At 68.9% G+C, this 230686-nt stretch carries 192 protein-coding genes, 6 tRNA genes and 3 pseudogenes (1 of these 201 only partly in view); 108 read left to right on the top strand and 93 right to left on the bottom strand.

Annotated features, from left to right (window positions below; translation table 11 throughout):
* Positions 1-374: 374 nt before the first annotated feature.
* Positions 375-752 carry a hypothetical protein gene (locus CRP45_RS14755; RefSeq protein WP_097245569.1) on the bottom strand — a complete coding sequence of 126 codons (378 nt, stop codon included), beginning with the start codon at positions 750-752 and terminating at the stop codon, positions 375-377.
* 1351 nt (positions 753-2103) lie between these two features.
* Between CRP45_RS14755 and CRP45_RS14760 the strand changes: the two genes are divergently transcribed.
* Positions 2104-2601: an AAA family ATPase gene (locus tag CRP45_RS14760; RefSeq protein WP_067792940.1), complete on the top strand. Its 498-nt coding sequence runs from the start codon at positions 2104-2106 to the stop codon at positions 2599-2601.
* Positions 2602-2649: 48 nt separating this feature from the next.
* Complete coding sequence (locus CRP45_RS14765) at positions 2650-3366, top strand: DUF5642 family protein (protein WP_143861437.1); 717 nt, start codon at positions 2650-2652, stop codon at positions 3364-3366.
* On the opposite strand, the gene CRP45_RS14770 is transcribed toward CRP45_RS14765, so the two are convergent.
* A complete protein-coding gene (locus CRP45_RS14770; RefSeq protein WP_097246078.1) occupies positions 3367-4368 on the bottom strand; it encodes an AraC family transcriptional regulator in 1002 nt (333 codons plus the stop codon).
* Between the two features lie 70 nt (positions 4369-4438).
* On the opposite strand from CRP45_RS14770, the gene CRP45_RS14775 reads away from it, so the two are divergent.
* The 5 genes from CRP45_RS14775 (at position 4439) to CRP45_RS14795 (ending at position 10340) form a co-directional block, all read left to right on the top strand.
* A complete protein-coding gene (locus CRP45_RS14775) occupies positions 4439-5938 on the top strand; it encodes a flavin-containing monooxygenase (RefSeq protein ID WP_097245571.1) in 1500 nt (499 codons plus the stop codon).
* Between the two features lie 86 nt (positions 5939-6024).
* Positions 6025-6438 carry a DUF7144 family membrane protein gene (locus tag CRP45_RS14780; RefSeq protein ID WP_097245572.1) on the top strand — a complete coding sequence of 138 codons (414 nt, stop codon included), beginning with the start codon at positions 6025-6027 and terminating at the stop codon, positions 6436-6438.
* 24 nt (positions 6439-6462) lie between these two features.
* A complete protein-coding gene (locus CRP45_RS14785) occupies positions 6463-7536 on the top strand; it encodes a DNA glycosylase AlkZ-like family protein (protein WP_097245573.1) in 1074 nt (357 codons plus the stop codon).
* 1062 nt (positions 7537-8598) lie between these two features.
* Positions 8599-9852 (top strand): DNA polymerase III subunit beta family protein, encoded by a 1254-nt coding sequence (locus CRP45_RS14790; protein WP_179830882.1) that lies wholly within the window; start codon positions 8599-8601, stop codon positions 9850-9852.
* Positions 9849-10340 (top strand): hypothetical protein, encoded by a 492-nt coding sequence (locus CRP45_RS14795; protein ID WP_097245575.1) that lies wholly within the window; start codon positions 9849-9851, stop codon positions 10338-10340. Before CRP45_RS14790 ends, CRP45_RS14795 begins: the two co-directional genes overlap by 4 nt.
* Before the next feature lie 29 nt (positions 10341-10369).
* Here the strand turns inward: CRP45_RS14795 and CRP45_RS14800 are convergent, their stop codons facing one another.
* Positions 10370-10744 (bottom strand): MerR family transcriptional regulator, encoded by a 375-nt coding sequence (locus CRP45_RS14800; protein ID WP_067792872.1) that lies wholly within the window; start codon positions 10742-10744, stop codon positions 10370-10372.
* Positions 10745-10818: 74 nt separating this feature from the next.
* Between CRP45_RS14800 and CRP45_RS14805 the strand changes: the two genes are divergently transcribed.
* A complete protein-coding gene (locus tag CRP45_RS14805) occupies positions 10819-11274 on the top strand; it encodes an SRPBCC family protein (RefSeq protein WP_097245576.1) in 456 nt (151 codons plus the stop codon).
* A 170-nt stretch (positions 11275-11444) separates the two neighbouring features.
* Complete coding sequence (locus CRP45_RS14810; protein WP_097245577.1) at positions 11445-12788, top strand: carotenoid oxygenase family protein; 1344 nt, start codon at positions 11445-11447, stop codon at positions 12786-12788.
* Here CRP45_RS14810 and CRP45_RS14815 read toward each other — a convergent pair.
* Complete coding sequence (locus CRP45_RS14815) at positions 12761-13708, bottom strand: cation diffusion facilitator family transporter (protein ID WP_245910151.1); 948 nt, start codon at positions 13706-13708, stop codon at positions 12761-12763. The genes CRP45_RS14810 and CRP45_RS14815 overlap by 28 nt on opposite strands.
* Before the next feature lie 404 nt (positions 13709-14112).
* On the opposite strand from CRP45_RS14815, the gene CRP45_RS14820 reads away from it, so the two are divergent.
* A complete protein-coding gene (locus CRP45_RS14820) occupies positions 14113-14922 on the top strand; it encodes an SAM-dependent methyltransferase (protein ID WP_097246079.1) in 810 nt (269 codons plus the stop codon).
* A gap of 13 nt (positions 14923-14935) precedes the next feature.
* The gene (locus CRP45_RS14825) at positions 14936-16216 is read left to right on the top strand and encodes a sensor domain-containing diguanylate cyclase (RefSeq protein WP_097245579.1); all 1281 of its coding nucleotides are present in this window, start codon (positions 14936-14938) and stop codon (positions 16214-16216) included.
* 555 nt (positions 16217-16771) lie between these two features.
* Here CRP45_RS14825 and CRP45_RS33840 read toward each other — a convergent pair.
* Complete coding sequence (locus CRP45_RS33840; RefSeq protein ID WP_169810889.1) at positions 16772-16936, bottom strand: hypothetical protein; 165 nt, start codon at positions 16934-16936, stop codon at positions 16772-16774.
* A 25-nt stretch (positions 16937-16961) separates the two neighbouring features.
* Here CRP45_RS33840 and CRP45_RS14830 point away from each other — a divergent pair, with 25 nt between their 5' ends.
* A complete protein-coding gene (locus tag CRP45_RS14830; RefSeq protein ID WP_097245580.1) occupies positions 16962-17462 on the top strand; it encodes a CGNR zinc finger domain-containing protein in 501 nt (166 codons plus the stop codon).
* 10 nt (positions 17463-17472) lie between these two features.
* Here the strand turns inward: CRP45_RS14830 and CRP45_RS14835 are convergent, their stop codons facing one another.
* A complete protein-coding gene (locus CRP45_RS14835) occupies positions 17473-17901 on the bottom strand; it encodes a hypothetical protein (protein WP_097245581.1) in 429 nt (142 codons plus the stop codon).
* 353 nt (positions 17902-18254) lie between these two features.
* Entirely contained in the window at positions 18255-18911 is a 657-nt protein-coding gene (locus CRP45_RS14840) for a TetR family transcriptional regulator (protein WP_067788849.1), read from the bottom strand.
* A 99-nt stretch (positions 18912-19010) separates the two neighbouring features.
* On the opposite strand from CRP45_RS14840, the gene CRP45_RS14845 reads away from it, so the two are divergent.
* From CRP45_RS14845 to CRP45_RS14860, 4 genes are all read left to right on the top strand, one after another.
* Positions 19011-20480, top strand: coding sequence for a cytochrome P450 (locus CRP45_RS14845; protein ID WP_097245582.1), 1470 nt, complete (start codon positions 19011-19013; stop codon positions 20478-20480).
* Positions 20477-20671 (top strand): ferredoxin, encoded by a 195-nt coding sequence (locus CRP45_RS14850; protein ID WP_067788846.1) that lies wholly within the window; start codon positions 20477-20479, stop codon positions 20669-20671. Before CRP45_RS14845 ends, CRP45_RS14850 begins: the two co-directional genes overlap by 4 nt.
* Before the next feature lie 66 nt (positions 20672-20737).
* Complete coding sequence (locus CRP45_RS14855; protein WP_097245583.1) at positions 20738-22165, top strand: DUF1254 domain-containing protein; 1428 nt, start codon at positions 20738-20740, stop codon at positions 22163-22165.
* 73 nt (positions 22166-22238) lie between these two features.
* Complete coding sequence (locus tag CRP45_RS14860; protein WP_097245584.1) at positions 22239-23363, top strand: acyl-CoA dehydrogenase family protein; 1125 nt, start codon at positions 22239-22241, stop codon at positions 23361-23363.
* Positions 23364-23375: 12 nt separating this feature from the next.
* Here the strand turns inward: CRP45_RS14860 and CRP45_RS14865 are convergent, their stop codons facing one another.
* Positions 23376-25421: an alkyl/aryl-sulfatase gene (locus CRP45_RS14865; protein WP_097245585.1), complete on the bottom strand. Its 2046-nt coding sequence runs from the start codon at positions 25419-25421 to the stop codon at positions 23376-23378.
* A 161-nt stretch (positions 25422-25582) separates the two neighbouring features.
* Here CRP45_RS14865 and CRP45_RS14870 point away from each other — a divergent pair, with 161 nt between their 5' ends.
* Entirely contained in the window at positions 25583-26200 is a 618-nt protein-coding gene (locus tag CRP45_RS14870; protein WP_097245586.1) for a TetR/AcrR family transcriptional regulator, read from the top strand.
* Between the two features lie 75 nt (positions 26201-26275).
* Positions 26276-26779 (top strand): Rv3235 family protein, encoded by a 504-nt coding sequence (locus CRP45_RS14875; protein WP_097245587.1) that lies wholly within the window; start codon positions 26276-26278, stop codon positions 26777-26779.
* A 213-nt stretch (positions 26780-26992) separates the two neighbouring features.
* On the opposite strand, the gene CRP45_RS14880 is transcribed toward CRP45_RS14875, so the two are convergent.
* Positions 26993-28012 carry a 1-aminocyclopropane-1-carboxylate deaminase/D-cysteine desulfhydrase gene (locus CRP45_RS14880; protein ID WP_097246080.1) on the bottom strand — a complete coding sequence of 340 codons (1020 nt, stop codon included), beginning with the start codon at positions 28010-28012 and terminating at the stop codon, positions 26993-26995.
* A 120-nt stretch (positions 28013-28132) separates the two neighbouring features.
* Here CRP45_RS14880 and CRP45_RS14885 point away from each other — a divergent pair, with 120 nt between their 5' ends.
* Positions 28133-29446, top strand: coding sequence for a hypothetical protein (locus tag CRP45_RS14885; protein WP_097245588.1), 1314 nt, complete (start codon positions 28133-28135; stop codon positions 29444-29446).
* 10 nt (positions 29447-29456) lie between these two features.
* Positions 29457-30296, top strand: a complete 840-nt coding sequence (locus CRP45_RS14890; protein WP_097245589.1) for a DUF72 domain-containing protein — start codon at positions 29457-29459, stop codon at positions 30294-30296.
* Position 30297: 1 nt separating this feature from the next.
* On the opposite strand, the gene CRP45_RS14895 is transcribed toward CRP45_RS14890, so the two are convergent.
* Positions 30298-30846 carry a TetR/AcrR family transcriptional regulator gene (locus CRP45_RS14895; protein ID WP_245910153.1) on the bottom strand — a complete coding sequence of 183 codons (549 nt, stop codon included), beginning with the start codon at positions 30844-30846 and terminating at the stop codon, positions 30298-30300.
* A gap of 309 nt (positions 30847-31155) precedes the next feature.
* On the opposite strand from CRP45_RS14895, the gene CRP45_RS14900 reads away from it, so the two are divergent.
* The 3 genes from CRP45_RS14900 (at position 31156) to CRP45_RS14910 (ending at position 34270) form a co-directional block, all read left to right on the top strand.
* Positions 31156-31851 carry a DUF8176 domain-containing protein gene (locus CRP45_RS14900; protein WP_097245591.1) on the top strand — a complete coding sequence of 232 codons (696 nt, stop codon included), beginning with the start codon at positions 31156-31158 and terminating at the stop codon, positions 31849-31851.
* 98 nt (positions 31852-31949) lie between these two features.
* Positions 31950-32582 (top strand): TetR/AcrR family transcriptional regulator, encoded by a 633-nt coding sequence (locus tag CRP45_RS14905; RefSeq protein ID WP_097245592.1) that lies wholly within the window; start codon positions 31950-31952, stop codon positions 32580-32582.
* A 2-nt stretch (positions 32583-32584) separates the two neighbouring features.
* A complete protein-coding gene (locus tag CRP45_RS14910) occupies positions 32585-34270 on the top strand; it encodes an FAD-binding dehydrogenase (protein WP_097246081.1) in 1686 nt (561 codons plus the stop codon).
* 31 nt (positions 34271-34301) lie between these two features.
* On the opposite strand, the gene CRP45_RS14915 is transcribed toward CRP45_RS14910, so the two are convergent.
* Together CRP45_RS14915 and CRP45_RS14920 are read right to left on the bottom strand one after the other, a co-directional pair.
* Positions 34302-36080, bottom strand: coding sequence for a GMC family oxidoreductase (locus CRP45_RS14915; RefSeq protein WP_097245593.1), 1779 nt, complete (start codon positions 36078-36080; stop codon positions 34302-34304).
* Positions 36081-36302: 222 nt separating this feature from the next.
* Positions 36303-36911, bottom strand: coding sequence for a TetR/AcrR family transcriptional regulator (locus CRP45_RS14920; protein ID WP_067788814.1), 609 nt, complete (start codon positions 36909-36911; stop codon positions 36303-36305).
* A 103-nt stretch (positions 36912-37014) separates the two neighbouring features.
* Here CRP45_RS14920 and CRP45_RS14925 point away from each other — a divergent pair, with 103 nt between their 5' ends.
* A complete protein-coding gene (locus CRP45_RS14925; protein WP_097245594.1) occupies positions 37015-38157 on the top strand; it encodes an acyl-CoA dehydrogenase family protein in 1143 nt (380 codons plus the stop codon).
* A gap of 43 nt (positions 38158-38200) precedes the next feature.
* On the opposite strand, the gene CRP45_RS14930 is transcribed toward CRP45_RS14925, so the two are convergent.
* Entirely contained in the window at positions 38201-39367 is a 1167-nt protein-coding gene (locus CRP45_RS14930; protein ID WP_097246082.1) for an esterase/lipase family protein, read from the bottom strand.
* A gap of 244 nt (positions 39368-39611) precedes the next feature.
* Between CRP45_RS14930 and CRP45_RS14935 the strand changes: the two genes are divergently transcribed.
* A complete protein-coding gene (locus CRP45_RS14935; protein ID WP_097245595.1) occupies positions 39612-40850 on the top strand; it encodes a PucR family transcriptional regulator in 1239 nt (412 codons plus the stop codon).
* A gap of 292 nt (positions 40851-41142) precedes the next feature.
* Here CRP45_RS14935 and CRP45_RS14940 read toward each other — a convergent pair whose 3' ends face one another.
* Positions 41143-42441 (bottom strand): diguanylate cyclase domain-containing protein, encoded by a 1299-nt coding sequence (locus CRP45_RS14940; protein WP_097245596.1) that lies wholly within the window; start codon positions 42439-42441, stop codon positions 41143-41145.
* A gap of 400 nt (positions 42442-42841) precedes the next feature.
* Between CRP45_RS14940 and CRP45_RS14945 the strand changes: the two genes are divergently transcribed.
* On the top strand, positions 42842-45304 hold the full coding sequence (locus CRP45_RS14945) for an MFS transporter (protein ID WP_097246083.1): 2463 nt from the start codon (positions 42842-42844) through the stop codon (positions 45302-45304).
* 10 nt (positions 45305-45314) lie between these two features.
* On the opposite strand, the gene CRP45_RS14950 is transcribed toward CRP45_RS14945, so the two are convergent.
* From CRP45_RS14950 to CRP45_RS14970, 6 genes are all read right to left on the bottom strand, one after another.
* Positions 45315-46226, bottom strand: a complete 912-nt coding sequence (locus tag CRP45_RS14950) for an STAS domain-containing protein (RefSeq protein ID WP_372508145.1) — start codon at positions 46224-46226, stop codon at positions 45315-45317.
* Positions 46227-46431: 205 nt separating this feature from the next.
* Positions 46432-46776 carry an MFS transporter gene (locus tag CRP45_RS34250; protein WP_218841149.1) on the bottom strand — a complete coding sequence of 115 codons (345 nt, stop codon included), beginning with the start codon at positions 46774-46776 and terminating at the stop codon, positions 46432-46434.
* Entirely contained in the window at positions 46773-47582 is an 810-nt protein-coding gene (locus CRP45_RS14955) for an MFS transporter (protein WP_218841150.1), read from the bottom strand. Before CRP45_RS14955 ends, CRP45_RS34250 begins: the two co-directional genes overlap by 4 nt.
* Positions 47583-48137 carry a cytochrome b gene (locus CRP45_RS14960; protein WP_097245597.1) on the bottom strand — a complete coding sequence of 185 codons (555 nt, stop codon included), beginning with the start codon at positions 48135-48137 and terminating at the stop codon, positions 47583-47585.
* A gap of 5 nt (positions 48138-48142) precedes the next feature.
* Entirely contained in the window at positions 48143-49216 is a 1074-nt protein-coding gene (locus CRP45_RS14965; RefSeq protein WP_097245598.1) for a catalase family peroxidase, read from the bottom strand.
* A gap of 84 nt (positions 49217-49300) precedes the next feature.
* Positions 49301-49741: a beta-ketoacyl-[acyl-carrier-protein] synthase family protein gene (locus CRP45_RS14970; RefSeq protein ID WP_245910154.1), complete on the bottom strand. Its 441-nt coding sequence runs from the start codon at positions 49739-49741 to the stop codon at positions 49301-49303.
* A gap of 512 nt (positions 49742-50253) precedes the next feature.
* Between CRP45_RS14970 and CRP45_RS14975 the strand changes: the two genes are divergently transcribed.
* Positions 50254-50724, top strand: coding sequence for a MarR family winged helix-turn-helix transcriptional regulator (locus CRP45_RS14975; protein WP_097245599.1), 471 nt, complete (start codon positions 50254-50256; stop codon positions 50722-50724).
* Between the two features lie 11 nt (positions 50725-50735).
* Here CRP45_RS14975 and CRP45_RS14980 read toward each other — a convergent pair whose 3' ends face one another.
* Entirely contained in the window at positions 50736-52163 is a 1428-nt protein-coding gene (locus tag CRP45_RS14980; RefSeq protein WP_097245600.1) for a metallophosphoesterase, read from the bottom strand.
* A 161-nt stretch (positions 52164-52324) separates the two neighbouring features.
* Here CRP45_RS14980 and CRP45_RS14985 point away from each other — a divergent pair, with 161 nt between their 5' ends.
* Positions 52325-52594, top strand: coding sequence for a DUF2277 domain-containing protein (locus tag CRP45_RS14985; RefSeq protein ID WP_067788783.1), 270 nt, complete (start codon positions 52325-52327; stop codon positions 52592-52594).
* A gap of 116 nt (positions 52595-52710) precedes the next feature.
* Positions 52711-53331, top strand: a complete 621-nt coding sequence (locus tag CRP45_RS14990) for a methyltransferase domain-containing protein (protein WP_425436943.1) — start codon at positions 52711-52713, stop codon at positions 53329-53331.
* On the opposite strand, the gene CRP45_RS14995 is transcribed toward CRP45_RS14990, so the two are convergent.
* On the bottom strand, positions 53312-54457 hold the full coding sequence (locus CRP45_RS14995; protein WP_097245602.1) for an acyl-CoA dehydrogenase family protein: 1146 nt from the start codon (positions 54455-54457) through the stop codon (positions 53312-53314). The genes CRP45_RS14990 and CRP45_RS14995 overlap by 20 nt on opposite strands.
* 164 nt (positions 54458-54621) lie before the next feature.
* On the opposite strand from CRP45_RS14995, the gene CRP45_RS15000 reads away from it, so the two are divergent.
* On the top strand, positions 54622-55329 hold the full coding sequence (locus CRP45_RS15000; RefSeq protein WP_097245603.1) for a TetR/AcrR family transcriptional regulator: 708 nt from the start codon (positions 54622-54624) through the stop codon (positions 55327-55329).
* An 11-nt stretch (positions 55330-55340) separates the two neighbouring features.
* On the opposite strand, the gene CRP45_RS15005 is transcribed toward CRP45_RS15000, so the two are convergent.
* Entirely contained in the window at positions 55341-56093 is a 753-nt protein-coding gene (locus CRP45_RS15005; protein ID WP_097245604.1) for a PaaX family transcriptional regulator C-terminal domain-containing protein, read from the bottom strand.
* A gap of 111 nt (positions 56094-56204) precedes the next feature.
* On the opposite strand from CRP45_RS15005, the gene CRP45_RS15010 reads away from it, so the two are divergent.
* Positions 56205-57833, top strand: a complete 1629-nt coding sequence (locus tag CRP45_RS15010; protein WP_097245605.1) for an acyl-CoA dehydrogenase family protein — start codon at positions 56205-56207, stop codon at positions 57831-57833.
* 28 nt (positions 57834-57861) lie between these two features.
* The gene (locus tag CRP45_RS15015) at positions 57862-58893 is read left to right on the top strand and encodes a crotonase/enoyl-CoA hydratase family protein (RefSeq protein WP_097245606.1); all 1032 of its coding nucleotides are present in this window, start codon (positions 57862-57864) and stop codon (positions 58891-58893) included.
* Positions 58894-58897: 4 nt separating this feature from the next.
* Here CRP45_RS15015 and CRP45_RS15020 read toward each other — a convergent pair whose 3' ends face one another.
* The 3 genes from CRP45_RS15020 to CRP45_RS15030 form a co-directional block, all read right to left on the bottom strand.
* Complete coding sequence (locus tag CRP45_RS15020) at positions 58898-59110, bottom strand: hypothetical protein (protein ID WP_067788771.1); 213 nt, start codon at positions 59108-59110, stop codon at positions 58898-58900.
* 101 nt (positions 59111-59211) lie between these two features.
* Entirely contained in the window at positions 59212-61854 is a 2643-nt protein-coding gene (locus tag CRP45_RS15025; protein ID WP_179830884.1) for a helix-turn-helix transcriptional regulator, read from the bottom strand.
* 369 nt (positions 61855-62223) lie between these two features.
* A complete protein-coding gene (locus tag CRP45_RS15030; protein ID WP_097245608.1) occupies positions 62224-62655 on the bottom strand; it encodes a GAF domain-containing protein in 432 nt (143 codons plus the stop codon).
* 614 nt (positions 62656-63269) lie between these two features.
* Here CRP45_RS15030 and CRP45_RS15035 point away from each other — a divergent pair.
* Positions 63270-63476, top strand: coding sequence for a hypothetical protein (locus CRP45_RS15035; protein ID WP_143861438.1), 207 nt, complete (start codon positions 63270-63272; stop codon positions 63474-63476).
* A 6-nt stretch (positions 63477-63482) separates the two neighbouring features.
* Here CRP45_RS15035 and CRP45_RS15040 read toward each other — a convergent pair whose 3' ends face one another.
* Entirely contained in the window at positions 63483-64328 is an 846-nt protein-coding gene (locus tag CRP45_RS15040) for a GNAT family N-acetyltransferase (RefSeq protein WP_097245609.1), read from the bottom strand.
* A 29-nt stretch (positions 64329-64357) separates the two neighbouring features.
* Positions 64358-66403, bottom strand: coding sequence for a M3 family metallopeptidase (locus CRP45_RS15045; RefSeq protein WP_097245610.1), 2046 nt, complete (start codon positions 66401-66403; stop codon positions 64358-64360).
* Between the two features lie 87 nt (positions 66404-66490).
* Between CRP45_RS15045 and CRP45_RS33845 the strand changes: the two genes are divergently transcribed.
* Positions 66491-66664 carry a hypothetical protein gene (locus CRP45_RS33845; protein ID WP_179830885.1) on the top strand — a complete coding sequence of 58 codons (174 nt, stop codon included), beginning with the start codon at positions 66491-66493 and terminating at the stop codon, positions 66662-66664.
* Positions 66665-66774: 110 nt separating this feature from the next.
* Here the strand turns inward: CRP45_RS33845 and CRP45_RS15050 are convergent, their stop codons facing one another.
* Positions 66775-67659: a bile acid:sodium symporter family protein gene (locus tag CRP45_RS15050; protein ID WP_097245611.1), complete on the bottom strand. Its 885-nt coding sequence runs from the start codon at positions 67657-67659 to the stop codon at positions 66775-66777.
* 213 nt (positions 67660-67872) lie between these two features.
* Here CRP45_RS15050 and CRP45_RS15055 point away from each other — a divergent pair, with 213 nt between their 5' ends.
* Complete coding sequence (locus tag CRP45_RS15055; protein ID WP_097245612.1) at positions 67873-68613, top strand: glutamine amidotransferase; 741 nt, start codon at positions 67873-67875, stop codon at positions 68611-68613.
* A gap of 438 nt (positions 68614-69051) precedes the next feature.
* Positions 69052-85410, top strand: coding sequence for a non-ribosomal peptide synthetase (locus CRP45_RS15060; protein WP_097245613.1), 16359 nt, complete (start codon positions 69052-69054; stop codon positions 85408-85410).
* A 49-nt stretch (positions 85411-85459) separates the two neighbouring features.
* Here the strand turns inward: CRP45_RS15060 and CRP45_RS15065 are convergent, their stop codons facing one another.
* Positions 85460-85708: a hypothetical protein gene (locus CRP45_RS15065; protein ID WP_097245614.1), complete on the bottom strand. Its 249-nt coding sequence runs from the start codon at positions 85706-85708 to the stop codon at positions 85460-85462.
* A gap of 225 nt (positions 85709-85933) precedes the next feature.
* On the opposite strand from CRP45_RS15065, the gene CRP45_RS15070 reads away from it, so the two are divergent.
* Positions 85934-86749, top strand: coding sequence for a class II glutamine amidotransferase (locus CRP45_RS15070; RefSeq protein WP_097245615.1), 816 nt, complete (start codon positions 85934-85936; stop codon positions 86747-86749).
* A gap of 30 nt (positions 86750-86779) precedes the next feature.
* On the opposite strand, the gene CRP45_RS15075 is transcribed toward CRP45_RS15070, so the two are convergent.
* The gene (locus CRP45_RS15075) at positions 86780-87112 is read right to left on the bottom strand and encodes an ArsR/SmtB family transcription factor (RefSeq protein WP_301316260.1); all 333 of its coding nucleotides are present in this window, start codon (positions 87110-87112) and stop codon (positions 86780-86782) included.
* Positions 87113-87187: 75 nt separating this feature from the next.
* Here CRP45_RS15075 and CRP45_RS34255 point away from each other — a divergent pair.
* The 4 genes and pseudogenes from CRP45_RS34255 to CRP45_RS15090 form a co-directional block, all read left to right on the top strand.
* Positions 87188-87898, top strand: a pseudogene (locus CRP45_RS34255) (energy-coupling factor ABC transporter permease); the annotation flags it as partial.
* Complete coding sequence (locus CRP45_RS34260; RefSeq protein WP_218841161.1) at positions 87887-88330, top strand: PDGLE domain-containing protein; 444 nt, start codon at positions 87887-87889, stop codon at positions 88328-88330. The pseudogene CRP45_RS34255 and the gene CRP45_RS34260, both read left to right, overlap by 12 nt.
* Positions 88323-89078 carry a cobalt ECF transporter T component CbiQ gene (gene cbiQ / locus CRP45_RS15085; RefSeq protein WP_097245616.1) on the top strand — a complete coding sequence of 252 codons (756 nt, stop codon included), beginning with the start codon at positions 88323-88325 and terminating at the stop codon, positions 89076-89078. The genes CRP45_RS34260 and cbiQ overlap by 8 nt, the downstream gene beginning before the upstream one ends.
* Positions 89075-89794, top strand: coding sequence for an energy-coupling factor ABC transporter ATP-binding protein (locus CRP45_RS15090; RefSeq protein WP_097246084.1), 720 nt, complete (start codon positions 89075-89077; stop codon positions 89792-89794). The genes cbiQ and CRP45_RS15090 overlap by 4 nt, the downstream gene beginning before the upstream one ends.
* A 37-nt stretch (positions 89795-89831) precedes the next feature.
* On the opposite strand, the gene CRP45_RS15095 is transcribed toward CRP45_RS15090, so the two are convergent.
* Positions 89832-90833, bottom strand: coding sequence for an NADP-dependent oxidoreductase (locus tag CRP45_RS15095; RefSeq protein ID WP_097245617.1), 1002 nt, complete (start codon positions 90831-90833; stop codon positions 89832-89834).
* Between the two features lie 229 nt (positions 90834-91062).
* Between CRP45_RS15095 and CRP45_RS15100 the strand changes: the two genes are divergently transcribed.
* From CRP45_RS15100 to CRP45_RS15155, 12 genes are all read left to right on the top strand, one after another.
* Positions 91063-91749: a TetR/AcrR family transcriptional regulator gene (locus tag CRP45_RS15100; protein ID WP_245910155.1), complete on the top strand. Its 687-nt coding sequence runs from the start codon at positions 91063-91065 to the stop codon at positions 91747-91749.
* Positions 91750-91972: 223 nt separating this feature from the next.
* Positions 91973-93214, top strand: a complete 1242-nt coding sequence (locus tag CRP45_RS15105; protein ID WP_097245618.1) for an acyl-CoA dehydrogenase family protein — start codon at positions 91973-91975, stop codon at positions 93212-93214.
* A complete protein-coding gene (locus CRP45_RS15110; protein WP_067788718.1) occupies positions 93214-93993 on the top strand; it encodes an SDR family oxidoreductase in 780 nt (259 codons plus the stop codon). The genes CRP45_RS15105 and CRP45_RS15110 overlap by 1 nt, the downstream gene beginning before the upstream one ends.
* Positions 93986-95023: a phosphotransferase family protein gene (locus CRP45_RS15115; RefSeq protein ID WP_097245619.1), complete on the top strand. Its 1038-nt coding sequence runs from the start codon at positions 93986-93988 to the stop codon at positions 95021-95023. The genes CRP45_RS15110 and CRP45_RS15115 overlap by 8 nt, the downstream gene beginning before the upstream one ends.
* Before the next feature lie 92 nt (positions 95024-95115).
* Complete coding sequence (locus CRP45_RS15120) at positions 95116-96099, top strand: NADPH:quinone oxidoreductase family protein (RefSeq protein ID WP_097246086.1); 984 nt, start codon at positions 95116-95118, stop codon at positions 96097-96099.
* Complete coding sequence (locus tag CRP45_RS15125) at positions 96096-96728, top strand: HAD family hydrolase (protein ID WP_097245620.1); 633 nt, start codon at positions 96096-96098, stop codon at positions 96726-96728. Before CRP45_RS15120 ends, CRP45_RS15125 begins: the two co-directional genes overlap by 4 nt.
* 214 nt (positions 96729-96942) lie before the next feature.
* Entirely contained in the window at positions 96943-97206 is a 264-nt protein-coding gene (locus CRP45_RS15130; protein ID WP_097245621.1) for a DUF3263 domain-containing protein, read from the top strand.
* Between the two features lie 98 nt (positions 97207-97304).
* Entirely contained in the window at positions 97305-99533 is a 2229-nt protein-coding gene (locus CRP45_RS15135) for an ATP-binding protein (RefSeq protein ID WP_143861439.1), read from the top strand.
* A 111-nt stretch (positions 99534-99644) separates the two neighbouring features.
* Positions 99645-100034: a peptidase inhibitor family I36 protein gene (locus CRP45_RS15140; protein WP_097245623.1), complete on the top strand. Its 390-nt coding sequence runs from the start codon at positions 99645-99647 to the stop codon at positions 100032-100034.
* Positions 100035-100203: 169 nt separating this feature from the next.
* Positions 100204-101172, top strand: a complete 969-nt coding sequence (locus CRP45_RS15145; protein ID WP_097245624.1) for an NADPH:quinone reductase — start codon at positions 100204-100206, stop codon at positions 101170-101172.
* A gap of 73 nt (positions 101173-101245) precedes the next feature.
* Complete coding sequence (gene fdxA / locus CRP45_RS15150) at positions 101246-101629, top strand: ferredoxin (RefSeq protein ID WP_425436944.1); 384 nt, start codon at positions 101246-101248, stop codon at positions 101627-101629.
* Positions 101630-101714: 85 nt separating this feature from the next.
* Positions 101715-102563 (top strand): 3-hydroxybutyryl-CoA dehydrogenase, encoded by an 849-nt coding sequence (locus CRP45_RS15155; protein ID WP_097246088.1) that lies wholly within the window; start codon positions 101715-101717, stop codon positions 102561-102563.
* Positions 102564-102769: 206 nt separating this feature from the next.
* On the opposite strand, the gene CRP45_RS15160 is transcribed toward CRP45_RS15155, so the two are convergent.
* Both CRP45_RS15160 and CRP45_RS15170 read right to left on the bottom strand, forming a co-directional pair.
* Positions 102770-104023: an FAD-dependent monooxygenase gene (locus CRP45_RS15160; protein WP_097245625.1), complete on the bottom strand. Its 1254-nt coding sequence runs from the start codon at positions 104021-104023 to the stop codon at positions 102770-102772.
* A 1005-nt stretch (positions 104024-105028) separates the two neighbouring features.
* Positions 105029-106000 (bottom strand): hypothetical protein, encoded by a 972-nt coding sequence (locus CRP45_RS15170; RefSeq protein WP_097245626.1) that lies wholly within the window; start codon positions 105998-106000, stop codon positions 105029-105031.
* Between the two features lie 1033 nt (positions 106001-107033).
* Between CRP45_RS15170 and CRP45_RS15175 the strand changes: the two genes are divergently transcribed.
* Positions 107034-108020: an IPT/TIG domain-containing protein gene (locus tag CRP45_RS15175; RefSeq protein ID WP_097245627.1), complete on the top strand. Its 987-nt coding sequence runs from the start codon at positions 107034-107036 to the stop codon at positions 108018-108020.
* Positions 108021-108923: 903 nt separating this feature from the next.
* On the opposite strand, the gene CRP45_RS15180 is transcribed toward CRP45_RS15175, so the two are convergent.
* Positions 108924-109005: transfer RNA gene (locus CRP45_RS15180), tRNA-Leu, on the bottom strand.
* A 437-nt stretch (positions 109006-109442) separates the two neighbouring features.
* Here CRP45_RS15180 and CRP45_RS15185 point away from each other — a divergent pair.
* Both CRP45_RS15185 and acpS read left to right on the top strand, forming a co-directional pair.
* On the top strand, positions 109443-118751 hold the full coding sequence (locus CRP45_RS15185) for a fatty acid synthase subunit beta domain-containing protein (RefSeq protein WP_425436945.1): 9309 nt from the start codon (positions 109443-109445) through the stop codon (positions 118749-118751).
* 133 nt (positions 118752-118884) lie between these two features.
* A complete protein-coding gene (acpS, locus tag CRP45_RS15190) occupies positions 118885-119322 on the top strand; it encodes a holo-ACP synthase AcpS (protein ID WP_067788698.1) in 438 nt (145 codons plus the stop codon).
* Positions 119323-119328: 6 nt separating this feature from the next.
* Here acpS and CRP45_RS15195 read toward each other — a convergent pair whose 3' ends face one another.
* On the bottom strand, positions 119329-120009 hold the full coding sequence (locus CRP45_RS15195) for a TetR/AcrR family transcriptional regulator (protein ID WP_084483232.1): 681 nt from the start codon (positions 120007-120009) through the stop codon (positions 119329-119331).
* Between the two features lie 345 nt (positions 120010-120354).
* On the opposite strand from CRP45_RS15195, the gene CRP45_RS15200 reads away from it, so the two are divergent.
* Positions 120355-121572 carry a hypothetical protein gene (locus tag CRP45_RS15200; protein ID WP_097245629.1) on the top strand — a complete coding sequence of 406 codons (1218 nt, stop codon included), beginning with the start codon at positions 120355-120357 and terminating at the stop codon, positions 121570-121572.
* A 94-nt stretch (positions 121573-121666) separates the two neighbouring features.
* Here CRP45_RS15200 and CRP45_RS15205 read toward each other — a convergent pair whose 3' ends face one another.
* Complete coding sequence (locus tag CRP45_RS15205; protein WP_097245630.1) at positions 121667-122455, bottom strand: ABC transporter permease; 789 nt, start codon at positions 122453-122455, stop codon at positions 121667-121669.
* Between the two features lie 17 nt (positions 122456-122472).
* Positions 122473-123432 carry an ATP-binding cassette domain-containing protein gene (locus tag CRP45_RS15210; protein ID WP_097245631.1) on the bottom strand — a complete coding sequence of 320 codons (960 nt, stop codon included), beginning with the start codon at positions 123430-123432 and terminating at the stop codon, positions 122473-122475.
* Positions 123433-123559: 127 nt separating this feature from the next.
* Here CRP45_RS15210 and CRP45_RS15215 point away from each other — a divergent pair, with 127 nt between their 5' ends.
* Positions 123560-124291: a TetR/AcrR family transcriptional regulator gene (locus CRP45_RS15215; protein ID WP_097245632.1), complete on the top strand. Its 732-nt coding sequence runs from the start codon at positions 123560-123562 to the stop codon at positions 124289-124291.
* Positions 124292-124294: 3 nt separating this feature from the next.
* Here the strand turns inward: CRP45_RS15215 and bcp are convergent, their stop codons facing one another.
* Complete coding sequence (gene bcp, locus CRP45_RS15220) at positions 124295-124765, bottom strand: thioredoxin-dependent thiol peroxidase (RefSeq protein WP_097246089.1); 471 nt, start codon at positions 124763-124765, stop codon at positions 124295-124297.
* A 140-nt stretch (positions 124766-124905) separates the two neighbouring features.
* Here bcp and CRP45_RS15225 point away from each other — a divergent pair, with 140 nt between their 5' ends.
* Positions 124906-125127 (top strand): DUF3618 domain-containing protein, encoded by a 222-nt coding sequence (locus CRP45_RS15225; protein ID WP_097246090.1) that lies wholly within the window; start codon positions 124906-124908, stop codon positions 125125-125127.
* A gap of 68 nt (positions 125128-125195) precedes the next feature.
* On the opposite strand, the gene CRP45_RS15230 is transcribed toward CRP45_RS15225, so the two are convergent.
* Entirely contained in the window at positions 125196-125492 is a 297-nt protein-coding gene (locus CRP45_RS15230) for an excalibur calcium-binding domain-containing protein (RefSeq protein ID WP_067788688.1), read from the bottom strand.
* Positions 125493-125626: 134 nt separating this feature from the next.
* Positions 125627-126604 (bottom strand): pirin family protein, encoded by a 978-nt coding sequence (locus tag CRP45_RS15235; RefSeq protein WP_097245633.1) that lies wholly within the window; start codon positions 126602-126604, stop codon positions 125627-125629.
* Positions 126605-126683: 79 nt separating this feature from the next.
* Here CRP45_RS15235 and CRP45_RS15240 point away from each other — a divergent pair, with 79 nt between their 5' ends.
* Complete coding sequence (locus CRP45_RS15240) at positions 126684-127148, top strand: MarR family winged helix-turn-helix transcriptional regulator (RefSeq protein ID WP_067788685.1); 465 nt, start codon at positions 126684-126686, stop codon at positions 127146-127148.
* Positions 127149-127151: 3 nt separating this feature from the next.
* On the opposite strand, the gene CRP45_RS15245 is transcribed toward CRP45_RS15240, so the two are convergent.
* From CRP45_RS15245 to CRP45_RS15255, 3 genes are all read right to left on the bottom strand, one after another.
* On the bottom strand, positions 127152-127466 hold the full coding sequence (locus tag CRP45_RS15245) for a hypothetical protein (protein ID WP_097245634.1): 315 nt from the start codon (positions 127464-127466) through the stop codon (positions 127152-127154).
* Positions 127467-127542: 76 nt separating this feature from the next.
* The gene (locus tag CRP45_RS15250; RefSeq protein WP_097245635.1) at positions 127543-128193 is read right to left on the bottom strand and encodes a transglycosylase SLT domain-containing protein; all 651 of its coding nucleotides are present in this window, start codon (positions 128191-128193) and stop codon (positions 127543-127545) included.
* A 694-nt stretch (positions 128194-128887) separates the two neighbouring features.
* Positions 128888-128960 (bottom strand) — tRNA-Lys (locus CRP45_RS15255).
* Positions 128961-129271: 311 nt separating this feature from the next.
* Between CRP45_RS15255 and CRP45_RS15260 the strand changes: the two genes are divergently transcribed.
* The gene (locus CRP45_RS15260) at positions 129272-130486 is read left to right on the top strand and encodes a L,D-transpeptidase (protein WP_097245636.1); all 1215 of its coding nucleotides are present in this window, start codon (positions 129272-129274) and stop codon (positions 130484-130486) included.
* Positions 130487-130556: 70 nt separating this feature from the next.
* On the opposite strand, the gene CRP45_RS15265 is transcribed toward CRP45_RS15260, so the two are convergent.
* From CRP45_RS15265 to orn, 3 genes are all read right to left on the bottom strand, one after another.
* Positions 130557-130871, bottom strand: coding sequence for a hypothetical protein (locus tag CRP45_RS15265; protein ID WP_067788679.1), 315 nt, complete (start codon positions 130869-130871; stop codon positions 130557-130559).
* Between the two features lie 180 nt (positions 130872-131051).
* Positions 131052-131127, bottom strand: a tRNA-His gene (locus CRP45_RS15270).
* Between the two features lie 54 nt (positions 131128-131181).
* Complete coding sequence (gene orn, locus CRP45_RS15275) at positions 131182-131832, bottom strand: oligoribonuclease (RefSeq protein ID WP_097246091.1); 651 nt, start codon at positions 131830-131832, stop codon at positions 131182-131184.
* Positions 131833-132200: 368 nt separating this feature from the next.
* Between orn and CRP45_RS15280 the strand changes: the two genes are divergently transcribed.
* Positions 132201-133865 (top strand): helicase HerA-like domain-containing protein, encoded by a 1665-nt coding sequence (locus CRP45_RS15280; RefSeq protein ID WP_097245637.1) that lies wholly within the window; start codon positions 132201-132203, stop codon positions 133863-133865.
* A 108-nt stretch (positions 133866-133973) separates the two neighbouring features.
* Here the strand turns inward: CRP45_RS15280 and CRP45_RS15285 are convergent, their stop codons facing one another.
* Both CRP45_RS15285 and lysA read right to left on the bottom strand, forming a co-directional pair.
* Positions 133974-134606 carry an antibiotic biosynthesis monooxygenase family protein gene (locus CRP45_RS15285; RefSeq protein WP_097245638.1) on the bottom strand — a complete coding sequence of 211 codons (633 nt, stop codon included), beginning with the start codon at positions 134604-134606 and terminating at the stop codon, positions 133974-133976.
* Positions 134607-134821: 215 nt separating this feature from the next.
* A complete protein-coding gene (gene lysA / locus CRP45_RS15290) occupies positions 134822-136165 on the bottom strand; it encodes a diaminopimelate decarboxylase (protein WP_097245639.1) in 1344 nt (447 codons plus the stop codon).
* A gap of 265 nt (positions 136166-136430) precedes the next feature.
* Between lysA and CRP45_RS15295 the strand changes: the two genes are divergently transcribed.
* Positions 136431-136661, top strand: a complete 231-nt coding sequence (locus tag CRP45_RS15295; protein WP_143861440.1) for an acyl carrier protein — start codon at positions 136431-136433, stop codon at positions 136659-136661.
* Here CRP45_RS15295 and cmrA read toward each other — a convergent pair whose 3' ends face one another.
* The 3 genes from cmrA to CRP45_RS15310 are packed head-to-tail and all read right to left on the bottom strand — an operon-like array spanning position 136662 to position 140093.
* Entirely contained in the window at positions 136662-137465 is an 804-nt protein-coding gene (gene cmrA / locus CRP45_RS15300; RefSeq protein WP_067788668.1) for a mycolate reductase, read from the bottom strand.
* A 22-nt stretch (positions 137466-137487) separates the two neighbouring features.
* Entirely contained in the window at positions 137488-139518 is a 2031-nt protein-coding gene (locus CRP45_RS15305; RefSeq protein ID WP_097245640.1) for an NADPH-dependent 2,4-dienoyl-CoA reductase, read from the bottom strand.
* Positions 139515-140093: a PadR family transcriptional regulator gene (locus tag CRP45_RS15310; protein ID WP_097245641.1), complete on the bottom strand. Its 579-nt coding sequence runs from the start codon at positions 140091-140093 to the stop codon at positions 139515-139517. The genes CRP45_RS15305 and CRP45_RS15310 overlap by 4 nt, the downstream gene beginning before the upstream one ends.
* 113 nt (positions 140094-140206) lie before the next feature.
* On the opposite strand from CRP45_RS15310, the gene CRP45_RS15315 reads away from it, so the two are divergent.
* Complete coding sequence (locus CRP45_RS15315) at positions 140207-141538, top strand: MFS transporter (RefSeq protein WP_097245642.1); 1332 nt, start codon at positions 140207-140209, stop codon at positions 141536-141538.
* A 16-nt stretch (positions 141539-141554) separates the two neighbouring features.
* On the opposite strand, the gene CRP45_RS15320 is transcribed toward CRP45_RS15315, so the two are convergent.
* Positions 141555-142493 carry a hypothetical protein gene (locus CRP45_RS15320; protein WP_097245643.1) on the bottom strand — a complete coding sequence of 313 codons (939 nt, stop codon included), beginning with the start codon at positions 142491-142493 and terminating at the stop codon, positions 141555-141557.
* Positions 142494-142559: 66 nt separating this feature from the next.
* Positions 142560-143180 carry a TetR family transcriptional regulator gene (locus CRP45_RS15325; protein WP_245910156.1) on the bottom strand — a complete coding sequence of 207 codons (621 nt, stop codon included), beginning with the start codon at positions 143178-143180 and terminating at the stop codon, positions 142560-142562.
* Positions 143181-143376: 196 nt separating this feature from the next.
* Here CRP45_RS15325 and CRP45_RS15330 point away from each other — a divergent pair, with 196 nt between their 5' ends.
* From CRP45_RS15330 to CRP45_RS15340, 3 genes are read left to right on the top strand one after another with little or no spacing between them, the layout of a single operon-like run.
* A complete protein-coding gene (locus CRP45_RS15330) occupies positions 143377-144435 on the top strand; it encodes a ferredoxin reductase (protein ID WP_097245645.1) in 1059 nt (352 codons plus the stop codon).
* Between the two features lie 21 nt (positions 144436-144456).
* Complete coding sequence (locus tag CRP45_RS15335; protein WP_097245646.1) at positions 144457-145605, top strand: fatty acid desaturase family protein; 1149 nt, start codon at positions 144457-144459, stop codon at positions 145603-145605.
* Positions 145606-145647: 42 nt separating this feature from the next.
* Positions 145648-145911: a hypothetical protein gene (locus CRP45_RS15340; RefSeq protein WP_245910157.1), complete on the top strand. Its 264-nt coding sequence runs from the start codon at positions 145648-145650 to the stop codon at positions 145909-145911.
* On the opposite strand, the gene CRP45_RS15345 is transcribed toward CRP45_RS15340, so the two are convergent.
* Positions 145912-146442, bottom strand: a complete 531-nt coding sequence (locus CRP45_RS15345; protein ID WP_097245648.1) for a DUF4254 domain-containing protein — start codon at positions 146440-146442, stop codon at positions 145912-145914. It abuts the gene before it with no gap.
* Between the two features lie 387 nt (positions 146443-146829).
* On the opposite strand from CRP45_RS15345, the gene CRP45_RS15350 reads away from it, so the two are divergent.
* The gene (locus CRP45_RS15350) at positions 146830-147156 is read left to right on the top strand and encodes a hypothetical protein (protein ID WP_084483219.1); all 327 of its coding nucleotides are present in this window, start codon (positions 146830-146832) and stop codon (positions 147154-147156) included.
* 291 nt (positions 147157-147447) lie between these two features.
* Here the strand turns inward: CRP45_RS15350 and CRP45_RS15355 are convergent, their stop codons facing one another.
* The 4 genes and pseudogenes from CRP45_RS15355 to CRP45_RS15370 form a co-directional block, all read right to left on the bottom strand.
* Positions 147448-148701 (bottom strand): MFS transporter, encoded by a 1254-nt coding sequence (locus tag CRP45_RS15355; RefSeq protein ID WP_097245649.1) that lies wholly within the window; start codon positions 148699-148701, stop codon positions 147448-147450.
* Positions 148702-148964: 263 nt separating this feature from the next.
* Positions 148965-150056, bottom strand: a pseudogene (locus CRP45_RS15360) (PLP-dependent cysteine synthase family protein); the annotation flags it as partial.
* Between the two features lie 106 nt (positions 150057-150162).
* Entirely contained in the window at positions 150163-150582 is a 420-nt protein-coding gene (gene lpqS, locus CRP45_RS15365; RefSeq protein ID WP_143861441.1) for a putative copper homeostasis (lipo)protein LpqS, read from the bottom strand.
* A 618-nt stretch (positions 150583-151200) separates the two neighbouring features.
* Entirely contained in the window at positions 151201-151491 is a 291-nt protein-coding gene (locus CRP45_RS15370) for an excalibur calcium-binding domain-containing protein (RefSeq protein ID WP_097245651.1), read from the bottom strand.
* Between the two features lie 233 nt (positions 151492-151724).
* On the opposite strand from CRP45_RS15370, the gene CRP45_RS15375 reads away from it, so the two are divergent.
* Positions 151725-152414 (top strand): DUF4389 domain-containing protein, encoded by a 690-nt coding sequence (locus CRP45_RS15375; protein ID WP_372508083.1) that lies wholly within the window; start codon positions 151725-151727, stop codon positions 152412-152414.
* A gap of 41 nt (positions 152415-152455) precedes the next feature.
* Here the strand turns inward: CRP45_RS15375 and CRP45_RS15380 are convergent, their stop codons facing one another.
* The 3 genes from CRP45_RS15380 to CRP45_RS15390 all read right to left on the bottom strand — a co-directional run bounded on the left by CRP45_RS15380 (position 152456) and on the right by CRP45_RS15390 (position 155005).
* Positions 152456-153322, bottom strand: a complete 867-nt coding sequence (locus CRP45_RS15380; RefSeq protein WP_425436946.1) for an ABC transporter ATP-binding protein — start codon at positions 153320-153322, stop codon at positions 152456-152458.
* 128 nt (positions 153323-153450) lie between these two features.
* The gene (locus CRP45_RS15385) at positions 153451-154281 is read right to left on the bottom strand and encodes an ABC transporter permease (protein WP_097245653.1); all 831 of its coding nucleotides are present in this window, start codon (positions 154279-154281) and stop codon (positions 153451-153453) included.
* On the bottom strand, positions 154274-155005 hold the full coding sequence (locus CRP45_RS15390; protein ID WP_097245654.1) for an ABC transporter permease: 732 nt from the start codon (positions 155003-155005) through the stop codon (positions 154274-154276). The genes CRP45_RS15385 and CRP45_RS15390 overlap by 8 nt, the downstream gene beginning before the upstream one ends.
* Positions 155006-155275: 270 nt before the next feature.
* Between CRP45_RS15390 and ectB the strand changes: the two genes are divergently transcribed.
* Positions 155276-156532: a diaminobutyrate--2-oxoglutarate transaminase gene (gene ectB / locus CRP45_RS15395; RefSeq protein WP_097245655.1), complete on the top strand. Its 1257-nt coding sequence runs from the start codon at positions 155276-155278 to the stop codon at positions 156530-156532.
* A gap of 956 nt (positions 156533-157488) precedes the next feature.
* Here the strand turns inward: ectB and hutG are convergent.
* A complete protein-coding gene (gene hutG, locus CRP45_RS15400; protein ID WP_097245656.1) occupies positions 157489-158442 on the bottom strand; it encodes a formimidoylglutamase in 954 nt (317 codons plus the stop codon).
* Positions 158439-159635 (bottom strand): imidazolonepropionase, encoded by a 1197-nt coding sequence (gene hutI, locus CRP45_RS15405; RefSeq protein WP_097246092.1) that lies wholly within the window; start codon positions 159633-159635, stop codon positions 158439-158441. Before hutI ends, hutG begins: the two co-directional genes overlap by 4 nt.
* Before the next feature lie 788 nt (positions 159636-160423).
* On the opposite strand from hutI, the gene CRP45_RS15410 reads away from it, so the two are divergent.
* From CRP45_RS15410 to CRP45_RS15430, 5 genes are all read left to right on the top strand, one after another.
* Positions 160424-160822 carry an NUDIX hydrolase gene (locus CRP45_RS15410; protein ID WP_097245657.1) on the top strand — a complete coding sequence of 133 codons (399 nt, stop codon included), beginning with the start codon at positions 160424-160426 and terminating at the stop codon, positions 160820-160822.
* A gap of 261 nt (positions 160823-161083) precedes the next feature.
* Positions 161084-162523, top strand: coding sequence for a lytic transglycosylase domain-containing protein (locus CRP45_RS15415; RefSeq protein ID WP_097245658.1), 1440 nt, complete (start codon positions 161084-161086; stop codon positions 162521-162523).
* 24 nt (positions 162524-162547) lie between these two features.
* Positions 162548-162817 (top strand): hypothetical protein, encoded by a 270-nt coding sequence (locus tag CRP45_RS15420; protein ID WP_097245659.1) that lies wholly within the window; start codon positions 162548-162550, stop codon positions 162815-162817.
* Positions 162818-162885: 68 nt separating this feature from the next.
* A complete protein-coding gene (locus tag CRP45_RS15425; protein WP_097245660.1) occupies positions 162886-163764 on the top strand; it encodes an ABC transporter ATP-binding protein in 879 nt (292 codons plus the stop codon).
* 73 nt (positions 163765-163837) lie between these two features.
* Entirely contained in the window at positions 163838-165025 is a 1188-nt protein-coding gene (locus CRP45_RS15430; RefSeq protein WP_097245661.1) for an ABC transporter permease, read from the top strand.
* Between the two features lie 9 nt (positions 165026-165034).
* Here CRP45_RS15430 and CRP45_RS15435 read toward each other — a convergent pair whose 3' ends face one another.
* Entirely contained in the window at positions 165035-165490 is a 456-nt protein-coding gene (locus CRP45_RS15435) for an aggregation-promoting factor C-terminal-like domain-containing protein (RefSeq protein ID WP_067787555.1), read from the bottom strand.
* Positions 165491-165676: 186 nt separating this feature from the next.
* Between CRP45_RS15435 and CRP45_RS15440 the strand changes: the two genes are divergently transcribed.
* On the top strand, positions 165677-166246 hold the full coding sequence (locus CRP45_RS15440; protein WP_067787553.1) for a TetR family transcriptional regulator: 570 nt from the start codon (positions 165677-165679) through the stop codon (positions 166244-166246).
* A complete protein-coding gene (locus CRP45_RS15445; RefSeq protein WP_097245662.1) occupies positions 166243-167463 on the top strand; it encodes an NADH:flavin oxidoreductase in 1221 nt (406 codons plus the stop codon). The genes CRP45_RS15440 and CRP45_RS15445 overlap by 4 nt, the downstream gene beginning before the upstream one ends.
* A 176-nt stretch (positions 167464-167639) precedes the next feature.
* On the opposite strand, the gene CRP45_RS15450 is transcribed toward CRP45_RS15445, so the two are convergent.
* From CRP45_RS15450 to CRP45_RS15465, 4 genes are all read right to left on the bottom strand, one after another.
* On the bottom strand, positions 167640-168026 hold the full coding sequence (locus CRP45_RS15450; protein ID WP_067787571.1) for a VOC family protein: 387 nt from the start codon (positions 168024-168026) through the stop codon (positions 167640-167642).
* Complete coding sequence (locus CRP45_RS15455) at positions 168023-168310, bottom strand: ArsR/SmtB family transcription factor (RefSeq protein ID WP_097245663.1); 288 nt, start codon at positions 168308-168310, stop codon at positions 168023-168025. The genes CRP45_RS15450 and CRP45_RS15455 overlap by 4 nt, the downstream gene beginning before the upstream one ends.
* A 340-nt stretch (positions 168311-168650) precedes the next feature.
* A tRNA-Arg gene (locus CRP45_RS15460) sits at positions 168651-168724 on the bottom strand.
* Between the two features lie 103 nt (positions 168725-168827).
* Positions 168828-169202, bottom strand: a complete 375-nt coding sequence (locus CRP45_RS15465; RefSeq protein ID WP_067787549.1) for a DUF4345 family protein — start codon at positions 169200-169202, stop codon at positions 168828-168830.
* A 283-nt stretch (positions 169203-169485) separates the two neighbouring features.
* Between CRP45_RS15465 and CRP45_RS15470 the strand changes: the two genes are divergently transcribed.
* From CRP45_RS15470 to CRP45_RS15505, 8 genes are all read left to right on the top strand, one after another.
* Positions 169486-171528 carry a bifunctional copper resistance protein CopD/cytochrome c oxidase assembly protein gene (locus tag CRP45_RS15470; RefSeq protein WP_097245664.1) on the top strand — a complete coding sequence of 681 codons (2043 nt, stop codon included), beginning with the start codon at positions 169486-169488 and terminating at the stop codon, positions 171526-171528.
* Positions 171529-171580: 52 nt separating this feature from the next.
* On the top strand, positions 171581-172552 hold the full coding sequence (locus CRP45_RS15475) for a serine/threonine dehydratase (RefSeq protein WP_245910159.1): 972 nt from the start codon (positions 171581-171583) through the stop codon (positions 172550-172552).
* Between the two features lie 162 nt (positions 172553-172714).
* A complete protein-coding gene (locus CRP45_RS15480; RefSeq protein ID WP_097245666.1) occupies positions 172715-175261 on the top strand; it encodes a beta-glucosidase family protein in 2547 nt (848 codons plus the stop codon).
* A gap of 191 nt (positions 175262-175452) precedes the next feature.
* Positions 175453-175968, top strand: a complete 516-nt coding sequence (locus CRP45_RS15485) for a single-stranded DNA-binding protein (protein WP_097245667.1) — start codon at positions 175453-175455, stop codon at positions 175966-175968.
* A gap of 113 nt (positions 175969-176081) precedes the next feature.
* Complete coding sequence (gene ettA, locus CRP45_RS15490; RefSeq protein ID WP_067787538.1) at positions 176082-177758, top strand: energy-dependent translational throttle protein EttA; 1677 nt, start codon at positions 176082-176084, stop codon at positions 177756-177758.
* A gap of 397 nt (positions 177759-178155) precedes the next feature.
* Positions 178156-183105, top strand: a complete 4950-nt coding sequence (locus CRP45_RS15495) for an NAD-glutamate dehydrogenase (protein ID WP_097245668.1) — start codon at positions 178156-178158, stop codon at positions 183103-183105.
* Between the two features lie 218 nt (positions 183106-183323).
* The gene (locus tag CRP45_RS15500; RefSeq protein ID WP_342747026.1) at positions 183324-183782 is read left to right on the top strand and encodes an acyl-CoA thioesterase; all 459 of its coding nucleotides are present in this window, start codon (positions 183324-183326) and stop codon (positions 183780-183782) included.
* 42 nt (positions 183783-183824) lie between these two features.
* Complete coding sequence (locus CRP45_RS15505) at positions 183825-184490, top strand: DUF8185 domain-containing protein (protein WP_067787534.1); 666 nt, start codon at positions 183825-183827, stop codon at positions 184488-184490.
* 21 nt (positions 184491-184511) lie between these two features.
* On the opposite strand, the gene CRP45_RS15510 is transcribed toward CRP45_RS15505, so the two are convergent.
* Positions 184512-184823 carry an AzlD domain-containing protein gene (locus CRP45_RS15510; protein WP_067787533.1) on the bottom strand — a complete coding sequence of 104 codons (312 nt, stop codon included), beginning with the start codon at positions 184821-184823 and terminating at the stop codon, positions 184512-184514.
* A gap of 257 nt (positions 184824-185080) precedes the next feature.
* Positions 185081-185725: pseudogene (locus tag CRP45_RS15515) on the bottom strand (AzlC family ABC transporter permease); the annotation flags it as partial.
* A gap of 80 nt (positions 185726-185805) precedes the next feature.
* On the opposite strand from CRP45_RS15515, the gene CRP45_RS15520 reads away from it, so the two are divergent.
* A complete protein-coding gene (locus tag CRP45_RS15520; RefSeq protein WP_097245669.1) occupies positions 185806-186375 on the top strand; it encodes a helix-turn-helix domain-containing protein in 570 nt (189 codons plus the stop codon).
* A 72-nt stretch (positions 186376-186447) separates the two neighbouring features.
* On the opposite strand, the gene CRP45_RS15525 is transcribed toward CRP45_RS15520, so the two are convergent.
* Positions 186448-187164 carry an HNH endonuclease gene (locus CRP45_RS15525; protein WP_245910160.1) on the bottom strand — a complete coding sequence of 239 codons (717 nt, stop codon included), beginning with the start codon at positions 187162-187164 and terminating at the stop codon, positions 186448-186450.
* A 240-nt stretch (positions 187165-187404) separates the two neighbouring features.
* Here CRP45_RS15525 and CRP45_RS15530 point away from each other — a divergent pair, with 240 nt between their 5' ends.
* The 7 genes from CRP45_RS15530 (at position 187405) to CRP45_RS15560 (ending at position 192174) form a co-directional block, all read left to right on the top strand.
* A complete protein-coding gene (locus CRP45_RS15530; RefSeq protein ID WP_067787527.1) occupies positions 187405-187809 on the top strand; it encodes a globin in 405 nt (134 codons plus the stop codon).
* Positions 187810-187870: 61 nt separating this feature from the next.
* The gene (locus tag CRP45_RS15535) at positions 187871-189526 is read left to right on the top strand and encodes a glycoside hydrolase family 13 protein (RefSeq protein WP_097245670.1); all 1656 of its coding nucleotides are present in this window, start codon (positions 187871-187873) and stop codon (positions 189524-189526) included.
* 291 nt (positions 189527-189817) lie between these two features.
* Positions 189818-190096 (top strand): aa3-type cytochrome oxidase subunit CtaJ, encoded by a 279-nt coding sequence (gene ctaJ, locus CRP45_RS15540; RefSeq protein WP_067787523.1) that lies wholly within the window; start codon positions 189818-189820, stop codon positions 190094-190096.
* Positions 190083-190547 (top strand): DUF5130 domain-containing protein, encoded by a 465-nt coding sequence (locus tag CRP45_RS15545; RefSeq protein WP_067787521.1) that lies wholly within the window; start codon positions 190083-190085, stop codon positions 190545-190547. The genes ctaJ and CRP45_RS15545 overlap by 14 nt, the downstream gene beginning before the upstream one ends.
* A gap of 128 nt (positions 190548-190675) precedes the next feature.
* Positions 190676-191479 carry an NAD(P)H-binding protein gene (locus CRP45_RS15550; RefSeq protein WP_097245671.1) on the top strand — a complete coding sequence of 268 codons (804 nt, stop codon included), beginning with the start codon at positions 190676-190678 and terminating at the stop codon, positions 191477-191479.
* A gap of 81 nt (positions 191480-191560) precedes the next feature.
* Positions 191561-191977 carry a hypothetical protein gene (locus CRP45_RS15555; protein WP_143861442.1) on the top strand — a complete coding sequence of 139 codons (417 nt, stop codon included), beginning with the start codon at positions 191561-191563 and terminating at the stop codon, positions 191975-191977.
* Entirely contained in the window at positions 191974-192174 is a 201-nt protein-coding gene (locus CRP45_RS15560) for a DUF6186 family protein (protein WP_097245673.1), read from the top strand. Before CRP45_RS15555 ends, CRP45_RS15560 begins: the two co-directional genes overlap by 4 nt.
* A 91-nt stretch (positions 192175-192265) precedes the next feature.
* Here the strand turns inward: CRP45_RS15560 and pepN are convergent, their stop codons facing one another.
* Positions 192266-194854 (bottom strand): aminopeptidase N, encoded by a 2589-nt coding sequence (pepN, locus tag CRP45_RS15565; RefSeq protein WP_097245674.1) that lies wholly within the window; start codon positions 194852-194854, stop codon positions 192266-192268.
* A gap of 467 nt (positions 194855-195321) precedes the next feature.
* Here pepN and CRP45_RS15570 point away from each other — a divergent pair, with 467 nt between their 5' ends.
* On the top strand, positions 195322-196152 hold the full coding sequence (locus tag CRP45_RS15570) for a phosphoribosylaminoimidazolesuccinocarboxamide synthase (protein ID WP_097245675.1): 831 nt from the start codon (positions 195322-195324) through the stop codon (positions 196150-196152).
* Positions 196153-196173: 21 nt separating this feature from the next.
* Here the strand turns inward: CRP45_RS15570 and CRP45_RS15575 are convergent, their stop codons facing one another.
* From CRP45_RS15575 to CRP45_RS15590, 4 genes are all read right to left on the bottom strand, one after another.
* Positions 196174-196677: an NUDIX hydrolase gene (locus CRP45_RS15575; protein WP_097245676.1), complete on the bottom strand. Its 504-nt coding sequence runs from the start codon at positions 196675-196677 to the stop codon at positions 196174-196176.
* A 99-nt stretch (positions 196678-196776) separates the two neighbouring features.
* Positions 196777-198009 (bottom strand): RNA polymerase sigma factor, encoded by a 1233-nt coding sequence (locus CRP45_RS15580; protein ID WP_097245677.1) that lies wholly within the window; start codon positions 198007-198009, stop codon positions 196777-196779.
* Positions 198006-198407, bottom strand: coding sequence for a YciI family protein (locus CRP45_RS15585; RefSeq protein WP_179830888.1), 402 nt, complete (start codon positions 198405-198407; stop codon positions 198006-198008). The genes CRP45_RS15580 and CRP45_RS15585 overlap by 4 nt, the downstream gene beginning before the upstream one ends.
* 106 nt (positions 198408-198513) lie before the next feature.
* Positions 198514-199746 (bottom strand): NAD(P)/FAD-dependent oxidoreductase, encoded by a 1233-nt coding sequence (locus tag CRP45_RS15590; protein WP_097245678.1) that lies wholly within the window; start codon positions 199744-199746, stop codon positions 198514-198516.
* 179 nt (positions 199747-199925) lie between these two features.
* Here CRP45_RS15590 and CRP45_RS15595 point away from each other — a divergent pair, with 179 nt between their 5' ends.
* A complete protein-coding gene (locus CRP45_RS15595; RefSeq protein ID WP_084483110.1) occupies positions 199926-200567 on the top strand; it encodes a mycothiol-dependent nitroreductase Rv2466c family protein in 642 nt (213 codons plus the stop codon).
* Between the two features lie 45 nt (positions 200568-200612).
* Here CRP45_RS15595 and CRP45_RS15600 read toward each other — a convergent pair whose 3' ends face one another.
* Positions 200613-201524 carry a M48 family metallopeptidase gene (locus tag CRP45_RS15600; protein ID WP_372509841.1) on the bottom strand — a complete coding sequence of 304 codons (912 nt, stop codon included), beginning with the start codon at positions 201522-201524 and terminating at the stop codon, positions 200613-200615.
* 542 nt (positions 201525-202066) lie between these two features.
* Here CRP45_RS15600 and CRP45_RS15605 point away from each other — a divergent pair.
* Together CRP45_RS15605 and CRP45_RS15610 are read left to right on the top strand one after the other, a co-directional pair.
* The gene (locus CRP45_RS15605) at positions 202067-202540 is read left to right on the top strand and encodes a ribose-5-phosphate isomerase (protein ID WP_097245679.1); all 474 of its coding nucleotides are present in this window, start codon (positions 202067-202069) and stop codon (positions 202538-202540) included.
* A gap of 14 nt (positions 202541-202554) precedes the next feature.
* Positions 202555-203352 carry an Fpg/Nei family DNA glycosylase gene (locus CRP45_RS15610; RefSeq protein WP_097245680.1) on the top strand — a complete coding sequence of 266 codons (798 nt, stop codon included), beginning with the start codon at positions 202555-202557 and terminating at the stop codon, positions 203350-203352.
* Positions 203353-203398: 46 nt separating this feature from the next.
* Here the strand turns inward: CRP45_RS15610 and CRP45_RS15615 are convergent, their stop codons facing one another.
* Positions 203399-204355, bottom strand: a complete 957-nt coding sequence (locus CRP45_RS15615) for a GGDEF domain-containing protein (RefSeq protein ID WP_067787473.1) — start codon at positions 204353-204355, stop codon at positions 203399-203401.
* Between the two features lie 648 nt (positions 204356-205003).
* Between CRP45_RS15615 and CRP45_RS15625 the strand changes: the two genes are divergently transcribed.
* Together CRP45_RS15625 and CRP45_RS15630 are read left to right on the top strand one after the other, a co-directional pair.
* Positions 205004-205074: transfer RNA gene (locus CRP45_RS15625), tRNA-Gly, on the top strand.
* A gap of 47 nt (positions 205075-205121) precedes the next feature.
* A tRNA-Pro gene (locus CRP45_RS15630) sits at positions 205122-205198 on the top strand.
* Positions 205199-205663: 465 nt separating this feature from the next.
* Here CRP45_RS15630 and CRP45_RS15635 read toward each other — a convergent pair.
* On the bottom strand, positions 205664-206152 hold the full coding sequence (locus tag CRP45_RS15635) for an FBP domain-containing protein (protein ID WP_067787469.1): 489 nt from the start codon (positions 206150-206152) through the stop codon (positions 205664-205666).
* A gap of 183 nt (positions 206153-206335) precedes the next feature.
* Between CRP45_RS15635 and CRP45_RS15640 the strand changes: the two genes are divergently transcribed.
* Complete coding sequence (locus tag CRP45_RS15640) at positions 206336-206791, top strand: DUF5946 family protein (protein ID WP_097245682.1); 456 nt, start codon at positions 206336-206338, stop codon at positions 206789-206791.
* A gap of 27 nt (positions 206792-206818) precedes the next feature.
* Here CRP45_RS15640 and CRP45_RS15645 read toward each other — a convergent pair whose 3' ends face one another.
* The 3 genes from CRP45_RS15645 to CRP45_RS15655 are packed head-to-tail and all read right to left on the bottom strand — an operon-like array spanning position 206819 to position 208421.
* Positions 206819-207538: an ESX secretion-associated protein EspG gene (locus CRP45_RS15645; RefSeq protein ID WP_097245683.1), complete on the bottom strand. Its 720-nt coding sequence runs from the start codon at positions 207536-207538 to the stop codon at positions 206819-206821.
* On the bottom strand, positions 207535-208119 hold the full coding sequence (locus tag CRP45_RS15650) for a WXG100 family type VII secretion target (protein WP_097245684.1): 585 nt from the start codon (positions 208117-208119) through the stop codon (positions 207535-207537). The genes CRP45_RS15645 and CRP45_RS15650 overlap by 4 nt, the downstream gene beginning before the upstream one ends.
* Positions 208116-208421, bottom strand: coding sequence for a hypothetical protein (locus CRP45_RS15655; RefSeq protein WP_245910162.1), 306 nt, complete (start codon positions 208419-208421; stop codon positions 208116-208118). Before CRP45_RS15655 ends, CRP45_RS15650 begins: the two co-directional genes overlap by 4 nt.
* Positions 208422-208699: 278 nt before the next feature.
* Here CRP45_RS15655 and CRP45_RS15660 point away from each other — a divergent pair, with 278 nt between their 5' ends.
* Positions 208700-209092 (top strand): DUF1801 domain-containing protein, encoded by a 393-nt coding sequence (locus CRP45_RS15660; RefSeq protein WP_097245686.1) that lies wholly within the window; start codon positions 208700-208702, stop codon positions 209090-209092.
* A gap of 4 nt (positions 209093-209096) precedes the next feature.
* Here the strand turns inward: CRP45_RS15660 and CRP45_RS15665 are convergent, their stop codons facing one another.
* The 4 genes from CRP45_RS15665 to CRP45_RS15680 all read right to left on the bottom strand — a co-directional run bounded on the left by CRP45_RS15665 (position 209097) and on the right by CRP45_RS15680 (position 217786).
* The gene (locus tag CRP45_RS15665; RefSeq protein ID WP_097245687.1) at positions 209097-210341 is read right to left on the bottom strand and encodes a serine hydrolase domain-containing protein; all 1245 of its coding nucleotides are present in this window, start codon (positions 210339-210341) and stop codon (positions 209097-209099) included.
* A 536-nt stretch (positions 210342-210877) separates the two neighbouring features.
* On the bottom strand, positions 210878-213556 hold the full coding sequence (locus tag CRP45_RS15670) for a polynucleotide kinase-phosphatase (protein WP_097245688.1): 2679 nt from the start codon (positions 213554-213556) through the stop codon (positions 210878-210880).
* Positions 213556-215193: a 3' terminal RNA ribose 2'-O-methyltransferase Hen1 gene (locus CRP45_RS15675; RefSeq protein WP_097245689.1), complete on the bottom strand. Its 1638-nt coding sequence runs from the start codon at positions 215191-215193 to the stop codon at positions 213556-213558. Before CRP45_RS15675 ends, CRP45_RS15670 begins: the two co-directional genes overlap by 1 nt.
* 133 nt (positions 215194-215326) lie before the next feature.
* Positions 215327-217786, bottom strand: coding sequence for a phosphoketolase family protein (locus CRP45_RS15680; RefSeq protein ID WP_425436947.1), 2460 nt, complete (start codon positions 217784-217786; stop codon positions 215327-215329).
* A 142-nt stretch (positions 217787-217928) separates the two neighbouring features.
* On the opposite strand from CRP45_RS15680, the gene CRP45_RS15685 reads away from it, so the two are divergent.
* The 6 genes from CRP45_RS15685 to CRP45_RS15710 all read left to right on the top strand — a co-directional run bounded on the left by CRP45_RS15685 (position 217929) and on the right by CRP45_RS15710 (position 223901).
* Positions 217929-218489 carry an FKBP-type peptidyl-prolyl cis-trans isomerase gene (locus CRP45_RS15685; RefSeq protein ID WP_097245691.1) on the top strand — a complete coding sequence of 187 codons (561 nt, stop codon included), beginning with the start codon at positions 217929-217931 and terminating at the stop codon, positions 218487-218489.
* A 149-nt stretch (positions 218490-218638) separates the two neighbouring features.
* A complete protein-coding gene (gene tig / locus CRP45_RS15690; RefSeq protein WP_067787502.1) occupies positions 218639-220000 on the top strand; it encodes a trigger factor in 1362 nt (453 codons plus the stop codon).
* Between the two features lie 219 nt (positions 220001-220219).
* Positions 220220-220807, top strand: coding sequence for an ATP-dependent Clp protease proteolytic subunit (locus tag CRP45_RS15695; RefSeq protein ID WP_097245692.1), 588 nt, complete (start codon positions 220220-220222; stop codon positions 220805-220807).
* A gap of 72 nt (positions 220808-220879) precedes the next feature.
* Positions 220880-221545, top strand: a complete 666-nt coding sequence (locus CRP45_RS15700; protein WP_067787453.1) for an ATP-dependent Clp protease proteolytic subunit — start codon at positions 220880-220882, stop codon at positions 221543-221545.
* A gap of 440 nt (positions 221546-221985) precedes the next feature.
* Positions 221986-223266 carry an ATP-dependent Clp protease ATP-binding subunit ClpX gene (gene clpX, locus CRP45_RS15705; RefSeq protein WP_067787500.1) on the top strand — a complete coding sequence of 427 codons (1281 nt, stop codon included), beginning with the start codon at positions 221986-221988 and terminating at the stop codon, positions 223264-223266.
* A gap of 230 nt (positions 223267-223496) precedes the next feature.
* Positions 223497-223901: an STAS domain-containing protein gene (locus tag CRP45_RS15710; protein ID WP_097245693.1), complete on the top strand. Its 405-nt coding sequence runs from the start codon at positions 223497-223499 to the stop codon at positions 223899-223901.
* A gap of 61 nt (positions 223902-223962) precedes the next feature.
* Here the strand turns inward: CRP45_RS15710 and CRP45_RS15715 are convergent, their stop codons facing one another.
* Both CRP45_RS15715 and CRP45_RS15720 read right to left on the bottom strand, forming a co-directional pair.
* Entirely contained in the window at positions 223963-224340 is a 378-nt protein-coding gene (locus CRP45_RS15715; RefSeq protein ID WP_097245694.1) for a nuclear transport factor 2 family protein, read from the bottom strand.
* A 295-nt stretch (positions 224341-224635) separates the two neighbouring features.
* On the bottom strand, positions 224636-225247 hold the full coding sequence (locus CRP45_RS15720) for a dihydrofolate reductase family protein (protein WP_097245695.1): 612 nt from the start codon (positions 225245-225247) through the stop codon (positions 224636-224638).
* A gap of 181 nt (positions 225248-225428) precedes the next feature.
* On the opposite strand from CRP45_RS15720, the gene mihF reads away from it, so the two are divergent.
* Positions 225429-225743, top strand: coding sequence for an integration host factor, actinobacterial type (gene mihF, locus CRP45_RS15725; protein ID WP_067787445.1), 315 nt, complete (start codon positions 225429-225431; stop codon positions 225741-225743).
* Positions 225744-225882: 139 nt separating this feature from the next.
* Here mihF and CRP45_RS15730 read toward each other — a convergent pair whose 3' ends face one another.
* The 4 genes from CRP45_RS15730 to CRP45_RS15745 form a co-directional block, all read right to left on the bottom strand.
* Positions 225883-226416, bottom strand: a complete 534-nt coding sequence (locus tag CRP45_RS15730; RefSeq protein WP_097245696.1) for a hypothetical protein — start codon at positions 226414-226416, stop codon at positions 225883-225885.
* A 118-nt stretch (positions 226417-226534) separates the two neighbouring features.
* Positions 226535-227371 carry a formate dehydrogenase accessory sulfurtransferase FdhD gene (fdhD, locus tag CRP45_RS15735; RefSeq protein WP_097245697.1) on the bottom strand — a complete coding sequence of 279 codons (837 nt, stop codon included), beginning with the start codon at positions 227369-227371 and terminating at the stop codon, positions 226535-226537.
* 64 nt (positions 227372-227435) lie between these two features.
* On the bottom strand, positions 227436-229745 hold the full coding sequence (locus tag CRP45_RS15740; protein ID WP_097245698.1) for an FdhF/YdeP family oxidoreductase: 2310 nt from the start codon (positions 229743-229745) through the stop codon (positions 227436-227438).
* Between the two features lie 82 nt (positions 229746-229827).
* Positions 229828-230686: the 3' portion of an FHA domain-containing protein gene (locus CRP45_RS15745; protein ID WP_143861444.1), read on the bottom strand. 323 nt of this gene lie beyond the right edge of the window; 859 of the gene's 1182 nt are visible here — the last part of the coding sequence; its start codon lies beyond the right edge, outside the window; the stop codon is at positions 229828-229830.

The following is a 230686-nucleotide window of genomic DNA, read 5'->3' on the forward strand; positions in this document are numbered from 1 at the left end:
CGGGCATTGCCGATGGCACCGGCCGACCGCGAGCGCCGAGGATTCGCGCGGGAGGCGAGCAGCAGACGGCATTGCCGATGGCATCGGTCGCGAGCGCCGAGGATTCGCCCGCTGCCGCTCTCCAGGATCAGCGGGCGCAGTGCGGAATTCGTCAGTTCGGTGGCGATGGTCGGTCCGGCGGACCTGATCCACCACGCACACGTCGGCGGACAGGTCTTCGTCCTCGACCGTTCGCAAATCCGCGATGCACACGGCCGCCCTCCCACGAGTCGGCAACCCCAACCGCGGGACGATCCGCACGTGCCGTTCACGGTACGAGGCGCGCGTCGATCACACGTCGAAAAGCATTGAGGCCGACGAGCTCCGGTGCCGCGTCAGTGCCGGACGCGGCGTGGGCGGCGGATCGGGACCGGGTGCGGTATCAGCTTGCGGTGCGCGAACTGCATGCCGCCGAGTAGTGCGAGCGCGAGCAGCGCGGCGACATAGTCGCCGAGGCCGAGCGAGAGCACGGCGAAACCTCCGAGCAGCGGTACTTCGAGGAGGGCGCACCAGCCGAGGAACCGTAGTCGCGTGGCATTGGCGTCCAGCCAACGCACGCCGTCGTCGATGATCTCGCCCGCCGTGACCGGACAGACCATTCCGTCGCCCACCTGAACGAACCGATGCACCGCGTCGTCGCGGGTGAGCTCGCCGAGCCAGGCCAGGTCGATGAGCCGCTTACCTTCTTCGGCTACTTCTCGGACCGTGTCCATGCGACCCCTTCCGAGTCGATATTCGCGCCGAAGTCTATGCCGCCCGATCCCGGTCTCCTAGAGGTGATCCCCGCCGCCTGAGCTTGTCCGGGCCGAGTCGCCTGATGCTCCGTGCCGCGCCGCCGGATGCTCCGTGCCGCGCCGCCGGACAGTTCCGTGCCGCGCCGCCGGACAGTTCCGCGCCGGACCGTTGGGATGTTTCGCGCCGCGTCGCCGGGTCGGTTCGCCCTGGGCCGCTGGCTCGTTTGGCGCTGGGCCGCTGGGTCGTTTCGCGTCGCGCCGCTGGGTTGGTTCACGCTGGGCCGCTGGGCCGTTTCGCGCGGGGGACGCCGGGTTGGTTCGCGCCGGGCCGCTGGGATGTTTCGCGCTGGGCCCTGGGACGTTTCGTGCTGGGCTGGGCCGCCGGGACGTTTTGTGCTGGGCCGCTGGGTTGGTTCGCGCTGGGCCGCTGGGTTGGTTCGCGCTGGGCCGCTGGGTTGGTTCGCGCTGGGCCGTTGGGATGTTTAGCGCCGCGCGGCTGGTCGTTTGGCGGTGGGCCGCTGGGTCGTTTGGCGCTGGGCCGCTAGGTCGTTTCGCGTCGCGCAGCTGGGTTGATTCGCGCCGGGCCGTTGGGATGTTTCGCTCCGCATCCCGGGTCGTTTCGCCCTGGGCCGCTTGGTCGTTTGGCGCTGGGCAGCGGGGTTGGTTCGTGCTGGGCCGCTGGGTTGGTTCGTGCTGGGCCGGGTCGTTTCGTGTCGCGCCGCTGGGTTGGTTCGCGCCGCGCCGCCGGATTGTTCGCGCCGGGCCGTTGGGATGTTTAGCGCCGCGCCGCTGAGTCGTTTGGCGGTGGGCCGCTGGGCTGCTGGGTCGTTTGGCGCTGGGCCGCTAGGTCGCTTCGCGTCGCGCCGCTGAGTTGGTTCGCTGCGGGCCGCTGGGTTGGTTCGTGCTGGACCGCTAGGTCGCTTCGTGCGGCGCCGCCGGATTGTTCGCGCCGGGCCGTTGGGATGTTTAGCTCCGCGTCGCCGGGTCGTTTCGCGCTTGGCCGTTGGGACTATTCGCACCACGCCGCTGAGTTGGTTCGCGCTGGGCCGCTGGGTCGTTTCGCGCGGGGGCCGCCGGGTTGGTTCGCGCCGGGCCGCCGGGTTGGTTCGCGATGGGCCGCTGGGTGGGTTGGCACCGGGCCGCTGGATGGGTTGGCGTTGGGCCGCTGGGACGTTTCGCGCTGGGCTGCTGGGACGTTTGTGCTGGGCCGCTGGGTTGGTTCGCTGCGGGCGGCTGGGTTGGTCCGCGCCGCGCCGCCGGGTCCTTCGCTCGGCGGCGCGCCGACGGGAATACCCACGACGGATGACCCGAACGGATACCGTCGATTCTCGTGCGGCGCGTGCTGATCACCGGAATGTCGGGCGTAGGCAAGTCCTCACTGCTGCGTGAGCTGGCCGCGCGCGGCTATCGGACCGTCGACACCGACTACGGGGGATACCACCGCACGGTGGACGGCGAAACCCTCTGGCGGCCGGACCGAATCGAGGCGCTGCTGGATTCGGCGCCGGAATCGCAACCGGGCGCGCTGTTCGTCCAGGGCACGACCCGCAATCAGACGCTGTTCTATCCGCGTTTCCACCACATCGTGCTGCTCAGCGCACCCGCGGAGGTCTTGGAACACCGGCTGACCACTCGCACGACCAATTCCTACGGCAAGGATCCGGCCGAACTCGCCGAGGCGCTCGGCTATCTGGAGACGGTCGAACCGGCGCTGCGGGAGGACGCCACCCTGGAGGTGGTGACCACGGTGCCCGTTCCGAGAGTGGCCGACATCGTCTTGGCCCACGTGTTGCCGAAGGAACCGGCCGCCTGTTCGTCGCGCGCGTAGCACGGACCGGTGCTGCCGCGCGGGACGGGTACTGGCATGCTGACCGGCATGATCACACTGCGGTACCAAGGGGCACGCCTGCTGGCGGGGATTTCGGCGGGCGTCTTGCTGCTCGCCGGTTGCGGCGGGAACGACGACGCGGCGTCGAATTCGGCCGCGCCGACCACTCCGCGCGACCAGCTACTGCTGTCGGAATCCGAATTCCCTGCCGGTACAAAGAAAGTCGATCTGCCCAAGGACCGGCTGGAGACGGCGGCCGCCGATCTCGCTGGTACGCAACAGAGTTCGACAATCACTCCGGCGGAGTGCGCGAGCACTCAGCAGGACCTCGGCACGGCGACCAAGGACCTGCTCGCCGACGCGTCCGTCGCGGGCGCCACCGACGAGAAGGCCGGGCTGATGTTCGTCGAGTTCGTCGCGGGTCGCACCGCCGACCTGGCGAAGATCACCGACGGCAACAAGAAGTGCGGCGAGGTGAGCGCGACCTCCACGGTGGAGGGCAAGCAGATCACCTCGGTCGTCAAGGTGGAGAACATGGACGCGCCCGCGGGGCTGAACGGCGCCGAGGCCATCGTCTACAAGTCGGTGAGCACCTCGACCGTCGGCGCGGGCAAGCCGCTCACGTCCACCGCCTACCAGGGCATGGCCGTGCTGCGCGGCACCACCGTCGTGGTGCGCGTCGCCGCGCTGAAGGACTCGCTGGACGAGGCCGCGTTCGAGAAGTTCTTCCTCGACGCCGTGGAGAAGGTGCGCAAGGCGGCGTAGTCAGTCCGCCCGGCGCAGGGCGGTCGGTGTGCACCCCCACCAGCGACGGCACGATCGGGTGAAGGTCGCCTGTTCGGCGAAGCCGAGGAGCGAGGCGATCTGGCCCATCGGCATGTCGGTGGTGGTGAGGTAGCGGCGGGCTTCGTCGCGGCGCACGTCGTCGAGCAGGGCGGCGAAGGTGGTGTCCTCCGCCGCCAACCTGCGCTGCAGGGTGCGCGGATGCATAGTGAAAAGCCTTGCCACCGAGCCGATTTCGGGCGGTGTCGTGCCGAGCAGCTGACGCAGCGCGGCACGCACCCTCGGCACGATCGACGCGCCGCCGTCGGCGGCCTGCTCGGCGAGGAAGGCCATGGCCAGCCGGTGCAGATTCTGGTCGACGCCGGAGAGCGGCCGGTCGGCGAGGGCGCTCGGCACTCGCAGGATCGCCGCGGGCCTGCCGACGCGCACCGGTGCGCCGAAGAACTCCTCGTAGGCGCTCAGCGGTGCGGGCGGGTGGTAGGGCAGTTCGACCGAACGCAGGCCGTAGCGCTCCTCGGCCAGTCGCTGGATGGCGCGGTGCACGAAGCCTAGGCCGAGGTCGGTGCCCTGGACCGGGGCGGGGAGATCCGGCGGGCCGCCGTAGCGCAGCGCGATCACGCCGCGGTCGCCGTACGGGTCGTCGGCCAAAGTCAGGCTCAGCGAGCGCGCGTGCACGAACAGGTAGCGCGAGGAGCATTCGAGCGCGTCGGCGAGGGTGGGGGAGTTGCGGATCGCCAGCGCAAGCGGGCCGAGCATGTCGAAGTCCTGGCGGTGGGCGATGCGTAGCCCGAGGTCGGGGCAGGCGAGACAATGAGCGGCCAACTCCAGGACCGCCGCAACGGCCTGGTCGGAGACGAGTAGATCGTCGGCGTCCAGGGCGGCGGCGGGCAGGCCCACCGCCGCGGCGTACTCCTCGGCATTGCCGCCCAGTTCCGCGACGGTGGCGCGGAAGCCGCGCAAGCCTGCGGACCGGATAGCGGACATGTCGTCCAGAATCAAATAGTTGTCGCGTGGAGTCAAGAACGTGGCCGCTCGGATCCGCACACTGGAGGCCATGACAGTCGCGCAGGACCATCTTGATGTCGTGATCGTCGGCGCGGGCCTCTCGGGCATCGGCGCCGCCTACCGGCTCCAGACCGAATGCCCCGGCAAGAGCTACGCCGTGCTCGAGGCGCGTGACGCGCTCGGCGGCACCTGGGATCTGTTCCGCTACCCGGGAATTCGCTCGGATTCGGACATGTTCACCCTCGGCTACCCGTTCAAGCCGTGGCGCGACGCGAAGTCGATCGCCGACGGGCCCTCGATCCTGCGCTACATCCGGGAGACGGCGGCCGAGAACGGCATCGATCGGCACATCCGCTTCCGCACCAAGGTGCTTTCGGCCGAATGGTCGAGCGCCGAGTCCCGGTGGACCCTCACCCTCGCCGAGCGCGACTCGGCGGGCAACACCGTCGAGCGCACCATGACCTGCGGCTTCCTCTACGCCTGCGCGGGCTACTACGACTACGAGCGCGGCCACGCCCCGGAGTTCCCCGGCGCCGACACCTTCGCGGGGCGGATCGTGCACCCCCAGTTCTGGCCGGAAGACCTCGATTACGCGGGCAAACGGGTCGTGGTGATCGGCAGCGGCGCCACCGCGGTGACGCTGGTGCCTTCGATGGCCGAGCAGGCCGAGCTGGTGACGATGTTGCAACGCAGCCCGACCTGGATCAGCGCCGTCCCCGGCCGCGACAAGCAGGCCGACAAGATCCGCGAACTGCTTCCGCCTCGGCTGGCGCACCGGGTGATCCGCACCAAGAACATCTTGTTCAGCATCGGCTTCTATCAGTACTGCCGCCGTCGTCCCGAGTCGGCGCGCAGGCTGCTCACCGGTCTCACCACGCGCATCCTCAAAGACGAGAAGGCCGTCGCCGAGCACTTCACACCCAGCTATAACCCGTGGGACCAGCGGCTGTGCGCGGTGCCGGACGCCGACTTCTTCAAGGCGATGAAGAAGGGCAAGGCGGAGGTCGTCACCGACCACATCGACAGTTTCGTGCCCGAGGGCATCCGGCTGAAGTCCGGACGGGTGCTGGCTGCCGACATCATCGTCACGGCGACCGGGTTGCGGCTGCTCGCCTTCGGCGGCATCACGCCGCACGTCGACGGCGTTCCGGTGCGGCTGTCCGAGCAGTTCGTCTGGCAGGGGGCGATGCTCACCGGCGTGCCCAACTTCGCGGTCTGCATCGGGTACACCAACGCCTCGTGGACCTTGCGCGCCGACCTGACCTCCCGGCTGGTCTGCAAGGTGCTGCGGCACATGGACGCCAACGACTACGCGGCCGTCGTCCCCGAGCCGGATCACGTGCTGACCGAGCATCCGCTGCTCGATCTGGCCTCCGGCTACATCCAGCGCTCCATCGACGAGTTCCCGCGCCAAGGCGAGCGGCACCCGTGGAAGGTCAGGCAGAACTATCTGCTGGATTCGGCAACGACCCTGCGCACCAACCTGAGCAAGACGCTGAAGCCGACGCCGCGCGCTGACCAGGTGCCGGTGCTCGCCGCCGCGCGCTGATCGCGAATCCTCACCCGAAACGGGTGAGGTATTCCGCGGGTGTACCCGCTGGGATGGACATCCAGGTTTCTCCTTCGCGGAAGGGAATGCAGATGACCACACCCGGAACCCAGCACCCGGTTCGCCAGGGCATCGCGGCGGGCACCTCCATCGGCGCCGCGATCCTGCTGCTGACCGTGGGCGTACTGCAGATCTTGGAGGGCATCTCGGCCGTCGTCGACGACGAACTGTTCGTCGTCGGTGCCGAGTACGTGTACCAGTTCGACATCTCGACGTGGGGCTGGATCCACATCGTGCTCGGCGCGATCCTGGTGATCTGCGCGATCGGCCTGATGACCGGAAGCACCTGGGGCAGAGTCGCGGCGATCGTCATCGCGGCGCTCGCGATCATCGCGAACTTCCTGTCGCTGCCCTACTACCCGTACTGGTCCATCCTGATCATCGCCCTCAGCATCGTGGTGATCTGGGCGGTGTCGACCTGGCGCACCGACGAGTACTGACGGTCGCGGTTCTATGGTGGGGCGATGGCCAAGGCGATCGCCATCGGCCGCGCGCAGTGGCTCGGTTACCGCTGGCGCGGCCACGGACTGAACGGGCGAACCAACGGCGGGTTGCTCGACGACCTGCTGCTACTCGGATTCCAGGACGGCCGCTTCGGCGGCGCCGCGTACTCACTGCGTCAGCGCACGGACCGCATCGGGTCGACGTCGTTGTCGCGGGCCATCGATCCGGCCGGGCCGCTGGTGAGCTGGTGGACTCTGCGCGGCGCACCGCACGCGCACCGGCTCGCCCAGCTGGACGTGCTGCGCGACGCGCTCGCGCCGCGCGCCTCCGACGAGGGCGGCGCTGCGCACGCCGAGGCCGTCGCCGAGGTCGCCGCGGCGCTGCGCGCGGTCGTCACCCGGCCGACCCCGAAATCCGCCGCCAGCACCGCGGTGACCGCGCGCGTGTCACCCGGGCTGACGCGCTGGTGCGACCGCTGCCGCGCGACGCACGTGCCGGACGGACTGTTCCGCGCGGCAGGCTGCCACGCGCAGATCGTGCTCGGCCCGGAGGTGGACCGCGCGACCATGCTGTACCCGACCCCGGATCACCCTGCGGTCGGCGTCCAACAGCCGCGCCTCGCCCTGCTGCGCACGTTCTTCCGGGTGAACGGCCCCACCACCCGCCCCCTCTTCCGCGATTGGCTCGGCGTCGGTGTCGACGAGGTGTGGCGCGAGGTGGCGGGGACGCTGGTGCGGGTGCAGGTGGACGACCGGCGGTACGAGATGCCGGAGTCGCTCGTCGACGCGGTGTTGGGGGCGGGTGCGCCGGAGGGTGTCGTGCTGGTTCCGCCGGGGGATCCGTATCTGCGGCAAGCCGATCGGGCTCTGCTCGTTCCGGACAGTGATCGGCGGCGGGAAGTGTGGCGGGCGTTGTCCGCGCCGGGGGCGGTGCTGGTCGACGGGGAGGTGATGGGGGTTTGGCGTTATCGGCGCGCGGAGCATCGGATGGTGGTGAGTGCGTTCGACAAGCTGAGCCGCGCTAGGCGGGGTGAGGTGGAGGGAGATGCGGTGGGGTTGACCGGGGACGAGCGGTTGCGGTTCGAGTGGGAGTAGGCGTCGGCCGCTCAAAGGCTTTGCGCCGCAGCATGTTGCTCACCCACTGCGCCGATCGGCACGCCAATCATCAGATCCCGGCGCAACCCTGACCTTCGACCCGAAATCGCCAGGCCCCCAATGCGACCCGAAAGCGCCAGGCCCCGAATGCGACCCTAAATCGCCCGGCGGAGTGCGAGCCGAAAGCGTCGGGCGGAGCGCGAGCCGAAAGCGTCGGGCGGAGTGCGAGCCGAAAGCGTCGGGCGGAATGCGACCCGAAAGCGCCGGGCGGAATGCGACCCGAAAGCGCCGGGCGGAGTGCGAGCCGGAAGCGCCGGGCGGAGTGCGAGCCGGAAGCGCCGGGCGGAATGCGATCCGAAAGCGCCAGGCCCCGAATGCGACCCGAAATCGCGCGGTGGAATGCGACCCTAAACCGCCCGGCGGATTGCGAGCCGAAAGCGCCGGGCGCCAAATGTGACCCGAAATCGACGGTAGTCAAATGGTTGCTTATCAAGATCAACTATCCGCCATATGACTACCGTCGAATCCATTTCTCTATCGACGGTAGTCAAATGGTGGAAGCCCCCTAGCCACACGCAACACCACAACCCCAACACGACCACTCCGAAGCGCAACCACAGCCGGTCGACCACGCCGGAACTCGAACCCACGCCCGCGAACTGCGGGAGGTAAGCCGGGTACGGCACCCAACGCGCCCAGCACTGCTCAGAGGAAAACATGGGTAGGCCAAGCTATTCGGGCCCGCCAACCCCTGGGCATCACGTCCCCAACGCAACCCCACACGCGATCCAGCCGTACCGAACCACCCGGCTCACCGACGCCCACCGACCGCGCTCGCCTTTCCGCTCGAGACCGAACGCTGCTGATGCGTCGCAAGAGTCACCCAACGCCCGCCAGACGCACGCACTGGCCCCATGCGACTGCCGCTTACCTGTCATGCCGAATGCTGCAATGTCTCGCGCTGGGCACCCGCCGTCAGCCCAGACCCACTGGCCCGCCCGCCTGCCGCCCCGTAGCCGACACGGTTGACCTTCATGTTGGTTGAGACTCCATGATGGCTCGGTGCGGAGTTCCAGAGTCGAGGAGTTGATCACCATCGGAGCGTTGGCGCGGGCCAGCGGGCTGACGGCGAGCGCTCTGCGGTTCTACGGCGACTGCGGACTGCTGGTGCCCGCCGAGGTCGACTCGGTGACCGGATACCGGTACTACACGCGCTCGCAGTGTGAGCGGGCAGTGCTGATTCGGCGGCTGCGGGGCATCGAGCTGTCGTTGGAGGCGATCACCGAGGTGTTGGCGGGTGACCCGAGCCGCGCCGAACGGTTGCTCGACGCGCACGTCGCCGAGCTCGCGCGCCGGGCCGACGCTGCCGCTCGGGTGGCGGCGCAGGTCAAGCGGGCCCTCGGCGCCGGGCGCGGCATCGCGGTACCCGCGGCGGATCTGGCGCGCGCCATCGGGCAAGTCGGCACGGCCGCAGCGATCGATGACACCGTGCCGGTGCTCACGGGGGTGCTGGTGGAAGCGGATTCGACCGCACTCACCCTCACCGCCACCGACCGCTACCGGCTTTCGACACGCACCCTCGCACCGCTGCGGGACGGCGGCGAGGAGTGGTCGGTGGTAGTCGAAGCCGCGACGCTCGCGGCGCTGCGCCCATGGCTGGACTCGATCGAGGAAGTGGTCCTCGCGCCGAGCGACTCCGGTATCGCCTTCGTCTGCGGAGAAATCGAGCACCGCTGCGACGGAATCGAGCAACCCTTCCCCGACTACCGCGCGGTCCTCGACGGACTACCCCCGGTCCAGACCCGGATGCTGGTAGCCCGCGCCGCCCTGCTCGAGCTGCTGGAGACGGCGGACGACACCGTGGTGTGCACCATCGACCCGTCCGGTCTCGGGGTGTCATCTACCGCCACGGATGCCCTTTCGCCTGCCGTAGCCGCCGGCTCTGCTGACGCCACCTCGTGCGCCATGGACGGCTCCAACCTCGCGGTCGCGGCTGCCGCCACGGAAACCCGGCCGCCCACCGGTGTCGCCGGTTCAGCTGACGCCATCGCGCGCGCCACCGACCAGTCCGGCCTCGCAGCAGCGGGGATCATCACCGTCACTCGGTTACCCGCTGTTGTCACCGGAGGACCGATGGAACTCGCGTTCCGGTCCGAAGTGTTGCGCTCCGCTGTGGCGAGTGCGCTCGGACCGGACCTGATGTTCGATCTCGCCGCGGCCGACCAGCCCGTCGTTGTCCGGTCGGCGACCGACGGTGATCTCACCACTCTCGTCATGCCCACATTCGTTCCGAGCAAGGAGAACCACACCCGATGACCGATCAGACCGACACCACCATGGAAGCCATCACCCGCGCTGTCGAGCTCGGCCGCGCGGGAGACCGCGATGCTGCCCGCACCATGCTGACCGAGCTCTGGGCCGACCTCGGACCGCAGGGCGATCCCCTGCACCGCTGCACCCTCGCGCACTACCTCGCCGACCTGCACGACGACGCCGCACAGGCCCTCACCTGGGACATCCGCGCGCTCGACGCCGCCGACAGCCTCACCGACGAACGCGTCCGCCGCTACAACGCGGGGCTCGAGGTGCGCTGCTTCTACCCCTCCCTGCACCTGAACCTCGCCGACAACTACCGCCGCCTCGGCTCCTTCGAAGCCGCCCGGCAGCAGATCGAGGCCGCCCGCGGATGCCTGCACGCGCTCGGCGAGGACCAGTACGGCACGATGCTGCGCACCGCGGTGGAGGAAGTGGGGGAAGCGATCCGGGATGAGCGCACCGAGCCGCGGGTGTCCGCTCCACGCTGAACCGTGATCCCCCGGCTTACCTCCCGCGGTTATCTGGGCAGTTTGCCACGGTGGCGTGCATTGGCCTCGAGGCGTTGCTGTTCTCGGGCGAGTACGCGGCTCACTTCTCGTAGAGCGGTGATCTGTTCTTCTACGCGGACTCGTTTGTCGGCCAGCAAGCGAGCGCCGTCGGCGCAGTCGATGTCGCGGCTACGTATTCCCTCGAGGATCTGGCGAATCTCGTTGAGCGAGAAGCCCAGCGACTGCATGCTGCGCAGTAGCCGCACTTCCCCGACGAGGGACTCGGGGTACTCCCGGTAGTTGTTGCTGGAGCGGTGCACGTCGCCGAGCAGTCCTTGGCGTTCGTAGTAGCGCAAGGTGTGCCTGCCCACGCCGGTGCGTGTTTCCAGTTCGCCGATCCGCATCAGGGCTTCTCACTTGACTGTAGACCTACCTCGACACTTTAGCCTTCGGCCAGCACTACCTCGAGGAGTTCGATATGTACCTGCTGGCCGGCGCCGAGACCACCGTGTCCTGTTCGTGTGCGCGGGCGTTCGCCTATGCCGCCGATCTGGAGAACTTCGCGGACTGGTTCCCCGGCGTACTCGGTATCACCGCGCACAATGATCTGCCGTTCGACGAGCCAGGCAAGCAGTACCTAGAGACGGTCGCGGTGCCTTTGCGTGGACGTCGGCGGGTCTTGATTCGAGTGGAAGAAGCCAGTCCGCCACGTCGCCTTGTCACCGAAGGAAACATGCCATTTCTGTTGCCGCGCATGGAAATAGACTTCGAAAGCACCGGACCCGAGACCTGCACGATCCACTGGCGCATGTTCAGCCGCACCGACAACCCAGCTGTCCGATTAATCGCGCTACCGCTCGCTCGGCGGACGATGCGCAGACGAGCCGACGCGGCACTGCGCAACCTCGCCCGCCGATTGGACGGCGCGGCGTAACGGCCGACGAGCGGTGCGAGCGACACCATCCGTTCCGGCCGACTGGTCTCGCACCGCGTTGTGCTGCGCGTTCTCGAACCGGCTGACGCGGGCGGCAAGAACAAGACTGTTTCTTCACGAATTGTCACCGCATGCTGGGGCGGCCCATCGAGCGAAGAGGAGAACCCCTCATGTCGACCGCGCACAATGCCGATGCGCCCCTGCATCTTTCGGGAAACAACGCGCCGATCGCCGAGGAGGTGACGGTGGAACCGGCCATGGTTGTCGGAGCGATTCCCGAAGACCTGAACGGGGTGTACCTGCGTAACGGGCCCAACCCGCGCACCGGTTGGTCGCCGCACTATTTCTCCGGCGACGGCATGGTCCACGCGGTGGCGTTGCGGGACGGACGTGCTCGCTGGTACCGCAACCGGTACGTGCGAACCCCCTTGTTCGCACATCCGGGGCAGTCCCGGCTCGCCCTGGCGGTCGACCGCGACAGCGGAACGGTGGACTACCGAGTCAGCACGGCCAACACCCACGTGGTCGCGCATGCGGGTCGGTTGCTGGCACTCGAGGAGGGCGGATTCCCGTATGAGATCACGCCGGAGCTGGAGACGGTGGGACCATTCACCTTCGCCGACGCGCTGCACACCCCGATGACCGCGCATCCCAAGATCTGCCCGAGGACCGGGGAGTTGTTGTTCTTCGGTGTCCAACAGCGTCCGCCGTATCTGACCTATTACCGCGCCGCGGCGACCGGCGAGCTGCTCCAAGCGCAGGTGGTGCCCGTCCCGCGCGCGACGATGATGCACGACTTCGCCATCACCGAAACCTACGCGATCTTCATGGACCTTCCTGTGGTGTTCGACCGCGCCGCCTCTCGGATGCCTTGGCGATGGGACGACCGGCACGGCGCCCGGTTCGGCGTCATGCGCAGAGAAGGCGGGCGAGTGCGGTGGTTCGACGTCGAACCTTGCTACGTGTGGCACACCATGAACGCTTTCGAGGCGGACGGCGCGGTCACGATCACCGGCTGCCGGGTGCCTACGCTGTGGCGAGGTGGTCCCGACGACGTCGGTGGTGGACTCCCGCGCTTACACCGCTGGCGGCTCGACTTACGCACGGGCACCGCCACCGAGCAACCACTCGACGACGCGGCGATCGAATACCCGCGAGTCGCCGATGCCGATGTCGGACAGTACAACCGCTTCGGGTACGTCACCAGCTTCTCGATGGAGGCCGAACCGAACCATTCGGAAATCTACCGGTACGACTTCACCGGAGAAGTCTCGCGCCGAGCGCACCGACTGCCCGCCGGACACACCTGCGGTGAAGCGGCTTTCGTCGCACGCCCCGGCGCGGCGGACAGCGACGACGGATACTTGATGACTTTCGTCCACGACCGCTCCCGAGGCACCAGCTACCTGGCGATCCTCGACGCCGCCGACCCGGCCGCCCGACCGATCGCGGAAGTGCACCTGCCCGTCCGTATTCCGATGGGGTTTCACGGGAACTGGCTACCCGACCACTGACGCCGACCGCCTCGAGACCGATGCACCCGCCCGTGCGGCTCCGCGCAGTGCAGATCCGCCGCCACCGCGTCCAACTCCGACACATGGTCGACCTGCAACGTCGTGTGCTCCACCCCGAATTCCGCGAGCAACACGCGCTCGATGTCCAACCGCACGGCGTGGCAGTCGGCGCGATCGTCGACCAAGATGTGCGCCGACAGCGACGGCTCGCCCGAGGTGATCACCCACACGTGCAGATCGTGCACCTCGGTGACCTGCGGAAGGGTGACGATGCGCGCGCCGATGGCGTCGGGGTCGAGGTGGGCTGGGGCGGCCTCCAGGAAGATCCGTCCCGATTCGCGGACCAGCGCCCACCCGGCCTTCACCATCAGCGCGGCGACCACGAGGGCGGCGATGGCGTCGGCGCGGGGGTAGCCCGCCAACCACACCACCGCGCCCGCGATGGCCGTGCCGATGAACGCGTACAGGTCGTTGAGGATGTGCTGGAAGGCGCCTTCGACGTTGAGGCTGGTGCGGTTGGCTCGGCTGATGCACCACGCGGCGACGATGTTGACGACGATGCCGACCAGCGCGGTGAAGAACACCAGCGGGCCTTCCACGTCCGGCGGATGGATCAGCCGGCTGACGCCCTCGTAGACGAACCACGCCGCGAGCAGCAGCAGGGTGATGCCGTTGGCCTGCGCCGAAAGGATCTCCGCGCGCTTGTAGCCGTAGGTGTACTGCCCGCGCGCGGGCCGCTTGGACAGCCGGATGGCGATCAGCGCGAGCACGATCGATGCGGCGTCGGTGAGCATGTGCGCGGCATCGGTGATCAGTGCCAGCGAGTGCGCGAGCAGACCGACCACCACCTCCGCCGCCATGAACGCGACGATCAGTGCCAGTGCGATGCTCAGCCAGCGCGGGTCGGAGTCGGCGGACACGCCGTGATCGTGGTGATGCCCGTTGCCGTGATCGTGGCTGTGATCATGGGAGTGCCGACGATCCCCGGCGCGTTCGCGCTCTTCCGCCGCGATGTTCGTCGGGCGCGGCGACCCGCACTGATCCCCCATGGTCGAACGTTCCTTCCGTTTCGGACGGCTGCCGTCGCATAGCCTAACCTACCTTGCAGACATGCGCATGTCTGCATCGGTAGGTGTAGAAGGGTTGCCGCGCGGGTATCCGCTCCCGGGCGCGCCACCGTGGTGCGCAACTGTGATCTTCTGCGGTGCACTGTCGTTCGGACCTGCGGTTACGATGCGGACGCACCTCCCGGGTGATCGACCGAAAAACCCGCGCGGTGCGCGCCTTCCGGTCACTCGGAAGGCCCGACACAAAGGGGTATTCGATGGACAGGCCGGCGTGGGCGCCCGAGGGCGTCGATATGCAACAGGCGAGCCCGGCACGGATGTACGACGCCTTGCTCGGGGGCTCGCACAATTTCGATGTCGACCGCAAGGCCGCCGAACTCGGCAAGCAGCTGGTTCCCGACCTGCCGCGAGTCGCGCTGAGCAACCGGGCCTTCCTGCGCAGGGCGGTGCGCTTCCTGGTCGACGCGGGCATCCGCCAGTTCTTGGACATCGGCTCGGGTATACCCACGGCGGGCAACGTGCACGAGGTGGCCCAGAAACTCGACCCCGAGATCCGCGTGCTCTACGCCGACATCGACCCCGTCGCCGTCGCGCACTCGAAGGCGATCCTGAGCGGCAACGACCGCGCCGCGGCGATCGAGGCCGATCTGCGCAAGCCCGAGGAACTGCTCGGAAAAGTCCGCGCGACCGGTTTGATCGACTTCGAGCAGCCGGTCGGTGTGCTGATGGTCGCGGTGCTGCACCTGCTCTCCGACGACGACGCGCCCGCCGAGCGGGTGGCCGCGGTGCGTGACGCCGTGCCGAGCGGTTCCTACCTGGCGATCTCGCACCTGACCTCCGAGCTGCGGCCCGAGGACGCCGCCCAGCTCGGCGCCAACGCCGCCCAGCAGAGCAAGGTCGGGGTCTACTTCCGCCCCGCCGCGGCGATCACGGCTATGTTCGACGGATGGGACCTGGTGGAACCGGGCGTGGTCGAGCTACCCGCCTGGCGCCCGGAATCCGAGCGCGATCACCACGAGGCGCCCGGCCGGTCGCTCGGCTTGGCGGGCGTGGGTCGCAAAGGCTGAGGCGGAAAGAGTAGTGGGTCTGCGTGATCTGGCGTTGCGATGGGCGGACGCGCTCGACGGCGTCGTCGCCCCCACGCTCACGCGGACCGAGACCGAGGCGATGCTCGCCGATCTCGCCGAACTCCTCGTCGCCACCCTCCGCGGCGACGCCGACCTGCGCAACGCGCACGACGCGGCGGTGGTGCTGGTCGCCGCGAACTATCGCGACCCGCTCGTGGTCAGCCGTTCGATCGAGGTGATCTGCCGCGACATGGTCGAGGAGATCTGTTCGCCCGGCACCCCCGACTACGAACGGGTGCGCGATCGCGCCGTTGCCGTGGCCGCCGAGTTCGCCGCGGGCTGCACCGGAGCGTTGCGCGCCGCCGCGCTGGTCGAACAGGAGTCGACTCTCGGCGCGGCGCTGGCCGCGGCGCGGGACGCCGAGGTGCGGCGGCAGCTGTCGGAGGCCAGATTCGAGGCCGTGTTCACGGGCGCCTCGGTCGGCATCGGCACCGTCGACGTCAGCGGACACGTCCTCGCGGTGAACGCCGCCTTCGCCGAGATGCTCGGTCTGCCGCTGGAACAGATGCCCGGCCGGTCGGTGGCCGACCTGCTCGGGCCCGCCAACATCGGCCACGCCTACGGCCAGTTCCGGCGCATGCTGGCGGGGGAAACCGATCGGTTCCGCTTGGAGACCCCGCACGTGCGCCCGGACGGCGGACTCGCCCACATCGACCTGTCGATGTCGGCCGTGCGCGACGCGGACGGGCGGATCCAATTCCTGATCGGCGTGGCCGTCGACGTCACCGAACGCAAGCAGCTCGCCGACCAGCTCTGGCACGACGCCCACCACGACGACCTGACCGGCCTGCCCAACCGGCTGCTGTTCTTCGACCGGCTCGCGACCGCCGTGCCGCCGATCGGCCTGTGCTACCTGGACCTGGACGGTTTCAAGGCCGTCAACGACGAGTGGGGGCACACCGTAGGCGATCGCGTGCTGCACGAGGTGGCCCAGCGCCTGCGCGCCGCCGCCGAACCGCGCGCCGGACTCGCGGCCCGCATCGGCGGCGACGAGTTCATCGTGCTGATCGAGCGCTGCGCGGGAGAACCGCAGCTGGCGGCGGTCGCGGACGAACTGCGCGCCGCGCTGGCGATGCCGTTGCGGGTGGCCGGGCATCCCGTGCACATCGGCGCCAGCGTCGGCACCGTGTACGCGGTCGACCGGCCGAACGCGATCGACGCGCTCATGCACGCGGTGGATACCGCCATGTACCAGGACAAGGCGGGTCGTTCGCGCGGGCCGCACCCCACCTGACGGATCACCGGATTGGTTCGGCCGGCTGGGTGCTGTCGCTGGCCGCGTGGGCCGGGCCTGATGGATCCGTCGGACTGGTTCGGCCAGCTGGGTGCTGTCGCTGGCCGCGCGGGCCGGGCCTGACGGATCACCGGACCGGTTCGGCCGACGGCGACCGTCGCTCGCGGCCGAGGCCGCGCCCGATGGATCATCGGATCGGTTCGGCCGGCTGGGTGCTGTCGCTGGCCGCGTTGGCCGGGCCTGACCGATCACCGGACCGGTTCGGCCGACGGCTACCGTCGCTCGCGGCCGAGGCCGCGCCCGATGGATCATCGGACTGGTTCGGCCGGCTGGGTGCCGTCGCTCGCTGCGCCGACCGTGCCGGACGGATCATCGGACTGGTTCGGCCAATTGGGGGGCCGTCGCTCGCTGCGCCGACCGTGCCGGACGGATCATCGGACCGGTTCGGCCAACTGTGTGCCGTCGCTCGCGCAGCGTGGACCGCGCCCGATGGATCATCGGACTGGTTCGGCCAACTGGGGGCCGACGCTCGCCGCACAGGCCGCGCCGGGCGGATCACCGGACCGGTTCGACCAGCGAACTGTCGCCCGCCGCGGCGATCACCGCGCCGTCCTCGATGATCAACCAGCGCCCGCACACGCAGCGCAGATACCGGATGGCGCCGTGCGCGGACACGACGGTGGGGGAGGGCCAAGCGCAGGAAGGGCATGTGGCGGACATGGTTTCAGCCTGATGTAATGGCTTTGTGCATTTCAACCCTTACGGCGGCACCGCGGCGGAGCTGGCCGCCCGGCTGGTGAACGCCGACCCGGAAATGGACCTGCTCGAGGTGCTCGACGCGGCGGGATACAAGCCGCTGGGTTCGCTCGACGCGAGGCAGACCGCGGAATTGCGCCGCTGGATCGCGCGGCTCGCCGAGGTCTTCGACGCGCCCTCGGTGCCGCAGCTCAACGCGCTGCTGGCCGAAACGACCAGTCGCCCTTACATTTCCACGCACGACGGTCGCCCGCCGCACCTGCACTACGCGCACGAGGACGCGCCGACCGACGAGCGGGTGAAGGCCTATACGGCGGCCGGGCTCGCGGCGCTGTTCTGCGAAGACCCCGATCGCATCGGTCGCTGCGCGCGGCCGGGCTGCGCGGTGGTCTTCGTCGACACCTCCCGCAACGGGCGGCGTCGCTTCTGCTCGACACGCTGCTCGAACCGGGTGCACGTGGCCGACCACCGGATGCGGCGCTCGGCGTGAATCCGCCGACTCAGTTGGTGGCGAGCGGTCCGTGCAGCCGGAAGTGCGGGTGCTCCTCGGCGCGGGTCCAGCGCCCGTAGGTCGCCTGGCCCGTGTCGTCGTCGCGCTGGATCGGGCTGACCCAGGTGCGGCGCGGAATCTGGCCGCCGCTGCGCGGGCCGTGTGCGACCAACGGTACCTGCCTGGCCACCAGGTAGTAGTCCTCGTCGGAGCCCGTCTCGGGCAAGTATTCGCACAACTGCTCGGCCGCGTCGCCGAGATCGGCGCCCGCCACGACGCCGTGGCGCGGACTCGGGCCGTCGGCCTCGACGACGACCGCCGAGACGGTCCACATGCGGTTGCCCCGCAGACGCCCGCCGGGGCCGTCGGGGTCGGTAATGGTGCGCTGACGCGGTTCGGTGGTGTCTGCCGCCTCGGCCGCGTACGCGTTCTCGATCATCCTGCACCTCCGGTGGGGACGCGGGTCGGCCGGACCGGTGAGCTGTGATCGATCATCTTGCCTCCCTACGTAATCAGAAGAGAACAGCCGGTCATAGGTCGGGACATCTTGTGTCCGAGGTCAATTCGGCAATTACGAGGAGAACTGACCTGCAAAACAGTGTATAGCCCCGACCCGGCCGCCGTGGCCTAACCGTCCGGTCGACGTGGTGAAACACGTTCGCCAGCATCATGATTCAACCGCTATGGGCCCGTAGGGTGTTACATCTGGTCAGGAAGTATCAGCACACGCAAATCCTGGGCAATCACCGCGCGTGATCGAACGTGTTCGGTTGGCTGCGCGATCGTGCGCGATCAGGCGGTGCCGTTGAGCCGCCCGGCCACCTCGGGCAGCCGATCGATCATCGCGATGGTGAAATCGGCGAGCAGATCGATCAGGCCGTCCCGATCGATGTCGAGCCCGCCGTCCAGCCAGACGAGCACCAGTTCGGCGGCGCCGCCGGTGATGAGCTGGGAAGTCGCGGCGACCGCCGTTTCCTGTCCCGCGGGGAGATCGAGGACGATGCGGGTCTGCTCGATGATGGTGGCGGCGACCGTGCGCATGCCCGCGAACCGGGCGCGCATCAGCGCTTCGTTGCCGTAGGCCTGGGCGAAGACGATCTTCGCCCGGCGCGGGTCGTCGGTGAGCTCGGTGATGAGTGCGGCCACCGCGGCCCGGATGCGCCGCGCGGGCGGGCCTTCGGTCTCGGCGATGGCCACGCGCGCGCGATCGAGCGCGGAACGCTGCACCTCCAGCAGGAGGTCGGAGGCAAGTGCGTCGAGATCGGGAAACGCCTCGTAGAAGAACCTGGGCCCGACCTTGGCCTGTTCGCAGACCCCGCGCACGGTGAGCGCCGCGAGGCCCTGCGTGCCGACGATGTCCAGCGCGGCATCGAGCAGCCGCCTGCGCCGATCCTCGCGACGCTCGGCGCTGGACACCCCGCGGTAAGTGCCGGTGAATGCGCGAGTCACCCGGCCAGCTTGGCACAGCACAAGTTGGGAAACAAACGTTTACGGAAACGCACGTTTCCGATATCGTCGATCCATCGCAGCGTCGCGAAGGGATGGGCCATGAGTCTTCTCGTGCCACAAAGAGTCAGTGCGGTGTCCGACGGGGCCAGGCAGCTGCGGACCCGGCTGTCCTGGCGGGTCCAGCGCGTCGGCGTCCGTTTCGTGCGCCGTTATCCGACCAGGGTGCGTCCACTGGCCGAGCCGCCTGCGGGCAGCGGATTGCGCCCGACCCTTGGTGATTTCGGGCCGCCGGGCATCGGATACACCCTGCACACCCTGGCCGATCCGATCGAGTTCGCGCGCAAGCGTTTCGAACGATTCGGTCCGGTGCAGTGGATGGGCGTGCTCGGCAGGCCGGTGGTCACCGTCGGGAGTCCGGAGGCCTTCGAGGTCGTCATGCTTGACCGGGACAAGGTCTTCTCCGCGCAGCGCGGCTGGGAATGGCTCATCGGCCCGTTCTTCCGCGGCGGCCTGCTGCTGCGCGATTTCGACGAGCATCTGTTCCATCGCCGGATCATGCAGCAGGCGTTCACCCGGCCGCGCTTGGTCGGCTATCTCGAGCTGACCACGCCGCTGCTGCGCGACGGCATTCGGAAGTGGCGTCCGGCCAACGATTTTCCCGTCTACAGCGCCATCAAGAAGCTGCTGCTGCAACAGGCCACCGAGGTGTTCGCCGGCGCCGCGCTCGGACCCGAGGGAACCAAGCTCGAGCATGCCTTCGAGGACGCGGTGCACGGCGGCACGGCGCTGGTCCGCGCCAATCTGCCCGGCGGGGTGTGGGCGCGCGGGCTGCGCGGACGCCGGGTGCTCGAGGAGTACTTCCGCCGTGAGCTGCCCGTCAAACGCGCGGGGGAGGGCAACGACCTGTTCAGCGTGCTGTGCCGGGCCAGCACCGTGGAGGGGCACACCTTCACCGACGACGAGGTCGTCCAGCACATGATCTTCGTGATGATGGCCGCCCACGACACCAGTACGATCGCCTCCGCCATGCTGGTGCACGAGCTCGGCAGGCATCCGGAGTGGCAGGAGCGGCTGCGCGCGGAATCCCGTGCGCTCGGCAAGGATTCGCTCGACTACGACGATCTGGACCGGCTGCCCGCGCTGGACATGGCGTTCAAGGAGGCGCTGCGGATGTACGCCCCGGTCGCCCAGCAGGCCCGCGAAACCCTGCGCGACACCGATATTCTCGGCCACTTCGTGCCGCGGGGAACGCTGATCATGTGCGGCCCGTACACGATGATGCGCACCGACGAATTCTGGCGGGACGCAGCCGCTTTCGACCCGGAGCGATTCGCGCCGGAGCGCCGCGAGGACAAGGCGCACCGCTTCGCCTGGACGCCCTTCGGCGGTGGAGCGCACAAGTGCATCGGGCTCTACTTCGGCGGGATGACGGTCAAGGCCGTGCTGCATCAGATGCTGCTCCACTACCGCTGGACCGTGCCCGCGGACTACGAGGTGCCGCTGGTGGCCGGGACCGGTCCGACGCCCGCCGACGGCCTGCCCATCCGGCTCGAACGGATCCGGCCGTGAGGCTCGCGGCCGACCGCGGTAGGTGCGAAGGGCACGGCATGTGCGAGGCGCTGGCGCCCGCGCTGTTCCGTGTCGGCGCGGACGGCGTCGTCGAGCCGCTGGTCGAGTCGGTATCGCCGCCGGACGTCGAGGTGGTGGCGCTCGCCGTCGACAGCTGTCCCGTCCAGGCGCTCAGCTGGGCGGCGGACTGATTCTCGTCGGCTATTATCTGGCTATACTCGCGAGGCTCTCCCTCTTACGTCCTCGCGAGGAGACTCATGAACGAGTGGGATGGTGCGCACTCCTCGGGTGCGGGACGCGAGATCACGCGCCGCACCGTCCTCGGCTGGGCAACGGCGGCCGCCATCGGCCTCGCCGCGTGCGACCGGTCGACGGACGAGGAACCCGCCGTCCTGAGCGAAGCGGGCATCGTCGCGAACGACGCCTACATCTTCGGCTATCCGCTGGTGCTGATGCACGCGATGCGGGATACCGCGCTGGCGAGCACGCCGGTCAACCGTTTCCAGCATGCCGCGGCGCTGGCGACGCCGGATCGGCGCGGCGCGGTGGGGTACAACCTGGACACGCTGTATTCCACGGCGTGGCTGGATCTTTCGGGCGGCCCGATCGTGCTCCAGGTCCCGGCGGTCGACCCCGGCCGCTACTGGCTGATGCAGATCATGGACGCCTGGACCAACACCGTGCACAACCCGAGCAGCGTGCGCCCGCAGGTGCGGCCCGGCGTGACCACTCCGCCGTTCACTTACGTGATCATCGGTCCGAACTGGTCCGGCGCCCTGCCCGAGGAGCTGACACCACTGCCGATGCCGACCCCCACCGTCTCGGTGCTCGGTCGCATCGAGGTCGAAGGCGCCGCCGACATATCGCGCGTGCACGACATCCAGCGGGGGATACGGCTGGCTTCGCTCGGTGACTGGGTCGCCCGCCGTGTTGCTCCGGCCGAACCGGTCACGCCGCCCGAACCGTCGCAGCCACCGGTCGAGCAGGTCGCCGACATGGACGCCAGGGACTTCTTCGACCGGCTCTGCGCACTCATGGACACCGATCGGCCCGCACCGGCCGACGAACCCGCGATGGCGCGGTTCGCCGAGATCGGGATCACGCCGGGCGGCCGGGTCCGCGGCCTCTCCGACGCGGAACTGACGACCGCGGCGACCGATGCCAAGCGCACCATCGACGTCTACGTCGATCCGGAGACCAGGATGTTCAACGACTGGTCCTTCGATCCGCAAGCGGGCGTGTACGGCACCGACTATCTGCACCGCGCGTCCGTCGCGCGAAACGGCCTCGGCGCCAACCTACCTCAGGACGCGATCTACCCCACCTACTTCGGGAGCGCGGACGACAACGGCACACCCGCCCGGTATCGGCTGCGTTTCGCCGCCGGGCAGACCCCGCCCGTCGACGCGTTCTGGTCGCTCACCGCGTACGACGCCGAGGGCTACCTGGTGCGCAATCCCGCGGGCATCTACGCGGTGGGCCATCAGGTCCCGGTCGTGCCGGGACCGGACGGCACGATCGAGCTGGCGATTCAGCACGACAACCCCGGATCCGCGGTGCCGCAGGGCAATTGGCTGCCCATCCCGTCGGAAGGTCCGTTCTCGCTCACCATGCGGCTGTACGCGCCGCGCCCCGAGGCGATCGACGGCCGCTGGCAGCCGCCGCCGGTCACCCTCTCGCCGTGAAGCGCGCGGGCGTGCCGCGCGGGCTGCGTAGTCTTGTCGAGACACGTCCGCCGAGCCGCGACCGGAGCGCCCCGTGACCGAACCAAGCCCCTTCCCGGTCCGCGCGAGCGAGCGAAGCGCGCTCGACCGCGTCACCGAACTCGCCGCGGAATTCCGTGCTGCCGCAGCCGATTACGACGAACGCGCCGAGATCGCCGTCGAGCACCTGATCGCGTTGCGCGACGCCGAGGTCGATCGCGCGGTACTGCCGGAGCACGTCGGCGGCACGGGCCTGAGCTACCAGGTGTTCGGACAGCTGGTACGCACGCTGGCGAAGGCCGACCCGTCCACCGCCACCATCTGGACCATGCACGCGGGCGCGGGCGTCGCGCTGGCGGAGATCACCGCGGAAACGCTCGGCCCCTTCTTCGCCGAGGAGTTCTTGGCGGGCAAGCGATTCGCGAACGCGCTCTCCGAACCCGCCAGCGGTAACCGCTTCCTCCAGCCGCAGCAGGAGGCGCTGCCCGCGCCGGGCGGCTGGGAGCTGACCGGCGCCAAGAGGTTCGTCTCCGGCGCCGAGATCGCCGACTATCTTTTCGTCAACGCCCTCGTCGACGGCGTGCCGACCTTCTTCGGGGTGGTGCCGGACGCGACCGTGTCGATCATCCCGATCTGGGACACGCTCGGGTTGCGCGCCACCCGCAGCCAGCTGCTGTCGTTCGAGCGGACCGTGCTGCGCGCCGAGTACCGCGGAAGACGGCCCGACGCGGGCGATTTCGCGGTGATTCCCGCCGGGCTGCCCGCCCTCTCGCTCGGCATCGCCGACGCGGCGCTGGACGCCTTGGTCGAGCACGCGGCGTCGCGGGTGATCCTCGGCGCCCCGCTGTCGCACCAGCAGTGGGTGCAGCACGAGGTCGCCGACGCGCAGACCAGACTGGCCGCCGCGCACGCGCTGTACGAGCGCGCACTGTGGCAGGCGGACAACGGGATTCCGGCGTTCCTGCCCACGCTCGGGCGAGCCAAATACCTCGCCAACAAGGTCGCCGTCGACGTCGCGCAGCTCGGCGTGCGCGTCGGCGGCGCGTCCGGATATCTCAAGACGTCGCCCATCCAGCGGCACCTGCGCGACGCCGAAGCCGGTCAGCTCATGGCGTATTCGACCGAGGTGCTCGCAGGTGTGATCGGCAAGGAAGTCCTCGGCGTCGTGGACGAGCAGTGATCCGGTTGCCCGTCACGGGGTGACGATGGCGAAGCCGGGATCCGGCTTGTCGAACAGTTCGGGCAGCTGCGCCAGCGCTGCGGCGTTGCCCTCGATGGCTATCTCGCCGCTGCGCACCGCCTCGCGCAGATCGCCGCCCGCGAGGAACGCCCGCGACAGCGCGGCGCGGGTGAGGACGATCGTGGCGTCCGGCGCGGGAAGTCCGTCGTCGGGGCGGCGGTCGTAGTGCACGAGCACGCCGTTGCGCAGTTCGGCGCGGTGCGTGCGATCGGCCTCGTCGCGGAAGCGCCAGTCGGTGACCAGCCGGAGTCCCCACGCTTTCGGTCCGTCGACGCGCAGCGACATGGCGTCGAACGCCTGCTCCACGCTGATCGCGGTCAGCAGATCCGTCGAATTCGCTTGAATCGGTGTGCCGAACGAGCCGTTGCGCAGTTCGTGCGCGCCGCTGAGGTAGAAGTTGCGCCAGGTGGCGTTTTCCGCGCCGTAGGCCAGTTGTTCGAAGGCGCTGGCCTGCAAGTGTTTTGCCGTCGTATCGGTCGGATCGGCGAAGACGACGTAGTTCACCATCTGTGCCACCCACCGATAGTCGCCCGCGTCGTAGGCTCGCTGCGCCTTCTTCAGCACCTCTTTCGCGCCGCCCATCGCCTCGACGTGACGTTTGGCGGACTCGACCGGCGGATGTTCCCACAGGTGCGCGGGATTGCCGTCGAACCAGCCCATGTAGCGCTGGTAGATGGCTTTCACATTGTGGCTGACCGAACCGTAATAGCCCTGCGTCGACCAGGTTTTCGTCAGCTCGGGCGGCAGCTGGATCAGCTCGGCGATCTCGGCGCCGACATAACCCTTGTTGAGCAGCCGCAGCGTCTGGTCGTTGAGGTAGCCGTACAGATCCCGTTGCGCGGAAAGGAATTCCACGATCCGCTCGGTGCCCCAGACCGGCCAGTGATGGGAGGAGAACACCACGTCGCTGGCGCGGCCGTAGCGGTTGATCGAATCGGTGAGGTACTTCGACCACACGTGCGGGTCACGGACCAACGCGCCGCGCAGGGTCAGGATGTTGTGCATGGTGTGGGTGGCGTTCTCGGCCATGCACAGCACCCTGCGGTCGGGGAAGTAGAAGTTCATCTCCGACGGCGCCTCGGTGCCCGGCGTCAGCTGGAACACCATGCGGACGCCGTCGATCGTCTCCTCTTGATCCGTGCGGACGATGTCGACGGTCGGCTCGATGAGGGTGACGGTGCCGAGCGAGGTGGTCTGGCCGAGGCCCGCCCCGATCTGCCCCTTCGGACCGCGCGGAAGAGCGGCGCCGTACATGTACGCCGCGCGGCGCGCCATCGCTGTCCCGGCGTAGATGTTCTCGGCGACAGCGTGTTCCAGGAAGCCGACGGGCGCGAGCACCGGGCAGCGGCCCTCGGCGACGTCCTGCCGGGTGGTCACGCCGAGCGCGCCGCCGAAGTGGTCGACGTGGGAATGGCTGTAGATCAGACCGGTGACCGGACGGTTCCCGCGGTGCGCGCGGTAGAGCGCCAGTCCGGCGGCCGCGGTTTCGGCGGAGATCAGCGGGTCGATGACGACCACGCCCGTGTCGCCTTCGACCAGCGTCATGTTCGACAGGTCGAGGCCGCGGATCTGATAGAAGCCGGGCGCGATCTCGTACAGCCCCTGCTTCACGGTGAGCTGGGAATGCCGCCACAGGCTCGGATGCGCCGACTGCGGGCAGGGTTCGCGTAGGAATCCGTAGGAGTCGTTGTCCCACACCACCTTTCCCTGGTCGTCGGTGATCGTGCCCGGTTCGAGCGCCGTGACGAAGCCGCGGTCGGCGTCGGCGAAGTCGGCGGTGTCGGAGAACGGCAGGGTCTCGGCGGCCCGCTGGTTGGCGGCACGGATGTGATCGCTCGGGTCGGTCGGCGTGGCCGAGGGGCGCACCTGGTCGTCGTCCGCGCAGCCGCCCAGTCCGACGCCGACGCCCGCGGCCGCCAGCGCCGCCGCGCCGACGCCGAAGACGCCGCGGCGGGACACCCGCGGGCCCGAAGTCTCGCCGTTCTCCCGCTCGACCATGCGCGCTCCTCGCTTGTCGTGGGCGTTCGCCCCGTAGTTGCCGACCCTCGGCGGTTTCGGTCGACCCTACGCACTATTGCAGTGATACTGCAATAGTGAATCCGTGCCGGGACGACGGGCCGGTCGTCGCTCGTCCGCGCGATCTGTGATCGGATGCGGTCATGGCTGAGGGCACGACCGGCGCGCGACGGCGCCGCAATCCGGAACAGACCCGGGGCGCGATCATCGACGCCCTGCTTGCCGCCGTGAAGGAGGGCATCTTCGCGCCGACCGCCAAGGACATCGCGCAGCGTGCGGGCGCCTCCGAGCGCAGCATCTTCGTGCACTTTCCCGCGATCGACGATCTGCGGATCGCCGCCGTCGACCGGCAGTCCGAACAGGTCGAGGCGCTGATCAGGACCATCGACCCCGCGCTGCCGCTGGCGGAGCGCATCGATCTGGTTGTCGAGCAGAGCGCCGACATCTTCGCGCTCCAGCGCAACCCCCGCGTGCTCGGCCTGCTGGAATCGCACAGTCTGCCCGCCATGGACGCGCGAATGCGGCTGACCGACAGGCGGATTCGCGCCGCGCTCGCGCGCGCTTTCGACGCCGAACTGACCCGCGACGGAGAACGCGACGAGCAGCTGCTCGACGCGATCGACGCCACCGTCGGCTGGCCCTTCCGGCACCACCTGGTGGAACGGCGCGGACTGTCCCGCGCCGCCGCCTCCGCCGCCGTCCGGCGCGCCCTGGTCGCGCTGCTGGTCGCGGACCATTCCGGTCGGTCCGATTTCGGGTAGTCGACTACGCGCGCGATCGGGTCCGCGGTGGGCAGAATCGGCGGGCAAACAGGCCGAGTTCAAGGGGGGTGCCAGATGTCCGACGAGCGCAAGGCGTTGTCGCCCGCGCCGCACAACGAGCCGCCGCTGCGCGGTTTCCACGCGCCACCGCGATCCCAGCCCTGCCGGATGCGCCCGCGCGGAGACGCGACTGCCGGTGCGGGAGTTCAGCGCGTCGTCCGGGAGTCGCACGCTGCCGCGGAACAGGAGGAGCTGATCGCCTCGTCGCGCAAGTTCGCGGAGCGTTCGCTGCGCCTCACCCTGGAGGTGCTGGACCAGCGCAGGCCGCTCGGCCAACTGGCCTCCGTCGCGGAGCCCGCCGTGGTGTCGGCGATCCGCACCCTGATCGCGGGCGACCTGACACCGGGCCGCGGTCTCGGTGTCGCCGTCCTGGCGCGCGTCGCGGTGACACCGGTGGACCCCCGCAGCGCGGAAGTCTTCGCCGGCTACGACCGCGGCGCCCGACGCTTCGCCATGGCGGGCCGCATTGTGCACACGCGCACCTCGGGCTGGCGCTGGACGGCATTGCGCATCCGATGAGCGTGGGCGACATCAACCGGCGAAATTCCAATGGAATCGTCCGACCCGCAGTCATCTGGCAGTCCGCCCGGTGGATCGTGCCGCGCGGCGCGGCGGGATGAAATCGGCGACCCGCGCATGGCTCAGGGCAAGCCATCGCGTTGTCGAGTAGTCGACTACGCAGGTGATGGCGGCCGAGGTGGTGCGCTGTATCTCGTTGCGGGTGCTGGGTGGTCAGCGCGGGCCGTTGGTGTTCAGGAACAGCACGGGGCCGGTGCCGAAACTTCCCTTGGCGTTGTGGGAGAGGAGGGCGGCCAGTGCCTTCGCGGTGTACACCGGCTCCAGGGCGAGGCCCTCGCTGTCGCCCGCGAGGTCTGCCGCCTCGGTGGCGGCGGGAATGGGGTGGCCGTAGCCGGGGCCGAGCCAGTTCCGGGTGATCTCGAGGTCGTCGGTGGTGAGTGCGGGTGCTTCGAAGACCGCGCCGCGTTTGCGCAGCAGGGCGATCGTGCGGTCCGCCAACCGCAGCAGCGTCGGTGCGTCGAGGCGAAGGGTGTCGTTGACGACGACGCCGAACACCCGGGTGCGCAGTCCGGCGAGCCGCAGTCCGAGCACAAGCCCGGCCGCCGTCCCGCCGGAGCCGATCGCGGTGACGACATGCGAGGGTTCGGGCAGAACACCCGCGCGGACTTGGGCGGCGATCTCCAATCCCGCCTCGACGTAGCCGAGTACGCCGAGCGGCGCGGAGCCGCCAGCGGGCAGGTAGAAGGGGGCCGCGCCCGGCCGCCAGTGCTTGGCGTAGAGCAGGGGAGCGGTGAGAACGGTGCGCGATTTGGTGCGCGTCCGATGGATCTCCGCGCCGGAGGCCTCGAGCCGGGCCAGTTGCGCGCGCACGTGCTCGTCGATCGGTTGGTCGATCAGCGCGAGCACCGTGTGCAGTCCGAGCTCACGCCCGTACAGCGCGGCGGCCAAACCCCAGTTGGTACCGACGCCGCCCACCGTGAGCAAGGTGCGTCGCCCGGTGCGAACCGCCTCGGGCAGCAACCATTCCAGCTTGCGCACCTTGTTGCCGCCCCAGCCGCCGTCGCCGTAGCGGCTCTCGTCCTTCAACCACACCGGAGCGACGCCGGTGGGGAGCTCGTGCAGCGGTCGCACCGGTGTCGGCGCCGTGCCGAGCCGCCGGAAGGGAAGATCGTCCGCGACTTCGGGAAGGCGGGCGTGCAGCAGCGGCAAGGCTGGTCGGTCGTCCAGTTCCATGGCGCTCCAGCATAGGACGCGGTGGCCGTCGGCGAGGTCGTATCCGCCGCGCGTCCGCTGTTCGACACTCACATCGCCTAAATCGATCAGCGGGAGACATAGTCAACTACCTTTGACCTGGTGCGACGCTGCGCGGATGCGGTCGAGCTGATCACGGCGTTCATCGCCGCCGTGGTCGGCGGACTGGCGCTCACCACGCCGATCTCGCTGGCGTGGGCCCGCGGGACGGCGACGGTGGAGATGCAGCTGCTCGCCCACAACCTGCCGAGGGCGACCGCGATCGGCTTCGTCGTCGCGGTGATCGCCGCGGTCTTCACATGCACCGCCGATTCGGCCGTGGTGGCGTGGCTGGTGGCTCTGTTCGGCACGGTCGTGCTGCTGATCAACCACACCATGGGCCGCAGCTTCTCCGCGCTCGCCCCGCTCACCACGCTCAACGACATCGATTCGCTGGCGGGCGGAATGCTGCTCGGCGGGCTGATGACGGCGGCGGGGCGGCACATGGTGTTCGCGGGCGCGGCCACCCTTGGCGCGCTCACCAGCATCGTGATCGGCGACCTGAGTGTGCCGGGCATCGGGCATCCGATCGCGCCGGAGTTGCCCGCCGGGCTCGTGACGGACTCGCCGCCGCTCTGGCTGCTCTGGCCGACCGTCGCGCTGGTGCTGGCGTGCGCGCTGCTGAACCGGCATCGACGCCGGGAGTCGGTGATCGCGGTCGAGCTGCCACTGCGGCCGATCGTCGCCGCGTTGCTGACCCTGCTCATCACGCTCGGTAGCTCGGAGTGGCTGGTCCACCGCGGCGCGACGCTGCTCGAGGTGCTGCTCGTCGCCGCCGTCACGGTGGTCACCGTACTTGGCGCTGCGCTGCTGCTACCAGGACGCGACGGGGTGATCGTCGTTCTCAGCGCGGCCATCGCGGCGTCCGGAGGTGCCATCGTGGTCACCGCGCTTTCCGGTTGGACAGTGCCGCTGCTGCTCGGCTGCACGGTGGGCGGCATGCTGCTCGGGATGGTCCGCCCGATGCCGATGGCCGGGCTTGCGGCGACCGCGGCGCTGAGCGCGTTCGCCGCGGTGACCGCACGGCCCGAAGGCCCGACACCCGCGGCGACCATGGCGGGCTGTCTGGCGCTTGCGCTGATCACCGGATATTGCTTCGGTACGGCGCAGCCGATCCAGAGCCCGAGCAAGGTGTTGGCTCTCTCGCTGCTGTACGTGCCCGGCGTCGTCGTCGCGCTCCGTGGTCTCATCTTCGGCGGCGAGCTGGACATCCCGCGCCGCTACGCCGATCCCGACCGATGGCTTTCCGCGGTGCCCGGCCTCACGGCGATCTTGATCGCCGGTGGCTGCGCGCTCGTCGTGTTGCTGTTGCAGAGGGTGCGGCCCGAGGAGTCCGAGACCGAGTCCGCCGACAGCACCCGCCCCACCCTTCGCTAACGTCGCGGGCATGCGGCTTCACGTGGGATGTGCGATGTGGACGCACGCGGCATGGCAGGAGCGGCAGCTGGGACCCGCGGAACGGTTGCGCTGGTACGCCGAGCGCTGCACCGCGGTCGAGGGCAACACCACGTTCTACGCGACCCCCGCGCGCCACACCGTCGAATCATGGGCCGAGCAGACCGCGCCCGATTTCCGTTTCGTGCTGAAACTGCCCAAGCCGATCACCCACGAGCGCAGGCTCACCGGCGCGGAACGGGAACTGCGCGCGTTCCTCGGCGCGATGGAGCCGCTCGGACCGCGCCTGCACACGCTGTGGGTGCAGCTGCCCGGCTCGTTCGGTCCGACCGATCTCGGCGCGCTCGCGGCGTTCCTGCGCGAGCTGCCCGTGGGATACCGGTGCGGGGTCGAGGTCAGGCACCCGGCCTTCTTCGAGGACCGGCGCGCGGGTCAGGCGCTGGAGCGGGTGCTCGCCAGGGTCGGCGCCGAGTGGATAACCTTCGACACCACAGTGCTTTTCGACGGCGTCGCGGCGGGCCCCGCGGAGCAGGAGGCGCGGTCGAAGAAGCCGCGCGTGCCGCGGCGCACCGACGCGCTCACCGAATACCCGATCGTGCGGTACCACGGGCGGGACGACGTCGAGCGCACCGTCGCCGGGTGGCGTCCCTGGCTCGACACGGTGACCGCCTGGCTGCGCGAGGGGCGCTCGCCGACGGTATTCCTGCACACCCCCGACAACGCGGGCGCGCTGAACTTGGCCCGGCGTTTCCACGACGAGGTCCGCGCCCGGCTCCCGGAACTCGCCCCGCTGCCCGAGCCGGTGGCGGACGAGCCGATGACGCTGTTCTGATTCAGCGAAGCCCGAGCACCGTCGACGCGAAATCCACGAACAGCGGGGCCAATTCGGGTACGTTCGCCGGTCCGTGCGAGACCATCGTGCGGCGGGTCCGCTCGCCGATCGCCTCCGGAATCAGTGCGATGACGTCGTCCGCCAGCTCGGGCAGGGACGGGTCGGCCGCGCGGGCTTGGTGGTAGAAGACGCGGTAGAGCTCGGCGAAACGGTCCACGGCGAGGTCGCGGTAGGCCACGGCCGCTTGGTCCACCTTGAACGACTCCACCAGCACGACGCACGCGAAATCCGGTTCGGTGACGATCATTTCGCAATAGGTGTGCACGATGGAGCGAATCTTGGCGAGGGCGTCGGCATCCGGCGGGAGCTGGGCGAGTTCCTCGGCGATGCGGGTGGCGACGATGTCGATGCCGGTGTGCACGGCCTCGACGAAGCACTCCTCCTTGTTGGCGAAGTGTTCGTAGAACGTGCTGCGCGACACCCGGGCCCTGCCGACGATATCGGAGAGCGTGGTCGCGGAATACCCTTTGGCCCGTACGCTTTCCACCATCGCGGTGATGATCCTGCCGCGCTGCGACGTGAGGACCGCTTCGCGGGTCGCGCGGTGCCGTTCGGCGAAACCGCTTCTCGGTAACACCGTCGGACGTATGGTCGCCTGCTCTCGGCGCATGTGTGCCTCTCTGTCGCCAACGATCGAGATCGGACACGGCCCCGCCGATCGTGTCGCCTCGGGTCCCACCCGGGCGACATTATGCCGTGTGGTCTTCAGCCTCTCTGCGCCATTCATCCGTCATCTTCGGCGCAAATGTGCAATCTTGTTATTGCGCAATGGCATTGATACGGAGGGTGCGGCGGAGTCATGGCGTCGAACGCGTTCGATCTCGGCAGCCGCACTGTCGCGCGTCGCGGTGCGCTGCGCCGTGGCAGGGGCAGGGACGCGGCGACGACGCCGCTGTGGCCGGGCATGATCCCGCCGCAGCAGGTCGGCCAGCCGCTCCGGAGGCAGCAGGGCAAGCGTTCGCCGCGGCGCGGGCGACCGCGAAACCGGCGGCGCCCCTGGCTCGTCGGCGGCGCGACCGTCGGCGCGTCGCTCGCCGCGGTGGCGGTGGTGCTTGTGTACGCCGCGGAGGTGACCGAACCGCGCCAGTCCGCCACGGTCGCCGATCCGGTGCTCGGCGGCGGACCCGGCTGTGAGCCGACCCGATCCGACCAGTTGGTGCGCGGTAACGGCACCGGCTCGCTGGCCAGCGGACCCGACGCGATCCTCGCCTTCCAGCACGCCTACTACGTGACCAAGTCCGGTGTCGCGGCGCGCGCGGCGACCACGCCCGACGCGGCGGTGTCGCGCATAGACGTCATCGACGCGGGCATCGCCTCGGTTCCCGTGGGAACCAGCCACTGCGTGCTGGTGCTGCCGCTGCCGGACGGCCGCTTCGACGTCGTGATCACCGAGACCCGCCCCGACGCGGCGGTGCGCACCTATCGCCAGTTCGTCACCGTGACCCCGCGCGACGGGGACGTCCTGATCAGCAAGATCGCCCCGCCGGACCGGTAACCCGCTTCTCCGCCGTTTCGGATTTCGGCGCGCCCGAGTCCTGATACATTCCTGTATCGAATACGCCGGTGTATCGAACCGGGCGAGAGGAGTCGACGATGGCGCCGTCCACCGCGGGGGCGCGCCCTGCCACCCGCAGACGGGTCGCGACCCGCAAACGCCTGCTCACCGCCGCCTACGAGGTCTTCGCCGAGGACGGGTTCGGCAGGGCAACGGTCGAGCGGGTCTGCGAGCGCGCGGGATTCACCCGCGGCGCCTTCTACTCGAACTTCACCTCGCTCGACGAGCTTTTCCTCGCCATGTGGGAGGAACGCTCGGCCGCGATGCTCGCCGATGTCCGCATCGCCCTCGACGACATCTCCGTCGAGGGCATCGCCGACCTCCGCGACGCGGTGGACCGGCTGCTGCGCGCCGTCCCCCTGGACGAGGCGTGGTACCGGATCACCGCCGAGTTCACCAGCCACGCCCTGCGCACGCCGACGTTGCGCCGGGTGATGGCCGCCCGCGAGGAGGCGATCGTCGCGGCGCTGATGCCGACCGTGGTGACCGCGCTCGGCCGGGTCGGCCGCGGCGTGCCGGACCCGGAGGCGCTCGGCCAGGCCATGGTGGCCGTGCACGACGGCACCGCGGTGCAGGTGCTGATGGAACCGCGCAGCCGCACCGCCCTGCGGCGGCGCACCGAACTCTTCTGTCACGTCGTGCTGGCCTACAGCACGCCAATCGAAGGATGAACATGACCAACTGCAGTCCCGAATTCGCGCGCGAGGCCGACGTGATCGTGGTCGGCGCGGGCCTCGCCGGCCTGGTCGCCGCCCACGAGCTGGTCAAGGCGGGCCGCAAGGTGCACCTGCTCGACCAGGAGAACCGCAACAACCTCGGCGGGCAGGCGTTCTGGTCGCTCGGCGGGCTGTTCTTCGTGGACAGCCCGGAGCAGCGGCGACTCGGCATCAAGGACTCCTACGAACTGGCGCTGCAGGATTGGCTCGGCTCGGCCGGATTCGATCGCGACGACGAGGACCTCTGGGCGCGTCAGTGGGCCGAAGCGTACGTGCGCTTCGCGGCCACCGAGAAGCGGGATTACCTGCGCGCCTTGGGTTTGCGGGTGACTCCGCTGGTCGGCTGGGCCGAGCGCGGCGGCGCGGCCGCCGACGGCCACGGCAATTCGGTGCCGCGCTTCCACCTCACCTGGGGTACCGGTCCCGAGGTCGTGCGGGTCTTCCAGGAGCCGGTGCTCGAGGGCGAGCGGCGCGGGCTGGTCGGCTTCAGTTTCCGGCACCGGGTGGACGAGCTGATCGTCGAGGACGGCGCGGTGGTCGGCGTGCGCGGCACGGTCCTGGAGGACACCGATCTGGAGCGCGGCAAAGCGTCGTCGCGGACAGCGGTGGGGGAGTTCGAGTTTCGGGCCGAGGCGGTCGTGGTGACCTCCGGCGGCATCGGTCACAACCACGAGATGATCCGGCGCAATTGGCCCACCGAGCGGCTCGGGCCATGCCCGGAGACGCTCATCTCCGGTGTTCCCGCGCATGTCGACGGTCGCATGCTGGCCATCTCGGAGAGCGCGGGCGGCGCGATCGTGAACCGGGATCGCATGTGGCACTACACCGAAGGCATCCACAACTGGGACCCGATCTGGCCCGACCACGCCATCCGCATCATTCCGGGGCCGTCCTCGCTGTGGTTCGACGCCAACGGAAAGCGTTTGCCCGCACCGTGTTTCCCCGGTTTCGACACCAACACCACGATGAAAGCGATCCTGGCGAGCGGCTACGACTACTCCTGGTTCGTGCTGACCCAGTCGATCATCGAGAAGGAGTTCGCGCTGTCGGGTTCCGAGCAGAACCCCGACATCACCGGTAAGGACCTCAAACTCACCCTGAAGAGTCGGGTGGCCAAGGGTGCGCCAGGCCCGGTGGAGGCGTTCAAACAGCACGGCGTCGATTTCGTCGTCGCCGACACGCTGCGCGAGCTGGTCGACGGGATGAACAAGATCGCGCGCGGACCCCAGCTCGACCACGACGACCTGGAGCGGCAGATCGTCGCCCGTGACCGGGAGATCGACAACAAGTACAGCAAGGACGCGCAGCTGATGGCGATCACCAACGCGCGCCAGTACTTCGGGGACAAGGCGGGCCGGGTCGCCAAGCCGCACCGCATCCTCGACCCCGAGGCGGGTCCGCTGATCGCGGTCCGGCTGAACATCCTCACCCGAAAGACCCTCGGCGGCTTGCAGACCAACCTCGACTCGCAGGTGATGCGACCCGACGGCACCCCGCTGCCCGGCCTGTACGCCGCAGGCGAGGTCGCCGGGTTCGGCGGCGGCGGTGTGCACGGCTACAACGCGCTGGAAGGCACCTTCCTCGGCGGCTGCATCTTCTCGGGTCGCGCCGCGGGTCGCGCGCTCGCGAAGAAGCTCGCCTGACGTTCGGCGCGGACCCGGTCGCCGGTGCGGGTCAGCGCACCGGCTCGATCGGTAGCCGCCGTGCCGAGGTCGCGGTCGGAAGATCCGGTGCCGCGGTATCGGTCGAAAGGCCCTGTGCCGCCTCGGCGGTCGAATAACACAGCGCCGCGGGCGCGTTCGGTGGGACGACCGGACGACGCGGCGGGATCGGGTCGAGCCGCTGGTACGGTGCGCCGAGCGCCGGTCGCGGATCGGCCTCACCTTTGTTGGGCCACAACGAGACCGCGCGCTCGGCCTGCGCGGTGATGGTCAGCGACGGGTTGACCCCGAGGTTCGCCGAGATCGTCGAGCCGTCGATGACGTGCAGGCCGGGATGACCGTAGAGCCGGTGGTACGGATCGACGACGCCGGTCTCGGCCGAGTCGCCGATCACGCAGCCGCCGATGAAGTGCCCGGTCATCGGGATGTTCAGGACGCCGGAGGTGGTGCCGATGGGGAAGCCGTCGATCTTGTCCGCCACTCCGCGCGCGACGTCGTGCCCTGCGGGCACCCAGGTCGGATTCGGCTGGCCCGCACCCTGTTTCGTGGTCATCGTGCGGCGCCCGAACCAACCGCGCTTGGTGTAGGTGGTGATGGAGTTGTCCACCGACTGCATTACGAGCAGGCCGATCGTCTGCTCGGACCAGTGCCGCGGGTTGTGCGCTCGCAGCACGTCGCGACGGCCGCGCCACAGCGCGCGCAGCCACAGCCCGAACCGCGGGGTGTCGCCGCTGACCATCACCGTCGCCATGATGGCGAGTGCGTTGCTGCCTTTGCCGTAGCGCACCGGTTCGACGTGGGTGTCCGCGTCGGGGTGGATGGAGGACGTGATGGCGACGCCCTTGGTGAAATCGGCGTCGGCGCGGCGGCTGCGGGCGCCGAGCAGTTCCTCGGAGTTGGTGCGTGAGAGCTGCCCGAGCATGTCGGAGATCGCGGGCAGCGAGCCGGTGTCGCGCAGCCGGTGCAGCAGGCGCTGGGTGCCGAGCGCGGCGGCGGAGAAGACCACGTGTTCCGCGGTGAACTCGCGGCGCCGCTTGCGCACGGTGCGGCCGGTGCGCTGCGTGGTGATCGTGAAGCCGCCGCCCTCGCGTGGTCGCACGTCGGTCACCGTCGTCAGCGGATGCACTGTGGCACCGGCCTTTTCGGCCAGATACAGGTAGTTCTTGACCAGCGTGTTCTTCGCGTTGTGGCGGCAGCCGGTCATGCACTCGCCGCAGTGCGTGCAGGCCCGCCGATCCGGTCCGACGCCGCCGAAGAACGGGTCCGGCACGTCCTGTCCCGGCCGGACGCCGGGGCCGCCGAAGAAGACGCCGACCGGTGTCCTGCGGTAGGAGTCGGCGACGCCCAGGTCCTCGGCGACCTCGCGCAGCACACGGTCGGACTGGGTCGTCGCGGGGTTGGTCGTCACGCCGAGCATCCGCTTTGCCTGGTCGTAGTGCGGCGCGAGTTCCGCGCGCCAATCGGTGATGTGACCCCACTGCCGGTCGGTGAAGAACCGTTCCGGGGGTTCGTAGAGGGTGTTCGCGTAGACGAGCGAGCCGCCGCCGACGCCAGCGCCCGCCATCACGAAAGTGTCCTTCAGCAGCGCCAGGCGCTGGATGCCGTAGCAGCCGAGGCGCGGTGCCCACAGGTATTTCCGCAGCCGCCAAGAGGTTTCGGCGAACTCCTCGTCGGTGAAGCGGCGACCCGCTTCCAGCACCCCGACCCGGTACCCCTTCTCGGTCAGCCGCAGCGCCGTCACGCTGCCGCCGAACCCCGAGCCGACGACCACCACGTCGTAGTCGAATGTCATGGACCTACGCCTTCCGCTCCCGCCGATGTCGTGGAACAACGCTAGGAGCGGGCGACCCCATGACAGGACAGACCTGCGGCCAAGAAATCGACATTTCCGGCCACTCGCTGGTCCGCGCGGGTCAGCCGGGCAGCGCGTCGAGCTGTCGGCTTCCCGGCCGGTCAGGGTCGTCGTCGAGCCAAGTGGTTGTGGCGGCCGCGACCGCACCCGAGTGGTTCCGCGCTAAATCCGGCGCAGGGCCACTTCGGCGAGCTCGGTCCAGTCGGCGAGCACTTGTTTGCGGCGGGCACGGTCGCGACCGACCATCTCGTCGAGGGTCGCGCCGCGCACCAGGTTGATGGTGAGCCAGAAGGCGGAGTCGAGGCGGGCGCGGGGGATTTCCCGGCCGATGAGTTCGGCACAGCGGTCGAGCAGTTCGACGGTGAGATCGTGCTGCACGCGCAGCATCTCGCGACGCAGCTCGCGGTCGTTGGCGATGCCGACGTAGAGCTCGACGCAGGCGCGGCCGAGTTTGCCCGCGAAGGTGGCCGTCACCAGCTCGACGAGCACGGCTCCCGCCGCGGAGTTCGCGGGCAGCGTGCGTAGCTTGCGGTGCAGCGCCTGGCGCTGGCGCTCGGTGAGATGCCCGATGGTCTGGGCGAACAGCTCATGGCGGGTGTGGAAGTGGTGCAGCTGGGCGCCGCGGGTGACGCCGGCGCGCGCGGTGATGTCGGCGATGGAGGCGCCGCCGTAGCCCACCTCGGCGAGGCTGTCGATCGCCGCGTCCAGCAGCTGCGCGCGGGTCCGCAGACTCTTCTCCTGGTGCTTGTTCGGCGGCAGATCGGAAACCATTCGTGCAGTATATCGGCTAGAAAGTACATGCTGCCTTGCATGCAATTGGATGTTGGCCATAATGTGTTGGCAAGCCGACCACCCCCGCCGCGGAGATGATGAGATGCCTGTCGACCGACTGCTGCCCACCGAGGAGGCGCGCGATCTGATCGAGCTCACCAGGGAGATCGCCGACAAGGTGCTCGAGCCGAACGCGGCGGAGTTCGAGAAGCAGGAGAAGTACCCGGAGGAGGCGTTCCGCGCGCTCGGCGCGGCCGGGCTGCTCAGCCTGCCGTACCCCGAGGAGTTCGGCGGCGGTGGTCAGCCCTACGAGGTGTACTTGCAGGTGCTGGAGGAGCTGGCCGCGCGGTGGGCCGCGGTCGCGGTGGCGGTCAGCGTGCACAGCCTCTCCTGCCACCCGCTCTTCGTCTTCGGCACGCCCGAACAGCAGCGGCGATGGCTGCCGGAGATGTTGTCCGGCACCATGATCGGCGCGTACAGCCTCTCCGAGGCGCACGCCGGTTCCGACGCGGCGGCGCTGCGCTGCAAGGCCACCGCGACCGAGGGTGGGTACCGGATCGACGGCACGAAATCCTGGATCACCAACGGCGGACGGGCGGACTACTACACCCTGTTCGCGCGCACCGGCGAAGGATCGCGCGGCGTCTCCTGCTTCCTGGTCCCCGCCGACACCGAGGGCCTGAGCTTCGGCAAACCCGAGGAGAAGATGGGCCTGCGGGCGGTGCCCACCACCACCGCTGCCTACGACGGCGCGTTCCTGCCCGCCGAGCGGCTCATCGGCGCCGAAGGCCAAGGTCTGTCGATCGCGTTCAGCGCCTTGGATTCCGGACGTCTCGGCATCGCCGCCGTGGCGACCGGCCTCGCGCAGCGCGCCTTGGACGACGCGGTGGCCTACGCCAAGGAACGCGAGGCGTTCGGCCGCCGCATCATCGACCACCAGGGCCTCGGCTTCGTCCTCGCCGACATGGCCGCCGCCGTGGACTCCGCCCGCGCCACCTACCTCGACGCCGCCCGCCGCCGCGACGCCGGCCTGCCCTACTCGCGGCAGGCCAGCGTCGCGAAGCTGGTCGCCACCGACGCCGCCATGAAGGTCACCACCGATGCGGTGCAGGTCTTCGGCGGCTACGGCTACACCCAGGACTTCCCGGTCGAGCGCTACATGCGCGAGGCCAAGATCACCCAGATCTTCGAGGGCACCAACCAGATTCAGCGCCTGGTCATCGCCAGGGATCTGGCCAAGGCCTGAGCCGAGCCGGATACCGAGGGCGCCAACCCAACTCGGCGTCGCCTCAGAGACTGCCACCGCCGCCGATCAGCCAGGGGTTGAAGGTGCACGCCAGTTCCGTCGGGACGGTCGGGTCGAGTGCGCGCAGCGCGATCGAGGTGGAGCGGGGCGAGTACATCATGGTCAGGTGGTCGGAGACGTCCTGCTCGCAACCCGCCTGGAGGGTGATGTTGTCGACCGTCGCGTCCGGGCCTGGGCGCAGGAAGGTCCAGTCGTAGGGGTTGGTGACCTCGTCGTAGCGCGAGCCGACCGAGGTGTAGGCCACGCCGGGGACGGTGTCGCCGTTGGCGTTCAGCGTCGCGTAGAACGCGGAGCCGACGGCCTGCTGAATGTTGGAGAGCCCGACGATGGGCTCGTAGAAGCCCAGGATGTTGACGCCGAGATTGTTGATCGCGCGGCCCAGCGCGGCGATGCCCATCAGCGAGGTGCCGTGGTGGGTGGCGCCGAAGGTGATCAGCTTGTCCACCTTGCCCTCGCCGCCGTCGAACTTCAGGTACCGATTGGCGACCGTGCCGCCCTGCGAGTGCCCGATGATGTCGACCTTCTCCGAACCGGTCGCCGCGCGCACCTGCTCGACGAATCCGGCGAGCTGGCGCGAGGACTCCTCCATCGGGCCTACACCGAAACGGCCGGGCAGGACGGTGCCGATGCCGCCGCCCTCCATCAGCCCGGAGCGGCCGAAGTTGAAGGCGAAGACGCAGTAGCCCGCCTTGGCCAGTCGCGGCGACATGTAGGCGAAGGTGTCGTAGGCGTTGAGCCAGGTGCCGTGCAGCAGCACCACCGGGCGGGGATGCGCGGCGCTCGGCTTGCAGTCCCACCGGTTGGCTCCGGGCGGCGCGGCGTCGGGATTTGTGAGGCCGTAGGCGAACGCCGCGAGCGCCGCGGACATCTCCGGGCCCTCCCCGACGGCCGCCGAAGCGGTGCTCTTGGCCCAACCGGAACCGCCGCTGCCGGTGTCCACGATCGCCTTCGGCTGCCGTCCGTCGGCCGCTGGCAGCAGCCCGGCGGTGATCGCGTCGGCCAGCGCCTGGGCGGCGGCGGACTCGGCACTCCCCTCCACGGCCGGGTCGGCGAACGTCACCCCCGCGGCCGATCCCTGCGCCAGCGCCAAGCCCGCGATCAGCGCGGCGCAGGCGAGCGCGCGTATGCCTCGTTGCTTCGTTGCAAACATTTCCGTACTTCCCATCCGCTACGTTGCGCCCCCCGGAATCGATATGGCGCAGAACACAATTGGGTATCAGCTGTGACGCGCGCCATCTCGCGGTGGCGGTATGAAAATTCAATACCGAATGGTCCAAGTCGTCACTGCACGGCCGGACGAAGAAAATCCGGAGCCCGTTGTCGCCGGTGACAAAGTTCTTGGCGGTCGCGACCGACGCGTTGTCGTCAACCCTGTCGTCGGCAACAATCGGCCCATGGCTGTCGCTTCACCCCCGGTGACCGGGGACCTCCCACTGGTGGCCCGTTTGTTGACCAGGTGGCCCCAGATCGCCGAGCGGATGCTCGCCGCCGGTCTCGGCGCCACACCGCCCGCCGCCGAGCTGCCCGCGGGTCATTTCACCGCCGAGGTACTGCCCACCATCTACGCCTGCGGGCGCGCCGTGCTCCAGGCCATCGGGGAGGAGCGCGCGTTCAGCAGGGCCGAGGTCGCCGCGTTTGTGGTGCCGGTCGCCGAGCGGCACGCCGAGGACCGTTTTCCGCTGGCGATCCTGATCGAGGCCATCCACGGTTCCGCGCAGTCGGTGCTCGCCGAGGCCGCCGCGCTCGCCAGGATCGACGAGAAGGACGAACTGATCGTCGTCGTCTCGCGGCTGCTCGACCTGCTCATGAACATCAACATCACCGTCGTGGAGACCTACACCGAGGTCGAGCAGTCCATCTACAACGCCGAACGCGAGGCACGCCGCGAACTCTGCGCCGCCCTGCTGCGCGGCCAACCCGCCGACGAGCTCGCCGCCCGTGCGGACACGCCGCTGACCGACCGCTACACCGTTCTCGCCATCCATCTGCGCCCGGACGACCAGTACAACTCGGTTGCCGACCTGCTCGCCCGCCGCCGTATCCGCATCCTGCACCGCACGCTGGACGCGCTCAGCAACGGCACCGCGCTTGTCACCTTCGACGGCGGAACCGGAATCGCGTTGCTGCCCAACCACTCCGAGTCCATCGCCCCCGATGCCGCGCGCCATCGGGGCCTCGCCACGGAACTCGCCGAGCAGTTCGGCACCCCGGTGTATCTCGCCGAGTCCCGCGGCGTGCCGCGTGCGGATCTCCCCGGCTCCGCGGAGCAGGCGGCCGAGGTGGCGACCCTCGCCCGGCTGCTCAACCGCCCGACCGGCCGCTACCACCTCGACGACCTGCTGCTCGAGTACCAGCTCACCAGGCCGGGCCCGGCGCGCGACCGGCTCGCCCAGCGCATCGCCCCGCTGCTGAACAATCCGCACCTGCTCGAGGCGCTGGAGGCGCACCTGGAGTACGGCTCGGACCGCAAGGCCGCCGCCGCGCGCCTGCACGTGCACCCGAACACGTTCAGTTATCGGCTGCGCCGCATCGCCGAGCTGACCGGTATCGATCCCGCCGACCCCACCAACTCGCGGATGCTCGCCGCGGCGCTCACCATCCACCGGCTCTACCCGGCGAACGACACCGCCTGACCGGTCACCGCCTTCCTCTCTGCCGTGCGCGGTTATTGATCGACCGCGTCCAGCCGCGTGGGCGTACCTCCGCCTTCGCTGCGGCCATGCGCGGCTATCGACGGACTCCGTCCGGCAGCGCCTGCCGGGCGTACTCCGCCTTCGCTGCGGCCATGCGCGGCTGTCGACGGACTCCGTCCGGCAGCGCCTGCCGGGCGTACTCCGCCTTCGCTGCGGCCATGCGCGGCTGTCGACGGACTCCGTCCGGCAGCGCCTGCCGGGCGTACTCCGCCTTCGCTCCGCCCGTGCGCGGCTATTGGTTGACTGCGTCCAGCTGTATCGGGTGCGCCTTCTGGTGGTACATCGCGGTGTCGGCGTCGTGCAGGATCTCGGTCGCGGTGCGCGGATCGCCGGGCACGATCAGCGTGACGCCGATCGAGGCCCGGACCGCGAGCCGATGTCCTTGGGCGACAATAGGTTCCGCCACCGAGGCGGCGAGCCGCTGGATGACCGCCTCCGGGCCGAGCTCGTGCCCGCCGAGCAGGACGAGGAACTCGTCGCCGCCGAGCCTGCCGACAAGATCGCCGCGGCGTACCGCGCGCAGCAGTCGCTGGGCAACGATTTGCAGCACGACGTCGCCGACCACGTGCCCGTGCGAGTCGTTGATGGCCTTGAACCCGTCGAGGTCGACGAAAAGCACCGCCGACAGCGGACCGCCCGCGGGGTGGGCGAGGGCCGTCTCGAGATCGGACAGGATGGTGGGCCGGTTCAGCAGCCCGGTCAACCCGTCGTGCGTGGCCTGGTACTGCAATTCGCGCTGGCTTGCCCTGGTGGCGGTGATGTCGGTGAACGAGCTGACCACCGGCGATCTCCGGTCGGTCGGCTCGAGCAGGCGGCAGTTACCGGCCAGCCAGCGGCGGTGATGGTCGGTGCCGTCCACGCCGAAGACGAAGCGGGTGACCGGCTCGCCGGTCGCCATCGTGCGCGCGACCGGATGACGGGTGGGCGGCAGCGGAACGCCGTCGCTGTCGACCATGCGCAACGGCAGCGCGTCGAACCTGGCGCCGACGAGTTGTACACCGCGACAACCGAATATGCGCACTGCGGCCGGGTTGATCGACTCGATCATGCCCTGCCTGCTTATCACCACGACGCCCTCTTCCAGCTGCGAGACGATCGCGGTGAAGTGCTGTTCGGCCCGGCGCTGGGCCTGCTCGGCCGCGTGCTGAGCGCTCAGATCGTGCAGCACCACCTGGTAGGCGCGCCTGCCCTGCCAGATGGTGAGCACCGAGACGGTCTGCACCGGGATGCGAGCCCCGTCGGCGCGCAGCAAGGTGAGGACCGCCCGCTTCGAGGCGTCGCCGGTACTGGGCGAACCCTCTATTCGGGCCAGCGTCGAGGCGACCGAATCGGGTGCGACGAAGTCGCTGACCGGGCGTCCGACGATCTCGTCCGCGGACCTGGCCGCCAGCAGGCGAACCCCGGCCGGATTGAGATAGACGACGACGCCGCCTTCGTGTACGCAAATGGCATCGGGGGAGTGTTCGACCAGCGATCGGTACCGCTCGGCCACCTGCTCCGGATCGCCCACCATGGTCTTGTTCTCGTCCATGCGAATCCCCGTTCGACGAACGACGCGCGGTCGGTGTCCACATTGCTTGGAACCCGCCGGATCCGGCGATCGCCCACCCTGCCGATCCGAACGGGGTTTGGTGCTGCCATCCACTAGCCGAGAGCGAGATTATGAGACTCGTTGGTATCGAAGGTCAAGGATACCGCCTGCGGTTACTGAACAGCAATCGCCGCGCCCGGGTAGGGACGCGACCCTCGGCCTCGATAGCGAGCCAACGCGGCCCACCGGTAAGCTCGCCGGGTCGCAGCATCCCCTTGATCTATCAGTACGACAACGCAGATCGCTTGTGGCGCATGGCTCGGTCGCGCGCGGCCGCCGGATGCGCTTTGTTCCGAACGCAAGATCGCAACCGTTGGACGATCAGAACCAGGGCATCTACATGACCAATACGACCACCCAGGCTCCGGCGCCGAAGCCGGATCTGGCGGCCGAGGCGGGCGCGCAACTGTCGCATCGGCAGATTCTCACCATCCTCTCCGGCCTGCTGCTCGGCATCTTCCTCGCCGCGCTCGACCAGAACATCGTCAGCGTCGCGATCGTGCCGATCGCAAACAGCCTGCACGGATTCGACGAACAGGCTTGGGCGACAACCGCTTATCTGATCACCGCCACCATCACCACGCCGCTCTACGGCAAACTCGCCGACATCTACGGCCGTAAACCGTGGTACCTCATCGCCATCGGGCTGTTCGTGGCCGGCTCGGTGGCGTGCACGTTCGCCACCTCGATGTACGAGCTCGCCGCGTTCCGCGCGTTCCAAGGACTCGGCGCTGGCGGCCTGATGTCGCTGGCCTTCACCATCCTCGGCGATATCGTCCCCGCCCGCGAAAGGGTCCGGTACCAAGGCTATTTCATGGTGGTATTCGGATCCTCCACCGTGCTCGGGCCGGTGCTCGGCGGGCTGTTCTCCGGCTACGACGAGCTCGCGGGCCTGGCGGGCTGGCGTTGGGTGTTCCTGGTGAACGTGCCCATCGGCCTGCTCGCGTTCGTGGTGGTCGCCAAGGTGCTCGATGTGCCGCATCAGCGCCAGCCGCACCGCATCGACTGGTTCGGCGCGCTGACGCTCACCATTTGCGTTGTGCCGCTGCTGATCGTCGCCGAACAGGGCAGGGAATGGGGCTGGACCTCGGACCGGGCGCTGATCTGCTACGGCGTCGGCGCGGCGGGGCTTGTGCTGTTCGTGTTCGTGGAGTTCCTGATGAAGGACGCGGCGCTGATCCCGCTGCGATTGTTCCGTAACTCCACCTTCAGCGTGTCCATCGTCGGCGGCTTCATCGTCGGCATCGCGATGTTCGGCGCGATCGTGCTCGTGCCGCTGTATTTCCAAGTGGTGCGCGGATATTCGCCGACGAAGGCCGGCCTGCTGATGCTGCCGCTGGTGGTCGGCATCATGATCGGCGCGCAGATCGCCGGAATCGTCACCAAGCTCACCGGCAGGTACAAGATCCTGCCGGTGGCAGGATGCTTCCTGATCGCGCTCGGCGCGGCGTTGCACGGCGGGGTGTACTACGACAGCCCGCTGTGGGAGCCGCTGCTGTACGGCGGGGTGATCGGCTGCGGCCTCGGCGCGTGCATGCAGACGCTGATCATCGCCGCGCAGAACGCGGGACCGCGCACCGACATGGGCGTCTCGACCGCGGCCGCCACCTTCTTCCGTCAGATGGGCGGCACGCTCGGTGTCGCGATCTTCCTGACCATCCTGTTCAATCTGCTGCCCGGCCGGATCGTCGACGCCTTCGGCGGGCAGCTGCCGGAGGGCTTCGACACCGCCCGGCTCGGCGAGTTGCAAAGCGACACCGGTGAACTCGCCGCCATGCCCGCGGACCTGCGCGCGCCGATCCTGATCGGCTTCACCGACGCGATGGCTGGCGTGTTCTACGTCGCGGCGGCGGTCGCGGTGCTCGCGGGCGTTGTGCTGATGTTCATGAAAGAGATTCCACTGCAAGACGATCCGATCGTGCCCGAGCCGGGGCCGGACGGTGCGGACAACTCGAAGAGCTGGGCGGAGTCGCAGGTATGGGCGGGCGCGGCGGAGGTCTTCTCCGAACCGGAACCTGTGCTCGCCGCCGCGGCGGAATCCCGTTCGCTGTTCGGCCGCATCCAGCACGAGGACGGGCATCCGGTGCCCGACGCCGCGCTGACGCTGATCGACAAGAGCGGGCGTCAGGTCGCGCGGGCGGTGGGCGACGCCAACGGCGGTTACTCCATCGATGTGCCGGACGCGAGCACATACGTGCTGATCGCGGCCGCGGCCGGGCACCAGCCGACCGCGGTCAGCGTCGTCGCGGGCTCGTGGCCCCAGGAACTCGACGTGAAGCTGATGGGGTCGGGCACCGTCTCCGGAACGGTCAAATCGTCGGGCAGCGGCAAACCGCTCGGCGGCGCCACCGTGACGCTGACCGATCGGCAGGGCGAGGTCGTCGGCGCGACGGTCACCGCGGACGACGGCGCCTACGTCTGCCACGGGGTCGTCTCCGGCACCTACACGATGGTCGCGCTCGCCGAGCACATGCGCCCGCACGCGACCACGCTCACCGTGCCGGACAGCGGGCTGCTACGCCACGACATCGACATGGAACCGAACGCCGTGCTCGCCGGATCGGCGCTGGCCGACGGCCGCGTCGTGCCGGATGTGCAGATCATGCTGCTGGACATGGCGGGCGATCTGACGGCCACCGCGCGCACCGACGCCGACGGCCGGTACGTCGTCCCCGATCTGCCGGAGGGGCAGTACACCGTTGTCGCGCGCGGATATCCGCCGGTGACCAGCCGGGTGACGGTGTCGGGCGGCGAGGCCGTGCACGACGTGCGGCTCGGCTACGGTCGCGACGGCGAGAACTGAGCGCGACCGGTCAGTTCGCGGGCGCCGCCTGCTCGCCGCTGCGGCTCACCTCGTAGCCGAGCAGGCGTTCGGCCTCCTCGATACCGCCCTGGAGGTCGCCGACCGCGTTCATCTTCGACAGGTCGAGGCCGATGGTGACCAGGGTCAGCGCGATCTCCGAGGACAGGCCGGTGATGATCACGCTGGCGCCCATCAGGCCGGAGGCGTCGACGGTCTGCACCAGGTGGTTGGCGACGGTGGAGTCGATCGTCGGCACACCGGTGATGTCGATGACGACGACCTTGGCGCGGTTGTTCCTGATCGCGCGCAGCAGCTGTTCGGTGAGCTGGCGCGCGCGTTGGCCGTCCAGCACGCCGATGATCGGCAGGATCAGCAGCTGCTCGCGCACCTGGAGCACCGGGGTGGACAGCTCCCGGATGGCTTCCTGCTGCTGGCGGATGATGCGCTCGCGCTCCTCGACGAACGAGATCGCCACGGTGCTCGCGATGCGATTGGCCGCGGGCTCGTAGGCGTCCAGCACCCGGTTCAGCAGGTCGAAATCGGACTGGTACTTCTCGAACAGCGAGCGCGCCAGCACATCTCGCAGCAGCAGCACGATGCCGAGGACCTCGTCGGTCTCGACTCCTCGCGGGATGATGCGCTCGGACAGGTCGCGCGCGTAATCCTGTAGCGCCTCGACCGAACCGGTCTCCAGCACCGCCACGTAGTTGTCGTAGACCGAGGTGACCTCGGAGAACATCTCCTCGGCGGTCATCGCGGTCAGCAGCTGAGCCTCGGTGATCAGTCGCGCCCATTCCTCGCGCAGCGCCGTCCGGTTCTGTCTGAGGTGCCGGACCAGCTCCGAGAGCAAGCCCGCGCCGCCGCCGTTCGCGCCGAGTTCGGTCACGACGGCGTCGAACACATCGGACACGTGGTCCTCCAACGATCTCGCAGCCGAGCGCCTTTCGCGGCGCCTGCCGAATCGTATACCTCACCTGTGCGGTGCGCCGCGTTTCGTCGGCGACGCACGATTCCCGTCCCCGCCGTGTCGAATTCGCGCGGCGGCCTGCGCCATGAGGTGATGCCGGTGGGTGCGCCGACCCGCTCGGGCAGACCCGAGGCGACTCGCTGGCCCGATGTCGGAAAGCCTAGTGCCGCACGGTGTCCGGGCGTCCTGCCCGCGCCGCGGTGAACGCCTGCACGACGGTGACGGCGGTGAGGGCCAGCAGCGCGGGGACCCAGCTCCGGGTGTGGTCGCGCAGGATGCCGAGCAGGACCGGGCCGAGGGCGGCGAGAACGAAGCCGACGGTTTGAGCCATGGCCGCGAGGACGGTGGCCGCGGCCGCGTCGGCGGCGCGTTCGCTCTGGAATGCCATCGCCGAGGCGAGGCAGGCCCCTGACCCGACGCCGAGCAGTCCGATCGCCAGCGGGGCCGCACCGGGCGCGAGGGCCAGCAGCAGGAATCCCGTGGCCTCGACCGCGCTGGCCGTCACGCGAGGCGCCGCTTGGCCGCGACCGTGCGTGCCAGCCACGGCATCGCGTTGATGGCGGCCAGACCGAGAATCTGGACGGTGAACAGCGCGAATCCGGCTGCCCACGGTGCTGTCCCGTTGTCGTGCAGCACGCTCGGCAGCCACGCGAGGGTGGTGTAGAACCCCAGCGCCTGCAATCCCATGAAGACGCTGACCTGCCAGGCCAGCGCGGAGTTCCACGGCATCGGTACGCGGGGCGCGGGCCGCGGCGGCTTCGGCATGGACTCCGTGGCCGACCACGCCCGTAGTGCGACGACGACCAGCAGCGCCGCGGCGGCGAGCGCGGAACGCCATCCACCGGGCAAGTTTTCGGCCAGCGGCACCGCGATCCCCGACGACACGGCGGCCGCCGCGGTCATCGCCGCCACGTAGCCCGCGGTGACCGTCATGATCCGCGCGGCGGGGACGGCGCCGCGGACGATCGCGGGCAGCAGCACGTTGGCGTACCCGATCGCCGCCGCGATGACCACCGTCCCGGCGAACAGACCCGTCGAGCCGGGCATCGAGCGCAGCACGATCCCCAGCAGCAGCGCGGCCAAGGCGAGCCGCACGAGCTGTTCGGCCCCGCGATGCACGGTGTGCAGCACCACCGCGGGCACCGCCGCGAAAACCAGCAGCGGCAGCGCGGTGAGCAGTCCCGCCGTCGCGGCGGACAGCCCGGTGTCGTGGGCGATGGCCGGTACCAGCGGTCCGACGCAGGTCAACGGCGCCCGCAGGGTCGCACCGGCCAGCACGATCCCGGTGACCGGCCGGACCGCACCACTCATCTACCGGCGGTACGGGAAGGTCATGCGACGAAGCAACCCGTCGCGTAAGACCAACGCGTGGAACAGGACCGCGCAGATATGTGCGGTCAGCGGGAACACCAAGAGGTACGCCAGCGCACTGTGCGCGGTGCGCAACGCCGCGTACAGCTCGGCGTCGGCGGGGGCGATCGCGGGAACACGCAGGCCGCCGAGCACACGGATCGGGACGCCGGACGCCGACACCAGCGCCCACCCGATGATCGGCTGGAGCAGAAACAGCGCGTACATCAGGATCTCGGAGCCGGTCGCGACGAGCCGCTCCGGCCGGGACATGGTGTCGATCTGCGGTGGCGGCCTGCGCCGCAGGCGGTAGGCGATGCGGATCACGGCCAGCGCCAGGATCGCCAAGCCGATGGTCTTGTGCCAGCTCAGCAACCGGCCGTAGTTGCCGAGATAGCCGACCATCGCCGCGCCGATGCCGATCATCGCCAGGATCAGAACGGCCATGAGCCAGTGCAGAATACGGGCGGCAATACCGAAACGGGTTGTGTCGGTGGTGAGTTCGCCGAGCGTCATTGTCGTCAGACCTCCCGCACCAGCACCGCGCCGGTGGGTTTCGACTCGCCGGCGCGGCGACGGTAGGACTCGCTGTAGGCCGCGGATCGCGCCTGGAGCAGCGGATCGTCGGAGGGCTCGATTCCGTTGGGCAGCACCAGTGGATCGAAGTTGACGTCCTGAACGTTGTCGGCCGATTCGGTGTCGACGCGGTCGAGCACGACCGTGCCGACGTGCACGGCGCGGCGGTCGCTCGGCCACATCCGGGTGGCGTCGTCGGTGGGATCGCCGGGCTCGCCGACGACAACGACGAGCCGCCAGCGCAGCGGCCTCGCCTTCAGATCGGCGACGAGGCCGTCGAACAGGGCGCTGTCACCGCCGCCGGGTCCGGTCGCCGGAGGCGGGTCGTCCGGTTCGAGCCGCCAGCGTACGGGGACGGTGCTGCCCTCGCCGTCGGTGAACCGGAAAGCGTTGAGTCCGAAGAAGGCCGAGGCCGCGAAGGTCGGCGCTGGCGCGCCTTGCTCGATGACGCCCAGCGCGGCAGCGGTTTTCGGGTGGCTCTCCAGGTACTGCTTCATCGTGGCGGCGTCGGGCTTGCCGGTGGCCGGGTCGGGGGCGAACGCCAGGGTGCGTTCGTAGAAGTCTTGCGGGGTGGCGTCCAGGAAGACCGGGATGTTGATCATCGCCATCCGCCACTCCTCGCCCCCCGGCAGGAACAGCCGCAGCCCGAGTCCGCGCGGAGCGGTCGGCGCGTCGGGCATGTGCGGGTTGCCGCCCGCGAGGGAGAACCGTCCGGCCAGGCGGTATAGACCGGCCCGGAACACCGAAGCCTTCGACAGCTCGACACCGCCGCCGTTGCTCTCGAAGTATCCGGCGACGGCCACCCCTTTGGCATGGTTGCGGCGGCAGCCTGGGAAGGAGCCGCCCGCGGTGTCCTGTAGTCGGTCCACCAGGGCGCGCGCGGTCAGGCGCCACGGACCGATGCGGTTCTCGGTGAACAGGAACCCGCCGATGCCCGCGGCTCCGAGCGCGGCGACGGCCGCGCCGCCGAGCAGGGTGCGGCGATTCAGCGGGAAGGAATTCGGCTGTGCGTCGGTCATCGTCCGTCCTTCTTCGTGCGCCGGTGTGGCGGGTTCGGGTGCGCGGCGCGGGTCACGGCGGACCCATCGCCTGGAGCCGGTCGATCAGCACCGGATCGATGTCGGGCTCAACGCGCTGAATCCGGGCGTCAGGAAGCCGGTGGTGGTGACGGCGACCAGATAGCGCACGTCGCGGATGTCTCGGCCGATGCGGCGAAGGCAGGCGCGAACCGCGGCCGCGCCGGTCCGCACCCCTTGCGTCCGGTGCTTGGCCAGCAGTTCACCCTGGGTCTCGATACGGAACGCGCCCTCGTGATCACGGGGTGGCAAGGTGAGGTAGCGCGTTTCGATGCCGCCGTTGAGGAAGACGCCGCGGATCTTCGCGTCGGTGATGTTCAGCAGGTCGAGGAGTTCGCGTTGGCTGTACCGGTTGGGCGGATTGGCGGTGGCCACACCGAGCAGCCGAGGGAGCGCGGCCGGTGTCGACCGTGGTTCGGGTCGTAGCTCGTCGTCGGGTCTTTCGATTTCGATTGTCGAGGCGGTCATGCTCTGGTTCCTTTGATTATTCGTCAACCCTGTTCCGCGATCCGGCCGACTGTTCGGACGCGAGTGAACGCGCGCGTTTACATTCGACCTGCCGCTCGAGGGCGGCGTCGGCCGGATTTGTCCGTGAGCACCTGATGAAGCAGTTATGCAGTGGTTCGAATTTCGATCACGAGTTGTCGAATACCCCCGTAGTTCGGCAATCGATACACGTACGCAGATCCCCGAGGTAGCGAATTCGTTGCGACACCAGTCGGTCCGACGTCGCTTCCCGCACCGATTTCGAACGGTACACCAGCGCGATGTACTGCGACAACCCTGGAAACAGGGGCTCGAACCGTAGAACTGCTCTTCTGTAAGTCGAAAGATGTTGTGGTGCAGCATTTTTCGTTGATATCGGCGACGCGCCAAGATGGTACGTACACGTATGAGTCTGGCGGGAATCGGTCGGAAAGATATTGGACGAACGACTAGAACGGCGATGTCGGCGGTTCGGATCGTGGTCTAATCGGCGGATGGATTCACTGACCTCGCGGCTGGTGCCCCACGTGTTCCCGGACACGCCTGGACATCTGATCCGTTTGCTCTACCAACGCCACAACGCGCTCTGGCACGCCACGGTCGGGGATTCGATCACGCCAACGCAATTCGCCATTCTCAACGTCGTCTATGCGGAGGGGCCGCTGACCCAGCACGAGGTGTCCGTACGAATCAGCACGGACACTTCCACGATGGCGCAATCCGCCGGAGTCCTCGAACGGAAGAACCTGATCAAACGGTCCGTCAACCCGGCCGACAAACGCGAACGCCGGATCGCCCTCACCCGCACCGGTCGCCGCGAGTACGCCCAGCTCCTACCGAAAGCCGATGAAGTGCAACGACTCCTGTTCTCCGTCCTGGCCCCCGATGGACACGACGGCGCCCTCGCCGTCCTTCGCACGCTCGCCGGAATCGAGGCCGACGGTGCGAGCGTCGACTGTCTCTAGACCGTGGAACGTCAGGCGCGGGCGGCGGCCAGCTCCACGACGGTGATGTCGGAGGGCGCGCCGACCCGCACGGGCGGACCCCATGCGCCAGCGCCGCGCGTCACGTAGAGCTGCGTGTCGCCGTGGCGTTCGAGTCCGGCGACGGTCGGATTCGCCAGCGCCGCAAGGAGATTCCCCGGCCACAGCTGGCCGCCGTGGGTGTGCCCGGACAGCTGGAGATCGACGCCGTGCGCCACCGCGTCGTGGATCTGGATGGGCTGGTGCGCCAGCAGCACCGCCGTGCGGGCGGGGTCGCGGTCGCCGAGCGCCTTGTCGAAATCCGGTCCCTGCCCGATGCGCTCGCCCTGCACGTCGTTGACGCCAGCCAGGTCGAAGCCGGGCAGCTCGGTCCGATCGTTGGCAAGCAGGCGCAGTCCGAGATCCCGCACGTGGTCGATCCATTCCTCCGCGCCGGAGAAGTACTCGTGGTTGCCGGTGACGAAGAACGCGCCGTGCCTGGCCCGCAGCCGAGCCAGCGGCTCGACGGCGGGGCGCAGGTCTTCGACGCTGCCGTCCACCAGATCGCCGACCACCGCGATGAGATCGGGCTGGGTGTCGTTGATCGTGCGGACGACGCGCTCGGCGAAACCCCTGCCGAGGATCGGGCCGAGGTGCACGTCGCTGACCACGGCGATCCGGAATCCGTCGGCCGAGCGGGGGAGTTTGGCCAGCGGGATCGTCAGCCGCTTGACCTGCGGTCCGTTCAGCACGCCGTAGGCGCCGACACCGACGGTGGTCGCCGCGGTGAGCGCGGCGGTTCCGGCTATCGCGCGGGAGACGAAGATGCGTCGGGAGACCGTTGCGGATTCTCGGACTCCTTCGACCGAAGTGCTTGCCGCCGAGCCTGTTTCGCTTCCTGTAGTCGCGTCGCCGGTTGGTGCGGCTAGTTGGCCGCTGGGGCCGGTCGAAGTGGCTGCGGCTTTTCCGCCGCTCACGGGTGCAGCCGCCGTGTGGTCGCGCCGTACGGCGCTGGGCGGAGCGCCGGTTGTCATGGTGAGCCCTTCGCCGAGTCCGGTCGAAGGTTCCGGTGCATCGGCCGATTCGAGCTTGCTTGTCGAAGTGCCTGCACCTCTTGCCGATTCGCGCGCGAACACCCGCAGCAACACCGGCCGCAGCACCTCTCCCGCCAGCAGCGCGAGCAAGAGGTACACGAACAGCGCGCCCCAGAAATAGCCCGGCCACGCGATGGCCTGCACCAGCGGAAACGGCAGTCCGGCCGATTCGGCGAAGAACGCGGCGAGCAGCAGTAGCGGAGCCGCCACCAGCGCCGCGGTCCCGATCCGTCGCCCAGGCGACCCCGGCACTGTCGTGTCTCGCACCAGTCGCCGCCACAGATACCAGTGCAGCCCGGCGAAGACCGCGAGCACCACGACGCCGATCAGCACCGCCACAACGACCACCGCGCAGCCCTCTCGACACAACCGAACGGAGTTCGCCGACAGCCGCGCATGGCCGTGGCGGAGGCGGGATACGCCCACTCCCGAACCGACCGTTCCGACCTTACGCGGATGCGCTCGGCGGAGCAGGGGACGATGTCACCCCACCTCGGTAGCCTCGAAGCATGTGCCGAAACATCACAGCCCTTCGCGGGTTGGAGCCCGCGGCGACACCGGAGGAGATCCAGGCGGCGGCGCTGCAATACGTGCGCAAGGTAGCTGGCATCTCCAGCGTGTCCGCGGCGACGCGTCCGGTTGTGGAGGCCGCGGTGGCCGACATCGCCGCGGTGACGACCCGCCTGCTCGCCGAGCTGCCGGACCGCAAGGTGCCGCCGAAGTCGGTGCCGCCGCTGCGCCGCCCCGAGGTGCAAGCCAGGATCGCGGCGCGGGGCTGAGCCGCCCGCCGGAAATTCGGATGCGCCGCCGGACGCGTCCGGTTACTGTCGCGCCCATGCGAATCGTCATCGGCAAGAAGATCCGCGATGTGGACATCGGTTAAGCCCGAGAGCTGATCGGACGCCATTCGGCGGTCCTGATCGACCTCGGTACCGGCGACGGACGCGCGGTTCTCACCGCGGCCGCCGCCGACCCGCGCCGGTTGGTCATCGGCGTCGACGCCAACGCGGCGGGCATGATCGAAGCCTCCCGCAAGGCCGCGCGCGGCAAGCTCACGAACGCGCTGTTCGTGGCGGCCGCCGCCGAGCACCTGCCCGTGGAACTGGAAGGCGTCGCCGACGCGGTCACCGTGTACTTCCCGTGGGGTTCGCTGCTGCGCGGCGTTGTGACCGCGGACCCGGTCGTCGTGGCGGGCCTCGCCGGGTTGCTGAAGCCCGGCGCGGCCCTGTCGATCCTCGTATCGGTCACCGGGCACGACCGCGGTTCCGGGCTGCCGCCGATCGGCGGGAACGAGCTGCGTGCTCTCGCCGAGCCTTACGCGGCCCACGGCCTCACGATCGACGAGGTGACGCCAGCGACGGCTTCGGACATCGCCGCCACCGGTTCCTCGTGGGGCAAACGCCTCGGCGCGGGATCTCAGCGCAATGCGTGGCGGATCGCGGCGCGTCTTTCGGACGCGCCGCGGCCGCTGGAAACCACTTCCGAGCAGCGGGCGATCACAGGGACCGGGCGATGATCTCCTTCATGATCTCGTTGGTGCCCGCGTAGATCATCTGCACCCGGTTGTCGACCCACATGCGAGAGATCGGGTACTCGGTCATGTACCCGTAGCCGCCGTGCAGCTGGAGGCACTCGCTGGCGACCGACATGGCCTTGTCGGTGGTCCACCACTTCGCCATCGCCACGGTCGGGATGTCGAGTTCGCCCGCGATGTGCTTGGCGATGCAGTCGTCGGTGAAGACGCGCGCGATCTTCGCCTCGGTGGCGACCTCGGCCAGCTTGAACTTCGTGTTCTGGAAGCCGAAGACCGGGCGGCCGAACGCCTCGCGCTCCTTGGTGTAGCGCAGCGTGTGCTCCAGCGCGGTCTCCATGCCCGCCACCGAGCCGACCGCGATGATCAGGCGCTCCTGCGGCAGCTGCTGCATGAGCTGGATGAAGCCCTGGTTCTCCTGCGCACCGAGCAGGTTGCTCACCGGGATGCGCACGTCCTCGAAGAACAGCTCGGAGGTGTCCTGGCCCTTCTGACCGATCTTGTCCAGCACCCGGCCGCGCCGGAAGCCGGGGCGGTCCGCCTCGACGAGCACCAGGCTGATGCCCGCCGCGCCCTGGGAGGTGTCGGTCTTGACCACGACGATGATCAGGTCGGCCTGTGCGCCGTTGGTGATGAAGGTCTTGGAGCCGTTGACGACGTACTCGTCGCCGTCGCGGACCGCCTTGGTCTTGACGCTTTGGAGATCCGAGCCGGTGCCGGGCTCGGTCATCGCGATCGCGCCTACGACCTCGCCGCTGGCCATCTTCGGCAGCCAGTGCCGCTTCTGCTCCTCGGTGCCGTAGGCGAGCAGGTAGTGCGCGACGATGCCGTTGTGCAGGCTCTGGCCCCACGCGGTGTCGACCACCCTGGCCTGCTCCTCGATCAGCACGGCCTCGTGCGCGAAGGTGCCGCCGCCACCGCCGTATTCCTCCGGGATGGAGAGGCAGAGCAGTCCGAGTTCGCCCGCCTTGTTCCACAGGTCGCGGTCGACGTGGTGCTGGGCGATGTACTTGTCGACGTTGGGCGCGACTTCCTTCTCGAAGAAGGCGCGCGCGAGTTCGCGCAGCGCGTCCAGGTCGTCGTTCATCCAACACGACCGGTAGGCGGCCATCGAGACTCCTTAGGCTCGGCGTATTACTGGCGATACTTGTGACCAGTGTTTACGGGTACAGTGTGTACCATCGGTTGCGCTGGGACAAGACGGAATCTCGAGCTGGACGCAGCGCAGGCGGAGAGTGGATACAGCGCCCGTGGAGGTCGGATACGGTGAGCCGCGTGGGACGACAGCGCTGGACCGATACCGCCGAAACCCGCCGCTCGGGCGCGCGCGGGCCGGGCGGTGACGAACGCCGTCGTGCGCTCGTCGCGGCCGCCGTCGCGGCGATCGAAGAGCACGGGCCAGAGGCTTCGATCGGGCAGATCGCCGACCGCGCCGGGCTGGTGCGCACGCACGTCTACCGGCACATCGCGGGCAAGGAAGAACTCGATCGCGCCGTCGCGCGGCACGCGCACGCCGAACTCACCGCGCGCATCCGCGCCACCTTCGACGTCGACGGGACGCCGATCGATGTCATCCGCGCGCCCATCGCCGAACACGTCGCCTGGGCAGGGGAGCATCCGAATCTGTACCGGTTCCTCGTGGAGCGCAACTATCGCAGCGGCAACGACGAACCGCGCATCGGCGGCAGCGCCTTCGCCTCCGAGATCTTCGCCGCCGCAACGCGATACATTCCGCGCTTCGGTTCGGACCGGGCCGCGGCGGAGCGGCTCATCATCGCGCTGCTCGGGTTGATCGACGCGTCCGTGCGCTGGTGGCTGACGCACCGGGAGAGCACACGGGAGACGCTGGTCGACCAGCTGACCGCCGAGGCGTGGCTGTTGATCGACCATCGCTTGCGCGCCCTCGGCATCGCGCTCGAGCCCGAGGCGCGACTGCGGGACCTGCTCATCGCGGGTGAGGACTACCGCGGCGAGGCGAGCTGACCGGCCGTCGATCAGCTCCGCTGCGCGGCATCGCTCATCAACGCCTCGGCGAACGCCGCGAACTCCGCGCGGAAATCCAGGTACGCCGCGCGCAATTCGCGGCCCGGCCAGCGGCGGGGCAGTAGTTCGGCGGGCAGCATCGGGTCGTTGAGGATGTGCCGCACCGTCGCGGCGGCGATCTCGAAACGGTCGCCGATGGCGTCCGCCGCCGTCATGGCGGCCAAGAGCAGTCGCGCGTTCTCGGCCCAGGCGTCCGGCTGGAAGAGTCGTTCGGCGAGTTCGCGGTCCGGTTCGCCGGGGTGGCCGGTGAAGATCGTCAGGCGGCGCGCCGCGGCGGCGGGGAACTCGGTGCCGAGATTGTCCGGCCTGGTCCACACGCCCTCGCGGAGTTCGCCGAACTTCTTGGCGCGCAACACTTCCCGGAACGCGGCCCGGTCGGTCGAGTCGTCGGCGCCGACCGTCACGATGGCGAGCCGCCAGGCGCCGTCCCATTCGCCCGTCGGCGGATGCATGGCCTCGTCCTGCCGGTTCTGCCGCTCGATCAGCCGAGGCGCGAGGCGGTAGGCGCTGTCCCTGCGCTCCAGATCGCCACCCGCGACCATCCTGGTCAGCGCCGCGCGCACCGCCGATTCCTGGAGTCCGAGCCCGGTCGACACCCGCACGATCCAACTGACCGGCGCCTCGGCCGGATGCGCGCCGAGCAGCGCGCTCAGGATCGCCGACCGCGCGGTCAGCTTCCGTACCGGCGCACCACGCGAATCCATGCCCCGATGCTAGCCACAACCCGCCCACGGTTCCCGCCTGCCGCACGCAGGGTATTGCAATTGTCCGGCGCGTGACGCAGTCTTGTAATAGACCTGGGAGGACGGACGGATATGCCCACACACGAGGTGACGAATCAGGTTCCACCGTTGGTGGATTTCGACGCGGCGGAGCAGCCGGTGATCCTGGAGGCCCTGCGCAGGGCGGGGGCCGAATCGGCCATCGACGACGTGCGCGCGGTCGGCAAGGTCGCGGGCAGCGCCGAGGCCCAGACACTCGGCGACCTGGCCGAGGCGCATCCGCCGGTGCTGCGGACCCACGACCGCTACGGGCACCGGATCGACGAGGTCGAGTACGACCCGAGCTACCACCGGTTGATGGAGTACGCGGTCGGCTTCGGCCTGCACGCCGCGCCGTGGGCGGACAGCGGTCCGAGCCCCCATCTGGTCCGCGCCGCGAAGATGAGCGTGTGGAGTCAGGTCGACGCAGGCCACGGCTGCCCGATCTCGATGACCTACGCCGTGGTGCCCGCGCTGCGCGCCAACCCGGAGCTCGCTGCGCAGTACGAGCCGCTGCTCGTCGCCAAGGAATACGACCCCGGTCTGCGCGTGCCGTCGACCAAGCGCGGGCTGATCGCGGGCATGTCGATGACCGAGAAGCAGGGCGGTTCGGACGTCCGCGCGAACACCACGGCCGCGGTGCCGAACGCGGACGGCACCTACCGCATCACCGGGCACAAGTGGTTCACCTCGGCGCCGATGTCGGACTTCTTCCTCGTCCTCGCGCAGGCGCCGGGCGGACTGTCGTGCTTCTTCGTCCCGCGCGTGCTGCCCGACGGCACCCGCAACACCTTCAACCTGCAACGCCTGAAGGACAAGCTCGGCAACCACTCCAACGCGAGCAGCGAGGTCGAGTACGACGACACCGTCGGCTGGTTGGTCGGCGCGGAAGGCCGCGGCGTCCCGACGATCATCGAGATGGTGAACCTGACCCGGCTCGACTGCACGCTCGGGTCGGCCTCCGGGATGCGGGCGGGCGTCGCCATGGCCGTGCACCACGCCACCCACCGCCGCGCCTTCGGCGCCCACCTGATCGACCAGCCGCTGATGCGCAATGTGCTCGCCGACCTGGCGCTGGAGGCCGAAGGGGCGACCACGGTCGCGTTGTGGCTCGCCGAGGTCACCGATCGAGCCGTGGCCGGTGACGAGACCGCCGACCGACTGCGCAGGATCGCGCTGGCGGCCAGCAAGTACTACGTCTGCAAGCGTGGACCGATCCACGCGGCCGAAGCCCTGGAATGCCTTGGCGGCAACGGGTACGTCGAGGAATCGCGGATGCCGAGGCTGTACCGGGAGGCGCCGCTGATGTCGGTGTGGGAGGGCTCGGGCAACGTCGCCGCGCTCGACACGCTGCGCGCGCTGGCCAAACAGCCCGAAACCCTCGGCGTCTTCCTCGACGAGGTGGAGCAGGCGCGCGGCGCGGACGCCAGGCTCGACGCCGCGATCGCCGCGTTGCGCGATCGGTTCACCGACTTCGACACGATCCAGTACCGCGCCCGCCGTGTGGTCGGCGAGATGGCGCAGGTACTGCAAGGCTCGCTGCTGGTGCGCTACGGACATCCCGCGGTCGCCGACGGCTACACCGCGAGCAGGCTCGGCCGCGATCGCGGCGACGTCTTCGGAACTCTGCCGCACGGCGTCGACACCGGGTCCATCATCGAACGCGTGATGCCCAAGCTCTGACTCCATCCGATCGAAAGGGACTCTCCCGTTGCCCGACTACACCGATCACGCGGGTACCCGCCCCGCCGCCTGGTACGAAGGCCTGACCGAAGGCAAGGACTCGCTGTTCGCCGACCGGGAACAGGCGTCCTCCGACATCCGGTACCGGACGCTGACCTACGAGGTCACCGATCGGGTCGCCCGCATCACCTTCGACCGCCCCGACCACGGCAACGCGATCACCGCCGACACCCCGATCGAACTCGCCGCGGCGGTCGAGCGGGCCGACCTGGACCCGCGCGTGCACGTGATCCTGGTGTCCGGCCGCGGCAAGGGGTTCTGCGGCGGCTACGACCTGTCGATCTTCGCGGAGAACGGCTTCGCACCGGACGGCGGCGCGGCGCCGGTGGACGGCACGGTCCTCGATCCCACCGTGCAGGCGCGCAACCACAACCCATGGGGCACCTGGGATCCGATGGTCGACTATCAGATGATGAGCCGCTTCAACCGCGGCTTTTCCAGCCTGCTGCACGCCAACAAGCCGACCGTGGCCAAACTGCACGGCTTCGCTGTCGCGGGCGGCACCGACATCGCGCTGTTCGCCGATCAGATCATCTGCGCCGACGACACCAAGATCGGCTACCCGCCCACCCGCGTCTGGGGCATTCCGGCGGCGGGCATGTGGGCGCACCGGCTCGGCGATCAACTCGCCAAACGGCTGCTGTTCACCGGCGACTGCATCAGCGGCAAGCAGGCCGCCGAATGGGGCCTCGCCGTCGAATCCTGCCCGGCCGACGAGCTCGACGAACGCACCGAGGCACTCGTCGCCCGCATCGCCCGCATGCCGATCAACCAGCTGATCATGGCCAAGCTCGCGCTCAACAGCGCGCTGCTCGCTCAGGGTGTGGCGAACTCCGGAATGGTCAGCACCGTGTTCGACGGCATCTCCCGGCACACCCGCGAGGGCTACGCCTTCCAGTTGCGCGCGGCTACCGTCGGCTTCCGCGAGGCGGTGCGCGAACGCGACGAACCCTACGGCGACTGGAAGCGCGCGCAGTTCCGGGAGGACGCCGAGGGCTGACACCTCAGTCCGGCAGTTGCCGCATCTCCAGCAGGGTGAGGCCGAGGTTGTCGATCATGGCGAGCACGGCGCGCATGGCGGTCGGATCGGGCACAGCGCCGAACAGCGAGGTGGTGCCGGTGCGCGACGGTGCGACATCGAGGTCGGGAAAGGCGGCCAGGGCGCGGTCGGACAGTTCGCCGTCGATGATGAACTGGTACCTGGTCGGGACCGCCATGGCTCTCCTTCCTGTGACTGCGTGATGGTCGAGTCTCGCGCGCCGAGCGCGCGGCTCGCCTCACACGCCGCGGATGAGATTCCCGGAATTCGACGGGGTCCTCAGAGCACGCCGCTGCGCCGTGCGAAATCGAGTGCGGCGACCCGGGAATTCGCACCGAATTTCGCGTATATCGAACGCAGATGCGTTTTGACGGTATTGATGGAGACCCCGAGATCCCCGGCGATCTGCTGCGCGGTGCGGCCGGACGGAAGGTGTTTGAGGACGGTCATTTCGGCATCCGTCAGCGCCGGGTGGGTCGAGCGCCTGGCGGTATTGCGATTCTGTCGGACGATATCGCCGAACGCGTCGAGCCGACCCAATCGGCCCGCGTACACATCGAGCAGTTCGATAGCGTTCGGGACGTCGAGAAATGGACGAACCAGGTGGTCGGCGGCGGCGTTCCGCAACGCGTTCTCCAGTCCGGTCCGCGCCTTCGCGCGGTTGCCGATCGCGTGCTGCGCGGACGAGTACAGCAACCACCCGGTGACCAGGGTGGAGGGACGCGCGTCTTCCGCACCGTCGAGCTCGAGCAGCGGCTCGACGAGCGCCAGCGCGGCCTGGCTGTGCCCGGCCGCCTCGGCGACCGCCGCCCGCGCCACGGTGACGTCGGGCAGGTCGCCGAGCAGCCGCTGGCCCCGTTCGGCGAGCAGCTGGGCGGCCAACGGCTCGGACACGCTCAGCAGCGCCCATACCGCGTGCGGAATCACGGTGGCCGTCGCGGCGGGGACGGTGTTCTTGTCGAGCAGCAGCTGCGTGGCTCGGCGCAGGTCGTCGACGGCCGCGCGTCGGTCCGCGGCCTGCTCGACGGCGAGCAGCTGCCCGACCACGTAGCCGTGCCAGCCCGCGAGCGGGCTCTCGGATCCGTCCTGCACCGCGTGATGGGTCAGGGCCGCCGCGACGTGGCTCGGATCGGGTTCCTCGCCGCGCAGGTAGGCGGCCAGTCCGGCGGCCGTCATCGCCTGCGCGGCGTCCGGCGTGTCGAGCAGGCCGTGCTCGGCGGCGAGGGCCAGCGCCCGCCCGGCTCGATCGCGCATCGCGGCGGTGGCCTCACGCCCGCAGGCGATGAAGGTCAGGCGGGTCAGCGCGCGCAGCGCGAGCCGCGGGTGGCCCGTGTGCAGCGCCAGGGCGAGCCCGCGGGACAGCGCCTCCTCACCTCGGCCGAGTCGTCCGCCGACCACCAGCGCGGTGGCCGACTGAATCGCGAGGTAGCAGTCGATGTCGGGGTTGCCGGTCGGCGGCACGGCGGCCACGGCGAGGTCACCTGAGACGGTTCCGGTCGCGGCCGCCGCGTCCACCGTCGTGGCCACGGTGAGCGCATCGATCCAGTGCGCGGGCACGAACGAAGGGCGGCCCGCGCGCGAATTGGCGACGTCCAGGTAGGCCTGTGCGTCGGCGGCGGTGCCGTGGAACAGCGCGTCCAGCACGCGGAGCAGCCAGACGAAGGGATCGTCCAGCAGGCTCGGCCGCGCGCGCTGAAGCTCGCCGAACAGCGTCGCGCCGTCTCCGTCGAGGACCATCGTCGTCCCGTGTTCGATGAGCAGGTCGCGCAGGTGCCGCGGGTCGCCGACGGCGAGCAGATGGGTCAGCGCCTGGCGCGGCAGCCCTGCGTGGCGCAGCGCGTTCGCGGTCCGCAGGTGTAGTTCGGCGCGCGCATGCGCGCCGAGCCGGTTCACCTCGGCGAGGAAGTACGCCCGCAGCATCGGGTGGTAGCTGAACCAGACGTCGCCGCCCCGCGCGATCGAGCTGACCGGGAAGTTCATCCGGTCCAGCTGGTAGAGCGTGTGCGTGGCGCCGCCGCCGATCAGCTCGTCGGCCATCCGCTCGGTGAACGAGGCGGGAACACTGGTGTAGGTGAGGAACAGCCGCAGGGACGCGGGCAGGGCGCCGATCAGCTCGCCGACCAGGAAGTCGGAGACGGCGCGCGGCGGCCGGGCAAGGACACCGAGCGCCGCGGCGCGGTCGGCGTTGGCGGCCAGGTACATCGCGGTGATGCGGACCAGCGCCGCCCACCCGTGGGTCAGATCGAGGACCGTGGCGAGTTCGGCGTCGTCCAGTTCGCAGTGGTGTTCGCGGCACAGCGCCGCGACTTCCGTGCTCGTCATCGCGAGGTCGGCGGCGCCCCACCTGGTCGATCGTTCGGTCAGCCCGAGTAGATGCCAGTGCAGCGGCGGGTCGAAGCGGCCGGCGACCACCGTGGTGACCGTCGCGGGCGCGTGCAGCAGGAAGTGTTCCAGCCCGGCGAGTGCGATCGGTTCGGCGACCAGGTGGGCGTCATCGATGACGATCACCGTCGGCGTTCCACGCGTGGTCAGCGCCTCGACGAGGTGAGCGGCGTCGGAGCCGGGGGCGTCGACGGTTAGGCGCTGCGGCGGGTTCGGCAGACCGAGTTGATCGCGCAGTGCCTGCCACAGCGTGAGCCCGGGCTCGGGATGCTCGGACACCGAGACCCAGCCGAGCGCGGGTCGTCGCGAGGTCCGCGCCCGCAGTCTGCCGGCCCAGTCGGCGAGCAAAACCGTCTTGCCGCTTCCGGCGGGCGAGCAAACCAACAGCACTCGGTGCTCGTCGCTGTCGACGATGGCGTCGAGTCGCTCGATCAGCATCGTCCTGGCAATCGGCGCCGACGAGAACGACGGAATTTCCGCGGGAATTCCGCCGCCGTCGGGAAAGGTCGAACGTAGATCGGGGCCCTGCGAGATGGTCACCGTGCCTCCTGGACCGACTGCCGACATAGTGCGCGCTTGGCTCAGGAATCTCTGATCGTTCGGGTGTCATCGTAAATGCGCGCAGGCCCGAAATACCGAGGATGCTTCGGATATTCGAGCGCGGCGATCGAGCGTGCGCTGGCGTGTCACCGCTGGAATGTGATCTTTGTCACCGATCGCGTGCGACGCTTGGCTGGGTTCCCAACGGAAGAGGAGACACGATGGAAATCCTCGATCTCGGTTCCGCTGTGCTCGACGTGCTCGACACGGTGACCGGAATCATCGCGGATCTCATCGCCATTGCCACCGGCTCGGCGTAGCACGAGTTCCCGGAACGCGGGGAGGGGCGCGCCCCTCCCCGCGTCCACGTCACTCCTTCGCGCGGAAAGCGTTGGTGCGGTGGGAGTACATGCTCAACAGGCCGAGCACCTGCCCGTCGGAGACGAGCGGATGACAGTACAGCGACCGTATGCCGAGTTCGCGCAGGTGGGCGCAGTAGTCGCGCCAGCGCGATGTCGCGGCGAGGTCGGCGATCAAAATCCTTCCGCGCTGCCGGATGACGTCCATGCCCGGCGAATCGGGAAATTCGAGGAGGGCCTGCTCCACTGTCGCGGCCTGCTGATCGGAGCAGCCGACGACTTCGAGGCCGTCGAGTCCCCAGGCCGTGATGCCGACCAAGGGGTGATTGGGCAGCAGGCGCGCTATGTTCGCGGCGGCCTGCGCGGGTACCGCCGAGGACTTGTTCGGGAAAAGGGTGACTGAACCGGGGAAATTCGTCGTGATGGGTCGGGTATCGAGCATTCGGACACCTCACTCCACGGCGCGCACCGGCGGCAGGGCCCGATGGGCCGACCTGCTGGTGTCTCCGGACGCGCCGACTTGCTGACCACCTGTGCCGCTGCCGCGTCGGCAGCGTCGCATCGCCCGTCCCCCGAACGGGCGCCTGCCACCGGTGTCGGACCGGTGGCGGCGTGAACGGTTGCGCGCCTGGGTTTCTCGGAACCGCCCAGGATTTCCGGAGAGAACCGTTCACCTTCACGCGGGCCACATGCCGCTTGGCAGCTATGTGACGGCCACCACATTAACACCGTGCGGTCGGTCCGGGTCCAGTTTTTCACGTTCCATTCTGGACGGCCGGTTTCGGACGAGGGCCGCGCGGCGATGACGTACCGCGAGAGGGCTCGAGCTGTTGGCCTTGTCACGCATGAAACATGCTGTGCCGCAATGAGAAACGAAGTATTCTTCTGGTCAGGTCCCGCGCGGCCGACCGCAACGGTGCGTTTTGTATCCGGCGACCAACTTTCGGTCGTTCTTTCTCTCGATTGCCCAGTGACAGCGCCCGCTCCGCCGCCCGATACTCGCAGCATCGGTTGATGGCTACTGCACGGCAACGTTGCTGGCGGAACGGAGTGGACATGTCGCTCGCACACCCCTGTCCGGACAACGACCTGCTCGGCCACGGCGGTGACGCCGGAGTCGTCGCCCGCTTCACCGACCGCGCCCTGCGCCGCTTCGCCCAGACCGTCGAGGGGCTGCCCGAGACAACGATGGAAGAGATCCTCGCGGTCGTCGACCTGTTCCGTATCGCCGAAGGTGTGCACGTCGGCGTGCGGGACGTCTGAGTCCGGCTACGTCGTCATGTGGCGCGCGCCATCCCGGGAAATGTCCACGGGCGGGCCGTCGCCGATCGCGGTCGCGACGAGCCGTTCTCCGTTGGCCGGGTCGAGTTCGGCGGGCACGCCGAGAACAGGGGAGAGGTCGATGCTCTGCCCCGGCCCGAGCACTCGGTAGCCGCGGTTCGCGCAGAGGCGGTCGACATCGGTGTCGGCGGTGCAGGATCCGTACATCAGCCGGACCCGACCGGCGGCCGCGCGATCCGCGGCGTACCGCAGCAGGCTCGCGCCGACGCCGGTGCCACGGAACTCCGGCTCCACCGCGAGCACGCCCACCTTCATCAGGCCGACGAGCGCGCGCACCTGCGCGGCGGTGCCCCACGGCTGGAGGCGGTGCACCACAAAGGCTTCGGGCCCGGCGTAGAGGCCGCCGATGACGACGCGATCGCGCTGGGCCACCAGGACCAGACTGCGCGCGGCGACCGCACCGGCCAGCCCGCCCTTGCCCGCGGCCGCCGAGATCGCGCGGGTGCCCGACGGTGTCACGGCGGAGGCGAGCAAACCGCGCCGCTGCGCCTGCGCGAGTTCCTGGCCGTAGCCGCCGAGCGGAGTGTCGCCGATGCCCGCCAGTGCGCACCACCGCGGGTAGTTGGTCTCGATCTCCGCCGCCGACGCGTACGCGATCGTCACTCGCCCCGGTGAACCCATGTGCACAACCCCTTCCAGCTCAGTGGGACCGGCCATCGGCGCCGCGAGCATCCAGCCGTCGCCGAGCGCGTCGCACGGTGCGCGCTCGGCCGCGGTGCTGACCGCGTCGGGTCGTGGCGCCGACCTGGCGCAACTCAGTGTACAGTTGTGCACCCACTCCCGCGTCTTGTGGGCCTAGCGGATCAGCTCACCAGCCCCCGGCGGGTCAGGAGCGGTTCGATCTCCGGTGCGCGGCCGCGGAAGGATTCGAAGGCCGCGAGCGGGTCCACCGAACCGCCTCGGGAGAGCAGTTCGCGCCGGAAGATCTCGCCCTTCTCGTGGAGGGGTGCGGCGCCGTCCTCGAACCACTGCACGGTGTCCGCGTCCAGCACTTCGCTCCAGATGTAGGAGTAGTAGCCCGCCGCGTAGCCGCCGGAGAAGATATGGGCGAAGTAGCCGGTCCGGTATCGGGGCGGGATCGCTTCCATGGCGACCCCCGCCTTCTCGAGCGCCTGCCGCTCGAACGCCTCGGCGTCGACATCCGCGAGCGCGTCCGGACCGGGCACGCGGTGCCACGCCCAGTCCAGCAACGCGGCTGCCAGGTACTCGACGGTGCGGAAGCCCTCGCCGAACCGTGCGGCCTCGGCCATCCGCTCGACCAGCTCGGCGGGCATCGGCTCGCCGGTCTCGACGTGCTTGGCGTAGTTGGCCAGCACCTCCGGCCGGTCCATCCACATCTCGTTGACCTGCGAGGGGAATTCGACGAAGTCGCGCGGCACCTCGGTCCCCGCGAAGAACGGGAACCGCACATCCGAGAACAAGCCGTGCAGCGCGTGCCCGAACTCGTGGAAGAGCGTGCGGACGTTGTCCCAGGTGAGCAGGGCGGGCTCGCCCGCGGGCGGCTTCGCGATATTGAGATTGTTGACCACCACCGGCCGCGTCCCCAGCAGCCGCGACTGGCTGACCAATTCGTTCATCCACGCACCGCCGCGCTTGGACGGCCTGGCGAAGAAGTCGCCGAGGAACAGTCCCAGCGCGCTGCCGTCGGCGTCGAACACCTCGAAGACGCGGACCTCCGGGTGGTAGCCCGCCAGATCCGCGCGCTCGGCGAAGCTGATCCCGTAAACCTGCTCCGCGGCGAAGAACACGCCGTCCCGCAGCACCCGCTCGAGCTCGAAGTAGGGGCGCAACGCCTCGGTGTCCAGCGAAAAGCGTTCCGCCTTCAGCTTTTCCGACCAGAACTGCCAATCCCACGCGCGCAGTTCGGCGTCGCTGTCGTCGGCGCGCATGGCCGTCGCGAGCTCCGCGGCCTCCCGTTCGGCGTTGGCGACGGCGGGCGGAACCAGTCGACCCAGCATCTCTTCCACCGCCTCCGCGGTTTTCGCGGTCTGGTCTGCCACCGCGTAGGCCGCGTGGTCCTGGTAGCCGAGCAGCGCCGCTCGCTCGGCCCGTAGCGCGGCGATTCGGACGGCGAGGTCGGCGTTGCGACCCTCCGCCCCGAATCCGCGCCCGAGCGAGGCCGCCAGCATCCTGCGCCGCACCTCGCGGTCGGCCAGCTCGGCGAGAACGGGCTGATTCGAGACGTTCTGGAGGCGCAGCGCCCACGCCCCTTCCCGGCCAAGCGAACGGGCGTTCTCGGCCGCGGCCGTGACCGCGGCCGACCCGAGCCCGGCCAGCTCCTTCTCGCTCTCGACGACCAGCGCCGCGGCATTGGTCGCGGCGAGCAAGTTTTGCCCGAACTCCGTTGCCGCCGTGGCCAATTCCGCATTGAGCTCGCGTAACCTCGCCTGCCCTTCGGCATCCAGTCGAGCGCCCGCCCGGACGAACCGAATGTGGTACTGCTCCAACAGCCGCGCTTCCTCGGCGTCCAGCCCGAGCTGCTCCCGCTCCCGGAACAACGTGTCGATCCTGGCGAACAGCTTCGGATCCAGATACACCGCGTCCCGGTGCGCCGCGAGCAGCGGCGAGACCTCCGCCTCGATCGCCTCGATCCGCTCGTTCGAATCCGACCCGACGATATTGAAGAACACATTCGCCACCCGCGTCAGCAGCGCCCCCGAACGCTCCAGCGCCACAACGGTATCCTCGAACGTCGGCTTCCCCGCCCCGCCCGTGATCACCCCGATCTCGGCCAACTGCTCCGCCATCCCCCGCTCGAACGCGGGCAGATAATGCTCGTCGCGAATCTCCGCGAACGGCGGCAGCTCGTAGGGCAGCGCACTGCGCTCGAAGAACGGGTTGCTCGTCATACGAGAACTCTATGCCCGCCCCCATACCCCCGACACCGGTTCCCGCAGCGCCCGACTGCCCGCCGCCGCCGCGGCTATCGTGGAGGCGTGGGCATTATCGGCGAACTGTTCGGCAACAAGCTGACCGACGAGGGCGGCGAGGACAGCGACGGACAGGTGCACGAGCCGCGCGTCGACGTGGATCTGGACGCGGGCGTGGTCCGATTGTCCGCCCCGGCTCGGTCGAACGAGGGCTCGGCCGACGATCTGCCGCGGGGGTAGCCGTCGATCTGCCGACGTTGCGCTGGATCGACGGCGGCAGCCGTGCGCGTGCGGGCGAGCGGCGATTGCGCGGCCGTGCCGGTCGGGGAGATGTCCTCCGCCGACGGACCTCAGCTGGTTTCGGCGAGGGCGGGGCGGGGTTGGCTGCGGGTGAGGAGCCAGCCGACGGCGGTGGCGAGGGGGAACATGAGGACGCCGTAAACCGCTGCGGGAACGGCCATTTCGGTGCTGTCCAGGACGCTGATGGCGATGGTGATCGCGATGGTGCTGTTGTGGATGCCCACCTCCATCGAACAGGCGATGGCTTGGCGGTCGGAGACGCCGAGCCAGCGGGGGAGGAAGTAGCCCGCGGTCAGGCTGACGAGGCAGAACAGTGTGGTGACCGCGCCGACGTCGAGGGCGTAGTCGACCAGGTTGTCGCGCTCGGCGACCATGGTGCCGATGACGACCAGCGTCAGCGTCAGCGCCGAGCCGATGCGCACCGGCCGGTCCATCCGGTCGGCGAACGCGCCGGACAGCCGCCGCACCACCATCCCGATCGCGACCGGGACCAGCACGATCGCGAACACCTGCACGACCTTGCCGAATTGCAGGCCGACCGTGCCCGCGCCCTCGTCGGGATCGAAGTAGTCGATGGCGAAGTTGGTCACCAGCGGCACCGTGACCACCGCGATGATCGAATTGACCGCGGTGAGCGACACATTCAGCGCGACATCGCCGCGGAACAGATGGCTGAACAGGTTCGCGGTCGTCCCGCCCGGCGAGGACGCGAGCAGCATCATGCCGACCGCGAGGATCGGCGGCAGATCGAACAGCAGCACAAGTCCGAAGGCGACGATCGGCAACACCACCAGCTGGCAGGCGAGCGCGATCGCCACGGTCTTCGGGTTCCGGGCGATGCGGGTGAAGTCCGCGACCGTCAGCGACAACCCGAGGCCGAACATGATCACGGCCAAAGCCACTGGCAGACCGACGGATACGAGCGGAGAGTCCATATTCTTCCTCAGCATTCGCGGGCCGAAGCCCACATCTGAGACCAATTCGTCTCAGAATGAATGGAGGGTAGCGGTGTGTGACGTACGTCGCAACCAATTCGGCCGCGTCGAGCTGCGCCACGCCGGTCGACTGACCTGGAAAGGTTGGCCACCGAAACTCGGGGCCGTGCGGACTTCCCTCGCCAGTGGTCACCGATCTTGCACAATCGGTATATGGCCAAGCCCTGCCTGCTCTTGCAGTTGCGGCCCGAGCGTGCCGCGGCGGACGACGAGTATCGCGCGATCCTGCGCGCCGGCGAGCTCCAAGCCGACGATGTGGTGCGGGTGAAGATGGACGAGGAGTTCCCGCACATCGACCTCGACGACTATTCGGCGGTGATCGTCGGCGGCGGCCCGAGCAACGTCAGTAGTCCGGAGGACCAGAAGTATCCCTACCAGCGGCGCTTCGAGCCCCGTCTGAAGAAGCTGATGATCGAGATCGTCGGCCGCGATTTCCCGTACCTGGGCGCCTGCTACGGCCTGGGCATTCTCGCGGACGTGCTCGGTGGGAAGGTCGGCGGCGACCGATACGGCGAGACCGCGGGCGCGCAGACCATCGAACTGGCCGATCGCGCGGACGAAGACCCGCTCCTGCGCGACCTGCCGCGGTCGTTCCGCGCCTTCGTCGGCCACAAGGAGGCCTGTCAGGAGGTGCCGCCCGGCGCGACCCTGCTCGCGGGGTCGTCCGGCTGCCCGGTGCAGATGATCCGCACCGGCAGGCACGTGTACGCGACCCAGTTCCACCCCGAGCTGGACGGCAACGGCCTCGCGATCCGTATCGAGGCCTATCGCCACGCGGGGTACTTCGCGCCCGAGGAGGCGGACTATCTCACCGAGTTGGGCCACCGCGAGTCGATCACGGTTCCGCCGGAGATTCTGCGCCGATTCGTCACCCGATACCGCGTCGACGAGTAAGTGATCCGCCCCTCGCCCGGCGGGCGATAGGCCGCGAGACCGTCCCGGTACGCGCTGAAGCAATCGCCAGGCGATCTTGGTACAACCCACGCAAGGTGTCTCGAACGAGTCCAATCGCCGTCGCGTCGCGCCGCGATGTGGTATCGACGGGCCCGTCGGTGCGGAACCGGCTAAGGCCAGCTGTCTGGGTCACAGGAGGTCTGGCTAAGATCTGGCAATCGCTCGGGTGTGCCCCTGCCTGGGCGAATGTGGCTGACATCTCATCACGGCGCGACCTGTGGTCTGATAGGGGCCGAAATTGCCGAAAATGCCCCCTGTAAATCGATTCCTTCTCGCTTGCTTTGTTAGACACTGGCCCGCTCGCAGCGGGTCGTCCGACCGGGTTCGTGGGTCTCGACGAAATCTGCGGGCTGGACGCGAGAGGGATGTAGTACTCGGATGGATGGAGTTCGTCGTGCTGTTCGGGGTCGAATTCGTCGCAGGTCGGGTAGCCCGCTCTTCGTCCAACTGCTGACCGCCGCGGTCGAGTCCGCGGCCGACTCGATCGCCATCAGCTATGACCCGACCGGCGAGCCCGGCGATCGGCGCGAACTCACCTACACCGAGCTGGACGAAGCCTCCTCGCGACTGGCGCGCGAACTGATCGAGCGCGGCGTCGGCCCCGGCGACGTCGTCGCCATCGGCTTCACCCGTTCGATCGAGTCCGTGCTGGCCGTTTGGGCCGTCGCCAAGACCGGAGCGGCCTACGTGCCGGTCGACCCGACCCTGCCCGCGGACCGCATCGCCTACCTCGTCGCCGACTCAGGAGCGGTGCTCGGCCTCACCGACTCGACGCACCGCGGGCGCCTCGGCGCCGGCATCGACTGGCTCGAGCTCGACGACCCCGCGCACCGGCAGCGGATCGCGGCCCAGCCCGCGCACCCGATCTCGTATGTCGACCGGGTCCGCGCGCTGACCGAACAGCATCCCGCCTACGTCATCTACACCTCCGGCTCGACCGGTCGGCCGAAGGGCGTCGCCGTGACGCACGCGGGCCTGGCGAGCCTGGTCACCGCCGCGCGGGAACGCTACGAGGTCGACGGCGGCGCGCGGGTGCTGCACGTGTGTTCCCCGAACTTCGACGTGTCGGTGCTCGAGCTGCTGCTCGCCTTCGGCTCCGGCGCGACGCTGGTGGTGTCGCCGCCGACCGTGTTCGGCGGCCCGGAGCTGGCCGACCTGCTTCGCCGGGAACGCGTCACGCACCTGCTGATCACGCCGGCCGCGTTGGAGTCGGTGGATCCGGCCGGGCTGGACGATCTGCGGGTCGTCGTCGTCGCGGGTGACGCGTTCGGTCCCGCGTTGGTCGAGCGATGGGCGGACGCGCGACGCTCCTTCTACAACGGTTACGGCCCCACCGAGGCGACCATCCTCGCGACCGGCAGCACCGCGCTGGCGCCGGGCCGGCCGATCACCATCGGCGCCGCACTGCCCGGCATCGGCGCGGTGGTGCTGGACGCGCGGCTGCGTCCGGTGCCCGCCGAAGTGACCGGCGAGCTCTACCTGTCCGGTCCGGCGCTGGCCCAGGGTTACCTCGGGCGGCCCGGGCTCACGGCGGAACGGTTCGTGGCCAATCCCTTCGGCGCCACGCCGGGGTCGCGGATGTATCGCACCGGCGACCTGGTGCGCCGCACCGCCGACGGAGACATCGAGTACTTGGGCCGCACCGACTTCCAGGTGAAGATCCGCGGCTTCCGCATCGAACTCGGCGAGATCGACGCCGCGCTCACCGCACATCCCGATATCGAATATGCCGCGACCCTCGGCAAGGTCGCACCCTCCGGCGCGACCGTCCTGGTCTCCTATGTCCTTCCGCGCGAGGGTATTTCGCTCGATTTCGGTGAGCTGTCGCGCTTCGCCGGTACCTCGCTGCCGGGCCACATGGTGCCGTCCATGTTCGTCGCGCTCGACGCGATTCCGTTGACCCCCAACGGAAAACTCGACCGCCAGGCCTTGCCGGAGCCGGTGTTCGAGGCGGCCGTCTCGCGCGCGCCGGAGGGTCCGGTGGAATCCCGGATCGCCGAGTTGTTCGCGCAGGTGCTCGGTGTGCGGCGGGTCGGCGCGGAGGATTCGTTCTTCGCCATTGGCGGAGACAGCATCCTGTCGATCCAGCTGGTGTCGCGGGCCAGGGCGGTTGGTATCTCGTTCACGCCCCAGGATGTGTTCGAGCACCGCACCGTCGCGGGGTTGGCGCGGGTCGCGGTGATCGGCGGGGAGTCCGCGCCCGTACTCGCGGAGCTGCCGGGCGGCGGGGTCGGTGAGATGCCGCTGACTCCGGTGCTCGCCGCCTACTTGTCCGGCGGCAAGCCCGTCGGCCGATTCACTCAGCACATGGTGCTCGAGCTGCCCGAACAGATCGATCGGTCGGCCCTGGTGACCACGCTCGCGGCGGTGCTGGATCACCACGACATGCTGCGCGCCCGAATCCGATCCGTCGACGGGCAGTGGCGGCTGCACACCCTGCCGCCCGGCACGCTGGATGTGGACGCACTGCTGACTCGCGTCGACGTCGCCGCGGGCGTGGACATCGACGCACTGCGTGAAACAGCAAGCGCCGCGTTCGATTCCGCGCTGGACACGCTGGACCCGACGGCGGGACGGATGATCGCCTTCGTCTGGCTGACCCGCCCGGACGGCCGCGACGCCCTGATCGTCGCCGCGCATCACTACGTCATCGATGGCGTGTCCTGGCGAATCCTGATCCCGGACTTGGTGACCGCCTGGGCCCAGCACGCCGCAGGGCAGCGGATCGCCCTGCCCGGCGTCGGCACGTCGTTCCGGCGGTGGGCGCACGGTCTGGTCGACGCCGCCGCGGACCGCTCCGGCGAATTGCCTTACTGGCGGCGAACTCTCGCCATCGCCGATCCGCCGTTGGGCGCGCGACCGCTCGATCCGGTCATCGACACGGCCGACACGGTCCGGCGCTTCACCGTCGCGGCGCCCGCCGAGGTCACCCGGGCGGTGCTGACCGAGCTGCCGAAGTTGTACCGGGCCGGAACCAACGACGGACTGCTCGCGGCGTTGGCAGTGGCGACTCGTGCGTGGCGGGCGAACAGGGGTGTCGATGCCGCGGCGACCAGGGTGCGGCTCGAAGGGCACGGCCGCGAGGAAACCACCGTCGCAGGCGCCGATCTGACTCGCACCGTCGGCTGGTTCACCACCATGTACCCGGTCGCGCTCGATCTGTCCGGCATCGACGCCGAGGCGGCTTGGCGCGGTGGCGAGGCGACCGCGGCGCTGCTCAAGGCGGTGAAGGAACAACTGCTCGCGGTGCCGGACAAGGGCATCGGCTTCGGCATGCTGCGGCACCTGAACCCGGACACCGCTGCGGAATTGGGCGGCGCGCTCGGCCAGATCGGCTTCAACTACCTCGGACGGATCTCCGCGGGCGATATGCCGGAGGGGCTGACCGACCGGAGTTGGCTGCCGACCGCCGACTGGGGCGATCCGGAGGCCGCGCCCGATCCGGACATGCCGGCGCCCGCCGTGGTGGACATCAACGCGCTCGTCACCGACACCGACTCCGGCGCTCAACTGTCCGCGTCCTTCGCGTACGCGTCGGAGATCCTCGACGAGGCGGCCGTCCGGGAGCTGGCCGAATACTGGGTCGCCGCACTGACCGTGCTCGCAAGGCACGTGCAGGACCAGTCCGCCGGTGGCCTGACTCCGTCGGACGTCCCGCTGGTACGGGTCACCCAAACGGAGCTCGACACCTGGCGGCGGGAGCGGCCGGGTCTGGCCGACGTGCTGCCGCTCTCGCCGCTTCAGCTCGGATTGCTGTTCCTGACCCAACTTTCGCCCGGCGCGGTCCCCTACCTGTTGCAGCTGGCGGTGGAACTGTCCGGCGACATCGATCTCGATCGGCTCCGCAGGGCGGCGCAGGCGATGCTGGATCGGCACGCGATCCTGCGTTCGGCGTTCGGCTCCTCGGCCGAGGGCACACCGGTTCAGTTCGTGAGCGAGGGACTCGCCGTGCCGTGGCGGGTCGTCGACACACCCGACGCCGACGTGGCGACGCTGTTCGCCGCCGAACAGCGCCTCGGATTCGATCCGGCCACACCGCCGCTGTTGCGATTCACGGTGTACCGCACGGATTCCGGGCGCACGCACCTGGTGCTGACCGCGCACCACATCCTGTTGGACGGCTGGTCGATGCCGTTGCTGATGAAGGATCTGCTGATCTTCTATGCGACAGACGGCGATTCGACGCCGCTGCCGCGGATTCGGCCGTACCGCGACTATCTCGCGTGGCTCGCGCGTTACGACCGGGACACCACGCTCAGCACATGGCGCGACGCGCTGGCCGGTACGACACCGACCATGCTCGCCGCGTCCCTCGCGCCGCCGGCGCACCCCGTCGACAGCTACGGCGACTGCGCCGCGGACCTGTCGCAGGACGAGACGGCGGCATTGACGGCGTTCGCCGCGGCGGCGGAGGTCACGGTGAACACGGTGGTGCAGGCGGCGTGGGGACTCGTGCTCGCGGCCTGCGTCGGGCGTACGGACGTGGTCTTCGGCGCGGTGGTGTCCGGTCGGCCGCCGCAGCTCGACGGAGTCGACGAGATGGTGGGCCTTTTCGCGAACACGGTCCCGGTTCGGGTCCGGTTCGACGCCGATATCTCGGTGCGGCAGCTGCTGAAACAGCTTCAGTCCGAACAGGCTTCGCTGCTCGAAGGCCACCACGTCGGACTTGCCGACATTCAGCGCGCCGCCGGAGCAGGCGAGTTGTTCGACTCGATCCTGGCTTACGAGTCGTATCCCGTCGACGCCGACGGCTTGCGCGCGGCCTACGGGACGATCGACGGGCTGGAAATCGTCGACCTGCAAGGGGTCAACTTCACCCACTACCCCGTCGCGATCCAGGTCGAGTTGGGCGCGGAACTGCGACTACAGGTGCAGCACCGCAACGACGCCGTCACCCCCGCCACCGCGCGGGCGCTCGCGGACCGGTTGCGTTCGCTGCTCGGCGAATTCGTCGCGGCGCCGGAGCGCACGCTGGCGGAGACGATGGAGTCGCTGGACGAGCGCGACGATCTGATCGCGCAGACGCGGTACTGGCGCACCGCGCTCGCCGGGCTGCCCGACGAACTGAATCTGCCTACTGATCGCCCGCGGCTCGCGGCGCAGGCGGCCGCGCAGGACCGGATCGACTTCGAGATCGATGCCGAGCTGCACCACCGGTTGCGGCAGGTCGCGGATGCGGAGGAGACGACGGTATTCACCGTCGTCCACGCGGCTTTCGCGGTATTGCTTGCCCGACTATCGGGCACCGACGACATCGCGATCGGTACGCCCTGTGTCGACGGATCGGCGAACACGCTGGTGTTGCGCACCCGAGTCCCTGGCGGCATGTCCTTCGCGGACCTGCTATCGCAGACGAAAGACATCGACCTACAGGCGTTCCGACACGCGGACCTACCGTTCGACGGCTTGGTGGCACTGCTCGAACCGGAGCGGTCGGACGCGCGCCATCCGCTGGTGCAAACGATGTTCTCTGCGAACGGCCGACCTTCCGATTCCGAAAATGACACGGCAAGAACGCTTTCCGAATCGGCTGCCGATACCTCCACGGCGAAACCCGATCTTTCCCTGCATATCAGCGAGCGCGCCGCTGGCATCGCCGCGGACTTCACCTTCTCCCGCGCACTCTTCGATCCGCAGACCATCCGCGTCTTCGCCGAACGCTTCCTCCGGCTACTGACAGCCGCAATGCACCGGCCGGAGACGTCCGTCGGTGACCTCCCGCTGCTCGATGCCGACGAACACGCCCTGCTGACCCGCGTCGCCCCCGAGGGCGCCATCGACACCGCCCTGCTGCCGGATCTGCTGACCCGCGGAGTCGCCCTCGGCCGCGACCGCGTCGCGGTCCGCTACCGTGGCCGGTCGATCAGCTACGGCGAATTCGACGAGCGCACTTCCCGATTGGCGCGCGCGCTGATCCGGCGCGGCGTCGGCCCGGAGCGTCTCGTCGCCGTCGCTCTCCCGCGTTCCGCCGACATGGTGCTCGCGGCCCTCGCGATCGCCAAAGCCGGTGGCGCGCACGTGCCGATCGATCCCGGCTACCCCGTGGAGCGGGTGCGGCACATGGTGTCCGACTCGGGCGCGATGCTCGGCGTCACCGTCGCGGAATACGCCGATCGGTTGCCCGGCGGCGTGGACTGGCTGATTCTCGACGATCCCGCGACGGAAGAGATCTGCCGCGCGCAGTCGGCGGACCCGGTGACGGACGCGGATCGCCTTGCGCCACTGCATATGCGGCATCCCGCGTACGTCATCTACACGTCGGGTTCGACGGGTGTGCCGAAGGGCGTCACCGTGACCCACAGCGGCCTCGCCGGTCTGCTCGGCGATTCGGTGCGCCGCTACCGGCTGGCGCCACACCACCGGTTCCTGCACCTCTGCTCCCCCTGCTTCGACCCCTCGGTGCTGGAGTGGGGGAGCGCGTTCTCCGTCGGGGCGACGCTGGTCATCGTGCCGTCGACCGTGGTCGGCGGATCGGAACTCGCCGATCTGCTGCGCACCGAGGCGGTCACGCACGCGATCTTCACCCCGGCGCTGCTCGGCACCGTCGACCCGGCGGGGCTGGACACGCTGGAGATGCTGTGTGTCGGCGGCGATGTGACGACCACGGAACTGCTGGCGAAGTGGCAACCGGGCCGCCGCTACCTCAACGCCTACGGTCCGACCGAGGCGACCATCGCCGCCTCGTACGCGGAACTGGTTGCGGGGCAGCGCATCACGGTCGGTACGCCGGTGGACGGCGTGTTCGCGCTGGTCTTGGACGCGCGGCTGAACCCGGTGCCGCCCGGTGTCGCGGGTGAGCTGTATCTGGCGGGCGACGGCCTGGCTCGCGGCTATCGGAACCGCGCCGGGCTCACCGCCGAGCGATTCGTCGCCAATCCGTGGGGCGCTCCCGGCGCGCGGATGTACCGCACCGGTGACGTCGTGCGCTGGTACGCCGCATCGCCCTCGGCGCGCTGGGAGCTCGAGTACGTGGGGCGCGCCGACACCCAGGTCAAGGTGCGCGGTTTCCGCATCGAACTCGGCGAGGTCGACGCGGTCCTCGGCGGGCACGACGACGTCGAGTTCGCCGTCACCGTCGGAAGGAAGCTGGCGTCGGGATCGACGGCGCTCGTGTCGTATGTGCTCGCGGCGCCGGGCCGCACGGTGGACACGGCGCGGCTCACCGAGCACGCGGCGACAATTCTTCCGGCGCACATGGTGCCGTCGGCGATCGTCGTGCTCGACGAATTCCCGTTGACCACCAACGGCAAGCTGGATCGAAAGGCGCTGCCGGAACCCGTTTTCGAGACGACGCCGACCCGCGCTCCGTCGAGTCCCGTCGAAGCGCGGCTTGCCGAACTGTTCGCCCAGGTGCTCGGTGTGGCGACGGTCGGGGTGAACGATTCCTTCTTCGCGATCGGCGGCGACAGCATCATGTCGATCCAGCTGGTGTCGCGGGCCAAGGCGGCCGGGATCGTGTTCACCGCGCGCGATGTCTTCGAACACCGGACCGTCGCGGGGCTGGCGCGCGTCGCGTCCGTCTGCGGCGACGCGGCCCCAATGGTGTTGGCGGAGTTGCCCGGTGGCGGCGTCGGCGAGATTCCGCCGACGCCGGTGCTCGCCGAATTCCTTGCCAACGGCTCCTGCGACCGGTTCGCCCAGACCGCGGTGCTCGCGCTGCCCGAGGGCATCGATCGCGCCGGACTCGTCGCGACCATCGCGGCGGTGCTCGACCACCACGATGTGCTGCGTTCCCGGGTATGGCAGGACGGTGGCCGGTGGCGGTTCGAAGCGCTGCCGAGCGATGCGGTCGATGCCGACGCACTGCTGACCGAAGTCGACGTGCCCGTTGTCGACGGTGCCCAGTTGACCCGAATCGGCAGCGCAGCAATGGCTTCGGCGATGGGTGCGCTGGATCCGGCGGCCGCCAGGATGATCGCCTTCACCTGGTTGCGCAGGACCGGCGGGCGCGACGTGCTCGCCGTCGCCGCGCACCACTACGTCATCGACGGGGTGTCGTGGCGCATCTTGATTCCCGACCTAGCCGTGGCCTGGGCGCAGCGCGCGGCGGGTCAGGAGATCGCGCTGCCCGCGGTCGGCACCTCGTTCCGGCGTTGGGCGCACGGACTTTCCGAGGCCGCGACCCGCGCGGAGCGAGCCGCCGAGGTCGGCCACTGGCAGCAGGTGCTCGCCACGCCGGATCCGTTGCTCGGCGCGCGCGCCGTCGATTGCGCACTCGACACCGAGCCGACCATGCGGTCGATCACGGTTCGGGTGCCGGTCGAGGTCACCGAGGCGCTGCTGACCACGCTGCCCGCGCTGTATCGCGGCGGCGTCAACGATGGCCTGCTCGCCTCGCTGGCGCTGGCCGTGCGCGCGTGGCGGGCTCGGCGCGGTGTCGACTCCCCGACGACCCGCATCCGCCTCGAGGGCCACGGACGCGAGGAAACCGTCGTTCCCGGAGCGGATCTCACCCGTACCCTCGGCTGGTTCACCAGCGTGTACCCCGTCGCGATCGACCTGTCGGACATCGACACCGCGCACGCGCTCACCGACGGCGCGGTCCTCGCCGACGTGCTGAAGTCGGTCAAGGAGCAACTGCTCGCGGTGCCGGACAAAGGCATCGGCTTCGGTATGCTGCGCCATCTCAACCCGGACACCGCCGGACTGCTCACCGGCGACATGGGCCAGATCGGCTTCAACTATCTCGGGCGCGCTTCGGCGGGCGGTCAGATCGACCAGACCGACGGAAGCTGGTTGCCGACAGCCGATCTCGGTGAGATCGACATCGAGCACGATCCGGCCCTGCCCGTCGGCGCGGTCATCGACATCAACGCGATCGTGGCCGACACCGCGACCGGCCCGCGCATGGAGGCGAGCTTCCGCTACGCGAGCGGCATCCTCGATGAGGCGGCGGTGCGGGAACTGGCCGACGAGTGGACGGCCGCGCTTGCCGCCGTCGCCGACCACGTCCGGCACCCGGCGGCGGGTGGCCTGACGCCCTCGGATGTGCCGCTGGTGCGGGTCTCGCAAGCCGAGCTGGACCGCTGGCGGCGGGACTACCCTGCGCTGTCGGACGTCCTGCCGCTCTCGCCGCTACAGTCCTCGCTCCTGGTGCTCATCGAGCTGCTGGCCGGATCGGTCGACGCCTACATCATCCAGTTGGCCGCCGAGCTGACCGGCGAACTGGACACGAACCGCTTGCGCGGAGCCGCGCAGACCATCCTGGATCGGCACGCGAACCTGCGCTCCGCCTTCGTCACCGCGGCCGACGGGACGCCGGTGCAGCTGGTGGTGGACGACCTCGACATGCCGTGGCGCATCGTCGAGGGCATCGCCGACGCCGATCTGCCCGGCCTGCTGGCCGCCGAGCAGCGCACCGAATTCGATCCGGCGGTGGCTCCGCTGCTGCGATTCACGTTGTACCGCACCGATTCCGGCCGCAACCACCTCGTGCTCACCGGCCATCACATCCTGCTCGACGGCTGGTCGATGCCGCTGTTGATGAAGGAGTTGCTCGTCCTGTACGCGACCGGTGGCGACGCGTCGCCGCTGCCGCCGGTCCGGCCCTATCGCGACTACCTGCGGTGGCTTTCGCAGCAGGACCGGGGCGTCGCGGAGCGCGCCTGGTCGAAGATGCTGGCGGACGTCACCCCGACCATGCTCGCGCCGGAGCTCACCTGGCCCGCGCCGACCGGCGACGGATTCGGCCTCCGCGAATTCGAGCTGTCGACCGAGGAGACCGCCGCGCTGACCGCGTTCGCGGCCGCGGCCGAGGTCACCGCAAACACGGTGCTCCAGGCGGCATGGGGTCTGGTGATCGCGGCGGGCACCGGACGCGACGACGTCGTCTTCGGCGCGACCATCTCCGGGCGCCCGCCGCAGCTCGACGGCATCGGCGAGATGATCGGCCTGTTCGTTGACGCGATTCCGGTGCGCATCCGTTTCGATCGCGGCACGACGATGCGGGCATTGGTCGAAGGCGTGCAGGCCGAGCAGGTCTCGCTGTTGGACCACCACCACTTCGGGCTCGGCGCCATTCAGCGCGTCGCCGGGCAGGGCGAGCTGTTCGACACGATGCTGGTCTTCGAGTCGTACCCGGTCGACGTCGACGGCCTGCGGCAGGCGAGCGGCGCGCTCGACGGATTGCGGGTCGACGGCCTCAGCGGGGGCGATTACACGCACTACCCGATCACCGTGCTGGTCTTCCTCGGCAGCCGAACGCTGGTGCAGGTGAAGTACCGGCGGGACTTGGTCGCCGACGCGACGGCAGGGGCAGTCGCCGATCGGCTACAACGCGCGCTCGGCGAGCTCGTCGCGACGCCGGACCGGACCGCCGCCGAGACCGTGCTGCTGCTCGACGTCGAATCGGACGACTCGATCACCCGATCCCGCTACTGGCGTACGGCTTTGGCGGGGCTTCCCGAGCTGGAGCTGCCGGGTGAGCAGCCCACTGCGGCGTCGAACGACCGTGGGGGAGTCGAGTTCTCGGTTTCCGAAGAAGCGCAGCGTGGACTGCGTCGTCTCGCGCACACGGCCGGGGTGACCTGGTCGTCCGTGGTGCGCACCGCTTTGGCGGTTGTGCTCGCGCGTCTTTCGGGCGCCGACGACATCGCGATCGGATCACCCGTGCCGGGTGATTCGCGCGCCGAGGTGGTGTTGCGTACGAGGCTGGATCGGCGCGCGCGGTTCGCCGACATCCTGCCGGACGCCCACCGCGTCGAGCTGGAAGGATTCGCGCACGCCGGTATTCCGCTCGACGAGCTGGTCGACCTGCTGGGGCGATCGGCTGGGCATCCGCTGTTCCAGGTCGCGTTGTCCTTCGAAGGACAGCCGGAAGCGGTCGGCGACCTTGCCATCTCGCTCACCGAGGAAGGACGCGGCGAACTGTCCTTCGCCCGTGCTCGTTTCGGTGACCGTGACGCGGAAATGTTCGCCGAGCGGTTCGTTCGCGTCCTGACGACCGTGGCGGACCGGCCCGACACGGTCGTCGGTGACCTGCCGCTACTGGCCACGGACGAGTACCAGCGGCTGACCCGGATGGGCGGCGGCGACCCCGTCGCCGTGGGCACCCTCCCCGACCTGCTGGTTCGCGGTGTGCGTTTCGGCCGGGACCGGATCGCCGTGCGCGGCGCGGGGCGCGCCTACACCTACGGCGAACTCGACGACCAGTCCTCGCGACTGGCGCGCGTCCTGATCGAGCGCGGTGTCGCACCCGAAACCGTGGTGGCGCTGGCGATGCGACGCTCCTACGAGCTGGTCGTCGCGGTGTGGGCCGTCGCCAAGGCCGGCGGCGCGTACCTGCCGGTCGATCCGACCTATCCGGTGGACCGGGTGCGGTACATGATCGCCGATTCCGGTGCTGCGCTGGGTATTACCGTCGCAGCGCAGACGGCGAGCCTGTCCGATGCGGTGGATTGGCTCGTCCTCGACGACCCCGCCGTACTCACCCGATGCGAAGCTCAGGACGCCGCGCCCCTGTCCGATGCGGACCGGATTGCGCCCCTGCGGCTTTCGCATCCCGCGTATGTGATCTACACGTCGGGCTCGACGGGTCTGCCCAAGGGCGTCGCGGTGACCCACGCCGGTCTCGGCGGACTGGTCGGCCACACCGTCGACATGCTGCGGCTCGCGCCGGAACACCGGATGCTGCACGTGTGTTCGCCCAGCTTCGACCAATCGGTGGAGGAGCTGTCCAGCGCTTTCCACAGCGGGGCGACACTGGTGATCGCGCCGCCGGACATCGTCGGCGGCGTGGAGTTGCACGAACTGCTGCGCGCGGAGCGGGTGACGCACACGATCATCACGCCCGCGCTGCTCGGCACGGTCGATCCATCCGGCCTGGACGACCTGGCGGTGGTCTCCGCCGGTGGCGAGGCCACCACGCCCGACCTGCTGGCCAAGTGGCAGCCGGGACGCCGATTCATCAACGGCTACGGTCCGACCGAGGCCACGATCGGCGCCACCTATACGACTCTGCTTGCGGGACAGCGGGTGACGATCGGTCGTCCGGTGCCCGGCGTGTGGGCGGCGGTGCTCGACGAGCGGCTGCATCCGGTGCCGGTGGGTGTCACCGGTGAGCTGTACCTCGCGGGCCCGGCGCTGGCGCGCGGCTATCACGGCCGCGCGGGTGTCACGGCGGAGCGTTTCGTCGCGAACCCCTGGATGCCCGGCGACCGGATGTACCGGACCGGCGACCTCGTCCGGTGGGTGCCGGACGCCGAATCCAACGGCTGGGAGCTGGAATGCCTGGGCCGCACGGACTTCCAGGTGAAGATCCGCGGCTTCCGCATCGAGCTCGGGGAGATCGACGCGGTGCTCACCGGGCACCCCGAGGTCGACTACGCGGTGACCGTCGGCCGCGAGAACTCCCACGGTGTCGTCGCTTTGGTGTCGTACGTGACCGGCCGCGTCGATCCCGACCAACTGACGACGTGGGCCGCACGGGCACTGCCGGCGCACATGATGCCCGCGGCGATCGTCGTGCTCGACGAGATCCCGCTGACCGCGGGCGGCAAGCTCGACCGAAACGCCCTTCCGGAACCGGAGTTCGCGGCGCGCACCTACCGGGAGCCGTCCACGGTCTCGGAACGGATCGTCGCCGAGGTCTTCGCCGAGGTGCTCGGCAGCGAGCGGATCGGCGCCGACGACCACTTCTTCGAGCTCGGCGGCAACTCGCTGCTGGCCACCAGGGTGACCGCGCGCCTCGGCGCGGCGGTGAATGCCAGGGTTCCGGTGCGGCTGCTGTTCGCCGCGCCCACCGTCGCGGGTTGCGCGCGCGAGCTCGCCGAGCTCACCGGTGGCGGCCGTCCCGCGTTGGTGGCCGGGCCACGGCCGGAACGCATTCCGCTCTCGCCCGCGCAGCAGCGGATGTGGTTCCTCAACCGGTTCGACACCGAGTCGGCCGCCTACAACATCCCGGTCGCGATCCGCCTGACCGGCGAGCTCGACGTCGACGCGATGCGGTGGGCGTTCACCGACCTCGTCGGGCGGCACGAGATCCTGCGCACGGTGTATCCGCAGCTCGAGGACGGTCCGGTGCAGGTCGTCCTGCCGATCGGTCATCCGGACGTGCCGGAGCTGCGCGTACGGGACGTGGTCGACCTCGAAGCCGCTGTGGCGGAGATTCTTTCGGCAGGTTTCGACGTCACCGCGGAGGTCCCGGTCCGCGCCACTCTGCTCCGTTCAGGTCGAGAATTCGTGCTCGCCATGGTCGTCCACCACATCGCAGGCGACGGATTCTCGGGCGGTCCGCTGACCCGCGACCTCGCGGCGGCGTACGTGGCCCGCGCGATCGGCCGAGCTCCGGCGTGGACGCCGCTGCCCGTGCAGTACGCGGACTACGCGCTGTGGCAGCGAGCGCTGCTCGGTAGCGAGGACCAGCCCGGGTCGATGGCGGCCGAGCAGATCGCCTACTGGCGGGAGGCGCTCGCCGGTCTCCCGGATCAGCTGGAATTGCCCAGGGACCGGCCGCGGCCCGCGGTGCAGTCGTTCGCGGGCGGGACGGTGCCGCTGCGCATCGAGCCGGCCACCCACGCGGCGCTGGCCGAGCTGGCCCGTGCGAACAACGCGACCCTGTTCATGGTCGTGCACACCGCGCTGGCGGTTCTGCTCGCCCGGCTGTCGGGCACCGACGACATCGCGATCGGCACGCCCGTGGCCGGTCGCGGCGAGGCGGTGCTCGACGATCTGATCGGCATGTTCGTCAACACCTTGGTGTTCCGCACGAGGGTCGATCCGGACTCGTCCTTCACGGAACTGCTCGCGCGACAGCGCGATACCGATCTCCAGGCTTTCGCCCACGCCGACATCCCGTTCGAGCGACTGGTCGAGGTGCTGAATCCGGCGCGGTCGACCGCGCGGCACCCGCTGTTCCAGGTGGGTCTGTCGTTCCAGAATCTGGCCGACGCCCGCATCGAACTGCCGCGCTTGACGGTCGCCGCCTGGGAAACGGATCGGCAACTCTCGCAGTTCGATCTGCACGTCATCGTGGCCGACAGCTACGACGCGGACGGCGCGCCCGCCGGTATCGGCGGCGTCTTCACCTACGCCGCAGACCTTTTCGACGAGTCGACGGTGCGCGGTTTCGTGGACCGGTTCGTCCGGGTGCTTGACGCGGTGGCCGCCGACGCGGCGGTGCCGGTGGGTGCGATCGATCTGCTCGCGCCGGAAGAGAACGCTCGGATTCTGACCACGTGGAACGACACCGCGCACCAGGTGGATACGAGAGCCATGCTGGTGTCCCTGCTCGACGCGACCGTCGCCGCCACGCCCGAGTCCGTGGCGCTGGTCGCCGCCGACGGCGGGCGTACGAGCTATGCGGAGTTGGATGCGCGAGTCAATCGCCTTGCGCGCTACCTCATTTCGCTGGGCGTCGGTCCGGAGTCGCGGGTGGCGTTGGCCCTTCGGCGGTCGGTGGATCTGGTCGTCGCGATGTACGCGGTGAGCAAGGCGGGCGGTGCGTACGTGCCGGTGGATCCGGATCAGCCCGCGCAGCGGTCCGAGTACATTCTCGAGACGGCGGCGCCGGTCTGCGTGCTGACCGACGCCGATGCGGATTTCACGACCTCCGCCGCGCCGGTGGTGCGCCTTGATCGGCTGGACCTCTCGGCGGTGGACTCTTCGGTGCTCACCGACCTGGATCGCCGCGCTCCGTTGCGCGCCGAGCACACGGCTTACGTGATCTTCACGTCGGGTTCCACGGGTCGCCCGAAGGGCGTCGCGGTGACGCATGGCGCGATCGTGAACCAGTTGCTCTGGATGACAGCCGAATTCGGTCTGCGCGCCGATGACGTCGTGCTGTTGAAAACGGCGGCCACGTTCGACGTCTCGGTGTGGGAGTTCTGGTGGCCCGCGCTGTGCGGCGGCCGATTGGCGATCGCCGCACCGGGCGGTCATCGCGACCCCGCGTACCTGACCGAACTCATGGCGCGCGAAGGCGTGACGACCCTGTACATGGTGCCGTCCATGTTGGACGCCCTGCTCACGGGTCGTCGCCTGCCGGATTCGCTGCGCCGGGTGCTCGCCATCGGCGAGACGCTGTCCGGCGCGCTGGCGCGGCGGTTCGCCGAGGCCGCGCCGCATACGGCGCTGTTCAATGTGTACGGCCCGACCGAGGCTGCCGTGTCGATCACCAGTCATCCGGTGCGAGCGGCCGACGAGGTGGCGGTGCCGATCGGCGTTCCGGTCTGGAACAGCCAGGTGTACGTCCTGGATTCGCGCCTGCGTCCGGTGCCTGTCGGTGTCCCCGGCGAGCTGTATCTGGCAGGTGTGCAGCTGGCGCGAGGCTACTTCGGCAGGCTGGATCTGACCGCGGAGCGATTCGTGGCGAACCCCTTCGGGGATGGCACGCGGATGTATCGCACGGGCGACCTCGTGGCGTGGAACAAGGCGGGGGAGTTGGAGTGCCTGGGCCGCACCGACTTCCAGGTGAAGATCCGCGGGTTCCGCATCGAGCTCGGCGAGATCGACGCCGTGCTCACCGCGCACCCGGAGGTGGATTTCGCCGTCACGATCGGCAGGGAAAACGCGGCCGGGGCAACTCATCTGGTGTCGTACGTGATGGGCAGGCCCGGCCTGGACTCCGGTTCCTTGATCGACTGGGCAGCGCGAACGTTGCCCTCGCACATGGTGCCCGCGGCGATCGTGGTGCTCGACGACGTCCCGCTCACCTCGGCAGGAAAACTCGACCGCGCGGCGCTGCCCGAACCGGAACTTGCCGCCTGCGCCTACCGCGCTCCGTCGACGGCGCTGGAGACGACCGTCTGCGAGGTGTTCGCGGAAGTCCTGTGCCTCGATCGAACCGGCATGGACGACAACTTCTTCGAGCTCGGCGGCAACTCGCTGATCGCGACCAAGTTGTCGGCGCGGCTGAGCGAGGCGGTGGCCGAGGTCATTCCGGTGGTGTGGGTGTTCACCGCGCCCACCCCGGCGGGCATCGTCGCCCAGCTCCGCGCGGGCGGCTCCGAAAGCGCGGGCACGGAAGCCGCTTTCGACGTGCTGCTGCCGCTGCGCACCTCCGGCGCCGCCGAGCCGCTGTTCTGCGTCCACCCGATCGGTGGTATCGCGTGGTCGTTCGCCGGGCTCACCGCGCACCTCGACACGGAACGGCCTCTCTACGGCCTCCAGTCGCCCGCTCTGAGTTCGGTTGAACCGCTCCCGGATTCGATCGAGGACTGGGCGCGGCTCTACGCCAAGCACGTTCGCTCCGTGCAACCGGAGGGGCCCTACCACCTGCTCGGCTGGTCGCTCGGCGGTGTGCTCGCGCACGCCATGGCGGTTCAGCTCCAGGACGAGGGCGAAGAGGTGGCGTTGCTGGGCATGATGGACAGCCATCTGCGTTCCGGCGTCGATTCCCACGCCGCCGTCTCGGTGCCGGAACTGCTCGGTGGACTGCTCGGCGATCGAGTCGCGGATTTCGGCTTGGACGAGACCGTGGAGTTGCCGGAGCTGGCCCGGAAATTGAGCACGCTGCCGGAACCGTTCGCATCTTTCGGCGCCAAGCGAATCGAACGAGTAGTGGACGCGGCGGTCGCTTCGGCCGACCTCGACGCGGCCTACCGCCCACGCGCGTTCGACGGCCCGTTGGTGTATTTCACGGCCGCCCAGGATGATCCGACGGGCTCCGCCGGTGCCTCTACCTGGACGGCCGCGGTCACCGGCCCCGTACACAACCACCCGGTGGACACCACGCACTGGCGAATGACCACCGACTCGGCTCTCCGCCACATCGCGGAGGTCCTGCGCACCTGGTTGTAAGGCCTCGGCGGGATCGGCGTGGGTGACCACCCGATCCCGCCGCCCCCGGCTATCGCCCGGCCTTCAGCGCGGCCCCGCGCGCCTTCAGCTCGTCGGCCATCTGCTTGCCGAGCGCCCGCGCCTCCGCCCGCACCTGCCGGAGCTCCTCCTTGGTCGGCCGAACGAACCCGTTCGCCTCCTCGATCCGCACCCCGGCCCGGGCCTGCGCCGCCTCGGCCGCCTCCATCCGCCGATCCGCCTTCACCCGCGCGGCCTCCATGTGATCCGCGACCAGACCCGAGATCGTGTTCTGCGACATTGTCCTTCTCCTTCTGTTGGCCCCGGACCTCGTGTCCGGCTGACAAGAAAGACAATGACCCCCTGCGCTGACAGCCCACCGACAACCGGCTGACAGCGCTGCCGCGTTCGACGACCGTCCCCGCTGGATCTCGACGTTGGCAAACCCCCAGCTGGGGAGGGTGAATTCCCGAAACCCGACACAAAGCGCGCGGTCCGGGTCTTCAATGAAGAGGTGTGCAGGTGGATGGCATACTCCGGCGATCCGATCCTCATCGAGGACCTGCTGTTCCGACCTGTCCACTCCCTGATCGACCAGAGCCTGCACTCGCGCATGGGCGCGACCACCACGAACGGCGACGGTTTCGGCATCGGGTGGTACGGCGAGGGCCCCACGCCCGCGGTCTTCAAATGCATCGAACCCGCGTGGAACGAGCGCAATCTCCAGGAGCTCTCCCGGCAGATCCGTACGCCGCTGCTGTTCGCGCATGTGCGCGCGTCGACGGGCACCCCGGTGCAGCGCAGCAACTGTCACCCGTTCCGGTACGGCAACTGGCTGTGGATGCACAACGGCGCACTGCGGGGATTCTCCGAGGTCAAGCGCGACCTCGCGATGGCCGTCGACCCCGGCCTCTACCGCGACATCGAAGGCTCCACGGACTCCGAGACCCTCTTCTTCCTTGCGCTGACCTTCGGTCTCACCGAGGACCCGTTCGCCGCGGTCGCGCGTGCGGTCGGATTCGTCGAGGAGGTCGGCGCCCGCCACGGCGTCGAGAACCCGGTGCAGATGACGGTCGCGACGACGGACGGCACCTCCCTGTGGGTCTTCCGCTACTCGAGCGAGGGCCGGACGCGGTCGCTGTTCTTCTCGACCGCCATGGAGAAGGTTCGCGCCCTCCACCCGGAGGTGGAAGTACTGCACCAGTTGGGCGACGAGACGCGGTTCGTGGTCTCCGAACCGCTGCGCGACCTCGAAGGCGCGTGGAACGAGGTCCCCGAGTCGTACGCCGGTGTCATCCGGCCCGGCGAAGACGAGATCCGACCGTTCCAGCCGGTGCGCTGATCGCGCCGTCGAACCGCGAGACCGCGTCGCTCACCGGACCGTCTCCTCGGCATGGGTGGCTCCGATCCAGTGCAGCAGCTCGTGGATCGTGTCGTCGGCCAGGCGGTAGCGGACGATGCGCCCGTCCTTGGTGCTGGTCACCCAGCCCTGCTGGCGAAGCAGCCGAAGAGCTTGGGAGACAGCGGTTCCGGACTTACCGACCGCTGCGGCGAGATCGCTGACGCTGATATCGGGCGCGTGGTGCAGGCATACCAGGAGCCGAAGTCGATGGGCATCGGAAAGCAGATCGAAACGACCGGCCCACTGATCGATGCCGACGATATCCAGTCCCGATGCCGCGCGGCTCGCGTGATCGGGATCCAGCGGAAGACTGACTGCCACGTCTCCACTCTGCCGGTCGCGCGTGCGTAGGGCCAGTCTCCGCGCCCATGACTTCACATGTGTTCACATGCGCAGATATCCAGCGTATCGTCTTGGGAGGTGAGCGATTACACAGTGGCCATGCATATGAGCGACGGCATCATCGACGCTCCGACTTCCTTCGTCTTCGTCCTGATCGCCGTCGCCGGAACAGGTTTCGCCGCGTGGCGGGCGCGCGCCGAGCTGGATGAACGTGCCGTTCCCATGGCGGGTCTGGTGGCCGCGTTCATCTTCGCGGTGCAGATGGTGAACTTTCCGATCCTGCCCGGCGTGAGCGGACATCTGCTCGGCGGGGCGCTCGCCGCGATCCTGGTCGGACCATATGTCGGCGCACTGTGTGTCGCGATCGTGCTCGTCGTCCAGGCGCTGCTCTTCGCCGATGGCGGACTGAGCGCGTTGGGCGCCAACGTCACCAATATGGCGCTGATCGGCGTCGCGGCGGGGTACTCGGTCGCACGCCTGATACTGCCGGTGCTGGCCAAGCGAGCCGACTCCGGAATCGCTGTCACCGCCTTCGTCGCGGCATTTGTCGGAACATTCGCCGCCGCAATGGGTTTCGTCGTCGAGTACGCGATCTGTGGTGCGGCGGGGTCGACCGTCCGCGCCGTCGCGGGATACATGTCGATCACCCACGCGCTGATCGGTGTCGGAGAGGGAATCATCACCGCGATCACCGTTGTCGCTGTGGTGAAGGCGCGACCCGATCTCGTCTACCTGTTGCGCGTCACCGGTCGACGCCGAACCGACACGGCTCCGCCGCGCGCGAGACTCTCGACGACCGGGTTCCTGTGGGCGTTCGCGGCGGTCGCGGTGCTCGTCGCGGGCGCGCTGTCCTACCTGGCCAGTTCGCAACCGGACGGGCTCGATGCCACAACCCAACGCGGGTGCACGGTGGTCGAAGTGGACGGCGCCGAAGAACTGCACGGCGAATGCATCGCTCAGAGCGCCAAAGAACATCGGCTCGCGAACTCCCCGCTCGCCGACTACGCGATCGACGGTAACGACGAATTGAGCGGTATCGCAGGCATTCTCGGCGTCGCCGCCGCGTTCGCCGCGCTGTTCGCTCTGCTTCGAACGGTCCGGGCGGGACGGAAGGACCGGACGCCTTCCGGGGAGGGCAAAGCCGCCGTCGCCGGGCCGGAGTCGGCCAGAGGTGAGTGATCACTGGCTGTACCTTCCGGGAAATTCGCCCGCCCATCGCGCGCCGGTCGAAGTGAAGATCGTCTGCGCGGTGATCGCGATCTTCGCTGTCGTCGCGACGCCGCGAGAACTGTTCTGGCCGTTCGGTTGCTACGCACTAGGTCTGGTCGCGCTGTGGTGGTGGATCGGTATCCCGCTGGGGTGGATCGCGCCGCGCCTGCTGATCGAAGCGCCGTTCGTGGTGTTGGCGATACTGTTGCCGTTTGCCGCGGGCGAACCGAGGACGGTCTTCGCCGGGCTGTCGCTGTCGACGACCGGTCTGTACGCCGCGTGGGGAATCGTCGCCAAAGGCACTCTCGGCGTGGGTATCTCGCTGACCTTGGCCGCGACAACGAGCGTCGGCCAGTTGCCCGCCGGGCTGGCCAGGCTGCGTGTGCCCGGTGTGATCGTCATGATCGTGGTGCTCATGCTTCGGTATGTGGATGTGCTCGTGGACGAGGCGGCGCGAATGCGCACGGCCCGAATCTCGCGCGGCGACGACCCGCGCACACTGCGCCAGGCCGGTGCGACGGCTCGAGGCGCGGGCCAGTTGTTCCTGCGGTCCTACGAACGGGGCGAACGCGTACATCTGGCGATGTTGTCGCGCGGATTCGACGGAACGACAACCTATTTCGGTCTCCAGCCGGCAACCCGAACGCAGTGGCTCTTCGGCTTGCTGCCTGCGGCCACCGCGATCTGCGTCTGCCTGAGCGCGTGGGCGGTCCGGTGACCGAGCCGACGACACCCGCGGTGCGCCTGGTCGACCTGACTTTCGCCTATCCCGACGGAACCGGCGCCCTGCACGGCGTGAATCTCGACATCGCCACCGGGGAACGGGTGGCCGTCCTCGGCCCCAACGGTGCGGGAAAATCCACGCTGATGCTGCACATGAACGGAGTCCTCACCGCCGCGTCGGGGGAGGTCCACATCGGCGGAACTCGCTTGGACCGCAACACTGTTCGCAGCATCCGCCAACGCGTCGGCGTAGTCTTCCAGGACCCCAACGACCAGCTGTTCATGCCGACCGTCGAACAGGACGTCGCCTTCGGTCCGGCGAATTTCGGTGTCCGGGGCGAACGGCTCGCCGCGGACGTGCGCGACGCGCTCGCGGCGGTCGGCATGACCGACCGTGCCGATCGCTCCCCGACGCACCTCTCGGTCGGCGAACGCCGCCGCGCCGCCTTGGCCACCGTCCTCGCGTGCAGGCCGGAGGTGCTCGTGCTCGACGAGCCCGCCGCCAACCTCGACCCGGTCGCCCGCCGCGAACTCGCCGACATCCTCCTGACCTTGCCCACAACGATCCTCATGGTGACCCACGACCTGCCCTACGCACAGCGCGTCTGCGAACGCGCGGTGATCCTCGACGCGGGCCGCGTCGTCGCGAACGGTCCGATCGACGAAATCCTCGAAGATTCAGCGCTTCTCGCCAAACACCGCCTGAGCTGAACCCCGCGGGGCTCGCGAAAGCCGGAGTGCGCGCGAATCAGACCGCGAGCACGAGCTTTCCGTTGTTCGCGCCGGTGAACAGCATGTTCAACGTCTCGCCGAAGCGCGCGACCCCGCCCTCGACGACGTGCTCGCGGCTCTTCAGCTTGCCCTCGGCCAGCCATTGCGCGATCTGCTGGACGGCCTCGCCGTAGCGGTCGGCGTAGTCGAACACGACGAAGCCGGTCATGGACGCGCGGTAGACCAGCAGAGACATGTAGCGCGACGGGCCGGGCGCGAGTGTCTCGTCGTTGTACGCCGAGATCGCGCCGCACAGCACCACGCGCGCTCCGCGGCGCAGGTTGGCGAGTGCGGCATCGAGGATCTCGCCACCGACATTGTCGAAGTAGATGTCGATGCCCTTGGGCGCCACTTCCCGCAACCGGCTCAACACCGATTCGTTGCGGTAGTCGATGGCCGCGTCGAACCCGAGCTCCTCGGTGAGCATCCTGCACTTCTCCGGCCCACCGGCGATGCCGATGACGTGCGCGCCTTTGGCTTTCGCGATCTGGCCCACGACACTGCCGACGGCGCCCGCCGCCGCGGAAACCACCACCGTCTCCCCGGCCTGCAACTTCCCGACCTCCAACAGGCCGAAATACGCCGTCATCCCGGGCATTCCGAGCGCGCCGAGCCAGGTGGGTCCTGGCGCTACGGACAGGTCGACGCGCTGGACGCCCCTGCCGTCGCTGACCGCGTACTCGGTCACCCCGAATATGCCGCTCACGGTGTCTCCGACCGCGAAGTCCGGGTGGGTGGATTCCACGACGGTCGCGATATCGAGCGAGCGCATGATCTCACCGATGCCGACCGGCGGAACATACGAGCGCACATCGTTGAGCCACCCACGCATGGCCGGGTCGAGGGAGATGTAGTCGACCTTGACCAGCAGTTGCCCTTCGGCGAGGGCCGGGGTCTCCTCGGTCGTCACGTTCCAGGTGTCGTCGGTGGTCAGCCCGGTCGGGCGCTGCGCGAGACGGACCTGCTGTGTCTTCGGCATGCGTGTTCTCTTTCTGTTCCGTGATGACGTCGAAACCGGAGGTTCGGCAGTCGACCGAAGGGGGCGCGCCCCGGCGTGCTCGATCCAGGCGGCGATTCTTCCGGAGGGTAATTGAAATCGGCGTCAGGTTCAATCAGGGCGGCGACCAGACCGGCTCGTCGGCCGTCGACAGGGTCCGGAACCCCCGCCCGAGACCACCCGCGACATCGACCGGACGTATAAATGCGACATGACTATTCCTGGCACCGACGTCGACGACCATGACGCGCCACCGTCCATGGCGCGCTCGTCGCTGCTGCGGGAGTTGCCGACGACCCAGCGCGGTCTGCGGACCCGCGGGGCGCTGGTCGCGGCGGCGCGGAAGGTGTTCGAGCGAAACGGGTACCTGGACACGCGGCTGGTGGACATCACCAAGGCGGCCAAGTGCTCGTCGGGAACCTTCTACACCTACTTCGCGAGCAAGGAAGAGATCTTCGCGGCCGTGCTGGAAGTGGCCCAGGAGGACATGATGCATCCGGGCATGCCCCGGGTGGCCGAAGACGCCGATCCGGCGCGGATCATCGCGGCGAGCAACCGCGCCTACTTCCTGGCCTACGAGCGCAACGCGAAGCTGATGGGCCTGCTCGAGCAGGTCGCCAATATCGACCCCGAGTTCGCCCGGCTGCGGCGCAACCGCGCGGAGGCGTTCGTCGTCCGCAACGCGCGCAGCATCGAGAACCTCCAGGAGCGGGGGCTCGCCGACGCGGAGCTCGATCCGATGCTGGCCTCGCGCGCGTTGTCCAGCATGGTCAGCCGACTGGCCTTCCACCATTTCGTCGCCGGTGCGGACGAGGTCGATCGGGCGCCGCTCGACGAGGTGATCGACACCGCGACGCGGCTGTGGGTCAACGCTTTGCGCATTCCTTCGGGGGCGTGACCGCCTTCCTGGCGTGACGCGCGATTCGTAGCGCGCAAAAAGCGACTGCCATTCGCCCAGTTCGGGGAGCTTTCGGCCGCACTATTTGAACTTGACGCCGACTTCAGATATACACTTTCGTGGGGAATGGATCGCAGCTCGTCACCCCGCAGTCGGCTCGGCCGTGCCGAGGTATCGCCCGGACATCGCACCGCCGACACCCGTCCTACCGTCAGGAGCCAGGATGTCCCTGTTCGACATGTCCGAACGTGCCTCGAAATATCAGGCGGACCTGCTCGAGTTCATGGATTCGCACGTCTACCCCGCCGAAGCCGTCTACGAGCGGCAGATGCGCGAATCCGGTGATCCGCATTTCCATCCGCCGATCATGGAGGAGCTCAAGGCCGAGGCCCGCCGCCGTGGACTGTGGAATCTCTTCCATCCCCATCCGGAATGGGGGCCGGGACTGACCAACCTGGAATACGCGCCGTTGGCCGAGATCATGGGTCGCAGCCACATCGCGTCGGAGGCGTGCAACTGCAACGCGCCCGACACCGGCAACATGGAGGTCCTGACCCTCTTCGGCACGGACGAGCACAAGCAGAAGTACTTGAAGCCGCTGCTCGACGGCACGATGGCGTCGGCCTTCGCGATGACCGAACCGCGCGTGGCCAGCTCGGACGCGACCAATGTCGAGCTGTCGATGGTCCGCGACGGCGGCGACTACATCCTGAACGGCCGCAAGTGGTTCGCCTCCAACGCGTTGCACAAGAACTGCAAGGTGCTGATCGTGATGGGCAAGACCGATCCGACCGCGGCGCCGCATCGCCAGCAGTCGATGATGGTCGTGCCGATCGACGCGCCAGGCGTCACGGTGATGCGCAACCTGCCCGTCTTCGGCTATCAGGACCGCGAGGGCCACGCCGAGATCGATTTCGCCGACGTCAGGGTGCCCGCCAAGGATGTGCTCAAAGGCGAGGGCGAGGGTTTCGCCATCAGCCAGGCGCGCCTCGGACCCGGCCGTATCCACCACTGCATGCGTTCGATCGGCATGGCCGAGCGCGCGCTGGAACTGCTGTGCAAGCGCGCCCGCTCGCGCAGCACTTTCGGCAAGCCGATCAGCGAGAACGCCAACATCCAGGACTGGATCGCCGAATCGCGGATCGAGATCGAGATGATCCGGCTGCTCACCTTGAAGGCCGCCTATTTGATGGACACGGTCGGCAACAAGGAGGCGCGCACCGAGATCGCCGCGATCAAGGTCGCGGCCCCGCAGATCGCGCTGAAGGTGGTGGACCGCGCGATCCAGGTGCACGGCGCGGCGGGCGTCACCGACGACTTCCCGCTCGCCATGGCCTGGGCGCATCTGCGCACCCTGCGGCTGGCCGACGGCCCGGACGAAGTGCACAAGCGGGCGATCGCCCGGCAGGAGCTTGGCAAGTACCGCACCGTCGAGACCGCCACGAGCAATGGAGTGAAGGCCTGATGACCACCATCGATCTGAGCGGACGTACCGCCATCGTCACCGGTGCCTCGCGCGGTATCGGACTCGCCGCCGCGCAGGCCATCGCCGCGGCGGGCGGCAATGTCGTGCTCACCTCCCGCTCGCAGGACTCCGCGGACGCCGCTGCCGCGCAGGTGGACGGCAACGCGCTCGGTGTCGCCGCGCACGCCGTCGACGAGGACGCGGCGCGCCGCTGCATCGACCTGACGCTGGAGAAGTTCGGCAGCGTCGACATTCTCGTCAACAACGCGGGCACCAATCCCGCCTACGGCCCGGTGATCGGCCAGGATCACGCCCGGTTCAGCAAGACCTTCGACGTGAACCTGTGGGCCCCGATCCTGTGGACCTCGCTGGCCACCGGCGCGTGGATGGGCGAGCACGGCGGCAGCGTGATCAATACCGCCTCCATCGGCGGACTCGGTTTCGAGGCGAACCTCGGCCTCTACAACGCGAGCAAGGCCGCGCTGATCCACCTGACCAAGCAGATGGCGCTGGAACTGTCGCCGAAGATCCGGGTCAACTCGGTCGCGCCCGGCGTCGTGCGCACCCGCCTGGCCGCGGCGCTGTGGCAGGAGCACGAGAATCTGCTGAACGAGCAGACGCCGCTGAACCGGATCGGCGAGCCGGAGGACATCGCCTCTGCGATCGTCTTCCTCGCCTCCGACGCCGCTAGCTGGATGACCGGCGAGACGATGGTGATCGACGGCGGCCAGCGGCTCGGCGACGCCACGATGTTCCGCGGGGGCTCGGCCGATGCCTGAGGTTTCCGACACCGTTGCGATCGATCCGGCGGCGGTGGCCGGTTGGCTCGATTCCCTGGGCATCGAGGTCGACGGGCCGCTGCGCTTCAGCAGGATCGGTCTCGGCCAATCCAATCTGACCTACCTGGTCACCGACGACGTCGACCGGCGCTGGGTGCTGCGTCGACCGCCGTTGGGTCACCTGCTCGCGTCGGCGCACGATGTGATGCGGGAGGCGCGGATCATCGCGGCGCTGGAAGACACCGCGGTGCCGGCGCCGCGCATCCTCGGGGTCGCCAACGATCCGGCCATCTCCGACGTGCCGCTGGTCTTGATGGAGTTCGTCGATGGTCAAGTCGTCGACACGATGGAGATCGCGCGGTCGTTGACGCCGCAGCGGCGCCGCGAAATCGCGCTGTCGTTGGTTCGCACTTTGGCGAAGATCCACGCCGTCGACATCGACGGGGTCGGTCTCGCGGACCTGGCGAGCCACAAGCCGTATGCCCAGCGCCAGCTCAAACGCTGGGCCGGGCAGTGGGAGCGGTCCAAGACCAGGGAGCTGCCCGAACTCGACGACCTGACCCGCAGGCTGGTCGCGGCGATGCCGGAACAGCGCGAGATCACGCTGGTGCACGGCGATTTCCATCTGCGCAACGTCATCGCCGATCGCGAATCCGGTGAGCTCGTCGCTGCTTTGGACTGGGAGCTGTCCACGCTGGGCGAACCGCTGGCCGATATGGGCAGCCTGCTCGCCTACTGGGCCGAACCGGGGGAGGACACCGGCGGTGATTTCCCCGCCTCGGCACTGCCCGGCTTCCCGACCCGCGCCGAACTCGCCGAGGTCTACCTGTCCGAAACCGGGCGCGACCCGGCGGCCTTGCGGTACTGGCACGTGCTCGGACTGTGGAAGCTGGCGGTGATCGCCGAAGGCGTCATGCGCCGGGCGATCGACGAACCGCAGAACAAGGCGGCCGCGGGCACGCCGACCGTCGAGCTCATCGACGCGATCGTGCACAAAGCGATCGAGATCGCGGACGCCGCGGGTATTTGACCGATCCGGCGCAGCGCGCCGCGAGCTCGGACCGCGCCGAGCTCAGCGATCCGCCGATGGCGGCGGATCAGGTACCACCACGAGGAGTTGACGTGAAAGCTTGGCGAGTACACGAACTCGGCCAGCCGCGCGATGTGCTGCGGTTCGAAGAAGTCGCGGACCCGGAGCTCGGCTCGGGGCAGTTGTTAGTGCGGGTGCTCGCCGCACCGGCGAACTTCCCGGACGTGCTGCTGTGCCGCGGCGAGTACCAGATCAAGCCGCCGCTACCGTTCACGCCGGGCGTCGAACTGTGCGGTGAGGTCGTCGCGATTGGTGCGGGGGTCACGCGGTTCGCGGTCGGGGACCGGGTGATCGGCACCCCGAACCTGCCAGGAGGGGCGTTCGCCGAACTGGCGATCGTCGACGAGGGCAACGCGTTTCCCGCGCCGGGCGCGCTCGACGACGCCGAGGCGTCGGCATTGAGCATCGGCTACCAGACCGGCTGGTTCGCGCTGCACCGGCGGACCAGCCTGCGGCCGGGGGAGACCCTGCTGGTGCACGCCGCCGCGGGCGGTGTCGGCAGTTGCGCCGTCCAGCTCGGCAAGGCGGCGGGAGCGACGGTGATCGGCGTCGTCGGCGGCGCGGAGAAGGCCGAGTACTGCCGGTCTCTCGGCGCGGATCTGGTGATCGACCGGCACACCGAGGACTTCCTTCCGGTCGTCCAAGAGTTCACCGGCGGTCGCGGCGTCGACGTCGTCTACGATCCGGTCGGTGGTGACGCCTACGCCAAATCCACCAAATGCATTGCCTTCGAAGGCCGCATCCTGGTGATCGGCTTCGCGGGCGGCACGATTCCCCAGCCCGCGCTCAATCACGCGCTGATCAAGAACTATTCGATCATCGGGCTGCACTGGGGCCTGTACAAGCGGTACGACACCCAGGCCATCGCGGACTGCCACGACGAGCTCACCCGGCTCGCGGCAACCCGGGCGATCAAGCCGCTGATCAGCGAACGGCTCGCCCTCACCGAGGTAGCCGAGGGCCTCGGCCGCCTCGGCGACGGCAGCACCGTCGGACGAATCGTGTTCCAGCCATGACCGCGTCGTCGATCGACCCGCGCGACGCGGTGCTCGTGGATTTCGGCGGCGTCATGACCACGAGCGTGCTCGACGCGTTCCGCGAATTCGGGGCTTCGCTGGGATTTCCCGACCTGCCGATCACCTTGCTGAGCACGGACGAGATCGCGCGAAAGCTGCTGGCGGACCACGAATCCGGTCGCATCGATGCCGAGGCCTTCGACAGCGGTTTCTGCGAACGATTGCGTGCGCACGGCGCCGACGTCGACCCGGCGGGGCTGAGCGCCAGGATGCAGAGCGGGCTGGCCAGGGACGACGCGACAATCGAGCTGATCCAACGGCTGCGGGCCGCAGGGGTTCCGGTCGCGCTGGTGTCGAACGCTTTCGGGCGTGACTGCTACGCCGGATTCGATCTGACCGCGCTCGCCGATGTCGTCGTCATCTCCTCGGAAGTGGGCGTACGCAAACCGTCGCGGCGGATCTACCAGATCGCCTGCGACGGTCTCGGCGTACAGCCGGATCGGGCGGTCATGATCGACGATCTGCGCCAAAACCTGGACGGCGCGGCGCGACTCGGCATCGCCGGGGTACTGCACACCTCGGCCGAGGACACCGGCCGTCAGCTGGCCGAGCGATTCCGCATCGGGTGAACCGCCGCCCGGCTCGCAGCTGAACCCATCGCGCGGTGCGCGGCGTTCGCCGATCAGGATGGCGACGCCGCGCACCGCGGGGTCGAGGGAGGTTATCCGAACTCGAATCGAGTTTGACTTTATGCCCCTGGTCAGGCACTGTCAATAGCCATGCCGGTCCGCTGTGCGCCGCGGCACAGGTCGGTAGCTCCACATCCCCGCCCGAAGGTCGCCAATGAGCCGGTACGAAAACGACATGCTGGAATTCGCCGCCGAATGGGCGCCTTTCGGCGGCAACGACGACGAAGCATTTCTGCGATTCGGCCTCTGCCCGAGGGAATTCCACATTCGCCTGATGCGCCTGCTCGGTTCGCCTGCCGCCCGCGCGCTCGACAATTCGACCGTCGCGAGACTTCGCGACCAGTGCGTCGATCGATTGACCCGCGCGTCGCCGGGGCGACCGATTCGAATCGCGGACCGAAAGCCCCGCACTTCGTAGGGGTGTAGCCGGAGACTCGCTGGGCGACAACCGGATACCGGGTGGCGCCGCTCGTCATCCGCCGGACGCGGTCGGCGTGGCGCTATATCGTGCCGTGCATGGGTGATCTCGTCGGGCGGGCGCGTGAGTCGGAGTTGCTCGCCACCCTTCTCGACCAGGCGGTCTCCGGTCGAGGCCGGGTGGTCCTGATCGCTGGTGAGCCTGGGATCGGCAAGACCCGCCTCGCCCAGGAGATCGCGATGCGTGCCGAGGCGGCAGGCGTGCGGGTTTCCTGGGGACGGGCGAGCGATGACGAGGGCAGTCCGCCGTACTGGATCTTCCGTCAGACCGCCCGCGCGCTCGGCACCGCGCTGCCGTCCGCGCTGACCGAAGGCGGCACCGAAAGCGACTCGGCCGCCGCGCGATTCGAGGCGTTCGAAGAATTCACCGAGCGACTCGGGAAGATTGCCGAGCCGCGCGGGCTGCTCGTCGTGCTCGACGATCTGCACTGGGCCGACGCCGGGTCGCTGGGACTGCTCGTGCACCTGGCGCGCGGCATGGCCGAGACCCGCCTGATGCTGGTGGCGACCTATCGGGACACCGAGATCGGCGGTGCGGCGCCGACCGCGGCACTGGCGGCGCTGGCGCACGAGCCAGGGCACACCAGGATTCGCTTGGCCGGGCTCCCTCCCCCGGACGTGCGACGCCAGCTCGAACTCGTCACCGGCCGCGAGGTACCGGCCGGCGTCGCCGCCGCGGTGAGCCGCCGCACCGGGGGCAACCCGTTCTTCGTCAACGAGCTCGCTCCGTTGCTCGGCGCGGACACGAGTACGTTGCCGGACGGCGTGCTCGACAGCGTACGGGTGCGATTGGCGCGGCTCACCGGGCAGAGCCGCGAATTGGTGTGCACCGCGGCGACTCTCGGAGACGAACTCGACCCGGTGGCGCTCGCCGCGGTGACCGATCAACCGGTCGAGGTGGTGCTGGGCGCACTCGACGAAGCGGGCGGCGCTGGTCTGCTGACCCACGCGGCGGGCTGGCGCTTCCGGCACGACCTCATTCGCGAAGCAGCGCGGGCGAGCCTGCCAACCGCGGCGCGAGCGGTCGCCCACGCCCGGCTCGCGGCTTGGCTGACCGACCGCCCCGATGCCGTCGAGCGAGCCGCCGAGATCGCCCATCACTGGTTGGCCGCACTCCCGGTCGGCGAGCCGCGGCAGGCCGTGGAATGGGCCGAGCTGGCAGGCGACCGTGCGCTGGCCGGGCTCGCCTGGGAACAGGCGGCCGACTTCTACCGACGGGCCTTGGCGGTCGACGTGAAATTGCCGCCGGGTGATCGCGTCCGCCTGCTCCTACGGCACAGCACCGCGCTGATCCACAACGGTGACATCCGAACCGCCGCAACGCTTCTGGCCCGCTCGGCCGAGATCGCGCGCGCCGCGGACGACCCGTACGCGCTCGGTGCGGTCGCTTTGGCCATGGAAGGCATGTCGGATCCGTGGGACACCTTCACCGGAGAACGGCTGGCCGCCGAGGCGCTGGCCCGGCTACCCACCGAGGACAGCCCGCTACGGGTGCGGCTACTTGCCCTGCGGGCGGGCGAGGCGGGGTTCACCGGCGGCGGCGACTGCGATCGGATCTCGGCAGAGGCGCTCGCGATGGCGCGCAGGATCGGCGATGGCGCGGTGCTGCGTTCGGCGCTGCGGGCCAGGCAGATGGCCAGGTCCGGTCCGGACGGGGTGCGCGAACGGCTCGATCTGGCCGACCAGATGCTCGTCCTCGGCGCGACCGAACACGATGACGACACCCTGCTCTGGGGCCGACTGTGGCGCTTCGACGCGCTGACGATGCTCGGCAGACTGGACGAGGCCGAAGCGGAGCTCGCACCGATGCGGCAGCTGACGCAACGGCTGCGCAGACCCCTCGCCCGCTGGCACTACCTGCGCCGCACGGCGGCAACGGCGTTGTCTCGGGGACGGTTCGACGAGGCGGTCGCCGACACCCGTGAGCTGGCCCGCATCCTGGCCCGCCGCCGTCGACCCGGCGATACCGACGAGGCCGCCGCGCTGTGCGCGAGTATCGGCGCGGCCGCCGCGCGATTGGGTATGGCGCCGCTGGTCCGCCGCGCCGACCAGCTGGCAGGCACCCTGCGCGGTGATCGCCCGAGCGGACTGACGCGTCGCGAGGCCGAGGTCGCGGCGCATGTGGCCGAAGGTCTCACCAATCGGCAGATCGCTTCGCTCCTTGGCATTTCCGAGCGCACGGCCGAAAGTCACGTGCAGCACATCCTCGCCAAGCTCGGCTCGACCAACCGCACCCAGATCGCCGCCTGGGTCGCGGAGCAGCGCTGAAATTCCGTACCGCCCCTCCGTGGCAGTACGGATTTCCCGTTCGGGTGATTCGGACACGATTGATCGCGGCGAAGCCATCCCGTCTCGCCGGGAAATCACGAGGGGACAACGATGAATTCAGCATCCATACCGCGCCGCATGGCGGCCGCCGCGTTGGCCGCGTTGGCCTGCACCGCGATCGGCACCGCGGTCTCGGCCGCTCCGGCATCCGCTGGATACGGCTATGCCTGTCCTGGCGGATTGTTCTGCGGCTGGGACGGTCCCGACGGCACCGGCAGCATGATCGTGCAGGTCGATTCGAACTGCGTGCTGCACGACATCGGCAACGGCGGCGTCGGCGACCGCCTGACGTCGTACTGGAACCGCACCGGCAAAACCGTGGGTGTGTACAACTGGACCGGCGTGCGCTGGCAGCTGCTCGCCTCCGTCCCGAACAACGGGCGGGGGAACATGCCGCGCGGTGCCGACAACGCGGCCGACGCGGTGCGCGTCTGCGCCTGAGCCGCCAAGTAGATGCCCCGGGACTCTTCCGCGCTCGGTCCCGGGGCATCGCAGGCCACGGCTGATTCCGGCTCACCCGCGCGCCGGCTGCTGTGTCGTTGCCCGCCTCGGGAACGGCGTGACAGACTGAGCCGACTCCGCTTGCCCATTCGCAGGGGAGGACCATCGCGTGCGAGCTGCTTACATCGAACGACTCGGGCCGCCGGAATCGATCGTCTACGGCGAGCTGCCGCCGCCGGTGGCCGGACCCGACGACGTCGTGGTCAGAGTTTCGGCAACGGCGGTGAATCACGTCGACACCTTCGTGCGCTCCGGGCGATACCCGACCGCGATGGAGTTCCCGTTCGTGATCGGCCGCGACCTGGTCGGAACTGTCGTCGAATCCCGTTCACCGGAATTCTCGCCCGGCGATCGGGTCTGGTGTAACAGCCTCGGGCACGAGGGGCGGCAGGGAGCGGCCTCCGAACTCGCCGCCGTTCCAGTCGACCGCCTCTACCATCTACCCGACGGAGCGTCTCCTACGCAGACGGTGGCTGTCGTCCACCCGGCGGCCGCCGCCTACCTCGCCGCATTCACCCACGGGAATCTCCGGCCCGGCGAGACGGCGCTGATCGCGGGCGCGGCAGGCAACCTCGGTAGCGCACTCGTCGCCCTGATCACCCGCGCCGGAGGCACGGTCATCGCGACCGCGCACCCCGACGACCACGACTACTGCCGACTCCTGGGCGCCGCGCACACCATCGACTACCGCGAGGCGAACGTCGTCGACAAGGTGCGCGACATCGTGGCCAGCGGCGTCGACCTCTCCATCGATACCTCCGGCCGGAACGACATGGTGGCCGCCGTGGAGATGCTCGCGATCGGGGGCCGGATCGTCATCGTCGCGGGCACCGGTTCCCGATCCGAACTGCTGACGGGAGCGCTGTATCTGAAGGACGGTTCGATCCACGGCTTCGTCATCTCCCGCGCGAGCAGCGCACGACTGCGCGACGCCGCGACGGCGATCAATCGCCACCTGCTCGACGGAGCGCTGCGACCGCGGTCGATCGACCTGCTTCCACTGTCGGCCGCCGCCGAGGCACATCGCCGAATCGAGACCGAGCGACTGCACGGCACCCGCCTGGTTCTCGAGATCTGACGCGTAAGGGTGACGCCAGGACATAAGGGCAAGTTATGAGGTTGTCGGTACCGGACCTCTAGCCGCGCACGTGATCGGGCACCAAGATCGGGGACATCCGCTGGTCGCGGGGTGCGGAACGGCAGAGGAGAACATTGGCGCTGCCTGCGTCGATGTCCTGGACAGGGCCTGCGTCGAGGAGTGCCCGATCGACTGCATCTTCATCGGCGATCGGATGGCGTACATCCAGCCCGACGAGTGCATCGACTGCGGGGCATGCGAACCGGTCTGCCCGGTCGAGGCGATCTACTTCGAGGACGACATTCCCTCGGGCCAGGAGCAGTTCGTCATCGAGAACGCCCGCTTCTTCGCCGAGCCGCTGCCCGGACGGCAAGCCCCACTCGGGCAGCCGGGTGCCGCGGCGGGTATCGGCGCGCTGGGAGTCGACACCGTTTTCGTGCGGGAATACCAGCCGTGATTCTTGTTCCGACCTTGCCTCCTGTTCGGCGCGTGATTTCGTGCCCTGCTAGGAATGGTGTTGATTTCGGATAGGAGACATGACTGTGAAGTTGATCGGTGTGATCGGTGGCGGCACGATGGGTGCGGGCATCGCCGAGGTGTGTGCGAAGGCCGGGAGCGAGGTCCTGGTGCTCGAGACGACGGTGGAGTTCGCCGAGGCGGCGCAGCAGCGGATCGAGTCGTCGATCTCGCGTGGCGTGACGAAGGGCAAGATCACCCAGGCGGACGCCGACGCGGTGCTCGCCCGGGTGCGCGTCACCCTCGATATCGAGGAGTTCGCCGATCGTGACCTGGTCATCGAGGCGGCCCCGGAGATCGAGTCGCTGAAGTACGAGATCTTCGGCAAGCTCGACAAGATCGTGAAGCCGGCAGGCATCCTCGCGACCAACACCTCGTCGATCCCGGTCATCAAGGTCGCGGGCGCGACCAAGCGTCCCGAGCAGGTCGTCGGCGTGCACTTCTTCAACCCGGTGCCGGTGATGCCGCTGGTCGAGATCATCTCCACCCTGGTCACCTCTCCGGAGACGGCCGCCGCTGTCACCGACTACGCGAAGAACACCCTGGGCAAGACCACCGTCCAGGCCGGTGACCGCTCCGGCTTCATCGTCAACGCGCTGCTGATCCCGTACCTGTGCCAGGCCGTCCGGATGCTCGAGTCGGGCTACGCCTCCGCCGAGGACATCGACGCGGCGATGAAGGGCGGCTGCGGTTACCCGATGGGTCCGCTCACCCTGCTCGACACCGTCGGCCTCGACATCGCATTGGCGGCAGCCGAGTCGCTGTACGCCGAATTCGCCGAACCGCACTACGCGCCGCCCGCGCTGCTGCGCCGGATGGTCGACGCGGGCCACCTCGGCCGCAAGACCGGTCGCGGCTTCTACAGCTACAACTGAGGTCGCGCGGGCTCATCGCCCGCTGCCGGGACACCACCGCGCCACCCGACGATATTCATCGAGGTGAGCGGTGGTGTCCGTGCCCTTGCACGCCTGGTCAGGCCGCCGCGCGTCGGCGGACGGTGCGTTCGAGGATCCCGAGTGTTGCCTCCGCGCCGATCTACGGAAATCGTTGTTGCCCTGGGCAGGTCGCAGGCTTGCCCGGATCAGGACACCGACCGATCGGTCGGCATCGGTTCGGTGGGACGTCGTGGCGAGGGGAGCGGCATCGGGAGTTCCCCCCGTCGGGCAGCCCGCAACCACCGCTGTCCGGAGTCGATGGCACGCCGGGTCTTGCGCACGGTGGGTACCTGTGTGAGCAGGTGTAGCTGATATCGCCACGGCATTTGCGGCCCGTGCCGAGCCGCCATCGCGTAGGCGAACTGCACGGCGCTGCGGTCGAGATACCGGTCGGCGTGTTCGAACCAGATCATGCTGTTGCGGGCGGCGGCCTGTATCGGGCGCATCGCAGCGCGCCGCTGCGCGTCGTAATTCTCCAGCGCGTCGGCGATCTCGGCATGCTGGTACAGGTTCTGGGCGAGCACGACGGCGTCGATGATCGCCAACCGGGTGCCCGAACCGATGGTGAAGTGCGTCGTGTGCGCCGCATCGCCGACCAGCACCACGTTGTCGTGACACCAGGTCTTGTTGGTCACCTCGGGAAAGCGGCTCCACCTTGCGAACTCGCCTCGCGTCTTGCTGATCAACGAGTGACCGTCGAGAGGGCGCGCGAAGATGTTCTCCAGGACGCGCAAGCACTCCAGGTTGTCCATGGAATCGAAGCCGAGTCCGCGCCAAGTCTGCGGTTGGCACTCGACGATGCAGGTGCTGATCTTGTCGGCGACCGACGGGTAGGCGTGGAACCAGATCCACCCGGCCGAGGTGTGTTCGAAGGCGAAGGTGAATCGGGTGAAGACCTCGTCCGTGCCGAGCCAGATGTATCGGTTCTCGCCGAGTGCGACGGACGTGCCGAAATGATGATCACCCAGCTGCCGTATCCGGCTGTTCGCGCCATCGGAAGCGACGACGAGATCGGCGTGGTCGAAGCCGGACAGATCGTGGACCTCACGCCCGTGCTGGACATCAACCCCCAAGTCACTCGCCCGCCGGGTAAGTACCTCGAGCAACGCCGCGCGCCCCATGCTGAACCCGTAGCCACCGAAATGTGCGGTCTCCTCGTCGCGTACATGGATTGCTTGTTCACGCCATACGACCGAGCCCGCGCGCACCGCCTGCGCGCTGTCGGGATCGTTTCCATAGAGAAGGTCGAGCAGGTCGTCCCAATACACGACGCCCCAACCATAGGTGGACCCGGCGGGATCGCGGTCGATCACCGTGATGTCATGGGCCGGGTCGCGCCGCTTCATCGAAATAGCGAAGTACAACCCGGCAGGCCCGCCGCCGACACACACGATTTTCATTTCCAGCCACCAGCTTCAGCGCGGTTGGTCGAACCTGGCCTCACGCAATCGGTTCTCGATGCAACCGAGCCCGGCACGCTGTGCGTGTCCGGGCTCGATCACCGGGACTAGAAGCTGCCCCAACCACCCCAGCCACCCCAACCGAAGGGGTTCCACCAATTCCCCCAGCCGGGACCACCCCAACCCCAGCCGCCATGGCCCCAACCCCAGCCACCGCCGTGACCCCATCCCCAGCCACCGCCGTGACCCCAACCCCAACCGCCGCCACCCCATCCCCAGCCACCGCCCCAGCCGGGGCTGTTGACGAGTTGGGTTTCGGACGTGGGATTTGTCGCGTGCGCACTAGGCGCTTGAGCCGCCGCTGTGGCGACCGGAATCGCAGCAATTGCCGCTATGCCGGCGGCTGCCGCCAACCGGGCGAACTTCGTGTGTGATTTCTTTCTCTCGCTCATGACAGGTCTCCGGAATGCTGTCCCGACCTGCTCGAAGTCTACGCGGTTTCCCCGTACCCCAGTAGTCGTCGCGTTCAACTATTTATAATGCCCGCCACCTTGCGTGCCGCCGCCCAATTCGCGGACGCCCGCGTGCTTCGTGGGGAGGGAGACGGTGCTGACGGGTGCGAGAGGCCCCAGGACCTGACCGACCTTTCCCGGCCGACAAACCGTCATCCGACCTGTCGGCGCCGTTCTGGCCGAGTGGGCACAATGAGTGAATCGGATCCGACGGTGCACCTGGCATTGGGTGAATTCGCTGACCGGCTGAGCGACCCGGCCCGGCGACGACCTCGAACGCGCAGACAGCCACGGACCCGAGATGAGAAGAGAATGGCACAGCGATTTCGGGTCGTTGTCAGCAAGAGCGCCGGCAATTGCGCGGCGACTCGACGCGCTCGGTGCCGAACTGTTCGGCGCGGACAAAGATGCTGAGCCGCCGATCAGCATCCATTACGCCAGCAGTATTACCCCGCGGGAAAGCGGGTGAAGCGCAACGGTGACGGGGCGGATGTCACGATGCCGATTCGATCAGCAGATGCTCCAAACGGGCCGTATCGTCGGAGTCCTGATCGACACTGATCACTGCGACGAACTCGCGATCACCGGCACGTCGCTGCAAGGGACTCCAGGAGTTGGCGAGATACCAGCTTGCGCCGGTGGTACCACGCGGCCCCAATCCCGCGCAGAATATCCAGTATCGTTCGGGGTGCGTGTCCGGGCTCGGTCGCACCCGCGCGATGACGCCGATGCTGTGGTCTCCGCTCGAGCCATACCGGCTACCGTCGGTCAACTCCAACTGCTCTGAACCGGAATCGCCTTCAGCGCCGCTGCCTTTGAGAGTGAAAAGCGGGCGATCGACGCTGTCGAGGTACATACGTGTGCAGTCGTTGCACGTCAGTCCAAAGCTGATATAGGGCAGGTCATTGTGCGCGACGACGTCCCGGTCGCTCCGGATATCAGTCGACAGATCTGGGTGGCGCTGGAGCACGGAAAACACGTACAGCAGTCCGCGAACTTCCTTCTCCGGTAAGGCAGCCAGCACTTCCGAGCGATGATCAGCCGCGACGGCGCGGACCTTTTCGTATGCGCACGGGTGTGGGGCGTCGGCCGCACCGAATACTGGCGCGGGCCGCAGCGGTAGCTCGAATGTCGGGTACACGAGAGTAACCCCGTTGGTGATCATCTCAGCCCCGAGAAATGCTTCGAGCTCGATGTCGGTTCCGGGAGAATCCAACTCGTGCCCGCCACCGGCATCTGCCATCTGAAACAATCTCTCGATCGTCCAGCCAGGGAACATCCTGACCAGTACCCGGCAATGGTAGTCGCGTGGAAGCCCGACCATCCTGCCCGAAAGCCACTGATAGAACTGTGTCTTCGCCGGCCCGTATCCAGGAGGGATCGGAGGATCGAGTTGCGCGGCGCACCTATCGTACGCGGCCAGGAAATCCGAATGGCTCTTGAGATGCTGCTCCGCCAGCAGCATCTTCAGAACGGTAGCCAATGGAACCCCCTTACCCCTGAAACCTCCGCCCTGGTGGCGGCGACTCGATTTACAACCGCGGCTCGCATGATCGGCAACGCCGTCCGGTGACCGCCTCGACCGCTCGGATACCGGTGCAGCAGAGGCGGTTACCGTTCTCAACCGCAGTGGCCACGGTGAGCTGCGCCGTTCCCCTCCCTGCTGGGGTGACCGCAAAGCTGCGTGTCCGGGTCGATGTACAGCGAGGTAGCCGCAATGCTGTTGTCGGGTCTCCGAGGGGTGGCAACGACCTGCACCGTACCGGCAGGCGCGATCGCCGTGACCTGCGCTATCCGAGTCGATGGTGGAGGTGGTCGCGCCAGTACCGGATCGCTCGATCCAGGAACGGCGAAGCCGGTATCCATCACGGAACGTTCGCGTCTCCCGACGTGTTCCTCGAGGTCGGAGAGCGGGAGGTGATGGTAGGCATGACGGCTCCTTTGCCGCGACGATGATTCCCCGACTGCAACCGGATGGTTTCTTCCAGTAAGCCCTCTACGTTGTTGCAGAGCAATGAATCTTCGATCCGTTTTCGTCCGTTTTCACTGCTGGACCTTGCCTCCCGTCGATGTAACCGACCGACTGCTGCAGATCTTTGACGGTAGACCCACGACCAGGGTGATTCGGTACCGGCGGTGGCACGGACGGACCTGCACGGTGATCGCATCGGAGCGTCGCCGGTGAGTCATCGCCTCGGTGACGAAACCCGTTGTGGCGCATGCCTCGAGGGTACCCACGCGGCGTTGTATCCCAACGGCTGCGGCGGTGCTCGTGATCACGGCGATCGGCTCGGTCCGGTAGGGGTTGCCGACCCGACGGGGAGTCTCCAGATCTTCGACAGGCGGCGGGAATCCGATAGCGAACGAAAACGAACCGCTCGGGCGGGTCCATCGCCAGTTTCGAGGACTCTAATGGAAGTTGCGGGCCGCCACAGCAACTCGGGCAAACGGCCGAGTTGCACTACAGGAATTTCGCAGCAACAAAGGAGGCAAGCATCGTGCCTACCATCACCTCGATCTCCCCGACGTCGGGACCCACGACGGGGGGAACAAGCGTCACGATCACCGGTACGGGGTTCGCTGGCCCGACCACCGTGCGATTCGGCACTACCGCAACGACTTTCACCCTGGATTCGTCGACCCAGATCACGGCGATCGCCCCTGCCGGCTCGGTCGGTACCGTTCAGGTCACCGTTACCACCTCGGCGGGCACCAGCAATGGTGTGCCCTATACCTATCTCGCGGTTCCCGCGTTGAGCAGCATCAACCCCGGTCAGGGGTCGACTGCGGGCGGAACGACGGTCACGCTCACCGGGTCGGGGCTGACGGGGGCCACGGCGGTGAATTTCGGTGGCGCACCGGCGGCCTCGTTCACGGTCGATTCCGACACGCAGATCACCGCTGTTTCCCCGGCGGGCACCGGGTTCGTGTCCGTTACCGTCACCGGACCGGGCGGTACCAGCAACCCGGTTACCTACATCTATGTCGTTGTTCCGACGATCACCTCTATCTCCCCGACCGCCGGTCCCACCGCGGGTGGGAACAACGTGACGATCACCGGCACCGGATTCACCGGCCCGTTGACCGTTCGGTTCGGCACGACCGCAACGACATTCACCGTGAACTCCGCCACCCAGATCACCGCCATCGCCCCAGCCCATGCGGCCGGGACGGTGCCGGTGACCGTTACCGGCTCGGGTGGAACCAGTAACAGCGTCAGCTACACATACGCCGCGGTTCCTACCCTGACCGGGGCGGTACCGAACACCGGCCCGGTCGCTGGTGGGACGACGGTCGTCCTCACCGGGACGGGCCTTACAGGTGCGACTTCGGTGAGTTTCGGTGGCACACCGGCGACCTCGTTCACGGTCGACTCCGCCACCCAGATCACCGCCGTCGCCCCGGCGCGGGCGGCGGGGACGGTGCAGATCACTGCCACGACAGCGGGCGGCACCAGTAACGGTATCGCCTTCACCTACGTCTGACAGTGAATGCGGCGGGGCCGCCGGTAGGCCATTGCCTGCCGGCGGCTCCGTTGCATGGCGATCGAACCGAAGCCCGCCGCCATCATGGATGGTGTTGCAGGGTGGGTGGTTTCGCACGCTCCGTGCTCGAGATCGGTACGTCTTGGTACTGCAACGACACCTGACCACAACCACGCTTCACCGTGCGGGACACCAGCGGTAATCGCCAGGAGAATCGATGTCGCGTTCGGTGTGGGGTTGATACGGTCAGGGGCTCCTGCCCGCGACGCACGGATGAAAGTGAATGAGAATGGTATCAATGGCCTGTAAAGACGCAGGTCAGGAAGTGTGCTCCCCGCGCATGCGGGGATGAGCCCAGTTCGGCTACGACCCGGAAGAGGTCGAGATCGTGCTCCCCGCGCATGCGGGGATGAGCCCCTCGACGACGCCGAAGAGCTCGACGAGCAACGGTGCTCCCCGCGCATGCGGGGATGAGCCCGACACCGGAATTACCGTGACATCGTTGTCTTCGTGCTCCCCGCGCATGCGGGGATGAGCCCGATCAACGATCCGGACACCAACTCACGAAGCAGTGCTCCCCGCGCACGCGGGGATGAGCCTTGGCCGCCACCGCGCAGGAGGCGATCACCCAGGTGCTCCGCGCGCATGCGGGGATGAACCCAAGGTGCGCGGCGCGGGCGCCGACAAGGACGAGTGCTCCCCGTGCATGCGGGGATGGGCCCGCCAGTGTCCACGCCAGCAGCCGCTTGTAGTCGTGCTCCCCGCGCACGCGGGAATGAGCTCCGGGAACGGGCAAGGCGCTGTCGTCGAGGGCGAGCTCTTCGCGCGCATGGGTCATCGGAATCGTTGGAATCCACGAACTTCGCTCGTGCTCCCCGGCTGTGCGGGGATCGTCTGAATCTGTGCGCGAGAGGGGACTTGAACCCCTACGTCCGTGGACACCAGAACCTAAATCTGGCGCGTCTGCCAATTTCGCCACTCGCGCTTGATGGTACGACCGTCCAAACTCTACCGGGCTTGACCGTGATCGCGAAGCAACTGTGGCGAGTGTCGTACTGGCCGGTAACACGACCAGGGACTATAACGATTCGGTAACGGTCAACATGAGGGGCACTCATGTTTCATACGTGTTGGTAACCGGGTGGACCAGCGCGTTCAAACATGAGGACGGGTCATGTTTTTCATCATTCTGGTACGGACGTACGCAAATACTCGGGGGTAAGGGGTCGGCGGCGGGCCAAACGTGAGGATTTCCTCATGATTTTGTGCCATCCTCGCCCGTATCAGGCCTAGAGGTCGAGGACGACCCGCGCACCTATAGGAAGCGGCGTGTCGACAACGGGCATGTCGCCAGGAGAAGGAAGTCGAAGCGTCTTGACGATCAACGAGAGCACCGAGACCGGAACCGGAGCGAGCGCGAAGGTGGTCAGGACTGCCGGGCAGGCAGCCGGCGTGCGATCGCCGCTGCTGGATCGTTTGCTGAACGGGACGCCGTACGCGCTGGCCTTCGGTGGGCAGGGTGCGCAATGGCTCGGCGAACTGGAGGAGATCGGGCGCGACAGCGCGCTGGAGCCGGAGCTGACCGCGTTGGTCAACGAGGCGGCCGCGCTGCTGGAACCCGTTGCGGCACAACTACTCGTGGTCCGTCCGGTCGGGTTCGACCCGATCGCGTGGATGCTCGAGGACGAGCTGGTCGACACCGAGCAGGGTGAGACCTCGGCGGCGCCTTCGGAGCAGGTGCTGCGGTCCGCGGCCGTGTCGATGCCGGGCGTGCTGCTGACCCAGCTGGCGGCGCTTCGCGCGCTGCGGTTGCAGGGTCTCGATTTCGCCGAGCACGCGCCGGTCGCCGTCGTCGGACACTCGCAGGGCAGGCTGGCCGCCGCGGCGGTGCGGTCGGGCGGTGCGCGCGATGCGGAGCTGCTGGCGATCGCGCAGTTGATCGGCGCCGCGGGCAACCTGGTGGCACGTAGGCGCGGGCTGATGCCGGTGGGCGATCGTTCGCCGATGGTCGCGGTGTCGAACGTGGACCCCGAGCAGTTGGCCGCGGTGGTCGCCGAGGTTGCCGAGGGCGTGAATCCCGATGTGGCAGCGGTGGTCTCGATCCGCAACGGGCGGCGCAGGGCGGTGCTGTCCGGCACCCCGACGCAGTTGGAGCGGGTGCGGCAGCGCTGCGCGCAGATCTCCGACGAGCAGACCCGCGAACGCGACGCGAAGGTGCGCGGCGGTGCGGTGTTCGCCCCGGTCTTCGAGGACGTGTCCGTCGACGTCGCCTTCCATCACCCGGCCCTGGCCGAGACGGTGGAAATGGTGGCGGGCTGGGCCACCCAGTGCGGGCTGGACGCGGAGCTGGCCGGTTCGCTCGCCAAGTCCATCCTGGTCGACCCGGTGGACTGGGTGCAGTCCGTGGACGACCTGGTCGACGCGGGCGCGCAGTGGATTCTGGATCTCGGTCCCGGTGATCTGCTCACCCGTCTCACCGGCGGCACGTTGAAGGGCAGTGGCGTCGGCATCGTCGCCGCCGCGACCCGTCCCGGCCAGCGCAGCCTGTTGACCCCCGGCGCGGCCCCTGAGCAGGCGCGGCCGTGGTCGGACTACGCGCCGCGGCCGGTGCGGCTGCCGAACGGCCGGATCGTGGTCGAGACCGCGTTCACCAAGCTGACCGGTCGCTCGCCGATCCTGCTCGCGGGCATGACGCCGACCACCGTGGACGCCAAGATCGTCGCGGCCGCGGCGAACGCGGGCCACTGGGCCGAGCTCGCCGGCGGCGGCCAGGTGACCGAGCAGATCTTCGCCGACCGGGTCGCCGAGCTGAAGACGCTGCTGCAGCCCGGTCGCGCGGTGCAGTTCAACTCGCTGTTCCTCGATCCTTACCTGTGGAAGCTGCAGCTGGGCGGCAAGCGCCTCGTGCAGCGGGCCAGGAGCACGGGCGCTCCGTTCGACGGCGTGATCGTCACCGCGGGCATTCCGGAGCTGGACGAGGCCGTCGCGCTCATTCAAGAACTCACCGAGGTCGGCATCTCGCACGTCGCGTTCAAGCCGGGCACCGTCGCGCAGATCCGCGCCGTGTTGCGGATCGCCGACGAGGTGCCGGACTACCCGGTGATCATGCACATCGAGGGCGGCAAGGCGGGCGGCCACCACTCCTGGGAGGACCTGGACGACCTGCTGCTGGAGACCTACGCCGAACTGCGCAACCGCCCCAACGTGGTGGTCTGCGTCGGCGGCGGCATCGGAACTCCCGAGCGCGCGACGGAATACCTCACCGGCTCGTGGTCGCAGGCGCACGGCTACCCGGTGATGCCGCTGGACGGCGTGCTGGTCGGCACCGCGGCGATGGCGACGCTGGAGGCCACCACCGCACCCGAGGTCAAGCAGCTGCTCGTCGACACCCCCGGCACCCCCGACTGGGTCGGCGCGGGTACCGCGTCCGGCGGAATGGCCTCGGGCCGTAGCCAATTGGGCGCCGACATCCACGAGATCGACAACGCCGCGTCGCGCACCGGCCGCCTGCTCGACGAGGTCGCGGGCGACGCCGACGCGGTCGCCGCCCGGCGCGCGGAGATCATCGAGGCGCTGAACGGCACGGCAAAGCCGTACTTCGGCGATCTCGGCACCATGACCTACCTCGAATGGCTGGAACGCTACGTCGAGCTGGCCGTCGGCCTTGACCGCCGCAAGGACTTCGACTGCGGCAGCGACCTCGGCGACGCCATCCTCGACGCGACGCGTTCGGTGTGGCTCGACATCACCTGGCGCGACCGCTTCGCGGAGATGGTGCGGCGCACCGAGTCCCGGCTGCACCCGGCCGACCGAGGCGAGATCCCGACGCTGTTCGCCGACGACGAGGCGTTCGAGCGCCCGGTCGAGGCCCTGTGCACGCTGAAGAAGCAGTACCCGGCCGCCGAGCAGACCCTGCTGCACCCCGCCGACGTTCCGTTCTTCATCGCGCTGTGCAAGACGCCTGGCAAGCCGGTCAACTTCGTCCCGGTCGTCGACGCCGACGTGCGGCGCTGGTGGCGTTCGGATTCCCTGTGGCAGGCACACGATCCGCGTTACTCGGCCGATCAGGTGTGCGTCATCCCCGGCACCGTGTCCGTCGCGGGCATCACCCAGGTGGACGAGCCGGTCGGCGAGCTGCTCGACCGCTTCGAGCAGGACACCGCCTACTCGCTGGTGCGCGCGGGCGTGGTGCCGACCCCGATCGACGCGCGCCGCGCCGCGGGCGTGACGAGCGGCCCGATCGACGCGGTGCTGGCCGCGCCGGATGTGCAGTGGGCGGGCCGCACCACCGTGAACCCGGTGCACCGGCTCGGCGACCACCACGAATGGACGGTGGACGGCAAGGGCGCCGTGCACCCGCGCACCGGCGCCACCCTGGTCGAGACCACCGGTCCGGAGGCCGACCACTCCTACGTCGAGCTGACCGTTCCGCTGCTGCGCAGCGACGCGGTGCGCATCCGGATCACCGTGCCGACCTCCATCTACAACGGCGGCGCGCCGGTCGTCACCGAGGACGACGCAGAGGCCGCCATGGCGGCGTTGCTCGCGGTCGCGGCGGGACAGTCGCTGCCGGAGGTCAAGGGCTTGGTGGCGCACGTCAACCTGGCCTGGACCCCGGATCTGATCGCCGACCACGCCGGTGTCACCGGATCGGGTCTGCCCGCCTCGCTCAGCACGCTGGGCCGTACCGCGCCCGACGTGCTGGTCGGCGCCTGCTGGCCCGCCGTGTTCGCGGTGCTCGGCGCCACCCGCACCGGCGACGCGCGCTCGGTCATCGAGGGCATGCTCGACCTGGTGCACCTCGACCACCAGATCGAGCTGCTGCGCGAATTGCCGAGCACCACAAGCATTCTCGTGGTGCGAGCGGAGTCGAAGTCGGTGCTCGACACCGATATGGGCCGCGTCGTCGAGGTGGAGGTCACCGTCGGCGAGATGCGCGACCAAGGCCTGGACGTGGTGCCACTGGCCCGGCTCAGCGAGCGCTTCGCCATCCGCGGCCGCAACGGCTCGGGCGAACTGGCCGACCCGCCGCGGGCCGCGGGCACCGCCGCGTCGGCCACCGACACCCCGCGCCGCCGTCGCCGCGACGTCACTCTCGTCGCGCCGCGCGCCATGCACGCTTTCGCCGCGGTGTCCGGCGACCACAACCCGATCCACACCAGCGACAACGCCGCCAAGCTCGCCGGGCTGGGCAGCCCGATCGTGCACGGCATGTGGCTTTCGGCCGCCGCGCAGCACGCGGTGTCCGCCGTGGATCCCGAAAGCTCGGTTCCCGCACGGACTCTCACCGCATGGACCACGCGCTTCCTCGGCATGGTGCGTCCCGGCGCGGAGATCGACGTGCGGGTCGAGCGGATCGCAGTCGACGCGGGCAGCGAGATCGTCGAGGTCTCCTGCCGCACGGGCGGTGATCTCGTGATGACCGCGACCGGCCGCACGAAGGCGCCGAAGACCGTGTACGCCTTCCCGGGGCAGGGCATCCAGCGCAAGGGGATGGGTCTGGACGCCCGGTCGCGGTCCAAAGCGGCCAAGGAGATCTGGGAGCGCGCCGATAAGCACACCCGCGAGGCGCTCGGCTTCTCGATCCTGGCCGTGGTGCGCGACAACCCGACCTACCTCAAGGCGCGCGGCGTCGAACACCGGCACCCGGACGGCGTGCTGCACCTGACTCAGTTCACCCAGGTCGCCATGGCGACCCTTGGCGTCGCCCAGGTCGCCGAGCTGCGCGAGGCCGGCGCGTTCGTCGAGGGCGCCATGCTCGCTGGTCACTCGGTCGGTGAGTACAACGCGCTCGCCGCGGTCGCCGGGGTGCTGCCGCTCGAGGCGGTGCTCGAGGTGGTGTTCCAGCGCGGTTCGGCGATGCACGAGCTGGTGCCGCGGGATGCCCAGGGCCGCAGCGACTATCGGATGGCCGCCATCCGTCCCTCGCAGATCGGCCTGCCCGACGAGGACGTGATCGGCTTCGTCCAGGGTGTGTCCGAGCAGACCGGCGAATTCCTCGAGGTCGTCAACCTGAACCTGCGCGGCTCGCAGTACGCCATCGCGGGCACGGTCGCGGGCCTGGAGGCGCTGGAGACCGAGATCGACCGTCGCCGTGCCGAATTCGGCGGCAAGCGGGCGTTCATCCTGGTGCCGGGCATCGACGTGCCTTTCCACTCCACCGTGCTGCGCAAGGGCGTTCCGGAGTTCCGGCAGAAGCTCGAGCAGCTGCTGCCCGCGGACCTGCGGCCGGACGTGCTGGTCGGCCGCTACATCCCGAACCTGGTGCCGAGGCTGTTCTCGCTGGAGCGCGATTTCGTCCAGGAGATCGCGGATCTGGTGCCCTCGGAACCGCTGGCCGCGGTGCTCGCCGATTTCGACAGCTGGGCGGCCCGGCCCGCCGATCTGTGCCGTGTGGTGCTGATCGAACTGCTCGCCTGGCAGTTCGCCAGCCCGGTGCGCTGGATCGAGACCCAGGATCTGCTGTTCACCGACGCCGAGAACGGCGGGCTCGGTGTCGAGCGATTCATCGAGATCGGTCTCGGCGCGACGCCGACCGTGGCGAACCTGGCCAGCCAGACCCTCAAGCTGCCGAGCTTCGGCACCGCCACCGTCGAGGTGCTCAACATCGAGCGCGAGGCCGCGGTCGTCTACGCGACCGACACCGACCCCGCCCCGGTCGACGAGCCCGACGAGACCCCGGCCGAGACCGCCGCCCCGGCCGCCGCCGCGCCCGCCGCGGTGGCCGCCCCGGCACCGGTCGCGAGCTCGGGCGGTCCCCGTCCCGACGACATCCTGTTCACGGCTGCCGACGCCACCCGGGTGCTCATCGCGCTGTGGACGAAGCTGCGGCTGGACCAGATCGGCCCGGTGGACACCATCGAGGGTCTCTGCGACGGCGTCTCCTCGCGGCGCAATCAGCTGCTCGTCGACCTCGGCTCCGAGCTCTCGCTCGGCGCCATCGACGGCGCGGCCGACGCCGACATGGGCGCGCTCTCGGCCACCGTCGAGCGGCTGGCGCGCACCTACAAGCCGTTCGGCTCGGTGCTGTCCGACTCGATCAACGACCACCTGCGCAAGGTTTTCGGCCCGTCCGGCAAGCGGCCCGCCGCGATCGCCGAGCGCGTCAAGAAGGTGTGGGAGCTCGGCGACGGCTGGGCAAGCCACGTCACCGCCGAGGTCTCGCTCGGCACCCGCGAAGGCGCCAGCGTGCGCGGCGGCGATCTCGGCGGACTGGTCTCGGGCGCGCTGAGCGACGCGGCCTCGGTCGACGCCGCCATCGACGCGGCCGTGCAGGCCGTCGCCGCCCGGCGCGGTGTCGCGGTGTCGCTGCCAACGGCGGGCGGTGGCGGCGGCGCCACGGTCGACGCGGCGGCGCTCGGCGAGTTCACCGAACAGATCACCGGCCGCGACGGCGTGCTCGCCTCGGCGGCGCGGGTCATCCTGGAGCAGCTCGGTCTGGCCGATCGGGTGTCGGCTCCGGAGGCAACCGAAGACACGCTGGTCGACCTGGTCTCGGCCGAATTGGGTTCGGACTGGCCGCGTTTGGTCGCGCCCGCGTTCGATGGACGCAAGGCGGTGCTGATCGACGACCGCTGGGCGACCGCCCGCGAGGATCTGGCGCGGCTGTGGCTGCTCGACGACGCGGACACGGCCGACGGGTCGGTCATCGGGTTCCTCGGTGCCGGCGAAGCCGTTGCGGCGCAAGCCGAATGGTGGCGCGAGCAGGCCAAGCACGAGGCGCGCTCGGTGCTGGCGGGTCTGTACGGGCGCATCGCCGAGGCCGCGCGCAGCACGCAGGAGCCGGGCCTGTGGTCCGACGACATCGCGGTGATCACCGGCGCGAGCAAGGGTTCCATCGCCGCGGCGGTGACCGGACGCCTGCTCGGCGGCGGCGCGACCGTCATCGTCACCACGTCGAGCCTGAACGACGACCGTCTCGGCTTCTACAAGAAGCTCTACCGCGAGAACGCAAGGCACGGCGCCGCCCTGTGGGTGGTGCCCGCGAACATGGCCTCCTACCAGGACATCGACGCGCTGATCGACTGGGTCGGCAGCGAACAGGTCGACAACGCGGGCGGCGCGAAGGTCAAGATCAAGGACGCCATGACGCCGACCATGCTGCTGCCGTTCGCGGCGCCGCGGGTGGCGGGCGATCTGGCCGACGCCGGCGCGCGCGCCGAAATGGAGATGCGCGTGCTGCTCTGGTCGGTGGAGCGGCTGATCGGCGGGCTGTCCAAGCTCGGCGCCGATCACGACGTCGACGCGAAACTGCATGTGGTGCTGCCCGGTTCGCCGAACCGCGGCATGTTCGGCGGCGACGGCGCCTACGGCGAGTCCAAGGCGGCGCTCGACGCGGTGGTCGCCAAGTGGCGGGCCGAGAAGTCCTGGTCGACCCGGGTCACCTTGGTGCACGCGCTGATCGGCTGGGTGCGCGGCACCGGTCTGATGGGCCACAACGACCCGATGGTCGAGGCCGTCGAGAAGGCGGGCGTGCAGACCTGGTCCACCACCGAGATGGCCGACGAGCTGCTCAAGTGGTGCACCTCGCGGGCCCGCCAGGTGACGGTCACCGGTCCGCAGCAGATCGACCTGACCGGCGGACTGGCAAGGGCCAAGCTGGATCTGCCCGCGCTGGCCAAGGAAGCGGCCGAGCGGGAGGCGGCGGAGACCGCGGAAACCGCTGCGGCCGCGACCATTCCGGCCCTGCCCGCCCCGCCGACCATGACCTCGGCGCTGCCGGTGCCCGAGTGGGGCGAGGTCACCGCCGATCTGGCCGACATGGTGGTCATCGTCGGCGCGGCCGAACTCGGCCCGTACGGCTCCTCGCGCACCCGCTTCGAGATGGAGGTCTCCGACGAGCTCTCCGCGGCGGGCGTGCTCGAACTCGCCTGGACCACCGGCATGGTGACCTGGGAGAACGATCCCAAGCCGGGCTGGTACGACGCCGAATCCGGCGACTACGTCCCGGAATCCGAAGTGGCCGAGCGCTACCACGACGCCGTGGTCGCCCGTTGCGGTATCCGCCGCTACGAGGACGACGGCGCCATGCTCGACAACACCGCGCCGCTGATGACCTCGGTGTTCCTCGACCAGGATCTGTCGTTCACGGTCGGCAGCGAGGCCGAGGCCCGCGCCTTCCACGCGGCCGATCCGGAGCACACCGTCGTCACAGCGGTGCCGGACTCGAGTGACTGGACGGTGACCCGCAAGGCGGGCACCGAGATTCGGGTGCCGCGCAAGGCCAAGCTCTCGCGCACCGTCGGCGGCCAGATCCCGACCGGCTGGGACCCCACCATCTGGGGCATCTCCGCCGACATGGCCGCCTCGGTGGACCGGGTCGCGCTGTGGAACATCGTCTGCACGGTGGACGCGTTCCTCGGCTCCGGCTTCAGTCCCGCCGAGCTGATGAGCTGGGTGCACCCCTCGCTGGTCGCCAACACCCAGGGCACCGGCATGGGCGGCATGTCCTCGATGCGCTCGCTCTACGTCGACAACCTGCTCGGCGAGCCGCGACCGAACGACATCCTGCAGGAGGCGCTGCCGAACGTGGCCCTCGCGCACGTGGTGCAGTCCTACGTGGGCAGCTACGGCGCGATGGTGCACCCGGTGGCGGCCTGCGCCACCGCGGCGGTGTCCGTCGAGGAGGGTGTCGACAAGATCCGGCTCGGCAAGGCCGAACTCGTGGTCGCGGGCGGCTACGACGACCTCGGCATCGAGGGCATCGTCGGCTTCGGTGACATGTCGGCCACCGCGGACTCGGCGACCATGAGCGCCAAGGGCATCAGCGACCGGTACTTCTCCCGCGCCAACGACCGCCGCCGCGGCGGCTTCGTGGAATCGCAGGGCGGCGGCACCGTGCTGCTCGCCCGCGGTGACGTGGCGCTGGAAATGGGTCTTCCCGTGCTCGGCGTGGTGGCCTACGCGCAGTCCTTCGCCGACGGCGTGCACACCTCGATCCCGGCGCCCGGCCTCGGTGCGCTCGGCGCGGGTCGCGGCGGTCGCGAATCCCGGTTCGCCGCCGAGCTGCGCAAGCTCGGCGTCAGCCCGGACGAGATCGCGGTGGTGTCCAAGCACGACACCTCCACCGCGGCAAACGATCCCAACGAGTCCGAGCTGCACGAGCGGCTGGCCGCGGCGATCGGGCGTTCGGAAGGCGCGCCGCTGTTCGTGGTCTCGCAGAAGAGCCTGACCGGACACGCCAAGGGCGGCGCGGCCGCGTTCCAGCTGATCGGCCTGTGCCAGGTGCTGGAAACCGGTGTGGTGCCGCCGAACCGGAGCCTGGACTGTGTCGACGAGAAGATGCAGGCCTACCCGCATCTGGTGTGGCCGCGCGAGCCGCTGCGCTTCGGCGATCGGTTCCCGCTCAAGGCCGGTCTGGTCACCTCGCTCGGCTTCGGGCACGTCTCCGGCCTGCTCGCGGTGGTGCATCCGCAGGCGTTCCTGCAGGCCATCGAGCCCGCGCGGCGCGAGGAGTACCAGCGCCATGCCGAGCAGCGGCAGCTGGCCGGTCGGCAGCGGTTCGTCGAGGCCATGTGCGGCGGTGCGCCGCTGTACGAGCGGCCCGCGGACCGGCGACTCGGCGGAGAAGGCACGCCCGCCAAGCGGATTCGTCAGCTGGAGGCGGACATGCTGCTCTCGCCGCAGGCCCGCCTCGGTGCGGACGGCGCCTACCGCGCCGACGGATTCGGTTGCGGCACCGGCGCGGTCATCGTCGGGCAACTCGAGGGCGACGGCTCTTTGGATCGGTGACTTCGGCCACTACCCTTCACTCAGGCCGTCCGGCGCGGGCGGCCGGGACCCGGCGCTGAACGCCGGGTCCGGTGAACGGAGTGCGGTCGCGCGAGTGGCCGCACTCCACCGAGGGTTTAGGAGCTGCGACGCATTGACCATCCTGGGGATCGGCCTCGACCTGGTGACCATCTCCGAGTTCGCCGAACAGCTCGAGCGGTCCGGAACCACCATGCTCAGGGAGAGTTTCACCGCGGGCGAGCGGCGCTACTGCCAGAGCAAGGGCACCGATCCGGCGCGCAGTTTCGCGGCGCGCTGGGCCGCCAAGGAAGCGGTGCTCAAGGCGTGGGCGTCGTCGCGTTTCGCCCGCCGCCCGCAGATCGGCGACAACCCGTACCCGCTGATCGAAGTGGTCAACGACGCGTGGGGCAGACCGAGCATCAAACTGCACGGGCTTGCGGCCGAATTCCTGCCGCGCGCCAGGGTGCACCTGTCCTTGACCCACGACGGCGACACGGCGGCGGCGATGGTCGTGCTGGAGGATCCCGGCGAGCTCGCCGACCTGATCGAGGGGCGCGAAACGACCGCGTGAGCGCCCTCAGCGCTCGCTCGCGGTGCGGGATTCCTTCTCCGCGACAAGCAGATACGCGACCATCAGCCGCTTGAGCTCGGCGACGGCCTCGGCGTGCGACTGCTCGTCCTGGACCGAGAAATTGAGCATCGAGTACACCACGTGCACGAGAACCTCGGCCATCATGGTGCGCCTGACCCGCGGCGTGCGCGGGGTGAGCGGCCGCAGCATCTGCGAGACGACCTCGGCGAACTGCTTCTCGTGGATGGCGCCGGTGGCTCGGGTGGACGGCGTGGACTGCATGGCAAGCCAGACCTCGCGCCGGGACGGGTCGGTCATCCAGAGGTTGGCCAGGTGGTCGACGAACTGGTTCATGTGCCGCAGCCAGTCCAGCGAGGGCACTTCGCCGTGGAAGTCGGCCAGTTCCTGGGAAACGGCAACGAGATCTTGGCGATTCAGTTCACAGACGATGACGTACTTGTTCGCGAAGAATTGGTACAGCGTGCCGATCGGGACCTCGGCGCGCGCCGCGACCTCTTCACAGGTGAACGATTCGAAACCGACCTCGACGAGCAACTCGCGGGAGGCCTGGAGCAGCGCGTCGAACTTGCGTTTGCTGCGTTCCTGAGTCGGCCGCTTGCGCGGCATCAGCTCTTGCGGGTCGTCCTGCAGTTCCAACGCGGGGTCCAGGTGTCGCTTGGACGGCATCGCCCTGGCCTCCGTGTGTACTTCCACGTATCCAGGCTAGCGGTACCGACACGCACGCGACACGCGCACTTGGTCAGCGTGTTCAGGTCTGTCACATTTCACGACCCATCCGTGACGGTTGTGGCCGCGAACACTAACCAAGCGTGCGTGCATCCGCGGGCACGTTGCCAAGGGTGTTCGCCCACCTCGGCGCACCTTCGCCTTCGCTCCGGCGCGTGCGCGGGCTGAGGAAGGACTTCGTCCGCGTCGGTCGGCGGGTGATCCGGTCCGGACAGTCACTGGGAAGGCGTATCTGTGGTAGCTCGATCTGTGGTAACACTCGGCGTTTCCACCGAACGTGGCGCCGTGCACGCGGTAGCGCTCGCCGACACCGGCGAGAAGCTCGTGGAGCGTGTGCTGGTCCACCGGGTGGCGAAGACGCACGGCGACAGCAAGGCGGATGTGGCGGCGGCGGTCCAGGCCGCGATGGACTACGTCGCCGCGGAGGTCGGAGAGGGACGGGAGATCGCGGGCGCCGCGGTCGCGTACCGCGATGCCGCCGAGCGGCGGGCCATCGTGACCCGGCTCGCGTCCGGCCCGTGGCGCACCGCGTCGCTGCTCTCGACGAAATCCGCGCACCTGAGCGCGGCGGGCATGATGACCTGGCTCGGCGAGTTCGACGACCTGCTCGTCTGCGAGGTCGTTCCAGGGCACCAGGCGTTCACGCTGGTCGACAAGGGGCGCAATCGGGTGCTCGCGGCGGTCTCGCAGACTGGTGGCACGAACGAGGCGTCGCTCGGCGCCGCGGTGACGGCCGCCTGGGACCAGTTCGAGGCGGCCGCCGTTCGTCCGGACGGTGTGGTGCTGATCGGCTCCGCGGCGGAGGAACCGGCGGTGCGCGAGGCCGTCGACCGCTTCGGCGCGCCCGTGCTGCCCTGCAAGATCGCGTCGTCGGCCGCGGCCGTCGGCGCCGCGCTGTTCGCCATGGCCGACGTGCCGGAACTGGTGGACACCGTCGAAGAGGAGCGCGGTAGCCGGAGCTCGGCGGGGTTGTTCGTGGCGGCCAGCGTGGTCGCGGCCGGTCTGGTCGTCGGCGGTGTCTTCACGCTCGGCGATTACTCCATCCGGTCGGTCGTCGCCGACGCGCGGAACACCGCGGACGCGCATGTGGTCCCCGGCACCGGGTCGTCCAGCGGGATGGCGGTCGGCTCGTCGGTGCAGCCGGAGATCATCGCGCGCGAAGACCGAGGCGCGGCATCGGTGCCTCGACAGTTGCCCCTGGTCACCGGCGACACGCCCGCTGTCGGGCCACAGACGGTGGTGCAGCGCTGGGGGAGCGGCCAGGATCGTCCGCTGACGCTGGAGGAGGCCGAGGCGCTGGGCGAGACCGACACCGCCGCCGCGTCGGTCGTTCCCGGCACCGGTATCCCGTCCACCACCAGGGTCGGCGCGCCCAACGACGCCATGCTGTTCCCGGGCGAAGCGCCCCCGCCCCCGGCCTTCACCCCGGAGTCCTACGAGTGGTGGGACAACCACCTGCGCTTGCTCGCGCAGTGGGCCTCGCAGCAGCTGGCACAGGCCTGAGACAAGCGATCGAAAGGCCCGGTGCCGCACAGGCGCCGGGCCTTTCGCCTTTCCGGCGGCGCGACCCCGCGTCCGGTTCGCGGTCGCCCTCGGATCAGTTGCGGGTGCGGCGCCGGAAGAGCGCGCCCGCCGCGACGTAACCGACCACCGCGATGCCCGCGCACCACAGGACCGCGAGCAGGGCGCTGTCGCCGATGGGCGTCCCCATCAACAGACCGCGCGTCGTCTCGATCACCGGTGTCACCGGCTGATTCTCGGCGAACCGGTGCAACCAGCTCGGCATCGATTCGGTCGGCACGAACGCGCTGCTCACGTAGGGCAGGAACATGAAGAAGAAGGTGAAGCCGTTGGCCGCCTCCGGGTTTCGCGCGACGAGGCCGAGGGCGGCCGACAGCCAGGACAGCGCGAGCACATACATGGCGATCACCCCGAGCGCCGCGAGCCAGCGCAGCGGTTCGGCGGTCGGGCGGAAGCCGAGCGCGACCGCGACAACGATGACGAGCCCGGTCGTGATCAGGTTGCGAATCAGGCTCTCGGCCACGTGCCCGGTCAGCGCCGCCGACCGCGCGATGGCCATGGTGCGGAAACGATCGATGATGCCCTCGGCCAGGTCGGTCGAGATGCTGACGGCGGTGGTCGAGGCGCCGAAACCGGCGCACAGCAGGATGATTCCCGGTACCACGTAGTCGATGTAGGCGCCGGGGCCGACGTCCATCGCGCCGCCGAAGACGTAGACGAACATCAGCAGGATCATGACCGGCAGCGCGATCGTCATGATCATGGTGTCCGGACTGCGCAGCGTGTGCCGCAGGTTGCGGTCCAGCATGGTGCCGGAGTCCTGGACGGTGCGCAGCGCGCGGAGGGCCGGGGACGGTGTGGTCATGGTCGTTGTCTCGTTTCTCACGCGGCCGATTCGGTGCGGCCCTGGTGGCCGGTCAAGGCGAAGAAGACGTCGTCGAGGTCGGGGGTGTGCACGGTCAGCCGCTCGACGGCGATGTCCGAGTCCTCGAAGTGGTCGAGCAGACGCTTCACCTCGGCCGCTGTGCCGTCGGACGGGACCTGGAGGGTCAGCTCCTCCGGGTCTACCTGGCTGCCCGCCGTGGGGACGGCGCGGGCGGCGGCTGCCAGTAGATGCCGGTCGGCGAAGCGAAGCCGGATGTGGCCGCCGGGGGCGAGGCGCTTGAGCTCCTCGGGCGTACCCTCGGCGACGATGCGCCCGCCGTCGAGCACGGCGATGCGGTCGGCGAGTTGGTCGGCCTCCTCCAGATACTGCGTGGTGAGGAAGATCGTCGCGCCGTCGTCGGCGAGTTCCTTGATGGCCGACCACAAGTCGCGGCGGCTGCGCGGGTCGAGGCCGGTGGTCGGTTCATCGAGGAAGACGATGCGCGGCCTGCCCATCAGGCTCATCGCGAGATCGAGGCGACGGCGCATGCCGCCGGAGTAGGTGTCGACCGGCCGATCGGCGGCGTCGGCGAGGTCGAAACGGTCGAGCAGGGCGGCGGTGCGGCGGCGCGTCTCGGCCTTGTCGAGGTGCAGCAGTTTGCCGGTGAGGCGCAGGTTCTCGGTCCCGGTCAGCACGCCGTCGACGGCCGCGTACTGACCGGTGACGCCGATCAGCCCGCGGACGACGTCCGGCTCGGCCGCCAGATCGTGCCCGAAGACGCGGGCCTCGCCGCGATCCGCCGTGCTCAGCGTGGCGAGGATGCGCACGAGGGTGGTCTTGCCCGCGCCGTTCGGCCCGAGCAGCGAGAAGACCGTTCCCGCCGCGACATTCAGGTCGATGTCGGCGAGCACGGTGTGCGAGCCGAAGGACTTGCCGAGCCCGTGCACCGCGAGGGCCGGGGGTGGTTCGGGGGACATGGGATCTCCGATCCAGAAACTGTTTATCGAATAAACAGAGTTTATAGAGTAAACAGTTCATGGGCGCAAGAGGTGGTCGGCGGAGCGAGGCTTACAGTCGAGGCGAGCGAAGGAGGCTGAAGGGCAGATGACGACGTCGGACGAGGCGGCGCTACCGAAGTCGGTGGAACTGTTGTGGCGGCTCGATCAGCCGGGCGGCCGTGGCCCCAAACGCGGGCTGACGCTGGACCAGATCCTGGCGGCCGCGATCGAGGTGGCCGACGCCGAGGGTTACGCGGCGCTGTCGATGAACCGGGTGGCCAAGCAGCTCGGCTTCACCGCGATGTCGCTCTACCGGTACGTCGACAGCAAGAACACCCTGGTCGAGCTGCTGCTGGATCGGGTGATCGGCGACCCGCCGAAGATTCCGCCGGGAACACCGTGGCGGACCGGGCTGGAGTACTGGGCGCGCAGCGAGTTCGAGGTGATCGGGCGGCATCCGTGGTGGCTGGACATCCCGCTCAAGGCGCCGCCGATGGGCCCGAACAACATGGCCTGGCTGGAGGCGGGACTCGCGACGCTCGTCGACACCCCGGTCCCGGAGCCGGTGCGGCTGCAACTGGTGATGAACCTGTCGCTCTACGTCATCGGCAGGCGCTGGGCGGCGAGCAATGTGGTCGGCGGGGCGGATGGCGAGCAGGACTTCACCGTCGCGCTGCGGCGCGTGCTCGATCCGCAGCGCTTTCCCGCGGTACTCTCCGCCCTCGCCCACAGTGCCTTCGAGCAGGACGACATCGACTGGGAGAAGGCCGATTTCGAGTTCGGCCTGGCGCGGATGCTGGACGGCTACGAGAGCCTCATCCGCTCCTTCGAGAGCTGACGCTCAGACCGACAGGTCGCGGCGCAGCTTGGCGACGTGGCCGGTGGCGCGCACGTTGTACTGCGCGACCTCGATCTTGCCCTGCTCGTCCACCAGGAAGGTGGAACGGATGACGCCGGTGACGGTCTTGCCGTACATCGTCTTCTCGCCGAAGGCGCCCCACGCGGTGAGCACCGCGCGGTCCGGGTCGGACAGCAGCGGGAAGGTCAGTCCTTCGGCGTCGCGGAACTTGGCCAGCTTGGCAGGCTTGTCCGGGGAGATGCCGAGGACGTCGATGCCCACGTCGTTCAGTTCGGCCAGGTTGTCGCGGAAATCGCAGGCCTGCTTGGTGCAGCCGGGGGTGCTCGCGGCGGGGTAGAAGTAGACGATCACCTTGCGGCCCCGGTAGTCGGCGAGCGAGACCTCCTTGCCGTCGGCGTCGGGCAGCGTGAACGCGGGGGCGGTATCGCCGGGGGAGAGTCGTTGGTTGGTCACGTCCTGCACGGTAACCGAACGCCCATCGGCCGGACGGATACACTCGTCCGCGAGCCCTGGTGACTCGCGAACGGCCGGTGGGAACGTGGTTCACGGCCCGGTTCGCGCCCGGCGGCACGCCCATCGACAGGAGGACATACGTGGCGAAGGACACCGAGCGGATCGAGCGGGAGATCGAGGCCGCCCGCACCCGGCTGGCGAGCACTCTGGACGAGATCGCCGTGCGCGCCGATCCGCAGCGGATCGCGGACGACACCAAGAGCATTGTCGTCGCCAAGCTGAACGAACCCAAGGTCAAGTACAGCCTGATCGGCGCGGGTGCGCTGGTCGTCGGCCTGGTGCTTGTGAAGCTCTTCCGCTGAGTTTCCCGGCAGACGAAAACACCCGGTGCGGCACGGCCACACCGGGTGTTCTTCGTTTATCGGCGGTATCAGACCGTCGGGCAGGCGAATCCGTCGCCGTCGGGATCCAGGTGCGGGCCGAAGCCCGGCTCGCCGCGGAAGATCGGAGCGCGACCCGCCGCGCGGGCGTCGTCGCAGTTGGCGAAGGCGCCACCGGCCGAGCCGGTCTGGGACACGCCCGCCGAACCGGTCGCGGCGGAACCGGTGTCGATGGCGGAGGAGCCGGTTCCGGAGGAACCGGTCGGGGCGGCGGCCAGGGCGGCGGGCGCCGCGAGGATGGTCAGTCCAGCGACGGCGGCGCTGACGGTAAGCCGGCGAACGTTCATGTATTCCTCTGTGTGTGCTGCGGTGGATGGGCGCCTTGACGAGCGACGCCGCACCCACTGTTGCGAGGGGCCGCCCAGTTGTCAACCGCGCGTCACCCGAATTAGGGCCATTAGGGGCTATAGGGCGGCCCGGCTCAGCGGTTCGGCCGGGTGCCGGACAGGTGCTCTGCCGGGATGTTGCCCATCCGTCCCGACTGGAAGTCCTCTATCGCCTGAATGATCTCCGCGCGGCTGTTCATGACGAAGGGGCCGTACTGAACGACGGGTTCGCGGATGGGTTGCCCGCCGAGCAGTAGCACCTCCAGATCGCCGGGGTGATCGTGCTGCTTCGAATCCGCGTCGACCGAAATCGAATCGCCGGGTCCGAACACCGCGAGCTGACCCGCCCCGATCGGCCTGCGCTCGGCGCCGACCGTCCCGCTGCCAGCGAGCACATAGGCCATCGCCGAGAAGTGCTGCGGCCATGGCGTTTCCAGACGGCCGCCGGGGCTGATCGAGGCGTGCGCGTAGGCGATCGGCGTGTAAGTCGATCCGGGACCGGTGAATCCGCCGACCTCGCCCGCGATCAGCCGCACGAGCGCGCCGCCGTCGTGCGAGCTGACCAGCGTCAGTTCGCTGCCGCGCAGATCCTGATAGCGCGGCGCGGCGAACTTCATGGCTCGCGGCAGATTCACCCACAGCTGCACGCCGTGGAACAGACCGCCCGCGACCACCAGTTCCTCGGGCGGCACCTCGTCGTGCAGGATGCCGGAGCCCGCGGTCATCCACTGCGTGTCGCCCTCACTGATGACGCCGCCGCCACCGTTCGAGTCGTGATGCACCATGGTGCCGTCGAGCATGTAGGTAACGGTCTCGAAGCCGCGGTGCGGATGCCACGGCGCGCCCTTGGCCTCGTGCGGTTCGTAGGTCACCGGACCCATCTGGTCGAGCAGGATGAACGGGTCGGCGGAGCGCAGGTCGAGGCTGGGGAACGGCCGCGTCACCTCGAAGCCCGCGCCTTCGCGTTGCTTGTGCGCGGTGACGACCTGCCGGACCGGACGTTCACGCATGGTCTCGTCGGGGCGGGGCAGGCGCGGCAGCACCAGGATGTTGTCGACGGCGATGGCGGGCATGGGAAGCACCTCCTGTGCGGGTGACCGGCCTCGGCCGGTTGGTGTCCATGTCAACCAAGCGAGGTTTAGGATCATTCCCGTGGCGCGATGGCTGAGCGACGACGAGCAGGAGACCTGGCAGGCCTACATCCGGCTGCGCCAGCGGATGGACGCGGCGATCATGGCCGGGCTGGCCCGCGACGGACTCTCCCTGGCCGACTACGAACTGCTCGTTCCGCTCTCCGCTGCGCCGCAGGGCCGCCTGCGGGCCAAAGAACTCGCCGCCGAGGTGTGCTGGGAGAAGAGCAGGTTGTCCAAGCACCTGGCCAGGATGGCGGCGCGCGGGTTGGTCGAGCGGCGGCCGTCGGAAGAGGACGCGCGCGGGATCGTCGTCGAGCTGACGGCTGCGGGCCGGACCGCGCTCGAGCACGCCGCGCCCAATCACGTGGATCTGGTCCGGCGGGTCTTCATCGATCCGATGACCGAGGCGGAGGCGCGGGCGCTGCGTTCGCTGTCGGACAAGGTCAGCGCCGGTGCGGAGAGCGTGACCGATCTCGCGGTGTGACCGCTACGACCACGGCGTGATCGGCGGCTTCACCCACAGCAACTTCTCGTCCACGTGCGCGCGAGCCGCCGACGCATGGCCGGGGTTGCGCGCGGCCCACGCGTTCTTCTCGTCGAGCAGCCGGGCGACGACCAGCCAGGTCTCGTCGGTGCTCGGCGGATTCGTTTCGGCGGCGCGGGCCAGCTTGCGGCGAGTCGCGGCGGACATGTCGCGCAGTTCGGCGCCGCTGATATCGCGGTCCCAGAGATAGACGGCCAAGCGGCGGGCCTTCTCGGCCCTTCGGCTGACCGACGCGTCGGAGTGCGCGTAATCGGCCACCGGGGCATCCTACGACGAACGCCCCGCACCCGGTCGTGGTGACCGGAGGCGGGGCGTTCGTCGTGCTGGAGACGGATCAGTACGCGCTGTTCACGTTGTCCATGCTGCCGTAGCGGTGCGCGGCGTAGTTGCAGGCCGCGACGATGTTGGCCACCGGATCCCAGACGTCGAACGGGGTGCCCGCCACGTGGTAGGCCGCGAAGGTCGGGTCGATGACCTGGAGCAGGCCCTTGGACGGGATGCCCGCGGCGGCGTTGGAGTCCCACAGGTTGATGGCCTGCGGGTTGCCGCTGGACTCGCGCAGGATGTTGCGGTGGATGCCCTCGTAGGAGCCAGGAATGTTGTTGGCGGCCATGATGTCGAGGGCCTGACGGATCCAGCCGTCCAGGTTGTTCTCGTACACCGGCGGGGCCGGAGCCGGAGCCGGGGCGGGCATCGGCGCGGGAACGGGCTCCGGCGCGGGTGCGGGCATCGGCGCCGGGACAGCGGCGGCCTCGGGAGCCGGGGCGGGCGCCACCTCGGCGACAGGCGCGGCTTCGGCGACGGGAGCGGGGGCGGCCGCGGGCTGCTGCTCGGCGACCACGGCGACGCGGGCCGGAACGCTGTCGTCGGCCACCGACACCGCCGACGAGGCGGCGACGGCCACGATGCCAGCCGCGGCCACGGCGAAGGTCAGGCCCTCGCGCAGGGTGGTGCGGCGCAGGGTGGAAAGGCGTCTGTCAGGCATTTCTGAATCGGTTCCTTGTTCGGGGACAGGGGGTTCCGGCCGCACTCGGGCAGCGCGGATCCGGCGGCGGACGCTCGTGGCGCTCGCCGAGAAAAGTCGATGTGCTGTTGTGGATTTGGTTGTGGGGGACACTCCGGTCCCCGGAACGCGGCGGGGCGGGTACCGGGCATCTCTGGCCCGGGCCGCGGCGTCGCGCGGAACTCCACAACAGTGGAGCGATAGGCGTAAGGCGGGTGATCGGGATCCATTGCCGATCCGCACTCGCGACCACGCTGGACCTAGCTCAGGTCCGTCCGGTCGTTTTCCGAATGCGTGTAGACAACATCTCGGTCTAACCAAACCTCAGGTCTCTTTGCGACCTGATTGCAGAATGGTCACGGAAGGTTAACGGAAGGTGAACGAGACCTGAATGATAGATGCTGCCGATCTTGGAACGACCGAGGCCTCGTTACCGAAACGCTATCTACCAGGCTATTCGCGTTTAAACGCGTTGTGCGCTAGGTCACAAAATTGATACAGTGACCTGCGTCTAATCGAGGTTTACAAGCCTCGATCGGCCCTGTTCGAGGCCGGTCCGACCGCTCAGGTCACGGCGTCGTTACCATCGTAGAGGTGATCGCCGAGCGACGATTCGGACACGAAAAGACCGTGCCCTTGTCCAATCGTGACTGGAAGCTAGGCACGGTCTGTACTGTGCGCCATCAGGGACTCGAACCCCGAACCCGCTGATTAAGAGTCAGCTGCTCTGCCAATTGAGCTAATGGCGCCTGCTCCGTGTTCCGGTGCGGGACAAAGATTAACAGGCCGGGACCGAAGAAGTGAAATCGCCTGGTGAAGGGCCGTTTTGTTGGGTCGGCGACGGGTGTTAACACCGGGGGCTCTCGCGGGGATCTATCCGGTGGAACTCGGCCCGTTGCGCGTGTAGTTCGCGTTGGATCGGTCAGACCGGACTGGCAGAATGTTAGGACGCGGTCTCGACCGATCCCGCCGGCGCGGTGGGTTGAGCTTCTTTCGTCGGTTGGATCCGAAGCCATCGGCGCGTGTCTGGACGGCGCCGAGACTTGAAACGGGGTTGATTATGCGCATTGGTCGAGGTCGGCGGCGGTCGATACGAATACTCAGCGGACCTTTGGTATTGCTCGCCGTGATCGCATTGGGATCGTCGGCGTGCTCGCCCTCGTCCGGTAGTGCGGACGCGGCGGTCGCCATCGACCGGAACCCGATCACCGAACTGATCAAGCCGAAGCTGCTCGCTCCCGTCAAAGACGGCGACAAAGGCGTATCACCCGGTGTCCCTATGACTTTCAAGGTCGACGACGGCAGGTTCACCAATGTGACTTTGGTCAACCAGCAGGGCAAGCCGGTCGCGGGCAATCTCGCCGCCGACGGCCGCACCTGGGAGACCGCCGAGGTGCTCGGCTACGGCAAGACCTACCGGCTGACCGCCGACGCCATCGGCCTCGGCGGCGCCAACACCACCACGCTGAGCTTCACCACGAGCTCGCCGAACAACCAGACCAAGCCGTATCTGATCCCGGGGGAGGGTGAGGTCGTCGGCATCGGTCAGCCGGTGGCGATTCAGTTCGACGAGAACATCCCGGACCGCAAGGCGGCCCAGGATGCGATCAAGATCACGACGAACCCGCCGGTGGAGGGCGCGTTCTACTGGGTGAACAACCGCGAGGTCCGTTGGCGGCCAGAGCATTTCTGGGCGCCGGGCACCCGGGTCGACATCCAGGTGAACGTCTACGGCAAGAACCTCGGCAACGGGCTGTACGGCCAGGACAACATCACCTCGCACTTCATCATCGGCGACGCTGTGATCTTCACCGCGGACGACGACACCCACCAGGTGACGGTCGAGCAGAACGGTCAGGTGATTCGCACCATGCCGACCTCGATGGGCAAGGACAGCACGCCCACCGACAACGGCATCTACATCGTCGCGGACAAGCACGAGAAGATCATCATGGACTCCTCGACCTACGGCGTCGCGGTAAACTCCGCGGACGGCTACCGCACGCCGGTCGACTTCGCGACCCGAATCTCCTACAGCGGCATCTTCTTCCACTCGGCCCCGTGGTCGGTGGCTCAGCAGGGTTACTCGAACGCCAGCCACGGCTGCCTGAACCTGAGTCCGGCGAATGCGCAGTGGGTGTACAACTTCGCCAAGCGCGGTGACATCACGATCATCAAGAACACCGTGGGCGGCACGCTGTCCGGCACCGACGGCCTCGGTGACTGGAACATTCCGTGGTCGGAGTGGAAGGCGGGCAACGCGGACGTCGGATGACGGACGAAAGTCCCTGAGCGGCAACGCAAAGGCCCCCGGCGAGTGCCGGGGGCCTTTGTCGTCGGTGGGCTCAGGGGATGTTCGGCCCCGGGGTGCCCGCGCAGGTGAGGTTGGCGTTGAACGCGCTGCCGACGGCGGCACAGAGCAACGGTCCGCCGAAAATGATCCTCTCCAGCTCGGGACCGGAGCCGGTGCCGGTCGAGCCGGTGGTTGTCGCGCCGCCCGAGGAGCCGGTGCTGTGCGCGGAGCCGCTGGTGATGCCCGCGGATCCGGTGTCGGCGGGCAGGTCGATCGGGGTCGCCTCGCGCGCCGCCGAGGCGGTGCCTCCGGACCCGCCGAGCAAGGTGGCGCCGACTAGGGCTGCGAGAACGGCGGAACGCTTCACGTAGTGCTTTCTTTCTCCCGGACCGGGTGATGCCACCGCGGCACACCCTGCTGCCGCAGTGTACGGCCGGGAGGGGAGATCCGGGCCACATTTTGCACCATTGGCGTTTCACAACACGTTTCGGGCAAACCACCCCGGAAACGCGAAATGCGCGAGCCCATCGGACTCGCGCATATCGCGTGGGGTGAGTGACGGGACTCGAACCCGCGACAGCCAGGATCACAACCTGGTGCTCTACCAACTGAACTACACTCACCATCGCCGGTAACTACCGGCGCGCTAGATACTAGCGTGCCACCCCCGCGATTCCCTAATCGGCTTCCAGCGCGCCGTTGCGCGGCACCGTACCCGCGGGCTTGGCCGTACCGCTGAGCTCGGCGGCGACCGTGGCGATCTCCGTGCTGGAGGGCCCGGGCGGCGCGACGAACGCGGTCCGCCGGTAGTACTCGAGCTCGCGGATGGACTCTTTGATGTCGGCGAGGGCGCGGTGGGTCAGGCCCTTCTCCGGCTGGCCGAAATAGATGCGCGGATACCAGCGGCGGCACAGCTCTTTGATGGAGCTCACATCGATCATCCGGTAGTGCAGATGGCTGTCCAGCGCGGGCATGTCGCGGGCGATGAAGCCGCGGTCGGTGGCGATCGAGTTACCCGCCAGCGGAACCGTTCCCGCGGTGGGGGCGTAGGCGCGGATGTAGTCGAGTACCTGCTGCTCGGCCTCGGCGAGGGTGACGGTGGAGCGACGCACCTCTTCGGTCAGACCGGAGCGCTCGTGCATGTCGGCGACCACCGGGGGCATCGCGGCCAGCGCCTCGTCATCGGCGTGGATGACGATGTCGACACCGTCACCGAGAATGTTGAGGTCGCTGTCGGTCACGAGCGCGGCCACCTCGATCAGCTTGTCGCTGTCCAGGCGCAGGCCGGTCATCTCGCAATCCATCCACACCACAAGTTTGTCGGACACTCCGGCAACCTTACTGGCATCCTCTTTGGCGACCTCAGCGAACAAGCGCGTTCGCTCGCGCGCGCCGCCGGTGCGGGTTTGCGCCGCTACGGTGTGGGCCTCCGCACAGGGCTGTGTGCCGCCCGCGCCGAGTGCCACGACCGGCTTCCGTGCGGGGGTGTCGGCTTGCGCACACGGCGGTGTCGGCGACGCGACCACGGGTATGCAGCGGCGGAACACCCTCGCCGGGGATACAGTTTCGGCATCGGCAAAGGCGTACCTCCGCCTTCGTTTCCAGGCGTACGTTCGCCTTCGCCATGCGGGCTGTCGGCGGACGACGCCCTGCTGGGCCCATGAGCGTTTTCGGTTCGACAGACGGAGGACGTGCGATGACCACTCCCGAGGAGAAGGCGGCCGCGGCGCGCAAGGCCGCCGACGAAGCGGCGCGAGTCGCGGCGGAAGCGGCGGCCGCCGCCGAAGCCGCCGAGCGCGAGTTGGCCGAGCATCGACCAGCCGGGGCCGCCGACGCGAGCTCCGCCGCACAGGAGATCGCCGCGGGCTACGCCTTCGACGGCGCGGCGCTGGAACTGGGCACCGTGGTCGTGGACGGCGCCGTGGATCCCACCGCGCGGGTACGGATTCCGATGCGCACGATGAACCGGCACGGCTTGGTCGCGGGCGCCACCGGCACCGGAAAGACCAAGACGCTGCAAGGCATCGCCGAACAACTCTCGCGGGCGGGCGTCCCGGTGGTACTCGCCGACATCAAGGGCGATCTATCCGGGCTGAGCCGTCCTGGCGAGGCCGACGACAAGATCAGCGCCAGGGCGCGGGACACCGGCGCGCGGGACTGGGCGCCAAGCGGCTTCCCGACGGAGTTCGTGTCGCTGGGCACCGGCGGGATCGGTGTGCCGATCCGGGCCACCATCACCTCGTTCGGCCCGGTGCTGCTCAGCAAGGTCCTGGAACTCAACGAAACGCAGGAATCGACCCTCGGGCTGATCTTCCACTGGGCCGACCAGCAGGGCCTCGCGCTGCTGGATCTCAAAGACCTCCGCGCGGTCATCACCCACCTGACCAGCCCCGAAGGCAAGGCGGACCTGAAGGGCATCGGTGGTGTCTCGGCGCAGACCGCGGGCGTGATCCTGCGCGCGCTGGTCAACCTGGAGGCCGACGGCGGCGACACGTTCTTCGGCGAGCCCGAGCTCGATCCGGCGGATCTGGTCCGAGTCTCGGACGGTCGAGGTGTGATCACGCTCTTCGAACTCGGAGCGCAGGCGGCGCGGCCGGTGATGTTCTCCACGTTCCTGATGTGGGTGCTCGCCGATCTGTTCCAGACGCTGCCCGAGGTCGGCGATGTCGAGGAGCCCAAGCTGGTGTTCATCTTCGACGAGGCGCACCTGCTGTTCGCCAACGCCTCGAAGGCGTTCGTGGACCAGGTCGAGCAGACGGTCAAACTGATCCGCTCGAAGGGTGTCGGCGTGTTCTTCTGCACGCAGCTGCCCACCGACATCCCGAACCAGGTGCTCTCACAGCTCGGCGCGCGCGTCCAGCACGCGCTGCGCGCGTTCACCCCCGACGACCAGAAGGCGCTGTCCAAGACGGTCCGCACCTACCCGAAGACCTCGACCTACGACCTGGAGAAGGCGCTGACCTCGCTCGGCACCGGCGAGGCCGTGGTGACCGTTCTCTCCGAGACCGGTGCCCCGACGCCCGTGGCGTGGACCAGGATTCAGCCGCCGCGTTCGCTGATGGACACCATCGGCGAGGACGCGATCAAGTCCCAAGCGCTCTCCAGCGCGCTCGCCACCAAGTACGGCCGGACCATCGACCGCGAGTCCGCCTACGAGATGCTCACCGCGAAACTCGCCGCGGCCGAACCGGAACAACCGGAAGCCGCCCCGGTACCCGGCCGCTCCCCGCGCCAAGAGGAAGAGTCCGCCGCCGAACGCATCATGAAGAACCCGGCGGTGAAGAGCTTCCTCCGCTCGGCGGCATCCGCGGCGGGCCGCGAGATCAGCCGCACCCTGTTCGGGACGCGCCGCCGCCGCTGAGCGGTCGCGTGCGAGAAACGATGTGGGGCAGCATCTTCGCACCGTGCTGGGTCCGCTGGGACGGTCAACGCAGTCTCCTCGACGAATAATCGACGCGAAGGGCTGTACTCAGGCGAATTCGACGGCGACGCGGTAGATGCCCGTGTTGGGCGTCGCGTGTATGCGGGCGGTGTCGGTCGCGGTGCGCATCGCCGAGTTTCCGGCCGCCGCCTGCCACGCCTCCAGGCTGTCCCACTGGGCGACGTTCACGAGTTGGAAGCGAGCCTGCTCCGACAGCGCGCGGTGGAGACGTACCGCGCGAAAACCCGGTGCGGTCCGCATCATTCGGGCACGTTCGCCCCAGCCCTCGGCGAACTCCGTGACTGTTTCGGGTGCGATCTCGAAGACGTTGACGAAGGTGACGCCGGGGCCGTCGAGATCGCGTTCGGCGGCCGGTCCGTAGTCGAGGACTGTCCGGTAGGCGGCCGCGCCGGCTCGTGCTTCGGTCGGGATTCGGTCGTCGGCCGTGCGCCAGTCGGCGGTAGAGCGCGCGGCTTCGAGGAGTTCTGGGCTGTCCCAGTGCGCGACGGTGATCAATGGGAAGCGCGTGTCCGGTCGCACGGTTCGGTGCAGACGTCCGTCGCGGAATCCAGGGGACTGTCGCAGCTGCTCGGCGCGGGCCCGCCAGTTGTCGACGAGCCCATCGATCGCGGATTCGGGCAGTTCGAACACGTCGATGTAGGTGACCTCGCTGTCGCTCATGCCCTCAGTCTTGCTCCGCAACCATGCTGTGCGTCAAGGGTTTTCGCGCCCGGTGTCGGCATGATCGCAAACCCTTCACTGTGCGCCGCACCGCGATTAGTATTCGTCGCTCGTCGCTCGTCGCTCGTCGCTCGTCGCTCGTCGCTCGTCGCTCGTCGCTCGTCGCCCGGTCGCGGCGTTCGTCGAATACCCATTCGAGGTCGCCGTGGCCGCCCTCAGACTCCCACTTCGCGCGCCATGAGGTCGTCGATCGTCTCCCGGCGGACGAGGGTTCTGGCGCGGCCGTCGCGGACCGCCACGACCGGCGGGCGGCCGACGCTGTTGTAGGTGCTGGCCAGGCTGTGGTGGTAGGCGCCGGTGCACGGGACCGCGATGATCTCGCCGGGGCGCAGGTCGGCGGGCAGCCGGACGTCGACGGCGAGGACGTCGCCCGCCTCGCAGTGGCGGCCCGCGATGGTGGCGGTCATGTGCGGCCCGCACGGGTGGCGGTTGGCGAGCACCACTTCGTAGCGCGCGCCGTACAGCGCGACCCGCGGGTTGTCGCTCATGCCGCCGTCGACGGTGACGTAGGTGTGCCCGCCCTCGATGTGCTTCACCGAGAGCACCCGGTACAGCGTCACGCCGGCGCGCGCCACGATCGCGCGGCCCGGCTCCACCGCGATGCGCGGCCGCGGGAAGTGGTGCCGGGCGCAGCCCGCGTCGAGGGCGTCCTCGAGGATCTCGGACAGCTCGGTCAGATTCATCTCGGCATCACCGCCGCGGTACGCGACCGCGTGCCCGCCGCCCAGGTCGAGTTCGGTGAGGATGTGCCCGTGGTCCTGCCGGACCCGCGCCATTTCGCCGATCATCCTGCGGACCGCCTCCCCGTAGTAATCGGGGTTGTGGATCTGCGACCCGAGATGGCAGTGGAAGCCGACCAGCTCCAGGTTCGTCCTGCGCAGAATGCGCTCGACCGCCTCGGCGGCCAGGTCGCTGCCGAGCGGGAAGCCGAACTTCTGATCGACGACGCCGGTCTTGACCGCGGGATGGCCGTGCACGTCGATGCCGGGCGAGAGCCGCACCAGCACCCGTTGCCGCGTGGTGGCCAGGGCGGAGAGCAGCGTGATCTCGGTGAGCGAGTCGACCACGATCCGGCCGACACCGCAGCGCACCGCGGTGCGCAATTCGTCACAGGATTTGCCGTTGCCGTGCAAGATGATTCGCTCCGGGTCCACACCGGCCGACAACGCGATGGCGAGCTCACCCGCCGAGCACACGTCTACCGAGAGCCCCTCCTGGGAGACCCACTCGGCGACCGCGCGGATCATCAGCGCCTTGCCCGCGTAGATGATCTCCGCCTGGGGAAACGCCCGCCGGTAGGCGCGGCACCGCGACCGGACCTCCTGTTCGTCCAACACGTAGGTGGCCGTCCCGTACTCGTCGGCGATGTCGGCCAAGGCCACACCGCCGACCGTGATCCGGCCTTCGCTGTCGTAGTGCGTGTCCCGTGGCCACACCGCCGGATCGAGCCGCGAAGGCATCCCCGACCGCAGCGACGGGAAGATTTCGAGCAGCGTCACAGTGTTCTCCTGGGTGCGTCCCCGCTTTCTCCGAACTGCGGGGTCGATGCCAGGACTACGCCTCCCAGACCGCCCCGAACGCGTCCCTTACACCTCTTTGACGGCCGCCCCTCCGTTCCTGACACCCCACTGACACCCACCCGGGCATGGCATTATCCCAGCTCACACCGGTTCGTGCGGGACGACGGCTCGCGGAACCGGGTGGCGGGGAAACACCTCGCGGTTCCACCGGTCGATGCGTGATCGCTATGACAACATGATCAACATGGCGACCATCGAAGAGCGAGTCATCGCGCTGCTGAAGGCAAACCTGGCCGACGCGGACGGCATCAAGCCCGCCACCAACATCCTCGACATGGACAGCAGCGCCTACCGCCAGGAGCTGGCCATCCAGGCGATCGAGAACGAGTACGACATCGAGCTGCCGAGCGCGGGGATCGAGGCCTTCTCCACCGTCGGTGAACTGATCAAGTTCATCGCGGAAGCTAAGGGCTGATCAGCCGCCGAGCTTGCGATAGAAGGCACCCGCGATCGGCGCGGTGAGGGCGCGCGGGCCGTACTGGCCCGCGACGCTCATGCCCTTGCTGATCAGGCCGGGGACGACGCGCATCTTGTTGCGGGCGAGCGCGTCGATGGAGACCTTCGCGGTGTACTCCGAAGACACCCACATGAAGTCGGGCACCATGCGGTCGACGATCGAGGCCTCGGCCGGGTCGGGCAGTTCGGTGCGCACCGGGCCAGGCGCCAGCAGGGTGACGTGCACGCCCGAATCCTTCAGCTCACCGCGCAGCGATTCGCAGAAGGTGTTGGCGAACGCCTTGCTCGCGGCGTAGGTGGCGTTGTTCGGGATCGGCATGTTGCCCGCGGCCGACCCGCTGATCAGGATGCCACCGGCGCCGCGCGCGATCATGCCGGGCAGCACGGCCAGGGTCAGATCGTGCACGGCGACGGCGTTGAGCTCCATCTGCGCGCGCTCGTACTCCAGGTCCAGCTGCGCGACCGGGCCGAACGTCGCGATGCCCGCGTTGTTGCACAGGATCGAGATGTTGCGCGCGGACAACTCCTCGACCAGCGGGCCGCGTTGCGCGCGATCGGACAGGTCGACCGCGCGCACCTCGGCGGTGATGCCGTGCGCCAGGGTGAGCCGCTGCGCGAGCTCGTTCAGCAGGTCGCCGCGGCGGGCGACCAGGATCAGCGAATGGCCGCGTCCGGCCAGTTCGGCGGCCAGCGCGGTGCCGATGCCGGAGGAGGCTCCGGTGACGACGGCGCGGTTCTCGGAGGTGGGGGAGGGCAGGCTCACCTGAGCGATGCTAGCGAGCCACTCAGAGCCGGGCCGCCAGGCGGGTGCCCTGATCGATCGCGCGCTTGGCATCGAGTTCGGCGGCGAGTTCGGCGCCGCCGATCAGGTGCGGGGTGATTCCCGCGGCGCGCAGCGGCTCGACCAGCTCACGCACCGACTCCTGACCCGCGCAGACGACCACATTGTCCACCGGAATCAGTTGCGGGCGTTCGCGTTTCTCGCCGAAGCTGATGTGCAACCCGTTGTCGTCGATGCGCTCGTAGTTCACACCGCCGATCTGCTCGACGCCCTTGGCCTTCAGCGCGGCGCGGTGCACCCAGCCGGAGGTCTTGCCGAGGTTCTTGCCGAACGACGACGACTTGCGTTGCAGCAGAACGACATCGCGGGCAGCGGGGGAGGGCTTGGGCGTGGTGAGCTGGCCGGGCGCCTGCTCGTCGTCGGCGTCGACGCCCCACTCCTCTTTCCACTCGTCCAGCTTGAGCGCGGGGTGCCCCTCGACGGTGAGGAATTCGCTGACGTCGTAACCGATGCCGCCCGCGCCGATCACGGCGACGCGCTTGCCCACCGGCTTCTCCTCGCGCACCAGTTCGGCGTAGGAGAGCACCATCGGGTGGTCGATGCCCGGAATGTTGGGAATTCGCGGCCGCACGCCGGTGGCGAGCACCACCTCGTCGTAGCGGCCCGCGACGAGCTCGTCGGCGGTGACCCGCTTGTTCAGGTGCAGGTGAACGCCGCGTACCTCGATCATCCTGCGGTAGTACCGGATCGATTCGTCGAACTCCTCCTTGCCGGGAATCCGCCGGGCGATGTCGAACTGGCCGCCGATCTTGTCGTCGGCCTCGAAAAGGTCGACGCGGTGGCCGCGTTCGGCGAGATTCACCGCGGCCGAGAGCCCGGCCGGTCCCGCGCCGACCACGGCGATGCGCTTGCTGCGCCGCGTCGGCAGCAGCTTCAGCTCGGTCTCGTGTCCGGCGCGCGGGTTGAGCAGGCAGGACACCGTCTTGTGCTGGAACGCGTGGTCCAGGCAGGCCTGGTTGCATGCGATGCAGGTGTTGATCTCGTCGACGCGGTCCTGCGCGGCCTTGTTCACCCATTCCGGATCGGTGAGGAACGGGCGGGCCAGCGAAACCAGTTGCGCGTCACCGCGAGTCAGGATCTCCTCGGCGATCTCGGGCATGTTGATGCGGTTCGACGCGCAGACCGGAATGTTCACCTGGTTGGTGATCTTCGCGGTGAACTCGACGAAGGCCGCCCGCGGCACCGAGGTGACGATGGTGGGCACCCGCGCCTCGTGCCAGCCGATGTCGGTGTTGATGATGGTGACGCCAGCGCGCTCCAATTCCTTGGCGAGCGTGACGATCTCGTCGAAGGTCTGACCCTTCTCCACCAGTTCGGCCATCGACAGCCGGAACACGATGATGAAGTCCGGCCCCACCGCGGCGCGGACCCGGCGCACGATCTCCAGTGGGAGCCTGCGCCGGTTCTCGGCCGATCCGCCCCACTTGTCGGTGCGCTTGTTGGTGCGCGGCGCGAGGAACTGGTTGATGAAATAGCCTTCACCACCCATGATCTCGCAGCCGTCGTACCCGGCGAACTGGGCGAGCTTCGCGCAGCGCGCGTAGTCGTCGATGGTCTGCTCGATGCCGCGGGCGGAAAGAGCGCGTGGCCGGAAAGGGTTGATGGGGGCCTTGATCGAGGACGCCGAGACGCTGCCGGGCATGTAGGAGTAGCGGCCCGCGTGCAGGATCTGGATGGCGATCTTGCCGCCCTCGGCGTGCACCGCCTTGGTGATCGCGCGGTGGCGGTAGGCCTCGGTCTTGTTGGTCAGCTTGGCGCCGAAGGGCAGCAGCCAGCCGGTGCGGTTGGGCGCGTAACCGCCGGTGATGATCAGCCCGACACCGCCGCGGGCCCGCTCGGCGAAGTAGGCGGCCAGCTTGTTGGTGTCCCAGGCGCGGTCCTCCAGGCCGGTGTGCATCGACCCCATGACCACGCGGTTGCGCAGGGTGGTGAAGCCGAGGTCGAGCGGCTCGAAAAGGTGGGGGAAGGAACTCATGCCTGGCCTTTCTCCATCGGATCCGGATGCGGGGCTGACGCGCCCGGTCGCAGTGCTTGCAGTACTTCGTCGCACCATTCGACGAACCCGACCTCGACGCGGATGCCGCCGCGCAGGACCAGGTACTGGTGCAGTGCCGTGCCGGAGAGCTGATCCGGCGCGGCGAAGTCCTTCTTCTCGATCAGCCGATAGACCTCGAGCCGCTGGGCGTGCTGGTCGCGGTGCCTTGCCACCTCCGCGCACAGCGCGTCCAGGTCGCCGTAGGCCGCGCCGCGGATCTTGACGCCGAGTTCGCCGCGGGGGAGGTCGGTATCGGAGGGCTCGGCGATCCAGCGGGCCAGCTCGGCGCGGCCCGCCTCGTTCACCGAGTAGACCTTCTTGTCCGGCTTGCCCTCCTGGGTCACCGATTCACTGTCCAGCCAGCCGGATTCCTCCATGCGCTTGAGCACGCGGTAGATCTGCTGGTGCGTCGCGCTCCAGAAGTAGCCGATGGACTTGTCGAACCGGCGCGCCAGCTCGTAGCCCGAACCGGCGCGCTCGGTCAGCGATACCAGTAGTGCGTGCTCGAGGGCCATGTCGCCACGGTACTCGGTACAGTCGGTACTATGCAACTGGGTGCATAGCCCTTCGGTCGTCGCCCTCGTTTCTTTGGCGGACGTCGTGCGTCCGCACGGGTTACGCTGCGCCCATGACCGAGGTGGACGCGCGCGACACGATCGGGGAGGCCGCAGGCCGCGGGCAGATCGTGGCATGGGGGTTGTGGGATTGGGGTTCCTCGGCGTTCCACGCCGTGATCCTCACGTTCGTGTTCTCGGTGTATCTCACCGACAAGGTCGGCGACGATCTGCCCGGCGGGATCTCGGCGAGCGCCTGGCTCGGCTGGGCGCTCGGGATCGCCGGTCTCGTGGTCGCGCTGACCGCGCCGATCAGCGGCCAGTGGTTCGACGCGGCCGCGAAACGCAAACGCTCCCTTGGTGTTCTGACCGCACTGACCGTCCTTGCCATGGCCGGGATGTTCTTCGTGCACGACGACTACCGCGATCTGTGGCTCGGTCTGACGCTGCTCGCCTTCGGCTCCGCCGCCTTCGAGCTGGCCAACGTGCCCTACAACGCCATGCTGCGCCAGGTCTCCACGCCGGAGACGGTCGGCCGCGTCTCCGGTTTCGGCTGGGCGATGGGCTATTTCGGCGGCATCTTCCTGCTGCTGATCTGCTACGTCGGCTTCATCGCGGGCGAGGGCGACAACCGGGGACTGTTCGGCATACCGACCGACGACGGGCTCAACATTCGGCTGGTGACCGTCCTCGCCGCGATCTGGTTCGCCACATTCGCGCTGCCCGTGCTGTTCGCGGTGCCGGAGCTGCCGCGAACCAGCGCCGATCCCGACGCGGCGAGCGCGGGGTTCCTCGGCTCCTACCGGGTGCTGTGGCGGGATCTGCGCGAGCTGTGGGTGGTCGACCGGCGCACCGTCTGGTTCCTGTTGGCCAGCGCGGTCTTTCGCGACGGACTCGCGGGCGTCTTCACCTTCGGCGCGGTGCTCGCGGTGCGGGTCTACGGGATCGACGATTCCGATGTGCTGCTGTTCGGCGTCGCGGCGAACGTCGTCGCGGCGCTGGGGGCGATCGTCGCGGGCCGGTTCGACGACCGGGTGGGGCCGAAAGCGGTGATCGTGACTTCGCTGGCCGCCATGCTGGTCTGCGGACTCGCGCTGCTCGTGGTGTCGGGACCGCTCATGTTCTGGATATTCGGTCTGCTGCTGACCATCTTCGTCGGACCCGCGCAAGCCTCGGCGCGGTCGTTCCTCGTCAGGTTGGCCCCGCCGGGGCGGGAAGGACAGCTGTTCGGCCTCTACACCACGACCGGCCGGGCCGTATCCTTCCTCGCCCCCTCGCTTTTCGGCCTGTTCGTCTGGATTTTCGACGCCGACCGCGCCGGGATGATCGGACTGGCCGTCGTCCTCGCCGCGGGGTTGGCGGTGCTGCTCCCGGTACGCGCGCCCGACGCGGTCCGGGACCGCTGATACGACGCGGCGCGCGTCAGTTGATCCGGCCCTCCATGCCGCTGTAGATCTCGGTGGCCTCCGCGAAGCCGCCGCCGATCAGCTCCGCCAGCGCCAGCGCCTCGCCGCACTTGCGCAGCGACAGGCGCGTCCGGTCGTCGCCACCGCTCAGTGCGTCGGCGTGTTCGGCGACCCAGGCGCGCGACGCGGTCGCGTCACCGGCGCCGACGAATCCGCCGACCGCGTAGTTGGCGGTGATGGTGTCCTCGGTGCGCCAAGCGATTTCGGGGAACTGGGACGGCAGGTCGCCGAGCAGCGGGCCGTTGCCGCCGAACCCGGCGGGCCAGCCGGTTCCGGCTTCCTCGGCCAGCGCGGTCGGCCAGACGACGCCGCGGTCCATCCAGCCCGGCAGCAGTCGCGCGGCGAATTCGACGAGACAGAACTGGAGGTTGTTGCGCAAAAGGTCGGCGGCGTCGTGCGTTTCGGGGCTGTGCGGGTCGTCGACGGTCGGCTGGCCGGAGCGCAGCGCGAGTGCGGCCTGGCGCAGCAGGCGAATCTTCCACGCGATGTCGACGGCCAGGTCGTCGGCGCCGGGCAGCGTACCGCTCATATCGGGTTCGGTCCGCGCGGCCAGTGCGGGATCGAAAAGCTCGAGTTGCGCGCGGGCCAGCTCGTCCACCGTGCCGACGGTGCAATCCCGGTATCGCACAGTGACTTCCGCCACTTCCTCGGGCGTCTCGGCCGTGATCAGATACGGCCGTCCCCACACGTACAGCGCGGAGTCGAACTCGTCGTCGGCCACCTTCAGCGCACCGAGCGCCCACGCCTTGGCCCGGAAGCGCACCCGAGCCTGCTCGACCGCGAAGGCGATCAGATCGTCCAGATCGGCGTCGCCGCCGAGCCCGGCCAGATACGGCAGGATCCGCTCCTCGACGAGCCGCATGTCCAAGGCGTGAAAGCTGGTGTCGTAACCCATGTTCGGCACAGTACGGGACGCGGCAGGACGAGATTCGCGGTCAGTCCACGTATCTCGAACGTCGGCCTATCGATCCTTGGGCGGCCACCAGTTGTCCATGCCGAGCGCGATCAGCCGGATCTGCTGCACCGTGCGGTCGACGATGCTCCGCTGGTCGCGTTCCTCGGCCGCGACATAGGCGGCGATCCCGTCGGCGACGGTGCCGACCAGCAGGTCCGCGGCGATCTCCAGGTCGCGCGGGCTCCAGTCGTCCAGCGCGCGCACCCGGGACAGGTCGGCGACCAGCTCGCGCACGATCAGCTGGAGTTCCAGCGCGATGGCTTTGCGCAGCGCTGCCGAACCGCCGTGGCGTTCCCGGGTGAGGAAGCCGAACACCGCACGCTTGCCCCCGACCTGATCGAAGACGAACCGCACCGTATCGGCGATGCTGGCCTCGGGATTGCGCCGGACCTCGCGCAGTGCGAGCCGGAGCGCGGTCACGCCCTGGTCGACGAGGGTCGCGCCGAGGTCGTCGAGCGAGGCGAAGTGGCGGTAGAAGGCCGTCGGAACGATCCCCGCCGAGCGCGCGATCTCACGCAGGCTCAACGCGGCGAAACCGCGGTCGGCGGCCAGTTCCAGGGTGCCGTCGACCAGGGCCTGCCGCGTGCGCTCCTTGCGCTCGACGCGGGTTGCTGCCTGCTCGCTCATCACGGTGAGCATACATCCGTTCACCATTCGCTCATCCAAGAGGTGTAGTTCGGGTCACACGAATTGCCGGTTGACACTGGACCCTGCCTATCGGTCACACTGGATGAGTGTACAGGCGTGCACTGAAATTTGATCAAGTGACAGTGCGCACGCCACAGCCATGACCTACCGAAGAATCAGAGGTACGGAGAACCGAATGGTGGATCTCATCGACCTGGTGCAGACCCTGACCACGCCCCATCCGCTCGACCGGTACCTGGAACTCGTGCGTCCCACGCTGACCGTCCGGCAGATGCGCGCCGAGATAACCCACGTGCGCCGCTCGGTGCCCGGCTCGGTGACGCTCACCCTGCGCCCGACCCGGCAGTGGCGCGGCCACGCCGCGGGCCAGTACGTCCAGATCGGCGTGGTGATCGACGGCGTCCGGCACACCAGGTGCTACTCGCCGGTAAATCCGGAAGGACGGCGCGACCGGCACATCCAGCTCACCGTCAAGGCACACCCCGGCGGTCTGGTGTCGCAGTACTTGCACGAGAACGCCGTGCCCGGCATGGTGGTCGACCTGAGCCCGGCGGCCGGTGTGTTCCGGTTGCCCGAGGTCCGCCCCGACCGGGTGCTGCTGATCAGCGGCGGCAGCGGCATCACGCCGGTGCTGTCGATGATGCGGACCCTTGCCGAGGAGGGTTATCCCGGTGAGCTGACCTTCCTGCACTACGCCCGTTCGCCGGAGGCGGTGCCGCACCGCGCCGAGCTGGAGGCGATCGCCGAGCGGAACCCGCGTTTCCGCATCGAGATGCGCTATCCGGAGCAGGGCGGCGGCCCGTTCGACTACGACGAGCTCGAGCGCGTCGCGCCCTGGTTCGCCGAGGCGCAGACCTACCTGTGCGGTCCGCCGCCGCTGATGGACGCGGTGCGCAAGGTGTACGAGGCCGAGGAACTGGCCGACCGGCTGCACTCCGAGGAGTTCACGCTCTCGACCGCCCCCGTCGACGCGGACGAGGTGCACGGCTCGACGAGCTTCTCGGCCAGCGGGGTGCGCGCCGAGAACACCGGTACCAGCCTGCTGGAGCAGGCCGAGGCCGCGGGCCTGACGCCGGAGTACGGCTGCCGCATGGGTATCTGCTTCTCCTGCACCGCCGTTCGCCGCTCCGGCTGCACGCGCAACCTGCGCACCGGCGAGACCGACAGCGATCCCGACCAGCCCATCCAGCTCTGCGTCAGCGCCGCGGTGGGCGACGTCGACATCGAAATCTAGACAGACACAAGGGGACTGACAATGACCATTCTGACCGAGACCAAGGACGGACCGCTGGTCCTGACTCCCGACCAGGTCGAGGAGCTGGGCAAGGCGCTCGACGAACTGCGCGACCGCGTCGTCGCCGATCTCGGCGAGCGCGACCGCGAGTACATCTATTCGATCATCAAGGCGCAGCGCGGTTTCGAGATCGCCGGGCGCGGCCTGATGTACCTGGGCTTCCTGCCGCCGGTGTGGCTGGCGGCGGTCGCCGCGCTGAGCGTGTCGAAGATCCTGGACAACATGGAGATCGGCCACAACGTCATGCACGGCCAGTACGACTGGATGCGTGAGCCCGGCCTGAATTCCCGTGAGTTCGAGTGGGATACGGTCTGCCCGGCCGACCAGTGGAAGCACTCGCACAACTACATGCACCACACCTTCACCAACATCCACGGCATGGACCGCGACATCGGCTACGGCATCCTGCGCATGGACGAGGGCCAGAAGTGGAACCCCTACTACCTGGGCAACCCGCTGTGGGCGTTCCTGCTGATGGTGTTCTTCGAGTGGGGTGTCATGCTGCACGACGCCGAGGCCGAGAACATCGTTCAGGGCAAGCGCAAGTGGTCGGACCTCAAGCCGCTGATCAAGGGCTGGTGGCGCAAGGCGGGCCGCCAGGCGCTCAAGGACTACGTCGTGTTCCCCGCGCTGACCGGTCCGCTGTTCGTCAGCACGCTGGCGGGCAATGCCGCGGCCAACCTGGTGCGCAACGTCTGGGCCTACTCGATCATCTTCTGCGGCCATTTCCCTTCCGGCGTACAGACGTTCACCGAAGAAGAGACCGCCGAGGAGACCCGCGGCGAGTGGTACGTCCGGCAGATGCTCGGCTCGGCGAACATCACGGGCGGCAAGCTGTTCCACATCATGAGCGGCAATCTGTCGCACCAGATCGAACACCACCTGTTCCCCGACATCCCGGCCAACCGCTATCCGGAGATCGCGCCGGACGTGCGGGCGCTGTGCGAGAAGTACGGATTGCCGTACCACACCGGCCCGTTGAGCATGCAGATCGGCGATGTGTGGGCGAAGATTTTCAAGCTGGCACTGCCGCCGCGCTTCACGAAGAACACGTCATCTCCCGGTGTTATCGTGATGCGTCAGCGGAAGGCGACCGAAGTGGGCGTGTGAATGATCGGGAAATTCGAAAGCAACAAGGATTTGATTCAAGAATTGACGGCCTCCGGTGCCAGGCACGTCGGAAATATTGCGACGATCATCACCGGAACCGTCCAGGAGGTCACTCGGGAGATCGGTGAGTGGATCACCGACGCGATCGAGATGAACGAGGCGGCCGCCGCGGCCCGCAAGGATGCCGCGGTGCAGCGGGAATCGCCGCTGGACGAGGTCCCCGACGAGCCGGAGCCCGAGCCCGCGACCGGCTCCGCCTTCGTCGAGGCCGAGGTCGTCGAGTCCGACCTCGACGACCGCCGCTGATCACCACACCGGCAGCCTGCGCCGGTGCTCGGTGACGTCGGTGATCAGGTCCTGATAGCCGTCGGCCAGCTCGGCGAGCCGCGTCCACAGCAGGTGGGCTTCCCCGTCCACCCGCGGTGGCTGCGTCGCCGGGCCGGTCGCGCTCAAAGCCTGTTGTGCCGCAGTCCATTTCGCCGCCATTCGATCGATGACCGCGCCCAGCGTCTCGGTGTGCAGCGAAGCGCCGGTGCGATGCGCGACGTTGGTCGCCACCCAGTCGTTTATTCGGCCGACCAGCTCGGCGCGGCGCTCGTCGATGTCGTCCACCAGCTGACTGCACGCCGCGACGCGACCGTTGGTGGCGTCCGGCGCGTGCGCCGCGGCCAGCGCCCGGTGCCTGCGCTCGTGGCATTCGACCAGCTCGCGGGCTGCGGCGAGGACTCGGTGCTTCCGGCGATTCGGGTCGTCGGCTTCGCGAAACGCGCGCAACAGCGCTGATCGCGGTGGCAGCTCGCCGGCTCCGATACGGCTCCCGGCGTATTCGGTAGGCATGGTGCACGCCCCTGCGGTAACGATCCGACATGGATACGCCAGGGCCGAGGGGGATTTCGGGGAGGGGCACCCCTCGGCTCCGGCGCAGCCCCGAGCCCGGACGCCCCCCCACACAGTCCACCAGCACGGCAAAGAAACCGGGAAATCCGCGACGATGCGATGAGGAAGACGGCCCGAGAAAATCGGGACACTTTCAGGAAAGCGCGATAGTCGAATCGGCGCAACAAGATGGTGTGAAAAACATGCGCGAGTCGGAAATCGTTATCGTCCGTTACGGGGCGGTCACACGAAATCTACCTTTGCCCAAGGTGAACTGAGTGATCGGCGCATATCCAGTTACCATCGCGGCGCGGCGGCTGCGCGCCCCGGTTCGATGGACTAGCCTCGATGTTCGTGCCCGCCTATGTGTCATCGCCGGAGCTGACATTCGGCTTCATGTTCTCGCTGGAAGACCCCGAGCGAATAGCTGAAGTCGTGCGCAACCTCATCGTCCGCAAGACGGTGTCGGTGTTCCGGCTCGCACGCCTGTCCGATGACGACGGCCCGCCGGAGCGCTACGTGGTCAACTGGGGCGCCATCCCGCAGATCAACATCACCACCACCGCCCCCGACCCCGAGGAACTCCGGATCAACCGGATCATGCTGGTCAACGCCTTCCTCAGCGAGGAAGGCGAGGTCAGCTTGTACTCCGCGCAGGGGCAGGCACCGAGCTAACGCCGACCGAACGTCACCACTGGTCGCCCCACCGCACTAAAGGTCACCCTCGGTCGGTTCACCGGTGCACGCAGGTCGGGTGAATGAAGGTCACTTCCAGTCGGTCTGGCGAGATGTTGGTGGCCTTCGGTCGGTTACCGCGCCGACCATTCTGGACGCGGCACCAGTGTTCCGCCGGAGGGTGTGCAGTCCGGCTGATGGCGAACGTGGCCGCAGGCAGCGAGCGCGGCCGAGCACACGGGGTGTACGCCCTCGCAGGGGCGGTGACCCCTGAGAGGCGCTCACGAGGGATTACACCACCGCCGCCGTTGTGGGAGCCGGTGCTTCCAGGCGACCGGACCGGGCGAGGCCGTACAACCCGGCGGCGGAGGCGGCGCCGATGGCGATGAGTGCGGCCCAGGCCAGGGAGCTCAGTCCGGCGGAGCGGGCCGCGTCGAGGACCGTGCCGGTGCCGAGGTTGCCGAGCAGGATGCCGGTGCCGACGATCGTGTTGTAGAGGCCGTAGTGGGTGGCGACCAGGCGGTCGCCGCAGAGCGCGACCACGGTGTCCATTTCGAACGGGAAGACCGCGGCCGCACCGACACCCAGCACGGCGGCGGTGAGCAGCATCGCCCCGACCGCCGTCGGGACGCCGAGCGCGGTGCCGGGCACGAGCAGCAGTGGGACGAACGCCGCCGCCAGGATCGCCATACCGATGATCAGGCTGTGCGGGCGACCCCAGCGGGCGGCGAACCAGCGGGTGATGCGCAGCTGTCCGGCGATGGCGATCACGCCGGAGACGACGAAGACGGCCGTCATCAGCGCGGTGGCCGACCCTTCGCCGACGATGCGGGCGGCCTGCATCGGCAGCGCGAGATACACCTGGAACGAGAGCACGTAGCAGCCGATCATCGCCGCCGAGAACAGCAGGAACGGTCGGTTGGCCAGCACCACGCGCCAATCCTCGAGCACCGACGCGGTTTTCGGCTCCGCCCGGTGCTGCGGCAGCGCGCGCAGCTGGGCGACGGTGAGCAGGGCGAACACCGCGGCCGCGCCAGTGGCGGTGGCCTGGAAATCGAACGCCATCAACGCGAGACCGAGGATCGGCCCGAACAGGATGCCCGCCTGATAGAAGATGTTGAACACCGCGAACGCCTCGACCCGTCGTTCGCCGGACTCAACGGCGAGATACGCGCGCACCGCGGGATTGAACAGCGCGCCGGCGAAGCCGGTTGCGGCCGAGGCGATCAGCAGCGCGGGCAGCGAGTCGGCGAACGCGAGCAGTGCGAAACCGCCGGTGCGCAGCAGACATCCGGCCACGATCAGCGGTTTGTAGCCGAGCCGGTCGGCCAGGGTGCCGCCGACCAGGAACATCCCCTGCTGGGAGAAGTTCCTGATGCCGAGCACCAACCCGATCGCCCACGCGGCGAGGCCGAGCGGGCCCGCCATGTAGCCGGCCAGGTAGGGCATGAGCATGAAGAAGCCGGTGTTGATGGCGAACTGGTTCACCATCAGCACCCGGCTCGGTTTGCCGAAGCTGCGATAGGTCGCGTAGACGTCTTTCATCGCGCGACCCCCGGTGTGGCGCCCGGCCGTGCGGGTGCGGTCGGATCGTCGGTGGGCACGGCGGCCTCCTCGGGGTGGTCGGGCTTCGGGTCGAGTCGATGCGGTGCCGGATCGGGTTCGCGCGTCGAGACCGGGCGATGCTTCGTTCCACGCGCGTACTGTGCCGCCTCGGGCTCGTGCCGCATCGCGTCCGGCTGGTGTGTCGACCGCGGCTCGTGCCGAGTCGCCTCGGGCCGGTGCGTCTGCGCGGCGTGGTGCGGTTTCGGGTCGAGCACGGTCGTGCAGCGGGTCCACGAGTCGACCACCGCCGCGTACGGATGCGCGATCGTCGCGGGTTCGGTCGGCGCGGCGCCGAGCAGTCCGTGCTCCCGGCAATAGGCGTCGTTGTAGACGGTGTCGAAGTAGCGCAGCGGACCGTCCGGGAAGACGGCGGCGATACGCGCGTCCGGCTCACCGGTGCGGGCCAGCCACCCGGCGACCAGCGCCACCGCGCCGACACTCCACCCGCCGCTTGCGTGATGGGTGGCGGCCAGCGTGCGGCAGGCCCACACCGCTTCGGCGGGCGCGACCCAGTGGATCTCGTCGAAGGCCGGATAGTCGACGTTCTCGGGATGGATGCTCGAGCCGAGCCCGCGCATCAGCCGCGGTCCGGCGGGTTGGCCGAAAATGGTGGACGCGACGGTGTCCACGCCGACCAGGCGCAGGTGCGGGAAGTAGCGGCGCAGTGCGCGAGCGATGCCGGAGGAGTGGCCGCCGGTGCCGACCGAGCACACCAGTACGTCGATCCGGCCGAGTTGCGCGACGAGTTCCATGGCGAGCGATTCGTAGGCGGCGCGGTTGTCGGGATTGCGGTACTGGTCGGGGCACCAGGCGCGCGGGTCGGCGGCCAGCAGTTCGGCGACGCGGTCGCGGCGGGCCTGTTGCCAGCCGCCGGTGGGATGCGGTTCGGTGACCATCTCCACCCGGGCGCCGTAGGCGGCGAGCATGTGTCGCATGAGCGGTTCGAGGCCGGGATCGGTGACCAGGGTGACGGGGTGGCGGTGCACCATTCCGGCGAGGGCGAGGCCGAGACCGAGGGTGCCGCTGGTGGATTCGACGATCGGCGCGCCGGGCGCGAGTTCACCGCGGGCGGCGGCGCGCTCGACCATGTGCAGCGCGGGGCGGTCCTTCATGCCGCCCGGGTTGGCGCCCTCCAGCTTGGCCCAGAATCCGCGGCCCGCGGGCGCGAGCGGTTCGGTGATCCAGAGGACCGGGGTGTTGCCGACCATGGTGGCCGGGCGCGGGCAGCGGTTGGCGGTGGTGAGCAGGCTTGCCGGGCTCGGCAGCGGTTCCGTTTCGAGCAGTGCTGAAGACATGGGGATGCCATCGATTCTGTGCGGTCGCTGTGGCAGCGAGGGTGCGAGTGCGGGAACGCACGAACACCGGCCGGGCCCCGGCAGGCCACGACCTGACGCTGACCGATCAGTTCCGATCGATACCGAATCGAATGAGCAGATCCCGGCCGCCACCGACCGGAACGGCAACTACGGGCGGCGCGCGCGGGCCGAGGCCGACAGACGCGGCCAACGACAGCACAAGCAGCGAAGCGATGCCGACGAGCAGCAACTCCTGAAGCGACGGGCCGGAGCGTGGCAGGGTCGCGATCACCGCGTCGGGGGAGAGGTGCCGCTCCGGTTCGGCGGCATGCTGATGCAGATCCGCCGCGGCCCACGGCACCACCTGCGACGGGACGCCGGGACCTGACGATTCGATATGCGCGTGAATCGTCGCGGCGGGCGTGAACAGGTGACAATCCGGCAGCGCAAGGGCGAGCGCCCACGCGGCGAACGCGACGGCGACCACCGTCCGCATACCGGCCCCCCGTATCGCACCGAACGTCACGTCTGCCGATAGTACAAGCCCTGTGCTCCGGGCCGGTCAGGCGTGGGATCGGCGCGGAGGCGCGGCATCCGGATCGGCTCCGCCGCCGTCGACAGCCCGGTGCTCGAACACCGAGCAACCAGCGTGCGGCCCGGAGCACGGTCGCGGCCGCTTGTTCCGCGGGCGAACCCGGTCGTCGGATCGCGTCGCGAGGCGGGCGGTCGGTGTGGCGGGCGCGATGCCGGGATCAGCTCCGGCCCTTGCCTCCCCGAACAGCCGAGTGCGGGCGCCGAGTGTCAGTGTTTCTGTGTACGCCCGTAGTGCGGGCGTTTCATTCGGTGCGCGGGACCGGCCGCCGGATCGCGCGGGGGTGCGGCGGCCGGTTCAGCGTTCTCGACGCGCCGGTCGGATCAGCTTCAGTCCGTTGTCGGCGCGGAGAGCCCGCCGCCGAACCGTCACGGACGGCTCTTCCGAGTCGGCATTCCCCGCCAGTCGTGGCCCGCGTGCGACGGCGGTCCGATGCCTGTGTAGGGCTTGCGGGGTCGCCGGATCACAGCGCGATGTGGCCGGTCGGAGCGCGGTCCGGTTCGGTGCGGGGTCGAGCCGGCGCGGGCCGAGTTGGTGGAGTGCGCTATCGAATCAGCGGCCGGGGGCGGGGCGGACCAGGCAGGCGACGCCGTCCTCTTTGCCGTCGAGGCGGTCGAGTTGCACCGAATAGCCAGGGTCCTGGCGGCGCAGGGGCGCTTTGCCCGCGGCCCAGGCGTCTTCACAGTTGCGGAAGGCGGCCGCGGCGGTCGTGGTCGCGGCGGCGACCGGTCCGGACGAGGAGTGGCGTTTCTTCTTGCTCGAACCGCAGCCGGTCACCGAGACGGCGAGCACGGCGATCAGCAGTAGGCCGACGACCAGCACGACGGGGCGCGCGTTACGCATATGGATTCCCCCCAAACACAACGGTTTTCGATCCAAACGCCAGCCAGTATCACGGCCGCGATCGCCTTTCGCAACATCGCGGTGCGGGCTGGACGGTCGTTTTTGTTGGCGTGTCGGTACCGCATCGTGCCCTTACCGACGGAGCGGTGCCGGACAATTATGAGATACCTCACAGGGGCGCTGTGAAATTCAAGCCCGGGTGGGCTGCGCGCAGCCCGGAAGGAGCGTCGATCATGGAAATGGAACTCGAGAAGCCGGCGGCCGCGGTGAATCCGGTTCGCGTCCGAGGGGATCTCGATCCCGGTCTGTCGCGATGGATGTGGCTGGTGAAGTGGATCCTGGCCATCCCGCACTACATCGTGCTGTTCTTCCTGCACATCGCGTACTTCGTGGTGTCGGTGATCGCGTTCTTCGCGATCCTGTTCACCGGTAGGTATCCGCGCGGCCTGTTCGACTTCAATGTCGGTGTGATGCGCTGGAATTGGCGGGTCAGTTTCTATGCGCTGACCGTGCTCGGCACCGACAAATATCCGCCGTTCCATTTGCGGCCGGACGCGGACTATCCGGCGGATCTGGAGGTCGACTATCCCGAAACCCTGCACCGCGGCCTTGTTTTGATCAAATGGTGGCTGCTCGCCATTCCGCACTATCTGATCATCGGCGCGCTGATGAGCGGCGCGATCGGCACCGCCATGCAGGACAACGGTTCCGACGCCTGGAATGTCGTGCTGGCCTGGCCGGTGATCTACCTGCTTCTCGCGGTGGCGCTGATCGCACTGCTGTTCACCGCGGTCTACCCGAAGGGCATGTACGACTTCGTCGTCGGCATCAATCGCTGGGCCATCCGGGTGCAGGCCTACGCCTCGCTGATGCGTGACGAGTACCCGCCGTTCCGGCTCGACCAGGGGCCGCGCGAGCCGTAACCCCGCTCGAACCGACTACCGCGAATCCGCCCGCCGACCCGTCAGCGGGCGGATTCGTATATCCGGCGGACCACGTCTTCGATACCGGGCTCCTCGATCGACAGGTCACGCACCTCCGCGCGATCCGACACGGCGGCGAGCAGCCTTGCCGCGGTGATGGATTCGGCGTCGAAGGCAAGGCGCTGGCGCATACCGTCCGCCTCGCTGGTGAGCAGCTCGGCGCCGGGCGGCAGGTCGCGCAGATCCGGCGTCGGCTCGGCGAGGTCTACCACGAGCACCCGGCGCGCGCCCACCGTCGCGCCGAGTCCGGCCAGCGATCCGTCGTAGACCAGGCTGCCGTGATCGACGACGAGCACACGGTCGCAAAGCCTTTCGATATCGCCCATGTCGTGCGTGGTGAGCAGCAGCGTGGTGCCGCGGTCCACCCGCTCCGTGCGCAGGAACTCGCGCAACCGCTGCTTGGAAAGCACATCGAGACCGATGGTCGGTTCGTCGAGGATCACCAGCTCCGGGGAGTGCAGCAGCGCCGCCGCGACCTCGGCGCGCATCCGCTGACCCAGCGAGAGCTGGCGGACCGGAGTGTCCAGCGTTTCGGCCATTTCCAGCTGCTCGACCAGCTCGTAGGTGCGCTTGCGGGTGATGTCGGGTTCCAGCCGGTGGATGGCGGCCAGGATCGTGAACGATTCGCGCAGCGGCAGATCCCACCACAGCTGGGACCGCTGCCCGAACACCACCCCGATCCGGCCCGCCAGTTCCCTGCGCTGCCGGACCGGTTCGAGTCCGCAGGTGCGCACCCGCCCGGACGAGGGGACCAGGATGCCGGTGAGCATCTTGATGGTGGTGGACTTCCCCGCCCCGTTCGCCCCGATGTAGCCGACCGCCGCGCCGCGTTCGATGCGGAAGGTCATCCTGTCGACCGCGGTGAGGGTGTCACGCTGCCTGCGCCAGCGGCGGCCGTTCTTGCGATACAGCGTGAAATGTCTTGTCAGATTCTCGATGTCGATGATCGCGTCAGATAAGTCGCTGTCCGCCACGCTTATCCCCCACCTCCCTGGTAGTGCCTTGTCCCGAGCCGCCATAGACCGAGTGCCAGCAGCCATATCCACAGCGTCGCCAGCGGGGTGAACCAGACCAGCCAGGACGGCAGCAACGGCGGGCCCGGCAACCCGAGCAGGGCGATGGTGGGCAGGTACGCCGTGAACGCGACCGGGATGGCGAATCCGAACACCAGCTTCAGCGGCAGCGGGAATACCGAGGCGGGCTGCATAGCGGCGAACGACCCGCCGTAGGTGAAACTGTTGGTGAGCTCGGAGCCGTCGATCAGGAAGAACTGCAACCCGGCCGCGCAGACGAAGATCCCTCCGAACAGGAGAATACCGCACGAGAGGGTCATCGCCAGGAGTGCGAATGCGGCCGGTTCCCAATCGATGTCGTTCTGTAGCAACCCGATAACCAGCACCACGATGGCGACCGCGGCGCGGGCGAATCGGCGCAGCGAGACATCGCCGGTGACGAGTTGCAGCAGCAAGGGTTGGGGGCGTAGATGATAGGCGTCGAGGGTGCCCATCCTGATCAGGGTCGGCAGCGTATCCAGATGTCCGACAAGCACTTGGGCCAGCGCGAACGTGGTGTTGCTCAGTCCGAACAGCAGTAGCGCCCCGTGCATATCCAGCCCGCCGAGCACCCGCACGTTGTGGAAGATGACCCACACCTCGGCGAATTCGACGACGCCGATGAGGAACGCGCTGAACACCTCGCTGGCGAAGGACAACCGGTATGCCCGCTGGGCTCGGATGCGCGAGCGCAACACCGCGGCATACGGTGTGTACCAGCTGCCCGACGTTACGGAGACGAGCGGCTCAGCCACCCTGCACCTCCAGCCTGCGGCGGCCCGCGGCCAGCATGAGCCTGCCGATCGCGGCGATCGTGAGCACCCAGAACAGCTGTGCGCCAACGACCGTGACCGCTTCCATGCCGAGTATCCGGCCGGAGAGCACGTCGATCGGGGCTTGCAGAATCGACGGGAACGGGGTGGCGTACGCGAGCGTGCGCAGCCAGTCCGGGAACATGTGCACCGGCACGAACAGTCCGGCGAGGAAGGTGCCGCAGATCTGGTAGAGCACCCGGATGCCGCGGGTCTCCACCACCCAGAAGCCGATCAGGCCGATGGCGAACAGCATCAGGAACGACAGCGCGACGGCGAGCACCATCGAAATCACGCCGAGCACATACGGACCCGGCGTCGTGGGCATGGCGAGGCCGACGGTGAGGAATCCGAACAGCACGCTCGGCAGGAACCGCGGCACCAACGTGCACGTCGCACGCCCCAGATCGGCGGCGAGATAACCCAGTTGGATATCGACGGGGCGCAGGAAGTCGATCGCGACGTCGCCGTTCTTGACGCGATCCACCAATTCCAGTGGCGGGCCCATGAATTGCATCGCGCCGAGCAGCCCTTGGGAGAGCCAGATGTAGGCGCCCATGGTGCCTTCATCGTAGCCGCCGAAATCGCCCGCGCCGCGCACGGCGGCGAGCATTACCGCCGCGCGTACCAAACCGAACACGCAGTTGGTGAACAGACCCGCGAACATCGCCAGTTTGTACTGCGACTGACGCCGGAACCCCGCCACCGCGAGCCGCCAATAGAGTGTCGCCTCGCGTCGCGCCCGGGTTGCTGCGGCCAGCCGTTCCTCCCCTCCCGCACTCCAGCGCACAAGGAGTCGACTTTACTGCCCGGTCGCGGACGCGCGGTAGCTTCCCGCGCGATTTTTGGAAAAGCGCTACGAAGCTGAGGCGCCAGTGTTAGAAACACAGACACTTCAGATCGTTGGAGTGCTCGCGCACGACAGGAAGGATCGTCGATGTCTGTCGCCGAGTCGACCGTTTTCGAGGCACTCGAATCGAATGTTCGCGGGTACTGCCGATCCTGGCCGACGGTGTTCGACACCGCCAGCGGCGCCTGGTTGCGCGACGAGCAAGGCCGCGAGTACCTGGATTTCTTCGCCGGTGCTGGTGCGCTGAACTACGGCCACAACAATCCGGTCCTCAAGCGCGCGCTGATCGACTATCTCGCAGGCGACGGGATCACCCACGGTCTGGACATGTCGACGGTGGCCAAGCGACGGCTGCTGGAAACCCTGCGCGACACCGTCCTCGCTCCGCGCGGACTGGACTACAAGGTGCAGTTCCCCGGCCCGACCGGTGCGAATGCCGTCGAGGCGGCGCTCAAACTCGCTCGCAAGGTCACCGGCAGACAAGCGGTGCTGAACTTCACCAACGCCTTCCACGGCATGTCGCTCGGCGCGCTGTCGGTGACCGGCAATGCCGCCAAGCGCGCGGCAGCTGGCGTGCCGCTGGTGCACGTCACGCCGATGCCCTACGACGGCTACCTCGGCGCGGACGACGAGCTGCACTGGATGCGCCGGGCGCTGGACGACCCCTCGTCGGGATTGGACAAGCCCGCCGCCGTCATCGTGGAGACCGTGCAGGGCGAAGGCGGTGTGAATGTCGCGCGGGCACGGTGGCTGCGCGAACTGGCCGAGCTGTGCCGGGCGCGCGGCATCCTGCTGATCGTCGACGACGTGCAGATGGGCTGCGGGCGGACCGGTCCGTTCTTCTCCTTCGAGTTCGCGGGCATCACGCCCGACATCGTGACGCTGTCGAAATCGATCGGCGGCTACGGATTGCCCATGGCGCTGGTGCTTTTCCGGTCGGAGCTGGACCAGTGGACGCCCGGCGAGCACAACGGCACGTTCCGCGGGAACAACCCCGCCTTCGTCACGGCCGAGGTCGCGTTGCGCCACTACTGGTCCGACGACGCGCTCGAGCGCGCGACCCTCGCCAAGGGCGCGCGGATCGAGGCGGCGCTCGCTCGGGTCGCGGCCGAGTTCCCCGGTGTCTCGACGCGGGGGCGGGGGTTGGTGCACGGGATCGTCTTCGAGGATCCGTCGCTGGCGGGGAAGGTTTGCCAGGTGGCGTTCGATCGGGGGTTGTTGGTGGAGACGTCGGGGTCGGTGGACGAAGTGGTGAAGTTGTTGCCGCCGTTGACGATCGGTGAGGACGAGTTGGAGCGTGGGTTGGAAGTGGTTGCCGGTGCGGTGGGGGCTGTTTGTGGGTGACTCGGCTTCGCCGCGGGCGGGGTCGGCTGGAGATGCCGAGTACGGCTGGTTGGGTCGGGTACCGCTGGTTGAGTCGGGTACGGCTGGTTGGGCCGGGTACGGCTGGTTGAGTCGGGTACGGCTGGTGGGGCCGGGTACGGCTGGCTGGGCCGGGTACGGCTGGCTGGGTCGGATACGGCCGGTGGGTCGGATACGGCTGGGTTGGGTCGGGTACGGCTGCGTTGGGTTCCGGTTGAGTTGGGCGACGTGGTGTGTCGAGTTTGGCGGGGCCAAATGGTTTCGCCGGGCCAAAATGGTTTGGCCTGGGGCGGGTTTGCCGCAAAGCGGGCTGGCTTGGGTCGGGTACGGCTGCGTTGGGTTCCGGTTGAGTTGGGCGACGTGGTGTGTCGGGTTTGGCGGGGCCAGCTGGTTTCGCGGGGCCAAATAGTTTTGCCTGTGGCGGGGTTTGCCGCAAAGCGGGCTGGTTTGGTTCGGATACGGCTGGGTCGGGTTTCGGTTGCGTTGGGTGACGTGGGGTCGGGTTTGGCGGGGCCAAATGGTTTGGGCTGTGGCGGGTTTGCCGGAGATCGGGCTGGTGTGGGTCGGAGGCGGCTGGGTTGGATTCCGGTTGTGTCGGGTGACGGTGATGTCCACGGTCGGCCGCGTCCAAATGGTCTGGGCTACCCAGGTTTTCCTCGAACAGTGCTGGGCGCGTCGTGTGCCGTACCCGGCTTACCTCCCGCTGTCGGGTGCGTTCTCTGGGCTTCCGGCGTGGTCGACCGGCTCTGGTTGCGTCTAGAGAGCCCCAACTCGAAAAAGTCCTCGGCCTGTCAACCCCCTAACCACCATTTGACTACCGTCGATAGAGAAATGGTTTCGGCGGTAGTCAAATGGCGGTTAGTTGATCTTGGTAAGCCGCCATTTGACTACCGTCGATTATCGACTGGGCGCGGTAGCCGGGTACGGGAGTGCTTGCCTCAGCTCACCGGCCGGTGACCGAGGACGATCCGGTGGATCAGTCGCGCGGCGGTGCGGGCGGTGCGGGCGTCGATATCGAATACCGGCGCGAGTTCGGCGACATCGGCGGCGACGAGTTTGCCGCTCGCCGTCACTCGATCGCATACCCGCTGTACGGTCTCGACCGGCACGCCGTAGCCCGCGGGCGCGCTGACGCCGGGGGCCACGGCGGCCGGGAGTACATCCAGGTCGAGCGTGAGATAGACCAGGTCGACGTCGTTCAGGAAAGTATCGACGAACTCGTCCACGGCTGGCTGGTCGACAACCCCACAGCGCTCGTCGATTAGGTAGTGAACGCCGAGCCTGCGCGCGGTCTCGAACAGCGCCACAGTGTTACTCGGCTGGCTGATGCCGAGCACGTCGTAACGGTAGGACGTCCCGGCCGCCAGTTCCGCCTCGGCGATCTGCCGGAACGGGGTGCCCGAACTCGGTGCGTCATCGGCGCGCAGGTCGAAGTGGGCGTCCAAGTTGAGGATGCCCAACCGTAGGTCGGCGCGCCGCCGTGCCGCCGCGATCCCGGAGTACGTGCCGAAGGCGACCTCGTGGCCGCCGCCGAGCACCACCGGAAAGCGGCCCGCGTCCAACGCGGCCGCGACCGCGCGGCCGAGCCGCCGCTGACCCGACTCCAAGTCTGTGCCGGCGACCACGATCGTGCCCGCGTCCTCCAGATCGAGCGGTTCGGGCAGCGCCAACGACGACAGCGCGCCGCGCAGCGCGTCCGGGCCCGCGACGGCGCCGGGACGTCCCTTGTTCCTGCGGACACCCTCGTCACTGGCGAATCCGATCAGTACGCAACCCTTTCCGACCGCGCGCGTCGGGTCATAGGGCCGGACGAGCTGATGCCAGCGCGCGTGCTCCGGTGTCTCGCCGTCGACACGGCCGGTCCACGGTCGCGGTGCGATGTCGACGTTCATGCGGCCGCGTCCGATACGAGCATGCCGCCGCGCCACACCGAGCGGACGAGCGGCACACCGGGCCGATAGGCCAGGTGCAGATAGGACGGTGCGTCCAGCGCGAGCGCGTCGGCGCACGACCCGACTCCCAGACTCCCGACGTCGTCGCGGCGCAGCGCCCGCGCACCGCCCGCCGTGGCCGACCACACCGCTTCCTCCGGCGTCATCCGCAGCTCGCGCACCGCCAGCGCGATGCAGAACGGCAGGCTCGTCGTATACGAGGTACCGGGATTGCAGTCCGCGCCGAGCGCGACGGTGACGCCCGCGTCGAGCAACGCCCGAGCATCGGGATAGCTGTTGCGAGTGCAGAAGTCGGCGGCCGGGAGCAGCGTCGCGACCGTCGAGCTGCCCGCAAGGGCGTCGATATCGGCGGCGGTGACGTAGCTGACGTGGTCGACCGAGGCCGCGCCGAGTTCTACCGCCAGTCGCACACCGGGTCCCGCGCCGAGCTGATTGCCGTGCACGCGGGGCGTCAGCCCGTACGCCACACCCGCCCGCAGTACGGCCTCGGACTGTTCGCGGGTGAACGCGCCGCGCTCGCAGAACACATCGATCCACTTCACGTGCGGTGCGCAAGCCGGAATCATGTCGCGACACACCATTTCGACGTACGCGTCGGCCCGTCCGGCGTACTCCGGCGGCGGCACGTGCGCGGCGAGCAGGGTCACCTCGTCGGTGAACCGCCCGGCCACCAGCGCGCTGCGCAACTCGTCCTCGGTGGTCTGGCCGTAGCCGGTCTTGCATTCGACCGTCGTGCTGCCCGACCGCACCGACTCGTCCATCAGCCGCCGCACATTCGCGGCGAGTTGCTCGTCGTCGGCCGCTCGCGTCGCGGCGATGGTGGTGCGAATCCCGCCCGCGGCGTACTCCACTCCGGACATCCGTGCCGCGAACTCCTCTGCACGCTCTCCGGCGAAGACCAGATGCGAATGGCTCTCCACGAATCCGGGCAGCAGCGCCCGGCCCGCCAGATCCACGCGATCGTCGGCGGCGGGCGCCTCGCTCGCGTCGCCGACCCAGGCCACCAGTCCGCCGTCGAACACGACGGCCGCGCCGTGCCGCACGCCGAGGGCGCCGTCACCCGACTCGGGGTCGTTGGTGACCAGGGTGCCGATATTCGTCAGGACGGTGGACCGTGAGCCATCGGGCACGATTCCTCCTCGCGACCATGCCGTGTCAGCCGGATGCGCATCGGTGTGAGCCGACTGTAGAACATCACGCGCCCGCACAAGGGGGTTCATCTGGCGGCACCAGCCGTCGGCTCCATTAGCCGTGGCACCTACGGATCGAGCACAGCGCCCGACGCCCGGTCATGACGCGCCAGGCGGCAGCCCGATAGCCGAGCAACAGCGGCCGATGCCCGGTCGTGCCGCGCTGGGCGGCCGTTCGACAATCGTGCAGCAGCAGCGGCGCCCGAGTGACGCGCCGGACAGTCGCCCGAGCTGAGCAGCAGTGGTCGATGACCGGTCGTGGCGTGCGGGGTGGCCGCTGGTTGGTCGGGCGGCAGCGGTCGAAGCCCGGTCGTGATGCGTCGGGTGGCCGCGCGTTGGTCGAGCGGCTGTGGCCGAAGCCCGGTCGTGATGCGCCGGGTGGCCGCTCGATAGTCGGGCAGCAGTGGCTGAAGCCTGTCGTGGCGCGCTGGGTGGCCGCTGGTTGGTCGGGCGGCAGCGGCCGAAGGGTGTCGTGGCGCGCTGGGCGGCCACTCGTTGGTCGAGCGGCTGTGGCTGAAGCCTGTTGTGATGCGCCGGGTAGCCGCTCGATAGTCGAGCATCAGCGCCGGGCGGCCGCTCGATGGTCGGGCAGCAGTGGCCGAAGCCCGGTCGTGCCGCGCCGGGCGGCCGCTCGATGGTCGGGCAGCAGCGGCCGAAGCCAGTCGTGACGTGCCGGACGGTGCCCGATATCGGGTTGACCGGCGGCCCGTTCCGCTCAGTAGGGTGGGCCGGTGATTCGCACAGCTGCGTTGGCTCATGTCCGGAATCGGCGTCTGCTGCAGGCTCGGTCCATCGGCAAGGACGTTTTCTACATGGCGGGCGGCAAGATCGACGCGGGGGAGACGCCCGTCGCGGCGCTGCATCGCGAGGTCCGCGAGGAACTCGGCGTCGGCGTCGCCACCTACACCGAACTCGGCGTCTTCCACGCCGAGGCCTACGGCCACGCGCCCGGCACGCGACTCCACATGACCTGCTTCACCGCCGAACTCGACGGCGACCCGCACCCCAGCGGCGAAATCGCCGAACTCCGCTACTTCACCGTCCGCGAATACGCGGCAATGGACCACGTCGCTCCCGGCTCGATGCTCGTCTTCCGCAAACTGCACGAACTGGGCCTCGTCGACTGGTGACCATCGGCGGGTGACGAACGGCTCCAGCTGGCGGGGGCGGTACGGGCGGACGCACACCGCAGTCCATAAGTAATTACATGGTCTTCGACGAATTGTGCTTTGGCGTCGGTGAATGATGCTGTATGTTAATGACAGTTCTTCATTCGTTAGGGGAGTGAGGAACGTCGGTGACCTGGGTCGGCGGGGAGGAAGCGGCCCCACCGATCGAGCGCCGAAGCAGCACAGCCGCTCTCCGGCGTGGAAGAGGATTGGTAGGGCCGAATGCGTGTATCCGCTCCATTGACCGCATCGGCGCTGGCCGTCGCCGGACTGGTCGTCACGGGATCGGCGACGTACTCGAGCGGTTCGAGTGCTCCACCCGAAGCTCCGGAAGCAATACTGGCCGGTGCGCGGGAAGGCTCGGTGCCAAAAGGCGACGAGGACGTACTCGCGCGGACCGTCGGCCTGCTTCCGGTGGCACCGGACGCGCCACGCAGGCTACGCGCCATGACTCCGGCGATCGCCAGTTCTGTCTCACTCCAAGACATTTCGCTGCCGAACACCGGCGGATCGCTGGGCATACCGGAGATCGTGTTGGCGGCCTACCGCAATGCCGAGTTGGCGCTGGAGTCCTCGATGCCCGAATGCGGGTTGACGTGGAATCTGCTCGCCGGGATCGGGCGGATCGAGTCCGCCCACGCCGGAAACGGTCGCACCGACGCCGCGGGGACGACGGTGTCGCCGATCTTCGGCCCCGCGTTGGACGGAAGTGTGCCGGGCAACGAGATCATCAAGGCCGCCGACGGCGGATATGTGCGCGCGATGGGGCCGATGCAATTCCTGCCGAGCACTTGGAGCTCGTACGCGACGGACGGCAACGGCGACGGAGTCGCGGACCCGCACAACGTGTTCGACGCGTCGTTGGCCGCGGGCAAGTACCTGTGTTCGGGTGGGTCGGACTTGCGCGATCCGGCGCAGGAATTGCGTGCCGTGCTGCGGTACAACAACTCGCTGTCGTACGCGAGCGACGTGCTGAGCTGGTCGGCGGCCTATCGCACCGGCGGCGCTCCGGCGCGTGTCACGATCGATCCGGGATTGATTCCGCCGGGGTCGGCGCCCGTGATCCGGTCGGGTCCGGAAATGGTCGCCGTCGACACCACCGCGCCGCCGACGATCCCGCTGGAACCGGCGCCTGCCACCGAAGTCCCCGTGGCCCCGGCGCCGACCCAGGTGATGATCACCATCCCTGGCCTACCGCCGATTCCGTGCGGGATCTTCTGCCCGCAGCCGCAGCCTAATCCCTGTGAGCAGGTGGTGGTTCCAGCTCCGATGCCGCGACCCGGCGAACCCGGCGGCCGCCTGCTCGCGCCCGGCCGGTCCTACGGCGGCACTGCAGTCGAGCCCATCCAGCCAGAAGCCCCACCGGTGCGGCCGGGAATGCCCTGCACATCGGAGGACCCGCATCCGCAAACCGGCGGCCAACCGTACGACGAGCCGAAACCACAAGATGTCCCGCAGTCGGCTCTTCCGGAGTCCGAGCCTGGACCAGACTCTTCCGCCGCGCCCGAGTCGGACCTCTCGGACCCCGGACCGGTTCCTGCTGTCGCACCCGGGTCGAACTTGCCAGAGCCTGTGCCGCAACTCCCGGCACCCGCTGGCCCACCCCCTGCCATCACCCTCCCGTTCGGCATCGTCATTCCGCTGCCCGTGCCGCGGGGCTGATTCGACGCACACCACGGAGGACCAATGTCCACAGCCAAGGATTCTCCGAACGACCACGCGGCGGTCCACCTTCGCATCGAGCTGCCCGAGCGCGTGCGAATCCGCGCGGTCCTCGACTATTTCGGCAAATGTCCGAACTGCGGTTACCCTGCCGAGGCGTCCTCCATCGAGCGTCGCCGCGGTGACGACACGGTGGCTACGGAGATCGTGGCGTACTGCGGCATGCCTTGTGGCTGGTCGGCCCAGATGCCCCCGCCCGACGACGACCACGCCTCGGGTGTGCGGCACCGGTGACTGTCCCGGCCTCGGATGGCCCGACCCGCCGCTAGGGTGGTTGGAACGGCTGAGGACAGGGGAGTTCGATGTTGGAAGTCGCGCACCTGGTGCGCCGATTCGGGGGCACGGTCGCGGTGGACGACGTGTCGTTCACCGTGATGCCCGGCGCGCTGACCGGATTCGTCGGCGGCAACGGCGCGGGCAAGACCACCACCATGCGGATGATCATGGGCGTGCTCGCGCTGCACGGCGGGGAACTGCGCTGGCAGGGCAGGCCGGTGACCGCCGCGGATCGCCGGTCGTTCGGCTACATGCCCGAGGAGCGCGGCCTGTACCCGAAGCAGCCGGTGTTCGATCAGCTCGTCTACCTGGCCAGGCTGCGCGGGCAGTCGGCCGCCGACGCCCGGCGGCGCGCGAAAGAACTGCTGGAGCGCTTCGATCTCGGCGGCCGCGCCAAGGACAAGCTGGAATCCCTCTCGCTGGGCAACCAGCAGCGGGTGCAGATCGCGGCGGCGGTGATCGCGGAGCCGTCGCTGCTGATCCTGGACGAGCCGTTTTCCGGGCTCGATCCGGCCGCCGTCGACTCGATGGCCGACCTGTTGCGCGAGTACGCGGACCGCGACGTGCCCGTCCTGTTCTCCTCGCACCAGCTGGATCTCGTGGAGCGGTTGTGCGACCGGCTGGTGATCCTCGCGTCCGGGCGGGTCGTCGGGCAGGGCTCGGTGGACGAGCTGCGCTCCACCGGTTCCACGCGCTATCGGCTCTCGCTCGGCGGCGACCCCGGCTGGGTGCACACGTTCGCGGGCGTGCGGGTGCTGCAAACGAACGGCTCCAGCGTCCTGCTCGAACTCGACGGCGCCACAACCGAAGCGCTGCTCGGCGAGGCGCTGGCCCGCGGTCCGGTGCGCGAACTTGCCGAAGTGCGGCCTTCGGTGTCGGAGATCTACCGGGAGGTGACGGCATGAGTGAACGAAGTGAACGAATCATGTGCCAGCGCGCCGTGCGCATGCCGGAGCCGAGCGTCAGCGAGGCGCAGGCATGAGCACTGATTTCGCCCCGCGCGGGGTATGGCGGATCGTGGCCGCGCGAGAGATCGCGGTGAAGCTGCGCGACCGAAACTTCTTGGTATCTACGGCGATCACCATCGTCGTGATCATCGTGTCCCTGGCCATCAGCGGGTTCATGAGCAACCGCACCGACGAGATCGACGTCGCAGTCGTCGGCACAGGCGCCGATCGAATCATCGAGACCGCCAACGCTTTGGCGGCGAGCGCGGACAAGAAGATCACCTTCACCGCACGCCCGCAGACCGATTCGGCGGCCGTCGAGCAGCAGGTGCGCGACGAGGATGTCGAGGTCGGTTTGGTCGCGGCCGACCAGGGCGGGTGGCGCCTCGTCGGCGATACAGCGCAGAACGACGATGCCGCAACCTATCTCACCGCCGCCGCGCAGCAGTTGGCGGTGCAGCGCAATGCCGCCGCCGCGGGTCTGAGCATGGAAGAGTTGGGTCGCGGCGGCGTGGTGTCCTACGACCTGCTGGAGGAATCCGCGGTCGATCCGGGTCTCGCGAACATCGTGAGTTTCGTCTTCGCGTTCCTCTTCTACATGGCGTCGTTCCTGTTCGGCATGGCCATCGCGCAGAGCGTGGTCGAGGAGAAGCAGAACCGCGTCGTGGAGATCCTGGCGAGCGCGATTCCGTTGCGGCAGTTGCTGATCGGCAAGGTGATGGGCAATACCGTGATGGCGTTCGCGCAGCTCGCGCTGTTCGTCGGGGCGGGACTGATCGGGTTGCAGGTGATCGGCAGGGGCGATCAGGTCGCCAGGATCGCGGGCGCGGCGGGCTGGTTCATCGTCTTCTTCGTGGTGGGCTTCCTCGCGCTGGCGAGCTTCTGGGCGGTCGCGGGTGCGCTCGCGACGCGCAGTGAGGATCTGCAATCGACCGCCATGCCGATGTCGATGCTGATCATGATCGTGCTGTTCGCGGGAATCTTCCTGACCGGCACGTGGCGGGTCATCGCGTCCTATGTCCCCGTGGTGTCGATCGTCGCCATGCCGAGCCGATTGGCCGAGGGCACGGCAGCCTGGTGGGAGCCGTTCGTGTCGTTGCTGCTGATGGCCGTGGGGATCTACGGCATCGTCCTGGTCGCGGAGAAGATCTACCGGCGTTCGCTGATGCAGACGCAGGGACGGTTGACGATGCGGCAGGCGCTCGCGGTCGAGGATTGACGCGGTACGTCAGTACCAGTGGTTCCGCTGCCAGAACGCCCATGCGGCGTCGGGACTTCCATAGCGGGCGACCATGTAGTCGTAGGTCCAGCGGAGCTGGGTGGCGGGATTGAACGGCCAATCGAGCCCGTGCGTGGCCATCTTCTCCGGCGGCAGCGCCTGGCCCAGGCCGTAGGCGCCGCTGGTCGGGTTGACCGCGAACACATTCCAGCCGCTCTCCCGCGTGATGATGGCGTCGAACGACGGGAACTGGTGGATCGGAACGATGGTCAGCGCCAGCGTCTTCATCCCGAGGCGCGCCGAAGCCATGATCAGATCCACTCCGGCCGAGACAGCCGGGGTCGCCGACTGGTTGCCGCGCGCGTCTCGGGCGGGGTCGGCCTGCGGCGCCGCGGTCGCGGCGGGGGCCAGGGTGATCAGTGCCGCGCAGCAGAGCGCGGCGGCGGGGTGGAAATACCGAAGCATCGACTCGCTCCCTTCGCATCAGATGGACTGGAACCAGCTCGTGCGAAGTCAGCAAACCATCGGTAACCGTATGGATCGGGGCGACACACCGACGCGGCGCGAGTTTCATCCCATGACTCTCGGCTGCCGTCGCGGCTATTTCAATCAGTGATTGAATCGACGATTGAAACGTGGTTGACTCCCTCCATGGCTCAGAAAGTTTCCGCGGTCACCCGCGAACGGCTGCTCGCCGCGGCCGAGCGTTTGTTGCTGACCGACCGCTACGAGGACGTGTCGGTACGGGCGATCTGCGTGGAGGCGGGCGCCAACCCCGCCGCCGTGCACTACCACTTCGGATCGAAGGAAGCCCTGGTCGTGGCGCTGCTCGAGGAGCGCCTCGGACCACTGTGGGCCGACCGCCTCGCCGCGGTGAGCGCCGAGCGCGGTTCGGTGTCCGAGATCGTCGACGCGGTGATCGAGCCGTTCGTCGAACTCGCCGCCGATCCGGCTGGCCGCCTGCACCTGCGCCTGCTCGCCCAGTTGGTGCTCGGCCGCCATCCCCTGCTGTGGCAGCAGCCGTGGTTCCGGATGGACTCGTGGGTCGGCCTGCTTCCCGAACTCGCGGAGCCGGAAAGCAGGCGACGCTGGTCGTTTGCTTTCGACCTCATCATCATGTCGTTCGGGGCGGGAGACCGGGACCTGTCGGCATCCGCGGTCGCCACCTTGCGGGACTTCGTGGTCGCCGGACTCGCCGCCCCGGAAGGAGGCTCGCGATGACCGAGGTATTCGCACCGGCCACGCTTGGCCCGATCACCTTGCGCAACAGGGTGATCAAGGCCGCGACCTTCGAAGGGCGCACGCCCGACGCCCTGGTCACCGACGAACTCATCGACTTCCACCGCGAGACCGCGGCGGGCGGTGTCGGTATGACCACCGTGGCCTACTGCGCGGTCGCGCCGGGCGGTCGCACCGATCGGCACCAGATCTGGATGCGCGAGGAAGCGCTGCCGGGACTGCGGAGGTTGACCGACGCGGTGCACGCCGAGGGCGCGGCGGCGAGCGCGCAGATCGGGCATGCCGGACCGGTGGCCAACGCCGCCTCCAACCGGTTGCCCGCGCTCGCGCCGAGCCGCATGTTCAGCCCGCTCGGCATGCGGCCGATGAAAGTGCCCGACGAGCCCCAGATTCGCGAGCTCGTCACGGCTCACGCGGACGCCGCGAGATTGGCCGAGCGAGCGGGATTCGACGCGGTGGAAATCCACTTCGGGCACAACTACCTGGCGAGCTCCTTCCTGAGCCCTCTGCTGAACCGGCGGAAGGACCGCTACGGCGGGTCGGCGGCTAACCGCGCCCGGTTCGTCCGCGAAATCGCTTGCGCGGTGGCCGAAGCCGTTGGCGGCCGTCTCGCGGTCACGGCGAAGCTGAACATGGAGGACGGGGTCCGCGGCGGCCTCACGGTGCCGGAATCGCTCCAGGTCGCCGCGTGGCTGGAGGCGGACGGCGCGCTGGACGCCCTGGAACTGACGGCCGGAAGCTCCCTGCTCAACCCGATGCTGCTGTTCCACGGCGACGCACCCCGCCACGAATTCGCGAAAGTCCTTCCCGGACCGGCTCGCTGGGGCTTCCGCATGGTCGGTCGCGGTTTCCTGCGCGAGTACCCCTACCGCGAGGCGTACCTCCTCGAACGGGCCCGCCAGTTCCGCCGCGAACTCGCCATGCCGCTGATCCTGCTCGGCGGCATCACCAACCTCGACACCATGCGGCTGGCCATGCACGAGGGTTTCGAGTTCGTCGCCATGGGCCGTGCCCTCCTGCGCGAGCCGAACCTGCTGCGCCGCATCCAATCCGACGAAGCGGCCCGATCGGCGTGCACCCACTGCAACCTGTGCATGCCGAGCATCTACACCGGGACGAAGTGCGTCTTCCGGCTCGACCAGCGTCCGGATGCCGTCGCCCTCCCCGATCCCGTGCGCGCCGCGGCCAAGCCACGCTGATCCGACACCCGGTCAGCGGCACACCAGCCCGGCGTCCGCGGAGGCTGCCGTCGGGCTGAAGCAAAGCTGGGTCCAGGTGCCGCCGGGTGCGGCGGCACCTCCCGAGGGCTGGATACGGTCATCGCCCGACCGCTCGGCGATCCCGCCCCGGCGCGGGTGAGGCGTGCGACGAAACGTCAGGCCGGGGTGACGATCTGGATCAGGTTCCCGCAGGTGTCGTCGAAGACCGCCGTGGTCACCGGCCCCGCCTCCAGCGGTTCCTGCGTGAACGTGACCCCGAGCCCGCGCAGCCGCTCGTACTCCGCCCGCACGTCGCTGACCTGGAACGAGGCGGCCGGAATGCCATCGGCGACAAGGCCTTCCTTGTACGGCCCGACCGCGGGGTGCTTGTCCGGCTCCAGCAGGAGTTCCGCGCCCTCGGGGTCCTCCGGTGAGACCACCGTCAACCACCGGGCCTCGCCGAGCGGAATGTCGTGCTTCTTGGTGAAGCCGAGCACGTCGGTGTAGAAGTCGAGGGCCTTCTGTTGGTCGTCGACGAACACGCTGGTGATGTAGATCCTCACGGCCTTATTCCTTTCCTGGTGACCGGCCACCGCTCGAGGATGGCGGCCAAGGGAGTGGTGTCGATGTGGTGGAACTTGTACCGCCCCTGCTTGCGCGTAGTGATCAGCCCGGCCTCCTCCAGCACGGCCAGATGCTGCGATACGCCCTGTCGGCTCAGGCTCAGCTGATGTCGACTCGTCAGGCGTACGCACAGTTCGAACAGCGTCTGACCGTCGTGCTCGGTCAGCTCGTCGAGAATGGTCCGCCGGGTCGGATCGGCGAGGGCCTTGAAGATATCGCCCACAGGCCGACAATAGGCAAGTCTTCACTTGCCTGTCAACGGATGCTCGGATGCCGCGGGCTGTGGGGTGCTCCCCACGCCGGGTGCACGAACGAATCCCACGTGACTACTGCGGATCCGCGCGGTCGCGCGATGCTGCTGGAATGGGTGAGGGAAGCCGAACTCGCACCGGTCACGGTGTCCAACGCCTCGACGGCTGTGTCCACGGAGGCGGCGCCCCCGCAGATCGAGCACCGACGACAGTTCCTGGTTGCGGACGAGTGTCCTTGTTTGACCGCCGCGCGGTTCGGGTAACAACCCTGTGACCCACATCGGCGTGCGGGCCACAGGGTGCCCATGTGAGCGCCCCCGGCAGGAATCGAACCTGCGACCTAGGGATTAGAAGGCCCTTGCTCTATCCAACTGAGCTACGGAGGCAGCGGTTTCCACCATGGCCGACATTGGCCGTGCTGTCCAGCACGGAAAGTATAGCGACCGTCCAGGAAACTAGATTCTTACCGTCAGCAACATTCCGTCTACCTCAGTCGAGCAGGACAGCGACGCCGAGCAGGGTGGCCAAGGTCACTTCGACGACGAAGTAGAACCAGACCGGATAGAAGGCGGACGCGCGCCCGGTGAACGACGACCAGATCCGGCCGAACGCCATCCCGCCCAACGCGGCGGCCACCGCGACGCACACGCCGAATCTGAGGTCGCCGATATCGGCGGCGGCCAGGCCGAGGACCACCGCCACCGCGATGCCGAAGCCGCCGTAGACCGCGCGCACCTCGGCGTGCGCGTCGGCCCGATCGGCGAGCAGGCCGACGGTGTCGGCCAGCTGACTCGGGCGAAGCAGTCCGTAAACGCCCATGGCGGCGAAGAACAGCGCTACCACGGCGATCAGCACGACCGACATCTCACCTCCCTGATCCGCGCCTACCTTATACGCGCTTCGCGGCGCGGGCCGGGCGAAATTCGCCGGGGAGCGGTTCGATGGTTCGTCGGCCTCCCGAACGTGCGCCGAGCTTCGCCGCGCGGAGACACACGTAGCGAGCGTTGCACGGGCAACGCCTGGCGAACGTGCGCCGAGCGTCGCCGCGGAGACACACGTAGCGCGCGTTGCCCGGGCGACGCCAGTGGACAGCCGCGAGCATGGCCGGAGCGAACCCGGGGGTACGTACCCAACTACGCTGAGTCGTATGTCGTCACCGCAGGACCCGACCCTCGCACCCGCTGAGCCGGACGTCCCGCGGGCGGATGCGGCGCGCGGTTTCGCCGCCGTGACCGCGTTCGCGGGAGCCATCGCTGCCGTCGTCGCGGCGCTGGTCGTCGGTCTCTCGGCGGCGCAGGCCCTGAGTCTGCTCGGCATTCCGGATCCCGGCCCGCTGACCACCTACGGTCTGCCCGCGCTCCGCGCGCTGGCCGATCTGTTCGCGGCGCTGACCGTCGGCTCGCTGTTGTTCGCCGCGTTCCTGGTACCGCCGCAGTCCGACGGGTTGCTGGACGTGGGCGGGTATCGCGCGCTGCGGCGGGCGTCGAATTTCGCGGTGATCTGGGCGTGCTGCGCCGCACTGCTCGTCCCGCTGACGGTGTCGGACACGACGGGCCAGCCCGCCAGCGACATCTGGCGTCCGGAACAGCTGTGGCGCGCCGTCGCGCAGGTGGAGCTGGCCGAGGCCTGGCGGACCACGGTGGTGTTCGCGCTGATCGTCGCGATCGGTTGCCGCCTCGCGCTGCGCTGGGGTTGGACGCCGCTGCTGTTCGGCGGCGCGATCGTGACCATGATGCCGCTCGCGCTGACCGGCCACTCGTCCTCGGGTGGCTCGCACGACGTCGCGACCAACAGCCTGATCCTGCACTTGGTGTCGGCGGCGGTCTGGGTGGGCGGTCTGTTCGCCGTCCTCGCGCACGCGATGCGCTCCGGCGCGCACACCGATGTCGCGGTCCGCCGGTTCTCGTTCCTGGCGACCATCGCGTTCGTGGTGATCGGCGTCAGCGGCGTGATCAACTCGTGGGTCCGTGTGCCGTTCGACGAGCTGTTCACCAGCACCTACGGGCGGCTTGTCCTCGCGAAAGCGGCGGCGTTGCTCGTGCTCGGCGTCATCGGCTGGTTCCAGCGCCGCGCGACCGTGCCCGCCCTCGCGGCGAACCCGCGCGACCGCGCCGCGCTGCTGCGTTTCGGCGCGGTCGAGGCGCTGGTCTTCGCGGCCACCATGGGTCTGGCGGTCGGTCTCGGCCGCACTCCGCCGCCACCGCCCGCGACCGTTCCGACGCCCGCCGAGGTCGAGCTCGGCTACGACCTCGCAGGCCCGCCGACGGTCGCGCGGCTGCTGTTCGACTGGCGTTTCGACCTGATCTTCGGCACGGCGGCGATCGTGCTGGCGGTGGTGTACCTGCTCGGCGTGCGGCGGCTGCGCAACCGCGGCGATTCGTGGCCGGTCGGGCGGACCATCGCGTGGCTGTCGGCCTGCGCGCTGTTGCTGCTCGCGACGTCGTCGGGGGTCGGGCGGTATTCGCCCGCGGTGTTCAGCGTGCACATGGGTCAGCACATGGCGCTGTCCATGCTCGCGCCGATTCTGTTCGCCCTCGGCGGCGCGGTGACGTTGGCGTTGCGCGCGCTGCCACCCGCCGGACGCACCGGCGTGCCGGGGCCGCGCGAATGGATTCTGGCCGCCGTGCACAATCCGGTGTCCCGTTTCCTGACCCATCCGATCGTGGCGTCGGTGATCTTCGTCGCAGGCTTCTACGCGCTGTACATGGGCGGCATCTACGACACCTTCGTCGACTCGCACGCCGCGCACCTGCTGATGAACCTCCACTTCCTGCTCAGCGGCTACCTCTTCTACTGGGTCGTGATCGGCATCGATCCGAAACCGCGCCAGGTGGAACCGCTCACCAAGCTGGGCATGGTGTTCGGCTCGCTGCCGTTCCACGCGTTCTTCGGCGTCGCGCTGATGAGCATGACGACGGTCATGGGCGGCTGGTTCTTCCGCAGCCTCGACCTGGGCTGGAACAGCGACCTGCTCGGCGATCAGCGCACCGGCGGTAGCCTTGCCTGGGCGAGCGGCGAGGTGCCGTTGGTCGTGGTGATGCTGGCGCTGCTCATCCAGTGGTCGCGCAGCGACGAACGGACTGCAAAGCGCATCGACCGCGCCGCCGACCGCGACAACGACGCGGAGCTGGCCGCCCACAATGCCATGTTCGCCGAACTGGCGAAACGTGACGGAGAGGTGCGTAAGTGAGTGAGGCCGCGCCGCCGGGTTCGGCCCGGTTGTGCGACCGCGGAGTGCGGTCTTGACAGGTAACGACAGGGGTGCGGTCGCGGTGGCCGAAGACTGCCGACGGGTGTATCGCTCCGATGTGCGCGCCGCGCGCCGCCGGACGCTGGGGCGGATCAGGAAGACGCCGGTCTTCCACACGTCGGTGGCCGGTCCGACCGGTCCGGTGCCGGTCACGCTGAAGCTCGAATACCTCCAGCACGGCGGCACTTTCAAGGTCCGAGGCACGCTCAACGCGCTGCTCACCTCGACCGCGCGGACCGATCAGGTGGTCATCGCCTCCGCGGGCAACGCGGGCATCGCCGCCGCGCTGGCCGCCGCCTGGCTGGGCAAGGCGTGCACGGTGGTGGTGCCGGAATCCGCGCCGCACACCAAGGTGGCGGCGATGTGGTCGCACGGCGCCGAAGTGCTCTGGCACGGAACGACTTACGCGGAGGCTGCCCGGCATGCCACCGAGCTGGCGGCCGAACGCGGCGCGTTGCAGCTACACGCCTACGACCTGCCCGCCGTGGTCGCGGGGGCCGGGGTGGTCGGCCTGGAACTCGAAGACCAAGTGCGCGGCAAGCCGCCGGTGCTCGTCGCGGTCGGCGGCGGCGGACTCGTCGCGGGCATCGCCGCGGCGCTCGGTCGCCGTCGGCAGGTGGTTGGCGTCGAGCCGGTCGGCATGCCCGCGCTGCACGCGGCATTGCTCGCCAATCGGACCGTCGACGTCGGCGGTCCCGGCGTCGGCTTGGACTTGCTCGGCGCGACCCGGGTCGGCGAGATCGCCCTCGACATCGCGCGGCGCTACGACGTGCCCTCGCTGCTGGTCACCGAGGAGGCGATCACCGCGGCCCGCGAGTACCTGTGGCGCGAATTCCGGATCGTCGTCGAGCTGGCGGGCGCCAGCGCCCTGGCCGCGATCCAGAGCGGCGCGTACACACCCGCGCCGGGGGAGCGGCCGGTCGTCGTGCTCTGCGGCGCCAACACCGATCTCGGCGCGCTGTGAGTCGACTCGCTGCGCGCTGATCCGGCCCACGCGGATCAGCCGTGGGCCGATCTGCTTCGGAGCGCCCTGACCCGCGCCGCCGAGGTCGATCGCGCGCGACGCGCCGACGCGTAGATTGTCGAAAGACGCGGGACCCGGCCGACGATCCGAGGAGGAGCGCTGATGCTCGACACGGTGGACGAAGCCCTGCGCGCCCTGGTCGGCGCGCTGCATCTGGAGCAGAAGGTGCGGCTGCTGACCGGCGCGGACATCTGGTCGACCGTTGCCGAGCCCGCGATCGGGCTGCGGTCGATGATGCTCTCCGATGGGCCTTCGGGCGTGCGCGGCCCGGTCTGGGACGAGCGCGACCCGTCGCTCAACCTGCCCTCGGCGACCGCGCTCGCGGCGACCTGGGACCTCGGCATGGCCCGCCGCTACGGCGCCGCGTCGGCCGCCGAGGCCAAGCGCAAGGGCGTCGATGTGGTGCTCGGCCCGACGATCAACCTGCACCGCAGTCCGTTGGGCGGCAGGCACTTCGAGGCCTACTCCGAAGATCCTTTGCTGACGGGCGAATTGGCGGCGGCTTACGTCCGCTCGGTGCAGGAACACGGCATCGCCGCGACCCCGAAACACTACGTGGCCAACGACTTCGAGACCGAGCGCTACACCGCCGACGTCGAGCTGGACGACCGCGCACTGCGCGAGCTCTATCTCGCGCCGTTCGAAGCGGCGGTGCGGGCGGGCGCGTGGCTGGTGATGTCGGCGTACAACTCCGTTCGCGGCGTCACCATGTCGGAGAACCCGTTGCTGACGACGCCGTTGCGCACCGAGTGGGGTTTCGACGGCCTCGTGGTGTCGGACTGGGTGGCGGTGCGCAGCACCGAGGCCTCGGCCAACGCGGACCAGGACCTGGTGATGCCGGGCCCGGTGGGTCCGTGGGGCCCGCAACTGGTTACGGCGGTGCGGGCCGGAGCGGTGCCGGAGGCCGCGATCGACGCCAAGGTGCTGCGGCTGCTGCGGCTGGCCCAGCGCGTCGGCGCGCTGGATCTGTCGGATACCGCGTTGCGCGACAACGGTTTCGACACCGCCGCGATCGCGTCGCACGGGCACGTCGCGATGCGCGAGCCCATTGCGCCGGAACCGGAGACGAACGGGAAAGCCGAGGCCGACATCTCCGATCGGGAGGGTAGGGAACTCGCTCGCGAAGTCGCGGCGGCCGGGATGGTGTTGCTGCGCAACAGCGGCGAATTGCCGTGGCCGAGTTCGGGTCCCGGTTCCATCGCCGTGATCGGCGAGGCGGCGATCTGGCCGCGCACGCAGGGCGGTGGCAGCGCGACGGTGGTTCCCGCCGAGACCATCAGCCCCGTGGACGGTCTGCGCGCCGCGCTGCCGGACGCGTCCATCACGGTGCATCCCGGCGTGCCGGTCCAGACCGGCATCCATCCGCTCCCGCTGACATCGATGACCGATCCGCGGACTCGCGAACCCGGGTTGCGCGCCCGCTTCCTCGACGCAGACGGCAACGAGCTGCTGAGCGAGCTGCGGCGCGCCGCGCAGCTGGTCTACCTGGGCACCGTGCCCGCGGGCGCGGCCATGCTGGAGCTGAGCACCGAATACCGGCCGGGCGCCGACGAGGCCGCGGCGGCGCGGCTCGGCGTCGCCGGGGTGGGCCGGATACGGATGGAGATCGACGGCGCCGCGGTCATCGACACCGTGCTCGGCGGCAGTGGTGACGCGCTTGGCGCCGCGCTGCTCACCCCGGATGTCGCGTCGGTGCCGGTGGCCGCCGACGGTGCGGGGCCGATCTCGATCACCGTGCGCCACCAGCTCGAAAACGACGGCGCCGCATTGGGTCTGGTCGCGATCACCGTGGGTACCGAGGCGGCGCACACCGCTCCCGCGGACGCGATCGCCGACGCCGCGGCGCTGGCGGGGGCCGCCGATGCCGCCGTCGTCGTGGTCGGTACCAGCTCGCAGACCGAGTCCGAGGGCTTCGACCGCACCACCCTGGCACTGCCGGGCGCGCAGGACGATCTGGTGCGCGCGGTGGCTGCCGCCAATCCGCGCACCGTGGTGGTGGTGAATTCCGGCGGACCGGTGCTGCTGCCCTGGCGCGACGAGGTCTCGGCGCTGCTGCTGACCTGGTTCGGCGGCCAGGAGATCGGCCACGCGCTGGCCGACGTGCTGCTCGGGCGCGCCGAACCCGGTGGCAGGTTGCCCACCACCTGGCCCGCCGCTGAGGCGGACGTGCCCGTGCTGTCGACCACGCCCGTGGACGGCGTGCTGCGCTACACCGAGGGCATCCACATCGGCTACCGCGCCTGGTTGCGCGCCGGCGTGACACCGGCGTACCCGTTCGGGCACGGACTCGGTTACACCACTTGGGAACTCGCGGATCTAGCGGTGTCGGCTCCGGCGGCGGACGGGTCGGTGGAGGTGTCGCTGACCGCGCGCAACACCGGCGCGTGGGCCGGCAAGCAGGTGGTTCAGGTGTATCTGTCCCGTCCCGACTCGGTGATCGAGCGACCGGTGCGGTGGCTGGCCGGGTTCGCGACCGTATTCGCGGAGGCGGGAGCGTCGGTTCCGGTACGAATCACCGTGCCGCGGCGGTCTTTCGAGCATTGGGACGGGGGTTGGCGGATCGAGCCGGGTGAGTTCACGGTGTCCGCAGGGACGAGTGTGGTCGAGTTGCCGTTGAGCGCGTCCGCGGTGGTCGGCGCGGGCGGGTAAGGGTCGACGCTCCGGGTGGTGGCGAGTGCGAAGCGGTGGCTGTCCACATGCGGCGGACCGAGTTGTCCACAGCGCGAAAGAGGGGGTTCCTTCACACCCCGTGCGCGGGCGAGGCTGGTTAGGCCCTCGCTCGGCGGGGAGGAGACACCCGGAGCGTCCGGCCCGGGTCCGATAGGTGAAGGGGCGAAATCATGTACGAAGCGATGGCCACGGTGGTCGGCACGGTGGTGACCAACCCGGTCAAGCGGGACCTGAGCAACGGCGAACAGGTGCTCACCTTCCGGATGGCGAGCAACTCGCGCAGGCTGGACTTCGCGTCCGGTGAATGGGTGGACAACGGGACCTTGTATCTCACAATCAGCTGCTGGCGGCGGCTGGTCGGCGGCGTGGACGCGTCGCTGCGGCGCGGCGACCCGGTACTCGTCTACGGGCAGCTGCGCTCGCACGAGTACCGGACCAAGGACGGCGTCGAGCGGCGCGATCTGGAGATGCGGGCCACAGCCATCGGCCCCGATCTGTCCCGCTGCACGGCGCAAGTGAGCCGCCGATCGGAGACCGGCGGCGGGCCCACGGCGTTGATGCGGAATACTTGTATCGGATCCAGCGCTGAAAATCGTGCACGCGTCGGCGAGGAATTGGGGGACAGTGCCGCGACCGTGGCTTCCGTACCTTCCGGAAGTGCCGCACCCGAGCCCGTCGACGCCTGATCCTGCCCGCAGAACGTCGGGCGCGAGCACGGTGAATCCGGCGCGAGGATGCCCGCGTGCCGTGAGTGGCTCTGCTTCGTTCCACTGTTCCCGAGACCGATAGGCTTCCGCATATGGCTGAGTTCATCTACCAAATGAAGAAGGTTCGCAAGGCGCACGGCGACAAAGTCGTGCTCGACGATGTCACTTTGAACTTCCTTCCCGGCGCCAAGATCGGCGTCGTCGGCCCCAACGGCGCCGGTAAATCCAGCGTGCTGAAGATCATGGCCGGACTGGACCAGCCCAACAACGGCGACGCGTTCCTCGCGCCGGGCGCGACGGTCGGCATCCTTCAGCAGGAGCCGCCGTTGAACGAGGAGAAGACCGTTCGAGGCAACGTCGAGGAGGGCCTCGGCGAGGTCAAGGTGAAGCTCGATCGCTTCAACGAGATCGCCGAACTCATGGCTACCGACTACTCCGACGAGCTCATGGAGGAGATGGGCAAGCTGCAGGAGTACCTGGACCACGCCGACGCGTGGGACGTGGACTCCCAGCTCGAGCAGGCCATGGACGCGCTGCGCTGCCCGCCGCCGGACGAGCCGGTCACCAACCTCTCCGGTGGTGAGCGTCGCCGCGTCGCGTTGTGCAAGCTGCTGCTGAGCAAGCCCGACCTGCTGCTGCTCGACGAGCCGACCAACCACTTGGACGCCGAGTCGGTGCTGTGGCTCGAACAGCATCTGGCCCAGTACCAGGGCGCCGTGCTGGCCGTCACTCACGACCGGTACTTCCTGGACAACGTCGCGGGCTGGATCCTCGAGCTCGACCGCGGCCGGGCCTACCCGTACGAGGGCAACTACTCCACCTACCTGGAGAAGAAGGCCGAGCGCCTCGAGGTGCAGGGCAAGAAGGACCAGAAGCTGCAGAAGCGGCTGAAGGAAGAACTCGCGTGGGTGCGTTCCGGCGCCAAGGCCCGCCAGGCCAAGAACAAGGCTCGCCTCGGCAGGTACGAGGAGATGGCGGCCGAGGCCGAGAAGATGCGGAAGTTGGACTTCGAGGAGATCCAGATCCCGCATGGCCCCCGTCTGGGCAATGTGGTCGTCGAGGTCTCGCACCTGGACAAGGGCTTCGGCGAGCGTCAGCTCATCAAGGATCTGTCGTTCACCTTGCCGCGCAACGGCATTGTCGGTGTCATCGGTCCGAACGGTGTCGGTAAGACCACCCTGTTCAAGACCATCGTCGGGCTCGAGCAGCCCGACAGCGGTGAGGTGAAGGTCGGCGAGACGGTCAAGCTGAGCTACGTCGACCAGAACCGCGCGGGCATCGACCCGACGAAGAACGTCTGGCAGGTGGTTTCCGAGGGCCTGGACTTCATCCAGGTCGGCAACCAGGAGATGCCCTCGCGCGCGTACGTCAGCGCGTTCGGTTTCAAGGGCCCGGACCAGCAGAAGCCTGCCGGTGTGCTCTCCGGCGGTGAGCGCAACCGCCTGAACCTGGCGATGACCCTCAAGCAGGGCGGCAACCTGATCCTGCTCGACGAGCCGACCAACGACCTCGACGTGGAAACCCTCGGTTCGCTGGAGAACGCGCTGGAGCAGTTCCCCGGCTGCGCCGTGGTCATCTCCCACGACCGCTGGTTCCTGGACCGCACCTGCACGCACATCCTCGCGTGGGAGGGCGATTCGGACAACGAGGCCAAGTGGTTCTGGTTCGAGGGCAACTTCGAAGCGTACGAGGCCAACAAGATCGAGCGCCTCGGTCCGGAGGCGGCCCGTCCGCACCGGGTGACGCACCGCAAGCTCACCCGCGACTGAGCAATACCCGCCGACGGGGCGATCGCCGCGCGCATCGCCCCGTCGCAAGGCCGCTTCGCCGAAGGAATTGCGGAGAAACATCCGCGGGCGGTCGCTCCATCGAAGGAAATACGGTCGGCCCTATCGCAGCCCAAAACTGGCTAAGGTAGGAACCGTGCATGCGCAGGCGCTGTCCGGACAATGGGTCCTTCCCACCGCGATCGCGTCTACGTGACGTTTGCCGGTCCGATCGGGTGCTGTGCCGAGAGATCGACCTCGGCAATTCATCGGCGAACGCACGGTATCGGTGAACACCCTGCATTTGGAAGGGAATTCACCTCCGCGTCAGCACGGCACAGCTACTCTCGGACCGGCGTCACTTTGTTGCGGAACCGAATCCGAGGGAGTTGGCGAAAAAATGACGGTCTCGTCCGAATTGTCCAGTGCGGCGTGGGCCGCGAGTTTGCCGCAGTCGCTGCGCGGTGATCTCGCGACCCTCGAGGAGGCGTATTTCCGCCACGTCGACGCGGGCGATGTGGACTGTGCGATCACGGGTATCACCCAGATCTTCCGGCGGCACCTGGAATTGGCGATGACGCGCCAGGCCGGTCGCGCTCTCGTCCGGGTCTATCACCCGGACGACGGTTCGGGGTTGGGCGCCGCGGTCCAGGTCGTGACCGACGATATGTCGCTGCTGGTCGAATCGATCACCTCGTCGCTGAGCCGGATCGGGGTGAGCGTCAGCGAGGTCATCCATCCGATCTTCGAGGTCGAGCGCGACGACGACGGACGGCTGACCAGGGCGGTGCCGCACGAGGTCGACGCCAACGGCGGGATGGCGCTGCGCGAGTCCTGGATGCACCTGCAACTGCACCCCTCGACCAGCCGCGCCCAGCTCGAGCGCATCGAACATTCCATGCCGGACGTGATCGCCGACGTGCGGCAGGTCATCGGCGACACCGAGGCCATCAAACAAGTCCAGAGCGACCTGGCCGACCATTTGGAACGGGCGGCGAAAACCGGCGCCGCGCCGTTCTCCGCGACCGAACTGACCGACTGCGCCGATCTGCTTCGCTGGCTGGGCGAGGGCAATTTCACTGTCCTCGGATTCGCCCGCTATCGCCTGAGTACCGAGGGCGACAAGACCGTGTCGAATCCGCTGCCCGGCACCTGCCTCGGCGTGCTGCGTCCTGATGTCGGCACCGACTTCCACGTTCCGGTCAACGGCGCCGATCGGCCGTTGCTGATGTTGACCCAGGGTCTGGTGCCCGCCACCGTGCACCGCTCGGTGTACCCCTATTTCGTCGGCGTCGCCGATTTCGACGAGTCCGGCGCGATCATCGGCGAGCACCTGTTCATCGGCGTCTTCACCGTGACGGCGGTGCACGAGAACGTCCTCGACATCCCGGTGATCGGCCGCCAGGTGCGCGCGGTGATCGAGGAGAGCGGATTCGACCTGGACTCGTTCTCCGGCCAGGCCATGCTCGAGGTCATCCAGTCGTTCCCGCGCACCGAACTGTTCTCCTCCGACACAGAGACCATGCGGCGCACCGCGCTCGCCGTGCTCAATGTCGGCCTGCGCCGCCAGGTTCGCCTGTTCATGCGGCTGGACACCTACGGCCGGTTCGTGGCCTGCCTGGTCTACCTGCCGCGCGATCGCTACACCACCCGGGTGCGGCTGGAGATGCAGGACATCTTGGTCCGCGAGCTGGGCGGCGTCTCCATCGACTACTCCGCGCGAGTGAGCGAAAGCGAGCTCGCCAGTGTGTATTTCACGGTGCGGATGCCCGACGTCGGGTTCACGACGTCGACCGTGCCCAGCGAGGCGCCCGCCGTCGTCGACACCTCCGAAGCCAACCGGTTGCGCATCCAGCGCCTGCTCGCCGAGGCCAGCAACACCTGGGACGACCACCTCAACGACGAGGTGAGCACCTCGACGGTGCTCGATCCCGCCTTGGTGCAGCGCTACGCCGCGGCCTTCCCCGAGGGATACAAGCAGGACTTCAGCCCGGGCCGCGCCCTGCGCGACATCGGCAGGCTGGAGCGCTTGGCAGAGGGCGCCATCGCCCAGCATCTCTACCGCAAGCCGGAGTCGGCGCCCGGCTCGTGGCGCTTCACCCTCTACATCGGCGGCACCGGCGTCTCGCTGAGCCAGGTGCTTCCCGTGCTGCAGAGCCTCGGCGTCGAGGTGGTCGACGAGCGGCCCTATCAGATCCAGCTGGACCCGGCCAAGCCTGGCGGCCCGAGCGTGGAGCGCTGGATCTACGACTTCGGTCTGCTGGCCCGCCCCGAACTGCTGCGCAGCTCGCTCGACCGCGATCTGGACGCCGAACTGCTGGAGTCCCCGGCGCGGGCCGACGCGCTGGAGGCCGAGGTGCGCGGCCTGCGTGAACGCTTCACCGACGCCTTCGAGGCGGTCTGGTACGACCGCGCCGAGGCCGACGGCCTCAACGAGCTGGTGCTGCGCGCGCGGCTGCCGTGGCGTGCCGTGTCGATCCTGCGCACCTACGCGAAATACCTGCAGCAGGCCGGTTTCCCGTACAGCCAGGCCAACATCACCAGGGTGCTGCTGACCTACCCGGACGCGGCGCGGCTGTTCGTCGACCTGTTCACCGCGCGGTTCGATCCGGACACCGCCTCGGCCGAGCGCGCCGCCGAACTGGAGACCATGCTGCGCGCCCGCATCGACGAGGTGGTGAGCCTGGACGCGGACCGCATCCTGCGGGCCATCCTCGGCCTCGTCAAGGCGACGTTGCGCACCAACTACTACGTGACCGACGTCGAGGGCAGGTCGCGCGACTACGTCTCGATGAAGGTCGAGCCGCGCGAGATCGCCGAATTGCCCAAGCCGCGACCGCAGTTCGAGATCTTCGTGTACTCGCCGCGGGTCGAGGGCGTGCACCTGCGCTTCGGTCCGGTCGCGCGCGGCGGCTTGCGCTGGTCGGACCGCCTGGAGGACTTCCGCACCGAGATCCTGGGTCTGGTGAAGGCGCAGGCGGTGAAGAACGCGGTGATCGTCCCGGTCGGCGCCAAGGGCGGATTCGTGGTGAAACGCCCGCCCGCCTCGACCGGCGATCCGGGCGCCGACCGGCAGGCGCTCGGCGCGGAGGGCGTCGCCTGCTACCGCACCTTCATCTCCGGTCTGCTCGACATCACCGACAACGTCGACCTGGCCACCGGCCGGGTGCTGCCGCCCGCACGGGTGGTGCGCCGCGACGGCGACGACACCTACCTGGTAGTCGCCGCCGACAAGGGCACCGCGACGTTCTCCGACATCGCCAACGACGTGGCCAAGAGCTACGGGTTCTGGCTCGGCGACGCGTTCGCCTCCGGCGGCTCGGCGGGGTACGACCACAAGGCCATGGGCATCACGGCCAAGGGCGCGTGGGAAAGCGTGAAGCGGCACTTCCGCGAGATGGACATCGATACCCAGACCGAGGACTTCACCGTGGTCGGCATCGGCGACATGAGCGGCGACGTCTTCGGCAACGGAATGCTGCTCTCCGAGCACATCCGCTTGGTAGCGGCCTTCGACCACCGGCACATCTTCCTCGATCCGAATCCGGACGCCGCCCGTTCGTTCCGCGAGCGGCAGCGCATGTTCGCGTTGCCGCGGTCCTCCTGGGCCGACTACGACACCTCGCTGATCAGCGCGGGTGGCGGCGTCTGGGATCGCACGGTGAAGTCCGTGCCGATCAGCCCGCAGGCGCGGGTCGCGCTCGGCCTCGGCGAGAACGTGGAATCCCTGTCGCCGCCGGAGCTGGTGCGCGCGATCCTGCTCGCGCCCGCGCAGCTGCTGTGGAACGGCGGCATCGGCACGTACATCAAGGCGAGCACCGAATCCAACGCCGATGTCGGCGACAAGTCCAACGATCCGGTGCGCGTCAACGGAAACCAGTTGCGGGTCAGGGTGATCGGCGAGGGCGGCAACCTCGGCGCCACCGCGCTCGGCCGCATCGAGTTCACCCGCAACGGCGGCAAGATGAACACCGACGCGCTGGACAACTCCGCGGGCGTGGACTGCTCCGACCACGAGGTCAACATCAAGGTGCTGCTCGACGGCGTGGTCAGCAGCGGACTGCTGCCCGAGGAGGAGCGCAACCCGCTGCTCGCCTCGATGACCGACGAGGTCGCCCGAATGGTGCTGCGCGACAACGTGTCCCAGAACTTCCTGATGGGCATGTCGCGCTTCGAGGCGCCGCGCATGATGAACGTCAACATGCGGCTCATCGACGACCTCGAACAGCGTCGCGGCCTGGACCGCGAACTCGAGGCGCTGCCCTCCGACGCCGAGATGAAGCGCCGTCAAGAGGACGGCGCTGGCCTGTGCTCGCCGGAACTGGCCAATCTCATGGCGCACGTGAAGCTTTCGCTCAAGGCCGATCTGCTCGACTCCGATCTGCCGGACATGGCCTACTTCGCTGCCCGCCTTCCGGAGTACTTCCCGACGCCGCTGCGGGACCGTTTCGGCAGCGCCATCAAGAAGCACCGGCTGCGCCGCGAGATCGTCACCACGATGATCGCGAACGAGATGGTGGACTACGGCGGGATCAGCTACGCGTTCCGGCTGATCGAAGAGGTGGGCGCGACGACCGCCGACGCGGTGCGCGCCTTCGCCGCGACTACCGAGATCTTCGACCTGCATGCCATGTGGGCGCGGATCCGCTCGGCCGACATCCCCATCTCCGTGCGCGACGAACTGGAGCTGGAGACCAAACGCACCCTCGACCGCGCCTCGCGGTGGCTGCTCAGCAACCGCCCGCAGCCGATCGCCGTCGGCGCCGAGATCAACCGCTACAGCAGGGGCGTGCGCGAGCTGGCCTCGAAGGTCCCTGGCTGGCTGCGCGGCCACCACGTGGCGACGCTGACCGATCAGTCCGCGGAGTTGATCGCGCGCGGCGCACCGACCGATCTCGCCACCGAGGTGTTCGGCCTGCTGACGCTGTTCCCGCTGCTCGACGTGCTCGACATCGCCGACATCACCGATCGCGACGGCGAGGAAGTCGGCGCGCTGTACTACGCGCTGAACGACCACCTCAAGATCGATTGGCTGCTCCAGGCGGTGAGTCACCTCGAGCGCGGGGACCGGTGGCACGCGCTGGCCAGGCTCGCGCTGCGCGACGACATGTACGGTTCGCTGCGCTCGCTCACCTTGGACGTGCTCTCCGCCGGTGAGCCGGAGGAGACCGCCGACGAGAAGATCGCCTACTGGGAGTCGAAGAACCAGTCCAGGCTGGGCCGCGCGCGGGCGGCGCTGTCGGAGTTGTTCGAAAGCGGCGCCCACGATCTGGCGACGCTGTCCGTGGCGGCGCGGCAGGTGCGCAGCATGGTCAGCGGTGTCGGCGCGCAATCGGAGGTGCCGCGCTAAAGCGCAATGCACGGCCCCCGACAGGACCACTCGGGCCGACATTGCGATACTGGACGGCGAAGATCGGTCTCGATCCGGGTGCGTCCCGGATCGCAGTGTCGGTGTTGTCGGATTTTCCAGACCCACGATCTCGCCTCGTCTGCCTGTTGCGACGCCGCAGCGTGTGCGTCCTGGTGGGTGACTGGGCGTCCACCGGAGGTACCACAGTGACGAATTCATTGAACGGTAACGGGAAGGGCCACGGGAGTTCCGTGCTGCTGCCCAAGCGTTTTCACGCCAAGGTCGAGATCCGGTGGTCCGACATGGACGTGTTCCAGCACGTCAACCACGCCAGGATGGTGACCCTGCTGGAAGAGGCGCGTATCCCGTGGCTGTTCGAGGAAGGCCGCCCGACCTCCGCGCTGCGGTCCGGCTGTGTGCTCGCGGATCTGCGCGTGCGCTACCGCGGGCAGCTGCGCCACGAGGACACCCCGCTCGATATCGCGATGTGGATCGAGCAGTTGCGCGCGGTCGATTTCACGGTCGGCTACGAGGTGCGGGCCAACGGCGCGGCGCCCGACTCGCCGCCCGCCGTCCTCGCCACCACCCAGCTCGCGGCGTTCGACATCGACACCCAGCGGCTGCGCCGCCTGACCGATCCGGAGCGCGAGTACCTGGCCGGGTGGATGGACAAGTGACCGCGACCTGATCGCCGGTCCCGCGACGACAGAACGGTTGTGATGGCAGAGCAGCGGGTGCTGCACGTTTCCGACCCGGCCGAACGCGAGAACCTCGCCACGTTCCTGAGCAGGGCGGTCCGGCTGGACCAAGCCGCGGTGGTGCGCCTGCGCCGCCGCGGCGAGCGCTACGTATCGGCCTGGGTCGCTACGGGTTTCGAGGCGCTCGCGGTGCGGACGGTGGTCGCCGAACTCGGCGTCGACGATGTCACCGTCGGCGCCGACCTGGTGCTGGCCGGACTGGCGTCGGGCAGTCCGATCGATTTGGGTTATTCGATGGACTCGGCATGGCGCGGCGCGCTTCCGCCCATCGACGGGTTCGCGCACGTCGACGATGTGCCCGCCCGCACCCTCGTCGAATTGGCCGAGCGCGGAGCGGAATTGGCCAAGGAACACGGCAGCCAGCACGGTCCGCCCGCCTCGCTGCTCGACCAGACCGTGCTGACCGTCTCGGCCGCCGACACCCGGGTGGAGGTCCCGATGCGGGTCGTCTTCGCGCTCACCGCAATGGATTTCATCCCGCACTCCGGTGAGAAGGCCGAAGCTCGCCGCATCCCGCCCGCCGAGATCGTGCGCGTCCGCGCCACCCCCACCTGGCTGCGCCTCGACGCCCGCTACGGTTCGGTCGCCCGCCGCCGCGCGGGCAGCATCCCGCTACTGCCGAGCTGAACGCCGAGCCCTTACGGCGACTCAGGAAACTCCGATGAGCCGCAGCACGGCGGTCGTCGCCGCGGCGGCCAGGATCACCACGAGCAGGGGACTGCGCCGCCACGCGAGGATTCCGCCGGCCACCACCCCGGCGGGGAGCGCGACGCCGACATGCCCCGTGCCGAAGGGCAGGGTCGTCACGGCGACCAGCGCGGCCAACAGTACGACCGCGCCGATCTCCAGCAGTTGGCGCGCGCGTTCCGGAAAGCGAACGCGGCTGCGCAAGGCGGGTCCGGCCCAGCGGAAGGCGTAGGTGCCCACCGCGAGGGCGATCACTCCGGCGGCCAGCATCATCGAGTCTCCTTCGGTCCGCGGTCACAGGAGACGTAGGCACTCTCCGGCGCCGAGGGCGCCTTCTCCGGCGAGAGGCCTGGCGCATCGCGCGCTGCGTCTGTCACGAAGCAGCGCTCCTTTGTCGCGGAGGTCGCCGCGGAGTGTCGTTCGTCGGTCGCGGAGTTCCCCACGGAGTGCACTTCGATCGCGGAGCCGTGTTTCTCGCGCACGGTCCCGTGCACGTCGCTCGCGCCGCGCCCCAGCGTGATGGCCGCGACCACCACGCCCGAAAGAGCAAGCAGCACGGGCAAACCCGCGGGCAGGAAGGGCGCACTCAGCACCGCGACGCCGGTTCCGAAGCACACCGCCCCGAACGTCGTCCGGTCGCGCAGCGCCGGAATGACCAACGCGAGCAACACCGCTGGGAACACCGCGTCCAAACCGAGCACCGAGGTGTCCGGCACCACCGTCCCGATCAGCGCGCCGAGGGCCGCCCCGCCCGGCCAGGCGAGCAGGACACCGAGACCGCAGGCCCAGTAGACGGCGCGGCGGCGGTCGGGTTCGGATTCGGCGAGCGCCATCGCGACCGCCTCGTCGTTCATCACGTGCACGCCGATCAGTCGCCGCCATCCGGTGCCGACGACGTCCGGGACCGACAGCCCGTAGGGCAGGTGTCGCGCGTTGACCAGCAGTCCGGCCAGCGTCGCCGCGATCGGATTGCCGCCCGCCGCGACGATACCGATGAACAGGAACTCCGCGCCGCCCGCGAGCACGACGGTGCCGAGCAGCACCGGCAGCCACACCGGAAAGCCCTCGGCCACCGCGGTCGTACCGTAGGAGATGCCGATGACGGCGACGGCGAGGCACACCGCCGCGATGCCGGACAGTGTCTCCCGGTCCAGTGTTCGCCATATCGAACGCATGTAGCTTATAGTGAACATGGCAGGCCGGTTCGTCAATATGGTTTTCTGTTGGGCGGTTCGGACTCGACGGGAGCTGGGGCATGACGCGGAACGACACCACGACGGCGACGCCGCAGGCGGTGATCGCGGCTTCGCTGCGCCGCGAGCGCACCCGCGCCGGGCTCTCGCTGAGCGAGGTGGCGAACCGGGCGGGCATCGCGAAATCCACGCTCTCCCAATTGGAGTCGGGTAGCGGCAACCCGAGCCTGGAAACCCTGTGGGCGCTATGCGTCGCGCTGGACATGCCGTTCTCCCGGCTGCTCGATCCGCCGCGGCCGACCGTCCAGGTGATCCGGGCGGGCGAGGGGCCGCGGGTGGCCGCCGAGCAGTCGGAATACACCGCGACGCTGCTCGCGTCCGGTTTGCCGAACACTCGCCGCGACCTGTTCCGCATCACCGCCGAACCCGGCCACCCGCGCGCCTCGGACCCGCACATTCCCGGTGTGATCGAGCACGTGCTCCTCGCGACAGGGCGCGCGATGGTCGGCCCGACCGAGTCGCCGGTGGAGCTGGGACCGGGCGACTACATCGCCTATCCGGGCGACGCGCCGCACATCTTCGAGGCGCTGGAATCCGGCACCTGGGCGACGCTCATGGTCGAGTACGGCTGATCCACGTCGGCTTGGGCAGAACTGCGGCCGCCACGCATCGGACGAGCCTCGGTCGGAGTTCGACGCCGGTGCTCAGGCAGCGCCTTCGCCGAGGTACTGCAACCAGATCGGATCGAGGTCCGAGGTCGTCGACAGCAGCCGCCAGTGCGGCCCTTTCGGCGAGACAAGCGGCGAGCGCAACGTCCAGCCGAGCTCGCTCAGCAACTTGTCGGCTTTGCGGTGGTTGCACGGCGCGCAGCTGGCCACGCAGTTCTCCCAGGAATGCTCGCCGCCGCGGCTGCGCGGGACGACGTGGTCGATGGTCTCGGCCTTGCCGCCGCAGTATCCGCAGCGGTAGCGGTCGCGGTGCATGAGCGCGGCCCGTGTCATCGGGACGCGGGCGCGATAGGGGACGCGCACGTAGGTGCGCAGCCGGATGACCGAGGGAACGGCCACCTCGGATCCGGCGGAATGGACGACCGGTCCTTCGGGATTGTGGTGCACGGCGTCGGCTTTGTCGCAGATGAGCAGGACGACGGCACGGCGGGCGGACAACGCGGTGAGCGGCTCGTAGGTGGCGTTCAGAAGCAACACCCGGCGCTTCAACCAGTTGGCGGTCTCGGCCTGGACCGGCGTGAGATGGTGGCCGTGATCGGCACGATGAGGAGCCTCACCCGGGCGGTGGGATCCAGGATGATGATCGGACAAGATGTGCAGCGGAGTAGCCCCCGACCCACGATTGTGGACGTCGGCGGGCTGGAGTTGTCGGTGGGTCCTGGCCTCGTGTGACCGGCCGTGCCGCTGCTTCATCTGGGTGACCCCGATTTCGTCAGGTTCAAGATCATGTGATATCTCCCGTGGAGACTGCCACCAATATGACCATGGAACTCGCCTGATTGCACGGTGATTTCGCACAATGTTGGGTTAACTGCCGCTGAAGAGCCGCCGCTCCGCTATCTGGACCGCGGTCGCGCGGCCCGTCCAGCCGTGGCGGCCGAGCCCGCGCCGGGCACAATGGAGTGCGGGGATTCGACCAATCGAGAGGAACTGATGAGTTCGGGCGAGCAGACCACGACGTCGTTCTACGAGGCGGTCGGCGGCGCGGAGACGTTCCGTCGGCTCGTGGCGGTGTTCTACCGGGAGGTGGCCGCCGACGAGATCCTGCGCCCGCTCTATCCGGAAGAGGATCTCGGCCCCGCGGAGCGCAGGCTGCGCATGTTCCTCGAACAGTACTGGGGCGGTCCGCGCACCTACTCCGACGAACGCGGACACCCGAGGCTGCGGATGCGGCACATGCCGTTCACCATCGGCCCGCTCGAGCGCGACGCCTGGCTGCGCTGCATGCACATCGCGGTCGCGGAGCTCGAGCCGGAGGTCCTCGACGACGAACACCGCAAGGCCCTGCTCGACTATCTGGAGATGGCCGCGTACTCGCTGGTGAACTCGCCGATGTGAGCCGCGAGGCACCGTACCGGCCGGGCAAGGGATTCGCTGTGAATTTGCCAGATAGTGTGACATGCGGTCACCCGTGCGGAATTCGTCGCATGTCTTTGGCACTATTACGAACGTGACAGCTACACCTGCCGTGCAGGCGCCGGCGGATCGCACCGGCCAGCCGTGGTGGCGTTCCGCCGTGTTCTACCAGGTCTACCCCCGTTCCTTCGCCGACTCCGACGGTGACGGCATCGGTGATCTGGGCGGCGTCCGCGAGAAGCTCGGCTATCTGGAATTGCTCGGCGTCGACGCACTGTGGATCTGCCCGGTCATGCGCTCGCCGATGGCCGACGGTGGCTACGACGTCGCCGATCCCCGCGACATCGATGCCCTGTTCGGTGGCATGGCCGCGCTGGACGCGCTCATCACCGAGGCACACGCCCGGCGGCTCAAGGTCACCATGGACCTGGTGCCGAACCACACCAGCAGCGAGCACCCTTGGTTCCAGGCGGCGCTGGCCGCCGCGCCGGGCAGCCCCGAACGGGCGCGCTACATCTTCCGCGACGGCCGAGGACCCAACGGCGACGAGCCGCCCAACAACTGGCCGAGCATCTTCCGCGGTCCCGCTTGGACCAGGGTCACCGAGCCGGACGGCACGCCCGGCCAGTGGTACCTGCACCTCTTCGCGCCGGAACAACCCGACCTGAACTGGGAGAATCCCGAGGTCGTCGCGGATTTCGAGCAGACGCTGCGGTTCTGGCTCGACCGCGGCGTGGACGGTTTCCGCATCGACGTCGCCCACGGCATGGCCAAGCCGCCTGGCCTGCCGGACATGGAGACCGTGTCCACCAAGATGCTCATCCACGACGACAGCGACCCGCGCTTCAACAACCCGGCCGTGCACGACATCCACCGCCGCATCCGCAAGGTGATCGACGAGTACCCGAACGCGGTGTCCATCGGCGAGGTCTGGGTCGACGACAACACCCGCTTCGGCGAATACGTGCGACCCGACGAGCTGCATCTCGCCTTCAACTTCCGTTTGGCCGAGACCGCGTTCACCGCCGAGGCGGTCCGCGACGCCATCGACAACTCGCTGTCCGCGGTCGCGCCGGTCGGCGCCTCGCCCACCTGGACCCTGTCCAACCACGACGTCGAACGTGAGGTCACCCGCTACGGCGGCGGCCCGACCGGGTTGGCGCGGGCCAAGGCGATGATCCTGGTCGAGCTGGCACTGCCCGGCGCGGTGTTCATCTACAACGGCGCAGAACTCGGCCTGCCGAACGTGGACGACCTGCCCGAGGACGTGCTGCAAGACCCCGTCTGGGAACGGTCGGGACGCACCGAACGCGGGCGCGACGGTTGCCGGGTGCCGATCCCGTGGGAGGGCGACCGGCCGCCGTTCGGGTTCACCAAGGGTGAGCGCTCGTGGTTGCCGATTCCGCCGGAGTGGGCCGGGTTGAGCGTGGAGGCGCAGCTCGAGGAGCTCGGGTCGACCGTCTCGCTGTACCGGTTGGCGATCGAATTGCGCGGTCTGCGACCGGAATTCGCGGGTCCGCGGATCGAGTGGTACGGCAGTCCCTCGGGGTGCCTTGCCTTCCGCCGTCCCGGCGGGCTGGTCTGCGTGCTCAACGCGAGCGCCGCGCCGATCCCGCTGCCGCCCGGCGAACTGTTGCTGGCCAGCGCACCGCTGACCAGCGGGCACCTGCCGCCCGACGCGGCCGCCTGGTTGGTCTGATCGCGGTCGGAGCCACACCACGGCCAGAACCGCCTCGATCGGACGCATCTGGGCGGCGCTGCCGACGTGCCAGCGGTCGAGTCGGCGGATGCCGCGTTCGAGATGCTCACCCGCTCGTGACCGTTCCGGCGCTGAAGCGCTCCAGCCGGGCGCCTTCGTTTCCGAATGCGACTCGGGCGCGGGCGGTTTCGCCGGACGGGGCTGGGCTGGTCGGGTCCCCGGCCGGAACGACACGGGGTGAGTGGACGACCGGACGAGCGTCTACTACACAGCATCGTCTACCGTAAGGCCGTGAGCATTCTCGAGACAGTGCTGATCTTCGTCGGCATCCCGCTGGTGATCTACGCGGCGATCGCCGGATTGTCGTTTCTCGGTAAGCCGCTGCCCGGCGAGAAGCCGGTTCACTTCGAACTCGGACAGAAGTGGACCGCGGAGCCGGTGCTGTGGAGTGCTACCGACGAGGTGACCGGACACGGGCACCACGACACCGCTCAGTCGCATGGCAGCCATGCGGCTATCGAATCCGCCCAGGTTGAGCTGATCGGAGGCCGGGCAAGTGGCAAGTTCTAAGTGGCCAGCGGTGGTCGAGGCCGACCTCCCGCACGGGTACGCCCTCACCAGCAGCGGACGCGTGTCCGGTGTGCACGAGGCGGGCGACGTGTTCAAGGAAGCCCCCTTCAGCGATGAAGAGCGGCTCGCCATGGACAACGCGCTGACCGAGGCGACCCGCGCGACCAAGGTGCGTTTCAACATCTACGTGGGCGATCTCGGCGCCGACACAGCGGCGGGCGCGGACGCGCTGTTCGCCACGACCCCCGAGGCGGCGCGCTCGGTGCTCATCGCCGTCTCGCCCAACGAGAAGGCGATCGAGGTCCGCTCCGGCCACGATGTCGCCGACCGTGCCAACGACCGCGTCTGCCAGCTCGGCGTCACCGCCGCGCTCAGCTCGATCCGGCAGGGTCAGCTGATCGACGGTTTGATCTCCGCGGTCCGCGTGATGGCTGCCGCCATCGGTCGCTGACCTCCACGTCACCAGCGTGCTCGCGGCGCGCTCACCCGATCCGGGTGGGCGCGCCGCTCGCGTTTCCGGCTGCGGCGCGGAAACATTGGGGGTTGTCGAGATCGGCGAATCGCGGGCACCTTGGGAAGATGAAAATTCTTGTCACCGGAGCCACCGGCAACATCGGGCGGATGGTTGTCGATCATCTGCTGGCGGGCGGCGCGACCGATGTTCGGGCGCTGTCGAACCACCCCGAGCGCGCCGGGTTCCCCGCGGGCGTCGAGGTCGCGCAGGGCTATCTGCGGCGGCTGTCCTCGTTGCCCGCCGCCTTCGAGGGCGTCGACCGCATGTATCTCGCGCCGGTGCTGGAGACGGTGAACGAGGTGGTCGAGCTGGCGAAGGCGGCGGGCGTCCGGCACATCGTCGACCTGTCCGGCGACGAATCCACCGACTGGCAGCCCATCGCCAAGGCCGTCGAGGGCTCCGGCCTGGACTGGACGCACCTCTACGCCGGTGAGTTCAGCGAGAACGCCGCCATCTGGGCCGACCAGATCAAGGCATCCGACGAGATCCGCGACCCACACCCCGAGGCCGCCAACGCGCCCCTCACGATGGACGACATCGCCCGCACCGCGGCGAAGGTGCTGCTCACCGAGGGGCACGCGGGCAAGACCTACGAGCTGACCGGCCCGGAGACGCTCACCAGGGCCGAGAAGATCCACGCCATCGGCGCCGCCCTCGGCCGGGACCTCACCGTCGTTCAGGTGCCACGTGACGAAGCCATCCGGATGCTCGAACCGGCGATGGGCTCGTACGCGGAGTGGTACGTCGACGGGATCGCGAGCATGGTCGAGCACCCGCAGAAGCCGACAACCACGATCGCGGACGTCACCGGTGCGCCGGCCACGAGCTTCGCGCAGTGGGCAAGGGACAACGTCGAACTGTTCCGCTGAGCTGCGCACTCGGTGGCGGCACGGGCACCGAATTCCGCTCACCTGCGCACTCGGCGCATTGCCTGGTCGTATTCTGCGACAGTGGCAGCGAAATCGGTGCCCACCGCGCGACCGTCCGGTCGACGGCGTGCGCTCGGGATCGCGTGCGTGGTCGTGGTGGCGGCGCTCGGATTCGTCACGCGACCCTTCGAATGGCCCGCGACGGTAGTGGTCCTCGTCGTCGCCGCGGTCGCCCTGGGGTGGGCGCTGCGTCCGTCGAGTGCCGCCCACCCGAAAACCACGCCGCTGCGCAGGGGCACGGCAGTGTGGTCGGGGCTGTTGCTCGCGGGTGCCGGGTGGGAGGCGTACGCGTATGTCCGCCAACCGGATTGGTCCAAACCCCATGACGAATACCCCACCCTCTCGACCCTGATCGATCCGGCCATCGAACAGGGCCCGCTCCGCTTCGCCGCCTGGTTGGCCTGGCTGGCGATCGGCTGGTGGCTGGTCACCCGATGAACGGAGGAACCCACGTCGTAGTCGGCTTCGCCATGCTTCTCGCGATCGCCCTCGCCCTCACCGCCCTGGCCCACATGCGCCGCGACCTGCTCACCCCACTCAGCGCCGTGGCCGCCGCCGCACTCACCAGTCGACCCGTCCGCATCATCGCGGTCCTCTGCTGGGCCTGGCTCGGCTGGCACTTCCTCGCCCGCTGAGCACCGAAGGCCGCTCCCACACAGGCACTGCACGCCTCACATAGCCGGTGGCTATGTGAGGCGTCGAAACGATATGTGGGAGCGGCAGGGACTAGCGCGCGTCGAAGGCTCGCGCGCGCAGCGAGCGTTCGATGCCCGCCTTGCCCTCGGAGACCAGGCGGAGCAGGGCGGGCGGGTGGTTGTCGGCGAGGAACTTGTCCGCCGCGGCGACCGCGTCGTCGGTGATCTCCCAGGACGGGTACAGGCCGACGACGACCGTCTGCGCGACCTCGCTGGAACGCCGCTCCCACACCGCGGGGATCTCGGCGAAGTACCGCTCCACGAACGAGCCGAGCAGCTCGCCCTGACCGGCCGGGGCGAAGCCGCCGACGATCGCGCGGGCGGTGATGTTGGGCAGCGAGTCGTCGTCCATCACCTTGGTCCACGCCTCTTCCTTGACCTCGGCGATCGGTCGCGCGGTCGCCGCGGCCGCGGCCTGGCGCTTGCCCGCCGCGGTCGGATCGTTGGCGAGCTCGCGGTCGATGGCCGGGGTGGCCGTGCCCTCGGCGTCGATCTCGCCCGCCGCGGCGAGGGCGCTGACCAGGCGCCAGCGCAGATCCGTGTCGACCGCGAGTCCGCCGAGACCGACCGAGGAGGGGTCGCCGTCGAGCAGTTCGCGCAGCACCTCGGTGTGCCAGCCCGACAGCCGCGCGCCGGTCAGCGCGTTGACGAAGGCCAGCTGGTGATCCGAGCCCGGCTCGGCCTCGCGCGCCAATTCCAGCAGGCGATCGGCGAATTGGGGCCAGCCCACCGAATCGGCCCACGCGGGGTCGGCGTAGCTGCCGATCGCGGTGTGCGCCTGCATGAGCAGCCGCTGCACGACGCCGATTTCGGTCTCCGCGCCGACGCCGCGCTGCACGAGCGCGACGAAATCGCGGGCCTTGAACTCGGCCTGCCTGGTCATCTCCCACGCCGCCGACCAAGCCAGCGTGCGGGGGAGCGGCTCGGCGATGTCGGCGATCCGGTTGACGAGCACGTCCAGCGAGTCGGCGTCCAGCCGCACCGAGCAGTAGGTCAGGTCGTCGTCGTTGACCAGCACGAACTTGCCGCGCGGCACGCCGACCAGCTCCGGCACCTCGGTGCGCTCGGCGGCGTCGAGATCCAGCTCGACGCGGTGGGTGCGGACCAGCTTGCCGTCCTGGTCGTCGTAGACACCGACCGCCAGCCGGTGCACGCGACGCTCGCCCGCGCCGGGGGCGGCGCCTTCCTGGACGACGGCGAACGAACCGAACTTGCCATCGGCGTCGACCTGGAAGTCGGGCCGCAGGATGTTGAGGCCGGTGGTCTTGAGCCACTGCGCGCCCCAGGTCGACAGGTCACGACCGGAGGACTTCTCCAGCGCGGTCAGCAGGTCGTCGAAAGTGGCGTTGCCGTAAGCGTGTTCGGCGAAGTAGTCGCGCAGACCCGCCAGGAACGGCTCCAGCCCGACGTAGGCCACCAGCTGCTTGAGCACGCTCGCGCCCTTGGCGTAGGTGATGCCGTCGAAGTTGACCTCCACTGCGGCGAGATCCGGGATGTCGGCCGCGATGGGGTGCGTCGACGGCAGCTGATCCTGCCGGTACGCCCAGGACTTCTCCACATTGGCGAAGGTGGTCCACGCGTTGGTGTACTCGGTGGCCTCGGACTGGCACAGCACCGAGGCGAAGGTGGCGAACGACTCGTTCAGCCACAGGTCGTCCCACCACTTCATGGTGACCAGGTCGCCGAACCACATGTGCGCCATCTCGTGCAGCACGGTCTCGGCGCGGCGCTCGTAGGACGCGCGGGTCACCTTGGAACGGAAGACGTAGTCCTCCAGGAAGGTCACCGCGCCCGCGTTCTCCATCGCGCCCGCGTTGAACTCCGGCACGAACAGCTGGTCGTACTTGCCGAAGGCATACGGCACGCCGAAGTTGGCGTGGTAGAAGCCGAAACCCTGCTTGGTCTCGGTGAAGAGGCGGTCGGCGTCCATGTGCTCGGCCAGCGACGCGCGGCAGTAGATGCCGAGCGGGATCGAGCCGTGCTCGTCGGTATAGGTGTCGGTCCACTTCGCGTACGGGCCCGCGATCATGGCGACCAGGTAGGTGCTCATCCGCGGCGTGGTGGCGAAGGTGTGCACGGCGACACCGCCGGACTCCCGCTTGCTGCCCGCGCCGTTGGAGACGACCTCCCAGTCGGCGGGTGCGGTGGCAGTGATGTCGAAGGTGGCCTTCAGATCCGGCTGATCGAAGCAGGCGAACATGCGCTTGGCGTCGGCGGTCTCGAACTGCGAGTACAGGTAGACCTTGTCGTCGGTCGGATCGACGAACCGGTGCAGGCCCTCGCCGGTGTGCGAGTACACGCAGTCGGCCTCGACGACCAGCTCGTTGCGCTCGGCCAGGTTGTGCAGCGCGATGCCCTTGGCCTCGTCGTAGTCGGAGATGTCGAGCGGGATGCCGTTGAGCACCGCCGAGCGCACGCCGGCCGCGACGATGTCGATGAAGGTGCTCGCGCCGGGCGTCGCGGTGAAGGTGACGGTGGACTTCGAGCCGAACGTCTCGCCGACCGTGCCGTCGGTGCCGGTCGGCTGGTCGGTGAGATCGAGTTCGATGCGGTAGTTCTCGACGCCGACCGTGGCGGCGCGCTCGATCGCCTGGTCGCGGGTGAGATTCGGGGCAGACATGGAACTCCTTCGCTCTTCGACGAACACGGCACGGTGCGAGCTCGCGGCGGGATCGCCCACCGGGAGCGCGACAGCGTCCACAATGCCACCGGGCGGGTCCGCCCGCGCGGAACTTTCTCGCCAACCCTAGTGGGCGCAGTCGGACGAGGTCCGTCCCCCGATCGCGCATGGCCGGAGCGAATGCGGGGTGCGCCCCGCCGGCACATGCGGACTTGGTCTGTCTTCGAGTCGCGCATGGGGGAGCGAATGCGGGGTCACGTCAGATGGGGTGGCCGGACGCGGCGGTCCTCCGCGCATCGCCCGGAAAGGGGTGCACCCGGTCCGGTCCAGGCCTCGAGCGTGCGGGCCGGTGCGAAGGCCGGGGCACACGCCCGGCGGGCGCAGGCGGCGGCACCGGCCGCCGCAGACCACGGCGGTATCGTTCCTGTGCAGCGCAGACACACATCCACGGATTCGGAGGCTCCACGTTGAAGCATGTGCACGCCGGTAAGGTGCGCGACCTGTACGAGGACGGCGACACGTTGCTGCTTGTGGCCTCCGATCGGGTCTCGGTGTACGACGTGGTGCTGCCGACGCCGATCCCGGAGAAGGGCGCGCTGCTGACCCAGCTGTCGAACTGGTGGTTCCAGTTCTTCGCCGACGTGCCCAACCACGTGCTGTCCACCACCGACGTTCCCGCGGAGTTCGCGGGCCGCGGTGTGCGGGTCAAGCCGCTGAAGATGGTGCACGTGGAGTGCATCGCGCGCGGCTACCTCACCGGCTCGGGTCTGAAGGAGTACGAGCGCACCGGCACCGTGTCCGGCGTCGCGCTGCCGCCCGGCCTGCGCGACGGCGACAAGCTGCCCGAGCCGATCTTCACCCCCACCAGCAAGGCGTCCGAGGGCCACGACGAGCCGATCACCTTCGCCGACGTGGTGAACCAGGAGGGCCGCGAGGTCGCCGAGCAACTGCGCGATCGCACCCTCGACATCTACCTTCGCGGCGCAGAGCACGCCGCGAGCAAGGGCGTCATCATCGCCGACACCAAGGTCGAATTCGGCTGGGACGGTGACATTCTCACCCTCGGCGACGAGGTGCTCACCTCCGACTCCTCACGCTTCTGGCCCGCCGATCAGTGGGAGCCCGGGCACCCGCAGCCGTCCTTCGACAAGCAGTTCGTCCGGGACTGGTCCACCTCGACCGGCTGGGACAAGGAGCCTCCGGGGCCGGAGATTCCGGCCGACATCGTCGAGGCGACCCGCCGCAAGTACCAGGAGGCGTTCGAGCTCATCACCGGCGTGCGGTGGGCGTCGGCCTGAGCGCTGCCCGACCCCGGGTTCTCAGGGGCGAGCGTCGTCGGTCCGGTCGGCTTCCGCGCGCAGGTGTTCGGTGAGGCGGTCCAGGTAGGGCCGCTGCCCGGCGATCAGCTTGTCGCGGGCGGTAGACAGGTCGAACCACTCGGCGCGGTCGATCTCCGGGAAGGCGACGAGGCGGCCGGAGTGCGGCGGCCACTCCATTTCGAAGGTGCCCGGGTCGACCTCGGCCGGATCGAGGTCGCCCTGTACGGCCCACGCGACAATCCGCTTGCGCCCGCTGCTGTAGCGGACTTCACCCAGCGGGATCCATTCCCCTTCCGGTGCGGGTAGTCCCAGCTCTTCGGTGAATTCGCGGCGCGCGGCCAGTGCGGCATCCTCGGTCTCCGGGTCGTATTCGCCCTTGGGGATCGACCAGGCCGCGTTGTCTTTGCGCGCCCAGAATGGCCCGCCCATGTGGCCGAGCAGGACCTCGGGATCGCCCGAGGTGGTGCGAAACAGGAGGACGCCCGCGCTGAATGTCGCTGTCACACCAGCAGTCTGCCGCGTCACCCGACCGTTTCCTGGTTCAACCGCACGGAATATCAGCTTGGAAGGCTGAGGATCCGCGTCGGAAGTGCCGACCGGAACTCAGTTCCGCGCCACCATAACCTGACGCAGACGCGCCGCACGCAGCGTCAGATAGTCCCGCTCCGGCACACTCGTGGTTCGGCGAGCCGCCGCGGTGTAGTTCGCGACGGCGGCCGGATACTCGCCCGCCATCTCGTGCAGATGCCCGCGCACCGCGTCCAGCCGGTGACCCGCGCCCGCGAGCGGCTCCGCGAGGGTGTCGATCAGCGCCAGCCCCGCCGACGGACCGTGCACCATCGCGACCGCGACGGCGCGATTCAGCGCCACCACCGGATTCGGCGCGATGCGTTCGAGCAGGTTGTACAGCGCAAGGATGCGCGGCCAGTCGGTGTCCTCCGCGCGCGGCGCCTGCCCGTGCACGGCCGCGATCGCCGCCTGCACCTGGTAGGCGCCGGTGAGGCCGTGCGACAGGGTGCCGGTGACCAGCCGCACGCCCTCGGTGATCATCGCCCGATCCCACCGGCCGCGTCGCTGTTCGGCCAGCGGGATCAGTTCGCCGTGCGGACCGACACGGGCGGCCCGGCGAGCATCGGTCAGCAGCATGAGCGCCAGCAGCCCGGTGACCTCGACGTCGTCGGGCAGCAGCCGGTGCACGGCGCGGGCGAGCCGGATGGCCTCGCCCGAAAGGTCCGTGCGCTGCAACTCGGCGCCCGAAGTGGTGGTGTGCCCTTCGTTGAAGATCAGATACAGCACGTGCAGCACCGAGCCGAGTCGCTCTCGCCACTCGGCGTCGTCGGGCCTGGCGAACGGGCGATCGAGTGCGGCGAGGCGCTTCTTGGCCCGCGCGATGCGCTGGGCCATGGTCGGCTCCGGCAGCAGGAACGCGCGCGCGATCTCCGCGGTGGTCAGCCCGCCGACCGCCCGCAGTGTCAACGCGATCGCACTCGCCGAGGACAACGCGGGGTGACAGCACAGGAAGAACATCGCCAGGGTGTCGTCCCGGTCGACGGTCTCGGCGTCCGGCACCTCGCGCTCGAAAACCGTTGTCTCCCTGCGCCTGCGGGCCATCTCGGCGCGCACCGCGTCCGCCATCCTGCGCTGCGCGACCTGGACGAGCCAGCCGCGCGGGTTGTCCGGGAGCCCCGCCGTCGGCCACTGGGTCGCGGCGGCGAGCAGGGCCTCCTGAACGGCGTCCTCGGCGGCGTCGAAGTCACCGAAACGGCGCACCAGGACGCCGAGGACCTGGGGCGCCAGTTCGCGCAGCAGGGCCTCGGCGTCGGGCGGAAGGGTCACAGCTCGGTGGCGGGAGCGCTCATCACCGCGCGCACTTCGATGTACTCACCGATCGGCTTGCCGCCGGGACCGGGCGCGGCCGAGGCCTGGGCGGCGATCTGCAACGCGCGTTCGGGGCTGTCCACGTCGACGAGCCAGTACCCCGCCAGGAATTCCTTGGTCTCGGGGAACGGGCCGTCGGTGATCACGGGTGCGGAGCGGCCGTCCGCGCTGACGATGCGCGCGCTTTCCGGTCCCGCCAGGCCCTGCGCGTCGACCAGTTCGCCCGACTTGGCCAGCTCCTCGCCGAGCGCGCGCTGAAAGTCGATGTGCGCCTTGATGTCCTCCGGCTCCCACTCCGACATCGGGGTGTCGCAGTAGGCGGCTTCGCTGTAGGTCTTGATCAGCATGTACTTCACGGTCGTCTCCTCGCGGATCGGCGCGCCCCTTCGGCGCTCTCGCGGGTAGGTCGGAGCGGTGCGCGCCGCTTCGACACATCGCTCACGAGAAATTCGGTGATCTGGATCACAGTGAAGTCGACGTGTCCGCCAGGCGATCGGGATCGACCGGCTCGCCCGCGGTGATCAGCTCCTTGATCCGGTCGGTCACGTCCCACACGTTGACGTTCATGCCCGCGAGCACCCGGTTCTCCGCGTCCAGCCAGAACGCGACGAACTCGCGACCCTCCAGATCGCCGCGCACCACGACTCGCTCGTACTCGCCTGGCGCGGCGAACCCCGTGTACTCCATGCCGAGGTCGTACTGATCGGTGAAGAAGTAGGGCAGCCGGTCGTAGGTCGCCGACTTGCCGAGCATGGTCGCCGCCGCGACCGCGGGCTGGTTGAGCGCGTTGGCCCAGTGCTCCACCCGGATACGGCGGTCGAGCCGAGGATGCTGCTGTTCGGCGATGTCGCCGACGGCGACGATATCCGGATCGCTGGTGACCAGGCTCGCGTCGACGAGCACGCCCTTGTCCACCTCGAGCCCCGCCTCGGCGGCGATCTCGATATTCGGCTTGGCGCCGACCGCGACCAGCACGGCGTCGGCGGCGACGGTCGTCCCGTCGGCCAGCCGCAGTCCGTCGGCGATCGCCGTCGCGATCCCGTCGTGCGTGGTGATCTCCTCGACCTGCGCGCCGAGTCGTAGGTCGACGCCGTGCGCCCGATGCAGGTCGGCGAAGACCGCGCCCATCTCGGGTCCGAGCGCGCCGAGCAGCGGCTGTTCGGCGGTCTCCACGATGGTGACGTCCATCCCGGCGGCACGGGCGGCCGCCGCGACCTCGAGGCCGATCCAGCCCGCGCCGATGATCGCGAGCCGGTTGCTCTGGCCGAAGAGGCCGATCAGGGTGTCGGAGTCCTCGATGTGGCGCAGCGTGTAGACGTTGGGGGTGTCGGCGCCGGGCAACGGTAACGTGCGGGGCGTGGATCCGGTGGCCAGCGCGAGTTTGTCGTAGGAGAGCGTGGAGTCGTCCGGCAGGATGATCGTCTTCGCGTCCCGATCGATCGCGCTCACGGTCGTGCCGAGCAGCAGGTCCACATTGTGGTCGCGATACCACTGCGCCGGTTCCACGGTGAAATCCGCGAGCTGCTTCTTGCCGAACAAATGCTCCTTGGACAGCGGAGGTCGTTCGTAGGGCAGATGTTCCTCGGCGCCGACGAGGGTGATCTTCCCGTCGAAATCGTTGTCGCGCAGGGCTTCCGCCGTCTTGGCCGCGGCGAGACCGCCGCCGACGATCACGAAACGCCGATCCGAGGTCATTGCGGACTCCTTCTCGGGAGGGAACGCGTGCCCACTCGAGCCTACTGTCGGCGGGTGTTCCGCAACGCGGTATCCGGACATCGGTTCGGGCCGGGAACGAATCGTCCGGCGGCGTGGTTGGTTCCGGGTAACGGCGCCCGCGCGCCGTGCTTCCTGCATGCGATCGAGAGGAACGACCCGTGACCGACACGGCCGAGAAGAACGTCGCCGACTTCTGGTTCGACCCGCTGTGCCCCTGGTGTTGGATCACCTCCCGCTGGATCTTGGAGGTCGAGCAGGTCCGCGACATCGAGGCGCGCTTCCACGTGATGAGCCTCGCTGTGCTGAACGAGGGCCGCGATCTGCCCGAGCAGTACCGCGAACTGATGAACAGCGGCTGGGGTCCGGTGCGCGTCGCCATCGCCGCCGCCAAGGACCACGGCGACAAGGTGCTCTCCCCGCTCTACACCGCGATGGGCAGCCGCATCCACGATCGCAAGGCCGAGTACGAGCGGCCGACCATGCAGGAAAGCCTGGCCGCGGTGATCGCCGACGCGCTCGCCGAGGTCGGTCTGCCCGCGGAGCTCGCCAAGGCCGCGGAGAGCACCGAGTACGACGAGGCCCTGCGCAAGAGCCATCACGAGGGCATGGACAAGGTCGGCAAGGACGTCGGCACCCCGACCATCCACGTCAACGGTGTCGCGTTCTTCGGTCCGGTGCTCTCGCGCATTCCGCGCGGCGAGGAAGCGGGCAAGATCTGGGACGGCGTCGTCGCGCTAGCCTCCTACCCGCACTTCTTCGAGCTCAAGCGGACCAGGACCGAGGACCCGGTCTTCGACTGAATACGAGACCGGGCGCCGCGCGGTCGCGGCGCCCGGTCCGGTCGCTCAGGGCACCGACTTCGGCGGCAGACTCGGCACCTCGCCGTACGGGCCGTACGGCACGGCGCCCACCGGCGGCCGCGGGCTCGGGCGCAGGAACAGCTTGCCGTGCCTGCTGCGGTCGCGCAGCGCCCACATTCGCCAGGTCAGCACCGGGTGCGAGGACAGGGCGTTGACGAACCAGACGAACCCGCCCTTCTCGGTCGCGGCGCGGTCGGCCATCTCGTCGAAGCCGACGAGGGTGTTCATGTACTTGCCCGCCGCCAGCGTTCCCATGGCCGCGGCCGCGCCGGTGTGCCGGTTGCAGTAGCCGTGATTGTCGGCGGTGTACTCCTGCGAGCGGATCAGCGAGCTGCCGAGGATCGGCAGGAACGGCACGAGGAACATGCCCAGCTGTCGCCAGTACGAGGTGTGCCCGGCGGCGATGTGGCCGACCTCGTGGCCGATGATGAACGCGAGCGCGTCGGGTTCGCGTGCCTTGCCGCCGATTTCGAACAGGTCGCTGTAGACGACGACGAAGCGCCGGAAGCCGTGCCCGGAGGCGAAGGCGTTGATCTGGCCGTTGCCGAGCACCACGTAGGCGTCGGGCACCTTCGCCATGCCGAAGCGGGCCGCCGCGTCGACCACCATCTGGTAGCCCTCGGGGAACTGCGTCGGCGACATCTTCACGCCGTTCACCCGCCGCGAGGCGTAGTTGATACCGCGCCCGACCCAGACCAGGATCGGCGCGAAGACGAGCAGCAGCAGATAGTCGCTCGGCACCGCCCCGTCGGCGAGCGTCACGATGAGCATGGCGATCGCGATCAGATATGCGACCGCCGTGCACACCACCACCAGAACGAGCAGCGGGATCTCCCACCTGTGCCTGGCGGGCATCCCGAACGGAGAGAGACCGCGCGGCATGTTCTTCGGCGGCACGGGTGGTGGCGCGCCGTAGGGCGTCAGGTGCTCGGCGTAAGGCGACGTTGGCTGAGCGCCATAGGGCGTGGTGGATCCGGTGCTGTGCGGCGGCGTCGGCCGAGCGCCGTAAGGCGACGTGGATCCAGCGCTGTAAGGCGACGCAGACCCAGCGCCGTAGGGCGACGTCGGTTCAGTGCCGTGCGGCCTCGAAGTCGCGGTGTCGTAGGTCGGGTGGGCGCCGGTGTGCTGCGGTATCGCCGAGCCGGGCTGCGGCGGTTGCTGTTCCTGCCCCCACCCGCTCGGCGGCGCGTACGGGGAGTCCGGCTGGTCGGCTCGGTCCGGCGGCGTCGGTTCGTGCGGCTGCATGAAATGCACTCTATTCATCGGTGGGGGCGGGGTTCTCGCGTCCGAGGCGCCAGCGCCGCGTGCTGTCGCACACACGCTGGTCAGTGCCCGCTGGCACGTCTCGTGTCAGCAGATTCGCGCCGGACGGCTCCGGTGTTAATGGCGGATGGTGCCCACCCGGATCGGCCGTCGAGCGGCCTGACAGAATCGCAGCCATGCGCGTATACCTGGGTGCCGACCATGCCGGTTTCGAACTGAAGAATCACGTCAAGGCCCATCTCCAGCAGGCGGGCCACGAGGTCGTCGACTGCGGCGCCCTCGAGTACGACGCCCTGGACGACTACCCCGCCTTCTGCATCGAGGCGGCCCGTCGCACCGTCGCCGATCCCGGCAGCCTCGGCCTGGTCTTCGGCGGCAGCGGCAACGGCGAGCAGATCGCCGCGAACAAGGTGCCCGGCGCCCGTTGCGCCCTCGCGTGGAGCGTGGAGACCGCGAAGCTCGCCCGTGAGCACAACAACGCGCAGCTGATCGGCATCGGCGGCCGCATGCACTCCACCGAGGAGGCGCTGGCCATCGTCGACGCGTTCGTCTCGACCCCGTGGTCCGACGAGGAGCGCCACCAGCGCCGCATCGACATCCTGGCCGAGTACGAGAAGACCGGTGTCGCTCCCGCCGTCCCGGCGTACTGAGGTCGCGACGACGGATGCCTGAAGGGCACACGCTGCACCGCTTGGCGAACCAGCATCAGCGAGCTTTCGCCGGCGGTGTGGTGCGGGTGTCGAGTCCGCAGGGCCGGTTCGCCGACGGCGCCGCGCTGGTGGACGGACAGCGACTCGTGCGCTCGGAAGCGCACGGCAAACACCTACTGCACCATTACGAATCGGGCCTCGCGGTGCACGTGCACCTCGGGCTCTACGGCAAGTTCTACGACGCGGAACCGCCGATGGGCGTGCCCGTCGGGCAGGTCAGGATGCGGATGGTCGGCGAAGGCTTCGGCACCGATCTGCGCGGTCCCGCGGCCTGCGAGGTGCTGCTGCCGCCGGAGGTCGAGGCGCTGACCGACCGCCTCGGCGCCGACCCGCTGCGTCCCGACGCCGATCCGGACCGCGCCTTCGCGCGAATCCGCCGTTCCCGCAGGCCGATCGGCGCGCTGCTGATGGACCAGAGCGTGATCGCCGGTGTCGGCAACGTCTACCGCGCCGAAGTGCTCTTCCGGCACGGCATTTCGCCCTACCGTCCCGGCGTCGACCTGAGTGCCGAAGAGTGGAGCGCCCTCTGGTCGGATCTGGTCGAGCTGATGCCCGTCGGCGTGGCGACCGGCCGCATGCACGTCGTCCGTCCCGAACACGATCACGGCGAGCCGTCATACGCTCCCGACCGCCCGCGCACCTACGTCTACCGCCGCCTCGGCGCGGGTTGCCGAGTATGTGCCGAGCCGGTTGCCCACGCGGTGCTGGAAGGGCGCAACCTCTTCTGGTGCCCCGCCTGCCAGCCGAGCTGACCTCCTTCGGGACCCCACCCGCGCCCGCGGACGGGGTTTGCGGAGTTCAGCCGGCGACGGCCGCGTCTATCTCCGGTTCGTCGGAATCGGAGAACGCGAACCGTCGCCCGCCCGCCGTCTTGGCCGTGTACATCGCCCGATCGGCGCGCCGCAGCAGATCGGTGAAGTCGCACGGGGCGCCCGGCGGGTTGTAGGCGGTGCCCACACTCGCCGAGACCGGCACCGGGCCCGCCGAGGACCACACCGGGTCGCGCAGCGCTCCCACGATGCGGTTGGCGATCTCGGTGAGCGTCTTGCCGTCCCGGTTCACCGCGAGCACGAACTCGTCACCGCCGTACCGGCAGATCACCGTGTCGGGCGGGCAGACCTCGCGCAGCCGGTTGGCCAGTTCGACGAGTACCTCGTCGCCGACGGCGTGCCCGTACCCGTCGTTGATCTGCTTGAACCGGTCCAGGTCGATGAGCAGCAGCCCCACGCAGCTGTTCGGGTCGGTGGCCATGCGGCGCACCTGGTCCTGGAGCAAGGTCCGGTTGGCGAGGTCGGTGAGCGCGTCGTGGGTGGCCTCGTGGCGGAGCCGGTGCTGGAGGGCCGCGATCTCCTGAACCCGCAGCGACACCTTGGCCGAAAGACTCTGCTCCTGCTGGGCCAGCGCCCGCTCCTGCAGGGCCTGGGCGTAACTGTCGATGGCCTGGCTGGCGACGAACGGCCAGCGGGTCGCCACCAACGAGCCCGGTCGGCCCGAGGGGAAGCCGAGCAGCCAGCGACTGGCCTGCGCGAGCATCCTGGTCCGCTCGAACGGCGGCTCGGCGAGCCGGGCGCCGAGCATCCGCGCCTCCGGCACCGGGAAAGGCTCGTGCCTGGCCAGATACAGCAACCGTTCGACCAGCTCGATGAGAACAGGCTCCAGCTGATGCGGCGTCGTGTGCGAACCCGGTTCGGAGCACACGGCCCGTGCCCAGGCGCGACACATCGCGGCGACTGGCGGTTCGATGTCGGTCGCCATCGCATTCACCGACCGTGGGCAACGTCGGTACCCGGGTGCCCTGTGCGCACACAGGTGCCGGCCTCACCCCGATCACTACTGCTACGCGGTTGTGTCCACCTCGCTCGGCGCACGCTCACCGCCCCCTTTCCAGATACCCCCGTCCGGCAAAAAGGATCCTAGCAAGCCACTCGGCACTGAAAAACGGCGTTTTACAACGAGTTTTCGATGCCTCGCGAATGGCGATCGGATGTGTGATCGTTACAGCGGCGCGGGTGTTACACATCAATTTTCGTTCGCTGGAGAGTCGCGGGTCGACACGCCGGGAGTGTGCTGAACGGGCCGGTCGACGCGGGGTTCCGCGCGTGCGCCGCGGTCTGGGACCGCACGGTTCGTTCCGTCCGGAACGCGGTGGTCGCCATCGGTGATTCATTCGGCGTGTCGCGAGGGTGGTCGCCGAGCTGGAATCCGTTCAGCGGCCGGTCCACGCGCGACACGGGGTCGGTGCCTGTCGGCCGCGAGAGCTCCGCGACTCGTCCGGCGATCTGATCAGGGCCGAGGGCTGACGATGCACCGTGCGGACGGGGGCGATTGGCGTTTCCTGAACCGGATTCGGTACAGTGCGTGGTGCACACGACATCGTGGCGATCCCATCGATGTCGTATGCCTGCGGGTGTAGTTCAATGGTAGAACCTCAGCCTTCCAAGCTGATGGTGCGGGTTCGATTCCCGTCACCCGCTCAACGCACGATTCATACTCGTCGGCGGCCCCCGCCACCGCGAGGCCTCGGGGTGTAGCGCAGCTTGGTAGCGCATCCGCTTTGGGAGCGGAGGGTCGCAGGTTCAAATCCTGTCACCCCGACCATCTTTCGATCCTCCCGGACCGATCGGGATCGGTACCGTGATCGCCGTGGTTGATGCGATGGGGCACGGCCCACTCAGTTTCAGCGGCCCTGGCCGCCCGACGCGACCGTCGGCATCGTGACGGAGACCGGGCGGGTCTTTCATCGCGGCGTCGACTGTCCCGGGTATCGGCAGGGTGTCGCGAACTCGCGCCGACACGGCAGGCGGATCGCGCCGGTCGAACAGGTGACCTCCGCTGACGCGCGTCGTCGAGGCAAGGGCGTGTGCAACAAATGCTGGCCGTAGGGGATTCCTCTCCGGACGGGGCGGGCCGGACTGGCCGGTGCGTCTCGACCGGAGAGGAATCCCGGGCATCCCGAGTCCCGTTGGGGGAGAGGGGACTCGGGTGCCTGCGGGATGTGGGGTGTCGAGTGTCGGCGCATGGCATCTACCTCCTATCGGATGGGCAGTCGGTGCTGCGGGTGGGTCAGCTGTAGAGGCGGGTCAGGAAGGCGTTCATGTTGTCGCGGACCCGGTCGATCTTCTCCTCGGGTGTGAGGTCCTCGCGGTAGCGGCTGCCGAGGGCGGGGCGCTTCTTGCCGCGCGCGTACAGCGAGCAGGCCAGATCGGTGCACATGTAGGTGCCGATCGAGTTGCCGCGGCGGCCGGAATCGCCCGCCTTGTGCGCGGTCATCAGGACGACATCGCCGCCGGTGTGCGTGGTCAGGCAGATCGCGCACAGCTGCGGCTTGCCGGTCCCGCCGGTCTCGTAGCGCAACGCGACGCCGACCAGCCGTTCGTCCTGCGGAACCACCAGATAGCAGCGGCCCGGCAACGTCGGATCACCCCAGCCGAGGAAATCCAGATCGTCCCACGGCCGCTCCGCGAGATCCCGCGGCACGGACAGCCGCTTGGCGTCACCCTTGGAACAGTTGACGAACGACGACCTGATATCGCGTTCGGTGACAGGTTTCATGACAGTGTCGACTCCTTCCGGTCGATGGTGAACAAACCGACGTGACGTTACGGACCGCCTCGCCCCCGGAACAACGGATTTTCCGGCGCTATGGCGTCGAGGTGGCCGAAAGCGGCTGAGTCGATCACGCGGCACCGTGCAAAATCCGGATGCCCGAGCGGAGTTCGGGTGCTTGGGTGGGGGATGGAGCGATGTGCGGAGTGTGGTGGGCTGCTGCCCGAGTCGGGGGACTGTTGGCGGCGGGTGGGGGAGTTGTTGGAGGTGGAGCAGCGGGTTCTGGATGGAGGTGAGGGGGCGCTGCGGGCGCACTACTTCGCGATCGCGACTTATCAGTTGCAGCATCCGTCGCGGATGAGTCGGGTTGCCGCGGAGCTGCTTCGGAGTGGGGTGGCGCGGATGTTGGATGATCCGGTGCCGATCGCGCAGTTGCGGCGGGAGGTGCGCAGGGAGACGCGAGGGGTGAAGGTGGCGGGTACGCCGGGGGATCGGTCGGAGGTGGATCCGCGGTGGCCAACGGACTGGGCGGTGGCCGCGGTGGATGTGTTGGGGCGGCCGGATTCGGAGTATGTCGTGGCGGTGCGGGAGTGGGCCGCGGTGACGATTGCGGCGTTGGATGCGGTGGTGCCGAGGAGGGCGTAGGGGGTTGTGGCCCTGCCGCCTTCCCCGTCAGCGGATTGCGGCCAAGCGGGTGAGGTGGGTGGCGAGGGCGGGGGTGGTGACCGGGGCGAGGGTCAGGTCGGTGGTGGTTGTCAGGAGGTAGCGGCCGTCGTCGGTGAAGTCCAACCAGGTGCGGTGGCGGGTCGGTGGTGACATCGGGTCTTGCGGCGCGACGGTGACGGTGATGAACCCGCGCGCGTCGATCGGACGGTGCAGGGTCTCGCGGAAGGTGGCGGCGCGCAGTGCGGCATCGGACTGTTGTTGCCAGAGATGGGGATCCGCGTGGAGGACGGCCTCGCGTGGTTCACGCATCGGCGCGAGGCGGCCGGGGGGAGCCGAGCCCATGGCGGCTACCAGGTGCTGGGCGACTTTCCTTGCGTGGCAGGCGATCACGGTGACATCGCACGGTCCAGCGACGATCACCGTTCCCCACACCAGGTGGGTGGCGCCGAAGGCGAGGATGGGCTCGTCGGTGCGTCCGTCCCGGACGTAGCGGTCGCCGGAGACGGTGATGGTGGTGACGTCCCCGCGGGCGCAGAGGGTGAGCGCGCCGGTCAGGTCGGGGTCGGCGTTGCGGGGAAAGCGTTCGGCGAGCTTCAGCTTGTCCCAGTCGTTTTCGCTGCGGACGGTACCGCGGTGGGCCATGTTGATCGGGTAGGGGCGGCGGTCGAGGCCGGTCTCCACCGACCACACGTAGGTGAACTCGTCCGGCGTGAAGACCCACTTCACCGCGCGCCCTCACCGCTCGGGTCGGGCGCGCCGAACACGGGCACGGCGTCGCCGGAGGCGACGAGGGTGGAGTTGTAGCCGAAGGTCAGCGTGTCCTGCGCGTCGGCAAGCGCCTCGGCGGCGGCGATATCGTGCGCCATCTTGCGCGGACCGCCCTCGATCGCCTCGAGCACCGGGTCCGGATTCGGCACGTAGGGGTCGGGCGGCGGTGGAATGGCATCGCGGATCGCTTGGGCCGCCGACGAATTCGACTCCATCAGCCGGTGCAGTTCGGCGCAGACGTCGCGCACGGCCGCGCCGGCGCGGAGGAACTGCTCGGTCGATTCGCGCGCCGCCGTCGCGGCTTCGCCGTGCCACTCCGCGAACTCGCGTCGCACCGCGGCCGCGAACGCCGCGAACAACTCGTCGAGCGCCTCGGCTCCCGCCTGCCAGCCCGCCGCGACGCGTCCGAGCTCGGCGGGCCGCAGCGCATCGTGCACGAGTTCCCAGATCTCGCGGTGGGTGTAGGCGTCGAAGGATTCCCGATCGGTGACGTACGGCGGGTCGGTCGCCGCGTCGACGCGGTCGGGCGCGCTGTTCATGCGCCGTCGTCCAAGCGGTCGGCGGCGAGTTCCAGTGCCGCGCGCTGGGCGGCGTCGGCCTCGGACACCAACTGCCCGGCCGCGAGATATCCGGCCTTGTACCGCAGCGCCGCTTCCTGCAGCAGGGTCAGCGTGTCCGCGAATTCGTGCCCTTTGGCCGCGAAGCCGCGGGTCAGCGCGACTCCGGAGGGCAGCTCGGGAAAACCGCTCACCTCGCTGAGGTCGGTGCCGCGCAGCTGTCGCAATCCGTCGACAAGCGCGTCGCAGGCCGACGCGAGTCGCAGCGCCGTCTGTTCCGACATGCGCAGCTCACCGGTCCGTGCGGCGTCGAACACTCCGGCGGCCCGTGGCTGTTCCGGTTGCACTGGAATCGGCCCCCTAGCTCTTCCTCGACACGACGGTCGTGAGCAAGGCAGCCTATCAGCGGCGGACAGCGCCTTTCGGGTGAATCGTGCACGGTTCGTGGATCGCACAGCGTCGTCGGCGAGCGCTTGTGCTGGGTCATCGGTGCGCGTGCGATGGGTCATCGGGTGGACCCGAAACCCTGTCGACGGACCGGTATCTGTGCCACGATCGGCATATGTCGTATGTGGCCGACCCGCGCGTCGACGCCTACATCGACGCCCTACCCGCCTGGCAGCAGGCGATCTGCCGCGAGGTCCGCGACCTGGTGCACGCCGCCGACCCCGAGGTCGAGGAGACGATCAAGCGCACCGTCCAGCCCTACTTCGTGCTCGACGGCAATATCTGCGCGTTGCTCGCCGCGAAGACGCACGTCAACGTGTTCCTCTACGACGGAGGCATCGTCCCCGATCCCGAGGGCATCATCACCGGCGGGCACGACAACAAGACCGCGCGCACCGTGGCCATTCGCGAAGGCGAGACCGTCAACGCTCGCGCCCTCTCGGCCATGTTCCGTCAGATCATCGCCGACAACCGCGCGGGTGGCTGGCGAAAGATCAAGGGGCGCTGACCTTTCAGCTGGCCGCAGCCTCCGGCTCGACCGGGACGGGCGCTTGGCCGCGGGCGGCGCGAGCGATGCGCTCGGCGCGGGCGGCGAGCATCGGCAGCCGGGCGTCGCCGACCGACATGGCGTGATTGCCCAGATGATTGGTGACGAAGCCGACCGAGAGGCCGAGTTCGGGGAACGCGATGCCGCCCGATCCGCCGATTCCGAAGTGCCCCAACGCCCTTCGGGTGATGCGCGGACCGACGATGGCGCGGTGGTAGCCGAGCGCGAAGTGCGGCGACGCGCCGAGCACGTAGTCGAAGCGGCCGTTGGGCGGCATCTCCGCGATGCGCTCGGTCGTCTCGGCGCGCAGCAGGCGACGTCCGCTCACCATGCCGTCGTTGGCGATCGCGCCGTACATCTTGGCCAGTGCGCGGGCGGTGAAGACGCCGTTCCAGCCGGGCATCATCGCGTCGTAAGGCCGGGTGCCTATCGACATGTCGGCCCAGCCGTCGTAGACCGCGCCGCGGGCGGCATACACCAGTTGCAGCGGCGCGAAGGGCGCGATCAGCCGGTCGATCGGGACCCTGGCGACCCCGATCCGCGGCGAGAGCGTGGCGAGCCGGTGCCGCTCGTATTGCGGAACACCGTAGAAGAAGTCGCGCTCGCCCAGCGGTTCGGCGAGTTCGGAGCGGACCAGATCGGTGAAGTCCCGACCCGTCGCGCGCTGGGCGATCTCGGCGACGAGGGTGCCGAAGGTGATGGCGTGGTATCCGGATGCGCGCAGCCGCAACGGATCCGGTGCGGAGGCGGCCATCGCGGCGGAGACCGCGTCGTGGTTCAGGAAGTCGTGCGGGTCGGGCAGCAGGCCGCGGATGCGCTGGAGGCCCGCGCGATGGTTCAGCACATCGCGCAGGGTGATGTCCGCCTTGCCGTTGGCGGCGAAATCCGACCAGTACTCGGCGACCGGGGCGTCGACGTCGAGCAGTCCGCGATCGATGAGCCGATGGGCGACGGTGGCCGCCACGCCTTTGCCGGTCGAGTACGACAGCGCCATGGTGTCCGCGCGCCACGGCCGGTCGCGGTCCGCCCAGCCCGACCACACGTCGAGTACCGGTTTGCCGTCCAGATAGACCGCGAGCGCGCCGCCGCCCTGACTCTTGCGGCGGAACATGGCGAAGAACTTCGAAGCCAGTCCGGTGAAGCGCTCGTCGATCAGCATCGTCCGTGCGTCGGACTCGTGCGTCGGCCCGTTGTCGTTGGGTGCAGTCATGGTCAGACTCCTTTGTCTGTCGGCTGCGCGCGGCCGAACCGCGCAGGCGGGCTGCTTACTCTTGCAAGCGCCCTGCTAGCAGACTGTAACGGCCGTCACGATCCGTCCGCAACGGTCGCTCCCACTGTGTGCGGGGTACCCAGGGTGAACCTTTCGATGCCTCAGCGCTTCTCATCGCGGGCTCGCTTGACCGCGAGAACCCGCGACGACCTGGGGATATCGCGCCCCGCACCCATCTAGCAAGCGGCTACCGACGTCGAATCCGTGCCGACGGGAGGTCTCGAGCCGCGGTGAAAGTCCTCTGGACGACGCGCCCGCCCTCGTTCGCGTAGCGGCGGTCGAGACCGGTGACGTCGGGTACGCGCGCCACCGGTGACGTCGGGTACGCGAACAGCTGCCCTTTCGCCAGTCTTCGCTCCGCCGCGCGGGCGGAGGACGACGCCCGGCTACTCCGCCTCGTGCGCCGTCCGCGCCGACGCGGCTCGGCGGGTTCCGATTCGAGAGCCAGCACCACGAACCGCCTCGAGCGCCGTCCTTCACAGGCGCGGGTCGACAGGCTCCGACTCGAGGGCCAGCACCGCGAACACCGCCTCGTGCACCCGCCATAGCGGCTCGCCCGCGACGAACCGGTCCAGCGCCTCCAGCCCGAGCGCGTACTCGCGCAGCGCCATCGACCGCTTGCGCCCGAGACCGCGGGTGCGCAGGCGGCGAAGGTTGGGCTCGCGCAGGTACTCCGGGCCGTAGATGATCCGAAGGTATTCGGGTCCACGGCATTTCACGCCCGGCTGCACCAGGCGGGCCGACTGTTCTCGGGGTGGCGTGTCGGTCGTTTCCGAAGTATCCGGTGCCGAACCGGGTCCCTCGAGGCCACGCTCACCGTCGGTGGCGGGGCGGTCGACGGATCGACTTCGGACGAGGGAATCGAACGGCTTCACGACCATTCCCTCGCCGCCCGCGGTGGTGAGTTCGATCCACCACGCCGTCGCGGCCGCTTCGCTGTCGGCATCGGCGAGATCCACCACCATCCGGCGCGTCGGTGTGAACAGCTCCGGATCGGCGGCGACCAGGCGATCGATCACCGCCAGGTGCCAGGCGTGGTCGCGGGTGGCGTGGTTGACGCCCTCCGCCGCCAGCAGTTGGAACGGGGCGAGGCGCAGCCCGGCCAGCCCGTCGGTCGTCCAGCAGTAGCGTCCGTAGGCGGTGGTGAAGGCCGCGGCGTCCGCGCGCCGTCCCGCGGTGCGCTCGGCCAGCTCGGTGACGTCCTGGCCGCGCGCCGCGACGGCCGCCAGCACCGCCTCGGTGTCGCCGAGCGCGGCCCTCGCCGCGGCGCCGACCGCCGCGTACTGGTTGCGCAGCAGTCCGACGGCCTTCGCCGACCACGGCAGCAGTTCCGTGTCCAGCAGCAGCCACTCGCTGCGCAAGTCCTCGAACAGCCCCGCGGCCTCGGCCGCCGCGCGGACTCGCGCGAGCAACGACTCGGTCTGGGCGGGGTCGTCGAAGAACGGGCGGCCGGTGCGCGTGTAGATCGCGCCCGTGCCGTCGTCCTCGACGCCGAAACGGTCCCGCGCGACCGCCGCCGAGCGGGTCACCAGGACGACGGCGCGCGAGCCCATGTGCTTCTCCTCGCACACCACCCGGCCCACCCCTTCGCTCCGGTAGTAGGCGAACGCCTCGGCCGGGTGCTCGAGGTAGCCGTCCAGCGACGAAGTCGCGCACGGCGCCATAGTCGGCGGAAGGTACACCAGCCAGCGCGGATCGATCGCGAAGCGGCTCATCACCTCCAGGGCGGCCCCGGCGTTCTCCTCCTGCACGCCGACGCGGCCGTGGTGGCGGGTGTGCACCACACGGCGGCCAAGCACGTCATCGAGATCCAGCACGCCGGGATCGCGGTGCACCACGGCGGCGGTCGTGTCGGCCGTGGTGGCTACGGCCGGCGCGAGCGGGCGCACCGGCTCGTACCAAACCTGTTCGGCGGGAACGGAAACCGGCTCGCGCTCCGGATAGCGCAGCGCCGTGAGACGACCACCGAACACCACGCCGGTGTCCAGGCAGAGCGTGTTGTTCACCCAGCGCAGCTCGGTCACCGGCGTGTGGCCGTACAGCACGGTGGCACGGCCGCGGTAGTCCGACGCCCACGGGTAGCGCACCGGAAAGCCGTATTCGTCCGTCTCGCCGGTCGATTCGCCGTACATCGCGAACGCGCGGACCCGGCCGGATGCGCGGCCCTGGTACTCCTCTTTCAGTCCGGCATGCGCGACGACGAGGTTGCCGCCGTCGAGTACGTAGTGGCTGATCAGTCCGCGGCAGAAGTCGAGCGTCGCCTTGCGGAAATCCTCGTCCTCCGCCTCGAGCTGGCTCAGCGATTCGGCGAGGCCGTGCGCGATCTTGACCTTCTTGCCGTCCAGCGCGCGAACCAGCTTGTGTTCGTGATTGCCGGTGACGCACAGCGCCGTTCCCGCGGCGACCATGCCCATCACCAGCCGCAATACACCCGGGGTATCGGGTCCGCGGTCGACGAGGTCGCCGACGAACACCGCGGTGCGTCCGTGCGGATGACGCGCGCCGACCGCACGCCCGGCCTCGTCACGCTCCAGCGCGTACCCGAGTTCGCCGAGCAGCGTCTCCAGTTCGGCGCGGCAGCCGTGTACGTCGCCGATCACGTCGAACGGCCCGGTGAGTTCGCGCTTGTCGTTCCATGCCTTCTCGTCGACGAGGGTCGCGCCCTCGATCTCCTCGGTCCCGCGCAACACATACACCTTGCGGAAGCCCTCGCGCTCCAAGCCGCGCAGACCGCGCCGCAGCTCCCGCTGCTGGCGATGCACCACGTGCGCGGCGAGATGCGAACGATCGGGTCGCAGCGCATTGCGTCGCAGGCACACCGCGTCCGGTACGTCGAGCACGATGGCCACCGGAAGCACGTCGTGGGCGCGCGCCACCGCTACGAGCTCCTGCCGCGCCCGCGGCTGCACATTCGTCGCGTCGATCACCGTGCGCAGGCCGCGGCGCAGCCGGATACCCGCGATGTGGTGCAGCAGCGCGAACGCGTCCGGGGTGGCCGACTGGTCGTTCTCGTCGTCGCTGACGATGCCGCGGCACGCGTCGGAGGAGACGACGGCCGTCTGCGGAAAGTGCTTGCGCGCGAACGTCGACTTGCCCGAGCCGGTGCTGCCGATGAGCACGACGAGCGACAGTTCAGGGATGGACAGTTCGGTCATCACACGGCTCCTTTCGTGTCCGCGCCGGTGGGCCGGGGCCCGTCGATTCTGGTGAACAACGCCAGCTGTGTGGGCGCACCGAGTTCGGGATGGTCGTCGCCAACGGGGCGCAGCCGAACGCGGTACCCGTTGCGCTGCGCGACGCCGGTCGCCCAGGCGGCGAATTCGGCGCGGGTCCACTCGAACCGGTGGTCGTCGTGGCGGAACTTGCCCGCGGGCAAGGTCTCGTAGGTCGCGTTGTACTCCGAGTTCGGCGTCGTCACCACGACGGAACCCGGTGCGGCCGTGGCGAATACGGCGTGCTCCAGCGCGCCGAGGCGGGGCGGGTCGACGTGCTCGATCACCTCCATCAGCACCGCCGCGTCGTAGCCGCGCAGCCGTGCGTCGGTGTAGGTGAGCGCGCCCTGGAGCAACGTGAGCCTGCGCGCGACACGCTCCGGCATGCGGTCCACCCGCAGCTTGCGCTTGGCGATGTGCAGCGCCCGCATCGACACGTCGACGCCGACGATCTCGGTGAACATCTTGTCCGCAAGCAACTCTCGCAGCAGGGCGCCTTCACCGCACCCGAGATCCAGTACCCGCTGCGCGCCGACCTCACCCAGCGCGTCGAGCACCGCCCGCCGCCGCTGCACCGCCAGGGACGGCGCGCGGCCCGCCGCTTCGTCGACGTCCGAACCGGAGCCGTCCTCGCCCACCGACGCATCGATGTCAGGTACGCCGGTGCTTGCGGTCCTGCCGGACGACAGGGCACGCCGGTCGGAGGCATCGGAGGCATCGGAGGCATCGGAGGCATCGGAGGCATCGGAGGCGTCGGAGGCATCGTCGTCCAACGCATCCGCGTCATCGACGTAGTCCTCCACCGCGCCGAGATCATCCGGATCGGCCTCGTCGATCTCCGCCAAGCGCGCCAGCGCTGTCCGAACGAGCGACTGACGCCGGGCCAGGTAGCGCCGGGCGATCCACCCGCGTTCCGGATGCTCGGCCAACCAGCCGCCGCCCGCGCGGATCAGCTTGTCGACCTCGTCGGCGGCCATCCAGTAGTGCTTGGCTCCGTCGAGGACGGGCAGCAGAACGTACAGGTGTGAGAGGGCGTCGGCCAGCCGCATGTCACCGGCCAGGGCCAACCGCAGATAGTGCGAATCACCCCACTCCGGGAAGGCGGGATCGAGGGGGAGCGGCGTGGTCGAGACATTCCAGCCGAGCGGTGCGAACACCCGCTCCGCGGCCTCGGCGCCACCCTTGCACGGCACCGCGGGCAGTTCGATCCGCAACGGCAGCGCGGCGAGCGCGAGTTCCGGACGCGCTTTGCACTGCCCGTGCAGCGCCGTGCGGAACACCGCGCCGATCGCCACGGACAACAGCGACGACGCCGCGTACGGCCGGTCGTTGACGTACTGACCGAGGCTGAAATCCGGTGTGCCACGGGAACGTCCGCGCACCAGGCGGATCGGGTCCACTTCCAGGACCAACGCCGCGGTACAGCGCGCCGGATCCGCCTCCGGATACACCACGTGCGCGGTGCCGTAGGACTGCTCGAACGCCTGCACCCGCTCGGGGTTTTTGTGCAGCAGGAACCCGAGATCGGTCGCGGGCCAGTCCGCGCCCTCCGGTCGCGTGCAGGTGATCGTCAGCAGCATGCTGCGATCGTCGCCGACCCTCCACGGGCCCGCAAGGAAGTTTTCCACAGCCGCGGTGTATTTCCATCTGGCACAAACAATTTCGGGGCTGATATGTGAACAACCGGCTGTCGCTCCCGCCGCGCGGCTACTGTCAGAGGCTGACTTCGGGCCAGCTCCATTCCGCGACGCACGGGATGTCTTCGCCGTGCTCGCGGGTCCACGCGCGCGCCTTCCAGCGGGCGTCGACCATCTCCTGGCGCAGCCCCGCGGCCTTCTCGCGCAGGTCGGGCACCCGGTCGATGACGTCCATGACGAGGTGGTATCGGTCCAGGTCGTTGAGCATCACCATGTCGAAAGGAGTTGTCGTGGTCCCCTCTTCCTTGTATCCGCGGACGTGCATCTCACCGTGGTTGGTGCGCCGGTAGGTCAGCCGGTGAACCAGCCACGGGTAGCCGTGGAAGGCGAAGATCACCGGACGGTCGGTGGTGAACAGCGTGTCGAACTCCCTGTCGGGCAGGCCGTGCGGGTGCTCGTCGGCGGGAAGCAGCCGCATCAGGTCCACGACGTTGACCACGCGAACTCGCAAGTCCGGCAACCGATCACGCAGAATCGCGGCGGCGGCCAGTGTCTCCAGCGTCGGCACGTCACCGGCGCACGCCAGCACGACATCCGGTGTGCTGCCGACGGTGTCGTTGTTGCCCGCCCACTCCCATATGCCGAGGCCTCTGGCGCAGTGCACCGCCGCGTCGGGAACCGACAGCCAGTCCTCCTGCGGCTGCTTGCCCGCCACCACCACGTTGACGTAGTGCCGCGAGCGCAGGCAGTGGTCGTAGGTCGAGAGCAGGGTGTTGGCGTCCGGTGGCAGGTAGACCCGCACGATCTCGGGCTTCTTGTTCAACACGACGTCCAGGAAGCCGGGATCCTGGTGGGTGAACCCGTTGTGGTCTTGGCGCCAGACGTGCGAGGACAGCAGGTAGTTCAGGCTGGCGATCGGCCGCCGCCACGAGACCGCCGCGCTCGCGTCCAGCCACTTGGCGTGCTGGTTGAACATCGCGTCGACGATGTGGATGAACGCCTCGTAGCAGGTGAACACCCCGTGGCGGCCGGTCAGCAGATACCCCTCCAGCAGGCCCTGGCACATGTGCTCGGAGAGCACCTCGATCACCCGGCCGGTGCGGTCGAGCGCGACGTCGTATTCACCGATTTCGGCCTGCCAGTCGCGTCCGGTGACCTCCAGGATGTCCTGGAGCCGGTTGCTGGCGAGCTCGTCGGGGGCGAAGGTGAGGAAGTTGTCCGGATTGCGCCGGGTCACCTCGCGCAGCCAGCCGCCGAGCACCCGGGTTGCCTCGTGTTTCGTGCCGCCGGGCGCGGCCACCTCGACGCCGAACTCGCGCCAATCCGGCAGGCGCAGATCGCGAACGAGCATGCCGCCGTTGGCCACCGGATTGGCGCTCATCCGCCGATCACCCGCTGGCACCTGGTCGAGCAATTCCGGCACCGGCTGTCCGGCGTCGTCGAACAGCTCCTCCGGGCGATACGAGCGCAGCCATCGTTCGAGCACCTCGCGATGCGAGTCGTTGTCGCGTGCGGCGGGCAGCGGCACCTGATGGGCGCGGAAGGTGCCCTCGATCGGGTCCCCGTCCACGACCGGAGGGCAGGTCCAGCCCTTGGGGGTGCGCAGCACGATCATCGGCCAGCTCGCGGGCGCGCCGTCGGCGCCGAACCTGGCGGCGCGCTGAATCCGGTCGATCCGATCGAGGCAGCCGTCGACGGCAGCGGCCATCGCCTGGTGCACGGTCGCCGGATCGTCGCCCGCCACGACGATCGGCTCGTAACCGCATCCACGCAGCAGCTCGATCAGCTCGTGCTCCGGAATCCGCGCGAGAATGGTCGGATTGGCGATCTTGTACTGGTTGAGCGCCAGGATCGGCAACACCGCGCCGTCGCGTCCCGGGTTGAGGAACTTGTTGGCGTGCCAGCTGCCTGCCAAAGGTCCGGTCTCGGCCTCGCCGTCGCCGATCACACAGAAGACCGTGAGGTCCGGATTGTCCAGCGCGGCGCCGTAGGCGTGCAGCAGGGAATAGCCCAGCTCGCCGCCCTCGTGGAAGGAGCCCGGCGTCTCGGGCGCGCAGTGACTGGGCACCCCGCCGGGAAAGGAGAACTGGGCGAACAGCGCCCCCATTCCCGCGCCGTCGCGCGGGATGTGGCTGTACAGCTCGGAGTAGGTGCCCTCCAGCCAAGCGCACGCGTTCGGGCCGGGACCACCGTGGCCGGGACCGGCGACGAACACCGCGTTCAGTTCCCGGCGACGGATCGCCCGGTTGGCATGGGCCCACACCAGATTCAGCCCGGGCACCGTGCCGAAGTGCCCGAGCAGCCGAGGCTTGATGTGCTCGGGGCGCAACGCCTCGCGCAGCAGCGGGTTCTTCATCAGATAGATCTGGCCGACGGACAGATAGTTCGCCGCGCGCCACCAGGCGTCGATCGCGGTCAGCTCCGCGCGATCCAGCGGCCCGGACACCTCACTCAGCCGATAGGGCCGGGGCGCGATGGATACGCCGCCTCGCTCGCCGACATTGTCCGCCGAGGTGTCGCCCCCGGAACTGGCCATCTGCGTCATTCGCCGACTCTCCTCACGGTCGCTGGGAAATCCGCTTCACCGGCCGCATTACCCGTTCGGGGGCGGCGACACCCCGACACGGCCGGAAACCGCCGCTGGGCGCGAGGCCGCGTTGTGGTCTAGGGTCCGCCGCATGCACACACTCGGCAGGATCATCGGTTTCGGGGCCATCGCCGCGGCCGCGTTCACGCTGGCCGCCTGCGGCTCCGACGACGACAAGGACACCGCCGCCACCGCGACGGCCACCACCACAAGCGCCGCCGTCGCGCAGGCGAAGCACGGCCGGGAATGCACGGCCGAGGACATCGGGGTGACGGGCGGCTTCGGCGAGACGCCGACGGTGACCATCCCCGACGACTGCGACCCGCCCACCCAGCTGATCGTCAAGGATCTGGTCGAGGGCAGCGGCCCCGGAGCGGTGGCGGATCAGCCGCTCACCATGAACTACGTGCTGGTGACCTGGTCGGACAAGAAGAAACTGGACAGCTCGTTCGATCGCGGCAAGCCCTTCCAGCTGAACCTCGGCGCCGGTGAGGTAATCCCCGGCTGGGACCAAGGCCTCGTCGGTGTCCAGCAGGGCGCGCGCAGGCTGCTGATCATCCCGCCGAACCTGGGCTACGGCGCGGGCAGCGGCGGAATCAAGCCCAACGAGACGCTGGTCTTCGTCACCGACGCGGTCGGCGTCGGCAACTGAACGCAGCCGGTCGCGGCGCTGCGGGCAGCGCCGCGCCGTGACCGATTGCAGGCGCCGACGGCCGGTCAACTACCCTGGTCGGGATGCGTACGCGCACCCCGCTGGGAGTCGCGCCAACCCGAACGAACAACGAACCAAGGAGCATGTCCGTGAAGAGCACCGTCGAGCAGCTGAGCCCGACCCGGGTCCGGATCAATGTCGAGGTGCCCTTCGAGGAACTGAAGCCGGACTTCGATCGCGCCTACAAGGCCCTCGCCAAGCAGGTCCGCATCCCCGGCTTCCGCCCGGGCAAGGCGCCCGCCAAGCTCCTCGAAGCACGCCTCGGCCGCGGCGCCGTCCTCGAGCAGGTCGTCAACGACGTGCTGCCCGGTCGCTACAGCGAGGCCGTCACCACCGCCGAGGTGAAGGTCATCGGCCAGCCCGACATCGAGATCACCAAGATCGAGGACGGCCAGGAGCTCGCCTTCACCGCCGAGGTCGACGTGCGTCCCGAGATCGAGCTGCCCAGCTACGAGGAGATCGAGGTCACCGTCGACGCGTTCAGCATCGGCGACGAGGACATCGAGGAGCAGCTCACCTCGCTGCGTCAGCGCTTCGGCACCCTGACCGGCGTCGAGCGTCCGGTTCAGAACGGCGACTTCGTCTCGATCGATCTGGCCGCCACCGTGGACGGCGAGGAGGTGGCCGACGCCGCCACCACCGGCCTGTCCCACGAGGTCGGCTCGGGCCAGCTCATCGAGGGCCTCGACGAGGCGATCGTCGGCCTGTCGGCCGGTGAGTCCAAGGAGTTCACCTCCACGCTGGTCGCGGGCGAGCACGCGGGCAAGGAAGCCGTCATCACGGTGACGGTGCAGTCGGTCAAGGAGCGCGAGCTGCCGGAGGCCGACGACGAGTTCGCCCAGCTCGCTTCGGAGTTCGACACCCTCGACGAGCTCAAGGAAGACCTGAAGAGCCGGGTCGAGCGGGTCAAGAAGGTGCAGCAGGCGGGCGAGATCCGCGACAAGGTCCTGGAGACCCTGCTGGAGAAGACCGAGGTCCCGCTGCCGGAGAAGGTCGTGCAGGCCGAGATCGACGCCGTACTGCACGACGCCGTGCACGGCTTCGACCACGACGAGGCCAAGCTGGCCGAGGCGCTCGAGGCGCAGGGCTCCAGCCGCGAGGAGTTCGACAAGGACACCAAGGAGGCCGCCGAGAAGTCGGTGAAGACCCAGCTGCTGCTGGACGCCATCGCCGAGGCGGAGAACACCCAGGTCGGCCAGGAGGAGCTCACCGAGCGGATCCTGTTCCAGTCGCAGCGCTACGGCCTGTCGCCGGAGCAGTTCATCCAGCAGGTGCAGCAGGCCGGTCAGCTCGGCGCGGTCTTCGCCGACGTGCGCCGCGGCAAGGCGCTGGCCGGTGTCGTCGGTAAGGTGAAGGTCACCGATTCCGAGGGCAACGCCGTGGACACCGCCGAAATGTTCGGCGCGCCCGCGGATTCCGCCGACGAGACCGAGGCCGAGAGCGCCGAGTAGAACTGTGAAAGCGCAGCGTGAGACACAGCCGTATGGTTTCGTGATTGCGCTGTGAGCGAAGAAAGGGCGGCACCGGGAGTTCGGTGCCGCCCTGCTTCGTTAATGTTTGTGACAGACGAACCAGTGATGGCTGTGTGGCACTCAGCGCTGTTCAGCTTGCAGTGACAAGCCGGTGAGAAGAGAAGGCAGGTATCCGTGACAATCAACCAGGCAGGGGTCATGACATCCGCGACTACTGGTCTCAACCTCAGTGATTCGGTGTACGAGCGCCTGCTGCGGGAGCGCATCATCTTCCTCGGCACCCAGGTCGACGACGACATCGCGAACAAGATTTGCGCGCAGATCCTGCTGCTCTCGGCGGAGGACCCGACCAAGGACATCGCGCTCTACATCAACTCGCCCGGTGGCTCGGTGACGGCGGGCATGGCCATCTACGACACCATGCAGTTGTCCGAGTGCGACATCGCGACATACGGCATGGGCCTTGCCGCCTCGATGGGCCAATTCCTGCTCACGGCGGGCACCAAGGGCAAGCGTTACGCCCTGCCGCACGCGCGCATCATGATGCACCAGCCCTCGGCGGGCATCGGCGGTTCGGCCGCCGACATCGCGATCATGGCCGAGCAGTTCGCGCACACCAAGCGCGAGCTCAACGAGCTGCAGGCGTTGCACACCGGCAAGCCGGTGGAGCAGGTGACCGCCGACGCCGACCGCGACCGCTGGTTCACGGCGAAGGAAGCCCTCGAATACGGCTTCATCGACCGCGTGATCAGCCACGCCAGCCAGGCCAACGGCGCAGGCAAGTGAGCGGCGGCCGGACCGAGCTCCGGCCCGCGCCGTCAGTCAACCGTCGTTGAACACATAGACTTTGGAGACGAAATGGCTCTGATCGACCCACGCGCCGGCCTCTCCGGCATCGCGCCTGCCTCGCCGCAGTCGCGCTACATCCTGCCTTCGTTCATCGAGCACTCGAGCTTCGGTGTCAAGGAGTCCAACCCGTACAACAAGCTGTTCGAGGAGCGCATCATCTTCCTCGGCGTGCAGGTCGACGACGCCTCGGCGAACGACATCATGGCGCAGCTGCTCGTGCTGGAATCGCTGGATCCCGACCGCGACATCACGATGTACATCAACTCGCCGGGTGGCTCGTTCACCTCGCTGATGGCCATCTACGACACCATGCAGTACGTGCGCGCCGATGTCGCCACGGTCTGCCTCGGCCAGGCGGCATCCGCCGCGGCCGTGCTGCTCGCCGCGGGCACCCCCGGCAAGCGCGCCTGCCTGCCCAACGCCCGCGTGCTGATCCACCAGCCTTCGCTGGAGGGCGGCATCCAGGGTCAGGTTTCGGACCTGGAGATCCAGGCCGCCGAGATCGAGCGCATGCGTCGCCTGATGGAGACCACCCTCGCGCGGCACACCGGCAAGGACGCGGACACCATCCGCAAGGACACCGACCGCGACAAGATCCTGACGGCCGAGGAGGCCAAGGAATACGGGATCATCGACACGGTGTTCGACTACCGCAAACTGAGCGCGCAGAAGTAGGGCGCTCGCGGGCTTTTCCGTGTCGCGGGATCGCCCGCAAGTTGCTGTGCGTCAGGCGAATACGGCCGGGCAGTGTGCCGAAGGCAGCCTGCCCGGCCGCTTCCGCTACGGTGTCATCGACCGTTCGCGAGGGTGGCGGACGGCGCGAACATCGCGGCGGTCGGCCGGGCGCCGGGACCGGCCGCTCACCGGCGGAACATGTGCCGAACGTGTTTCGATGTCGTGAGAACACGCACACCCCCGGCGAGAAACATGCTCGAGTTGTCGACCTCCGTCGCGCACACCGGGTACGGTCGACCTAGGGACCTTTGCTCTCGGTTGACGGCATAGCTCGACCCGCCCGAAATACTCGAAGTGTTCGCGATTACACACGAGTTCGGCGGATTGCTGGCAACCTGGACAGACGGTTGCACGCGGACAAGGAAGTAGGGACCCACGAGATGGCGCGCATCGGAGACGGCGGCGATCTGCTGAAGTGCTCGTTCTGTGGAAAGAGCCAGAAGCAGGTCAAGAAGCTCATTGCGGGACCTGGCGTGTACATCTGTGACGAGTGCATCGATCTATGCAACGAGATCATCGAGGAGGAACTCGCCGAGTCCAGCGAGGTCAAACTCGACGAGCTGCCCAAACCTGCCGAAATCCGTGAGTTCCTGGAGAACTACGTCATCGGGCAGGACACCGCCAAGCGCACACTCGCCGTGGCCGTGTACAACCACTACAAGCGCATCCAGGCGGGCGACAAGGGTCGCGACAGCCGCGGCGAGACCGTCGAGCTGACCAAGTCGAACATCCTCATGCTCGGCCCCACCGGCTGCGGCAAGACCTACCTGGCGCAGACCTTGGCGAAGATGCTGAACGTGCCGTTCGCGATCGCGGACGCCACGGCGCTCACCGAGGCGGGCTACGTCGGCGAGGACGTCGAGAACATCCTGCTGAAGCTGATCCAGGCCGCGGACTACGACGTCAAGCGGGCCGAGACCGGCATCATCTACATCGACGAGGTGGACAAGATCGCCCGCAAGAGCGAGAACCCCTCGATCACCCGCGACGTCTCCGGCGAGGGCGTGCAGCAGGCGCTGCTGAAGATCCTGGAGGGCACCCAGGCGAGCGTGCCGCCGCAGGGCGGACGCAAGCACCCGCACCAGGAGTTCATCCAGATCGACACCACGAACGTGCTGTTCATCGTGGCGGGCGCGTTCGCGGGCCTGGAGAAGATCATCTCCGACCGCACCGGCCACCGCGGCATCGGCTTCGGCGCCGAGGTGCGCTCCAAGGCCGAGATCGACACCACCGACCACTTCGCGGAGGTGATGCCCGAGGATCTGATCAAGTTCGGTCTGATCCCGGAGTTCATCGGCCGTCTGCCCGTGGTCGCGTCGGTGACGAACCTGGACAAGGAATCGCTGGTCAAGATCCTCTCCGAGCCGAAGAACGCGCTGGTCAAGCAGTACATCCGGCTGTTCGAGATGGACGGCGTCGAGCTGGAGTTCACCCAGGACGCGCTGGAAGCCATCGCCGATCAGGCCATCCTGCGCGGTACCGGCGCTCGCGGTCTGCGCGCCATCATGGAGGAAGTCCTGCTGCCGGTGATGTACGACATCCCGAGCCGCGACGATGTCGCCAAGGTGGTCGTGAACGCCGACACCGTGAACGACAACGTCCTGCCGACCATCGTGCCGCGCAAGCAGCAGCGCGCCGAGCGCCGGGAGAAGTCGGCGTAATTCGGAACTTCGAATCCGGGCCCGCGGGAAATCGTCCCGCGGGCCCGGATTTATTTCGGGCATGTCCGAATTGCCGAGATTGATTCGTAATTCGGGGTGTACTGACTTGTCTGTCCGGGTACTCGATGGTCAGGGTTGAGTAGCCAGCCCAGTTCCGGGGCCTCGGGCAGCCGGGACGAACAATCGCCCGGCACGTATTCCAGTCCGGGCGCGACGGGACCGGGGTCCTCATGTCGACCGTATTTGCCACCCAATCCACCGATACCCGCTCGCACCGACCCGATCCCGCTGCGCGGCTACGGGTTTCGATCACCGCCCCGGGCGACGAGATCACGCTGTGCGCCGTGGCAGGTGAGGTGGACCAATTCACCGTCGAGGAGTTCCGGCGGCATCTGATCGGATCGCTCGACACCGCCGCCCCGCGCGTGGTCGTCGACTTGTCGATGGTGACGTTCTTCGGGATTCCGGGGCTGCGCGTGCTGTTCGAGGCGCGTTCCGTGCTCGAGCAGACCGGAGGGCGGTTGCTGCTGGTGACCGGCCCGCCGTGCGTGGACCGGCTGCTCCGAGTGGCCGCCGACGTCGTGACCTTCGAGACGACGACAGCCCTGGCGGGCGCGCTGCTCGACGCGGCATGACCCAGACGACGCGACGCCGCCCCGGAGGCGATTCCGGGGCGGCGTCGGCGTCGTGGGCGACTCAGATCGGTTCGCCGCGCATGTCGTCCTGGCTCCAGTAGGCGCGCATCTTGACGATCTTGCCCTGCTCGTCGAACTCCATCGTGTCGATCGGCGTCAGCGTGAAGCGCTGATCGCCGACCTTGGTGATCACGTCGAACATGAAGGCGGCGTGGTTGCCCGCGACCCGCACGGTGTCGGCGTGCAGCGCGGTCGACCGGTCCAGGTTGTCGAACACGGAGTAGAACTCGCGGATGGCGTCGTGGCCCTGCCGCAGCGGCGTGCCCGCGGGGTCCTCGACGGTCGCGTCGGCGGCGTAGAGTTCCACGATGGCTTCTGTCGGCCCGGTGCCGACCAGCTTGACGTACTGCTCGACGACGTCGCGAATCTGTTCTGTCATGTCAACCCCTGACGAATTGAAACGTGTTTCAATCCGGAGGCTAGCAGTCCGTGCCCGCGCCGTGTAGTCCGAAGGCCGTTCATCGGGACGCGGATCGTTGTGCGGTTGTGTCTGCCTCGCCGGGACGCGGTGACGATTCGTCGTCGAACGAATCGCGCCCGAGATGGGGAGCGCCGTTGATCCCCCTGGTTCGCCGTTGAACCTTGATCCCGAACGAATGCTGCTGTACTGACTTTCGCCGCTGCCGCTCCGTGTGTTACGTGGGTCACAAAGATCTTTTCCGGTGAACGGTCGGCTACTCGCCGACGGTGCCGTATTCGGGGATGCCCGCCGCGCGGTAGGTCGTGATGTGGACTCCGGTGGGGGTGGTGCGCGAGTCGGTCAGGTGGAAGGCGGTCGGGGTGGATCCCTTGGCGAAGAGGCGTTTGCCGGTGCCGAGGAGGACCGGGAAGGTCAGCAGGTGCAAGGTGTCGATCAGGCCCGCGGCGAGCAGGGTCTGGGCGAGGTTGCCGCTGCCGTGGATCTGGATCTCCCGACCAGGGCGGGACTTCAGTTCGGCGACTCGCTGGGCGAGATCGCCGCGCAGCACTTCGGTGCCCGCCCAGTCGGCGTGCGAGAGCGTGTGGGTGCCAACGTATTTCGGCAGCGCGTTCAGGTTCGAGGCGATCGGGTCTGCGGGGTCGTCGTGCTGCGGCCAGTAGCCCGCGAAGATCTCGTAGGTACGCCTGCCGAGCAGGAAGGCGTCCGCGCGAGCGAACACCTGGTTCATGAACTCGCCCCCGGCCTCGTCGAAGTAGGGTGCGGTCCAGCCGCCATGCGTGAAGCCGTCGCTGGTGTCCTCCTGCGGTGCGCCGGGGGCCTGGCAGACGCCGTCGATGGTGACGAACTGGGTGAGTGACAGTTCCATGGGGGCTTCCTTTCGTCCGGTTCGCGCACTTCGCGCCTGCCCTTCACCGGTTCTGACGGCGGCGCGCCAGAAAACTCATCGCAACCTCTGACCGGTGTGTCGTCGGTGTGCCGCCGGTGCGGTGCTGTTTACTCGGTGCGGTCAACCAGATGTTCGAGTGACGAGTGAAAGCGGAGGAGACATGGCACTGCCCACGATGACCGCCGAGCAACGCACCGAGGCGTTGGCCAAAGCGGCTGCGGTGCGCAAGGCGCGCTCCGAATTGATCGGCAAGGTGAAGGCCGGCAAGGTGTCGGTCGCCGACCTGCTGAAGAAGGCGGAGTCCGACGATCTGGTGAAGAAGACCAAGGTCGCGGCGGTGATCAAGGCCCTGCCCGGCGTCGGTCCGGTGAAGGCCGCGAAGCTGATGGATCAGGCCGAGATTCCCGAGGACCGCCGCATCGGCGGCCTGGGCGCCCGGCAGCGGGCGGCGCTGCTCGAAGCACTGAAGGACTGACGACGCCGTAGCGACCTGGCTCGAGCCGGAGGCGCACGCCAGCACGCCCGAGGTGACCTACCAGCGGCTCGCGCCGACGGTCTCCCCGGGCTTTCCGTGCGACGCGCATCGCCTCCGGCCAGGCACTTCCACCCCGCCCTCAGCGGGTCGGGCGGCGGCGCGGGAAATGGAAATCGATGGGTTTGGGGTCCGGCGCCTGCGGCCCGCGCGGTGGAACGAGCAGGCAGGCCGCACCGAGCGCCAGCAGGGTCGCGGCGGCGAGCAGACTCAGCGTGAAGCTGACGCCGCTCATCGCGTCCGGCTTGTGCGACGCGTGGTAGATCAGATGCGGAGTGGCGAAGACCAGCCAACCCAGTCCCGCGGCCTGTGCCAGCGCGCTGCCGCCGCGCCACAGCGCGAAGCCGCTCACCGCGGCGAGGGCCAAGAAGAAGGCGCCGACGTCGCCGGCCAGATGGTGGTTGTAGGGCCCGTCGACGGCGATCCAGTGCATACCGAACCCGGGGAAGCTGGTGTACCAGGAGTGCGGCGCGAGCACCGCCCACAGACCGATCACCGCGCCCTGGAAGGTCAGAATTCCCAACATGATTCGCACGGCCAGCCAACGGCGGCGGTGCTGCTCGAAACGCATACGGACGCGTACGCCGCCGGACTTTCCTTCTACCGAGATCCGCATCGTTGGCTCCGTTCCTCGCCGAAGGGCGTTCGGGGGTGAAGTCACGGTAAATCGGACATCGGGGGCCGGGCAATAGTCACCTCGGCGGGGCTGGGACAGCTCGCCCGGACGGGCTGGGTCAGCTCGCCGGACGGGCGGAGGAACGTGGCTCCAGGCGGTGCGCGCCGGAGTAGACGTTCATGGTGTCCCCGCGCAGGAACCCGACCAAGGTGAGGCCGGATTCGTCGGCCAAGTCGACCGCCAGTGAGCTCGGCGCCGACACCGCGCCCAGCATCGGCACGCCAGCCATCACCGCCTTCTGGACCAGCTCGAAGGACGCCCTTCCGCTCACAATGAGCACCAGATCCGCTGCCGGAACGCGGTTTTCGCGCAACGCCCAGCCGAGTACCTTGTCCACCGCGTTGTGTCTGCCGATGTCTTCCCGCACCGCGAGCGCGGTCCCGTCGGCGGTGAACAGGCCCGCCGCGTGCAGACCGCCGGTGGCGTCGAAGACCGACTGCCGCGCGCGCAGGGTCTCGGGCATCGCGGCGAGCGCAGACGGGTCGACAGCCAAGGAGTCGGCCGGGATCGGGTAGCGGGTGCGCGCCCTGACCTCGTCCAGTGCGGTTTTGCCGCAGAGTCCGCACGAACTGGTGGTGAGGAAGTTGCGGGCGCGAGCAGGGGCGGGGACGCGCAGTGCTACATCGAGCACGTTGTAGGTATTGCGGCCCTCCGCGTCGGTGCCCGCGCAGTAGCGGGCGCTGACCACGTCTTCGGCCGACCCGATGATGTTCTCGCTCAACAGGAATCCGTGCACCAGGTCGATATCGGAGCCGGGGGTGCGCATGGTGACCGTCAGCGATTGCCCGCCGAGGCGGATCTCCAGCGGTTCCTCCACGGCCAGCGTGTCGGGGCGCTGGATCTCTCCGGAGGGAGACAGGCGCAGTGTGCGGCGGCGCGCGGTAACCCTGCTCACGACGTGGCCTCGCCTGCGCTGTGCGGCGTCGGGCCGTGGTGACGGTTCACTCGCCGACGCTCCTTCACGACCCGGCTCCGACGTGCACGTGTCGCTCCAGCCGGATGGGCACCGCCTTGGAGACCGGCGTATTGGACCGCGCCGCAACATGATCCAGCGGGACGAGCGGATTGGTCTCGGGATAGTAGGCGGCGGCGTTGCCGCGCGGCGTCGGGTAGGCGACCACGCGGAAGCCTTGCACGCGACGCTCCACGCCGTCGGTCCACTCCGAGACCAGATCGACGAGATCACCGTCCGCGAAGCCGAATTCGGCGATGTCCTGCTGATTCACCAGGACCACCCGCCGCCCGCCGTGCACGCCGCGGTAGCGGTCGTCGAGCCCGTAGATGGTGGTGTTGTACTGGTCGTGGCTGCGCAGCGTCTGCAAGATCAGCTTGCCTTCGGGCACCGGCACCCAGGTCAGCGGGTTGACCGCGAAGTTGGCCCGACCGGTCGACGTGCGGAACTCGCGGCTGTCGCGCGGCGGATGCGGCAGGACGAAACCGTTGCGCTGCCGGACCCGGGTGTTGTAGTCGGAACACCCTGGCACCACGCGGGCGATCGCGTCGCGGATCTTGTCGTAGTCGCGCTGGTAGCGCGCCCACGGCACGGGATGGTCCGCGCCGAACAGCGCGAGGGCGAGTTCGCAGACGATGGCGACCTCGCTGCGCAGCTGATCGCTGACGGGTTCGAGGCGGCCGGTGGACAGGTGCACCATCGACATCGAATCCTCCACCGACACTTGCTGTTTCGTCCCGTCTTGGACGTCTTTGTCGGTGCGACCGAGGGTGGGCAGGATCAGCGCGGTGCGCCCGTGCACCACGTGGCTGCGGTTGAGTTTGGTCGAGACCTGCACGGTGAGTTCGCAATTGCGCAGCGCGGCCTCGGTGACTTCGGTGTCGGGGGTCGCCGAGACGAAGTTGCCGCCCATGCCGAAGAACACCTTGGCGCGGCCGTCGCGCATGGCTCGGATGGAATTGACTGTGTCCCAGCCGTGTTCGCGCGGACTGGTGATGCCGAACTCGCGGTCGAGCGCGTCGAGGAAGGTGTCGGGCATCTTCTCCCAGATGCCCATCGTGCGGTCGCCCTGCACGTTGGAGTGTCCGCGCACCGGGCAGACGCCGGCGCCCGGCTTGCCGATCATGCCGCGCAGCAACAGCAGGTTTGTCGCCTCCTCGATGGTGGCGACGCCGTGCGCCTGCTGGGTCAGGCCCATCGCCCAGCAGATGATGGTGCTGCGCGACTCGGCGAGCAGCCGTGCGGTGCGCTCGAGTTCCACCATGGACAGTCCGGTTGCGGCCTGCACGACATCGAGATCGACCGCGCGCGTGTGCCTTTCGTAGTCGGCGAAACCCGCGCAATGCGCGTCGACGAACGCGCGGTCGATCACGGTGCCCGGTGCCGAGTCCTCGGCCTCGAAGAGCAGCTTGCCGAGGCCTTGGAACAGAGCCATGTCGCCGCCGAGCCGAATTTGCAGGAAGTCGTCGGCGATGGCGACGCCGGTCGTGACGCCGCGCACGGTCTGCGGGTCGCGGAAGCCGAGCAGACCGGTCTCGGGCAGCGGGTTGACCGCGATCACCTTGGCGCCATTGGCCTTGGCGTCGGCGAGCGCGCTGAGCATGCGGGGATGATTGGTGCCGGGGTTCTGGCCCGCGACGATGATCAGATCGGCCTTGCCGAAGTCGTCGATCGAGACCGAGCCCTTGCCGATGCCGATGGAGCTGATCAGCGCCGCGCCGGAGGACTCGTGGCACATGTTCGAGCAGTCCGGCAGGTTGTTGGTGCCGTAGCTGCGGACCAGCAACTGGTAGAGGAACGCCGTCTCGTTGGCGGTGCGGCCCGAGGTGTAGAACACGGCCTCGTCGGGCGAGGAGAGCGCGCGCAGCTGGTCGGCGATCAGGCGGTTGGCCTCGTCCCAGGCGATGGGGGAGTAGTGCGTGTCGCCGGGGCGCAGCACCATCGGATGGGTGAGCCTGCCCTGCTGGCCGAGCCAGTAGCCGGACTTCCCGGCCAGCTCGTCGACCGAGTGGGTGGCGAAGAACTCCGGCGTCACGGTGCGCAGCGTCGCCTCCTCGGCGACGGCCTTGGCTCCGTTCTCGCAGAACTCCGCGGGGCGTCGGTGCCCGCTCGGCTCCGGCCACGCGCAGCCGGGGCAGTCGAAGCCGTTGACCTGGTTGAGCCTGGCCAGCGTGCGGGCGGTGCGGACGACGCCCATCTCCTCGACCGAGCGTTTCAGCGCCACGGCCACCGCCGTGACCCCCGCGGCCTGCTCTTTCGGCGCGGTGACGGTCAGCGCGGATTCATCGATGTCCTCGGTCGGGCCGTGACGATGCATGTCCCTATTGTCCTCTCCGCACGACGACTGTCTCAGCTGGCGCAGTCTTCGCATCGTAGGCCGCGGAGCGGGGCCGGTCGCCTCAGGATCTGCGGGTCTGGGCCGTGGCCGGATGGCGCTCGTCGGTGCGGTGGGTGAGGACCTTCTCGCCGATCCGGATACGCCATCCGGGCGGCAGCTCGACCGGCGCGGTCCCGATCCGAGTCCAGGTGTCCGTGCCGGGGCCCGCGACGTAGGTGCCCGCGGGCGTGGACGCGTCGCGGACGAAGACCTTGCCGCGATTGAGCGAGATGTAGGCGTGCACCCGCGAGACGTGGCGGTCCCTCGGCACCGCCAGCGGGGACGCGATGGCGTTGCGCACCGAGTCGTCGGCGGTGGGGCTGCGACCGATGACGTACGGGCGGTCCAGCGGGTAGGCGGTGTCCTCGAAGACCAGCGCGCCCGTCGGGGCGTCGGCCTGCGGCGAGCCCTTCGGCGGCCGCGGCGGCGGGACGCGGACGCCGCGGGTGGCGGGGTTCTTCTGCAAGGCAACGGGTTCGGGTCGTGCGGAGCCGAAGCCGGACGTCTGGGACCAGGCCAGTGGCATCGCCCTGGTGCCGATGTCCTGCGGACGGTCGGTCACGGACGGGCGACCGGCGCTCGTCTCGGCGGGGAGATCGTCGCTTCGGGCGTCGTCGGAATCGTCGGTCAAGGCCTCGAAGCCGGCGGGCGCGGTCGCGGGCGGTTCGGCGGCGCCGGGTTTCGCGGTGACGGTGGCGCGCTGCGGTGACTTCGGTGCGCCGCCCGCTCGACGCACGGCCACGCGCCATTCGAAACCGCCACCCGGCACAATGCCCGCGCGCAGGTCCGTGCGGGGCAGCGCGGTGATCGTGGAACCGGTGTCGGCGCCCACGGTGATGCGGCGCACCGGCTCGCGCACGATCTCGTCCACCCAGGTGAAC

Origin of the sequence: Nocardia amikacinitolerans (assembly GCF_900215415.1) — a bacterium.
Classification (GTDB): Bacteria; Actinomycetota; Actinomycetes; order Mycobacteriales; family Mycobacteriaceae; genus Nocardia; species Nocardia amikacinitolerans.

Coding starts and splice junctions, on each gene's coding strand:
- CRP45_RS15035 (WP_143861438.1), top strand. CDS start 63,270: ATGTCGCTCGCACACCCCTGTCCGGACAACGACCTGCTCGGCCACGGC.
- CRP45_RS15370 (WP_097245651.1), bottom strand. CDS start 151,491: ATGCGTAACGCGCGCCCCGTCGTGCTGGTCGTCGGCCTACTGCTGATC.
- CRP45_RS15695 (WP_097245692.1), top strand. CDS start 220,220: ATGACATCCGCGACTACTGGTCTCAACCTCAGTGATTCGGTGTACGAG.
- CRP45_RS15285 (WP_097245638.1), bottom strand. CDS start 134,606: ATGAGCGACAGCGAGGTCACCTACATCGACGTGTTCGAACTGCCCGAA.
- CRP45_RS15465 (WP_067787549.1), bottom strand. CDS start 169,202: ATGTCGGTCGTGCTGATCGCCGTGGTAGCGCTGTTCTTCGCCGCCATG.
- CRP45_RS15115 (WP_097245619.1), top strand. CDS start 93,986: ATGCCTGAGGTTTCCGACACCGTTGCGATCGATCCGGCGGCGGTGGCC.
- CRP45_RS15325 (WP_245910156.1), bottom strand. CDS start 143,180: ATGAGCGAGCAGGCAGCAACCCGCGTCGAGCGCAAGGAGCGCACGCGG.
- CRP45_RS14960 (WP_097245597.1), bottom strand. CDS start 48,137: ATGACGCTCGGCGAACTCACCACCGACACAACCCGTTTCGGTATTGCC.
- CRP45_RS33840 (WP_169810889.1), bottom strand. CDS start 16,936: ATGTCCGCCACATGCCCTTCCTGCGCTTGGCCCTCCCCCACCGTCGTG.
- CRP45_RS14785 (WP_097245573.1), top strand. CDS start 6,463: ATGGCCAAGGCGATCGCCATCGGCCGCGCGCAGTGGCTCGGTTACCGC.
- CRP45_RS15720 (WP_097245695.1), bottom strand. CDS start 225,247: ATGGAACTGTCACTCACCCAGTTCGTCACCATCGACGGCGTCTGCCAG.
- CRP45_RS14770 (WP_097246078.1), bottom strand. CDS start 4,368: ATGTCCGCTATCCGGTCCGCAGGCTTGCGCGGCTTCCGCGCCACCGTC.
- CRP45_RS15435 (WP_067787555.1), bottom strand. CDS start 165,490: ATGCTTCGGTATTTCCACCCCGCCGCCGCGCTCTGCTGCGCGGCACTG.
- CRP45_RS15390 (WP_097245654.1), bottom strand. CDS start 155,005: ATGTTCGCGGGTCTGTTCACCAACTGCGTGTTCGGTTTGGTACGCGCG.
- CRP45_RS15680 (WP_425436947.1), bottom strand. CDS start 217,786: ATGGCCAGTTCCGGGGGCGACACCTCGGCGGACAATGTCGGCGAGCGA.
- CRP45_RS14810 (WP_097245577.1), top strand. CDS start 11,445: ATGTCGACCGCGCACAATGCCGATGCGCCCCTGCATCTTTCGGGAAAC.
- CRP45_RS14945 (WP_097246083.1), top strand. CDS start 42,842: ATGACCAATACGACCACCCAGGCTCCGGCGCCGAAGCCGGATCTGGCG.
- CRP45_RS15295 (WP_143861440.1), top strand. CDS start 136,431: ATGGCGACCATCGAAGAGCGAGTCATCGCGCTGCTGAAGGCAAACCTG.
- CRP45_RS15610 (WP_097245680.1), top strand. CDS start 202,555: ATGCCTGAAGGGCACACGCTGCACCGCTTGGCGAACCAGCATCAGCGA.
- CRP45_RS15230 (WP_067788688.1), bottom strand. CDS start 125,492: ATGAACGTTCGCCGGCTTACCGTCAGCGCCGCCGTCGCTGGACTGACC.
- CRP45_RS15170 (WP_097245626.1), bottom strand. CDS start 106,000: ATGCTGCTGGCGGAGCAGCATCTCAAGAGCCATTCGGATTTCCTGGCC.
- CRP45_RS14805 (WP_097245576.1), top strand. CDS start 10,819: ATGTACCTGCTGGCCGGCGCCGAGACCACCGTGTCCTGTTCGTGTGCG.
- CRP45_RS15160 (WP_097245625.1), bottom strand. CDS start 104,023: ATGAAAATCGTGTGTGTCGGCGGCGGGCCTGCCGGGTTGTACTTCGCT.
- CRP45_RS15250 (WP_097245635.1), bottom strand. CDS start 128,193: ATGCCTGACAGACGCCTTTCCACCCTGCGCCGCACCACCCTGCGCGAG.
- CRP45_RS15635 (WP_067787469.1), bottom strand. CDS start 206,152: ATGAAACCTGTCACCGAACGCGATATCAGGTCGTCGTTCGTCAACTGT.
- CRP45_RS15730 (WP_097245696.1), bottom strand. CDS start 226,416: ATGCGGATCTCGGTAGAAGGAAAGTCCGGCGGCGTACGCGTCCGTATG.
- CRP45_RS15650 (WP_097245684.1), bottom strand. CDS start 208,119: ATGAACAGCGCGCCCGACCGCGTCGACGCGGCGACCGACCCGCCGTAC.
- CRP45_RS15670 (WP_097245688.1), bottom strand. CDS start 213,556: ATGACCGAACTGTCCATCCCTGAACTGTCGCTCGTCGTGCTCATCGGC.
- CRP45_RS15375 (WP_372508083.1), top strand. CDS start 151,725: ATGGAAATGGAACTCGAGAAGCCGGCGGCCGCGGTGAATCCGGTTCGC.
- CRP45_RS15020 (WP_067788771.1), bottom strand. CDS start 59,110: ATGGCGGTCCCGACCAGGTACCAGTTCATCATCGACGGCGAACTGTCC.
- CRP45_RS14845 (WP_097245582.1), top strand. CDS start 19,011: ATGAGTCTTCTCGTGCCACAAAGAGTCAGTGCGGTGTCCGACGGGGCC.
- CRP45_RS14920 (WP_067788814.1), bottom strand. CDS start 36,911: ATGGTTTCCGATCTGCCGCCGAACAAGCACCAGGAGAAGAGTCTGCGG.
- CRP45_RS14955 (WP_218841150.1), bottom strand. CDS start 47,582: ATGAGTGGTGCGGTCCGGCCGGTCACCGGGATCGTGCTGGCCGGTGCG.
- CRP45_RS15505 (WP_067787534.1), top strand. CDS start 183,825: ATGGCAGAGCAGCGGGTGCTGCACGTTTCCGACCCGGCCGAACGCGAG.
- CRP45_RS15445 (WP_097245662.1), top strand. CDS start 166,243: ATGACCGAGGTATTCGCACCGGCCACGCTTGGCCCGATCACCTTGCGC.
- CRP45_RS14880 (WP_097246080.1), bottom strand. CDS start 28,012: ATGGAACTGGACGACCGACCAGCCTTGCCGCTGCTGCACGCCCGCCTT.
- CRP45_RS15425 (WP_097245660.1), top strand. CDS start 162,886: ATGTTGGAAGTCGCGCACCTGGTGCGCCGATTCGGGGGCACGGTCGCG.
- pepN (WP_097245674.1), bottom strand. CDS start 194,854: ATGTCTGCCCCGAATCTCACCCGCGACCAGGCGATCGAGCGCGCCGCC.
- CRP45_RS14915 (WP_097245593.1), bottom strand. CDS start 36,080: ATGACATTCGACTACGACGTGGTGGTCGTCGGCTCGGGGTTCGGCGGC.
- CRP45_RS15440 (WP_067787553.1), top strand. CDS start 165,677: ATGGCTCAGAAAGTTTCCGCGGTCACCCGCGAACGGCTGCTCGCCGCG.
- CRP45_RS15655 (WP_245910162.1), bottom strand. CDS start 208,421: ATGTCGGAACAGACGGCGCTGCGACTCGCGTCGGCCTGCGACGCGCTT.
- CRP45_RS14795 (WP_097245575.1), top strand. CDS start 9,849: ATGACCGATCAGACCGACACCACCATGGAAGCCATCACCCGCGCTGTC.
- CRP45_RS14910 (WP_097246081.1), top strand. CDS start 32,585: ATGACCAACTGCAGTCCCGAATTCGCGCGCGAGGCCGACGTGATCGTG.
- CRP45_RS15430 (WP_097245661.1), top strand. CDS start 163,838: ATGAGCACTGATTTCGCCCCGCGCGGGGTATGGCGGATCGTGGCCGCG.
- CRP45_RS14890 (WP_097245589.1), top strand. CDS start 29,457: ATGCGGCTTCACGTGGGATGTGCGATGTGGACGCACGCGGCATGGCAG.
- CRP45_RS14930 (WP_097246082.1), bottom strand. CDS start 39,367: ATGTTTGCAACGAAGCAACGAGGCATACGCGCGCTCGCCTGCGCCGCG.
- CRP45_RS15470 (WP_097245664.1), top strand. CDS start 169,486: ATGTCGTCACCGCAGGACCCGACCCTCGCACCCGCTGAGCCGGACGTC.
- CRP45_RS14975 (WP_097245599.1), top strand. CDS start 50,254: ATGGATTCACTGACCTCGCGGCTGGTGCCCCACGTGTTCCCGGACACG.
- CRP45_RS15130 (WP_097245621.1), top strand. CDS start 96,943: ATGAGCCGGTACGAAAACGACATGCTGGAATTCGCCGCCGAATGGGCG.
- clpX (WP_067787500.1), top strand. CDS start 221,986: ATGGCGCGCATCGGAGACGGCGGCGATCTGCTGAAGTGCTCGTTCTGT.
- CRP45_RS15010 (WP_097245605.1), top strand. CDS start 56,205: ATGCCCACACACGAGGTGACGAATCAGGTTCCACCGTTGGTGGATTTC.
- CRP45_RS14995 (WP_097245602.1), bottom strand. CDS start 54,457: ATGGCCGCCTACCGGTCGTGTTGGATGAACGACGACCTGGACGCGCTG.
- CRP45_RS14925 (WP_097245594.1), top strand. CDS start 37,015: ATGCCTGTCGACCGACTGCTGCCCACCGAGGAGGCGCGCGATCTGATC.
- CRP45_RS14820 (WP_097246079.1), top strand. CDS start 14,113: ATGGACAGGCCGGCGTGGGCGCCCGAGGGCGTCGATATGCAACAGGCG.
- CRP45_RS14855 (WP_097245583.1), top strand. CDS start 20,738: ATGAACGAGTGGGATGGTGCGCACTCCTCGGGTGCGGGACGCGAGATC.
- CRP45_RS15660 (WP_097245686.1), top strand. CDS start 208,700: ATGTCGTATGTGGCCGACCCGCGCGTCGACGCCTACATCGACGCCCTA.
- CRP45_RS15260 (WP_097245636.1), top strand. CDS start 129,272: ATGCGCATTGGTCGAGGTCGGCGGCGGTCGATACGAATACTCAGCGGA.
- CRP45_RS15550 (WP_097245671.1), top strand. CDS start 190,676: ATGAAAATTCTTGTCACCGGAGCCACCGGCAACATCGGGCGGATGGTT.
- CRP45_RS14765 (WP_143861437.1), top strand. CDS start 2,650: ATGATCACACTGCGGTACCAAGGGGCACGCCTGCTGGCGGGGATTTCG.
- CRP45_RS15715 (WP_097245694.1), bottom strand. CDS start 224,340: ATGACAGAACAGATTCGCGACGTCGTCGAGCAGTACGTCAAGCTGGTC.
- CRP45_RS15105 (WP_097245618.1), top strand. CDS start 91,973: ATGTCCCTGTTCGACATGTCCGAACGTGCCTCGAAATATCAGGCGGAC.
- CRP45_RS15590 (WP_097245678.1), bottom strand. CDS start 199,746: ATGACCTCGGATCGGCGTTTCGTGATCGTCGGCGGCGGTCTCGCCGCG.
- CRP45_RS14875 (WP_097245587.1), top strand. CDS start 26,276: ATGTCCGACGAGCGCAAGGCGTTGTCGCCCGCGCCGCACAACGAGCCG.
- CRP45_RS15100 (WP_245910155.1), top strand. CDS start 91,063: ATGACTATTCCTGGCACCGACGTCGACGACCATGACGCGCCACCGTCC.
- CRP45_RS14940 (WP_097245596.1), bottom strand. CDS start 42,441: ATGGACGAGAACAAGACCATGGTGGGCGATCCGGAGCAGGTGGCCGAG.
- mihF (WP_067787445.1), top strand. CDS start 225,429: ATGGCACTGCCCACGATGACCGCCGAGCAACGCACCGAGGCGTTGGCC.
- ectB (WP_097245655.1), top strand. CDS start 155,276: ATGTCTGTCGCCGAGTCGACCGTTTTCGAGGCACTCGAATCGAATGTT.
- CRP45_RS15380 (WP_425436946.1), bottom strand. CDS start 153,322: ATGACCTTCCGCATCGAACGCGGCGCGGCGGTCGGCTACATCGGGGCG.
- CRP45_RS15480 (WP_097245666.1), top strand. CDS start 172,715: ATGCTCGACACGGTGGACGAAGCCCTGCGCGCCCTGGTCGGCGCGCTG.
- CRP45_RS15685 (WP_097245691.1), top strand. CDS start 217,929: ATGCACACACTCGGCAGGATCATCGGTTTCGGGGCCATCGCCGCGGCC.
- CRP45_RS15330 (WP_097245645.1), top strand. CDS start 143,377: ATGGTGGATCTCATCGACCTGGTGCAGACCCTGACCACGCCCCATCCG.
- CRP45_RS15530 (WP_067787527.1), top strand. CDS start 187,405: ATGAGTTCGGGCGAGCAGACCACGACGTCGTTCTACGAGGCGGTCGGC.
- CRP45_RS14775 (WP_097245571.1), top strand. CDS start 4,439: ATGACAGTCGCGCAGGACCATCTTGATGTCGTGATCGTCGGCGCGGGC.
- CRP45_RS15005 (WP_097245604.1), bottom strand. CDS start 56,093: ATGGATTCGCGTGGTGCGCCGGTACGGAAGCTGACCGCGCGGTCGGCG.
- CRP45_RS14755 (WP_097245569.1), bottom strand. CDS start 752: ATGGACACGGTCCGAGAAGTAGCCGAAGAAGGTAAGCGGCTCATCGAC.
- CRP45_RS15415 (WP_097245658.1), top strand. CDS start 161,084: ATGCGTGTATCCGCTCCATTGACCGCATCGGCGCTGGCCGTCGCCGGA.
- CRP45_RS14780 (WP_097245572.1), top strand. CDS start 6,025: ATGCAGATGACCACACCCGGAACCCAGCACCCGGTTCGCCAGGGCATC.
- CRP45_RS14905 (WP_097245592.1), top strand. CDS start 31,950: ATGGCGCCGTCCACCGCGGGGGCGCGCCCTGCCACCCGCAGACGGGTC.
- CRP45_RS15605 (WP_097245679.1), top strand. CDS start 202,067: ATGCGCGTATACCTGGGTGCCGACCATGCCGGTTTCGAACTGAAGAAT.
- CRP45_RS15210 (WP_097245631.1), bottom strand. CDS start 123,432: ATGTCCCCCGAACCACCCCCGGCCCTCGCGGTGCACGGGCTCGGCAAG.
- CRP45_RS15535 (WP_097245670.1), top strand. CDS start 187,871: ATGCGGTCACCCGTGCGGAATTCGTCGCATGTCTTTGGCACTATTACG.
- CRP45_RS15510 (WP_067787533.1), bottom strand. CDS start 184,823: ATGATGCTGGCCGCCGGAGTGATCGCCCTCGCGGTGGGCACCTACGCC.
- CRP45_RS15065 (WP_097245614.1), bottom strand. CDS start 85,708: ATGTCGCAGAACACGATCTCGGGTCTGGTCGCGGATCACATGGAGGCC.
- CRP45_RS15315 (WP_097245642.1), top strand. CDS start 140,207: ATGACCGAGGTGGACGCGCGCGACACGATCGGGGAGGCCGCAGGCCGC.
- CRP45_RS15045 (WP_097245610.1), bottom strand. CDS start 66,403: ATGACGAGCAACCCGTTCTTCGAGCGCAGTGCGCTGCCCTACGAGCTG.
- CRP45_RS15350 (WP_084483219.1), top strand. CDS start 146,830: ATGTTCGTGCCCGCCTATGTGTCATCGCCGGAGCTGACATTCGGCTTC.
- CRP45_RS14895 (WP_245910153.1), bottom strand. CDS start 30,846: ATGGTGGAAAGCGTACGGGCCAAAGGGTATTCCGCGACCACGCTCTCC.
- CRP45_RS15070 (WP_097245615.1), top strand. CDS start 85,934: ATGGCATACTCCGGCGATCCGATCCTCATCGAGGACCTGCTGTTCCGA.
- CRP45_RS15710 (WP_097245693.1), top strand. CDS start 223,497: ATGTCGACCGTATTTGCCACCCAATCCACCGATACCCGCTCGCACCGA.
- ettA (WP_067787538.1), top strand. CDS start 176,082: ATGGCTGAGTTCATCTACCAAATGAAGAAGGTTCGCAAGGCGCACGGC.
- CRP45_RS14800 (WP_067792872.1), bottom strand. CDS start 10,744: ATGCGGATCGGCGAACTGGAAACACGCACCGGCGTGGGCAGGCACACC.
- CRP45_RS15740 (WP_097245698.1), bottom strand. CDS start 229,745: ATGCATCGTCACGGCCCGACCGAGGACATCGATGAATCCGCGCTGACC.
- CRP45_RS15525 (WP_245910160.1), bottom strand. CDS start 187,164: ATGAAGCAGCGGCACGGCCGGTCACACGAGGCCAGGACCCACCGACAA.
- CRP45_RS15095 (WP_097245617.1), bottom strand. CDS start 90,833: ATGCCGAAGACACAGCAGGTCCGTCTCGCGCAGCGCCCGACCGGGCTG.
- CRP45_RS15520 (WP_097245669.1), top strand. CDS start 185,806: ATGACGCGGAACGACACCACGACGGCGACGCCGCAGGCGGTGATCGCG.
- CRP45_RS15615 (WP_067787473.1), bottom strand. CDS start 204,355: ATGGCGACCGACATCGAACCGCCAGTCGCCGCGATGTGTCGCGCCTGG.
- CRP45_RS15485 (WP_097245667.1), top strand. CDS start 175,453: ATGTACGAAGCGATGGCCACGGTGGTCGGCACGGTGGTGACCAACCCG.
- CRP45_RS14835 (WP_097245581.1), bottom strand. CDS start 17,901: ATGATCGAGAACGCGTACGCGGCCGAGGCGGCAGACACCACCGAACCG.
- CRP45_RS14985 (WP_067788783.1), top strand. CDS start 52,325: ATGTGCCGAAACATCACAGCCCTTCGCGGGTTGGAGCCCGCGGCGACA.
- CRP45_RS15560 (WP_097245673.1), top strand. CDS start 191,974: ATGAACGGAGGAACCCACGTCGTAGTCGGCTTCGCCATGCTTCTCGCG.
- CRP45_RS15135 (WP_143861439.1), top strand. CDS start 97,305: ATGGGTGATCTCGTCGGGCGGGCGCGTGAGTCGGAGTTGCTCGCCACC.
- CRP45_RS14965 (WP_097245598.1), bottom strand. CDS start 49,216: ATGACCGACGCACAGCCGAATTCCTTCCCGCTGAATCGCCGCACCCTG.
- CRP45_RS15675 (WP_097245689.1), bottom strand. CDS start 215,193: ATGCTGCTGACGATCACCTGCACGCGACCGGAGGGCGCGGACTGGCCC.
- CRP45_RS15280 (WP_097245637.1), top strand. CDS start 132,201: ATGACCACTCCCGAGGAGAAGGCGGCCGCGGCGCGCAAGGCCGCCGAC.
- CRP45_RS15345 (WP_097245648.1), bottom strand. CDS start 146,442: ATGCCTACCGAATACGCCGGGAGCCGTATCGGAGCCGGCGAGCTGCCA.
- CRP45_RS15110 (WP_067788718.1), top strand. CDS start 93,214: ATGACCACCATCGATCTGAGCGGACGTACCGCCATCGTCACCGGTGCC.
- CRP45_RS15420 (WP_097245659.1), top strand. CDS start 162,548: ATGTCCACAGCCAAGGATTCTCCGAACGACCACGCGGCGGTCCACCTT.
- CRP45_RS15140 (WP_097245623.1), top strand. CDS start 99,645: ATGAATTCAGCATCCATACCGCGCCGCATGGCGGCCGCCGCGTTGGCC.
- CRP45_RS15665 (WP_097245687.1), bottom strand. CDS start 210,341: ATGACTGCACCCAACGACAACGGGCCGACGCACGAGTCCGACGCACGG.
- CRP45_RS15215 (WP_097245632.1), top strand. CDS start 123,560: ATGACGACGTCGGACGAGGCGGCGCTACCGAAGTCGGTGGAACTGTTG.
- CRP45_RS14935 (WP_097245595.1), top strand. CDS start 39,612: ATGGCTGTCGCTTCACCCCCGGTGACCGGGGACCTCCCACTGGTGGCC.
- CRP45_RS15125 (WP_097245620.1), top strand. CDS start 96,096: ATGACCGCGTCGTCGATCGACCCGCGCGACGCGGTGCTCGTGGATTTC.
- CRP45_RS14865 (WP_097245585.1), bottom strand. CDS start 25,421: ATGGTCGAGCGGGAGAACGGCGAGACTTCGGGCCCGCGGGTGTCCCGC.
- CRP45_RS15335 (WP_097245646.1), top strand. CDS start 144,457: ATGACCATTCTGACCGAGACCAAGGACGGACCGCTGGTCCTGACTCCC.
- CRP45_RS15310 (WP_097245641.1), bottom strand. CDS start 140,093: ATGGCCCTCGAGCACGCACTACTGGTATCGCTGACCGAGCGCGCCGGT.
- CRP45_RS14900 (WP_097245591.1), top strand. CDS start 31,156: ATGGCGTCGAACGCGTTCGATCTCGGCAGCCGCACTGTCGCGCGTCGC.
- CRP45_RS15320 (WP_097245643.1), bottom strand. CDS start 142,493: ATGGGTTACGACACCAGCTTTCACGCCTTGGACATGCGGCTCGTCGAG.
- CRP45_RS15355 (WP_097245649.1), bottom strand. CDS start 148,701: ATGAAAGACGTCTACGCGACCTATCGCAGCTTCGGCAAACCGAGCCGG.
- CRP45_RS15195 (WP_084483232.1), bottom strand. CDS start 120,009: ATGCCGTCCAAGCGACACCTGGACCCCGCGTTGGAACTGCAGGACGAC.
- CRP45_RS15030 (WP_097245608.1), bottom strand. CDS start 62,655: ATGCTCGATACCCGACCCATCACGACGAATTTCCCCGGTTCAGTCACC.
- CRP45_RS14870 (WP_097245586.1), top strand. CDS start 25,583: ATGGCTGAGGGCACGACCGGCGCGCGACGGCGCCGCAATCCGGAACAG.
- CRP45_RS15235 (WP_097245633.1), bottom strand. CDS start 126,604: ATGCCCGCCATCGCCGTCGACAACATCCTGGTGCTGCCGCGCCTGCCC.
- hutG (WP_097245656.1), bottom strand. CDS start 158,442: ATGAACGTCGACATCGCACCGCGACCGTGGACCGGCCGTGTCGACGGC.
- CRP45_RS15055 (WP_097245612.1), top strand. CDS start 67,873: ATGGCCAAGCCCTGCCTGCTCTTGCAGTTGCGGCCCGAGCGTGCCGCG.
- CRP45_RS15640 (WP_097245682.1), top strand. CDS start 206,336: ATGGAGCGATGTGCGGAGTGTGGTGGGCTGCTGCCCGAGTCGGGGGAC.
- CRP45_RS15050 (WP_097245611.1), bottom strand. CDS start 67,659: ATGGACTCTCCGCTCGTATCCGTCGGTCTGCCAGTGGCTTTGGCCGTG.
- CRP45_RS15495 (WP_097245668.1), top strand. CDS start 178,156: ATGACGGTCTCGTCCGAATTGTCCAGTGCGGCGTGGGCCGCGAGTTTG.
- CRP45_RS15700 (WP_067787453.1), top strand. CDS start 220,880: ATGGCTCTGATCGACCCACGCGCCGGCCTCTCCGGCATCGCGCCTGCC.
- CRP45_RS15205 (WP_097245630.1), bottom strand. CDS start 122,455: ATGACCACACCGTCCCCGGCCCTCCGCGCGCTGCGCACCGTCCAGGAC.
- CRP45_RS15305 (WP_097245640.1), bottom strand. CDS start 139,518: ATGAGTTCCTTCCCCCACCTTTTCGAGCCGCTCGACCTCGGCTTCACC.
- CRP45_RS14970 (WP_245910154.1), bottom strand. CDS start 49,741: ATGACCGCCTCGACAATCGAAATCGAAAGACCCGACGACGAGCTACGA.
- CRP45_RS15060 (WP_097245613.1), top strand. CDS start 69,052: ATGGATGGAGTTCGTCGTGCTGTTCGGGGTCGAATTCGTCGCAGGTCG.